The sequence below is a fragment of the Roseobacter sp. MH60115 genome (assembly GCF_015644665.1).
In the GTDB taxonomy this organism is placed as follows: Bacteria; Pseudomonadota; Alphaproteobacteria; order Rhodobacterales; family Rhodobacteraceae; genus Roseobacter.
In genome coordinates, this window is record NZ_JADOBQ010000006.1 from 1 (window position 1) to 228016 (window position 228016).

Sequence of the window (228016 nt, forward strand, 5' to 3'; positions counted from 1 at the left end):
TGGAGGGGCTTGCGCTGGCGGGGGACAACATGATCAGCGACCTGCACGGCACCGGCGCCTACCGCGCGCATCTGGTCGCCGTCATGACCAAACGCGCAGTGCAAAACGCCACGTAAAAGGCCCGCAAAACAAAAAGCCCTGCCAAAAAAAACGGCAGGGCTGAATATCATTGCCAACCGGCTACCTGAGGATGCGCAATTCCTTAAATTCTTCCATGTCGGCGAACTGGCAGAACGCGGGCGCTCTGAGGGGAATGACAGGCGCCGCCTGCGAAAGATCCTCCAGAATTGTGTTCAATTCCTGTGTCCAGACGGGCACCAGATCATCCGGAATCCAACCGGTAGGGTAGGCAAAGGTCATGTGAAACCGATAGGCGTCATGGTCTTTGTGCCGGTACCCGAAGGGCTCGGTCAAGGCATCGCGCCAGTCCTGCAGGATGCGATCATCTTCTGCTGTCGCGCCGGTCAGCATGAGGCCGGTTGGCACCACATCCTTGACCTGCACCGAAAAGGCAGGGGGCGGTGAGAACCGCTCCAGACGTGTCATCAACGTCTCTGTCACCTCCGTCACAGGGGCATCGCGGTCCATGCCTGCGGGCCAGGCATCGGCTGTTCGTCGCGTTTCAATCACCCCTTCAAAGACGGTCATATGCAGGCTTTCGGCGGGCGTGTAGAGGAAGTTTTCAGCGCCAGGCAAGGCCTGCATCCGCATGCGTGCGTCCAGCACGGCCTGGTGCGCCGGTACGGCCCGGTCCAGATGGCACACCACGGTGTTTCCGGCCTCGGGCAGAAACGCGGTTGCGCTGTAGCGTTGTCCAAGCCGCGCGGGGGGATTTGCGTTCTGCCCTGCGGCAAAGGTGGCAATGTCAGTTTCAAGGGGCATCCGGGCGCTCCGCTGGTTGGGGCACGGGTGTCGTGCCTGTCGCCCACTTCTTGACGGCCTTCGGGAGATTCGGAAAGCCTTTCTGCGGTGTGTTGTCCGCCCGGCAGTCCCGAGCTTGGCTAGAAGGATCGCACGCTGGGTACCGACACCGAAAGGCATATCAAAAACAAAAACGCCCCGTCGCTAAAGACAGGGCGTTCCGGTTAACAGTCCCAAGGGATTACTTGGGCAAGGGCCCGATCAGCATGACCATCTGGCGGCCTTCCATCTTGGGGAAGTTCTCCACCCGGCCTGCGTCCTTGGTATCCTCGGCAACCCGCTCCAGCAATTCGCGGCCCAGATTCTGGTGCGCCATCTCGCGCCCGCGAAACCGCAAGGTGATCTTCACCTTGTCGCCGTTTTCCAGGAACTTGAAGACGTTACGCATTTTCACATCGTAGTCATTGGTGTCGGTGTTCGGGCGGAACTTGACCTCTTTGATCTCGATGATCTTCTGTTTCTTGCGCGCCTCGGCCTCGCGTTTCTGCGTCTCGTACTTGAACTTGCCGAAGTCCATGATCTTGCAGACCGGTGGGTTCGCATTGGGCGAAATTTCGACGAGGTCCAGACCGGCTTCATCCGCCATATCCATGGCGCGGTCCGGAGATACGACACCGACATTTTCGCCATCGGCACCGATCAGGCGGATCTCTGGGCTTCGGATCTTGTCGTTGACGCGCGGGCCGGTGTCTCTTTGCGGCGGTGCGTTGTGGGGTCTGCGAGCGATGATGGTCGTCCTTGAATTGTTGATAAATCTGAAACCGCAAGTTACCTGCGGTGCGGGTCTTCTTCAAGCCGCAAAATAGGCCGGAATGGGCCGATTGGAACGGTTTTCCCCCTTGATGGTTTTATCCCTGATGCGCAACTGACATTACAACGCTCAACAAGGCCCGATGATGGGCCCGGGGCGCTAGAGAGGGAAGAACAACATGAAAAATCTCGTCTGGATACTACTGGCCGCCGTGATCATCGGCGGTGGATATCTGCTTTACTCCGGTCAAAACCCCGCCGAGGTCGTCCAGGATACGGCGGAGACCGTTGAAGAGGTCGCACCGCTCGAAACGGCAGAAGAAGCCCTTGGCGATGCCGCTGACGCGGTGAGCGAGGCGGCAAGCTCGGTCGCAGAGGCCGCGGGAGATGCGGTGGACGCGACAACGGAAGCCGCGAGCGATGCCGCAGAGGGTGTGGCAAATCTGGTGGAAGACGCGACAACCGCGACGTCTGACGCTGCCGGCGATGCGGTCGACGCGACCGAACAAGCGGCAGAGAGTGTTGCGGATGCTGCGACAGAAACCGCTGCAGCGACCGCCGATGCAGTAGAGGACGGCGCCAGCGCCGCAGCGCAGGCAACGACCGAAGCCGCAAATGACGCAGTTGATGCCACACAAGAGGCAGCAGAGAATGCCGCGGATGCTGCCAGCGATGCGGTTGACGGTGCGACCGAAACTGCGACGGCCACGGCTGATGCTGTTGAGGATAGCGCTGCCGATGCGGCACAAGCCACGACGGAGACAACGACATCAGCGGTAAATGACGCAGCAGAGGCCGCACAGGAGGGTACGGAAACCGCCGCTGTCACCGCGGATGAGGCGACCGATACCGTTGCTGCCGTGGATGACGCGAAGGCCGAGGAAGCGCTGACAGTCGAAGGGTTCGACTTCGCCAAAGTGACGGAGATGATCGAAAACTCCGATCTGGGCACCTCACAAAAGCTGCTGCTGACCAATACGGTGCGGCAGGCGCAGGACAATCCTGAGCTGTTGCAAGCCGCGCTGACCCAGTTGCGCACCGCTCTGGGCGTTCAGTAACCGCTCTTCACAATAAAAAACGCCCGGGTTTGAGTGCCCGGGCGTTTTCGTTTGGATTTGCGTGTCGGTCAGCCGACGAAGGCTTTTTCCACCACGTAATGTTTGGGATCGGAGTTGGCGCCTTCGTCGAGGCCGAACCCTTCCAGGATCTCCTTCAGGTCGGTGTTCAGCCCCATGGAACCACAGACCATGGCGCGGTCCGTCTCGGCTGAAATGCCGTCGATGCCTAGATCTGCAAAAACAGTCCCGTCTTTCAGCAGCGTGGTGATGCGGCCCATCTTGGGGCTCTCTTCCCGCGTGGTGGTCGGGTAATAGGTCAGCTTGGCCAAGTTTTCCTCGCCCAGCAGTTCCAGCATCATCTCGTCCGTGCGCAGGTTGTCGATCAGCTGGCGGCCATATTCCAATTCGGCCACATCGCGGCAGGTGTGCGTGACGATGACCTGATCGTAATCCTCATAGGTTTGCGGGTCGCGCAGCAGCGAGGCAAAGGGCGCAAAGCCTGTGCCGGTGGCAAAGAACCACAGCCGCTTGCCCGGCAGCAGCGCATCATGCACCAGCGTGCCGACGGGCTTGGGGCGCAGGATGATCTCATCCCCCGGCTGAATGTGCTGCAGTTTCGAGGTCAGCGGGCCGTCCTGCACCTTGATCGAGTAGAACTCCAGTTCCTCATCCCAGGAGGGCGAGGCGATAGAATAGGCGCGCAGCAGCGGTTTCTGCTTGCCGGTCTCGGGGTGCGGGTCGCCCATCAGGCCGATCATCACGAATTCGCCAGAGCGGAACCGCAAAGAGGCGGGCCGCGTCACGCGGAAGGAGAACAGACGGTCCGTCCAATGCTGAACAGAGGTCACGGTCTGCGCGTCGGGCAGCGTGGGGATCTTGACGGCGGATGCTTCGGTCACGGGTGTTTGCTCGGTCATAATATGTCAACGCAGGCTTACACCTGCGCGTCCCTTTTAGAAAGAAGAATGGAGAGGGGAAAGGCGTCAATCAGCCGCGTTACGCCACCGGTGCTCCGGTGCCACGCAGCCGCGCCTGATAGTTGTTGTCCTGCCAGTTGGCGCGGAACTGCCACTGTTCCTGCGGTTGCCGTGCGGCCAGCTCGTCAGAGATTTCCACCTCGTCAAAGCCCGACCGGCGCGCCATGGCGTATTGGTCGGCCAGCACATGCCCCTTGGCGCGCAGACGCCCCGTGAACCCGCGCAGGCGCAATTGCCGCGCGATGGTAAAGCCACGCCCATCGGCGGACGACGGGAAATCCACGCGGATCATCTGCAACCCACCGCAGAGCGGGATGGCGGCCGGATCGGCATCCGATGGTACGTCCAGCGCGCTGGCGTCATTGGCCGCGTCCAGGGTGATGAAAGGTTCCTGCCAGTCATCGCTGGAAAAACCGGTGTCTGTAACAAGCGTGCTCATGAAGGGGCTCCTGTGCGGATCATTTTGTCGTCGATCCCAAGCGGATCGCTTTGCCGTCAACGAAGTGGATGCCACATTCGTCCTTGTCCGAATTGCGCCAGCGGCCCGCGCGGGGGTCTTCGCCAGCAGTGACGGGGGAGGTGCAAGGTGCACATCCGATAGAGGGGTAGCCGCGCGCCACCAGCGGGTGGCGGGGCAGGCGATTTTCAGCGATGTAATCGGCCACATCACCCGGTTGCCAATAGGCCAGCGGGTTGACCTTGATGCGGCCCGTGCCTGCTTCCACCTCAAAGAAGTCCAGATCGGCACGCTGGCCTGACTGGAACCGCTTGCGCCCGGTGATCCAGCCGCCGTGCTGTGCAAGGGCGGCATTCAGGGGCCGCGTCTTGCGCAGGGCGCAACAGGCATCGGTGTCACGCTGGTGCAGGGTGTCATCGGGGTCCTCGCGCCGCACATCTTCGCTGCGGAGGATCCGCAGGTTACGCAGACCCAGCCGCTCCGCCACCTCCTGCTGGTAGACCAGCGTCTCGGTGAAAAGCATCTCGGTGTCGATGAACAGCACCGGGATATCCCGATCCACCATGGCGGTCAGGTGCAGCAAGGCCACGGATTCTGCGCCAAAGCTGGACACCAGCGCCAGACCAGGCACCGCGTCAACAGCCACGCGCAGTACATCCGTCGCACTATGGTGGCGCAGCCGGTCATTCAGCTGGTCCACCTTAGTGCGCAGGATCAGATCGTCCTGGGGAGCAGGGTGATCAAGCGGCATTGGCCTGTGCCTCGGGGTAAAGGGCGGCCTTGAACGGGGCCAACCCAAGGCGGCGATAGGTCTGCAGGAAGGTCTCTGCAGGCTCTTCGCGCAGCTCAAGGTAGGCCATGACCAGACGTTCGATGGCCGGGATGATCTCCTCGGCAGAGAACCCTGGGCCGGCCCGCTCGCCAATGCTGGCGTCTTCGGTGCCATCCCCGCCCAGTGTGATCTGGTAGTTCTCCACACCAGCCCGGTCGAGGCCGAGAATGCCGATGTGGCCTACGTGGTGGTGCCCACAGGCGTTGATGCAGCCTGAGATCTTGATCTTCAACGGGCCCACGTCGTGTTCCAACTTCAGCTCGTCAAAGCGTGTCGCGATTTCCTGCGCAATCGGGATCGACCGGGCCGTGGCCAGCGCGCAGTAATCCATGCCGGGGCAGGCGATGATGTCGGAAATCAGACCGACATTGGCCGTGCCCAGACCGGCAGCACGCAGCGCGGAATAGACCGACGGCAGGTCGTTCTTGTGCACGTGCGGCAGGATCACGTTCTGCTCGTGGCTGATGCGCAGCTCATCATGACCGTAGCGTTTGGCCAAATCGGCCATCAGGCGCATCTGCGCCGATGTGGCATCGCCCGGGGTCGCGCCATGGGCCTTGAGGCTGATCGTGACAATCGCATAGCCCGGTTCGCGGTGCTCGGCGAGGTTGGTATCGGCCCAGCTGCGGAACGCGGGATAGTGGTCGCGCGCCTCGTGATATTCCCGCACCTTTTCCTGACGGAAGGTGGGCAGGGCGAAATCGGCCTCGATCGCGGCCAGCATCTGCTGATCCACACCGGTGAACTGCGGCCGGATCAGCGCATAGCGTTCCTCGACCCGCGCGCTGAAATCCTCCAGCCCGTTCTCATGCAGGGTGATCTTGATCCGCGCCTTGTACTTGTTGTCGCGCCGACCCAGCAGGTTGTAGACGCTCACGATGGCTTCCAGATATGGCAGCAGGTCTTCGCGCGGCAGGAAGTCTTTCAGCACCTTGCCGATCATCGGTGTCCGGCCCAGACCACCACCCACGATCACTTCAAACCCGGCAACACCGTCGCGTTCGATCATGCGCAGCCCGATGTCATGGGCCTTGGTCACCGCGCGGTCATTGGGGGAGCCGGTCACGGCCACCTTGAACTTACGCGGCAGGAACTGGAATTCCGGATGGTCGGTGGACCACTGACGGATCAGTTCAGCGACGGGGCGCGGATCGGCGATCTCATCTGCCGCGGCACCCGCGAAATGGTCTGCGGTCACGTTGCGGATGGTATTGCCCGAGGTCTGGATCGCGTGCATCTGCACCTCACCCAACGCATCGAGCATATCCGGCACGTCGCGCAGTTGGGGCCAGTTGTACTGGATGTTCTGCCGCGTGGTGAAATGGCCATAGCCCTTGTCCCACTTGTCCGCGATATCGGCCAGCACATGCATTTGGCGGGAATTCAACGTGCCGTAGGGAATGGCCACGCGCAGCATATAGGCGTGCAGCTGCAGGTAGAGCCCGTTCATCAGGCGCAGCGGCTTGAATTCATCCTCGGTCAGCGATCCGTCGATGCGGCGCTCGACCTGGGCGCGGAACTGCGCATTGCGTTCCTTGATGAAGGCGGTGTCGAAGTCGGTATAATTATACATGGCTGGCTGCCTCTTGCTTGCCGTGGGCATAGTTGGACGGACCCTTGGCCCGGAAATCTTCGCGGAAATGTGTGGGCTTGGGTGTCTCGCCGCTGGCATCCACATCGGCCAGATAAGCGCCCACAACGGTGTCGATCTGCTGGGCGGCATCGATCAGACGCAGATCGGCGTCGGCCTCATCGGTCAGCACCTCAGCCTCGGCCAGATCACGGCTCCAACCGGTCGCTGTCTGATAGATGACATCGCCTTCGAGCAGAGCGTTTGCGGTCACAACTTTGGGGGTAAATGCGCGGGGCATCAGAGCGCCTCCTGTGCTTGGATGGGAGTGGAATAGGGGTTGTCGGTCTGTGCCTGCACCGCGTCGCGCGGGGCCAAACCATAGAAGGTCAACGCCGGGCCGGACATCTCGGCAGCCGCCAGCGCGGTGGGCAGCGCGTCCAGCGTGGTGTCCAGAATGCGCTGCTCGGGGCGGGAGGCATTTTCGATCACGGTCACGGGCGTGTGTCGATCCGCGCCGTGCATGATCAGGCGGCCCTGAATGAAGCGCGCAGATTTCTTGCCCATGTAGATCGCGGCGACTTCGCCGGGGCGTGCAAGCGTGGCCCAGTCATGATCGGCAAAGCCTTTCATGTCGTGCCCGGTGAGGAAGCGCACCGAAGAGTTGCGCCCGCGCTTTGTGAGGCTCTGACCGATTTCCGCCACGGCGGCGGAGGCAGAGGTGATGCCCGGCACGACGCTCCAGGCGATCTGATGGGCGTCCAGCGCATCGATCTCTTCGTCGAGGCGGCCAAAGACGGTGGCATCACCGGATTTCAACCGCACGACCTGCGCGCCCTTTTGCGCGTGCTCAACGATCAGATCGTTGATGGTTTCCTGCGGGGTCGAGGGGCCAAAGGCCTCCTTGCCCACGTCGATCATCACCGCTTCACGGCGGGCGAGTTCGAGAATAGGCGCGCTGATCAGCCGGTCGTAGATCACCACGTCGGCCTCATCCAAAAGGCGGCGCGCTTTCATCGTCAGCAGGTCCGGGTCCCCCGGGCCGCCGCCCACGAAATGCACATGGCCGGGGCGGGCCTTGCGCGCGAGATGGTCGGTCAGCAGCGCGTCAAGTGCACCCTGAACAGCCGTCTCGCCGCCGGTGATCGCGGCAGGGCCCGCGTTGAAGTAATAGTCGCGCCAGAAGTCCCGCCGCGCACGGCCAAAAGGCAAGACCTCGGCGGCTTTGCGGAAAGTCTTGCCGATGCGGGCAAGCGGGCCGAGAGCGACGGGCAGACGTTCTTCGAGGTCTGCCTTGATGGCGCGGGCCAGCACCGGGGCGGCCCCCTCGGTGCCAATGGCGATGGTCACAGGGTCACGATCCACGATGGCCGGGGTGATGAACTGGCTGTCTTCGAGGTTGTCCACCACATTCACCAGGGCGCCATCCGCGCGGGCGATGGCAGCGGTGCGGGCATCCTCGGCGTCATCCTCATCAGCGGCGTAGAAAAGTGCCGCGCAAAGGGTGTCGCCGGGGGCCATGGCGCGGCGCACAAGGCGCAGTTTTCCGTTTTCCGCCCATGCGACGATCTCAGGGGCCGGATCAGCGCTGAAAACCGTGATGTGACCCGCCGTCTTCATCAGCAGGCGCAGCTTGGCCAGTGCGGCCTCGCCACCGCCCGACAGGACGATGCGGCGGCCTTCGACGCGCAGGAAGATCGGAAAATGGTCCATGAGGCTCGGCCTTTCGAAATTTCTTGGGTCCAATATAGGAAATTTTCCCGGGTATTAGCTAGGTTCTGCTGTTGATAAGGACACTTGTTCTGATTTACCTAGGAAAGAGAACAAGTGACCATGTGAGAGGGAAAAGGCAGGATGACCGTTCGCATAGACGACACAGACAGGAAAATCCTTGGCGAGCTGCAACGCGATGCCAGCCAGTCATTGGATGAAATCGCAGCCCAGGTGGGCTCTTCCAAGACGCCGGTGTGGAACCGGATTCGGAAAATGCGGGATGCCGGTGTGATCGGTCAGCAGACGGTTGTGCTGGATGCGGATGCGTTGGGGTTCGAGGCATGTTTCTTTGTCCTGATCCGCACATCGGAGCATGAAGCGGAGTGGCAGGCGGCGTTTCTGCAGGCCCTGCGCGACCGGCCCGAGGTGCAGGAGGCACACCGGCTGGCCGGAGATATCGACTATATTCTTAAAGTGCGGGTGAAGAATGCGCGCGCCTATGATGCCTTTTACCAGGCGCTGATTTCGGAGGTGCGGGTGCATAATGTGACGGCGCTCTTGTCGATGGAAGAGATCAAATCGACCACTATGCTACCGCTCTAGGCGTGATCCAAAGGCGCGGCTGGCGCCGCATTCTTATGATAGGCGCTTGCTGCGGGTGTGAGCCTGTCGCGGCTCAGGCCGTCACCTGCAGATGGGTGAGGCCGTGGAAGTGATAGGTGTTTGAATAGGTGGGCTTTTCCACCAGTTTCAAATGCGGCGTATGGGCGAAAAGACGTTGCAGGCCCATCTGCAGTTCCAGTCGTGCCAGTGGCGCGCCAACGCAGAAATGCAGGCCACCGCCAAAGGCTGCGTGTGGTGCGGCGTCACGGAAGGGGTCGAAGAGATCGGAGGCGTTGAAGCGGGCGGGGTCGCGCCCGGCAGCCCCCAGCATCAGCGCCACTTGCTTGCCCTTTTCGAGGCGATACCCGCCGACCTCGATGTCCTCATAGGCATAGCGCGTGAACATGTGCAGCGGCGGGTCAAAGCGCAGCGCTTCCTCGACTGTGGCGGCGATGGCATCCGGCGCCAGTGCGCGGGCCGGGGTTTCGTGTTCCAACAGGGCTTTGACCGCATTGCCCAGGGTGTGGACCGTGGCTTCGTGCCCGGCATTCAGCAGCAGGATGCAGGTCCCGATCATTTCCGGGTGGGAGAGTTTTTCGCCATCCTCCTCCGCCGCGATCAGATGGGTGATCAGATCGTCACGCGGGTCTGCCCGGCGCTTTTCGATGTAACTGGCCAGGAACGCGGAGAATTCGGACGCCGCCTGATCTGCGGCCACCTCGGTCTGGTGGGTGCGGTTGGCCTGATACATGGCCACCATCGTATTGGACCACTGCAGAAGCTGATCTGACATCTCCTCTGGTACGCCCAGCAGGCGGGCGATGACGCGGACAGGCAGGGCGGTGCAAAAGGCCGGGATGAGGTCGAACGGCGCGTCCGGAAAGCGGTTCAGCAGATCGGTGCAAATCTCGTCGATATCGGGGGCCAGAGCCTTCACCCGCCGCGAGGTGAAGGCGCGCAGCACAAGCCCGCGCAGCCGCGTGTGCGTCGGCGGTTCCAGATCAAGCATCGAATGGCGTTCAACCGCGTCAAAGCGGTGCAGGTGGTCCGGCACCGGCGTGCGCTGGTCCTCGGGCACGGCCCGCCCCAACCGGCGATCCCGCAGCAGCGCATGCACGGTTGCCGCGTCAAAGACGGCCATCATGCCGTAGTCTTCCCAGTACTGCACGGGATCTTCGGCCAGAACACGGGCATAGAGCGCGTAGGGGTCCTGCACGAAATCAGGCTCAAGCGGGGATTGAATCAGCACCTTCATGACGCCCTTTAATGCCCGCGCCACTGGTCAAGGCAAGGGGCTGTTTGTAAGCTTGACCCATGTCCAGGGCTTTTGTGCACCGTGCGGTGTTTATCTGTGTGTTTTTGAGCGCGGTGGCGGCGGCCTCTGCGGGCGTGTGGCGCTATGCCTATCTGCAGGCGCTGGACCAGCTGGCGCGACAAGGCGAAAGCGATCTGGCGCTGGCCAGCGACCGGCTCCAGGGGCAATTGCAGCGGTTCCGTGAGTTGGCGGTGTTCCTGGCGGATCATCCGCTGAGTGACGCGCTTGCGGGCGGTCGGGGGGTGGAAGACGCCCGTGCCTTGTTTCTGGATGTGGCGGACAAGACCGATGCGCTGGACGTGATGTTTGTCGATGGCGTGGGCCGGGTACAGGCGGCGGCACGCGGCCCCGCCGGGAGTGACCTGGGCGCCACAGGCTATGTTCAGCGGGCGCTGCAGGGCGCGCTGGGGTGGGGGCATGGGGTGGCCAAACCCTTGGACGAGCGCGCATTTTACTACGCAGCCCCATCATTTGGAACGGATGGCAAGGTGCAGGGCGCAATTGTCGTGGCCGCAGGCATGGACGGGATCGAAGACGCCTGGCGCGGTGGGCTGCGCGCGGTGTTCTTTACCGATGTCTACGGTCAGGTCTTTGTCACCAACCGCTCCGAGCTGGTGCTCTGGCAGCGCGCGGCGGGTGGGCCGGGGCTGGCACCGCCCGATGGCACCGCCCCGCCGTTTGACAGCTACGAGACCGGCGGGCATGAAATCTGGCGGTTGGGCTGGGGGCCTTATCTGCCGCAGAATGCGCTGCATCTGGTGAAACATCTGCCGGTGATCGGCCTGACGGGTGAGGTGCTGATCGACGTGGCACCCGCGCGGCAATTGGCCAAGCTGCAGGCGACCGTGGTGGCCGCACTTTGTCTGGCGTTCGGGGCGCTTCTGTTTCTGGCAACGGAGAGGCGCCGGACGCTGGCGCGGGCCAATGCGCAGCTGGAGGACCGGGTGGCGCGGCGCACCTCGGCGCTCTCAGAGATCAACACGGCCCTGCGGCTGGAGGTGTCCGAGCGCAAGGAGGCGGAGACAGCACTGGCCCGCGCCCAGGCCGATTTGGTGCAGGCCAGCAAACTCAGCGCGCTTGGCAAGATGAGCGCGGGCATCAGCCACGAACTCAATCAGCCGCTGATGGCGATCCGCTCCTTTGCCGAAAACGCCGGGCTGTTTCTGGAGCGCGGCAAACCGGAGCGTGCGCAGGAAAACCTGGGGCGGATTTCCGACATGGCCCGCCGCATGGGGCGCATCATCAAGAACCTGCGTGCCTTTTCCACCCAACAGACCGAACCGATGACGCGGGTGGACCTGATTGCCGTGCTGGATGCGGCGGTGGAGATGGTGAGCGGCAGGGCAGCGGCCATGGGGGTTACAGTCGACTACGCGCCGGGCTCAGCACCGATCTGGGTCAAGGGCGGGGAGGTGCGCCTTGGGCAGGTTTTCGTGAACCTGATGACCAATGCGCTGGATGCGGTGACCGAGAGTGAGGAGCGCAGGTTGGGGGTTTCAATCATCAAGGGTGCACCCTTGCGCATAGAGATACGCGACAGCGGCCCGGGCGTTGAGGCCCCCGAAAAGGTCTTTGATCCCTTTTATTCGACCAAGGAAGTCGGCGCATCGGAGGGCATGGGGCTGGGCCTGTCGATCTCTTACGGGATCATGCAGAGTTTCGGCGGAGAGATCAGAGTGCACAATACAAAGCAAGGTGCCGTCTTCAGCGTCGAGGTGCAGCCCTGGACAGAGCAGGTGGCCGCATGAGCCGGCGCGTGCTGCTGGTCGATGATGATGCCGCCGTGCGGGACGCGCTGGCGCAGACGCTGGAACTGGCCGATCTGGACCCGGTCACGGCGAGCTCCTTTGTTGCTGCAAAGGACCTGATCACCCCTGAATTCGATGGCGTCATCCTGTCGGATCTGCGCATGCCGGGGCGCGACGGCTTTCACCTGCTGGCCTACGCACGGGCACAGGATGCGGATTTGCCGGTGATCCTGCTGACCGGCGAAGGCGATATTCCCACGGCGATGAAGGCGGTTGGGCAGGGGGCCTTCGACTTTCTGGAAAAACCCTGCGCGCCCACTGATCTGTTGGCGGTGCTGGAGCGTGCGTTAAAGACGCGGGGCCTTGTTCTGGACAACCGCCGCCTGCGCGCCCTGATTGCCACAGGGGACCCGGCGGCGCGCATGCTGTTCGGCACGTCGCATCTGGCCGAGGGGCTGCGCAAACGGGTGCGGCGCGTAGCTGTTACCGAGACAGAGGTGCTGGTGACCGGCGCGCCCGGCACCGGGATTTCCAAGGTGGCGGAGGTGATCCACCTCTGTTCCGCGCGATCCAAGGCACCTTTCGTGAAACGGGCCGCTGCGGGGCTGGACGCGAACCTGCTGACCGAGGCGCTGGAGAAGGCGCGCACCGGCAGCCTTTTCATTGACGAGATCACCCAGCTGCCCGCGCAGGCGCAGTTGACACTGCTTGAAGCGCTGGAGGCTGGCCCACAGACGCGGGTCATCGCCGGATCAAACCGCGATCTGGCCGCCAGCGTCGCGGCAGGGCAGTTGAATTCCGAACTCTATTACCGGCTGGAGGTCACGCCGGTGCGCATCCCGTCCCTCTCCGAGCGGCCCGAGGACATTCCGGTGCTGTTCCAGCACTATGTGGCGCAGGCCAGTGAGCAGGCCGGGCTGAACGCGCCAGAGATTACGCCACAGGTGGTGGCAAACCTCATGGCCCAGGACTGGCCCGGCAACGCCCGTGCGCTGATGTCGGAAGCGATGCGGTTTGCGCTGGGGTTAAGCGAAGAGGCCCGCAGCGATGCCTCTCTCGGGCTGGCGGAGCAGATGGCACAGGTGGAACAAAGCCTGCTCGAACAGGCCCTCCGTCGGGCCGAAGGGCGCGCGGTTCTGGCGGCGGAAGCGCTGAAACTGCCCCGCAAGACCTTCTATGACAAGCTTACGCGCTATGGGATTCGGACGGAGGATTACCGCGTCCCTTAGTGTGCGGAATTTCGCACAAACTGTATCCATCTTGTGCGGCTTGCCGCACTTGGACCTTTGGTGGCTTCTTGAAATCGACATGAGATACCAACAGCAAAGCCCTGAAATAAAGTAATAAATCCGCAGATTTTTTGGCCTCCCGCATAGTGCTTGCTCTTAGGCGCCCGAACCGGTTTGATATTCATCAGCGCATCGCTCTGCGGTGCCCGATCCAAGGAAGAAAAATCAAAACGTTTCTGGGAGGAAACCACATGAGAATAGTAACCGCTGCCCTGACGGCGCTGACCCTGTCAGTGAGCGCCTCTGCTGTCGCTGCTGCCTGTGATGACGGCGAGATCGTCATCAAGTTCAGCCACGTGACCAACACCGACCGTCACCCCAAAGGCATTGCCGCATCCCTGCTGCAGGAACGGGTGAATGAGGAGATGAACGGCAAGGCCTGTATGGAGGTTTTCCCGAACTCCACGCTCTACAACGATGACCAGGTGCTGGAGGCGCTGCTGCAGGGCGATGTGCAGATGGCCGCGCCGTCCCTGTCGAAATTCGAGCAGTTCACCAAGGTGTTCCGCATCTTCGATCTGCCCTTCATGTTCAAGAACATCGATGCGGTGGATGCCTTCCAGACCTCCGATACCGGTGTGGCGATGAAGGAATCCATGACGCGTCGCGGTCTGCTGGGCCTTGCCTTCTGGCACAACGGCATGAAGCAGATGTCGGCGAATGTGCCGCTCAACAGCCCCGCCGACGCCAATGGCCTGAAGTTCCGGGTGCAGAATTCCGACGTGCTCAAGGCACAGATGGCGGCTCTTGGCGGCTCGCCGCAGCCGATGGCTTTCTCGGAGGTTTACGGCGCGCTGCAGACCGGCGTTGTCGACGGGCAGGAGAACACATGGTCGAACATCTACGGCCAGAAGTTCTTTGAGGTGCAGGACGGTATCACCGAAACCAACCACGGCATCATCGACTATATGGTTGTGACCTCCACCGACTGGTGGGATAGCCTGGATGCGGATGTGCGCGACCAGCTGGCGACCATCGTGACTGAGGTGACCGAAGTCCGTAACGCTGAATCCACCGCCGTGAACGCTCAGGCCAAGGCGGCGATCATCGAGGCCGGCGGCGTGGTACGCGAGCTGGATGCGGCCGCCCGTGAGGAATGGGTCGCCACGATGAAGCCCGTCTGGGACCAGTTCAAGGATGATGTCGGTCAGGAAAACATCGACGCGGCGCAGTCAATCAACGCCGGTTTCTGAACGTGACATGACAGACCGCCCGGCCCCCGATGGTGGGGGCCGGGCGGCTTTTTAAAGGGGGGAGGGACGCATGGCGCATTCCTATGAGGCACAGACAACGCTGGGCCGGATCGTGAATGAAATCGAGGAGACCGCGATTGCGCTGATCCTCGGGCTGATGACCATCCTGACCTTCATAAACGTGGTGCTGCGGTATGGGTTCAATACAGGCATCATCTGGGGGCTGGAGGCGGTGACCTTCCTCTTTGCCTGGTTGGTGCTTTTCGGGGTGAGCTATGCGGTCAAGGTCACCGCGCATCTGGGCGTTGATGCGCTGATCAACCTCTTTTCGCCCTCTGTCAGGCGCACGCTGTCCCTGATCGCCGCCGCGGTCTGCATCAGCTACGCCTTCCTCGTGTTCAAAGGCGCGTGGGACTACTGGGCACCGTTTGCCGGGTTCGATGCCACCTCCGGGCGCTGGTTTCCAACCGGCTTTGAAAACAGCCGGGATCAGGCGTGGTACGAGGTTGTCGACATGCCGATGCCGGAATGGTTGCGCTGGATCGAGCCGATTTTCAACCAAGGTGAGGAATACGAGAAAATCCCGCGCTTCATCCCCTATGCAATGCTGCCCTTTGGCATGGCGCTGCTGCTCTTTCGCTTTGTTCAGGCCACGGTGCGCCTGATGCGGGGCACCCAGACCAGCCTGATCGTCAGCCACGAAGCCGAAGACGCCATCGAAGACGTCAAGCACCTGAACGCGGAGCGCTAAACCATGGAAGTTGCAATTCTTTTCACCATGGTGGTGGGTCTGATGCTGATCGGTGTGCCGATCGCCGTGAGCCTTGGCATGTCCTCCATCGTCTTTCTGCTGGCGCTCAGCGATACCTCGCTGGCCTCCATCGCACAGACCTTGTTTCAGGCGATGGCGGGGCACTACACCCTGCTGGCCATTCCGTTCTTCATCCTCGCCTCGTCCTTCATGTCGACGGGCGGTGTGGCGCGACGGATCATCCGCTTTTCCATCGCCCTTGTGGGGCATTTTCCGGGCGGGCTGGCAATTGCCGGGGTCTTTGCCTGTATGCTCTTTGCGGCGCTCTCCGGGTCATCGCCCGCCACCGTTGTGGCCATCGGCTCCATCGTGATCGCGGGCATGCGACAGGTCGGCTATACCAAGGATTTCGCCGCCGGTGTGATCGCCAATGCGGGGACGCTCGGCATTCTGATCCCGCCTTCGATTGTCATGGTTGTCTACGCCTCCGCTACGGATGTTTCCGTCGGGCGGATGTTTCTGGCCGGTGTGATCCCGGGCCTGATGGCGGGCACCATGCTGATGGTGACCATCTACATCATCGCCAAGCTGCGCGACCTGCCGAAAGGCGAATGGCGCGGCTGGGGCGAGGTCATCGACAGCGGGTTGGAAGCGGGCTGGGGACTGTTCCTGATCGTGATCATCCTGGGTGGTATCTATGGCGGTATCTTCACGCCGACCGAAGCGGCAGCGGTGGCGGCGGTCTATGCCTTCTTTATCGCCAGTTTCGTGTACCGGGACATGGGACCGTTACATGTCGACGGCGAGGACACGCGCAACCTGACGCTATTGCAGAAACCGCTGGCGCTGGTCACCGCATTCATCCATCGCGATACCAAGAATACGCTTTTTGAAGCGGGCAAGCTGACCGTGACGTTGATGTTCATCATCGCCAATGCGCTGATCCTGAAACACGTGCTGACGGATGAACAGATCCCGCAGCAGATCGCCAGTGCTATGCTGGACGCGGGCTTTGGGCCGGTGGTGTTCCTGGTGATCGTGAATGTGATCCTGCTGATCGGCGGGCAGTTCATGGAACCGTCGGGGCTGCTGGTGATCGTGGCGCCGCTGGTCTTTCCGATTGCCATTGAACTGGGCATCGACCCCATTCACCTCGGGATCATCATGGTGGTGAACATGGAGATCGGGATGATCACGCCGCCGGTGGGTCTAAACCTCTTTGTCACCTCCGGCGTGGCCAACATGCCGATGTGGGCCGTGGTCAAGGCGGCGCTGCCCTTCACGGCGGTGCTCTTTGTGTTCCTGATCATGGTGACCTATATCCCGATCATCAGCACATGGCTGCCGACGCTGGTGATGGGACCGGAAATCATCATTCAATAGGCGGGTGGGGGCGCTGCCCCCGCGCTGCGCGCTCCCCCGGGATATTTGATGCCAGAAGAAGGGCTCAGCTTGCCGCTAGTGCTTCGATGATGGGGGAGAAGTCCTCCTCCGTGAGGCTCGCGCCGCCCACAAGCGCACCATCCACATCGCCGAGGGCAAAAATGTTCGCGGCGTTGTTCGGCTTTACCGATCCGCCGTAGAGCAGGCGCATGCTGTCGGCATCCTCGCCGAACCGCGCCCGCAGCTCGGTGCGCATCAGCGCGTGCACGTCGGCGATTTGCTCCATGCTGGGAATTTTACCGGTGCCGATGGCCCAGATGGGTTCATAAGCCACCACAAGTGTCTTGCCCGCGCTGCCCTCCGGCACCGAGCCCTTGAGCTGCGTCTTGATCACATCGAGCGCCTCGCCAGCCTCCCGCTGCTCCAGGCTTTCGCCGATGCAGACAATCGCGGTGAGCCCGGCGGCTTGGGCGGCCTGCGCCTTGGCCGCCACCTGGGCATCCGTCTCGCCATAGGCCGCCCGCCGCTCCGAGTGACCCACGATGACATAAGTCGCGCCGACCTCGGCAATCATCGCGGCGGAGTGTTCGCCGGTATAGGCGCCCTTTTCCTCGGCGTGGCAGTTCTGGGCGCCGATTTGGACAGGGCTGCCAGCGGTATTGTTCAGCGCGGGCGCAAGCAGCGGGGCGGGCGGGCAGATCAGCACGTCGCAGGGACATTCGGGATGCTTCAGCTTGAGCTTGCCGATCATGTCGAGACCCGGGATCGAGCCGTTCATTTTCCAATTGCCTGCTGCCAGTTTACGCCGCATGTGTCTCTCCTGAAAGTTGTCACAGCCTTGGTAGCAGGGCGACCGGTCGGCGGCAATTGGCCCTGCGCCACTTGCGCGCCGCATGTGTCTGTGGCAGGGCCGCGGGGCAGGCAGATGGAGGTCTTCTCATGATCCCGAGACTAGATGCGGCGTTGATGGCGGCAGGCGATCCTGAAACGATGGCGCAGCTGCGGGAGGCGGCCACCGGCACCGGGTTTTTCACCGTGTACAACACCGCGATCAGTGCAGAGCGGATGCAGGTCGTCCTGGCCGGCTATCGTGCTTTCTTTCGCCTGCCAGAGGCGGAAAAATCCCGGATCGACATGGCCCGAACCGGGGCCAATCGGGGTTGGGGGGCGGCGGGCTCCGAGCAGGTCGATCCCGATGCAAACCCCGACTACAAACAGTTTTTCGACAGCGGTTTCCCTTTACCCGCGGGCGATCCGCGCAGTGACCTGGCCGTCTATGCCCCGAACAGATGGCCCGACACACCGGCTGATTTCCAGGATGAGATCGAAAGCTATTATCGCGAGGCCTGTGCGGTGGCGATGGACATCCTGCGCGCAATCGCGCGTGCCATCGGCGCGGCGGAGACGTATTTCGACGGGGCGTTTGACACGCCCATGGCCCTGCTGCGCGGCAACTTCTATCCCGAGCGTCCCGCCTGGGCCACGGCGCGGGATTTTGGCATCGCAACCCATACGGATTATGGCTGCCTGACCCTGCTGGCCACCGATGGCTCACCGGGACTTGAGGTGCGCAAGCGGGGCGGCGGTTGGATTCCGGTCTCGGCACCACCGGGGGAGTTTGTCATTAACTTTGGTGAAATGATGGAGATGTGGACCGCCGGACGTGTCCGCGCGACACCGCACCGGGTGATTGGCAGCGATCATGAACGCATCTCTGTACCGCTGTTCTTCAACCCGTCCTACGATACCAATGTGGCCCCGATGGGATCAGGTGAGGTGATCAAGGCAGGTGAACATCTGACAAAACGGTTTTCAGAGACCTACGTGCATCTGCAGGATCAGGAACGCTCAGCCGAACTTAATTGACTCCCCGCAGCCACAGGCTTCGGTCACATTCGGGTTGCGGAACTTGAAGCCGCTTTCGAGCAGCGAGGTCTCATAATCGATCTCGGTTCCGAAGAGGAACATCTGCGCCATGGGGGCAATCATCACGCGCGCACCATCCTGCTCGACAATCTCGTCGTTGGGGTCGGTCGCCTCGACGTATTCCATGGTGTATTCCATGCCCGCACAGCCGCCTTTCTTGACACCAATACGCAACCCCGCATGACCCGCGGAGGTCATGAGTTTCGCCACCTGTGCGGCGGCCTTCGGTGTAAGCGTGACGGCCTGCTTGCCGGGAATGCCAAACATCGCTGTGCTCCTTTGGACCTAATCTAGGCAGTCGGGCCGCGCGGGACAAGCGGTCTCGCGGGATTTCCGGCAACTGTGACACCAGACGGCACATCCCGCGTGACCACGGCACCGGCGCCGATCACGGCGTCATCGCCGATGGTCACGCCGGGCAGGATCAGGGCCCCGCCGCCGATCCAGACATTGCGTCCGATCTCAATGGGTTGTCCGAACTCCAGCCCGGCATCGCGGGTGGCCGCATCGCGTGGGTGATCGGCGGTCAGGATTTGCACCATGGGTCCCACCTGCGTCATGTCCCCGATCCGGATCGGGCAGACGTCGAGCAGCACACAACCGTAGTTGAAGAAGACATCCGACCCCAGATGAATGTTGTATCCATAGTCGACGTGAAACGGCGTGCGGATGGCGCAACTTGAGCCGCGCGATCCAAGCCACTGATCCAGAACGACTTTGCGCTCATCTCCATCTGAGACAATCGTGTTGTTGTAGCGTCGCTGCAAGGCCTGGCTGGTGGCGCGTTCCCGCACCAGTTCGGCATCGCCAGCCCGATAGAGCTCGCCCGCGATCATCTTCTCTTTTTCGGTTGTCATGCAGTTCGCTTACATGAACCCGAGTTCAAGCCGCGCTTCGTCGGACATCATGTCCATGCCCCAGGGTGGCTCCCAGACCAGATCCACATCGACGTGCTTCACGCCCGGCAGGGGTTCTACCGCATCCGCCACCCAACCCGGCATTTCACCCGCGACCGGGCAACCGGGCGCGGTCAGCGACATCTTGATCGCGACTTCATTTTCCGCATTGATATCAATGGTATAGATCAAGCCCAATTCATAGATATTCACCGGGATTTCCGGATCATAAACGGTACGGCACGCTTCAACGATTTGCTCGTAAAGGGGATGATCCGTAGAGGAAGGGGCAATCAATGGCGCGCCTTCAAGCGGTTCGGGTACATTGTTCATCGAGGGCCTCTCTCACGATCCTTAGCTTTTATATAAGGATTAGCACCGGAGGGGTAAAGGGGCGCCGCGTGCGATTGCAGGGAGGGCGCGGCACGGGATCCTCATTCTGTCCGTGATGCGAGAGGTCGGGGAGTCGTGTTTATCTGCAGAACTGTGCGGCCAAGAACCGTTCATGGCGTTTGTATATTCCTGAGGCCACTTGCATAACTCAGCACCTTTAGTCTCTCATTTTGAGGAATCGGCATTCAGGAGACCGGGTTGCTTCGAAACAACGGTCCCCGACCAGGTCAGACTTACACAGCAGGAAATGGTTGGAGCGTGGTTCATGGGGTGAGCGCACCAGCCAGTAAATCTCGGCGTAGTTCCCAGCCAGACACGATATCGGTTCGTGTCGGCGTTAGATTAAAGACAATCCGGTGTGCCAAAAAACGGGGAGGAGCCGACCAGTCGACTACTTGGCGATCAACACATCGCAGGGCGGATTTCGGATCAGCCCCGCCGTGAACCCGCCGAGGATGTATCTGCCTGCACTTGAACGTGTGTGGGCGCCAATTGCCAGCAGATCGTAGCTGCCGTTCTTCACGATGTCCTCCAGCGCATCGGCCGCCGTGGCTTCGACAAAGACCGGATCAGGCAGGCCTTCGGGTAGGGGGTTCATGGCTTTCCAGGTCTCGTATTCCTGCTCGGCTTCCTTGCGGAAGGATACTTCATGGGCATTGAAAATCGTGACATCTGCGTGCGGGGCAATCATTGGAATTCTGCGCAAGGCTGTGGCGCAGGCCTCAGACAGGGCAACGCCGCTCAGAACACGCGTGTAGGCCTGATCCGTCTCTGTCGCGACAAGCAGCACCGGTATGTCGCTGGACCTGATCAGGTGCTCCATGGTGGTTTCCCGGATATGATCCAGAAACTTACGACGGCGGTGCAGACCGACAACCAGCAAATCGGCCTTGGTGTCCTCGGTCACGGCGCCGATGACCTCCATGGCGTCGCCGACGTCGACCTTGATGGTAACGGCAATCTCGCGATCTTTCGCATCCGCTGTCACCTGCTCGGCCAGCAGGGTCTTTGCCCCGACCTGGACCTGGGTCGAGAGGTTTTCGGGGATGGCGTCATCCACCACATGCAGCACGGTCAGGTCGGCTTTTGTCTGTGCCGCCAGATTAACCGCGCGCCGTAGGGCTTGTCGTGAGCGGTCCGACAGGTCGCTTGCCACAACAATGTTTTTCATGATCCCAATCTCCCCCGTGTCCTGCTTTCCATCTAGGGACCTTCTGGCGCCGCACAAGATGCGGTTACGCTCTATCGGTTCGGTTTGGTCACGGATGGGCGTGAGGCTGAAGCCTGCGGCGATTTATAGATTGCCATGGAGGCAGTTTTCTCTGGGAAATCGGTTGTCGTGCGCCCTAAATGCGCGCGACCCGAGACTGGATGATCCGTTAGTGGTTCTGATGCAACGAAGTGGATCAGCTTCGGACGCGTTTGCGCACTGGCTGTGGTCTCACGCGGGCCTCGATCTCGTCGTAGAGCTTGCCGACGATGTCCTTGCCGGTCGCCGTTTCGATGCCCTCAAAGCCGGGGGAGGAGTTGACCTCCAGCACCTTGGGGCCGCTCTCGGAGCGCAGGAGGTCCACGCCCGCCTTGCCCAGACCAAAGGCGCGCGCGGCACGCACCGCCGTGTCGCGCTCCTCCCTGGTGATCCGCACCACCTTCGCCGATCCGCCGCGGTGCAGGTTGGAACGGAAATCACCCTCGGCACCAGTGCGTTTCATCGCCGCTACGACCTTGCCTGCGATCACGAGGCAGCGGATGTCTTCTCCAGCGGCCTCCTTGACGAAATCCTGCACGAGGAAGTTGGCTTTTAGCCCGCGGAAAGCGTCGATGACCGATTCCGCGGCTTTCTTGGTCTCTGCCAGCACGACGCCCTTGCCTTGGGTCGATTCCAGCAGTTTCACGATCAGCGGAGCGGTGCCCACGAGGCCCATCAGGTTCGAGGTGTCCTTGGGCGAGGCGGCGAAGGCGGTGGTGGGCATGCCGATCTTCTTACTGGCCAGGATCTGATGGGCGTGCAGCTTGTCGCGGCTCGCGGTGATGCCGGCCGAGCCATTCACGCAATAGGTGCCGATGGTTTCGAACTGGCGAATGATCGCGGTGCCATAGGAGGTGACGGAGGCGCCGATGCGCGGGATCACGGCGTCATAGCGGGGCAGGCGTTTGCCGTCGTAATGCACTTCAGGCGCCATCGCGTTGATCGCCATGTAGCAGCGGGTGGTATTGATCACCTCGACAGTGTGACCGCGTGCCTCACCAACCTCAACGAGACGGCGGGTGGAGTAATTGTCCTCGCGGCTCAGCACAGCGATGCGCAGGGCGCGTTTGGGCGCGCGGCGTTTCAGCGCGGAGCTGTGGTAGTCATCATAGCTCAGCTCCGGCTGCAGGTGCTTTTCCGTAGGCGAGATCGAAATGTGATCGCTGAGCGCCTGGCGCCCCAGCAGCATGCGCGAGGACATCGACGCGCGGTTGGTCAGGGTGATCTCGATGGGCCAGGTCTGATCCCCTACCGCGAGCGTGGAGGAGATCACGAAGCGCTGTTCAGCCTCGCCGTTCGACGAGGTGACCTCGCGCCGATCGACCAGCGGCGCGGAGCAGGTGATGGCCATATCGGCACGCCCGGCGATGGGGTGCACATTGAACCGTACCTTGGGCTGTTTGGCGGGTCCGAAAACCTCAATGTCATGGGCGTGCAGCGCGGAGGTGCGTGCTCCAGTGTCGACCTTGGCCTTGACTGCGGGCAAACCAAGGTCCGGCAGTGACACCCATTCCTCCCACCCGAACGTCAGCTTTTCCACGATGCCCCCCTCATTTATAGGTGTCAGCGGGAGTATCAGGTGAGCCGTCTGACCTCAACCAAATGGCTGCGGCAAGAGCTTTATGCCTCCGGCGGGGATACTTATGGCCAAGAGAAAACACGCTGGCATCTTCTGGCCTGAAATATCCCGGGGTTTGGGGCAGCGCCCCAAAAAATCATCAGGTGTCATTGATGTCGTGATGCACAATTTTGGCGCCGGAGGACTGTTTGCGGAAGGCCATGCGCAGTCCGATCCAGGCCAGCAAGGACAGGCCTGCGAAAATCGCGAGTAGGGCAGGAGCCCCGAGCCCGGGGAGGGTAAAGATCACTGCAACCATCACCAAAGCGCCGATGGCAAAGCCTAGGAAGATGAACCCAGGCACCAGGACCTCTATCACAGCCAGAGCGAGCGCGGCGGCGGTCCAGACCCACCAGAGATTGAGCAATTCACTCATGTGCCGCGGCCCTTGAGCATCTTGAAGGCATCGCCGAAGGCCTCGATGGCTTGCGTCGGCACGACGATGGTCTGCTTGCCGTCGCCTGCGCCCAGGGCATTGAGCGACTCCACCTGTTTCAGCGCGATCTGATATTGCGCCGCTTCAAGTCCGTTTTCGTTGATCGCCTGGGCCACGACTTGTGTGGCATAGGCTTCCGCATCTGCAAGGATACGGCGGGCCTTGGCGGTCTGCTCGGAGGCATATAGCTCCGCATCTGCGGCCAGTTCCACCGCGCGTTTGGCACCTTCGGCCTTGGTGACCTCGGCACGGCGGGCGCGTTCGGCGTTGAGCTGTTGCAGCATTGCGTCGCGCGTCGCCTGATCGAGATTGACGTCGAGGATTTCCGCCCGCGTGACCTCAATGCCCCAGTCGTCCACGGCGTCTTCGACGAGGGCCTTGATGGTGGTGATCAGATGCGCGCGGTTGGCCTGCACGTCGTCGAGGTCCATCTTACCGATCTCCGCCCGCACGATCCCGGCGACGGTGGTGGCGATGGCCGCGTCAACGTCGCGAATGCGGTAGACGGTGCGTTCGGGCTCGGTGATGCGATAAAAAACCGAGGTTTCCACCTGCACCAGCACGTTATCCTTGGTGATCGCGTCCTGGCTGGCATTGGGCAGTTGCCGTTCGAGGATGGAGATTTCATGCGCCACGCGGTCGATGAAGGGCACGATCAGGTTGATCCCCGGCCCGAGCACCGAGCGCAACCGCCCAAACCGTTCAATCACGTATTTTTCGGACTGCGGCACGATCTTGACCGCCTTGACGACGAGGACAATGAAAAGGGCGGCCAGCAACAGGAAGACCAGCGAGCTTTCGATCAGCGACACAATCAGGGTTTCGATATCCAAGGCGGGCACTTTCTTCGTTACGTCATGTGGCTTTATAGGTGACGCTTTGCCATGCAGATTGCAAGTTTGCGCGCTTGGGAGTATCGCGCGGGTCGGGTTAACAAAGGATGGAACAATGCAGGCGTTCAGCTTTGCGAAAACGGGCAAGGACGGCAAGGCGCGGGTCGGGGTGATCTCGACCCCCCGGGGCGACATCCGCACGCCTGCCTTCATGCCGGTGGGCACCGCGGCGACCGTCAAGGCGATGATGCCGGGATCCGTGCGTGAGACCGGGGCGGATATTCTGCTGGGCAACACCTATCATCTGATGCTGCGCCCCACGGCGGAGCGGATCGACCGGCTGGGCGGGCTGCACAGGTTCATGAACTGGGAGCGGCCGATCCTTACGGATTCCGGCGGCTTTCAGGTGATGAGCCTCGCGGCCCTGCGCAAGCTGACGGAACAGGGCGTGACCTTCAAAAGCCATATCGACGGGTCCAAACATGAGATCACGCCGGAACGGTCGATGGAAATCCAGCGGCTGCTGGGCTCGGACATCGTGATGTGTTTCGACGAATGCCCGGCCCTTCCAGCTGACAGGGCCACGATTGCCTCTTCGATGCGCTTGTCCATGCGGTGGGCAGCCCGGTCGCGCGATGCCTTTGGATATCGCCCGGGGCACGCGCTTTTTGGTATCCAGCAGGGCGGGCTGGAGGAAGACTTCCGCGCGGAAAGTGCAGCCGCCCTGCAGGACATCGGATTTGACGGCTATGCCGTCGGCGGGCTGGCTGTGGGTGAGGGGCAGGAGGCCATGTTCGGCTGTCTGGACTTCGCCGCCGATCAACTGCCCGAAGACAAGCCGCGGTACCTGATGGGGGTGGGCAAGCCCGATGATATCGTGGGGGCCGTCAAGCGTGGGATCGACATGATGGATTGTGTGTTGCCCAGCAGGTCCGGGCGAACCGGGCAGGTCTTTACCCGTCGCGGTGTAGTCAACATCAAGAATGCGCGTCACGCCGACGATCCGCGTCCCCTGGACGAAGCCTGCAGATGCCCGGCCTGCGCCAACTATTCCCGCGCCTATCTGCACCATGTTTTTCGCAGTCAGGAGATCATCTCCTCCATGCTACTGACATGGCATAATCTGACGTATTATCAGGATCTTATGCAGGAAATGCGTGACGCCATAGCCGAGACGCGTTTCGCACAGTGGGAGGCCGCCTTTCACGCTGGCCGGGCCGAGGGCGACATCGAGCCGCTTTAGAGCGGCATTTTCCGTGTGTTTTAACAGTCTGGGGCGCGCGGCTTAACGCAAGCTTAACCGGTGGCTGGCTAGATGAGAACCGTAGCGTAGCGGAGTTCTCCAGATGTCGTCGAAGCCCAAGAATGCCAATTCTGAAAATCAAGCGACGCTGGAACGCACCCTGCATCTCATTCTGTCCAAGATCGCGCCTGTGCGCGTGGCCGCTCTGCAAGTGCTGATCCATCATATGGAGGCCGAAGCCGAGGGTGAGCAGAATGTGACCGCAGAGGAATTCACCGACGCGGTGAAGAAAATCCAGGAAGGGCTTGCCGCGGCCCATGGTCTGGAAACCGATTACCTGGCCCCGCATGACGTGACACTGCCGGAGGATCTTTCCAAGCAGCTGTCCGCGATGACGGAAGCGCTGGATGAGTTGGACAGGATCATCAGCCGGTGCAGCGTGTCGGAGGGCGAGGTGCGCGGGTTTCGACCCGTGGGCAACATGTATGACCTATGCTGCACGCGCGTTGCAAAGGGTGTCAGTGCCTTCAGTGCTGATCTGGGCAATTTCTTTCTGGAGCTTAACGACAAGGGCCGCGCGGATGTCACGGATCATACCAGTTCCATCGCCATGGAAATCGGCAAGATCGGGCGCGTGATCAACATGGTGGCCACCAATGCCTCGATTGAGGCCGCGCGGGTCGGGGACCTTGGCAAGGGGTTTACCGTGATTGCGGATGAAGTGAAGACGCTCTCTGCCCGTGTCTCGTCTCTGTCTGTTTCGCTGACGGACCGTGAAAAGCTGAATTAGGGGCTTTTGGGCCTGCAGCTGGCGTGATTTGAAGGCTTGTGATTCCCGGCTTCTCTGGCCATGCTGGAGAGAGCTTAATAAGCGGTAAGGTTGATTTCGGGCGGGGTGCGCCCCACCTTAGTCATCCGAACCCGGAGATGGTCGAGTGTTGCTGCATATGCGGGACCAGAACCATCTTGCCAAGAACAAGGAAAGAGCATGCAAGAGCCTCTCAACGCCTCCTATCCGGTACTGCCGCTGCGCGATATCGTGGTTTTCCCCCATATGATTGTTCCGCTTTTTGTCGGGCGCGACAAGTCGGTGCGCGCGCTGGAGGAGGTGATGGCGGACGACAAGCAGATTTTGCTGTCCAGCCAGATCGACCCCGGTGTCGACGATCCTGAAAGCGACGGTATCTATAAGGCCGGCGTGCTGGCCAACGTGCTGCAACTACTGAAACTGCCCGATGGTACCGTGAAGGTGCTAGTCGAAGGGCAGGCGCGGGTGCGCATCGTGGAATACCTTGAAAACGATAGCTTTTTTGAGGCGCGCGCGGAGTATTTGACCGAGATGCCCGGCGATCTCGCCACGACCGAGGCGTTGTTGCGTACCGTGTCGGACGAGTTCGAACGCTATGCCAAGGTCAAGAAAAACGTGCCCGAGGAGGCGCTGTCTGCCGTGGGCGAGTCCACCGAACCTGCGCGTTTGGCAGACCTCGTGGCCGGTCATCTGGGCATCGAGGTGCATCAGAAGCAGGACCTGCTGGAGACGTTGAGCGTGAGCGAGCGGCTTGAGAAGGTTTATGGCCTCATGCAGGGCGAAATGTCGGTGCTGCAGGTCGAAAAGAAGATCAAGACCCGCGTGAAGTCGCAGATGGAGCGCACGCAGCGCGAATATTACCTGAACGAACAGATGAAGGCGATCCAGCAGGAGCTGGGCGATGGCGAGGACGGCAAGAACGAGGTTGCCGAGCTGGAAGCCAAGATCGCCGAGACCAAGCTGAGCAAGGAAGCGCGCGAAAAGGCGGATGCAGAGATCAAGAAGCTCAAGAACATGAGCCCGATGTCCGCCGAAGCGACCGTGGTGCGCAACTACCTCGACTGGATGCTGTCAATCCCGTGGGGCGTGAAGTCCCGCGTGAAGAAGGACCTGAGCCGCGCTCAGAAGGTGCTGGATGACGACCACTATGGCCTTGAGAAGGTCAAGGAGCGCATTGTCGAATATCTGGCGGTGCAGCAACGCTCATCCAAGCTGAAAGGCCCGATCATGTGCCTTGTTGGCCCGCCGGGTGTCGGCAAAACCAGCCTCGGCAAATCGGTCGCGAAGGCCACGGGGCGTGAGTTCATTCGCATCTCGCTTGGCGGTGTGCGCGACGAGTCTGAGATCCGCGGGCACCGTCGGACCTATATCGGCTCCATGCCCGGTAAGATCATCCAGGCGTTGAAAAAGGCGAAAACGACCAACCCGCTGATCCTGCTCGACGAGATCGACAAGATGGGCCAGGATTTCCGGGGCGACCCGGCGAGCGCCATGCTGGAAGTGCTTGATCCGGAACAGAATTCCACCTTTGTGGATCACTATCTGGAGGTGGAATATGACCTCTCGAACGTGATGTTCCTGACCACGTCGAACAGCTACAACATGCCCGGGCCGCTGCTCGACCGGATGGAGATCATTCCGCTGGCGGGCTACACCGAAGACGAAAAACGCGAGATCGCGAAACAGCATCTGGTGCCCAAGCAGATCAAGAACCACGGCCTGAAAGCCAAGGAATTCGATTTGCAGGAATCGGCGATTACCGAGATGATCCGCACCTACACCCGTGAAGCGGGCGTTCGGAACTTGGAGCGTGAGATCGCAAAGGTCGCGCGCAAGTCGCTGACCAAGATCGTCAAGAAGGAAGCCGAGGCGGTGACCGTCACGGATGAAAATATTGACGATTTCCTGGGCGTGAAGAAGTACCGCTACGGTCTGGCCGAGAAGGAAGACCAGATCGGTGTGGTGACCGGGTTGGCCTATACTTCCGTGGGCGGTGAGCTTCTGAGCATCGAGGCCTTGCGCCTGCCTGGCAAGGGCCGGATGAAGACCACCGGCAAGCTGGGCGATGTGATGAAGGAATCCATTGATGCCGCATCGTCTTACGTGCGGTCGATCAGCCCGCGCATCGGTGTCAAACCACCGCAGTTCGACAAGATCGACATTCACGTGCACGTCCCCGATGGGGCGACACCCAAGGATGGGCCAAGTGCCGGTCTGGCCATGGTGACGTCGATTGTTTCGGTGCTGACGCAGATCCCCGTGCGCAAGGACATCGCGATGACGGGCGAGGTCTCTTTGCGCGGAAACGCAATGCCGATTGGTGGCCTGAAAGAGAAGCTGCTGGCCGCGCTGCGCGGCGGCATCACCACCGTTCTGATCCCGGAGGAGAACGCCAAGGATCTGCCGGAGATACCCGACAATGTCAAAGCGGGGCTGGATATTATCCCGGTATCGCATGTGTCAGAAGTGCTGAAACAGGCATTGGTGGAGCAGCCCGATCCTATCGAGTGGGATCAGGCGGCCGAAGATGCGGCGGCCGCTGCCGCCCTGGCGGGATCATCGGATGCCAGCGACGCAGCCACCGCACACTGATCCGCATCACAATGCATGATACCGAATCGCGGCTCTTCGGGGCCGCGGTTTTTTTGAAGGCGCGCCATTGCCTCGACGTCACATACGGTCCTGCGCAAACCCGAGATGAACTGGATTTTTCACCGGCACCGTCTTAGGCTGCCGTCACGACCACGATGGCGCCACGAGGCTATCGCAGTGGAGCAGGCTGCATATGCAGTCGGAGAGGCGATATGAGCACATCAAAAACCACCCCCAGCAAGGTGATGCGTACAAATAAAACTGCGGTAAAAGCCAAAGTGACATCGGTGCCCCCCGGCAAGACAGCCCCGCCAGAAACAGCAGCACCTGAAACACCCGCCACGTCCACGGGCCTTGCGAATGCCCTGCGCAAAAAGGAACTGGTGGATCGGGTGGTTGCGCGAACCGGTGCGAAAAAGCGGGATGCCAAACCGATCGTCGAAGCATTACTCAGTGAGCTCGGTGAGGCGCTTGCGGACGGGCGCAGTCTGGTTTTGCCGCCGCTGGGGCGCGTTCGTATCAATCGCGAAAAGAAGCTGACCAACGGTCGGGTCATTGTTGCAAAGATCCGCCAGAACAATCCGCCTTTGAAAGCAGCTCTCAAACCATCGAACGACGGGTCCGGCGACTGAATTTTTCGGCCGACCTATTGCATGCAGGATTGCATTTCGGTAATCCGGTCGTCGCGGGTGATTAGCTCAGTGGTAGAGCGCTTCGTTCACATCGAAGATGTCAGGAGTTCAAATCTCTTATCACCCACCATTTTCCTTTCCCGGCTGTTGCGTGTGTCGTCCGTGGTGACGTGAGGCGATAACGACCCGGATGCCAGATTGCCCCGAGGAGCCAAGCCCCGTGATCCCGCCGCTCTACATCCTGCGTCACGGTCAGACCGAATGGAACGCAGAACACCGCATCCAGGGCAGCCTCGATTCACCTCTTTCAGAGATGGGGCGCGCGCAGGCAGCGGCGCAGGGCCGTATTTTGCAGACCCGCGATTTGGGGGGATATCGGGCGTTGTGCAGCCCGCAGGGCCGCTGTTTCCAGACCGCCGCCATCGCCCTTGACGGCTTGTTTGATAGGATCGACACGGATGCGCGGCTGGCCGAGATCGGTGTTGGTGCGTGGGAGGGGCTGCGCCGGGACGACCTGGTGATTGACCGCGTCATGGACGAAAGCGAGGAGAGTGCGCTGGATCTTTATGAGCGGGCACCGGGCGGAGAAGGATTTGCAGCCCTTCACGCCCGCTGTCGTGACTTTCTGAGCGGGCTGACGGAGCCCGCTGTTTTGGTGACCCATGGGATCACATCGCGCATGTTGCGCCTTATCATCCTCGATATGGACGTCACCGAAATCGGTATGCTGCCGGGTGGGCAGGGCGTGATATACCATCTGGAAAACGGTCAAATGCAGCAACTGACAATAGGGGCTTGAAGCGGGTGGCGACTTTGGCTAAACCGCGCAAATCGGGTCGTTAGCTCAGTTGGTAGAGCGCTTCGTTTACACCGAAGATGTCGGGAGTTCGAGCCTCTCACGACCCACCATCTTGCTCAACGCACTCTCATAGGTAGTGAAGATGATGAATTCCGGCGCAATGGTGCCGATACGTAGCTGTGCAGGCGCTGCCACAAACTGTGCCTTGCCAAGTGTGCCGCTCTGTGATTCACCCGATGATAGAGGGCCAGAATGGCGACAAGAGAACGAAAAGGGGCGCGCAAATGTGCGTGAGAAAGGCAAATGGCATGCGGATGCGCGCCATGGCAGAGCAACCGGTGAACGAGGCCGCTGACAGGCTGATGTGTTTGTTGAGCGAACTGCCCGTGTCCGAACGGTCCGGCTGTGCCCTTGGCCTCGCCTCCCGGCTCATTGAGTTTGCGGCTTTTGAGATGGCGGGCACCTATTCCGCAGATGACGTGGCTGATCTGATCAACTGCGCCGCTCGGGTGGATCATGCATCTTCCGACGTGCAGACCACGCTACCGTCTGAGCGTATACAGGCCCCCAGGCGGCTGCAGTAAGCACAACTGCGACATTTAGATACTAATCGGTTTAAAAAGCAGCGTTCCAAACTACCTTGGGTTGACAGCGGGCTGTTCCATAAGGGACAGTGCTGTACAGAAAGCGTTACAAGAAAAATGACAGGGGTGCGCCTGGGAGTGGTGCGTGACATCCCGGACTGATGGATCGGCCGTTATTTTGGTCTTTCGGGTCATTTGAGAGAGGTGAACGTCCGATGCGGCATTGTGGCAGTCCCGCATTGGAAAATAGTTGAAAGCGGACACGACATGACCGTGCCCACGGATGACATTCCTTCGGAGGTTGTGGACCTGTCAGCGGCTCTCGCCGCACTCGATAGCTTGCCGAACGCCGAGCGGGTCCGTGTCTCGATGCAGATCGCCGCGCAATTCCTCGAATATGCCGCCTATGAGATGGCACTGGAGCAGAGTGCCGGGGATGTGTCGGAGATCATCCATATGGCCGCCCGGCTCGATCAGGCTGCGCGCCGGATCGATGAGAGCACTGTGCCCACGCGGCCGGGCCACGATTTGCGCAAGATTTGATCTCCGGGCAATTGCCTCCCCCGGGCATGGGGCTATTCTCTGAAGTGGTGATTGCTGAGGAGGGCGCGCGATGAGTTGGAACCCGGCGTTGGATCCCGATTGTCCAATCGGAGACGCGGTGGATGCGATCGAAACGGTGATCGTGCCGCGTGCACGGGACCTGGGCGGCTTCGAAGTCCGGCGCGCCTTGCCGGCCCCCAAGCGGCAGATGGTCGGCCCCTTCATCTTCTTCGATCAGATGGGCCCGGCAGAATTCGTGACCGGCAAGGGCATCGACGTGCGCCCGCACCCGCATATCGGGCTGGCGACAGTCACCTATCTCTACAAGGGCAAGATCCATCATCGTGACAGTCTGGGCACGGACCAGTGGATCGAACCGGGGGCGGTGAACTGGATGGTGGCCGGCCACGGGATCACCCATTCGGAACGCACCGATGGCGAGATCCGCAAGCGTCCGCATGATCTCTTCGGCATTCAGACATGGGTGGCGCTGCCGGAAGAGGCGGAAGACAGCGCGGCGGCCTTTGAACACGCTCCCAAGGCCAGCCTGCCGGTGCTGGAGGGGGAGGGGAAGACCGTCCGCCTGATCCTCGGCACAGCCTACGGCGAGGAAGCACCGGTCAAAGTTTATTCAGAGACCTTTTACGCGGATGCGCTGCTCGCGCCGGGCGCGCGTATTCCCTTGCCGGATGACCATGAGGACCGCGGTGTCTATGTCATTTCAGGCGAGATCACCGTGGCCGGAGACCGCTTTGAGGCGGGCCGAATGATGGTGTTCCGACCGGGTGACAAGATTTCCTTGCAGGCCGGAGAGGCGGGCGCGCGGCTGATGCTGTTGGGCGGGGCCACCTTGAACGGCCCGCGCCACATCTGGTGGAACTTCGTGGCATCATCAAAGGACCGGATCGACGCGGCCAAGGAGGCCTGGCGTGCCGGTGACTGGGCCCATGGCCGGTTCCAATTGCCGCCCGAGGATGATGACGAATTCATCCCGCTGCCGGACCGCTAGGGCCCGGCTGCGATGATCTGGCCGCGGCTGCAGCAGGTGGCTCTGGCGCCGGTTTTGGGTGTGCAGGCGCTGCAGGTGGTCCGGCGGACGCCGCGCCTGCCCGAGGCGCAAGGCCCCCGCAACGGCATCACCGGGCAGGGACCGGAGCTCCGCCTGCTGATCCTCGGCGATTCTTCGGCGGCAGGTGTGGGTGTTGCGACCCAGTCGGACGCCCTGAGTGGCCATTTGGTGCGCGCCCTCGGCGCGGAGTACCGGGTGTCCTGGACGCTGATTGCGCAAACGGGATGGACAACCGGCAGGCTCCGCGAGGTTGTGCGACACACAGCGCCCGAGCCCTTTGACATCGCGGTGACCGCTCTGGGCGTGAACGACACAACCCGTCTGATCGGCCCCCACCGCTGGCTTGAACATACGGGCGAACTCCACGATCTGATCCGCGCCAGATTTTCGGTGCGGCGGATCTATGCCACGACGGTCCCACCGCTGGAGCATTTTCGCGCGTTGCCGCGCCCTCTGAACGCCGTGCTTGGTGGACATGCGGCGCGGCTGCGCAGCGCGCTCGAGGATATGGCAGCAGCTGCGGAGGGGCTCCGTCTCATTGCGCCTGATTGGGGGCTCGACCCGGCATTGATGGCGGCAGATGGCTTCCACCCCGGGCCGGAAATCTACCGAGGCTGGGGGGCGTTCGCAGGGCAGCTCATTCTCGATGACCTGCGCGCAGAGCCGCTCTGAGCATATGCTGGTCGGACGGCAGAAGCGGGCGGCGATTTTTGGCAAAAAATTCGCATCCTCGGCACGCTACCCGCTTGACGCGCCTGATGCGCCCGCCTAAGACGTCCCAACGCGCGGGCAACGTCCCGTGTGTGCAGTGGGCGGTTGTAGCTCAGTTGGTTAGAGTACCGGCCTGTCACGCCGGGGGTCGCGGGTTCGAGCCCCGTCAACCGCGCCACCGCTGCTTGAAAAGGGACCTTCGGGTCCCTTTTTTCGTTCAATAACCCGCTATCGCCAGTCTGCGATCCCCTCGCATCCTTCTGCGAAAGGCGGCGCGCGACTGTGGAACGTCAGACGACTTTGACCTTCACGTCAAAAACTGACCCAAAATCAGAAAACCGACATAGCCGACCGTCGCGCAGATCGCGGCGAAGGTCTAGGAAGAGCCCAACCTGATCACTCGTCGGACCGCGGCGAACGGCGGGTCTTTGGAATTGGGTATTTTGGCGGGTCTTTAACACCGGAGCTTGGTGACGCGGTCAATAACCCGGCGTATTTCAGGCAAATGCCTGTCATCGTCATGTGCAACGAGCCAGGCATCATGCGATAACTCACTGATGACCTCAGAGCGCCGTTCGAGGTTCACGTCCTTCTCACCAATGAACGTTGGCAAGACGATCTGGCCTGCCCCTTCCTGAGCGAGATCAAGGCCAAGGCGTGGATGGCTGACTTCGAGACAGACATCCTGACCGGCGCGTGATTTTGCCCAACGGGACGACGGCGTGTCAACGCTATGAATGATCCAGGTTTCGGGGGCATCGCGGGCCGAATAGATCGCAAATTCATTGCGCGCCAGTTTACGCCCTGCAAGCCCATGCTCCGTTGGTCGGCTGTTGCGGATGGCAATTGACGCTTCCCGCCGTGTGATGCTGAGAACAGCTTCGGAAGACACAAAGCGCAGTCTGACATCTGCGGGATCGCCGGTGATGTCCCGCCATTGTCGCGCGAGCGCCAGCGACGTCCATGTCCCTGCAGACACTTTGATCAGGGGCAGACCGCCTTCTTTGGGCGCCGTCGTCGCCCTCGTGATGTTTATGGCCACGCCTTCCATCTCACGCATCAATTCAATGCCCGCGTCCGTCAGGCCGTACCCATGGCTGCGGCGGATGAACAGTTCACGGCCCATGGCTCGCTCAAGCGCATGCATTCGCCTGCCGAGGGTTGGTGCACTGGAGGCACATTCTTTGGCCGCAGCGGCAAGGCCACCCGCCCGCGCAACGGCCAAGAAGGCCGCGAGGTCATCCCAACGGACATCGCCACCGGTGTTCAGATATTCGTTCATAAGTGAAATGATGAATTCAAATCGGCTTGTTTTTCAACTGAATTGTACCGGTTAATCTCGGGCCACATGACAAAATCCATTCCCTTCGCGTTCCTGTCTTTGCTGTTTGTCGGAACAGTCTGCAATTCCATGGCCGTCTCTTTCATGGGGTTCTACATCGTTGAAGGCCTGCAACAGGCACCGTGGAGCATCAGTGTTTACACGGGTTTCTTTGCTCTGATTGTCATCCTGTCCAATCGCATCTTCGCGAGGCAAATGGACAAGGGTGGCAACCCGTTCCCGATGATGGGCTTGGCGGCCTTTGGCTATGCGGTGGCCGCTTTGGCGTTGTCCCTTTCGCCCGGGTTCGGGACGGTTGCGACTGTTGGCGTGGTCGGCTTTGGTCTTGGCTCCAGCGTCATGTCGACCATGTTCTCCCTCGGCGGTGTCCTCGCTGAGCGCAGTGGCATCCAACACAGCACCTTCAACGCATACATGCGTGCGACCACATCAACATCATGGATGATCGGACCGGCACTCAGCTTTGTGGTCGCAGATCAATTTGGCGCTGCAGCCGTTTTTCGGGCTGCCTTTGCAATTGGTCTGGTCTGGCTTGCTCTGTGGTGGTGGACAGCGCCAAGAGATGCGGCGCGGCGACCGGCGTTCGCGCACCAACAAGATGTGGGGAAAGCTGTCCGAAATCCCGAGCTTTTGGCAGCCGTCCTATTCGTGTTTTGCCTTGCGCTGGCGCACTCGCTCACGTTCTCAGCCCTTCCGATCTTTTTCGTCCAAGAAGTTGGCCTGGCCGGTTATGCCCCCGGTGTGGCCTTCAGCATCAAGACGTTTGTCGAGCTTTTTGCGATCTTGAGCACACCCTATCTTATCGCGCGTTTTGGACTGCGCACTGCGTTGATGGGCACCGCACAACTTGCCATTGTCGCAATTCTGGTGCTCGCAACGGTTGGGTCTTTCCCGCACATGGTGTTGGGTGCCGCACTTGAAGGGATTTACTTTGGCCTGTTCTCGACGCTCGCCATCAGCTTTGTGCAATCGCTGTCAGCGGACCGACCAGCCCAGGCGACAGCCATGTACTGGAACACGATGATGATCACCCTAGTGGTTGCTGGCCCCTCTGCGGGACTGATCGCGCAGGCAACAGACTTCCAAACCGTCATATTCACAGGATCGGCGTGCGCCGTTGCATCCGCCGTCATTCTTGGATGGGGCACGTATCAACGTGACAAATGCCAAAGCAGAGACAATATATGACAATCAGGGGCTCAAGGCCTCAGATGAATGATCCATCCCATGAGATTCAGGTTTGAGGACACAAAATGCCGTTCAATAAACTACATGTTCCGCAGAACCTATCAGTCGAAAAATGTCGGCAGATCAATGATCTGCTGCATGACAGCCTGGTTGAAAACTGCGCGGTGAACCCCGAAGACTACTTCTGTATCGTGTCACGATATGCAGCCGAAGACATGATCCTGCATCCCACCTTCATGGGCGAACGAGATGTCGCTGCCACAATCATCATCGATATCACCTTGTTAGCAGGGCGCTCGGATAATCAAAAGGAAGCGCTCTACTTCGATGTCAGAGAACGGCTAAAAAACATCGGATTCCCGCCAGAGAACTCCATCATCTACTTGACAGAAAATGGCCCGATCGACCGGTCATTCAGCCAGCAAGGCTCTGTGAAGAGAGTGCTCGGCCTCGCACCAGCTGACCTGGAAAAAAGTCCGAATTTGCACCTGCAGCGAAAGTCCGGTTCGACGGGCCGCAACGCGGCAATCGACTTGATCAATCAACGGCAGGTCTGGGCCGACAAGGGCATCGAATTTGCTGGACGCTCGCACTGCTACCTGAACCCTTCCCCGGGGAAAGATTAGGAAAAGCGACAAGACGCAGGTCAGCGTCATAGTCTGGAGTATTTCCTGCAGCGATGCGCTGCGCTGGGTTTTGATTTGCGATCTGCTCTCCCAAATTCGCCAATTCCGTAAGCGCGGGCACCAGAACGTTATTCTGGCCAGGCTGGGTCGTTAGGATAGAACTGTGAACGATGTTGGAGCGCTAGATCCTCATAGGTCCAGTTGTTCGGACCAGCGGGGGATGACCGGACTGCATCGCGCAGCCGTGGCAGGGCCTTCTCGATTTCGGGCAAAAGGACAAGTGCCCGCCGCCAGCGGTTTTCGTCAAAGTCAAAGTCTTCTACCAACTTGCGCCCCGCTTCCGCGCCATAGTCGATCAACTGCTGAATGACTTCTGGCGGCATGGCGATGTTCGTTCCACCCTGATGGGGTTCCAGCCGAACTATAACAACGCGTTCATACATGCCCGGTACCTGCGATTGCAGCGTATCTCGCCAGTCCTTCGCGGAGTTGAAGATCGAAAACAGAAAGCCGATTGGCCTATCGAAACGTTGCACTGGCAGCGCAAGCCGATCCCGGATGCCCTGATCGAAATGCACCCGATCCGTAGCTTCGCTATGGCGCGTCTTATCGAATCCGCCAAGAGAGATGGCGAATGTCGGGCGGCGCGGAAGCCAGGCATCGAAGAAATGTACGGGCAGATTCGAAGAAAACCCCCCGTCCGAAAACAGGCATCGCACCCATACTCGCTGTCCTGACGACAAAGCGGTACGGCCTGCAAAAGGATTGGAAAGCTCAAAGACATGCGCGCCATCAGCACCACTGGGAACGCATCCTTTACTGGCACAGGATAAAGCGTTTTCCCAATTGGCCCATCCTGCTGCGCGCCTTGACCCAAGCGCACCATGTAGTCAACCACCCGTCGAGGCAGGATCTTGTAGAACTCATCGGGGTTGAAGAAGTACTGGCCGGGCATCTTCAGGGGCAGCGCATATGGCCGTTGCGAGGTTAGGTCCGAAGTTCAATACCCGGTGCCTCGCCGTTCCGGCCACTGCGCAGGTCGCCCAGAGTCAGCGGGTCGCCTTCGCTCAGACCTGCGATCGAATCGATCTGGTCTGTTAGCCAGTCGCTGATGGCCGGAACGTTAGGATCGCCTCGACCGAACTCGGTAGTGCCCGGAACCATACCGTAGTCATTCGCCTTCAATTGGGCCGATATTGTCTTGATAAGCGAAATGACGAATTGCACTACCCCCCAGATCAGACCGGCCCCTACACCCAGCGCACTGATGCCAAAACCAGCACCAGAGATACCCGCTAAAACACTGCTGCCTGCGATCAAGCCTCCATTGCGCAGCGGCTTGCCCCGATAGGGCTTGAGTTTTGACCAGACCGTCCGCGCCAGCTTGAACCAAGATGCATCCTTGTCTTTTTGCCGGGCCTTTTTGATAAGCGATGAAAACATCAAACAAAAGTGCGAGGTCGTTTGACAGCTGAAGGTAGCGCGTGAGATCCTCGCCCAGATCTTGGGACAAGGCGGCGACCGCGTCATAACCTCCAATATCCGTTCTATCTGCTGAGGTTTGTCGCCGATACTCTGCCGTCGCCGCAATTGCGCCCGCAGAGGCCCCCCCGACCGAGCGCAGCCGGTACGCTTGTCCAATCTTTTAGATTGCCTGTGGGTAGACAACACCAGAGGTGGTCCCACCTTTCATGACCAAATCACATTTCTGCAAAGCCATGTCTCCCAAATGCCAAAAAATAGTAGCTGTAGCCTGATCGACGACAAGCGCTCAGTCAACAAATGAACGAAAGGTGTTGTGATAGGCGCGGGTTGCGACGCCCATTCGCGCAAGCGCAGCGAAAGATCTTTTTGTCCGGCACGACAGACAGACGAGCTGGTGCGTTGTATTGCAGGTCTGGGTCAAAAATGCTTGACGTTTGGGTCAGTATTACGTGACGCGGCCCATTGATCGGACTCAGAAAAATCAGCACATCGGGTCAATGATGGGCGACGTTCCACAGCGACTGGTGAAATGGCGCAGGCCTCTCGGGTTCCGTCCATCGTGTTGATAGACTGATGCAGGCCGGGCAGGGCCATTGTCTACGGTCTCACGGCGTCCAAAATGGCCACCGCCGCGTCAGTGAACGCCGACTTTATCCTGAAATGCGTCACACGCGCAGATAGTCCGTCCGCTCCTAAGGTCACGCCTCTACGGCGTTCCGGCAGGCTGGCACAGCAAGTTTTTGACAGTGGAGCGCTCTCTTCAGCGTGTGACAGCTCCCTCTGAACTGTCCTATTGACGGTCTGGTGGACTTGGCCTATTCCGCACGGCATCGCGCGGTTGTAGCTCAGTTGGTTAGAGTACCGGCCTGTCACGCCGGGGGTCGCGGGTTCGAGCCCCGTCAACCGCGCCATTTTCTCAGATATCCGTCAGAAACCTCATCAGGGCCTCCGCCGTTTCCCGCGGTGACTGATCCACAAAGAAATGCCCACCGGGAATGGCTTTGGCCTGCATGTTGCTCAGCCGGTCTTGCCAGGTGGCGGGGACATCATAGGCTTTCGCCATCGCACCTTCTCCGCCGAAAAGCACGAGGGCAGGGCAGGTCACCTGCCGTTGCAGATCCTGCGTATCCAGATCGAAATCATGCGCAAGCGCGGCCCGGTAGTCGGCACACATGCCCCGGATCGCCTCAGGGTCCCGCCATGCGGTACGATAGGCCGCCAGTGCCTCCGGCTCGAAATCCGACAGTTTCGCAGCCCCCCAGCCCAGCAGGCAGCTCTCGAAGTAGCTGTCCGGGTCATGCCCGATCATCGTTTCCGGAAAGGGATAGGGCTGGGCGAGGAAAAACCAGTGATAGTAGGCTTTTGCGACCTGCCGGGTGAGTTGGTCGAGCAGCAGATGCGTGGGCACAATGTCCATCACCGTCAGGCTGCGGACGCGGTCCGGCGCATCCAGCGCCAGGCGGTGGGCGACGCGCCCGCCGCGGTCATGTCCGACGAGGTGAAAGCTGTCAAAGCCCAGGTGGCGCATCAGCGCGATCTGATCCTGCGCCATATGCCGAAAGCTGTAGTTTTCCGTGCCCTGTGGCTTGCTGCTGTTGCCATAGCCGCGCAGGTCCGGGCGGATCACCGTGAACCGCGCGGCCAGCACGTCCGCCACCGGGCGCCACATCACATGGGCCTGGGGAAAGCCGTGCAGCAGCAAAACCGGCGGCCCACTGCCTTGGATCGCATAGCAGATATCCTGCCCGTTCACCTGCGCAAAAAGGGGGCGATGGGCATCTGTCATCGCACCGCCCCTCTCCAGGATGCGGTAGGGTGGGCTTTAGGCCACCTGGCGCGCTTGATCATTGCGCAAGCGCGGCCAGGATGCGCGCCCAGCTGCGAATGCCCTTGTGAAAGCTCTCCACGTCATATTTTTCGTTCGGCGAATGCAGCGCGTCATCATCCTTGCCAAAGCCAATCAGCATCGGCGTGGTCCCGAGGATTTTCTGGAAATGCCCGGCAATCGGGATCGACCCGCCACAGCCGACATAGGCCGCAGGCACCTGCCATTCCTCGGTGAGCGCCTTACGCGCCGCCTCAAAGCTCGGGTCATCTGTTTCCGTCATCGAGGCCTTGCCGGCCCCGTGGTCGTTGAAGCTGACTTCACAATCCTCGGGCAGCATATCGCGCACCATGGCGCGGAAGCTTTCGCGGATCACCAGCGGGTCCTGATCCCCGACCAACCGGAAACTGATCTTGGCATGGGCTTTCGAGGGCAGGACGGTCTTGAACCCGTCCCCGGTGTAGCCGCCCCAGATGCCGTTCACCTCGCAGGTCGGCCGCGACCAGATCATTTCCAGCGGCGTGCGATCCTGTTCGCCCGCGGGCCTGGACAGGCCAACATCTCCCAGAAACGCTGCGTGATCAAAGGCCAGCCCCTGCCACTGCGCCTCAATCTCGTCAGGCAGCTCCGGCACACCATCATAGAACCCCGGCACGGTGATCCGTCCTTCATCGTCGTGCAGGGCGGCGATGATCCGGGACAGCACCCGCACCGGGTTGATCGCCACGCCCCCATACATGCCCGAATGCAGATCGATGTCTGGGCCGGTGATGGTGATCTCCTCCCCCAGCAGACCGCGCAGCATCGTCACGATGGCGGGGGTCTTGCTCTCGAAAAGGCCAGTGTCGCAGATCAGCGCGATGTCGGATTTCAGCTCTGCCGCGTTGTCCTGCATGAAGGGCACGAGGGAGGGGGAGCCGCTCTCTTCCTCACCCTCCAGAAAGAAGGTCAGTTTGCAGGGCAGGCTGCCATGCTCTGCCTTCCAGGCGCGGCAGGCTTCGACAAAAGTCATCAACTGCCCCTTGTCATCTGAGGTCCCGCGCCCGCGAATGACCTTGCCCTTGGGGGTGTCCTCAATCTGCGGATCAAAGGGGTCATTGTCCCAAAGCTCAATGGGGTCAACCGGTTGCACATCATAATGTCCGTAAAACAACAGATGCGGGCCGGGACCGTCCAGATGGCCCACAACCATCGGATGGCCGGGGGTTGCGCGCTTTTCGGTCTTGATCCCGAGGCTGTTCAGATCGGCAACCAACCAGTCCGCGGCCTTGTCGCACTCGGCCTTGTAGGCGGGATCGGTGGAAACGGAGGGGATCCGCAGCAACGTCTTAAGGCGCTCCATCGCAGCGGGCAGATCGGAATCGATACGGGATAAGACGGGGTCGAGTGACATCAGAGGGCTCCTTTGCTTCGCTGCAAACCGTATCAGCGCGCCGGGCGGTGTCTAGCGGTCATCGGGCAGAATCCGTAACCACCCCGAACGCAGACGTGACGAAGTCTTCACTTGATGCATGTCAAGGCTGCGACATGGTGTGCACCTTAAGATGATTGAACCTTAAGCACGGGAACTATATTGCTTTACTTAGAAGGATTCCAAAGGCACCGACGGCCCGGGATCGAACCAAGGAGACACCGGGTGAGCTACAACGACAAGCTGGATCAGGCCATTGCGCGTCTGCACGAAGAAGGCCGCTACAGGACCTTCATCGATATCGAGCGGCACAACGGCCATTTCCCCCATGCCACGCGCACCCGGCCCGATGGCACGACCCAGCCTGTCACGGTCTGGTGCGGGAACGACTACCTCGGCATGGGGCAGCACCCGGTCGTGCTCGACGCGATGCATGAAGCGCTCGATGCCACGGGCGCGGGCTCTGGTGGCACGCGCAATATCTCCGGCACCACGGTCTATCACAAGCGGCTGGAAGCGGAACTGGCGGATCTGCATGGCAAGGAATCGGCCTTGCTCTTTACCTCCGCCTACATCGCAAATGACGCAACGCTGTCGACATTGCCGAAACTGTTTCCAGGCCTGATCATCTATTCCGACGCTTTGAACCACGCCTCGATGATTGAGGGCGTGCGCCGCAACGGCGGGGCAAAACGGATCTTCCGCCACAATGATGTCGCACATTTGCGCGAATTGCTCGAAGCGGACGACCCGGCAGCGCCAAAGATCATCGCTTTTGAATCAATTTATTCAATGGATGGCGATTTCGGTCCGATCGAAGAAATTTGCGATCTTGCCGATGAGTTTGGAGCGCTGACCTATATCGACGAGGTGCATGCAGTGGGCATGTACGGCGCGCGCGGTGCTGGTGTGGCGGAACGCGACCGGCTGATGCACCGCCTCGACATCATCAACGGCACGCTCGCCAAGGCCTTCGGCGTGATGGGTGGCTACATTGCTGCATCGGAGAAAATGTGTGATGCAATAAGGTCTTACGCGCCGGGGTTCATCTTCACGACCTCGCTGCCACCAACCATCGCCGCGGGGGCTGCTGCCTCCGTTGCCTTCCTGAAACGTGCGCCTGAATTGCGGGAACAGCACCAGACCCAGGCCCGTATTCTCAAGCTGCGCCTGAAGGGGCTGGGACTGCCGATCATCGACTACGGCAGCCATATCGTTCCTGTGATTGTGGGCAATCCCGTGCATACAAAACTGCTCAGCGACATGCTGCTGGACGATCACGGCATCTATGTTCAACCGATTAATTTTCCGACCGTCCCTCGGGGCACGGAACGCCTCCGCTTCACGCCATCGCCCGTACATGGACCGGATGAAATGGACGCTCTGGTTCACGCAATGGACGGACTTTGGTCACATTGTGCGCTAAATCGTGCCGAAGATGTAGGTTAACATCCACCTGGATGAAATTGCAGTTGTCTTGTGTTAACCTAACATAAACAAGAGGTCAGGTACGAATCGTGGGGACGATTCTAAGTCTGACGGAGGCGTTAGGCAGGCACGGGAAGACGGGGCAGGACGTGGTATGATTGGGCGTAAGCACTCACAGGGTGTGGAGGAGAAAGTCGAACGCAAGGCGTTCGATGATTTCGACTTGCGCCTCGGCGACGTGATGCGCGGCGAACGCGCCACCATGGGCAAATCCCTTCTCGACGTACAGCGCGAACTGCGGATCAAGGCCGCCTATATCGCGGCCATCGAAAATTGCGATCCCGACGCGTTTGACACCCCAGGCTTTATTGCGGGCTACGTACGCTCTTATGCGCGCTATCTCGGCATGAACCCGGATGAGGCATTTGAGACTTTCTGCGAGGAAAGCGGTTTTGCCGTCGCGCACGGCATGTCGTCAAAGGCCTCCGTCGTAAAGAAATCCGGCAGCGACGCGAGCAACCGGCAGATGGATGGCGATATGTTCAACCGTCCCGGTACGCCGTTTGTACCGACACGTGACGGGTTCTTCTCCGGTATTGAACCCAGCGCCATCGGCTCCTCTCTGGTGCTGCTGGCGTTGATCAGCGCGATTGGCTTCGGCGGCTATTCCGTGCTGCAGGAAGTGCAGCGGGTGCAAGTGGCGCCGGTGGAGCAGACGCCGATTGTTCTGTCCGATCTCGATCCTTTGGATGGTGTTCTGGCGGCAGCGCCGGATACCACGGCAGAGGCGCCGACGCCCGGCGTGATCGACCAACCCCGCGCCGAAGCACTTGACCGTCTCTATCGGCCACAGGCGCTCGATGTGCCGGTTCTGGTGGCGCGGGACGCCCCGATCTCCACCATCGATCCACGCTCGATTGGCAATTTTGCCAGTGTCGAAAACGATGTGGTCCCGGAAACGGAGAGTTTTGCAGGCGCCATCGATGCAGTCGTTTCCGCTGCTCTCTCCGAACCAATGCCTGTGCCGCAAGTGGTTGAAGCCCCGGGGCCTGCGTTGCGCATGGTCGCCGTCCGTCCGTCCTGGGTACGTGTGAGCGCGGCAGATGGTACCGTCATTTTCGAGACGATCATGGAGCCGGGTGATACCTGGGACGCGCCCGTATCCGAACTGCCTCCGACCCTGCGGACCGGTGAGAGCGGTGCGATCTACTTTGCCCTCAGTGGCGAGTATTATGGCCCCGTCGGTGAGACCGGGACAGTCACATCCAAACTGCCGCTGGAGGTCGACACGTTGAAAGCGCGCTACACCGTAGCCGATCTTGCTGCCGACGAAGCGCTGGCCACAACGGTTGTCGAATTGCAGACGCCTGTGGCGCCAGTGACGGAATAGCGCACAAAGCTTTCGAAAACCTGCCATTGCGGGCCTCGCTCCGACTGTCTATTTTACCGGCCAAGAGCTTTTGGCAAAGGACAGGCTGATGTCGTTGAACCATGTGCGCCCGTGGCGCAACATCTACCGTCGCACATCACGTCAGATCATGGTGGGCAATGTCCCTGTGGGGGGCGATGCGCCCATCACTGTCCAGACCATGACAAATACGCTCACAACCGATGTGAAGGCGACAATTGCACAGGTGCAGGCCGCCGCAGATGCGGGCGCGGACATCGTGCGCATTTCGGTCCCGGACCAGACATCTTCAAAAGCACTGCGGGAGATTGTGCCGGAAGTTTCCGTACCGATCGTGGCCGACATCCATTTTCACTACAAACGTGGTATCGAAGCTGCAGAGGCTGGTGCGGCCTGCTTGCGGATCAACCCGGGCAATATAGGCGATGAAAAACGTGTCAAAGAGGTGATCAAAGCGGCGCGGGACCACAATTGCTCTATCCGGATCGGCGTGAACGCGGGCAGTTTGGAGAAGCATCTGCTCGACAAATACGGTGAACCCTGCCCGGATGCGATGGTGGAATCCGGCCTTGATCACATCAAGATCCTGCAGGACAACGACTTTCACGAATTCAAGATTTCCTGTAAAGCCTCCGACGTTTTCATGGCAGCCGCCGCGTATCAGCAATTGGCTGAGGCCACGGATGCGCCCATCCACTTGGGGATCACCGAAGCCGGCGGTTTGACCTCGGGCACGATCAAATCGGCTATTGGTCTGGGGAACCTGCTCTGGATGGGGATCGGCGACACGATCCGCGTCAGCCTCTCTGCTGATCCGGTGGAAGAGGTCAAGGTGGGCTACGAAATCCTGAAATCACTAGGGCTGCGCCATCGCGGCGTGAACATCATCAGTTGCCCCAGCTGCGCGCGCCAAGGGTTTGATGTCATCAAGACCGTGGAGAAACTGGAAAAACGGCTGGAACACATCAAGACGCCGATGAGCCTGAGCATCATCGGCTGTGTCGTCAACGGTCCGGGCGAGGCCTTGATGACCGACGTCGGATTCACCGGCGGCGGTGCGGGCTCCGGCATGGTGTATCTGGCGGGCAAGCAAAGCCACAAGCTCAACAACGACGAGATGATCGACCACATCGTCGAGCAGGTGGAGGCGAAGGCTGCCGCCCTCGACGCGGAGGCGGCAATTCCGAGCGCTGCTGAGTGAATTCAATACCTTAAGGCGCGCGGTTCTCCGCGGCTCACAGATCGCGTTTTTCTTCCACGATGGCGCGCATCTGATCGTAGGGCAGAAAGCCCCGCAACATCTCGTCATGCATCACAAAAGTCGGCGTGCCCGTGATGCGCAATTCTTGCGCAAGGGCACGGGTCCGGGCGATCTCATCCGTAACGGAATCGTCATCCATACGCGCCTCGATCGCGTCGGCATCAAGCCCATACGTCTCTGACAAGCGACGCAATGCGGGCAGCGTAATGTCGCCATTGAACACCATCAACGCGTCATGCAAGGACCTGTACGCCTCATCGCCGTCCAGCTGTTTCGCGGCAATCACAAAGCGTGACGCCAGCAGGGACTGCTCCCCCAGGATCGGGAATTCCTTCACAATGAAACGGATGTTTCCGTCCGTTTCCAGAAGCTTTTCAACCTCACCATAGGCGCGTTTGCAAAAACCACAGCGGTAGTCCATGAACTCCACCAGCGTGATGTCGCCCTCCGGGTTGCCGCCGACATAGGAAAAACCGTCGTTGAAAATCGCATCGGCATGGTCCGACACCAGCGTCAGGTCCGCCTTCGCCTGTGCCTCGGCCTGGCGGTTCTCCAGCGCCTGCACCGCCTCCATGATCACTTCGGGATTTTCCATCAGATAGGCGCGCACCTCGGCGCGAAAGAGCGCGCGCTCCTCCGCGCCCATTGTCTTCAGGTCAAGCGCTGCGGCGGAAAGCGCCCAGGCGGCCAATAGGGCGGGGAGGATCAGGCGGTTGAGCATTGGGTTATCTCCGTTTTTCGGCGCGTTCGGATGCAATCAACACATCCTGAGCGCGTTGCCAAGGGCCGGTGCCGGTAGAGAGCAGACCTACAGCGCGTTTGGCGTGAATACCAGCGTCTTCCATTCTGCCGGACAGGGCATAGCGTTCTGCGGTGACAAGGGACGCCATGCCGGTCTGCCCGGATTTCGCGTAGGCCACGGACAGGTCGCGCAGCATGGAGCCATCGCGAAAATCGATGGTGCGTGCCTTTTCCAGATACTGGCGGGCACGTTTGACGTCGCCAGCGGCGAGCAAAGCACCGCCATAGCCGGACAGGATCAGCGCGTCATTGGGCGCAAGCTGTGCCGCGCGCCCATAGGCTGCCACGGCCGCCTGGAAATTCCGCGTCTCCAGCAGGATCTGCCCCCGCTGGTCGTGCAGAAAGGGATCGCTTGGGCGTTGTGCGATGGCCTTGTCGATTGCGGCCAGCGCCTGTTTGGTGCGAGACTGCCGGTGTTCCGCGATGGCTTCGCGCAGCAGGCGGACATCGGCATAAGGGCTGTCATTCAGCCTGCGCAATGTCCATTTCGGCGAGCGTGTATACGCGCTGAGCTTTCCCTTCACCCGCTCGAACCAATAGGCCGCCTCCGGGTTTTCCGACCCCTGGCGCCCGTAGGCGGCAACAAAGCCCTCGACCGCGCGAAAACGATCCCGCGAGAGGGGGTGGCTGCGCAGGTAAGGGTCCTGGCGGGTTTCAGCGAGCACTTCCTGACCGCGAAACAGATCCAGCACGTCTGCCATGCCCTGCGGATCGACCCCGCTGGATTTCATGAAACGGATGCCGGATTGATCGGCGGAGGCCTCTTCGGCGCGGGTGTGTTTGAAAAAACGCGCTTGCGCCGATGTCTGTGTCCCCAGCGCAATCCCGCCCGCCGCACTGCCGGCACCCGCTGCAGCAGCCACCGCTGCCAACGCAAGCCCAAAGCCGGCGGCAGTACGCGCACTGGCCATATTGGTCATGCGCCGGGTGATGTGCCCGTTGACGATATGCGCGGCCTCATGGGCCAGCACCGCCTGCAGCATTGGGGCCGACTGCATCTGGTTGATCAGCCCGTAGTGAACGAAAATCACATCATTGCTGACCACAAAGGCGTTGAGCGAATTGTCGTTCACCACCAACACCTTGACCCGCGAAGAGCTGAGGCCCGCCGCGCCCAGAATAGGGGCCGCCAGCTGCTTGAGCCCGTATTCCAGATCGGCATCCCGCAGGAGGCCCTGGGCCTGCAAGGGCGCCACCAGAAGCCAGATCAGCAGTGCCGGGATTGACGTCAGTCGGAAGACAAGGTGAAAGACCATGAGGAAAAGACTGGAGTGATTTCATGCGGAGTTCAAGGCGGTCCTTGGTCGATCCCTTCATTGTGATGGATGTGATGGAGGCCGCGCGCCGTCTGGAGGATGCCGGTCGTCACATCATTCACATGGAGGTCGGCCAACCCGGCACCGGTGCGCCCACGGCTGCGGCAGAGGCACTGAGCCACGCGATGGCGGCGGGCCCGCTGGGCTATACCGTGGCCCTGGGGCTGCCCGCGTTGCGCGCGCGCGTTGCCCGTATGTATGGCGATTGGTACGACGTCGATCTCGATCCGAACCGGGTGGTGATCACGCCCGGCTCCTCTGGCGGGTTCCTGCTGGGTTTCACGGCGCTTTTCGACACGGGCGACCGGGTGGGGATCGGCGCACCGGGCTATCCCAGCTACCGGCAGATCCTGCGGGCGCTGGATTTGACGCCGGTCGACCTGCCCACGGCGCTGGAAAACCGCTATCAGCCTGTGCCGCAGGATGTCGCAGGCATGGATCTGGCCGGGCTGATGGTGGCGTCACCGGCGAACCCTACCGGGACGATGCTCGACACGCCCGCCTTGCGCGCCCTGATTGAGGCGGCGCAGGCGCAGGAGGCGTCGTTCATTTCAGATGAAATTTACCACGGCATCGAATACGACGCCAAGGCCGTCACCGCTCTGCAGATCACGGACGATGTCTATGTGATCAATTCGTTTTCCAAGTATTTTTCGATGACCGGCTGGCGCGTGGGCTGGATGGTGGTGCCCGAAGATCATGTGCGCATCGTCGAGCGCATTGCCCAAAACATGTTCATCTGCGCCCCGCATGCCAGCCAGATCGCAGCCCTTGCCGCAATGGATGCGGAGGACGAATTGCAGACGAACATGGCCGTCTACCGGGCAAACCGCGATTTGATGCTGTCGGGGTTGCCGGAGGCCGGGTTCACCAGGATCGCCCCGCCGGATGGCGCGTTTTACGTCTATGCCGACGTGTCTGACCTGACGCAGGACAGCCGTGCCTTTGCCGCCGAAATTCTGGAGCAGGCGGGGGTGTCGGTCACGCCGGGTCTCGATTTCGATCCCGAACGGGGGCATACGACGTTGCGGTTTTCCTACGCCCGCAGCACAGCCGACATCGTCGAGGGTCTGGGCAGGCTCAAGGATTTCATGCAGCGCCGCTGATCGGGGATTCCCCCTGTGCCGCAGCTTTGCTAGGATGGGCAAAACAACAACCGGCAGAGCAGTAGATGATCCGGCAGATATCCCTTTGGGCGGTCCTTGTGACGCTGTGCATCGGTCCGGGCGCGGCGCAAGAGCTCAGCGCCATCGCGCGCGTCGATCCGGACAAGAGTCGGATCGAGACGGGTTGGTTTGGCCGGTCCGAAGTCACATTGCACCTCAGCCAGGGGGTGCCGTTTCGGGTGTTTACATTGGACGGGCCGCCCCGGCTGGTGATCGATTTTCGCGAAGTGGATTGGTCCGGCGTGCGCGCCACCGATCTGCTGGCCGAGGGCAGTGCTCTCACGGATGTACGGTTCGGCAACTTTCAACCCGGATGGTCGCGGCTTGTCGCGGGCATGACCGAGCCGATGGTGCCCGATGAGATCGGCATGACTGTCAACGAAGGCTCCGGTCAGGCGGTACTGCGGGTCGATCTGACACCGGCGTCCGACAGTGAATTTGCAGCCCGGGCAGGGGCGCCGAAAAACGCCCTGTGGCCGGAACCGGCTGCGCAACCCGTGGTGGCACCTCTGATCGATGACCGCTTTGTGGTGGCACTCGATCCCGGACATGGTGGGGTCGATCCCGGCGCGGAACGCGAAAACATCAATGAAAAAGAGCTGATGCTGCAGATTGCGCAGGAGCTGCGCGAGGCCTTGTTGCGCGCAGCTGACATCGATGTGGTCCTGACGCGGGAAGAGGATGTTTTTGTCTCGCTGGAAGGGCGCGTGGCGATCGCGCATCGCGCCGGGGCGGATGTGTTTTTGTCGCTGCACGCGGATGCGCTGAGCCAGGGCGGCGCGCAGGGGGCAACGGTCTATGTGCTATCGGACGAGGCCAGCGACACCGCAACCGCGCATTTGGCCGCCCGTCACAACCGCGCTGATATCATCGCGGGCACCGATCTGACGGGGTCCGACGATCAGGTGGCCAGCGTGCTGCTGGATCTTGCCCGGCAGGAAACCGAACCCCGCTCCGAGGCGCTGGCGCAGGCGCTTGTGGACGGCATGACAGAGGCCGGGGGGCCGATGAACCGCCGCCCGCTGCGCAGAGCCGGGTTTTCGGTACTGAAATCCGCCGATATCCCCTCGGTTCTGGTCGAGGTTGGTTTTCTCTCCAGCAAGCGTGATCTGGACAACCTGCGCGACCCGGTTTGGCGCGCGGGGATCGTGGGTGGTATGGTGCAATCGATCCTGACGTGGCGTGACGCGGATGCGGCGAAACGCCCTCTGGTCCGGCAATAGGGCGCAAAGGCGGAAAACCGGCGTAATCCGGCTGCTCTGCCACCGGATCGTGTTTTGACCTGCCTTGCCGCAATGCCTATATGTAAACCCAGTCCAGCGTAGAAAGGCGTCTTGCCAGTGTTCCGTTTCATCCTGTCCTTTTTCGGGGGCATCTTCACCACGATCACCATGGCCATCGGCATGGTTGCGCTGACCGTTGGCGCGATCTTCTGGATGTATGGGCGGGACTTGCCCAGCCACGAGTCGCTGGCCCAGTATTCGCCGCCCACCATCAGCCGGATTTACTCCGGTCAGGGCCAGATCATTGACGAATTTGCCAAGGAGCGCAGACTGTTCGCCCCGGCGGAGACGATCCCGGATCTCGTGAAACAGGCGTTCATCTCGGCGGAAGACAAGAATTTCTACACCCACGACGGCTATGATTTGCGTGGCATCGGGGCTGCGGCCGTGGATGCGATCCGGTCGCGCGGACAGGATGTGCGCGGCGCCTCCACCATCACGCAGCAGGTCATGAAGAACTTCCTGCTCTCCGGCGACCGCCGGGCAGAGCGCAAGATCAAGGAAATCATCCTCGCCGCCCGGCTTGAGGAAACGCTGAGCAAGGAGCAGATCCTCGAGCTCTACATGAATGAGATTTTCCTCGGCCAGAACTCTTATGGCGTCGCGGCGGCGAGCCAGACCTATTTCAACAAACCGCTGAGCGACCTGGCCCCGCATGAGGCGGCCTTCCTAGCGTCCTTGCCAAAAGCGCCCAGTGACTATCATCCCGTGCGCCAGAAAGAACGTCTGCTGGCGCGGCGCAACTTCGTGCTGAAGGAGATGATGGAGAACGGCTATATCTCTCAGGAGGTGCTGCTGTCAGAGCTGAACGAACCCTTGCGGTCGGTGCAGAACGGCGATTTCGAAAGCTTCAAGGCGGAACTGCCGCCCCGTGATTACTTTACCGATGAGATCCGGCGTCAGCTGACCGAGGACTTTGGCGAGGGTGAGTTTTTCACTGGCGGTCTGACCGTACGCGCAACGATTGATCAGGAGTTGCAGCCGCTCGCCGCCACGTCCCTGCGCCGTGCCCTTGAGGACTACGACCGCAAGCAAGGCGTCTGGCGCGAGGCCAAGATCAAGATCGACCCCGCCCAACTGGAGGACGAGGAAAGCTGGCGCGCGGCGCTGTCGGAAACCAAGATGGCGCGCGACATCGATCTGGACGGCCCCTGGTACCCGGCTGTTGTCCTCTCCGTCGGGAGCAATGACGCGCGGATCGGGATCGAAGGTGTCGAAGAGGATGAAGACGGGCATTTCATCACCGCCAAGGACGTGACCTGGGCGCGCAAGCGCACGGAAGACGGCCAGTTGAACAGTAAGGCGAAGGTCGCAGGCGATCTGCTGGAAGTTGGTGACGTGGTGCATGTGCGCGCCATGACCTCGGACGAGGACGGTACATTCGTGCGCTGGACCTTGCGGCAGGTCCCGCAGGTGCAGGGTGGTTTCGTGGCGATGGACGTGAACACCGGCCGTGTGATCTCCATGCAGGGTGGGTTCTCCTACCAGTCCAGCGTGTTCAACCGCGCCACCCAGGCCAAGCGGCAGCCGGGCTCCAGCTTCAAACCATTTGTCTATGCCGCAGCGCTCGACAGCGGCTATTCCCCGGCCACCATCGTCGTGGATGCGCCCATTGAGATCAACACACCGCAGGGTCTCTGGCGGCCCCGCAATTCCTCGCGCGAATTCTATGGCCCGACGCCCCTGCGCACGGGCATCGAGAGGTCCCGTAACCTGATGACCATCCGGCTGGCGCAAGAGATCGGCATGAATGTGGTGGCCGATTACGCCGAACGGTTTGGCGTCTACGACAACATGGGCACGTTCCTCGCAAACTCGCTGGGCTCCGAGGAAACCACGCTTTATCAGATGGTTGCAGCCTATGCGATGTTCGCCAATGGCGGCGAGCGGGTTCGGCCAACACTCGTGGACCGGGTGCAGGACCGCTATGGCAAGACGATTTACCGCCACGATGAGCGGCTCTGTTACGACTGCGCGCAGCCCAGTCTCGAGCCTGGTCTGCCGCCCAAGGTCATCTCCAACCGCGAACAGGTGATGAACGCGATTACCGCCTACCAGCTGACCTCGATGATGCGCGGCGTTGTCGACCGGGGCACAGCGGCGGCCCACGTGAACCTGCCGGTGCCGACGGCGGGAAAGACGGGCACGACCAACGACGCCAAGGATGTCTGGTTTGTCGGGTTCACCAGCAATATCGTGGCGGGCTGCTACATCGGATATGACCAGCCCCGCAGTCTGGGGCGCAGCGCCTATGGCGGCACCATGTGCGGACCGGTGTTCCAGGAGTTCATGGAAGAGGCGACCAAGAAATACGGCGGCGGACCGTTCGAAGTGCCGCCCGGTGGCCGGTTCATCAAGATCGACCGCTTCACCGGCGCGCGTCTGGATGACAGCGCAACGGGGGCTTCGGTGGTGGCAGAATATTTCCGCGAGGGGGAGCAACCGATCTTTGGCATCACTTACGATGGCGGCTTTGCGATGGGGCAGAACCTGCCGCTCTTCAAGGAAGTGGGCTCGCGCCAGACCCGGGAGGTGACCACGTCCACGGGCGAAACGGCGACGGTTGGCCCCAAGGCGGATTTCGGAACGTTGAGCTCGGGCGGTCTTTATTAGCGATGGGGTCGCGTGGCTCCCTTGCCGCTGGCAGGGCGCTGGTTTATCACCGCTTTCAGACTTAACGCCAAAGGTTTTGACCATGCGTGCTGACGCACAAAACACCGTCGAAAAGATCGAAAAATCGCTTGAACTGCTGGCGCAGCGGCTGGACGTCGAAACCGCGCCGTTCCGGCTTGAGGAATTCAATGCGCGTGTCGAGGATCCGAACCTCTGGGACGATCCGGATGCGGCGCAAAAGCTGATGCGGGACCGGCAGATGCTTGTCGATGCGCTCGGCACCTATGAGAGCATCAAGCAGGACCTGACGGATAACGTCGAGCTGATTGAGCTGGGCGAGATGGAAGAGGACGAAGAGGTCGTCAGCGAGGCCGAGGCCGCGCTGAAATCGCTCGAAGAAAAGGCCGCACAGAAAGAGCTTGAGGCGCTGCTGGACGGCGAAGCGGACGGGAATGACACCTTCCTGGAGGTGAACGCGGGGGCAGGGGGCACCGAAAGCTGTGACTGGGCGTCCATGCTGGCGCGCATGTATGTCCGCTGGGCGGAAAAGAAGGGCTATAAGGTCGAACTGCAGGCGGAGAGCGCCGGGGAAGAGGCGGGGATCAAATCCGCCACCTACAAGATCAGCGGTGTGAACGCCTATGGCTGGCTGAAATCCGAAAGCGGTGTGCACCGTCTGGTGCGGATTTCGCCGTTTGATTCCGCCGCCAAACGGCACACGTCCTTTACCTCCGTCTGGGTCTACCCGGTCGTCGATGACAACATCGATATCGAGGTGAACCCGGCAGATATCCGCATCGACACCTACCGCTCCTCGGGCGCGGGCGGCCAGCACGTGAACACCACCGATTCCGCCGTGCGGATCACCCACCACCCGACCGGCATCGTTGTGACAAGCTCCGAGAAATCGCAGCACCAGAACCGCGATATCGCGATGAAGGCGCTGAAATCGCGGCTTTATCAGATGGAGTTGGACCGGCGCAACGCCGCGATCAACGAGGCCCATGAGAACAAGGGCGATGCGGGCTGGGGCAACCAGATCCGCTCCTACGTGCTGCAGCCCTACCAGATGGTCAAGGACCTGCGGACAAACTTTGAAACCTCCGACACCAAGGGCGTGCTTGATGGCGATCTTGATGGTCTGATGGCGGCCACCCTGGCGCTGGACGTTTCCGGCAAGACACGCGCCGAGGCGCAGGGCGGCTAAAGCCGAATACGCTGCTATTTGGCGTCAGTTGGAGTGATCTCGCGCTGGCCACCGTATATCGTCGTCGTGTTATACTTCTGGCGACACGGGAGGAATCGTCATGGCAGCATCAGCAACCGCCGAAATGGGGATGGGCGCACCAAGCCTGCGCCAGCCCCGTTTTGAAGATCTCAAGGAGGCGCTCCGCCGTGGCGCGCAGGATTTTCGCCGTCATCCGTTCTACGGGCTGACCTTCGCCAGTTTCTATATTCTCGCAGGCTGGGCGATGATTGGCGTCACCGCCATCACCGGCCATAGTTTCTGGCTCGTGCTGGCGGCGATCGGGTTTCCTCTGCTGGGGCCATTTGCCGCCGTCGGGCTTTATGAAGTGTCTCGGCGCCTGGAACGCGGCACACCCGTGCCACCCGGCGCTGTGTTCGGCGTGATCTGGCAACAGCGCCTGCGCCAATTGCCGTCGCTGTGCACGATGATGGTGGTGATCTTTATGTTCTGGTTTTTCCTTGGCCACATGATCTTTGCGCTCTTCCTCGGTCTGACCACGATGACAAATATATCAACATCTTACGAGGTGTTTCTCACCTTGAACGGATTGAGCATGCTGGCCTTTGGTACGCTGATCGGCGGACTCTTTGCGCTGCTGATCTACAGCATCACGGTCATCGGTCTGCCGCTGTTGCTGGACCGTGAAATCGATTTCATTACCGCGATGATCACCAGCATTGGCGTGGTCCGGCAGGCCCCGGGGGTGATGCTGGTCTGGGCCGCCATGATTGCCGGGCTCAGTTTCGCAGCCATGCTGCCCGGGTTCCTGGGCCTATGGATCATCCTGCCGTGGCTGGGGCATGCCTCCTGGCATCTTTACCGGCTGCTGTCAGAGACCGCCTGAAGGGGAGCCTCCCGCCCCATATCAACCAGCCGATGTCGCAACGCCCCGACCTGCAGGGCACCAAGTTCCAGCGCATAGACATAGGCGTGGGTCAGGTAGAAGGCGGCGGCGTCCTCATCCATCGCCTGATCCGCGGCTTCGGTGTAGAGCCTCACAAGGGCCGCGCGGTCGTCATCGGCATGGGCCGCCAAAAGACGCGCCTCGAGTTCGTTCATTGCGCCGCCTGCGCCACCATCCGCTGCTGCTGTACCCGCCCGGCAACCCAGGCATGGAAAAGATGCGTCGGGCCATCCATCGCTGGCGAAAACCGACCACCATCGAAGGAGACCGCATGGCGCCCGCGCTGCATGCCCTCGACGACAAAGACGTCTTCGACAAAGATGTCTTTCCACTGCTTGGTATTGCGCGCGCGCAGCGCGTCATCTGTCGCGGGCGTGGCATAAAACAGGTGCACATGCTCGCGGGTTTTTTCCGGCCCCTGTGGTTCCAAAATGATCGCATAGGTATGATCCCGGTGCACGCCAAGCAGGACATTGGGAAAGGCGGTGATGTATTCCGCTGCCGTGTCCCATTTGTCGCTCAACCCTTTGAAGTCCGGGAACACCTCGCCTTTGTCGCCCTTGAGCTGACGATAAACCCATGTGCCCTGACCGGAAAAAAGCTCTTCTTCTTCAATATGATAGTGGTCTTCCAGCCGGGAGTAGCTGTTCAGGCCCGGGTGGACCCAGGGCAGGTGGTAGCTTTCGCAGTAGTTTTCCACCGCCAGTTTCCAGTTGCAGTTGACCTCGAGTGTAAAGGTGCTGTCTGCACCACCGTGGTACAGAGGCTGGTCGAACGCTGCCCAGCGTTGCAGCAAGGTGGCATTGGCGGTCTCGAAGTCGGGCGCCGAGCCGGAGATATTGATCCAGACCACGCCCATCCAGATGTGGCTGCGCACTTCGACCAGCCCCAGCAGGCTACGGTCGATCCCGGCGTGTTTGTTCTGACCCGGCCCGCCGACATGCGGCGTGCTGATCAGGTCGCCGTTCGTGGAGTAACACCAGCTGTGATAGGGGCAGCGGATGGCCCCTTCGATCCTGCGCGGTTCCGTCACGAGGACCATGCCGCGATGGCGGCAGATGTTTTGAAAGACGCGGACATTGTTCTGGCGATCCCGCACCAACAAAAGAGGCATGCCAAGAAAGCTGAGCGGAACGGCATCACCGATTTCCGGCACATCCGCAGCCACGGCAAGACCCGACCAGCTGTCATAGAGCAAGGCGTGTTTTTCTTCCTCGAACACGGTGGCATCGGTGTAATGCGCGTTTGGCAGACCGTTTGCCTCGGCAATCGGGCGACGCACGTTCGACAGGTCGGTGGGCAGGCGATCCATGGCAACTCTCCTTGCGGTTCGTGGCCAAAATCATACGCCAACAACCGCTCCATGCCGTGCTCAAAGCGACCCGAGTTTCCCACGGGCGACATGGGGGTTGCGTGCCGTGACAGCTATCTAAACGGGTCTTCCGGTTGCAGCAGTCTCTGGTGGAAGGGGATCAGATCTTCAAGTTGGCAGAAGCCGGCACCGCGCGCGCAGGAGAGTATCCGTTCAGTGTTTTTCCCAAGGTATTCATAGACCAAGCGGGTCATCCTCATGCTGGAGGAACTCTCTCGCACGGTGCGCGCAACGTATCCGACCCAGAAGTTGTTCTGAAAGGAGGTCACGCGGCTCAGGTAGTTGAACGACGCGGTCATCGCATTGCGCCGGGCAACTGTGGCGGCGAACCCGTCTTCGATCTGCATCACGAACCCCCGGTATTCGCGCGCCCGGGCATCTGCTGGGATACCCTGCATGGCCATAGCGATCTTGGGTTCATAGCCGCGGATGAAGGTGTTGTTGGCCTCGCGCTTGATCAGCACCAGCCCCCTAACATATTGATCTCCCTGCACGAAACTGCGCCGGGCGAATTGGTAAAACCCGCTGGGAAGGCTTTCCTCAGACACCGGCTGAATGCTCGGCCCCATGAAGTCGCGCAGATATTCGCTGGAGATCAACCCGGCAGCCGGATTGATTTTATCGACGGGTTCGAGAAGGACCCGCGCATCGACCGAGAAGAACGCACAAATCCGCGCCAGAACGTCCGGTCGCGGAAAGCTCTCCCCACTCAGATACCGGTTGAACTGCGTCCGGTTGATCCCAAGGTCGCGCGCCAGAGCGGAGATCGACGGGTAGTCAGAGGCAAGCGTGCGCAGGTTGGACCCAAACATGCTGCGCAGCTGCGCTGGTGTTCTGGCGGTCAAAGACATCTTCGTCCCTCAGCCTCGTCGCTGCTACGCAACCTAGTCCTCGAGACCGGCCGCGCCATTCATTTACAGGTTGAAATGCCGTTTTGACGCTAATTCGCGTCAGCCGCAGATCGTAATTGTGTCAACCTTAGAGCAGGGCGACACAAATTCCAAGCGTACGGTGCTGATTTTATCATGTGCGGTACCGTTAACTTCTTGGTACCAATATAGTGCAGGCAGAAGGATTGGATTGGGATATGATTGGCGTTGTTCTCTGGAGCGACGCATCGGACCGCAAAGCGGTGATTTGGTGCGAAGATCAAGGTGATTTGGCATTTTTGAATTCAGCGGACGACGTATTTCAGTCAGATGCATTTTTCGATGCCGGGGATGTGGTTCAATTCGACATGGAAGTGCAGGCGTCGATGCGCAGGGCGCATAATCCGCGTCTGGTTCTGGAGCAGGCTGGTGCTGGTTTGCCCGATGCCTTGCGTCAAAGCGCGTCACGTGACGCGCACCCGCGGGCATCGGCCAAAATTATCGCCTTCGAGCCGCGTGAAGCGGATGTCCACGTGCACTATCCTCAGGCCTCCGAAGCCTAATCTGATTATTCGCCGCGTGACAGGGCAGCAACACCCGTGCGCGCCACGTCCGTCAGTCCAAGCGGGCGCATCAGATCTGCAAATGCATCGATCTTGTCCGGCGCGCCTGTAATCTCGAAAATGAAACTCTCAAGCGTGCTGTCCACGACGCTGGCGCGAAAGATATCCGCGAGCCGCAAGGCTTCGACCCGCTTGTCGCCGGTGCCCGTGACCTTGAACATCGCGAGTTCGCGTTCGACGCTGGCGCCTTCGACCGTCAGGTCATGCACATCATGCACCGAAACGATCCGCCCCAACTGCGCCTTGATCTGTTCGATCACCTGCGGGGTGCCGGAGGTTACGATGGTGATGCGGCTGAGATGCCCGGTGTGATCCACTTCCGCGACGGTCAGGCTGTCGATGTTGTACCCTCGGCCCGAGAAGAGCCCGATCACCCGCGCCAGAACGCCGGGTTCGTTCTCGACCAGCACCGCCAACGTATGCCGCTCGATCACGTCCGAGAAGGTGGGCCGCAGATTGTAAGCGGAGTGGCTGGTGGCGCCTTTTTTGATTTTTAGAGCTGACATTTTGTCAATCTTTCTTCGTTGCTTGCTCCGCCAATGGCAGAGATAATTTCTGAATCTTAAACGCGAAGTCTTTTCGTTCCGCGCATGGCTCAACAGCTTTGTCGCCAAGAAGCCTAGCATACATTTCAACTAATGGATCGAGACGGTTATCACGAAAGCCACGGTTCAACGGTGCCTTTTCCGCCCCATGGGCTTCCGGATGATGGTTCCGAAACAACCATCGCCCCTCATCAACCAATGCCGATAACTCGGAAGCCAGTTGCCAGCGATCATCACCAAACTCACTTGATCCGGCGAGAAGATGGTCGGCTTTTGAAAGAACGTGAGAACCTCGCAATGCCCACGCTGTCAAACGCTCCGTCGCTTGAACTTGAAGATTGTGTTCGTATCTGTTCTCTTCAAGTTCCAAGTCTTGTTGTTTTCTTCGCTCAGCTTGCCCCTTTTCGCGAGCAATACGAGCTTCATCTCTGGTCTTTTCTTCCTTAAGCCGACCAGCCTCGCGAGATCTTGCTCTTTGATCAAGCCAAATCGCAGCAATGGCTACCACTACAGAAGTAAAACCAATAGTGAACTCCGAGCTCAAACCAAAACGCTCCCTTTGCTGTCGATCACGCCCTGCGTTTGCGCCTCTCCGAGCAGCATTTCGTTATGCGCCTTACCGGAGGGGATCATCGGGAAGCAGTTTTCGTGCTTTTCGACCAGACAGTCAAAGATCACCGGGCCGTCATGGGTGATCATCTCCATGATCGCATCGTCGAGGTCAGCAGGATCCGAGCAGAGGATACCCTTGGCGCCGAAAGCCTCGGCCAGCTTCACGAAGTCGGGCAGGGCCTCTGACCAGCTTTGGGAATAGCGCTCGCCGTGCAGCAACTCCTGCCATTGGCGCACCATGCCGAGGCGCTCGTTGTTGAGGATGAACTGCTTCACCGGCAGGCGGTACTGCACAGCCGTGCCCATCTCCTGCATGTTCATCAGCCAGGATGCTTCGCCCGCCACGTTGATCACCAGCGCGTCTGGATGCGCCATCTGCACACCGATGGAGGCGGGAAATCCGTAGCCCATGGTGCCCAGACCGCCGGAGGTCATCCAGCGGTTCGGGTCTTCAAAGCCCAAGTATTGCGCGGCCCACATCTGGTGCTGGCCCACTTCGGTGCAGATGTAGCGGTCGTGCTTCCTGGTCAGCTCTTCCAGCCGCACGAGCGCATGCTGCGGTTTGATGGTCTTGCCGGTCTGCTTGAACTTCAGGCAATCGATGGCTTTCCATTCCTCGATCTGCGCCCACCATTTACTCAGGGCTTCAGCATTGGTCTTGCGCCCGCGGGACTTCCAGACCTTGAGGATGTCTTCGAGCACATGGCCCACGTCACCCACAATCGGGATATCGGTCTTGATCACCTTGTTGATCGAAGAGGGGTCGATATCGATATGCGCCTTGGTCGACTTCGGGCTGAATGCGTCGATGCGCCCGGTGATCCTGTCATCGAAACGCGCGCCGATGTTGATCAGCAGATCGCAGTCGTGCATCGCCATATTGGCCTGATAAAGACCGTGCATGCCCAGCATGCCCAGCCAGTTTTCCCCCGAGGCCGGATAGCACCCAAGACCCATCAGCGTCGAGGTGATCGGAAAGCCCGTGGCCTTGACCAGTTCGCGTAACAACTGGCTCGCCGCAGGGCCGGAATTGATCACGCCACCGCCGGTATAGAAGACCGGCTTTTTCGCCTTTTCCATCGCGGCCACCAGTTCGGTGATCTCCTCCATGTCGCCTTTGACCTTGGGCTGGTAATGCGACACCGACGGCTTCGGCGCGTTATAGGTGCCCGTGGCAAACTGTACGTCCTTGGGAATGTCCACCAAAACCGGACCGGGGCGGCCCTGCGTGGCGACATGAAACGCCTCATGCAGCACGCCCGAGAGCGCGTCGGTTTCCTTCACCAGCCAGTTGTGTTTGGTGCAGGGACGGGTGATGCCCACAGTGTCCGCTTCCTGAAAAGCGTCAGAGCCGATCATGAAGGTCGGCACCTGGCCGGTGAGCACGATGATCGGGATCGAATCCATCAGCGCATCGGTCAGGCCGGTCACCGCGTTTGTGGCTCCAGGCCCTGAGGTCACGATCACCACGCCGGGTTTGCCGGTCGAGCGCGCATAGCCTTCGGCCGCATGTACCGCGCCCTGTTCATGGCGCACCAGGATGTGACGAATGGCGTTTTGCTGATGAATTTCATCGTAAATCGGTAGGACGGCGCCTCCGGGATAGCCAAAGACGGTATCCACACCCTGATCGATCAAGGCTTGGACAATCATTTTTGCACCGGACATTTGCCGTGTCATAGTTTTCACTCCGTGGTGGCCACCTTCGGGCCGCTTGCTACCGTTGCGCATAAAAAAGCCCCCGTTTTTGGCGGGGGCGCATGGGTCAGAAAATGGTCTACCGTTACCGGCCCATGCGCGTGTGTCCTACAATGACGACTAGAGAAGTCATGATGGAAGCTCCTGAATGCTGGCGAGACATTAGGAGGGCGGGTCGGGGGCGTCAAGGACCATATCGGCAAAAAATATGTCCCGGAGAGCGGAAAATGCGTCACTTCCTTTCGTCAGAGGGCAATCTGGCGACATTTTGCAAAAAAGAGCAGGAAATCACACCCGGAAATGGGGTGTCAGGAGGTCTCGATACTCTCGATGTCCTCGCGCGCCGACAGGGTGAGCTGCTGCACCTCTTCGGCCAGCACCTTGAACTCCTGCGCAATGATGGCGAGCCCCTTGCCTGCTTCGCCGGCGCGGGAGGCCTCGACAGAGGCGTTGATCGACATGGAGCGTACGTATTTGCCGATGCGTTCCAGCCGGCTCAACCCTTCGCCGAGCCGTGCTGCCGATTGCATCGCCCGATCCAGCTGTGTCGCGCGGCCGTCTTCGATCCGGGCCCAGAATTCTTCGGTGAGCGCGCTGACCGCTTCAAAGAACACGCCCTGTCCAAAAGCGATGTATTTGTCGAGGGTCTCTGGGGCGGCGCCCTCCTCGGACAAGGCACCTTCGCACAGGTTGTCAGTCATGGTCGCCATACGCGCGATCACCTGAAGCTGCGCATCCTGCGTGGCGGCAATCCCCGCCAACCAAAGGCTCAGAGTTTCCGGCAGGGTTGAGAACGTCGTCTGCCCGCGCAGCACCGCAAGCGTGTGGTGCAGGGTTTTCACCTGCGCCTGCAGGTTTTCACGCAGCTTGGCCGTTTGGTCATCCGTCCGGTCACAGGACATCTGGCTGACCCCGAGGGCCAACCGCATGACGAGCGCGCGCAGCGTGGCCACCCGGTCGATGGCCTCGCGATAGGGGAGCGTGCCGATGGTTGCGGCATCAGGCAGGGCGATCTGGTTCTGCATGTTCATGAGACCGGTGTACGTGCGCCGTGCTTAACAAACCCTGAACAAGGACTGCTGCACGGCGATTTTTGAGGTGTCGCGCGGACCGTCAGAACCGCGCGCCGGTGCCTTGCAACACGCCATGCTCCAGCGCGTAGCGTGTCAGCCCCGCAGTGCTGGAAATCCCCAGCTTGCGCTTGATGTTCTTACGATGCGTCTCCACCGTGCGCACGGAGATATCCAGCGCGATGGCAACCTCCTTGTTGGACTTGCCCTGCGCCAGCTGCAGCAGGATCGTCTGTTCCCGCCCGGTGAGGGCTTCGCGCGCGTTGTCCCCCTTGGGCTCCAGCGATCCGCGCGCCCCGGTGCAGAGGTAGCGTTCCCCCGACATCACCACATCGATGGCCTGTTTGATCTCATCCGTGGGCACGTCCTTGAGCACATATCCCATGGCCCCGTGGTTGAGCGCCGAGGAGATGTACTCCGGGCTGTCGTGCATCGACAGGACCAGAATACGCGTACCCGGACGTTGTTCTAGGATGATCTCGGTGGCGGTCAGCCCCCCCATGTCCGGCATGTTCAGATCCATCAGGATCACATCCGGGTCGAGCGTGCTCAACTGGTCAATGGCGCTGCGCGCGGAGTTGCAGGTGCCAACCACCTCGATGTCGTCATAGCTTTCCAGAATGGACTGGATGCCATCGGCAACCATCGGGTGATCGTCGACAATCAGGGTTTTGATGCTGGGCGTATCACTCATGCGGGCACTTCGGGTCTGGTCGGGGTTTCGGGTTCGGGCGGCAAAAGATGCGACAGCGGCACGGAAACCTCGATGATCGTCCCGTTGCTGCCGCGGGGTCTGGCGATGCGCAATGTGCCTTCGAGCTGTTCGACACGTTCCTGCATGTTCCGCAGCCCTAGCCCGCCGGTGGGGTTGGCGCTGTCATCGGGCAGGCCGCGCCCGTTGTCTTCGATGCGCAGGGTCGCCCCCTTCTTGTGCCCGCGCAGATCGATGCGCACGTGGCTCGCGAGAGCATGGCGTTCGATATTGGTCAGCGCTTCTTGGGCGATGCGGTACATGGCGATCTTGGCTTCCCCGTCCAGCCGGTTGCGAAAGACGACGGTCTGGAAATCGACCCGCACGCCGGTCCGTTCGCTGAAATCCTCTGCCAGAGCCTTGATCGCTGGCCCAAGGCCCAGATCATCCAGCACGCCGGGGCGCAGATCGCGGCTGATGCGGCGCACCTCGGAAATGGCCTCGCCCAGGGTCTCGATCCCCTTGCTGAGGGGTTCATTGGCGGTGCGGTCTCCGCGATCGAGTTTGCGCCGCGCGGTATCGAGCGCATAGCGCACCCCGACCAGCAACTGGCTGATCCCGTCGTGCAATTCGCGCGCGACACGGCCGCGTTCCTCCTCCTGCGCGTCCAGCACCCGTTGCGTGAGCTTTTTCAGCTTGGCATCCGCCAGACGGCGCTCGCGGATGTTGAGCCCCATGCCGGTCAGGAACACCGCGAGCAGGGCGGCGAGGGTGATCATGCCGATATAGAAAAACGTCTGCTGCACCCGCGCCTCTACATCCGCACGGGCCGAGGCCACGGTCGCCAGCACGTCATCGATGAAAACACCGGTCCCCACGGCCCACCGCCAGCTGGGAAAGCTGGTGACATAGGTGATCATGCGCGTCTCTTCCCCGGTGGAGGGTTTGGGCCAGAGATAGCTGTGATATCCGGCACCGGCGCGGGCGATGCGGATGATCTCGTCCACGATGGGCGTGCCTTCGCTGTCCTCAAGCCCGGACCAGTTGCGGTTGATCATGCCGGTCTGGCGCGGGCTGACGAGGTTGGTGCCGTCATAATCATAGACAAAGAAAAAACCATCCGTGCCGTAGATCATCGCCGAGAGGATCTGCGCCACCTGATCACGGGCATCCTGATCGTCGGGGGCGGCGTTGCCATATATGAAGTAGAATCCGTTGCGGGCCTGCGTGACGTAATTGGCCAGTTCGGCCTTCTTGGCCTCCAGCAGCTGCGTCTCCAGCGCCTTGATTTCCCGCTCCGCCAGCGCGCGGGACTGGAAGGCCACCAGCACGGCAATCGCCGCCACCGCCGCAATCAGCGGCACCGTCGCCACCAACGACAGTTTTTGCGCATAGCTTGGCCGAAAAAGAGCGGTAAATCGTTTCATGACCGTCTGGTTACGTGGAATCGCGGACGAATCAAAGTCTGATCCCGACCGTTGAGGACGTCGATCCCGCCAATCTGCGGGCTGGGCCTGGCAAAACTGGCCTAAAAATATGACCAAAACGGATTAAATGCCGGATTTCTACGCAGTAGTAGGTATTTCATTTGGAACCCGCCTCGCTAGTGTGGCCACACTCGAAACGACCTGAGCGTGCTCTTGCGCTACGGGCGTCATATTTTGGGAGGAGTATTCACATGGATCGTCGTTCATTTTTGAAGACATCTGCACTCGGCGGGTCCGCCGCCGCAGCCACAACGCTGGCCGCACCCGCGATTGCCCAGGGCAACCGCGTCCTGACAATGGTGACATCCTGGCCCCGCGGATTTGCGGTTCTGGATGACGCGGCCACCTATTTTGAGGAAATGGTCGGCGCGATGTCCGATGGCACGCTGACCATCGACAAGAAAGCCCCCGGCGAGCTGGTCGGCGCCTTCGAGGTGTTTGACGCGGTCTCCTCCGGTCAGGCAGACCTCTATCACTCCGCGGACTACTACTTCATCGGCCAGCATCCGGGCTATGCCTATTTCACCGCCGTGCCCTTTGGCGGTACCGCGCAGGAAGTGACCAACTGGTACCACCACGGCGGCGGCCACGAGCTGCACAACGAGCTGGGTGAGATCTTCAACCTGAAGTCCTTCATTGCAGGCAACTCCGGCTCGCAGTCCGGTGGCTGGTTCCGCAATGAAATCAACTCCGCCGGTGACTTCAACGGCCTCAAGTTCCGCATGCCGGGTCTGGGCGGCAAGGTGCTGGGCGAGCTGGGCGCGTCGGTCCAAAACATCCCCGGTGGCGAGCTCTACCAGGCGCTGTCCTCCGGTGCTCTGGACGGTCTGGAGTGGGTCGGTCCTTTCGCGGACGAACGCGCGGGCTTCCAGGAAGTGGCGAAAGTCTACTACACCGCCGGTTTCCACGAGCCGGGCTCCGCTCTGGCCTGCGGCATGAACCTCGACGTCTACAATGACCTCAGCCCGGCGCATCAGGCGATCATCGCAAATGCCGCCATGGCGACCACGCACATCCAGCTGGCCGAAACACTGGCCAACAACGGTGCCGCGCTGGCGCGTCTGCAGGCACAGGGCGTGAAAACGCTGCAATTCCCGGATGATGTTTGGGATGCCTTCGGTGCCGCTTCCAAGAAGGTCATGGACGAGAACATGGGTGACGAGCTCTTTGCGAAAATCCGCGGCTCCTTCGAGGAATCGCTGGCGCAAAGCTCTGACTGGCTGCTGAAGTCGGACGGCTTCTACGTGGCGCAGCGGAACCGCGTTCTGGCCAACGGCTGATCCGCGCTCAAAGAACACCGGGGGCCGCTTGTGGTATAGTGGCCCCTGACGCAATGCGTCTTGCGACACGACAGGACCGGACAAGACCTTGAGGCGCTGAGACGGGCGCGACGAGGGAGGGGGACATATGGAAAACGATGCAAGCGAAGCAGGCGGCTCACTCTCTGTCATCTTTGACGGGGTGCTCTGGTTCTTCACCAACATCGGCATGGCCGTTTACAATTTTTTCTACGCGATCACGCATCCCGCGCTCTGGCTCGACTGGTCCAGCAAGGAAGCAATCATGCGCTTCGTCTATTATGGCGGATCGGTTGAGTTCTTCTTTGTGGTCTTCACTGCCTTCCTGGTCTTTTTCGCCGTGGGCTTGTGGAAGAACAGCTTCATGTGGGGCTGTGTCCGCGTGCTCGAAGGCTTTGCGAACACCGTGGGCCGGTTCTTCGCCTGGGCGGGGCTGCTCATGGTGATCCAGCAGATCATCATCGTCTTCATGCAGCGGATTTTCACCCGGCCTGACATCTCCATCGGCTTCGGCATCCCGCTGCAGTTCGATATCAGCTGGTTTGCCGAAGAGCTCAAGCTTTACAACGCTTTGGTCGTCTGCCTCTGCATGGCCTACACCTTTGTGCAGGGCGGTCACGTACGCGTCGATCTGGTCTATTCAGCCGTGAAATTCCGCACCAAGAAGGTGATCGACATGTTCGGTTCGATCTTCTTCATGATGCCCGTGGCCGTGCTGATCTGGATGTACGGCTGGTTCTTCCTCTGGCGTCACCTGATCGTGCCGAACCCCTCCGCCTCCGACACGCTGGACCGGTTGCTTACCAAATCCCGCGCCCTGCGCTGGAACGTGGAGACGATCGGCTTCAGCCCCAATGGCTTCAACGGCTACTTCCTCTTCAAAGTGCTGCTTTGCGCCTTTACCGCGATGCTCTTCCTGCAGGCGGTGGCGATGTTCTTCCGGTCGTATCTGGAGTGGAAGGAAGGCCCGGAGAGTGAGGGCAAATACCTCGACCGCGATTCCCTGGGCGACGGTGAAGAAGCCTATGAGGGCACACATTAATCTAAAGAGACGCCGCGATCCACGCAGCGCAGCAAGGGACTATAGGACATGTTTTTCGGTCTAGACGGCGTCGAAGTTGGCCTGATCATCGTTTTCATCTGCCTCTTTGGTGGCATCCTCTCGGGCTTTCCGGTCGCTTTTGCGATTGCCGGGGCCGGGGTGATCTCCTTTGGCATCATCGCCGCGCTCGACAGTGCGGGGCTGCTCATCCATCAGGCGATTGATACCGGCAGCACGGTCTACCGCGATCTGGTGAACTCCGGCGTCAAGGCCGATACCATATCCATCTTCCGATACCCCGATTTGCCTCGGATCGAACAGGCGGTGTTCCCCAAGGGCTGGGAAGACGCGATGAACCGCAACGTGTCCTTCGTTGTAAACCGCATGAACGAGCGGGTTCTGGCGGGGCAGTCCATCGAGACCCTGCTGGCGGTGCTGATGTTCGTTCTGATGGGCATCACGCTGGAGCGCTCCAAGATCGCCAATGACCTGCTGACCACCATGGCGCGCGTCTTTGGCCCGCTGCCCGGCGGTCTGGCCGTGTCGATTGTGGTTGTGGGCGCCTTCCTCGCGGCCTCCACCGGGATCGTCGGCGCGACCGTTGTGACCATGGGTCTGCTGGCGCTGCCCACCATGCTGCGCAACGGTTATTCGCCCGAATTGTCGACAGGTGTGATCGCGGCCTCGGGGACGCTGGGGCAAATCATCCCACCCTCCATCGTGATCGTTTTGCTGGGCACGCTGGCGGGCGATCTCTACTCCCGTGCGCAGGAAGATCGCGCCAAGCTTGAGGGCTGCACCGACGCCCTGACCTATCTGGGCGAGCCTGCGGTGCTCTCTGTGGGCACGCTCTTTCAGGCAGCACTGCTTCCGGGCATCCTGCTCGCCTTGCTCTACGCCCTCTATGCCTTTGGCTACGCGCTGCTGAACCCCGACAAGGCGCCCGCCGTCGAGATGGGCAGCACCAACGCCGAGCCGGTGACCCGCAGCGAGGCCTTCACCTGGTTCCTGGGCGCGCCACTGGCGATCATCGTGGGGGCGATCCTGCTGGGCAATCTGAACGTGATCGGCGACCAGTCCACCAATATCTCGCGTTTCTCCGACATCGGCACCGGGGCGTCGCTACGCACCAATGTGAGCCCGGAGTGTCAGGCCTCCATGATCGAGTTGCACGGGCAGCTGGCCTGGGACACGGCGGTGGCCGAACAGGCCGCAATCAATGACGCAGGCGGTGTGCAGGCCTCGCGTGCGCTGTCAGAAGAAGAGCTTGTCGAGGCGCGCGCGGCCAAGATCGCCGCCGCCGCGCCCATCGGAACCGGCATTGCCATCATCCTGGTCGTGGCCTCGCTGTTCCTGACCACGGCGCGCGGTGTGTCACCCTCCGCGTCACCACAACCGCTGATCATCGGCGGTGTGGGTGTCATTCTCATGCTTCTGGTCGACATCGCATTGATCGGGCCTGCGACCAGCGCCGGTCTGACGGTTGTGCTGATGGCCTTGCCCTTCGCTGCCCTTATGTATGGGGTCGTGCATGCCACCAAGATCTGCGCCCAAAATGAACTCATTCGGGTCGTGTTCCCGCCGCTGGTGCTGATCGTGGCAGTGCTGGGGTCGATCCTCGGCGGCATCACCAACCCGACACCGGCAGCCGCTCTTGGAGCGGGCGGGGCGATCATGCTGGCCGCCTACCGCAAGCTCAAGGATCAGGACCGTACTCCCAAGGTGATCATCTGGTCGACGCTGGCGATCGTCGTCTGCATTCTCGTGGGCATCAATTTCGATCTGCGGATCAACGCCGGCACTGTCAGCTTCGAGAGCTGGTTTGCCTTCTTCGTGGCCTATGCCGCCTATCTCTATGCGCTCTTTGGCCTCTTGTTCTCCTGCTACGTGCTTTACACCTCGGGCGTGTTGAGCCCCGTGGTGCGGGAGACAGCCAAGGTGACCAGCATGGTCTTCACCATTCTGATCGGCTCGCAACTGCTGAACATGGTGGTGATCTCTTTCGGGGGCGAACACTACATCCAGCAATTCCTCAAGAGTTTCGACAACGAGTTCAAGGTCTTCCTGATCGTCATGATCGTGCTCTTCGTGCTGGGCTTCGTGCTTGATTTCCTTGAGATCATCTACATCGTGATCCCCATCGTCGGGCCGGTGATCTATGGCGGCAGTTTCGATCCCAAGTGGGTCACCATCATGATTGCGGTGAACCTGCAGACGTCGTTCCTGACGCCGCCCTTCGGCTTTGCGCTCTTCTATCTCAGGGGGGTGGCGCCGAAGGAGGTGACCACGGGTCATATCTATCGCGGGATCATTCCCTTCGTGCTCATTCAGGTGGTCGGGCTGGCGCTGCTTTGGACCTTCCCCGGCATCGTGACCATCGTTCCGGATCTGATCCCGAACTGACGGCACTCATAACCCATCGAGAAGAAGAGGGGGCGCTGGCCCCCTCTTTTCGTTTCACCCGATGCGGAGCGCTGCGATGCTCTCAGGCGTGTCGTCTGCCTGCTGTGCAAGGGAAAGATGGCACCGGCAGCCCCGGATCAAAGTAGCCGCGCAGCCTGCGGTGTCGCGGCGGTTGACAAAGAAAGGTGGTGTCCAGCCGCGCAGGAGACACCGGCGCGACCGGCGATGCGATACGCGGATCAGGTCGCGCGCAGCTTCCTGCGGCGCATCAGGCCTAGGCCACCAACCGCCAGTCCGAGCAACCAGACAGAGGCGGGCAGGGGCACCGGGGCGGGGGTGGCCGCCAAAACCTCGTACCGCAGCCCCGCGGCGGTGCCGTCCGCAAATCCCTTCCAATAGGTGTGATCATCCCGGAAGGTGCCATCATCGTTCGCCGACCAGAGGCCCTCGCCGCCGATCTTCTGCAGGTTCAGGTAGTCCCCCTTTTCCGCGTCGCCCTTCAGTTCCTTGTCCATCCAGGCGGTCAGGAAGTGCTGGCCCACATTGTTCATGAACACCGTGTCCCAAACCGGATCGGTATAGTGCTCTGACACGTTGAACCTGATCCGGTCGTTATAGTAGAAACTCTCCTCCGGCGCGGGGATCGGGGCCACGGTGTTGTGCCCGCCGCCATCGAAGGTCAGCAAGGCGCGGTCCACGCTTGTCGCCCCTTCCCAGATCGCCCGGACCCCGTTTTCATAGCCGGACGTGGCATCATCGGACCCGGCGATGAAGAGCATTGGAATGTCGAGGCCCGCCAACCCTTCGGCATCCCAGAAGCCTGTGTTCATGCCCCAGGGGCCAATGGCCACGGCGGTCTTGATGCGCTCATCCGGCAGCGCCTCATGGGTATCACTGCCCGCCTGATGGATACCCAGCGTGCCCTCCGGCCCGCCCCAGGGATAGCCGACAGAGGTTTCAGTGACACCGCCACCGGCCGTCACAATGGCGCCGTAGCCGCCCATCGAATAGCCGATCAGCCCGGCGTTATCGGCATCGATCTTCCCCGCGAACCCGGAGCTGGCATCCTTGTTGAGCTGCGCCATCTGATCGAGCACAAAGAGCTGGTCCAGCGGGCGGTTCACCAGGGTGGACCCAAAGGCCGACTGATCCCGATAGGTGGAATCAGTATGGTCGATGGACGCGACGACATAGCCCTTGGAGGCGAGGTTTTCCGCCAGATGTGACATCAAAAACCGATTGCCGGGATAGCCGTGGCTCAGCATGATCAGGGGAAAGGGATCGGTGCTCTCGGCGGGGGCTGCATCCCGTACAGCGCGGCCCTGCAGGGTGACTTCCGTGGTGCCGTCCCGAAGATAGGCCTGCATGGATGTGTCACCCGTGGCCCCTGCGACCGACGGATACCACATCTCCACGGTCAGGGGGCGGTCATACCGGGGCGGATTGCCGGGTGTACCCCCACCACCGGCCACGGCCACGGCCACGATGTCGATCTGATCCTCGTTCACCAGTTCGATCTGACGCACACCAACCGAAAGGTCACCATAGGCGGCCAATTCCGGTGCGTCGGGCGATTGCCCGTCAATCCTGTTTTGCGCGGCAACGGGCGGTGCGACGGTTGCCGCGATCAAGGTGGTCGTCAGAACGATATATCTCATTTGGTGTCCTCTCCTGTCATTTTCCAACTTTAACGCGTATTCATCCACGAAACACAGCCCGGAGCCAAACCAGAAGTTTGCGACGGTTGCATGACGTAGCGGCAGGACCCGGGACAGATCGCGCGCCCGGTTTCAGGGCGTCCCGGCGAGATGGCAGTCTTCGCGCCAGCAGGTGATGTCCTGTCAACAGGTTACCTTTGCAAAATAAACCGCTGCGGTCTCGCACAATTCCCAGTCAAAACCGAAGGTCAGAACACTCAACGTAGCCGCAGGCGACACGCAGAATAACTGTGGAGGTCGGCGCGTGCGGGACGCCCCTACCGCGTGGGGCGCGTGTCCGGCAGATGGATGTTGGCGACCTGTTCGGCAATCGGATCATTGGACAGGGGGTGGGTGTCGGCCGTGAAGTTGTCCGGGTCCCTCATCTTTTCCCAGCTGCCGCCGATATAGACTTCCAGCCCGGAAAACTTGGACTTGTATCCCATCTTCTGACTGCCCGGCACCCAGTAGCCCAGATAGACATAGGGCAGCCCCGCTTCCTCGGCGATCTTGATATGATCGAGGATCATATAGGTGCCCAGCGAGCGTTTCGGATGGCCGGGCTCGTAAAAGGAATAGACCATGCTCAGCCCGTCGGAGAGCACATCCGTCAGGCTGACACCAATGAGGCCGCCCCCTTCCTTGTCGGTATACTCAACCACACGGCTGCGGATTGGCGTTTCCTCGATCATCGCCGCAAACTCGAAGACATCCATATCGGCCATGCCACCCTCGGCGTGGCGGCTGTCCAGATAGGTCCGGAAGAGCTCGTATTGCTCCTCGGAGGCCCAGGGCGAGGTGGCCTGCCGGTCCAGGTCGGCGTTGCGGTTGATGGTCCGGCGCTGGCTGCGCGAGGCGGTGAAGGCGGAGACATCGATGCGTGCGCTCAGACAGGCGGAGCATTCGGCACAGGAGGGGCGGTAGAGCACGTTCTGCGAGCGGCGGAAGCCCTGCTGAGACAGGCTGTCGTTCAGCTTGCTGGCATTTTCACCCTGTAGCGCGGTGAACAGCTTACGCTCCATGCGCCCGTCCAGATAGGGGCACGGTTGCGGTGCAGTTACATAGAACTGCGGAGCGATGGGCAGTGTGTGGCGCATGGGATTCCAGAGGTTGTCCGAGCCAGAATAGCAAGACGCGCGCCAGCCGCCAAGCCGAAGTTTACACCCCTAACGGTGGGCAGCGCGGCGGTTTATCATGACCGTACCCAGCACGTGATCGGTTAGCCCCTGACCCCGTTCCGTCGTGGCCATCATGACCATGGAAATCAGCTGCAAAGGCGCCACGCCCCAGCTGACGGTGTACCCCAGCGTATGGGCAAAGGCGCCCCCCATATCAAGCTGTGTGCCCTGCGATGTGCGCAACTCGATCGCGAAGAGCCGCATGCCCCAGGTGGCGGAGCCATTGGCGATCGTGATCATGCGGTAGATGAAGCCCACCACCAGGAACAGCAGCGGGAAAAAGAACAGCCCTGTGAAGGCCGTGAAGGGTAGGATCACAAGGCAGGCCAGAAAGGTCAGAACCGCATCGACGCCCCAGGCCATGAAGCGTTTAAGGGGGACGTCCTTGTAGAAATCCGGTTGGGTTTGCGGGTCGGGCGTGGCCATCGGGGGAAAACCTTGTCAGGAAGAGGGAAGTGCCGGGATTTGCCCCGGCACATCATCGGTTAGGCGTTTGCCGTGCCTTCGTCATTCTTGTCGGCGCGGTCGTTCATGAACTGGTCGAATTCTGCCTTGTCTTTTGCATCGCGCAGACGCTCAAGGAAAGCCTCGAATTGCTGTTGTTCATCTTCCAGACGGCGCAGCGTATCGGCTTTGTACGCATCGAAGGCTGAATTGCCGCTGGGCCGCATGGCGCGCATGCCATGGCGCATCGAAGTGGATTTACGGCTGCAGGATGTGAACATGCGTTTGCTCCAGATCATGTAAAAGAGAAGGGCGAGACCCACGGGCCAAAGGAAGACAAATCCAAGGACCATGGCGGCAATCCATGCGCCCTTACCTTTGGAATCGAGCCAGTTTTCGGCGCGGGCGAACCAACCGGGCTGGCTGGGCAGGGGTGTCATTTGTGTCGCGGTGGTCATCAAAGTGCCTTTCTGTTCGGGTTATCGGACCCCCTTGTCGTCGGGGATGTGAATGTCTTTCACATTACATAGATTGGCATGTGGGATCGCGCTTACAAGCCTCTATGTGAATGTTTTTTACATTTTTCGACTTAAGATATCAGATTCAAATAGTTACGTGCCATGAAATTGCCGTAAATAACCGGGAAGGAACTACCCACGCGCCTTTTCAGGCGTAAAAACACCCACGCAATGGACCATTGACCTCCCCGCCATCTGTGGCAAAAGCTGGCACATGAGCCTTGCCCGCCTTATGACCCGTTGCCCTCGCGCTTTTGACCCGGACCGGGGGCACGAGGCGCTTGACGCCGTCGCGGATATTCCACCTGATCTGCAGGACCTCATCACAGGGACCGCCGGATCAAGCCCCTATCTGGCCAGCCTGATCGGGAAGGAAGCGGCGTGGTTGCCGGGGGCGCTTGCCGCCCCGGACGATACGCTGCACACCGAAATCACCGCCGCGCGGGACGCGGGCGCGGATGGGTTGGCGGATGCCTTGCGGCAGGGTAAGCGACGGGTTGCGCTGCTGACGGCTTTGGCGGATTTGAGCGGCGCTTGGCCTTTGTCCCGGGTGACGGGTGCGCTGACGGATTTCGCCGATGCCGCCTGCCAATCGGCGTTGCGTGCGGGCCTTGCGGTGCAGATCAAACGTGGCAAGCTACCAGGCAAGACCGAGGGCGACTTGCAGGACGCCGCAGGCATGTGCGTTCTGGCCATGGGCAAGATGGGGGCAGGGGAGCTCAACTATTCCTCCGACATCGACCTGATCTGCCTCTTTGACGAGACACGGTTCGATCCTGCAGATTTTCACGATGCCCGCGCCAGTTTCGTACGGGCCACCCGCGCCATGACTGCCACGCTGAGCGAGATGACCGCGCAGGGCTATGTGTTCCGCACCGATCTGCGCCTGCGTCCTGATCCTGCCGTGACGCCCGTTTGCATGGCGATGGAGGCGGCTGAGCGCTACTATGAAAGCCTTGGCCGCACGTGGGAGCGCGCAGCTTATATCAAGGCGCGTGTCGCCGCAGGCGATCAGGTGGCGGGCGGGCGGTTCCTGCAGGAGCTGTCGCCCTTCGTTTGGCGCAGACATCTCGATTTTGCCGCCATTCAGGACGCCCATGACATGCGTCTGGCGATCCGTGAACACAAGGGGCTGGGTGGTCCGATCACTCTGCCGGGGCATAATATGAAACTGGGCCGTGGCGGCATTCGAGAGATTGAATTCTTTACCCAAACCCGTCAGCTGATTGCGGGCGGGCGGGACCCCGAACTCCGCCTGCGCGGCACGGTCGAAAGCCTTTCTGCCCTTGCGGAAAAGGATTGGGTGCCCGCCGATATGGCGCAAACACTTGCGGATCACTACATCGCGCACCGCACCGTGGAGCACCGGCTGCAGATGGTGCAGGACGCACAGACCCACAGCCTGCCGCAGAATGCGGACGGCTTTGAGCGCCTGGCCTGCCTGATGGACCGCGACAGCACGGAGCTGCAGGCGGAACTGGCGGAACGGCTGGAAGCCGTACACGAGATGACCGAAGGGTTTTTTGCCCCGCCGAAACCCGACACCGCAGCGCCGGGCATTCTGGACGATGACATGCTGTCGCGCTGGCTCGGCTATCCGGCCCTGCGCAGCGAGCGCAGCCGCGCGATCTTTCAGCGCCTGCGCCCGGATCTGCTGACGCGACTGGCGCAATCCTCGCGGCCCGAGGAGGCCCTGCGGGCCTTTGACGGCTTCCTTGCTGGGTTGCCCGCCGGGGTACAACTCTTTTCCCTGCTCGAGGCGAACCCGCAGCTCACCGATCTTCTGATCGATATCACCGGCACCTCGCCCGAACTGGCACAATACCTGTCGCAGAATGCAGGTGTCTTCGATGCGGTCATCGGGGGGGATTTCTTTACCGACTGGCCGGGGCAGGCGGGCCTGGAACCCCTGCTGCTCCAGCGCCTGAACGCCGAGGCGGATTACGAGGCGCAACTGGATGCCACCCGGCGCTGGCGCAAGGAATGGCATTTTCGCATCGGTGTGCATCTACTGCGCGGGTTGATCGATGCGGATGTGGCGGGCCGACAATATGCCGATCTGGCGCGGGCGGTGCTGGCGGTTCTCTGGCCGCTGGTGATCGCGCAGTTTGCCAAACGGCACGGGCCACCGCCCGGTCGCGGGGCCGTGGTGCTCGGCATGGGGTCACTGGGCGCCGGGCGGCTCAACGCCGGGTCCGACCTGGATCTGATCGTGATCTATGACCCGCTGGGCAGCGATATGTCCGATGGGCAGAAACCGCTGTCGACCAGACCCTATTACGCGCGGCTGACGCAGGCATTGATCACCGCGCTGACAGCACCGATGGCGCAGGGGCGGCTCTTCGAAGTGGACATGCGGCTGCGGCCCTCCGGCAATCAGGGGCCGGTGGCCACCAGCTGGGCCTCCTTCCAGAGCTATCAGCAGGAACAGGCCTGGGTCTGGGAGCATCTGGCGCTGACCCGCGCCCGGGTGGTGGCGGGGCCGGATGATCTGGCCGAAGATGTGGAGCGGTTTCGTCAGCAATTGCTGCAGGCCCCGCGCGACACCCCCGAGACGCTGGCGGAGGTGGCCGAGATGCGCGACCGTATCCGCGCGGCCAAAAGCCCGGCCAGCCTGTGGGACGCCAAGATCGGCCCGGGCCGGGTGCAGGAAATCGAATTGATTGCACAGACCGGTGCCTTGCTGCAGGGCGATGTGAGCGGCCAGACCGAGGCGGGCCTGCAGGCCGCTGTCGCTTCGGGGGTGTTGGATGACGCATCAGGGCGGGACCTCTCCACACTCTACGCCTTTTATTCCCGTGTGTATCAGGTCACGCGCCTGCTGTCGGACCAGCCGCTTGACGCGGAAACCCTGGGCCCGGCGGGGCAGGCGTTTTTATTGCGCGCCTTGGAGGAGGATACGATGACTGACCTGCAGGACCGGCTTGTCGAAAGCTACGCCCGTTCCGCCGCTCTCCTTGATGCCGCGCTCCGCGCGCCCGATGCGGCGGCGACACCATGAAGGGCGACGAGAACGATCCCAAAGGGCTGATCTTTGAGGCCTATCGCATCGAAGGCATTACCGATGCCGAGTGCCGGACCATTTTCCTCGACTGGGCGCTCAGCCTGCCGTCGGAGCGCGAAACGGCACAGGCGCTTCAATTGCTGGTCGCGCAATACGGGGCGCTGCATGCCGACCATCCGATGACCGGTGTCATGACCGAAGGTCTGTCCGGCATGGCCACCCCGAAACGGCGCGGCGGCTGGCGTTCGAGACCGCGTAACTGACCGTTTTTATCGAATTCGGAACAGTTTTAGCTAAAATTCGTCACAATTCGGCCTCAGTCGGGGGGTATCTCCAACCTCGAAGTTATACAGGCGTGCAGAATGTCGCCCTTAGTGGAGACACGATATGAAACCGATGAAAATGATTGCAGCCCTGGGCTTTGCCGCCCTGATAGCCGGCTGCGCGACAACAGACACCGCCAGCCGGAACGCCCCGTTTGACACACCAAAGGCAGGTGCGGCGCCAGCAGCGCAAGCCCTTGACGGTCAAAGTATTTTTGAGGCGACGGCACCATCCTGGAACGTGCAGCGTGTAAACGTAACCGTGCCGGAGACTCTGGTGGTGTCGGAGGCCAACAGCTACTACCCGTCCGGCGACATCGTCTGGCGCGGTGACCCCGCCGGGGATCGTCATGCGCAGGTCAAAGCCATTTTCGAGACCGCCATGGCGCGGGGCACCAGCGACATGAACGCGGGCCAACCGGTCATTCTCGATGTGCAGGTGCTTCGCTTTCACGCCCTGACCGAAAAGACCCGCTACACCATTGGCGGCATCCATTCGATCAGCTTTGGTGTGACCCTGCGCGATGCCAACAGCGGTGCGCTGTTGGGAGAAAGCCGTGTGGTCAAGGCCGACCTGAGAGGGTTCGGCGGCCAGCAGGCCATTGACGCTGAACGTGCGGGGCTGACGCAGAAAGTCCGGATCACCGACCACCTCGCCAAGGTCATTGAGGCAGAGCTTGCCACCGCCGGTGGCTACACCAACCAGCGGCTGGGTCTGGTTCAGGCGATCAACAACACATTCTGATCTTTCACCCGACCGTGGAAGCGATTAGAGGAGGGCGCTATGACAGCGCCCTTTTCTGCATCCGATGCACCCGTTACCGATCTGCCCATTGTCCGGCTGCGGCCCAAGGCCAATGCCCGCGCGATCCGCCATGGTTTCCCTTGGGTCTATGCCAATGAGTTGGTGACCGACCGCCGCACCAAAGCCTTGGCGTCCGGCACGCTGGCCCAGTTGCAGGATGATGCGCGCAATCCCATGGGCATCGTCGGCGTCAATCCTGCCTCCAAGATCATCGCGCGGGTGCTGGACCAGGACCCGGGGGCGCAGATTGACCAGAGCTGGTTCGAGGCGCGGCTGGCGCGTGCGCTGGCCCTGCGGACCCGCCTTTTTGAGGCACCGTTCTACCGGCTGGTGCATGCAGAGGCGGACGGCCTGCCAGGGGTGATCATCGACCGGTTTGGCGACACCTGTGTCGTGCAGCCCAATGCCGCCTGGGCGGAGGCGCTTTTAGCACCCCTGGTCGCGGCCCTGCAATCGGTGACCGGCGTGCAGACCGTGCTGAAAAACGCTTCTGGCCGGACGCGGGGGCTGGAAGGGCTGGATGATGCAGGCGCCGTTCTCGCAGGTACCGCGCCGGATGCGCCGGTATCGGTGCCGATGAATGGAGCGACCTATATGGCCGATCTGACCGGCGGGCAGAAGACAGGGTTGTTCTACGATCAACGGCCCAACCACGCCTTTGCCGCGTCATTGGCCCGTGGCGCGCGGGTGTTGGATGTCTTCAGCCATGTCGGCGGGTTTTCCCTTGCTGCATTGGCAGGCGGGGCGGAGCGGGCCTTGGCCGTGGACGGCGCGCAACCCGCGCTGGAGCTGGCGCAGGCGGGTGCAGGGGCGATGGGGGTCGAAAGCCGGTTTGCCACGCGGCGCGGCGATGCTTTCGAGGTATTGACCGCCCTGCGCGAGGAGGGTGCGGAATTCGATGTGGTGATCTGTGATCCGCCGGCCTTTGCACCGGCGCGCCCGGCGCTGGAGGCAGGGTTGCGCGCCTATGAGCGTGTGGCGCGGCTGGCCGCCCCGCTGGTGGCCGAAAACGGTATTCTGGGCCTCTGTTCCTGTTCCCACGCCGCTGATCTGACGGCTTTTCGCGGGGCCAGCGTGCGTGGCATTGGCCGGGCGGGGCGTCGGGCTGCGCTGATCCACACCGGGTTCGCGGGGCCGGATCATCCGCAATTGCCGCAACTTGCGGAAAGCGGGTATCTCAAATCCGTCTTCTTTCGGCTGTAGCCCATGAAAATCACCATCGATGCCTGCGTTCTCTACCCGACGGTGATGCGGGAGATGGTGCTGGGCGTTGCTGCCACCGGCGCTTTCGAGCCGGTCTGGTCGTCCCGCATTCTGGAAGAATGGGCCCGTGCTGCGATTAAGCTCGGCCCGTTGGGAGAGACGCAGGCGCGCAGCGAAATTGCGCTGTTGCGGTCACTGTGGCCGGACGCGGAGGTGCCTGCCGCGCCCTCTGTCGAGAAGCGCTTGTGGTTGCCGGACGAGAATGACATCCACGTCCTGGCCACGGCGGTGTCCACATCAAGTGACGCGATCATGACGTTGAACGCGAAGGATTTTCCCAAAGGTGTACTGGCAGAAGAAGGCCTGCTGCGGCTGGCGCCCGATGAGTTCCTGTTCGGGCAATGGCAGCAGAGACCTGATGCCCTTCAGGCAGTGGCTGGCAAGGTTCTGGGTGAAGCGCGACGTCTCTCCGGTCAGCCGTGGGAGATGCGCGCGCTGCTGAAAAAGGCCAGGCTGCCGCGTCTCGCAAAAGCCCTCACACAGACGGGCTGACTGCCTATTCCGTCAGGGTCCATTTCGCCTCAAGCGCTTTCAGGGCGGCCACCCGATCTTGGGTCTTGGGATGACTCATCAGCCAGGCGGGCACGGCGCCGCCGTTCTGTTGTGTAAGCTTGTCCAGTTTTTCAAACAGGCTGATCTGCGGGGCCACGCCGATGCCTGCCTTGGTCAGCAGCGCCGCTGCGTAGGCATCTGCCTCGTATTCATCTGAACGGGACAGCCGCGCGGCCAGAAGGGTGGTCAGCATGCCCGCCAGCCAGACCCCGATCCCCGGGATGAACCGCCCCAAGACCATGGCGAGGGCCGTACGCAGGGCGTTCTGGCCGGAAAAGTCGATCATCCGCCGCCGCGAATGGCCCAGGGCGACATGGCCCATTTCATGGGCGATCACGCTGGCGATTTCCGTGTCGCTGACCTCGCCTGTGCGGAATTTATTGTAAAAGCCGCGGGTGATGAAAATGCGCCCGTCTGGGGCTGCCAGCCCGTTGACCGGGTCGATTTCGTAGATGTGCACACGAATGCGCGGCAGGTCCAGCGCGGCGGCCATCCGGTCCATCAGGGCCTTGAGTTTGGCGTCCGCCAGTTCGGTGGAGCGTGCGTCCAACTGCTTGGCCGTGCGCCACGCGGAAAAATGGTACATCGCAAGGCCATAGAGAATGGCGAGCAGGATGGGCGTGAATTTGATCATGAGGGGAATATGGGGCCGGGGAGCGCAGGCGGCAAGTTCGGGAGCCTCCGGCGGGGATATTTCTGGCCAAAAGAAGCGGGGGGGGACGATCAGCGGCCCAGCAGTTTCATGCCGCGTTCGATGCCGGAGAGGGTCATGGGGACCATGGCGTCTGGCCCCAGCAATTCCTGGATCATGGCGATGGACTGGGTATAGCGCCAGTACTTCTCTGGCACCGGATTGATCCAGAGGGTCGCGGGCCATTGGTCGCGAAAGCGGGTCAGCCAGGTGGCACCGCTCTCTTCGTTCCAATGCTCGGATGCGCCACCGGGGTAGGCGATTTCATAGGGTGACATCGAAGCATCGCCCACGAAGATGCATTTATAGTCCGGTCCGAAAGTGCGCAGCACCTCATGGGTGGGGATCTGAGCGTCCCAGCGGCGGCGGTTGTCGCGCCAGAGGCCTTCGTAGACGCAATTGTGGAAGTAGTAGTATTCCATGTGTTTGAACTCGGCGCGGGCGGCGGAAAAGAGTTCCTCTACCACCTTCACATGCGGATCCATCGAGCCGCCCACGTCGAGAAACAGCAGCACCTTGACCGCGTTGCGCCGCTCGGGTCGGGTTTTCACGTCGAGATAGCCGTGTTCGGCGGTGGCGCGGATGGTGCCGCCCAGATCAAGTTCCTCATGCGCGCCATCGCGGGCCCAGCGGCGCAGCCGTTTCAGCGCGACCTTGATGTTGCGGGTGCCCAGTTCGACCGTGTCGTCTAGGTTTTTGAATTCGCGTTTGTCCCAGACCTTGGTGGCGCGCTGGTGGCGGGAGCGGTCCTGGCCGATGCGCACGCCTTCGGGATTGTAGCCATAGGCGCCAAAGGGCGAGGTGCCGGCGGTGCCGATCCATTTGTTGCCGCCCTGGTGCCGCCCTTGCTGTTCTTCAAGACGTTTTTTCAGCGTTTCCATGAGCTTGTCAAAACCGCCCAGGGCGTCAATCTCGGCCTTTTCTTCCGCTGTCAGGTGCTTTTCAGCCATTTTCTCAAGCCAGTCGGCGGGGATGTCCACCGCCTCCATCACCTCCTGAACCGATATGTTTTCCAACCCGGAGAAGGCCGCTGCAAAGGCGCGGTCAAACTTGTCGATGTTGCGCTCGTCCTTCACCAACGTGACGCGGGCCAGGTAGTAAAACGCCTCGACATCATAGGTTGCGAGCCCAGCCTGCATGGCTTCGAGAAAGGACAGGAATTCCCGCAACGACACGGGAACGGCATTCTTGCGCAGGGCATCGAAGAAGGGCAGGAACATAACGTAAGATTACACCAGTAACCGGTCGATCACCACCGTCAGGATCATGCCGACGATCATGAAAGCCAGTGCATAACCGGCGGCGTATTGTGCGATATCCTTGTTGTTGCCCTTGCGGCGCGCGGCGGTGGTGCCGCCAATGATGGCGCCCAGAATGGCAGCGGCAATTACGATCATCTGTCCCTCGTTCTACTCTTCTCCGGTCGGCCCCAGCGCAGAGGAAGGGGTCAGACCGGTGTATTTGCGGGATTGAGCGTCGAGATTTCGCGTTGCTTTGCCCGCACGGCCCAATCCGGGCCAAACCCGTAGCGTGCCCACCCCAGACTGTCCAGCCGGACGCGGCGCGCCTCTTCGACGCGCCCTTCAAGCGTGAGCGCTTCGGCGCGGAGCAATTGCAGCGTCGCCAGCAGCGCCGCATTCTGCGAGATGCGCGCCGCCTCGATATGGGGATCGATCAGGCGCAGGGCACGGGGACCATCGCCCTTGACGATTTCATAGGCGGCCAGTTGTGCGGCGACATAGGCACGGTGCAGCCGGGTGCTGGGGGATCTGGCGTAGAAGCGGTCTGCGGTCGTGTAGTGTCGCTGTGCCGCATTCGGGTCTGTCCCTTGCAGGACGCGGCCCATCGCGTAATGCGCAAAGGCGCGCCGGTTGTCCTGCCATCCCAGCCGTGTTGCCGTGGAAACAGCCTCGGCAGCCGCCGCGCGCCGTGCCGAAGCGCTGGCCCCCGGACCCAGGGCCGTCTGGATCGCGGTGTTCCACTCCTGCGGTGTTGCCGACGGGCGCGGGCGCGGGCCGGTTTGCCCGGCGGGGTTGAGCCGCGCAAAGAGTGCGGGCAGGCGCCGCGCCACCTCCGCGCGCGTCATGCCGGAGCGCAATTGCGGGTCATAGGTGGCCCGCAGGATCAGCATGTCGAAGTTCGTCAGCACCGTATGCACATTGTCGTCGTTGAAGACAGAATTCGGCAGGCGGTAGAGGTCATTGAGCGGCCCCAGCGCCTGGGCCAGTTCCTCGTGCAAGCAATCGCGCGCTTCCTGCGGGCTGGCGTCCTTGGGCACGAAAATCGCCAGCCGGGTGCGGGTTTCGAGCAGGGCCCAATTGGTGCGCGGGCTGCGCCGCGCCTTGCGGAATTCGCTCAGCGATCCGACATTTGGGGCCACGAAACAGGCTGCTTGCGGCAGGACACGCCGGATTTCGGCGCGTGAGACGGCCTGGATGGTGATATTGGCCTCGGCCTCGGCCACACTCGTGATCTCTATCCCGGCTTCGTCGCGCAGACGACCCAGCAGCGCGCCGAGATCGGCGGCCAGCGTGGGCGGGGGCGCACCAGTCAGGCGCAGGGTAATGGGCCCTTCGAACCGGGTCAGGACAGGCAGTTCCCGGCCGCTTTCCATCTGGAAAGACAGATCGAGAAAGTCACGCACCAGATCGGCATTGGCGACCGCCGGACGGTTGATCTGGGCCCGACCAAAGGTCTTCATCGGGGGCAGGGTGCTGTCTGCGATCACCGCGCGGGAGGCGATGCCGCCCTGGGTGACCGGCGTACAGGCGTTCAGCACCATGATCAGCGGCAGGATCAGGCGGCGCCTCATGTGCGCGCGTATTTGATGAAGGGTGTCTTCACACCGATACGATCGTAGAGCTGGCGGGCGGTCGTGTTGAAATCCTGCGTCAGCCAATAGACGCTGGGCGCCCCGGCGGCATCCGCGGCGGCATAGACCGCTTCCATCAGCGCGCGTCCGATGCCCTGGCCGCGCACCTCCGGATCCGCATAGAGGTCCTGCAGGTAGCAGACGTTTTCCTCGGACCAGCCATGGCGGTGAAACAAGTAATGGGTCAGCCCCACAAGCCGACCGTCCAGCTCGGCCACCAGACCGTTGAAATCCTGTGGATCATCGCCCAGCAGCCGGTCGAAATAGAGATCAAAGATCGATTGCGGGCGCGTGGTCTCGTAGAACGCCAGATATGCCGTCCAAAGGGTCGCCCATTGGGGTTTGTCATCCGTGCGCAGGGGACGCACGGAGACACGCGAGGTGTCTGTCATATCTTCAGCCTGCCTATAGCCTCTGCCCGCGATCTTGGCGCCGCGGATCATTGTGAGGCCACTGTGCAGCTAAGGCAGGGTGCTGTCAAATGCGATCAGACGCCGCGGTCACCGCCCGCTGCGCGCCAGAAAGGCGAGCCGCTCGAAAAGATGCACGTCCTGTTCATTTTTAAGCAGCGCACCATGCAGTTTCGGCAGGGCATTGGCACCGGAGTTTTTGAGGTCTTCGGCGCTGAGATCTTCGGCCAGAAGCAGCTTCAGCCAGTCCAGCACTTCGGAGGTCGAGGGTTTTTTCTTGAGACCCGCCTGCTCGCGAATCTCGTAGAACTGCGTCAGCGCCGTGGTCAGCAGCGCCTCCTTTATGCCGGGGAAGTGCACCTCGACAATCGCGCGCAGGGTCTCCATCTCCGGAAAGCGGATATAGTGAAAGAAACAGCGCCGCAGGAAGGCGTCGGGCAGTTCCTTTTCATTGTTCGAGGTGATGATCACGATGGGCCGGTGCCGCGCGCGGATGGTCTCGCCGGTCTCGTAGACAAAGAACTCCATCTTATCGAGTTCCTGCAGCAGATCGTTGGGAAATTCGATATCCGCCTTGTCGATCTCGTCGATCAGCAGGACGACTTTCTGATCGGCCTCGAAGGCCTCCCAGAGCTTGCCCTTGCGGATGTAGTTCCTGACATCATGCACACGTTCCTCGCCCAGCTGGCTGTCGCGCAGGCGGCTGACCGCGTCATATTCATAAAGGCCCTGCTGCGCCCGGGTGGTGGATTTGATGTTCCATTCAATCATCGGCAGATCCAGCGCGGCGCTGACCTGCCGTGCCAGTTCGGTCTTGCCGGTACCCGGTTCGCCCTTCACCAGAAGCGGCCGTTCCAAGGTCACGGCGGCGTTTACGGCGATTGTCAGATCGTCGGTGGCGATGTAGTCGGCGGTGCCTTGGAATTTCATGTATCGTCAACCCTTTGTGGCGCGCAGTGTCGGAATGCTTTTAGCCAGAATTCTTCCGGATTGTGTAGTGACAATCGATAGGACGTGGGGTAGATCGTGGCGCATGGGGGCACTTGGCCTGAGGACAAGTCGCGTATGAATGACGTTAGCCGTGTTGAGGGGAAACAAATGAAACAGGAACTGTTTCTGCCGGATGATTATCGTCCGGCCGAAGATGAGCCGTTCATGAACGAACGACAGGTTGAGTATTTCCGCCGTAAGCTGTTGAACTGGCGCGCTGAACTTCTGGCAGGATCCAAGGATACCATCGAAGGGCTGCAGGATGGCACCCGCAATATTCCCGACGTGGCCGACCGTGCCTCCGAGGAAACCGACCGCGCGCTGGAACTGCGCACCCGGGATCGTCAGCGCAAGCTGGTCAGCAAGATCGACGGGGCCCTGCGCCGGATCGATGAGGGTGAATTTGGCTATTGTTCCGTGACGGGCGAGCCGATTTCGCTGAAACGTCTCGACGCGCGCCCGATTGCCACGATGAGCCTTGAGGCGCAGGAGCGTCATGAGCGCCGCGAGAAAGTACACCGCGACGATTGATCCCAGGCGGTCAGATCGGATTGAGCGTAAAAGCGTCGGAGCCAAGGCTTCGGCGTTTTTGTTTGAAGGGTCTTCGATGATCAGGAATGTCGTTGTGGTGGGCGCCGGGGTTGGCGGGTTGGCCGTGGCCACGGCCCTGGCACGCCAAGGGGTGGCCGTCACACTCTACGAAAAAGCGCCGCGGATCGTCGAAGTGGGGGCCGGTTTGCAGATCAGCCCCAACGGTCTGGCGGTGCTGCGCGCGCTGGGGATCGAGGAGGCACTGGAGCGCGCCGGGGCGGTCCGTGCCACGTCGGTCGTTCTGGAGGACTACAAGGCGGGGGCGGAGGTCGCGCGGCTGGATCTGACGCGGTTGCAGGACCAGAAGTACCTGTTTGTGCATCGCCACGATCTGATCACCCTGCTGGCGAAGGCTGCAACGCAGGCAGGCGTGACGCTGGAACTGGGGCAGGAGGTGACGGGAATCGCGCCTGGCACTCTGCCGGAGATGCAGTTGGGCACGGGCCAGACGGTGCGGGCGGAAGCGGTGATCTGCGCGGATGGCATTCATTCCGTTGGCCGGGATGTTGTCTCGCCCGGGTCCACAGCATCCTTTACCGGTCAGGTGGCATGGCGGGCAACTGTGCCCGCACGAGATCCGGCGCCGGAGGCGCGGGTGACCATGGGACCGGGCCGTCACCTCGTGCGCTATCCGCTAAAGGCCGGGGCGCTGATGAACATTGTCGCTGTGCAGGAACGTGACGCCTGGGCGGAGGAGGGGTGGAACCACGCCGATGATCCTGCAAACCTGCAGGCCGCGTTTGCGGATTTTGGCGGCTCTGCAGGGGATCTTTTGCGGCGTGTCGAGGCAGTGTCCCTGTGGGGGTTGTTCCGGCACCCGGTGGCTGAGACCTGGAGGGCGGGGAATGTGGCTTTGCTGGGGGATGCGGCGCATCCGACTCTACCGTTTCTGGCGCAGGGGGCCAATCTGGCGCTGGAAGATGCCTGGGTGCTTGCGACCTGCCTGATGGACGGGCGCGCTGATCAGTATCAGGAGATGCGCAAACCGCGGGCCACGCGGGTGATCGACGCCGCCAGTGGCAATGCCCGGAAGTACCATTTGAAAAACGGGCCGGTGCGACAACTGGCGCATCTGGGGCTCTCGCTAGGCAGCCGTCTGGCGCCGGGGCTGATGATGCGGCAGTTTAACTGGCTCTACGGGTACGATGTGACAAAGACGTAATCCGAAGGCGCGCGGCGTCGCCGCGCACGCCATGCTTTCGGTTTTGGGCAAGCCCAAAACGGCGCTGTGCGGCGCTCTTACGCCGGACGCGACCGCTGCAGCATGCCGAAGAGATCGCGCGGATCGTCCGGGTCGGCCAGCAGGTCAAGCGGGTGGAACAGCTGCGTTTCTTCGATCTGGTCGCGCACGTAGCGCAGGGCGCTGAAATCCTCGATGGCAAACCCCACGGAATCAAAGAGCGTGATCTGTTCGGGATTGCGGCGGCCCTCTGCCTGACCTGTCAGCACTTGCCAGATTTCGGTGACAGGGTGGGTTTCCGGCAGTTGCTGTATTTCGCCTTCGATCCGGGTCTGTTCGGGATATTCCACGAAGATATCCGAGCGGTGCAGGATCGCGGGCGCCAGTTCCGTCTTGCCCGGGCAGTCGCCGCCGATGGCGTTGATGTGCACGCCCGCGCCGATCATGTTGTCGGTCAGAATGGTGGCATATTGCTTGTCGGCGGTGCAGGTGGTGATGATCTGCGCGCCAAGAATGGCATCCTCCGCCGTGGCGCAGGGGGTGACCGTCAAACCCAGTCCGGCAAGATTGGCCGCGCATTTCTCGGTTGCAGCCGCGTCCGTATCATAAAGCCGCACTTCCTCGATCCCGCAGATCGCTTTCATCGCCAGGGTCTGGAATTCCGACTGGGCGCCATTGCCGATCATCGCCATGACGGTGCTGCCCTTGGGGGCCAGCGTGCGGGCAACAAGGGCCGAGGTGGCCGCCGTGCGCAGCGCCGTCAGCAGGGTCATTTCGCTGAGCAGGACAGGATAGCCGTTGCCCACATCCGCCAGCAGGCCAAAAGCGGTGACGGTCTGCAGCCCTTCGGCCGTGTTCTTGGGGTGGCCGTTGACGTATTTGAACCCGTAGACCTCGCCATCGGAGGTGGGCATCAGTTCGATCACCCCTTCAGCGGAATGGCTGGCCACGCGGGGTGTCTTGTCAAAAAGCTGCCAGCGCTTGAAATCGGCCTCGATGTAATCGGCCAGGCCGCGCAGCATATCCTCAACCCCGATATGGTGGATGAGCTGCATCATGTGATCGACGGAGACGAAGGGGACGAGGGCTTTGTCGGAGGGGGTAAGCGTGGTCATGGCGGGGCCTTTCTATGTGCGGCGCGACAGGTGAAGACCGGCAATCATGCAGCGGACGGAACCGCCTGCGGTCTCAAGAGTGGGGATGCTCAGCGGCAGGAGGCGCGCATGGGCTTCGATCCGGGTGATTTGCTCTGGGGTCAGCGCATCGAGGGCGCGGGCGGAAAGGGCCAGCAGGGTGCCGTCACGCCCGCAAAGCTCGATCGCATTGCCGGCGAATGCGCCGATCTGATGCGGTGTGAGCGCGATGACATCCCGCCCGGTTTCGGCAAGCCGGTCGGCGACCATGGCGCGGCGGGCGGGATCGGTGATCATCTCCAGCCCGACAAGGGCCATATGGGTGCCAATCGCCATCAGGACATTGGTGTGATAGACGGGGCGTCCCTGCGCGTCTGCGGCATCAAAAGCGATGGGTTCAAAGTTGAAATGCGTGCAGAACCGCTCAAGGATCACCGGATCGGCGCGATGGGATTTGGCCACGTAGGCCACCCGCGCGATGTGGTCGAGAACCATGGCCCCGGTGCCCTCCAGCGCCAGCCCGTCGTGCTCAAGCCCCGAATAATCAATCACGTCCTGCACGCGGTAGTTGGCCTTCAGGCTGTCGATCACGTCCCATCGGCGCTCGCGGCGCCGGTTGGCGGCATACATCGGATAGACCGCGATATGCCCGCCCGCGTGGGTGGAAAACCAGTTGTTGGGAAACACGGAATCCGGTGTGTCCGTGCCGGTGTCGTCGAAATCATGCACGGTCACGCCTGCGGCGCGCAGGCTGTCCACCACATGGTCGAATTCGGCGCGGGCACGGGGGGCCACCTCGCCCCGATCCGGCGTCTGAAAAGCATTGTCACCTTGCGTTTCGGGATTCGAGCGGAAGTGATGCGGGCGGATCATCACCACGGCAGAAGGGGCTTGGACCTGCATGCTCAGAAGGCCCGTGTGGGTCGGTCAAAGACCCGGCGACCCAAGGCGGAGGCGGCCAGATCGACCATCACCTGCGCCGTGCGGCCGCGCTCATCGAGGAAGGGGTTCAGTTCAACCAGATCGAGTGAGGTCATCAGCCCACTATCATGCAGCATCTCCATGACCAGGTGACCTTCGCGGATCGTGGCGCCTCCGGGCACTGTGGTGCCAACTGCAGGAGCGACGCTGGGGTCGAGAAAATCCACATCGAGCGAGACATGCAGCATGCCGTTTGCCGCCGCCACACGCTGCAGAAAGCTGGCCAGCGGCTTGGCGATGCCGGATTCGTCGATGTCGCGCATGTCGACCCGGTGGATCGCGGTGTCCTGCAAGGCCGCGCGTTCGGCGTCATCCACGGAGCGCAGACCGATGATGGCGATGTTTTCCTGCGGCAGGGGCGTGCCCAGCGGTGGGAAGCCGTCGAAATCGGGCCGCCCGGTCACGTAGCCCAGAGGTGTGCCATGCAGATTGCCGCTGTCCGTGGTCGCCAGGGTGTGAAAATCGCTATGGGCATCAAGCCAGAGCACGAAGAGAGGCCGCTTGACCGTCTCGGCGTGGCGCATCGCGCCCAGCACAGTGCCAAGCGCCAGTGAGTGATCGCCACCGAGGAAAATGGGGAGACCGTCCCGCAATCCGACCTCCGCCGCCTCGGCGAGGGCGGTGGTCCAGCCGATGGTCTCCTCCAGCGCGTGCAGGCGGTCGTGGGGTTTCGCGCTGAAGGCGGTTGGGGTGACGTTGCCGCGATCCTCGACGCGGTGGCCCAACCCCTCCAGCGCCTCCGCCAGACCGGCGGTGCGGTAGGCATCCGGCCCCATCAGGCAACCACGACGGCGCTTGCCACTGTCGACAGGTGCGCCGTAGAGAATACAGGTCTGATGGGTCATGGGAGGCTCCGGTCTATCGATTTTCGCCACGATACTGATCGATGCGGACGGTAGACAAGCGTACAATTTGAGCGTATCGAAATTCAATTGATCAGAATGGATATCAGAAATGGACGAAACGGATAGACGTCTTGTCAGCGCGCTGCGCCATGACGCACGCGCCTCATTGTCTGACCTTGCCGGTATGCTGGGGCTGACGCGCGCAACGGTGCGCAGCCGTTTGGCGAAATTGCAGGATCGCGGGGACATCCTCGGATTTTCGGTGGTGATGAAAGAGGACCATCTCACTGATCCGGTGCGCGGGTTGATGATGATCGCCATCGAGGGACGGGGCACGGACCGCATTCTGCGTCATCTCTCCGGCATGCCAGAAGTGCGGCGGGTACATTCCACCAATGGCCGCTGGGATGTGATCGTTGAAATTGGCACAGCGACGTTGGAACGTTTCGATCAGATCCTGTTTCAGGTGCGGCGGCTCGAAGGGGTGACGGCGAGTGAGACGAGCCTCCTGCTCAGCACCCGCAAGGCAAGCTAGGCGCGGCGCAGCGCCGTCAGCCAGAGCGCAACCAGCCCCAGCGACAGAAGGGCATTCCATCCCGCCATGCTGATGCCCAGCAGTTCCCAGGCGATGTCGTCGCAGCGGACCAGCGGTGCGGTCATGATCTGGTCCAGCAAGGCATCCGCACTGAGCCCGCCGACGGGGCCGGATGTGCAGGTGGTCGGACCCTCCCACCAGCCTTGCTCCACGCCCACGTGAAACGCGCCCACCCCGGCTGTGGCCAAGGCGGCCAAGGCGCCCAATGCGATCAGAACCCCGCTTTGAACCCGCAGTGCGATCAGGCCGATGACGATGGCGATGACATGTGGATAGCGCTGCCAGATGCAGAGCTTGCAGGGGGGCAGGCCACCGAGATGCTGAAACGCAAACGCCGCAATCAGCAGAGTGGCGGAGCCTGCAGCCGCAAGAGCAATGGCATAGGATCGGGTCATAGAAACTTCAGCGCAAAGAAACCGCCCACCAGAAGGATGATGAACAGAGTGAACATCAGGCCGAGGCGCTTTTCAATGAATTCCCGGATCGGCGCGCCGAACTTCCACAGCAGGAAGGCGACAAGGAAAAACCGCAAACCGCGGGCCAGGATGGAGGTCGCAACAAAGGTGGCCAGCGGCATTGACGTCCAACCGGACATGATGGTGATGACCTTGTAGGGGAAGGGGGTCACGCCTGCCGTCAGCACGGCCCAGAAGCCCAGATCGTTGAAGCGGGTGTTGAAGGCCTCCATCGCTTCGGCTTTGCCCAGCGTCTCCAGGATCGGGCGGCCGATGGCGTCAAAGGCAAAGTCGCCGATGGCGTAACCCAGCATGCCCCCCAGCACCGAGGCCACCAGCGCCACGCCGGCAATCAGCCAGGCGCGCGAGGGCCGCGCGATAATCATCGGGATCATCAGCACGTCAGGCGGGATCGGAAAGACCGAGCTTTCGATAAAACTGACAAAGGCCAGGACCCAGAGGGCCTGCGGGTGGTCGACCTTGCTCAATGTCCAGTCGTAGAGTTTGCGCAACATGGTCGCCAATTTCCTTTTGTACGGGGTTTGCAAGAGCATGCACAGGATGCGGGGTCAAGCGGCGGGTCGGCCATTGGATGCAAAATCCTCTTGCCCGCGGCACAGCCACGCGGTAAGCCGCTGTCGTTGCCCAAGTGGCGGAATGGTAGACGCAGGGGATTCAAAATCCCCCGCCTTCGGGCGTGCCGGTTCGAGTCCGGCCTTGGGTACCACATCGGCAACCTTTCCCGCAGGGCGAGATACCGCCCGATGTCCCGTGCCAGCGGTCCCGGGCGAAGTGATTCGAACGTCCGCGAAACTGTTCGTGATCGTGCAAAAATTCCGTCTATCCCGCCCTATTGTTGAGAATGCCCCAGGGCACCTACGACATATGCGTTGCGAAAACGTTCCCGCAGAGCGGGACATATTGCTGCGGAAATGGAAACAACGAACTCCCTTACGGCGTCATGCCAAAGGGTTTTTGCGCCTCTAACTGGTTAGACTCATTCGATTTGATCAAATCTGCCCGGCACCAACCGCCGAAACAATTCCGCAGTGATGTCGATGTTTCCTCTTTGAATGGAACGTCCAAAAGGCCGCACATGCCTGGTTTTGAGACGTCTGGTCGCAAATTCCCCTTTGTGCACACACAGCCGTCCGGTAAAAATGTCCCTACTTTCGGGAGCACTGCTCAGGCTGATGCTCCGGGCGCGAAAGAGCTTCTATCCGGTCGGGTCGCCCGATCTGATCAAATTTCCTTCGCGCCATAGAAAGTCGTGTGTTTGTGTGCCCGGCCGCCTGGCCGCGGAGTGAGTACGAGGACGATGGATGTCCGCAGGGTCCCCAGCCCTGCGGGCAGGTACAAGGGAAACGGATGTCTGACAGCGCAACAGATCCGAATGCGGCATTCATTGGTGACGTCCAGGAGTCCCCTGAGGGGAAGGACTGTACCACGACTAACAGCCGTGCTGCGCTAAAGCCGGTTCGCGAGGATATTGCGGTCGGCTCGACCCCGATCTGTTTCACGCCCGGCACCCTGATTGCGACACCGCAAGGCGAACGTCTGATCGAAGAGCTGCGCCCGGGCGATCCGGTGATCACACGGGACAATGGCATTCAGACCGTCAACTGGAAAGGCGCCCGCGGGGTAACCGGTGGGGAGTTGCAGCGCCACGCCGACCTCCAGCCGATCCAGATCAGCAAGGGCGCATTGGGCGGCGGGCTACCGGAGCGGGACATATTGCTCAGCCCCAATCACCGTGTGTTGCTGTGCAATGACAGGGCTGTCCGGCTCTTCGGCGAACGCGAGGTGCTGGTGGCGGCGAAACACCTGACGGGCATGCCCGGCATCCGAACGGCCACAGTGCCATGGACCACCTACATCCACATCCTGTTCACGCAGCACGAAGTGGTGTTGTCAAATGGCACCTGGACTGAAAGCTTCCAGCCGGCCGATGTCAGCCTCGCGGGCATCGGCAGGGCGCAACGCCGGGAACTCGAGCACCTCTTTCCCGACCTGAAAACACCGGTCGGCGTGGCCTCCTATCAGGCCGCGCGTCGCTCTTTGAAACGTGACGAAGTGCAGTTGCTGATGCGCTGAAGGATTTGCGCGCCCTCCAAAAACTTATTGTCCGTCGGCTTGCTCCGCCCGCCATGCCGCCCAGTCCTCGGGCGTATCAAGATCGCGGCGCGCGCGGTTGCCGGGCAGGGGCACAAGGGCAACGTGGCCGTCTGCATCTGCGACCACTTCTCGCCCGCCGCCATCGCCCTTGAGCGCCGCAAAGGCCGGAAAGAGAGCGGATGCGAAAACGATCGGATGTCCCGGTTTTCCGTCCTTTGTGGCGCCGCGCCAGATCAGTGTTTCGGACCTCAAGTCAACGGCCTGAAAGACTGAGCTGAGGTCCTGAGCGGTCAGTTCCGGCAGATCCGCTAACAGCAGCATGGCCGCAGGTGGATTGTCGGTCAGAGCAGCGAAGGCGGTGCGCAGGCTGGCGTTCATCCCCTCATCCGCCTCCGTGACCGGCACGCGATTCACAGCCAGGGCATCCAGACACTGGTACCTCGGATGCGGAGGTGGTGGCAGCGCAACCAGTACCGGCCCGCATGTGGCAGCACAGGCTGCTTCCGCTTGCCGGCGCAACAGTGGTACGCCATCGATCTCTTCCAAGAGCTTGTCGGCCCCGCGCATCCGCCTGGATTGCCCGGCGGCAAGCAGGATCACGGGGAGGTCGCATTTTTCCAGCCGGGTCATACTAAAGTCTTACAACACGGCCTGCGAAAACGAAAGCGCTGCTCACCCGCGCATGCGGGTGCCGTCTGGGTCAAAAAGCGGTTCGGTGACGACTTTGGCGCGGCGCATCTGTCCCAGGATCTCGATCTCCACATCCGGGTTTTCGGCGACGCGGTCGCTGGGCAGGAACCCCAAAGCAATGGATTTGCCCGCGTGGTGCGAATAGCCGCCCGATGTGCAGAACCCGACGACTTTTCCCTCAAGCCAGATCGGTTCATATCCCTGCACGTCAGCATCCTCCGCATCTACCTCGAAGGCGACGAGCCTGCCGGCAGGGCCCTTGTCGCGGTCCGCTTCGGCCGCTGCACGCCCGATGAAATCATCGTTCTTTTTGAAGGAGATGAAGCGATCCAATCCGGTTTCCGCCGCCGTGTAGTCCGGGGAGAATTCCGCCATCCAGCTGCCAAAGAATTTATCAAGCCGCAGGGACATCATCGCCCGCATCCCGAAGGGGGTGATGCCGTGCGGTTGACCCGCTGCCCAGAGCGTGGACCAGAGCGCGCGCTGGCTCATCGGATCGCAGTAGATTTCGTAGCCCAGATCGCCGGTGTAGCTGACCCGCTGCACGATGCAGTCGGCCATGCCGACCGTCATGCGCCGCACGTCCAGAAAACGCATGTCGCTGATGTCGCTGCGCGTGCAGGCCGCCAGAACCTTACGGGCAAAAGGCCCGGCGATCTGAAAGCCCGTCCGCTGGTCGCTGATGTTGCAGAGGGTGACGCCCTCTTCCTGATGGTGCAGGAACCAGCGCCAATGGAACGCCTGCGCGCCATAGGAGGCAGTCAGCTGGAAATGATCCTCCGCCAGACAGGAGATGGTGAAATCACCGATCAGGCGGCCCTTCGGCGACAGCATGGGTGTCAGGCTCAGCCGTCCGGGCGCTGGCACGCGCCCTGCCATGATGCGGTTCAGCCAGGCGCGGGCGCGGGGGCCGCTGATGCGGTATTTGCCGAAGTTCTGCACCTCGTTGATGCCCACGGCGTTCCGCACGGCTTTGACCTCGCGCGCGGTGGCCGCGAAGGCGTCCGAGCGGCGGAAGGACGGCGTCTCATAGGTCGGCTCGTCGCCCTGCGCGAAGTAGTTAGCGACCTCCAGCCCATATTGCTGCCCCCAGACCGCGCCCATGTCGGTGAAAATATCGTACATCGGCGTCGTGCGGTTGGGCCGGGCGGCGGGCAGCTCTTCGTTCGGGTATGCGACAGAGAACCTTTTCTGATAGTTTTCAATGACCTTCGGCAGGGTGTAGCCGGGGGTGATCCAGTCGCCGAACCGGGCGACGTCCATCGCCATGGTGTCGCGCTCGGTCTCGCCTTGGGTCATCCATTGCGCCAGCATCAGCCCGACGCCGCCGCCCTGGCTGAAGCCCGCCATGACACCACAGGCGGACCAGTAGTTGCGCACGCCGGGCACGGGGCCGACCAGTGGATTGCCATCGGGGGCGAAGGTGAAGGGGCCATGAATGACGTTCTTCACGCCTGCACGCTCCAGATCAGGGAAGCGTTTATACGCAAAATCAATGCTTTGCTCGATCTTGTCAAAGTCATTGGGCAGCAGGTCCTGACCGAAGTCCCACGAGGTGCCCTCAACCGCCCAGGGGCGGCAGGGCTGCTCGTAGAACCCGATGCAGAGCCCCCGGCCTTCCTGCCGCAGATAGCTCTCCCCGGCGGGGTCCATCACATGCGGATGCTCCTTGCCGTCGGCCATCATCTCGGCAATCAGCGGCACCTCTTCGGTGACGAGATACTGGTGCTCCATCGGGTGCAGAGGGAAATAGATGCCCGCCATGGCGCCGACCTCACGGGCCCATAGACCGCCCGCGTTCACAACGTGTTCGGCGTGAATCGTGCCCTTGTCGGTCACCACGTCCCAGGTGCCGTCCGGGCGCTGGTTGGTCTCGCGCACCATGCAGTGGGTCTTGATCGTGGCCCCGCCCATCCGCGCGGCCTTGGCGTAGGCGTGGGTGGTGCCGGAGGGGTCAAGGTGGCCGTCCAGCGGGTCATAAAGCGCGCCGAGGATGCCATCGGTGTTGGTCACGGGCGCGATTTTCCGGATATCTTCGGGACCGACGATTTCGGTCTCCAGCCCCATGAACCGGTGCTTGGCGCGTTCGGCCAGTAACATGTCAAAGCGGTCCTGATTGTCGGCCAGCGTCACGCCGCCCACGTGATGCAGCCCGCAGGAGAGACCGGTGATTTCCTCCAACTCCTTGTAAAGCCTGATGGTATAGCCCTGAAGGGCGGCCATATTGGTGTCGCCGTTGAGCGTGTGAAACCCGCCCGCCGCATGCCATGTCGAGCCGCTCGTCAACTCCGAGCGTTCCAGCAACATCACGTCCGACCACCCAAGCTTCGTCAGGTGATAGAGCACCGAAGCGCCGACAACGCCGCCTCCGATCACGGCAACACGGGTGGTGGTTTGCATAGCGGCCTCCAACTGTCTGTTGAGCGCAGCTAAGACGGGGGCGACGGATAGGGCTGGTTCAAAAACGACAGAATGTGACGCTTGAGCCGGACGGGGGCGACGCGTTTCCGGGTGACCTGCGTGCAGTCACCCGGTGCGCCGCGCCGCCCTTCCCATCACGAACGGTCGCCAAGGGGCCTGTGGCTGCACCAGGCCGGGACCTCTCGGGTCCGGGCGGGTAGGAGGGAAAGCGCCCCGAAACCTGCCGACGGCAAGGCGCCGGGGCGCAGGCATTCAGGCCGCTTCGTCCAGCGCATGGGGCATGCGGAAACCCACCGCTATGCGGTTCCAGATGTTGATCGTGCCGATGGCGACCGTCAGTTTGGTGATCTCGGCTTCGGAAAACACCGCTTGCATGGCGTCGTAAGCCGCATCCGGTGCGCCCGTCTGGGCGATGTTGGTCAGAGCGTCGGTCCACCCCAGAAGCGCACGTTCGCGGGCGTCGAAAATACTCGCTTCATGCCAGACACTGACCAGCGCGATCCACTGTTCGGACAGCCCGTCCTTGCGCGCTTCCTTGGTATGCATGTCCACGCAATAGGCGCAGCCGTTGATGATCGAGGCGCGCAGTTTCAGCAGATGAATGAGCTGGTGGTCCAGGCCCGACTGGCTGGCGATGTAGTTTTCCAGCCCATAGACCGCTTTCACGGCATCGGGGGCGGCGGTCATGGAATCGAGGCGGAGGGTCATGGTATTGTCCTTTCAGGTGGTGGGGTTGGGATCAGGTTTCGGGCGGCGCATGTGCTGGTCGAAAAACGCACATCCGCGCGCAGCTATGGTGCCATCGTCTGCAGCGGCCAGGTCGGCCAGCAGGTCAGCAAGCGTCACGGCGCGCAGCTCCGTCCGGTAAGCCCGTTCCGCCCGCAGCATCGCCGCATTGATCTGGCAGGGCGCTTTGAACTGTGACGCGGGCAGGGGGTTGGGGCCGTTCTGCCGGATTTCCTTGCAGCGAAAGGCGGGCTCGGGCCCTTCGACGGCGAGCACCACGTCGAGCAAGGTGATCTGGTCCGGCGCGCGGGCGAGCCTATAGCCGCCGCGCGGCCCGGGTTCGGTGTGCAGCAGGCCTGCCTTTGACAGCGCCTGCAGGTGTTTCAGCAGGTAACTGGTGGAGACGTCGTGGAACTCCGCCATCGCCTTGGCCGAAAGCAGCCCGCCCTCGGGCAGGGCGGCCATCAGCGTGGCGCAATGCAGGGCCTGTTCAATGCCATCGCTGAGTTTCATGGGGTGTCTCGATATATCATGGATAAAATATATCCATGATTCTATCGCAGCCGTCAATTCCCAACGTGCCGGGCACTTTCGTAGACAGACAGTTTGTGCCCGTGTCACGTAATACCGGCCGACCAACGAGAAAAAAACGTTATGACGCCCCGCAGACAACCGCTGCGTGCCTGTATCTTTCTGGACAAAGTCGCCCGTGGCGGGCCGCCAGCGCGTTCAGTCGCGCGGTGCGCCTGCGACATCGAAGCATTTGCAGATGCGGTCGTCATATTGCCGGTAGGTCCGAAACCCCATGGCCTCATAGTAGCCAAGCGCTTCGGCACTCTTGGCGCCGATGGTCGCCTCGATCTTTTGCAGGCCAGCCTTTTGTGCAGCCTCGCGGGTGGCTGTAAAGAGCGCGTGTCCCACGCCCGTGCGGGCGGCGTTCGGCCGGACGTGCGTGCCGATGATGCCCCAGCCCGGGTCAGTACCCCATTCATTGCCTGCAGCGGCGACCGTCAACACTTGAAAACCCAGCACGTGGCCTGCGTCATCCTCCGCGACAGTGCACGAAACCTTAGCGGCGTTTTCGATGTAATTGCTGCGCACAAAGGCTTCGTCATCGGGGCGGGTGCGTTTGCCAAGCGCCGTGAGTTCGACCAGAAAGGCGCTGATCTCCGGGACGTCGGCAAGGGTTCCATCTCTCAGTTTCATATGTGCTCCGGTCTGATCTGCCGCATCTGGTCCCGAACATTTATTCCGTCCACCTTTGGATGGCAACGGAGCGGGCGACCTTGTCCGCACGCGACGAAATATGTCGCGGCTGCGCAATCCGGCGGCGGAGCGCTGGGGCAGGGTGGGCAGCACTGCAGCCCGCATAAAGGATCCACCCCATGCGCACCCATGCCCAGGCCGTCGTTATCGGAGGTGGCGTCATCGGCTGCTCGATCCTCTACCATCTGACCAAGCTGGGGTGGACGGATGTGGTTTTACTGGAACGGGATGAACTGACCAGCGGGTCGACGTGGCATGCGGCGGCGAACATTCACGGGCTGCACGACAGCACCAACATCAGCCGCATTCAGCACTATACCATGAATTTATACCGGTCGCTGGAAGCGGAGACAGGGCAGAGCTGTGGCGTGTTCCAGCCGGGATCGCTCTATCTGGCGCAGACGGAAGCCCGGGAGCATCAGCTGCGTCTGCAGGCGGCGAAGGCGAAGCTTTACGGCATGAACTTCCACGAGGTCAGCCGGGCGGAGGCGGAGCGGCTGCATCCGCTGGTCAATTACGACGGCATCCGATGCATCATGTGGGAACCGGATGGCGGCAATGTGGACCCCTCGGGTGTGACCAACGCCTATGCGGCGGGGGCGCGGCAGAACGGCGCGGAGATCATCCGGTTCTGTCCGGTGACGGGTACGGAGCAGCAGCCCGACGGCACGTGGATCGTGCGCACGGCGAAGGGCGATATTCGGGCGGAATGGGTGGTGAATGCTGCCGGGCTCTGGGGGCGCGAAGTCGCGGCTTTGGCGGGGGTGACGCTGCCTTTGCAGCCGACAGAGCATCAGTATTTCGTGACCGAAACGATTGCCGAGATCGACGCGTTGGACCGGCGCCTGCCGTCCGTCGCCGACCGGGATGGCGAGTATTATCTGCGCCAGGAGGGAAAAGGGCTGCTGGTGGGCGCCTATGAGAAGGACCTTCGGTTCTGGGCAGAGGCGGGCACGCCGCAGGGCTTTGGGCATGAGCTTTTCGCGGACGATCTGGAGCGGATCGAGGACAACATGATGCGGGCCATCGAGCGGGTGCCCGTGGTGGGCGAGGCCGGGATCAAGCGGGTGATCAACGGCCCGATGATCTGGTCGCCGGATTCGAACGTGCTCTTCGGTCCGGTGCCGGAGCTCAGCAACTATTTTTGCTGCAACGGGATCATCCCCGGGTTCTCGCAGTCGGGCGGCATGGGGCTGCTGGCCGCTGATTGGATCGTCACCGGAGAGACACGCTATGACATGTTCACCTGGGATGTGGCACGGTTTGGACACTGGGCGGATGCGGCGTTCACCAAGGCGCGGGTGGGCGATCAATACGCCAACCGGTTCAAGATCCACTTCCCGCATGAGGAGCGCGCGGCAGGCCGACCCATACGGACCCGTCCGGCATATGAGGCGCAAAAAGCACTGGGTGCGGTCTTTGGGTTGAACTACGGCTGGGAACATCCGCTATGGTATGGCGCTGAGCCGGGTGTGCGGGACACGGATGGGTTCACGCGCCAGAACTGGTGGGAGCCTGTCGGTGCGGAATGCCGCATGCTGCGGGAACACGCCGGGATCATCGATATCTCAAACTTCGCGAAGTACCTCTGCAGGGGGCCGGACGCGGAAGACTGGCTGAACGTGGTCTTCGCCAACCGGATGCCGCGGGCCGTTGGGCGGTCGTGTCTGACGCCGCTCATCGGCAAGCGCGGTGGCATCGCGGGGGATTTCACTGTGACGCGGGTGGGTGATGATGAGTTCTGGGTCATTGGTTCCGGCATGGCGGAGCGCTATCACCAGCGGTTTTTCAAAGAGGTGCCTCTGCCTGCGGGCACGACCTTCCAGAGCCGGACGGTGGCCATGTGCGGCTTCAACGTCGCCGGGCCGAAATCGCGCGAGATGTTGCAACGGCTGACGAATACCTCGCTGGCAACGGCGGATTTCCCGTTCATGGCCAGCCGCTGGATCGAGTTGAGCGGCATTCGGGTGCTGGCCCTACGGGTCAGTTTCACCGGTGATCTGGGCTGGGAGCTGCATTGCGAAACAGCCGATCAGGCCCGACTTTGGGAGGTGCTGCTGCAGGCGGGCCAGCAGGTCGGCGCGGGGCCTGTCGGGTCGCGTGCCCTGATGTCGCTGCGGGTGGAGAAGGGCTATGGCAGCTGGTCCCGCGAGTATTCGCCTGAATACTGGCCTCAGGAAGTGGGGCTCGACCGGCTTTGCAAGATGGACAAGGATTTCCTGAATAAGGAGGCCGTCGCGGCAACACTGGCCAAAGAGCCGCGTGAGACGCTTGTGCTGCTGGCACTGGACGCTGCGGAGACGGATGCCTCGCACGCCGATGCGACGGGTGGTGAGCCGATTTTCAAGGATGGGCAGGGCATCGGGCGCGTGACCTCGGGTACCTATGGCTACACGGTCGGCATGAGCCTCGCCTTGGGGTATGTAAAGGACGCCGGACCGGGCGATCAGGTCGAGGTCATGTTGCTGGGCCGCCCGCACCGGGCTGTGATCCTGCAGGAGCCGCCGTTTGATCCGCAAGGTGTGAGGCTGCGTGCTTAGAGATCTTTGGGCCATGTCGCGCGTTAGGGCGCTGTGCTTCCATTGACGGCCTCGGCTGCGCGGTAGAGCACAAAACGGCTGAAGTTCTGATCATGCCAGTTGATATGAGACAGGCTGTATCGCTGGATCAGTGCATTCTGGGCGGCTTCGGTTATCGGGCCGGAAACGCCGTCGATCTCACCGTCATAAAGACCCAGCGCTTTCAAACAGGCTTGCCGCGCCTGTATTGCTTCCACATCATCTTCGGGGTTGGACAGGATACGCAACGCCTCTTCGATAACACCGCCGTCTTCCAGTTTGACCACACCACCGAAGGTGCAAATGTAGAGCGTGTCACTGACGTCTTCGAGCTGATCCGACGGTTGCAGCACCACTTCTGTCGGCGGTACGGTGGACGTCGATATTGTGCCGGACGCAAAAGAAGTGGCCAAGGACAACAAGACGCTCAGCAAGCTGCCAAAGAGAATCCCCTTGGTTGTCTCCTCGTTGGGCAAAATTCTGAACAGGACTTCCGTATAATGTGACCCCTCGACGCTCAGCAGAAATTGAGCCTCGATGCGGAGTGTCCCGCAAGCTGTTTCGATCTCGAAGTGGTCCGCAACCGAGGCCAGACCATCTTCACGCAGCATGTGAAACAGCCTGTTCCGCACGGTCTCGTTGTCGCCAAGGTCGCGCAACGCGCAACGCTCGATGTAGGTCTGGGGGGCGCTAAATGGGGCGGTGTGACCCAGTGCCCGGTCCAGTTTCGATATCACATGCAACACACCGATCAACGGCAGCATTTCAGACAAGGCGCGATGTGCTGTGAAACGGTCAGAGGCTTCCGATCCGGATAGCACAACACATTCCCTGCGCAGAGCAACCGCAACGGCGGTACTGTCGGCGATCGTGTCGTCCGTTGCAAATGCCATGTTACGACCTCATATCCCTGCGTGCCACGTCATGCCGGGCACCCTAGCAAACCCGTCTTGCGCATCACAAGGATTTTGCCGTTTGGCGGGCAGGCCCAAGCGCCCGGTGCCGTAACAGGATGGATCAGGAGAGCGGCCGGATCTTCAATTCGGTGATCCGGTTGCCGTCCCGCGCAACCACTTCGAACCGGAAGCCGTGGAAGGAGAAGACCTGACCGCTGGTCGGGATCATCTGCGCTTCGTGGATCACCAGACCGGCCACGGTATTGGCCTCTTCATCCGGCAGGTTCCAGTCGGTGGCGCGGTTCAGGTCGCGGATCGTCATGGCACCATCGACCACGAACTGCCCGTCATCCCCGCTGGTAACGGTCTGCTCGGCATCGGGGTCGAATTCATCCGTGATCTCGCCCACGATCTCCTCAAGGATATCCTCCAGCGTGATCAACCCCTGCAAGGAACCGTATTCATCCACCACCAGCGCAAAATGCGTATGGCGGCGCAAGAACTGCCGCATCTGCTCGTCCAGTGTCGAGGTTTCGGGCACGAAATAGGGTTTCATCGCCACATCGGTGATCTTGAAGTGCCGCAGCTTGGCGGCGTCGCCCTCCGGTCCGCCAATGATCTTGTACATGGCGCGCAGCAGGTCCTTGGCGTGGATCACGCCGATGATGTTTTCCGGATCGTCCTGATAGACGGGCAGGCGGGTGTGGTTGGAGGTCAGGCATTGCTCCAGAATCGCCTGCGGATCATCTGCGACGTTGATCATCTCGATGCCGGAACGGTGCAGCATGATCTCTTCGACAGCGCGGTCATTGAGATCAAGCGCGCCGAGGATACGGTCACGATCTTCCTTTTCCACCACCCCTTCGGAATGGCCCAGATGCAGCGCACCGGCGATTTCCTCGCGCACAGCGAGGATATTGCTGTCGGGGTCGATGGTCACCCCGAAGACGCGCAGTACACCGCGCACCAGCAGCCGCACCACGGCAACGATGGGTGAGAACACTTTGACCACAATCGATATCGGCCCGGACACCATAGAGGCGGCGGTTTCGGAATTGGTGATCGCATAGGTCTTGGGCAGCACTTCGGCAAAGATCAGCACCAGCAGGGTCATCACCAGTGTCGCCAGCGCCACGCCGCTTTCTCCGAAGGCACGGGTAAAGATCACCGTGGCCAGCGAGGCGGCGAGGATGTTCACCAGGTTGTTGCCCAGCAGCACCGAGCCGATCAGACGCTCATTGTCTTCGGTGATGCGCAACGCGCGCTGCGCCCCCTTGGAGCCCTTGTCGGCCTGCGCGCGCAGCTTGCCGCGGGAGGCGGCGGTCAGCGCCGTTTCGGAGCCCGAGAAGAAGCCAGAGAGCACGAGAAGAAAGAGGATGACGCCAGAGGTGAGCCAGAATGCGCCATCAAGCGTTGCAGTCGCCGTTTCCATTTGGAATGTTACCCTAAGATGAGATTGCAATGGTTATGGGCATGAGACGAAGCGCATTCAAGTCAAGAGCGTCAGATGCTGCGTGATCTGGGGGTGATCAACGGGCCGGTGTTGCTCTTTGGCGGGCCTTATTCCAATGCGCAGGCCACGCGGGCCCTCTTTGCAGAAGCCAAAGCGCGCAGGATTTCCGGCGGAGACATGATCTGCACCGGGGATGTGGTGGCCTATGGCGCCGCCCCGCAGATCACAGTGGAACTGATCCGGCGCAGTGGCGCGGCGGTGGTGGCGGGCAATTGCGAAAGACAGCTGGGCGCGGGGGCGTCTGACTGCGGCTGCGGGTTTGCAGCGGGCAGCACCTGTGACCAGCTGAGCCGCAACTGGTACGCCCACGCCCTGGCCCATGTGGATGCCGCAGCGCGGGCCTGGATGCGCGCCTGCCCGGATGTCATCAGTTTTCGCCATCAGGGCGCGCGATATGCGGTTCTGCATGGTGGCCTGACGGACGTCGCGCGGTTTGTCTGGCCCAGCAGCGACGCGGCGGTCTTTGAAGAAGAATGGCAGGCGGTGGAGGCGGCGATTGGCTCGGTCGATCACATCATTGCCGGGCATTGCGGGCTGGCCTTCATCCGTGACACGGCACGCGGACGGTGGATCAACCCCGGTGTGATCGGCCTGCCGCCCAACGACGGGCGCCAGCAAACCCGGTTTGGTCTGCTTGATGGGGGCGAGATTCGCATCCATCGGCTGAGTTATGATGCCGAAGCGGCGGCCACAGAGATGCGCCGCGCCGGGTTGACGCAGGGCTACGAGACAGCGCTGTTGAGCGGCTACTGGCCGTCGGAAGAGATTTTGCCCGAGGGGCTGCGCGGGCCGTCCTTGGCCAGCGGGTGATGGGTCAGCACCAGCTCTGACAGCCGCGCCTCGAGCACATGGGTGTAGATTTCTGTTGTGGCCACATCCGCATGGCCCAGCAGCGTCTGGATCGAGCGCAGGTCGGCGCCATTGGCCAGAAGATGGGTGGCAAAGGCATGGCGCAGTGTGTGCGGCGTCACCTTGCCGGGCGAGACACCGGCCGTCACGGCGAATTCCTTGATCAGCAGGTAAAACCGGTGGCGTGTCAGATGTCCCGCCGCACTGTGCGAGACAAAGAGATACTTGGACGGCGGCTTGCCCTCGGCACGGCGCGTGTCTTCCATACCGTCGCGCAGCTGCAGCCAGTCGGCCAGCGCCTCGCGGGCAGGGGGCGAGAGCGGCACCATGCGTTCCTTGCCGCCCTTGCCGCGGATGAGCAACATGCGGGGATCGCCGCGCGCAGCACTCACCGGCAGGCTGACCAGTTCGGACACCCGCATGCCGGTCGCATAGAGCAGTTCCATCAGGCAGGTATTGCGCGAACGGTCGCGCCTGGACCGTCCTGAAGCTCGGGCGGCTTCCAGCAGGCGGTCGACTTCGGCCTCGGACAGGGTTTGGGGCAAGCGCTTGTCCCGCCCCGGACCCGCGATCTGGATCGCCGGATTATCGCTGCGCCAGCCCTCTTCGAAGGCAAAGCGGTAAAGTTGTTTGATCGCCGACAATCGCCGCGCCCGGGTGGCGCGCGACAGCCCCTGCGCGTCACATGCGACCAGATAGGTTTCCACGTCCGCCTTGCTGACCTTGTCGAACCCGGTGTCGCGGTGGGCAAGCCAACCCTCAAAATCCTGCAGATCGCGCCCATAGGCCAGCAGCGTGTTACGCGCGGCGCCCAGTTCAGCGGCCTGCGCTTCGAGAAAGGCGGAGATCCAATGCGTGCGGGTCATCAGCCGAACCTTTCCAATAGCAGTATTTGCAGGCTGGCGCGACGCATCGTGTCATCGAAACCTAACGCGCGCAGCGTGCCAAGGGCCTGGGTGATGGCCTGCGGATTGCCCGCAGCACCCTCCTCCAACAGCACCAATGTCCGCAGGATCACATCGCCAAGGGCGCCGCGTTGTGCATCCGCCAGAAGATCGCTGCGTGCGGCTCCGAGGGCGAAAGCATCAATCACCGCCTGGCTGGTTGCGTCACTGGACGACAGCCCCGCGGGATCACCGGCGGCGACAGCGCGCAACAGATCATCCTGGACCTTGAGCGCTGCTTCTCTGTACCCATTGGAGAGCAGCATCAGCGTGTCGGCCAGCGCCGCGGCGCGACCGGACAGGGCAAGGCCGCTGAGCCGATCCGCAAAGATCGTTGCAAAGGCGGTTTCCAAGCCCGCCTCCTGCATCGCGGTCCAGGCGGCGGGCAGGGTTTTGGCCACGGCCTCGGCCGAGCGTGTCCCGAGTGCGGTGTCGAACTGCTGGATCGCCTCGACCCGGTCCCAGACCCCGCCGGAGGCCGCCGGCAGCCGTTCCGTATAGAGCCCCAGCAGCCGATTGTCCGGCAAAGCGCCGGTTTCAGCCAGACGTTCAGCCGCTTCCAGCTGCGCCTTCCACCCCGCCACATCCCGCAGGTCGGCCACTGCATAGGCGCGTGGCAACAACCGCGTGGGCAGGGGTTCCCCAATGGTTTCATGCAGGCGGAACAGCAGCGGGGTGATCGCCCGCGGCGGGCGCAGCGGCGGCAACCCCTCAAACACTTCCGGGTGCAGGAAACGGTCCAGCACCGCGATTTCCGCAGGCGACATCGTTTTCAAGACACGCGCCGTGTCGAACAAAAGCGCCGCCGTGGCCCAATCCCCCTGACGGGCCGCACAAAAGACCTGATGGGCCAGCCCGGGGGAAAGATGCAGCTGTGCGGTCAGGATATTGCACGCCAGCCATTCCTGACCCGTGAGCAGGGCCAGGTTCATGTAGGCGGCGAAATGGGCGTTGTCTCGGGTCACATCCGCCTGTTCGATCAGGGCGAGGGCTGGATCAAGTGCGCCGTAGCGCTGCAGCGCATGGACACGGGCGAGAGTAAAGATGTCCTCTTCTTCCGCGTCCTGACCAGGCCCCCTTGCCTCGGTCAGCAGCGCGGTAAAGAGCAGTGCCTGCGCTGCGGGCAGACGGAAATCGGGCAGGCTGGTGAGCCGCGCGCTCAGGGTGACGGGATCGCTCTGACGCCACAGATCCTGTGGCAGGCCGGTGACTGCCGTGGGCACCAACCCGATGATACGCGCAGCTTCGTCATCCAGCGGCGTGACCTGCACCACGGGTGCGACACCCGATGAGGTGACCGGCGGCTCGCCCGCGGGCATCGCCACCGAGGTCATCGCCGGTTGATCCGGGTTCTGTTGCACCCAGTCGATCACCGAGAGCGGCGCCTCCTGTGCCACGACACCGGGTGCGAGGACGCCGCAGAGCATGACCGTTCGCAGATATGATGTGACCTTAGTTGGCATCCAGCGTCACGGGCACACGCACCTCATCCTGCGGTGCAGAGAAATCGGCGCCGAAAAACGGGCCGACATAGGCATAGCCGATGAGCCCAATGCCCCCGACGACAATAAGAAAGACCAGAAGTTTGAAGATGCGCGACATGGGGTTGACTGCCTTGTTTGCCTGCCTGTTTTTAGAAACTTATATATGGCCTTTTGAGCAATATCACGTCATTCAGAGAATTATGAGCGATTTTCAGCAATCCGTGGCCGAAGATGCCAAAGCCAAGCCTTTCATGCTGAAAAAGACCGTTGTGATGGTCGGAATGATGGGCGCGGGCAAGACCGCCGTGGGGCGGGCGCTGGCGCAGCATCTGGATGTGCCCTTTCTTGATTCGGATCAGGAAATCGAGACGGCGGCCAACATGACCGTGCCCGAAATCTTTGCCCGCGATGGCGAGCCGTTCTTCCGCGCCCGCGAGACCGAAGTGATCTCGCGGCTGCTGCAGGGCAAGCCTTGCGTCCTGTCCACGGGCGGCGGCGCCTTCCTGGCGCCCGCAAATCGCGACAACATCTCGCGGCGCGGGGTGGCGGTCTGGCTGGATGCGGATCTGGATCTGCTCTGGACCCGGGTGCGGCACCGCGACACCCGACCGCTCCTGCGTACGGCAGACCCCAAGGCCACACTGACCAGCCTCTATGCCGAGCGGGTGCCGGAATACAGCAAGGCTGATTTGCGGGTGTCCTGCGCGCCGCCGGTCTCGGTGGAAAACATGGCGAAACGGGTGACGGAGGTCTTGCTGACCCGACCGGATGTGCTGGAGAAAGCGAATGCGTGAAACCGTGACCGTGGACTTGCCGGGCCGTGCCTATGACGTGCGGATCGGGCCGGGTCTGATTGCCCAGGCCGGGGCCGAGATCGCGCCCCTTCTGTCGCGGCCTAAGGTCGCCATCCTCACCGATGAGACGGTTGCAGCCCTGCATCTGGACGCGCTGACCGCCGGATTGGCTGCCGAAGGGATCACGTCGACGTCATTGGCATTGCCCGCAGGAGAGGCCACCAAGTCCTGGGGGCCCTTGGAGCAAAGCGTCAGCTGGCTGCTGGATCAGCAGATCGAGCGCGGCGATGTGGTTGTGGCCTTTGGCGGCGGTGTGATCGGGGATCTGGCGGGCTTTGCCGCCGCAATACTGCGCCGGGGCGTGCGGTTCGTGCAAATCCCGACATCGCTGCTGGCGCAGGTCGACAGTTCGGTGGGCGGCAAGACAGGCATCAACGCCGCACAGGGCAAGAACCTCATCGGCGCCTTCCACCAGCCCTCTCTGGTGCTGGCGGATACCGACGTGCTGGGCACGCTGACGCCGCGCGATTTCCTCGCGGGCTATGGCGAGGTGGTGAAATACGGGCTGCTGGGCGATGCGGCCTTCTTCGCGTGGCTCGAAGCGCAAGGCCCGGCCTTGGCCGCGGGCGACATGGCGGCGCGGGTCGAGGCGGTACGCTGGTCGGTGCAGATGAAGGCCGACATCGTGACGCGCGACGAGACCGAGCAGGGGGACCGCGCGCTGCTCAACCTCGGCCATACCTTTGGTCATGCGCTGGAGGCGGCAACGGGCTATTCCGACCGGTTGCTGCATGGCGAGGGCGTGGCCATCGGCTGCGCACTGGCTTTTGAGCTTTCCGCCCGCATGGGACTCTGCAGCCAGGAAGACCCCAGCCGCGTGCGTGCGCATCTCAAGGACATGGGCATGAAGACAGATCTGGCGGATATCCCCGGTGATCTGCCCGATGCCGATGCGCTTGTGCAGCTCATGGCGCAGGACAAGAAAGTGGTGAGGGGCACGCTGCGTTTCATCCTCACGCGTGGTATCGGCAAGGCCTTCATCACCTCGGATGTGCCGGGGGAGATGGTGCGCACAGTTTTGCAGGACGGGTTGCGCGTGCACGCCTAGGGACGGCGGAGCACCATGCCGAACTTGTCCTCGCAATCAAAGCCAAGCGCTTCGTAGAAGCCGCGCGCGCCGCGCTTCTGCCCGGTCATCAGCATGATCTTATAGGCATTCTGATGCCAGGCGCGGTCAATTGCGGCCTGCATCACCTGCCGCCCGATCCCACGATTACGCTGGCTTTCCGTCGTGGCAACGTTCTCGATCAGCGCGTAGGGTCGCCCATCCCAGGTGACGTTGGGCAGGATGTGCAGCGTGGCCATGCCAAGCACCACATCCTCCGCCACCGCACCGTAGATGGTGGTGCCGGGGTGCGCCATCACGGCCAATACGTCATGCATCCGGGCCGTTTTCGGCCCGAACGTGAGGTCATTGTAGAGAAGGATGAGTGCCTCTGCGTCCTGCTGCGTCAACGGCCGGACGACATGGACCTCAGAAGGGGATTTCATCATCCAGATCACGTGACGGGGCCGGGCTGCTGGACCCGCCGCCACCGCCGTAGCTCTCGCCGCCGCGGTCGTCATAGCCCATCGAGCCACCGCCGCCGCCAAAGTTGCCGCCGCCGCTGCCACCGTCGCGGCCATCGAGCATGGTCAGCGTGCCGCCATAGCCCTGCAGAACCACCTCGGTGGAATAGCGATCCTGGCCCGACTGGTCCTGCCATTTGCGGGTCTGCAACTGGCCTTCGATATAGACCTTGGAGCCCTTGCGCAGATACTGCTCGGCGATGCGCACCAGGCCTTCCTGGAAAATCGCAACGGAATGCCATTCGGTGCGTTCCTTGCGCTCGCCGGTATTGCGGTCCTTCCAGGTCTCGGAGGTCGCAATGCGCAGGTTGCACACCTTGCCGCCGTTCTGAAAGCTGCGCACTTCCGGGTCACGCCCCAGATTGCCGATGAGAATTACCTTGTTCACTGAGCCGGCCATTGCGCCCCCCTGTCTGAGTGTTCTGATATCGCGACCCGTGTTTTGCGAATCTCGATCTGCATAATTTGACTAAACCTATACCGGCAGCAGGAAGGTTTCCACGGCCTAAACCTTGAGTTGAAGTTGAATCGGCCCTGCGCAAAAGGCTGGATCGGCGCGCGCTTTCAGTATATTTCGCTTTTGATGGGTGTGAGGTTTAGATCATTTCTGCGGGCAACCGGCTGTGGCCTTCTGGCAGCAACATTTGTTGCAGCAAGCGTCCCCGTGGCGGCGCAGACCATTTCCACCAAGAACCGCAGCAAGCTTTTCGCCTCGCAAAAGAAGATCCTCGATTCCCGTGCGGCCAGCCAATACAATAATTCGGTGCGTCTGAAACCGCCAACTGTGGTCACCCCGTCCAAGTGGGCGACGCCGCAGTACAATGGCAGGTATCGCGGCCAGTATCTGGAGATGGCGCGGGAGGCGGCCAGACGCCACGGGATACCGGAGGATCTGTTCCTCCGGCTGGTGCAGCAGGAATCCAACTGGAACCCCAAGGCGAAATCACACAAGGGCGCGCTGGGTCTGGCGCAGCTGATGCCAGCCACCGCGCGCAGCCTGCGGGTCGATCCGCTTGATCCTCGGCAAAACCTCGATGGCGGTGCGCGCTACCTCAAGGACCAATACCGCACGTTCGGCACCTGGCAGCTGGCGCTGGCCGCATACAATGCCGGGCCGGGCGCGGTGAAGAAGTACGGTGGCGTGCCCCCGTTCCGCGAGACCCGGAACTACGTGAAGGTCATCGGCGGCCAGTAGCGCAAAGCGTCATCGGACGAGGTTTTCCTTAAGGCCTGAACGCTCGGTCAGAGCGCGGCGGCGCAGGCGGTTTCCACAAAGGCACCCCGTCATGGCCACAGTGCCGCCCGATTTCCGCGCAAGATCATTCCCAGCAATGATGGAGATCGACGATGGCCACCGCCAATTTCCAGGCCCGTATCGAACGTATCAACCGCGCCCATGAGGGGCTCGCGCCGGCACGCGCAAAGACACCCATTCGCGCCCTGAGGTCACAGCCCGTGCCGATGTCGGCCCGTCGGGCAGGGCGCAGACGCCTTTCGATCTTTGACCACATGCAATCGATGGCCCTTGGGTCCGTGCTGGGCTGTATCGTTGCCGTCTTGCTGACGGGATTGGCGTCCGAGAACTCCCCCTGGGGTCCGGGCACCGATCTGAATGAAATGCTGTTCCTGCCCGCCTTGGCGGGTCTGGCGTTGGCGCCGATCCTGATGCTCATATCGCTATTCCTCGCCAGCAAGCGCCCCGGATTTGCGCTCTTCTCGCTCAGCTATCTTTCCGGTCTCGTGATCACGATGCTGATCTGAGCCCGGCGCTGACAAACTCATTTCTCCGACTGGCATGGTTTCGCCAGTCCTTTTCTTTTGCGGTTTTCCCCTTGTAATTGCAGAGAAAAATCGGTCTTCCTTCAATGCTTCAGGCGCTGACACGCGGCCAGATCACGACAGCCTGAGGATTTTTTTGGAACATTCTCGACGGAAAGATTGTTGTCGCTGTATCACCGCCGCGCAGTTGGCGTGGCGGTTTGTAAATGGAACTGAAAGGAGCATTTCTGATGTTCAACTTTGTTAAAAAAACATCCGCCGCCGCAACCGTGAGCTTGACCGCACTGATCGCCTCCGGCGCGATCGCAACCGCAGGTGTCAGCGACATTGACGTGCAGGCGCAGATCGAAGCGCCACAGGGCAGCAACGCCCTGGAACTCTATCCGACGATCGAAGCCGATCTGGAGCGCGCGCTGATTGACCGCATCACCGCATTGAGCAACGATCCGGCGGACCCGACCCTGACCGTGAAGATCAAACGCGTGAGCCTCGATGGCGACACGATCCTGCCCGACTCGGCTGAATTCAACGAGCTGGAAGGATACATCAGCTACCAGGGTGGCAGCCGCGAAGTGGTCGACACGATCCGCCTTTCCGCCCATACGGACGAGAGCGCCGTGCCTGAGGGCTACGTCTCCATCGCGCCCAGTGATGCGGATTTCTACGATGCGCTGCTGACGGCCTTTGCTGACAGCATCATTGAGAAGTTGCCTGCAGAAGATATCAAACCCGAAAGCTAACCCATTGTTTCGGCGGCGTTTGCCGCCGAACACATCAAAAATCCAACGATGTCACCGCCCCGTGGCATAGAGTGGTAACGGCGCAGGCCTCTTCCCCGTGAGTCTGCGCCGTTTTTTTATTCCGCAGCGACCCCCACCTCGATCACCGGCTCCATTTCGGACAGTTTTTCATCGCTGAGATGGCATTTGATCTGGTGGTTGCCCGGCAACGTACGCACAGGCGGTACCTCTTTCTCGCACAGGCCGCCCGCAACCTGCGATTTCCAGCGACACCGCGTCTGGAACGGGCAGCCAGGCGGCGGGTTCATCGCCGAGGGAATGTCGCCCTCCAGCACAATATGCTTCTTTTTTACTGAGGTGTCGGCAATCGGCACCGCCGAGAGCAGCGCCTCGGTGTAAGGATGATAGGGCGGCGAGAAGACCTGATCCGTCGTGCCCAGCTCCACCACGTGGCCCAGGTACATCACCATGACCCGGTCGCTGAGATAGCGCACGATGCTGAGGTCATGAGAGATAAACAGCAGCGTCGTCTTATGCTCGCGCTGGATCTCCATGAGCAGGTCGGTCACCGCCGCCTGCACGGAGACATCGAGCGCCGAGACAGGCTCATCCGCCACCACGATCCGCGCGTCGCCGGCAAAGGCCCGGGCGATCCCGACGCGCTGTTTCTGCCCGCCAGAGAGCTGTCGCGGCATACGGTCGGCGAATTCGCGGGGCAGTTTCACCAGATCGAGCAGTTTCAGCATCCGCTGCTTGCGCTCGCGGTCATTCTCACCGATACCGAAAATCTCCAGCGCCCGGATGATCTGACGTCCGACGGTCATCGAGGGGTTCAGCGTGTCGAAGGGGTTCTGGAAGACCATCTGGATCTCCGAGACCGTCTTGGTGTCGCGTTCCTCTATGGGAATGTCCTGAATGGGTTTGTTGCCGAGCAGGATTTGCCCTTCCGTCGCGGTCTCCAACCCCATGAGCACCTTGGCGAAGGTGGATTTGCCGCAGCCGGATTCACCCACGATGGCGAGTGTTTCACTCTCACGCGCCTCGAAACTGAGGGTTTCATTGGCCTTGACGACTTTCTTATTGCCACCACCAAAGATCGCATTGGCTGCCACCTCGTAGTATTTCTTGAGGTTGTCCATCTTCAGAACCACGTCACCAACGTCGCCCTTGGTCTTCACATCCGCCAATTGCAGCGGTGCGGCCCAATCGATCTCCTGAAACTTCAGGCAGCGGGTCTCGTGCCGCGCGTCGGCATCCACCTGCTGCATCGGGATGAAACCCTGATCGCAGCGACCCTCTTCAAAATAGTCGCAGCGCGGCCCGAAGTTGCAGCCCTTGGGCCGTTCATGGGGCAGGGGGAAGTTACCGGGAATCGCCACCAGCGGGCGGGCGTTCTTGTCGGCCCCCGGCAGAGGGATGGAGCGAAAAAGCGCCTGCGTATAAGGATGCTGCATCTTGTCAAAGACATCCTCGATGGAGCCGCGCTCGACCGCCTCACCGGAATACATCACGCAGATGCGATCGCAGGTCTCCAGCACCAGCCCGAGGTTGTGCGAGATAAAGAGCATCGAGGTGCCGTATTTCTTGCCCAGATCCTTGACCAATTCCACGACCGCCGCCTCAACCGTCACATCCAGCGCCGTTGTGGGCTCATCGAGGATCAGCAGCGAGGGCTCCGACATCAGCGCCATGGCGATCACGATCCGCTGCTGTTGCCCACCGGACAGCTGGTGCGGGTAAGACCCCAGAATACGCTTGGGGTCCGGCAACTTCACATCCGTCACCACCTGAAGGGCCCGCGCATAGGCGTCTTTTTCATTCATCCCCTGATGGATCATCGGCACTTCCATCAGCTGCTTGCCGATCTTCATCGCCGGGTTCAGGGAGGCCATGGGCTCCTGATAGATCATCGCGATCTCGGAGCCGCGAATGTCGCGCAGCTCCTCGGCACTCATCTCCGCCAGATCGCGGCCCTTGAACTTGATGGAGCCGCCAACCACCCGACCGTTCTTGCCCAGATCCTGCATGACCCCCAGCGCCACGGTCGACTTGCCACAGCCGCTCTCGCCGACAAGACCCACCGCCTCGCCGGGCCGGACCTTGACAGAAAAATCCATGACCGCCGGAATTTCGCGCAGCCGCGTGAAAAACGAAATCGACAGCTTGTCGATTTCAAGGATGGGACCATCGTAGTCGGTCTTTGTCATCTGTATGCTCCTTTCAGGAGGGCCGATCAGTCGCGTCTCGCTTCTTCTGGCCAGAAGTATCCTCGGGGGTCCGGGGGCAGACAGCCCCCGGCCGGGTTCATCAATCGCGCAGACTTTCCTCGCGCAGACCATCCGCCAGCAGGTTCAGACCCAACACCAGCGTCAGGAGGGCCAGCGCGGGTGCAATGGCCGCGTGCGGATAAAGCGCCAACAGGCGACGGCCCGCGTTGATCGTGCTGCCCCAATCGGGGCTTTCGGATTCCAGCCCGAGACCAAAGAAGCCCAGGGTGCCCAGAAGGATGGTGGTATAGCCGATCCGCAGACAGAAATCGACGATCAGCGGACCGCGCGCATTGGGCAGGATTTCCCACAGCATGATGTACCACGGGCCTTCGCCGCGGGTCTGGGCGGCGGCCACGTAGTCGCGTGTCTTGATGTCCATCGCAAGGCCCCGGACGATCCGGAAGACCGTGGGCGAATTCACGAAGACCACGGAGACAAAGACCACCAGAATGCCCGGATCGATGTCGAAGAGGTCCAGAAAACCGGGCAGGCCAGGGATGGTATAGGTGGGCGTGGCCACCACCGACCCGTTCGTGGAGACCAGCGAGAGATACAGCCATCCGAGCCCGCCCAGCACACCAATGAGCAGGGGCGTCCGTACCGCAGGCTGCGTATAGTAGCGCGAGTTCAGCAGGATACAGACAAAGATTAGAGGAAAGACGAAGAGAAAGAGCGCCATGTAGTTGGGGATACCCGTCAGCACGATCTCCGGTGTCACCAGCAGGTAGAAGAGCAGGATCACCGGGAAGGCGAGGATGAGATTGGCGAGAAACGACAGCAGCGTGTCGAGCCGCCCGCCATAATACCCTGCGGGCAGGCCCAGCGTGATGCCCACCATGAAGGCAAAGAGCGTGGCAACAGGCGCGATCTGCACCACCACCCAGGCACCCTTGATTAGGCGGGAAAAGACGTCGCGCGCCAGATTGTCACCGCCCAGCAGGAAATAGGCGTATTCGCCTTCCTCCGCGCCGCGCATCGGCGTGCCCGGCACCTTGTTCTTCATGCCCGAAACCTGGCTCAACGGGTCGTGCGTGACCAGCATATCGAGTGGGCCGCCGTAGACGCCAATGAACACCCAGAACATCACGAGGCCAAAACCGATCATGCCGATGGTGCTGTCAAAGAGCTTGCCGTACAGCCCCAGCCGTCGCTTGTAGGTCATCGATACGGTGAAGAGGATAATCAGCGAAATCCAGACCGGACCCAGCTGGATGAACATGCGGGCAAGGATGCCGCCCCAGGAAAGTTCTTCCATGACCAGCCCTCCCTTACGCGATCCGGATGCGTGGGTTGAGGTAGACATAGCCGATATCCGATATCAGCTGGGTCACCAGCACCACGATCACCGAGACAACCGAGACCGCCAGCAGCAGCTCGATGTCATTGTTGGAGGCCGCCTGCACGAGCAGCCAGCCAAAGCCCTTGTAGTTGAAGAGCGTCTCGACGATGACCACGCCGTTCAGCAACCAGGGGAACTGCAGCATGATCACCGTGAAGGGCGCGATCAGCGCATTGCGCAGCGCATGTTTCAGCACGATGTCGGAGAATTTCACGCCCTTCAGACGCGCCGTGCGGATGTACTGCGCGGTCATCACCTCGGTCATCGAGGCCCGCGTCATCCGCGCGATATAGCCCATGCCATACAGCGCGATGGTCACCACCGGCAGGGTGAAATTCTCGAAGGTGACACTGTCCATCGCGCTCGTGGCCGAGCCCTTGAACCATTTCAGGCCAAAGGCAGAGGAGGCAAAGACCGCAATAAAAATAACCCCCGAAACATATTCGGGGGTGGCGGTAGAGGCGATGGAGAAGGTCGACAGCGAGCGATCCATTTTCGAGCCTTCGCGCATGCCCGCAAGCACCCCGATGATCAGCGCCATGGGCACCATCACCAGCATCACGAAGAACATCAGCTTGCCGGTCAACCCCAGCCGGGTCAGCACGATCGACCCCACATCGTCCTTGAACACCGTCGAAAAGCCCCAATCGCCCTGGAGCACCCCACAAAAGCTGCGCCGATCCTCCTCCGGCGTGTCGCTGCCAAAGCATTTACCGGTCACGACCCCACCGTCTTCCAGGGTCCAGCCCGGCAGAACGCCAAGCCATTGACCGAACTTGACCGGCATCGGTTGCAGGTAGCCGTTCTTGCCCAGGTAGCTTTCCACCGCTTCGTCGGACATGCGGAAATTGCCCTGGGTCTTGGCCAGTTTCTCAAGGTTCGGATAAAGGTTCGTCAGCCAGAAGACGACGAAGGTCAGGCAGAGCGCGGTCAGCACCATGACGCCCAGCCGTCTGAGTATGAATAGTCCCATCAATGCCCCTGTTGTCAGGCCGAGGCGCGGTGATCACGCCGGATTTCAAGCGCTGTTTTGCGCTCTTTGTAATTTTTGTGGAACCATCAGGCATGAGTCTGGGGGCCGCGTCAATGTAGGCGAGCGCCGCAAAATTGTAATTTTGCGACATCTTTCTGGTCGCAAACTGATGCTGCAGTTGCGACATGGAGGCGGTGGAATTGGCGTCAGGCGGCTTTGAGCGCGGTGAGCGAGGCCTTGCGCAGGGCCGACGGCGTGGCCTGCGTGTGCTGCTGCATGAAACGTGTGAAATAGGCGGCACTGCCGAACCCGAGGTGACGCGCGATGTCCTGTGCCGGGACATCCGTGGCCGTCAGCAGGCAGCGGGCCTCATGCAACTTGCGCTCTGTCAGCAGATCCGCAGCGGTCTTTCCGGTCGCGGCCTTGCAGGCGCGGGTCAGATGCGTCGGCGTCACGCCAAGCGCTGCGGCATGGTCCGACATCGTCATGGGAGCCGCATAATTCGCGTTGATATGGGCACAATACGCCGCACAGAGGCGCGCGGCTGCGTTGCGCTTTTTAGGGACATGCTCCTCCAGCCCCAACTGCCGCTGAACCCAGACTGAGATCAGGGCGCCGAAGGCATCCATCGATTGCGAGCAAAGTGGCCTGCCACTGGCCTGTTCGCGATTCGCCGCCTCAATCAGCACCGTCAGCTCATTCATGGCAATGGAATCGCGAATACGCAGCAGCCGCGGGATCTGCGGCATCAGCAGGTCGGTCTCGGGTGGGATCACCACGGCCTGGCCCATGGCCTGCCGCCCCAGCTCCAGCGAGAAGAGATTGCATGACGGGATGACCAGCGCATTATGCGTGCCAACACCGCGCCGCTGGCCGTGCATCAGCACGCGCCCCTGACCACGCGTGACCCAGATCAGCAGATGCTCCGGTTGGTCATGGACCAGCGACAAGCGCCAGTCCTGCCCCTGGTTCAGCTGCGATAACGTCAGTATCTTCAATCGGTTCGATGACATATCGCCCCCCTTCGCGATGCATCGTATTTTAATTAAATTACCGTAATCTTAATGCGCATGGAGGTCACCTCTGACCAGGGGGCGCGGGCAATAAGCAGCCTATTGCGGTGAAAACGCCTGCCAATTGCGCATCTTGGACCGAAACCACGTGCGTTGCCGTTTGGCGAACTGCCGGGTGGCGATCACGGCTTGATCGCGCGCGGCGTCGAGACTGATCCGACCTTGCAGATGGGCGATCAGTTCCGGCGCGCCAATGGCCCTGTGGGCGGGCAGGGTGGGGTCATAGTCTGGCAAAACGGCCCGCGCCTCCTCCAAGGCCCCCGCCGCGATCATCTGGTCGAAGCGGCGCGCGATGCGCGCGCTCAGCCAGTCTTTCGGCGCATCAAACACAATGCAATGCGCCTGTGTTTCCGGCACCTCCGGTGCGCCGGTATCGTCTTGCCAGCTCGACAGGCTCCGCCCGGTCGCGGTCAGCACTTCCCATGCGCGCTGCACCCGCATGCGATTGGCGGTATCGATCCGCGCCTTTGTCGGCGCATCCAGCGCCGCCAGCAAATCGGGCAGGGAGAGTGCGTCCCCCCTGGCGCGTATGGCCGCAGGCGTGGCCGGGATATCGGCAAGCCCGCGCGTCAGGGCAGAGAAATAGAGCCCGGTGCCGCCGACGATGATGGGGCGGCCTTCGCCCTGCAAAAGGGGGGTGACCTCGCGCAGCCAGTGGCCGGCGGAATAGGCGGTTTGCGCAGACACATGTCCGTAAAGACGGTGTGGTGCCAGCGCTTCTTCATCCGCAGAGGGGCGGGCGGTGACAATCCGCCAGCAGGCGTAGACCTGGCTGGCGTCGGCATTGACGATCACGCCCCCTTGCCGTGCGGCAATCTCCAGCGCCAGCGCCGATTTTCCAGAGGCTGTCGGCCCGGCGATCAGCACGGGCATGTCCCGCGACAGGCCGTGGATCAGGGATTGGATGCCGGTCATATGGCCTGCCGTCACTTTCTGCGTCATCCCGCACCGGGATGCATTGAAGTTCGCCCGCTTTTCCGACATTTTGCCGCGCAGTTAAACCCCAAGCCTCCGGAGCCCTTACCCATGCCCGACACCGACCCTCAGGCCACCTTCAAACGCGTCATGCTGAAAATCTCGGGCGAGGCGCTGATGGGCGACCAGGGGTTTGGTCTCAACCCGCCTACGGTTGAGCGTATCGCCCGGGAAGTACAGTCGGTCCACGATCTGGGCGTCGAGATTTGCATGGTGATCGGCGGCGGCAATATCTTCCGCGGGCTGCAGGGCTCGGCCCAGGGGATGGAGCGCACCACGGCGGATTACATGGGGATGCTGGCCACGGTGATGAACGCGCTGGCGATGCAATCCGCGCTGGAAGGACTGGGCATCCACACGCGGGTCATTTCGGCGATCACCATGAACGAGGTGGCGGAGCCTTATATTCGCCGTCGCGCGGTGCGCCACCTTGAGAAGAAACGGGTCTGCATCTTTGCCGCTGGCACCGGCAATCCCTACTTCACGACCGATACCGCCGCCACGCTGCGCGCCAACGAGATGTCCTGCGAGGCGATTTTCAAAGGGACCAAGGTGGACGGTGTCTATGACAAGGACCCGGCCAAACACGACGATGCCAAACGCTATGAGACGGTGAGCTACGATGATGTGCTGGCCAAGCGGCTCGGTGTGATGGATGCCTCCGCCATCGCGCTGGCGCGGGACAACAACCTGCCGATCATCGTCTTCTCGCTGGATGAACCGGGCGGGTTCCGGGGCATTCTGGCGGGCGAGGGCACCTATACGCGGGTGCAGGGCTAGAGATCGCTGCGGCCCGCAGGGACGGCGTTGCATGACAACTCCTTCTGGCCTTTCGATCGTTTCCTGATCTATACACAGACACAATCGCAGCGCGCGGCATGGCGCGCCAAGAAACTTGCGGCAGGATAAATATATGTCAGACGATTTTATGCTGGACACCGACGACCTTGAACGGCGGATGGATGGGGCCATGGCCAATCTGAGGGTGGAGTTTGCCTCCTTGCGCACCGGACGCGCCTCGGCGTCGATGCTGGAGCCGGTGATGGTCGATGCCTACGGGTCAATGACGCCGATCAACCAAGTGGGCACCGTGAACGTGCCGGAACCGCGCATGGTCACCATCAATGTCTGGGACAAGGGGCTGGTGAACAAGGTCGAAAAAGCCATCCGCGAGAGCGGTTTGGGCATCAACCCGCAGCTCAACGGCACGATCATCATGCTGCCGATCCCGGAATTGAACGAAGAACGGCGCCGCGAGCTGACCAAGGTCGCGGGGCAATATGCCGAAAACGCGCGGGTCTCGGTACGCAACGTGCGCCGCGATGGCATGGATCAGATCAAGAAGGCCAAGGGCGAAGGCATGTCCGAGGACGACCAGAAGCTCTGGGAAGGTGAAGTGCAGGAAATCACCGACCGCTATATCAAATCCGTCGATGACATGCTGGAGACCAAGCAAGGCGAGATCATGCAGGTCTGATCCGGTTGGCGCAGTATCGCCAAACTTGTGCGTATAGTGGCGATACAACGACAGCTAGAAATGAGCTATAGGCACATCACTCTGCGTTGCATTAATGTGGTGGAAAGTGTCATCTGACAAAGAGACCCCCTGTTCCGACACGGGACAGAGGTGTTCCGAGCAGGAGAATGAAATGGCGGGCGTGCCCCAACCCCAAGTCGACCTTATCCCGGGATGTCCGCGGCATGTCGCGATCATCATGGATGGCAACGGTCGCTGGGCGACACAGCGGGGACGGCCACGTCTCTATGGGCACCATGCGGGCGCACGGCGGGTCCGCGAGATCGTCGAGTGCTGCCCGCAGTTCGGCGTCGACTACCTGACGATCTTTGCCTTCTCGACCGAGAACTGGAAACGGACGCAGGTCGAAGTGGCCGGGCTGATGAGCCTGTTCCGCCGGTATATCATCAAGGAAACGCGCGCCCTGGTGGAATCCGGTGTGCGAGTGCGTTTCATCGGGGATCGTCTGCGGCTGGACAAGAAGCTGATCCAGATGATGAACGACCTTGAAGTGGCCACGCAACAGAATACGCGGGTGCATCTGACCATCGCGATCAACTACGGCGGGCGGGATGAAGTGGCGCGTGCCACCAAGCGTCTGGCCAAGGATGTGGCCGATGGCAAGCTCAGCCCGGATGCGGTGGATGAGGAAACCCTGCCGCGGTATCTCGACACGCACGTCCTGCCGGACCCGGATCTGGTGATCCGCACCAGCGGCGAGGCACGGATTTCCAACTTCCTGCTGTGGCAGTCCGCCTATTCCGAATATGAATTCATCGACACGCTCTGGCCCGACTTCACACGGGATGAGTTCCAGCACCTCTGCGCCGCCTTCGGCGGACGCGACCGTCGCTATGGCGGCGTGCGAGGGTAGCAGCGCATGAGCGAGGTGGGGGAGAAATGGTCTGATCTGGCAACCCGAATGGGCTCGGGGGCGGCAATGGTCGTCCTGGGCCTGCTTGGGGTCTGGGCTGGTGGACATATCTTTCACGTCATGGTGGCCCTGATCTGCGGCGTGATGATCTGGGAACTGGCAGTGATGATCCACGCGCCGCGCACGGCTGCGCTGCAACTGGGCGCGCTGACCGGGGCCGCGCTTTTGCTGGCCATCTACCTGCCGACCGGTTTTGCCCTGCCGATCCTGCTGGCCTCGGCGCTGGTGGGCTTTGGGCAACTGACACAGTTCCGCACGATCTATATGGTCTTCACGGTCATGGTGCTGCTGGCCGGGTTCGGCATGATGGCGGTGCGCGACGATCTCGGCTTCAACTGGATGCTCTGGATGGTGCTGGTCGTGGTGGCCACGGATGTGGTGGGCTATTTCGCCGGGCGTCTGATCGGCGGGCCCAAGTTCTGGCCGCGCGTCAGCCCCAAGAAAACATGGGCAGGCACCGGGTTCGGTTGGGTTGGGGCGGCCATTGTCGGCACGCTCTTCATGGCCAACACCGGCGCGGGGCCGCAGCTGATCGGCGTCTCCATCGCCGTTTCCATGGCCAGCCAGATGGGCGATATCGCCGAAAGCGCGATCAAGCGGCGTGTCGGGGTCAAGGACAGTTCCAACCTCATTCCCGGCCACGGCGGTCTGCTCGACCGGTTCGATGGCATGCTGGGGGCGGCGGTGTTCCTGCTGATCATTGGCGGGCCGCTGATCGGGTCGCCGATGATGCTGAGGTAGCGGATGCGGCGGGTCAGCATCCTCGGGGCAACGGGCTCCATCGGACAGAACACCATTGATCTGATCGCCCGCGCCCCCAATGCCTATGACGTGGTGGCGCTGACCGGTGCCGGGAATATCGAGCAACTGGCCAAAGATGCGCGGCGTTTGAAGGCAGATGTGGCGGTGACCGCCCATGATCACTTGCTGGAAGACCTGCGCACAGCCCTGGAGGGCAGCGGGGTCGAGGCCGCAGCCGGAACACCGGCGATTGCAGAGGCTGCCGCGCGTCCGGCCGATTGGGTCATGTCGGCCATCGTCGGGGCCGCAGGGCTCGCCCCCGGTCTGGCCGCCTTGCAGCAAGGCAGCACCCTGGCGCTGGCCAACAAGGAATCGCTGGTCTGCGCCGGGCAGTTAATGCTGTCCACGGCCAAGACCCATAGCGCCCGGCTGCTGCCGGTGGACAGTGAGCATTCAGCGGTGTTTCAGGCGCTTGTGGGCGAGGATATGGCGGCGGTGGAGCGGATCATCATTACCGCCAGCGGCGGCGCGTTCCGCGACTGGCCGATTGAAGACCTTGCCAATGCAACGCTGGATCAGGCCTCCAGCCATCCGAATTGGGACATGGGCCAACGGATCACGATCGATTCCGCCTCCATGTTCAACAAGGCGATGGAACTGATTGAAACGCGGGAATTTTTCGGCGTCGAACCGAAACAGATCGAGGTGCTGGTACATCCGGAATCGATGATCCACGCGATGGTCGGCTTTCGCGATGGCGCATTGATGGCGCATGTGGGCCCGCCCGACATGCGCCACGCCATCGGCTATGCGCTGCACTGGCCCACGCGGTGCGATCTGCCGGTGGCGCGTCTGGATCTCGCGGAGATCGGGCAGCTGAGCTTTCGCGCCCCCTGCGAGACCCGATGGCCCGCGCTGCGGCTGGCGCGTGAGGTGATGCAAGCGGGCGGGCTTGCGGGCGCCGTGTTCAACGCGGCCAAGGAAACCGCGCTCGATGGTTTCATCGCCGGGCAGATCGGCTTTAACGATATGGCAGCGATTGTCGAAGACGTTCTGACGCAGATGTCAGCACCGCGCGGTCATATTGATGCCACCATGTCCCTTGATAACGTCGCCAAAGTGGACCATCTGGCACGACAAGAGGCCACGCGGGCCATTCACAAGAGAGCAGGTTAAGGTTTGGATATTTTTGCGCTGATCCCCCAGTTTGGTGGGCTGATCTGGACCATCGTCGCCTTTGTGGTGGCGCTCTCGGTGATCGTGGCGATCCATGAATACGGCCACTATATCGTCGGGCGCTGGTCCGGCATCCACGCGGATGTGTTTTCGCTCGGCTTCGGCCCGGTGCTCTACGCGCGCACGGACAAACGCGGCACCCAGTGGCAGATCGCGGCCCTTCCCTTTGGCGGATATGTGAAATTTGCGGGCGACGCGAATGCAGCCTCCGGCAAGGATGAAGAGGCCATGGCCGAGGCGGAGACCGATCCGGAGCGTTTGCGCAGCACCATGCACGGCGCGCCACTCTGGGCGCGCACGGCCACCGTTGCCGCTGGCCCGATCTTCAACTTCGCGCTCTCTATCCTTGTCTTTGCAGCGGTCGTCGTGACCAGCGGCGTGTCGCGGGACCCGTTGACGGTTGGCGAATTGCGCCCCCTGCCGGTCGAGGCGCGGGGGCTCCAGTCAGGCGACGAAGTCATCGGCATCAACGGGGTGCGCATCCCGAGCACGGAAGACACAAGTGCCTATGCCGCATTCATCGATGCCCTGCCGCAGGCGCCGGTGCTGGACTACACCGTGCGCCGCGATGGTTCCGAAACCGTGGTGCCCGGCGCCTATCTGTTGCCACCGCTGGTCTCGGCGGTCAGCCCGCAAAGCGCGGCGATGGGCGCAGGGCTGCAGGCTGACGACGTGATCACGGCCATCGACGGCACCCCCATCTTTGCTTTTGATCAATTGAAACAGGCGGTTGAGGGCGGCAATGGCGCGCCCCTCGCGCTGCGTGTCTGGCGTGCGGGCGAGGAGATCGAGGTGACCCTGACGCCCAAACGCGTTGATGAACCCCAGGCGGATGGCGGGTTTGCCACGCAGTGGCGGATCGGCATCGCGGGCGGTCTGGCCTTTGAACCGGCAACCGAAACCCCCGGTGTGGGTGAAGCGCTCTGGAGCGGTGTCCGCCAGACCGGGCGGATCATCGAAGGATCGCTCAGCGGTCTGGGGCACATGATCACGGGGGCCATCAGCACCTGTAATCTCAGCGGCCCCATCGGCATTGCACAGACCTCCGGCGCCATGGCGAGCCAAGGCGCGCAATCCTTCATCTGGTTCATCGCGGTGCTGAGCACGGCGGTGGGGCTTCTGAACCTCTTCCCGGTTCCGGCCCTGGATGGCGGCCATCTGGTGTTCTACGCCTATGAGGCCGTGGCTGGCAAACCGCCCAGCGACCGCGCCCTGCGGGTCTTGATGAGCCTTGGTCTGGCTATGGTGCTGACGTTGATGGTCTTTGCACTGGCGAATGATATTTTCTGCCCTTAACCGGCGGCTTACCCGGGAAATGCCATAGTCGCGCCACAATTGGCCAAACTCGCGCCCAATTCCGCAGGTATTCAGGCAGTCACCCAAACGGAGACATGCAATGCAAACGATTCAAAACAGCTATCGCGGCCTGAGCCTGCTGATGGATCTCAATTGGGATCGCGTTCTCTATATCGGCACAATCTCGCTGGCCCTGGGCGCAAGTGCCTGGTTGAGCACGCTTTTGGGCTGATTTCCCGCGAATAGCGGCGCTCTGGCCACAGCGAAACATGTTCACACGGCGCGTATGTAGTTGCGCGTTGTTTTTTACCCACATGGTTTTGACAAAACCTGCCATTCTCGGTACTCAGATAAAAATAATTTACTGAGGATCGGGGCAGGTCATGAATTGGGGCAAACTGGGCGCAGGCCCACGTTTTTTCGGGCAATGTAAAACTCTCGCGTCTACAGTGCTGACGGTCAGTTTTTGTGCGGCGTTAACAATAGCTTGGGTGGCGCCTGCCACACCGGTGCGCGCCCAGCAGGTAACCCTCAATTCGATTTCCATCGACGGGAACGTCAGAATTGGTGACGCGGCCATTCTGACACGCGCAGGAATCGCCCGCGGTCAGACCGTAAGCGCGGCTCAGCTGAACGAAGCCTATCAGCGGCTGATCGACTCCGGGCTGTTCGAGACCGTGACCTTCGACCCGCGCGGCAACGGTCTGCAGATCACTGTGGTTGAGCTGCCCACCATCAACCGCATCAGTTTCGAAGGCAACAACCGCCTGGATGACGAAGCGCTGGCGGCAGCCATCAATTCGAACGAACGCCGCGTGTTCAACCCCGCGCAGGTGGAACGGGATGCCGATCTGATCGCAACCGCCTATGCGAACGAGGGCCGCCTTGCGGCGCGGGTGTCGCCGACCATCATTCGCCGTTCCGACAACCGGGTCGATCTGGTGTTCGAGATTTTCGAAGGCGACAACATCGAAATCGAACGCCTGAGCTTCATCGGCAACCGCGAATATTCCGACCGCCGCTTGCGCCGTGTGCTTGAAACCAAGCAGGCCGGGTTCTTCCGCGCGGTCGTCCGCTCCGATCTGCTGGTCGAGGACCGTATCGAGTTCGACAGACAGCTGTTGCGGGATTTCTACCTGTCGCGCGGGTACATCGATTTCCGCGTGAATTCCGTGAATGCGGAACTGACCGAAGAACGCGATGGCTATTTCCTCGTCTTCAATGTGCAGGAAGGTCAGCGGTTCCGGTTTGGCGAAATCAACGTCACCAGCAACGTGCCCGGCGCTGATTCAGAGGTTTACCGCGATATCGTCAAGATCAAGCCCGGAGTGGTCTATTCGCCGACCTTGCTGGAAAACGACATTGCCCGTATGGAGCGGCAGGCGTTGCGGGACGGCGTTGACTTCCTGCGGGTCGAGCCGCGCGTAACGCGGGATGATCGCAATCTGGAACTGGACATCGAATATGTCCTGACTCGCGGCCCGCGCGTCTTTGTGGAACGCATTGATGTCGAAGGAAACACCACAACCCTCGATCAGGTGGTGCGCCGCCAGTTCAACAGCGTCGAGGGCGATCCTTTCAATCCGCGCGAAATTCGTGAGGCGGCGGAGCGTATTCGGGCGCTTGGCTACTTCGAGACGGCGGAAGTGAATGCGCGTGAAGGTTCCACGCCAGACCAGGTGGTTGTGGACGTGGACGTGGTGGAGGCACCAACCGGTTCCTTCAGCTTCGGTGCGTCTTTCTCCAACAACGACGGTCTTGGCTTTGCGATCCGCTTTGCGGAACAGAACTTCCTTGGACGGGGGCAGCGGCTCAGCCTGAGCGTTGCAACTGCCGAGGAATCGCGCCGCTATGGCATCACCTTCGAAGAACCGGCCTTTCTGGGGCGGGACCTGACCTTTGGCCTGCGCTTTGACATCGCCGAGACGGACAGTTCCTTTACCACCTATGACACCGACCGGTTCATCTTCCAGCCATCTCTGACATTCCCGGTGGGTGAGAATTCAACTCTGCAATTGCGCTACACGGCGGAACAATCCGAGATGACGGCGCGCGAAACGCCGGTAAACGGCGTGGTCATCGGCAACGAGATCGCGGTTGGTGAGCAGTCCAGCAGTGCGATTGGCTACCAGCTCACCTATGACACGCGCATCGGGGGCCTCGATCCGAACTCCGGCTACCTGCTGCAATTCTCGCAGGATTTCGCGGGGCTGGGGGGCGATGCGCAGTACATCAAGACCGTGGCCCGGGCGATTGGCGAGACCAAGGTGTTGAACGAAGAGGTGACGCTGCGCGCCTCGCTGGAAGGCGGCGCCCTGTCGTGGAGCGGTGGCACCAACCGCGCGGTGGACCGGTTCCTCAACAACACCAATATCATCCGTGGGTTTGAACCCGGCGGTATCGGTCCGCGTGATCTGTCGGTCAGCGGTGAAGATCCTCTGGGCGGTAACCTCTATGTGGCCGCGCGCTTTGAGGCCGAATTCCCCCTTGGCCTGCCGGAAGAATACGGCATCACCGGCGGTGTCTTCTATGATGTTGGTAACTTCTGGGATCTCAGCGACGTGAATACAGCGGGCGGCACCATCGTCGGCGAGGGGGGATCCTTCCGCCACGTGATCGGTTTTGCCATCCTGTGGAACACGCCTGTCGGTCCGCTGCGGTTCAACTTCACTGATGCGATCCGCAAGGAAGAGTTCGACCGCGACCAGACCTTCGAATTGACGCTCAGCACGTCGTTCTAGATCGGTGACGCGGCTGGCGGGCATTCTGGCAGTTTTCACAACTGTCTGGCTGGCCGCTGCTCTTGCGGGACCTGCGCAGGCGCAGCGGATCGGGCCGGTGCAGAGCCCGATCCTGACCATAGATGCGGATCGTCTCTTTACGGAAAGCGATTTTGGCCAGCGCATGGTCGCTGAATTCGAGGCCCGTGGCGCCGAGCTTGCCGCAGAGAACCGGCGCATCGAAGAGGCCCTTGAAGAAGAGGAACGCGACCTCACCGCGCAACGGGCCGCGATGGAACCGGCCGCCTTTCGGGAACTTGCCGATGCCTTCGACGAGAAGGTACAGACGACCCGGCGCACGCAGGACGCCAAGACCCGCGAGCTCAACCTTGCTTTTGAAGAGCGGCGGGGCGTCTTTCTGACCGCTGCGGCGCCTGTGCTGGAGCGCCTGATGCGGGAGGCGGGGGCCGCGGTGATCCTGGACAAGCGATCTGTCTTTCTCAGCTCCAACGCCGTTGATGTGACCCGCGCCGCGATCGAGCGCCTGAACGCCGTTCTGGGGAATGGCGAGGGCGTGCCCGAGTAATCGCACCGCTGACAGCGCGCCGCTTCGGGGCGTTCTGCCGACGGGGTGGGGGTGACGCTGCGGCAGGAAACAATTCGGTGCCGTGCCGCCGCGCTTGCTCCGGTGCGGCTGAATTGCTAGGCAAGGGGTCAAGCCCTTGAGGACAAAAGGACACCTAACATGACAAGCGCCGAAGCCGGTCCCGTGAACAGCGCCGATATTCAGCTCATCCAACGCATTATCCCGCATCGCTATCCCTTTCTTCTGGTCGACAAGGTGGTCGATATCGACGGCACTGCGTCGGCCAAGGGCATCAAGAATGTCACCATGAACGAGCCGCATTTTCAGGGGCATTTCCCCGGTCTGCCGATCATGCCCGGCGTGACGATCATCGAGGCGATGGCCCAGACGGCGGCGGTGATGGTCGGCGTGACGCTTGGCATGGCCGACAAGAACATGAAGGTCTATTTCATGGCCATCGACAAGGCCAAGTTCCGCCGCAAGGTGGGCCCCGGCGATGTTCTGGAGATGCAACTGCAGACCCTGCGCGGCAAGCCCGGCGGCAAGGTCTGGCGCTTTGGCGGTGTGGCGTCGGTGGATGGCGAGATGGCCGCGGAATGCGAATTCACCGCGATGATGGATCTGGGGTAGCCGCAGATGAGCAATATTCACCCCAGCGCGGTGATCGAAGACGGCGCGCAGATCGATCCGGGGGCGTGGGTCGGGCCGTTCTGTTGCGTGGGCGCGCAGGTGCGCCTGGCTGCGGGTGTGGAACTGAAGAGCCATGTGGTTGTCACCGGGCGCACGGACGTCGGGGAAGAGACGGTGATTTTCCCGTTTTCGGTGATTGGCGAGATCCCGCAGGACCTGAAATTCAAAGGCGAAGCCAGCCAGCTGATCATCGGCAAACGCAACCGCATCCGCGAGCATGTGACCATGAATTCCGGCACCGAGGGCGGCGGCGGGGTGACCCGCATCGGCGATGACGGGCTGTTCATGGCGGGCTGCCATATTGCCCATGACGCGATCATCGGCAATCGCTGTATCATCGTGAATTCCGTGGCCATCGCCGGGCATTGCATCCTCGAGGATGACGTGATCGTGGGCGGTCTCTCTGGCGTGCATCAGTTCGTGCGCATCGGGCGTGGCGCGATCATCGGGGCCGTGACCATGGTGACCAATGATGTGATCCCCTACGGGTTGGTGCAGGCCCCCCGCGGCGAGCTGGACGGGCTGAACCTTGTGGGCCTGAAACGGCGCGGGGTGGCACGCAGCGATATCACCGCACTCCGGGCCGCGTTCCAGATGCTGGCGCAGGGCGAGGGCACGTTCCATGACCGGGCACGCCGTCTGGCGGATGAAACAACCAGCGATTACGTGCGCGAGATCGTTGAGTTCATCCTCGCCGACAGTGACCGCCATTTCCTGACGCCGCGCTGATGCTGGCGCTTGTGTCAGGACGCGGGAACCTGCCCGCACGTATTGCCGAGGCTTTGCCGGAACGACCATTGATGTGCGTTCTGCAAGGGTTCGAACCCGAGGGTGTGGCACCCGATATCCTCTTTCGCCTTGAGCATCTGGGCACGCTGCTGGCGGACCTGGAGGCGCGCGGCGTGCGTGAGGTGTGCTTTTGCGGCGGGATCGAACGGCCCCCCATTGACCCCGGCGCGCTTGATGCGGCGACCCTGCCGCTGGTGCCGGTAATCATGAAGGCCATCGCGGCGGGGGACGACGGTGCCTTGCGCGGCGTGATCGGCATTTTCGAGGAGCGCGGGTTCAAGGTGCGCGCCGCCCATGAATTGTCACCGGATCTTCTGGTGCCCGAAGGCGTGCTGAGCGTGGCGCAGCCGGATGACCAGATGACATCCGACATGGCGCGGGGCAGCGAGGTGCTCGCCGCGCTGGCACCGCTGGACGTGGGGCAGGGATGTGTCGTGGGCAAGGGGCAGGTCTGGGGCATCGAAACCCTGGGCGGCACCGATCATATGCTGAAAACCCTGCCGGGCGGGGCGGCCCAGGCGCGGGCGATCCTGATCAAGGGGCCCAAAGAGGGACAGGACCGGCGTTTTGATTTGCCCACCATTGGCCCGGAGACCATCGGCGTGTTGGCGGAGGCTGGCCTCGCCGGCGTGGTTGTCGAAGCGGGCGGTGTGCTGATGCTGGAGCGCGAGGCCACCGTGGCCGCTGCAGATGCGGCGGGGCTGGTGCTTTGGGCCCGCGCGCCGGGCTGATGCGCATCTTTATCATCGCGGGGGAACCCTCGGGCGACAAGCTGGGAGGGGCGTTGATGGCGGGCTTGAAAGCCCTGCGCCCGGACGTGCAGTTCGATGGCATTGGCGGCGCGGATATGCAGGCCCAGGGGCTGGTCAGCCGCTTCCCGATGGAAGAGCTGAGCGTCATGGGGATTGCGGAAATCCTGCCCAAGTATCGCGCTCTGATGGCCCGGATCAACGAGACGGCAGCGGCCGTGATGGAGACGGCGCCGGACGTTCTGATCACCATCGACAGCCCGGATTTTTCCCTGCGGGTGGCACGGCGGGTCAAGGCCGCGAGCACCGTGCGCACCGTGCATTACGTGGCTCCAACGGTCTGGGCCTGGCGGGCGGGGCGGGCGCAGAAGATGGCGCAGTGCATTGATCATGTCCTGGCCCTGTTCCCCTTTGAGCCGCCCCTGATGAGCGTGGATGGCATGGTCTGCGATTTTGTGGGCCACCCGGTCGTGGCGGAGCCGCAGGCAACCTCTGAGGACGCACAGGCCTTTCGCACGGACCAAAGGGTAGGGGACGCGCCGTTGCTGTTGGTTCTGCCCGGGTCGCGGCGCGGCGAGGTCTCGCGGCTGGCATCGGTCTTTGGTCAGTCCATCGCGCCCCTGCGCGCGCGGCACCCGGATCTGAAAGTCGTTGTGCCAGCGGCAGCCCCGGTGGCGGATCTGGTGCGTGAGGAGGTTGCCGATTGGCCCGGGGCACCCATCGTACTGGACCCGCGCGGGATGAGCCTTGAAGCCGCCGGGGCGTTGAAGCGCGCGGCCTTCCGCGCGGCGGATGTGGCGCTTGCGGCCTCGGGCACGGTGTCGCTGGAACTGGCAGCGGCGCGCACGCCCATGGTGATTGCCTACAAGATGAACTGGCTGACCTTTCGGATGATCCGGGCCATGGCGCTGATCGATACGGTCACGCTGGTCAACCTGGTCTCTGACACCCGTGTGGTGCCGGAGTATCTGGGGCCTGCCTGTCAACCGGAAGCGATCGGCGCCGCACTGGTTCAGCAGATGGATGACCCGGCGGCGCAGCAGGCAGCCATGGAGGTGACCATGCAGCGGTTGGGTGAAGGCGGCGAAGACCCCGGCCTGCGCGCCGCCCGCGCCGTTCTCGCGCGCATGGGGGCGGTTTTACCAAAAGGACAGGCTGACGCCTGACATCATGCATTTGACCCTGACGGGTCAAACAGTCTGGCGCTTGATGGGCTGGCAGACCCTGTCGCGATGTCAGCCTTTGTGGATCCAGCCACCGCCATAGATACGGCTGCTCTCGGGGTCGTAAAAGACGCAGGCCTGTCCGGGAGAGACGCCTTCTTCGGGCGTCACCAGTTCAACGGTTGCTTGTGTTGCGCTGACAGGGTGGATGATCGCCTCGGTCGGTGGACGGGTGGAGCGTACCTTGACGGCGACGTGCCACTCCGCACGGCTCTCGAAGGGGGCATCGCCCAGCCAGTTGATCTCGCGGACCGGGACTGTTCGGGTCGCAAGCATGTCTTTCGGTCCAACCACCACGGTTTTTGTATCCGCGTCCAGTTTGACCACATAGAGCGGTTCTGCGAGCCCGCCGATCCCCAGACCGCGCCGTTGGCCGATGGTATAGTTGATGACGCCGTCGTGCCGACCCAGCGCGCGCCCGTCCGCATGCACGATGTCACCGGGATCCGCCGCTTCTGGCCGCAGCTTGCGGATGACCGAGGCGTAATCACCATTCGGTACGAAACAGATGTCCTGGCTGTCCGGTTTATCTGCCACGCTCAGCCCATATTTTGCCGCCAATGCACGGGTGTCGCCTTTTGAGGCCAGATGACCCAGCGGGAAGCGCAGAAATTCCAGTTGCTCCGGTGTGGTGGAGAACAGGAAATAGCTCTGATCGCGGGCGCTGTCTGCTGCAGCATGCAACTCCGCCCCTTGCGCGCCTGTCTTACGCTGAATGTAGTGGCCGGTGGCCATGCAATCGGCCTCCAGATCCTTGGCCGTTTCCAGCAGATCCTTGAACTTCACCCGCTCGTTACAGCGGATGCAGGGCACCGGTGTAGCCCCGCCGAGATAGCTGTCCGCGAACTCGTCAATCACGGCATCTTTAAAAATGTTCTCATAATCCAGCACGTAATGCGGAAAACCCATGGTCTCTGCCACCCGCCGCGCGTCATGAATATCGAGTCCGGCACAGCAGGCGCCTTTCTTGGCCAGCGCCGCACCATGGTCGTAAAGCTGCAGGGTCACGCCCACCACATCATAGCCCTCTTCGGCCAGCATAGCTGCAACAACAGAGCTGTCGACGCCACCCGACATCGCCACAACCACCCGCGTGTCAGCGGGGGCCTTGGCAAAGCCAAGCGAATTCAAAGGGGGCTTTTGATCAAGCGGCATTGGGGTTCTCCGGGACTTCTGAGGAAATATAGGAAAATCCTAATTACTCTCAAGAGCGCGCTTCATCGGTCTTTAAGGCCCTCGCGTCAAGATCAGTTCACCAGAGTAAGAATGGGTATGAGTGATGTATCTAAAGAAAGTGGATGGGCCGCGATCGGTGACATTGGCAGACGGCAGTGTCATGACACAGGCCGACCTTCCGCCTGCACGCACGAAACGCTGGGTGGCATCGCGCAAGGCTGCGGTGGTGCGTGGCGTGGCCTATGGGCTGATCACGCAAAGCGATGCGCTCAAGCGCTATCAGATCAGCGAAGATGAGTTTCACGAGTGGGTCAAAGCGGTGTCAGAGCATGGCGAAGACGCCTTGAAAGCCACAGCTCTACAAAAATATAGACAACCCTAAGTTGTTCGCGTAACTTTCTTGCAGACGGTAACGTGTAGTTAACCTTTTTTGTTCACGGTTAATTCCGACGAAAACGTTCACTCGATGCGGAGAAACTCATGCGCGTACTGCTAGTGGAAGACGATCCCACAACCTCGAAGAGCATCGAACTGATGCTGACACACGCCAATCTGAACGTCTATGCGACGGATCTGGGGGAGGAAGGGATCGATCTTGCAAAACTGTACGATTATGATCTGATTCTCCTTGACCTCGATCTGCCGGACATGAACGGGCATGAGGTGCTGCGTCAGCTGCGCCTGTCCCGTATCGAGACGCCTATCCTGATCCTGTCCGGCGCGGATGATACCGAAAACAAGATCAAAGGCTTTGGTTTCGGGGCGGATGACTATCTGACTAAGCCATTCCACCGGGAAGAACTGGTGGCCCGCATTCATGCGATTATCCGACGCTCGAAAGGGCATTCCCAATCCGTGATCGACACTGGCCTGATTTCGGTGAACCTGGATGCTAAGACCGTCAGTGCGGACAACAAACCGGTGCATTTGACCGGCAAAGAATACCAGATGCTGGAGCTTTTGTCGCTGCGCAAAGGGACAACCCTGACGAAGGAAATGTTCCTGAACCATCTTTACGGCGGGATGGACGAACCCGAACTGAAGATCATCGACGTATTCATCTGCAAACTGCGCAAGAAACTCAGCACGGCGACAGGTGGCGAAAACTACATCGAAACCGTCTGGGGGCGTGGCTACGTGCTGCGGGACCCGGAGCCCAACCAGGTTGACGACCCACAACGGCTCGCGGTCGGCGCCTGAACACGCTTTACCTGGTCCGGCCAAGTCGGCTTGCGCCGGACCAGACGCAAAAAATCTTCCACGCGAAATGAACTGGACCTGACCCGGACCTCCGCATATCTAATCGGATATGCGACAAGGAAAGGGTCAGGTCTTGGCGTCTCCGGCAGAAATCGAAACATTGGACGAAGACGCCGCAAAGCAGGAGCTGGCGCGACTGTCAGAGCTGCTGGCACGGGCGAACACGGCCTACCATGGTGCGGATGCCCCGGACCTCTCGGATGCCGAATACGATGCGCTCAAACAGCGCAACGCGGCCATTGAAACACGTTTTCCCCATCTCAAGCGCACCGACAGCCCATCGGATCAGGTCGGGACAGCACCTTCAGAGGGTTTTTCAAAGGTAGAGCACGCCGTTGCGATGCTGTCGCTTGCCAATGGTTTTGACGCCGAGGACATTGCCGACTTCGACGGGCGTGTTCGCAGATATCTGGGTATCCCGGAAGAGACACAGCTGGACTATACAGCTGAGCCAAAAATCGACGGTTTGTCTTTGTCTCTGCGGTTCGAGAACGGAAAACTGGTACAGGCCGCCACCAGGGGCGACGGCTCCGTCGGTGAAAATGTCACGGCCAATGCGCGCACGATCAATGACATCCCGACGCAGATTGCGGATGCACCGGAACTGCTGGAAGTCCGGGGGGAGGTGTATATGTCCCACCCCGACTTTGAAGCACTGAACGCGCGTCAGGCCGAGACAGGCGGCAAGGTTTTCGCCAATCCGCGCAATGCCGCTGCCGGGTCGCTACGGCAGCTCGATGCCAGTATCACCCGCGCGCGGCCCCTGCGCTTCTTTGCCTATGCCTGGGGCGCCCTGTCCGAACCCCTGGCCACAACTCAAATGGGGGCCATTGAGCGCCTGGCCGAGATGGGCTTTGCAACAAACCCATTGACCCGAACATGCGCCGGACCGTCGGAACTTGTAGCGCACTACGACGTGATCGAGGCGCAGCGCGCGACACTTGGATATGACATCGATGGGGTTGTGTACAAAGTCAACGACCTGACGCTGCAGGAACGACTGGGCTTCCGGTCCACGACACCCCGCTGGGCGATTGCGCATAAGTTCCCGGCTGAACTGGCCTGGACCCGGCTGGAGGCCATCGACATTCAGGTGGGACGCACCGGTGCGCTCTCGCCCGTCGCGCGCCTGCACCCGGTGACTGTCGGCGGGGTCGTCGTTTCCAATGCGACGCTGCACAACGAAGACTACATCGCAGGGCGTGACAACAAGGGAGGCGAGATTCGCGGGGGCAAGGATATCCGGGTCGGTGACTGGGTCCAGGTCTACCGCGCAGGGGATGTGATCCCGAAGGTCGCCGATGTCGATCTGAGCAAGCGGCCCGATGACGCGCAGCCTTACGCGTTTCCCACCCGTTGCCCGGAATGCAACAGCGATGCTCTGCGGGAACCCGGGGATGCGGTACGGCGGTGTTCAGGCGGATTGATCTGCCCGGCTCAGGCGGTGGAAAAGCTCAAGCACTTTGTTTCCAGAGCGGCCTTTGACATCGAAGGGCTGGGCGCAAAGCAGGTCGAGCAATTCTATAGCGACAAGTGGATCAAGGAACCCGCAGATATCTTCACTCTGAAAGAGCACTTCGGCACCGGTGTGAAGCAGCTGAAGAACCGCGAAGGGTGGGGAGAAAAGTCGGCGGCTAACCTCTTCGACGCCATTGACGAGAAACGCAAGATCTCCCTATCCCGCTTGATTTTTTCCCTTGGAATCAGGCATGTGGGGGAGGCGGCCTCGAACCTCATCGCGCTGCACTATGGAACATGGGATGCGTTCGATGCCGCGATGCACGCCGCGCAGGATCAGGAGGGCGCGGCCTGGCAGGACCTGATCGACATCGATGGTGTCGGCGCGGTCATGGCCGGGTCACTTGTGCATACGCTGGCGCAACCGGCGGAGCGGGCATCGATTGATCGCCTGATCGCGCAGTTGGATGTGCAGCCGGTCGCCCGACCTGACACGCAAGGCAGCCCGGTTGCCGGAAAAATCGTGGTCTTTACCGGCACCCTGGAAAAGATGACACGCGCGGAGGCCAAGGCCCGGGCCGAGCGGTTGGGCGCGAAGGTATCGGGCTCCGTCTCCGCCAAGACCGACATTCTGGTTGCCGGGCCGGGGGCGGGGTCCAAGGCCAAAAAGGCCGCCGATCTGGGCATTGAAACGCTGGACGAAGATGGCTGGCTGACCTTGATTTCGGACGCATGAGCAGACGGCCCGAATGTCTCTACCCCCTGTTTGCGGAGGTGCAAACGCTGAAGGGCGTCGGGCCCAAAACCGCTGCTCATATGGCGGCCCTTGGGGTCGACGCGCCGCGCGATCTCCTGTTCACCCTGCCGCATTCGGGCATTGATCGGCATCTGCGGTCGAGCATTCAGGACGCCGTGCTGCCTGCCACCCTGACAGTTGCGGTAGAGATCGGGACGCACACACCGGCGCGAACAAAAGGCGGGGCCTACCGGATTCATGTGCAGGATGCGGAGACCTCCTTTCAACTGGTGTTCTTTCATGCGCGTGGCGACTACTGGCAAAAAACGCTGCCGGAGGGCAGCAGGCGCGTGGTCTCCGGGCGGGTCGAGTTGTTTGATGGCATCGCCCAGATGGTACACCCCGATCACATCGTTGCAGAGACCGATGCTGCGCAACTCCCTGATTTCGAACCGGTTTATCCACTGACCGCCGGTGTGACGCAAAAACTGATGTTCAAGGCGACACGGGCTGCGGCAAGCCTTGTACCCGACATGCCGGAATGGATTGATCCGACCCAGAAGGCGCGTGTTGGCTGGTCGGACTTTGACAAGGCAGTATGGGCGGCGCACAGCCCGGCGCGGCTGGACGATTTGGCAGCGACGGCGCCCGCGCGGGAGAGGCTGGCCTATGACGAGTTGCTGGCGCATCAGCTGACCCTAGCGCTCGCGCGCTCGATCGAACGCCGCAAGCCCGGGCGCGCCAGTCACGGTGACGGTCATTTACAAGCCAGGGTAATGTCTTCGCTGCCTTATCAGGCGACGGGCGCACAGGAGCGGGCGATTGTCGAGATCAACGCTGACATGGGTGCCGAGACGCGGATGAACCGATTGCTGCAGGGTGATGTTGGGGCGGGAAAGACACTGGTTGCCTTCATGGCGTTGCTGCGCGCGGTCGAGGCGGGCGGGCAGGCGGTCCTGATGGCCCCCACTGAGATCCTGGCCCGGCAGCATCTTGAATCGTTACAACCCCTTGCCGAGGAGGCCGGGGTTGTGCTGGAAGTTCTGACGGGTCGCGACAAGGGCACGGATCGGCGGCGCAAGCTCGACGCGCTGGCCCGCAGTGACATCCAGATACTGGTCGGAACCCACGCGGTGTTCCAAGCGGATGTTCATTTTGCCGACCTGCGCCTCGCGGTCGTGGACGAACAGCACCGCTTTGGTGTCCGGCAGCGTTTGGAGCTTGGACGCAAGGGGCAGGCGGTCGACGTGTTGGTGATGACGGCCACGCCGATCCCGCGGTCGCTGTCGTTGGCCCAATATGGCGACATGGATGTCTCTGTACTTGATGAAAAGCCCCCCGGGCGCAAACCCATCAAAACCGCGTTGATCAGCACGGGCCGGATGGAGGAAGTGGTCGACCGTCTGCGCGCGGTGATCGAGGGCGGGCGCCAATGCTATTGGGTCTGTCCTCTGGTGGAAGAAAGCGAAGTTGTTGATCTCACGGCTGCTGAAGGCCGGTTCAAACAGCTGCGCGCCGCCTTGGGCGAAGGGGTCGTCGGTTTGGTGCACGGGCAAATGCCGGCTGCGGAGAAAGACGCGGCCATGGCCCGATTTGTTGCCGGTGACACCAAAGTGCTGGTGGCGACGACCGTGATCGAGGTCGGCGTGAACGTGCCCAATGCGACGATCATGGTCATCGAACGGGCGGAGACGTTTGGCCTGGCGCAATTGCATCAGATGCGGGGCCGCGTGGGGCGCGGGGAGGCGGCCTCCACCTGTCTCCTGCTCTATCAATCGCCGCTGTCTGAAAACGGTCGCAAGCGGCTGGAGGTGCTGCGCGAGACCGAAGACGGTTTCGTCATTGCCGAGACCGACTTGCAGATGCGGGGCGCAGGGGACCTGATCGGGACGGCACAATCGGGGCTGCCGCGCTTTCGCGTGGCTGATCTGGAACGGCAGGCCGGGTTGATGGCCATCGCGCAGACGGATGCACGGCGTCTGCTCTCTGATGATCCCAAGCTGGAGAGCGGCCGGGGGAAGGCCGCGCGCCTGCTGCTTTGGCTGATGCGGCAGGAAGAAGCGATCCGTTTGATTTCAGTTGGTTAGGCGCACCGTCGCATTTTGTTCGCGAATGTTCTCATTAAGTTCTTTACAGTTGATTAAAATTATGAGAACAAAGAGGAAACAGAACGGAGGGTTGTCATGTCCATACTGCTACAGATCAAAGACATCGCATCGCGGTCTCACGCGACGTTGCTTCAGGATGCAGCAGGGGCAACGGCACTCATCGTGATGCTTGTGGTGGGGTTACACCTGCCGTCTCTTACCTGATTTCTGCCTGCGATCTCGCGCCTTGTATGTGCCAGCACTTTTCCCAATCCGGTGCTTGAGACGAACACTGCCTGTTCCACGTCTCATCAGGGCTTCCCCCTGCCGCATGTACAGGACTCCCCCGCGAGAGACGCTTAACCTGACGCCGCCGTCCTGCTCGGGACGTGCGGCGTTTTTTTTCGCAGGGACGTCAGAAAGTGTAGGCCAGCCGCAACCCACCCCAGTGCCTGCCCTGCACAAAAATAGGCGCGGACAGGTCCTTCATCATCTTGAACTCACCGCCGCCCATGTCCCGGCGATAAACCTGCAGCAGGAACGGCTCGGTGTTGCGCCCCGCCTTCAGCCCGACCCGATCGTCGAAAATGCGGCGATTGCGGCAATGGGCCATGTTCCACACCGGATCGTCGCTGGGCGGATGGGAGAATTTGCGGTTGTGTGTCGGCAGATACCCGTTTGTGTCGACGGCTGCACAGAAAACAACCTTGCTGTCCATCTCCAGAACCGGTTCCTGCAAGGGCGGCAGGATACGGTCCATCACTTCGGTACACTCATTGATGACCTGCTCCGGATCGGATCCCGGGATCGGGCGATAGTTGCGGTCAAACAGACGCGACATCGTGGTGGTCCCGCTCTCCACGGCGTCCTCCAGGCGGTCACCCAACTCGCGCGCAAGGCTCTGCGCCCGTTGAATGAAAGGCGTGTCCACGGAATTGCCGCCCAACAGGGCAGTCGATTGAACAATCGTCTCCGAGGTGTCGATCAGGCGCAACACCCGTTCATGGGTCTTCTCGATACCGGAAGAGGTTGACTGCACGGCGGTGTCGATCTCCTTCAGGGCAGGCTCGAAATCAGACATGGCGGAATGCATGCGCTCTGCCTGCTCGGCGATCCGCTGCGCCTGTTGGTTGGCCGACGTGATCGAGGTCTCCATCCGGCTGAGCGCCGTGTCCGTGCCACCAGCATTTTCCAGCACGTCAGCGGCCTGTGTCGCAATCCCGCTCGCTTCCTTGCCAAGCTCCAAAATCCAGTCCGCCAGGGATTCGATGTTGTTGGAAATCTCGACCGCTGCATCGCGGGTTTTCTGGGACAACTCGTTGATGGCATCGGCCACCACGGCAAAGCCCCGCCCCGCGTCACCGGCGCGGGCCGCTTCGATCTTGGCGTTGATCGCCAGCGTGTTCACCTGCGTCGCAATGCCGGCAATCTGCTGATTGTTGGTTTTCACCGCTGAGAGCGTGTCGCCGACCGCTTCGGTTTTCTGGGACAGATCCTGTACCCATCCGGCAACACTGCGGGTCTTTTCCCCCGTTGTCCGGACCAGTTCGGCGGAAGATTTCACATCGCGGGCGGTCTCATCGGTGTTCTGCGCCATGGTCTGCACCGCGTCGCGCACATCGGAATTGGCTTTGCCCATTTCGCTGGCACGCTCATCCAGCACGCTCAACCCGCGGCGCTGCGCCCTTGCGTGTTCCTCCACCAGATCGAGAAACCCGGCAATGTCGACGATTTCATATCCAAGCGCTGCCGCGGCCTGCGTCAACCGATCCGCATGTCTGTTGTCGTCAAACTGAGGTTGGATGTTCATGCTGCCCCGCAGATTTGCCTGCGGAACTTACTGTCACGAATTTACTTAAAAATTGCTAATACAGGTCCTGATCTCAGGCGCAGTCGGCCTGAAGCGCCTGTGTCATTGCCTCGCAGGCCGCCTCAATGCTCAGCAGAATAGAGGCATGACGGTTCTTGTAGTCCCGCGCGGGCTCCAACACCTCGAACCCGTCAAAGGGGGCGACAGGCACCGGGCCTGCGTCTTTCAGCATGGACCGCAGTTCGTCACGCGCCGCTTCAAGCTCCGGCAGGGTCCGGCCAATGATCGCACCGCCCGTGACGGCAGCCGCCGCTTGCCCCAGCGCACAGGCCTTCACATCCTGCGCATAGGCGCTGACCTGTCCGTTCTCGACATTCAGATCGACCGTGACGGCAGAACCGCAGAGGGGCGAGCGTTTCTTGACCCGCGCCATCGGCGCATCAAGCTGTCCCAGATGCGGGATATCTGCCGCAAGGGCCAGAATACGGCCGGAATAGAGTTTGATCAGATCGTTTTCGCCAGACATGGGACCCAGACGGCCTTCCGTTGTTTTCGACTTTCATACATAAGTCCTGACGCAGCAGATGCAAAAAGGTTTTTCGCATGTCTCACGATCCCGTTCCCTTCGACCCCGACAGCCTGCGCTATAACGAAGCTGGTCTGATCCCCGCAATTGCGCAGGATGCCGACAATGGCGAGGTGCTGATGATGGCCTGGATGAACCGCGAGAGCGTGATGCAGACGCTTGCGACAGGCAAGGTCACCTATTGGAGCCGGTCGCGGCAGGCTTTCTGGATCAAGGGCGAGACCAGCGGACATCACCAGACGCTGGTGGACATGCGCGTGGACTGCGACCGCGATTGTCTATTAATGCAGGTCCAGCAGGTGGGCGCGGCCTGCCACACAGGTCGGCGCAGCTGTTTTTATACGGGCGTGTCCGAAGCTGGTGAGGTGGAACTGTCAAAGCCCCTGTGAGCCTGCCGTCGAGGGCAGGCCCAGCATGCTACGAATGTCAGCGGGCTGCAGATCCTGATCGCGGTAGGTGGCCAGCGCACGGGCATCATCGCGCTTGGCCAGCCTCTTGCCAGCCTCATCCCGGATCAGCCGGTGGTGATGGTAAAGCGGTGTCGGCAGGTCCAGGAGATCCTGCAGGACCACGTGGATCGCCGTCGCCTCAAAGAGATCAGCGCCGCGCGTGACATGGGTGATGCCCTGCGCCGCGTCGTCCATCACGACCGACAGATGGTAAGAAGTGCCCATATCACGTCGGGACAAAACCACGTCTCCGACGTGCTGTATCAATTGATCGGGCGTCACGGTGATCAGGCCGGTTTCACCCCCGGGCCCCGCACCGGTTTCGGTATAGGCAAAGAGGCGCTGCGCCACGGCGCGGCGCATATCAAGCCGCAGCGCGCTGTCCCGGGGACGGTCTGTGCCGGGGGCGCGGGGGGTATCCCGGCAGGTGCCGGGGTAGATTAAGCCATCGGGGCCCATGGGCAGGGTCGCACCTTCCTGCGGGGCGGACATCGCCTCCAGAATATCCCGGCGGTTGCAGCTGCAGGGGTAGAGCAGGCCCGCTTGCCACAACCGGTCCAGGGCGCTTTCATAGGCGGCCATGTTCTCCGACTGTCGCAACACGGGCCTCGGCCAGTCGAGGCCGAGCCACTGCAGATCCTCATAGATCTGCGCCTCCCATGCGGGCCGGGCGCGTGATGTATCGATATCCTCGATCCGCAGCAGGAATTCACCCTCTGCCGCATGGGCCATGTCGTAGGCAACAAGCGCCGAGAAGGCATGACCAAGATGCAGAGGCCCCGTCGGGGATGGGGCAAACCGGGTGCGGATTGTCAATTTTTCTCAAGCACGTAGACGTTGGAGTTCAAGTTGATACCGGGTAAATGCGGGCCGCTTTCGCGAAACAGCAAACGGGCGGCACCGCAGTCGATCCACTCGCAGAGACGGGCTTCGTTTGTGCGGTCCTGCAGAGCGTGATCATTCAGCGACAGGACCAGAAAACCCCCCGGTGCCAGGGCTTTCATCAGGTCGTCAAACACCGAAATGGGGGCCGCCCCAGCGCCGATCACACCGATGGCGGCAATCGCGGCATAATCGCCCGGCGTGACGGGGAGCGGCGCATCCGCCTCGATCACCGTGAGGGTGCGGTAGAGCCTTTTGGCGCGGGCCTTGGCCAACATCTCTTCGGACAGATCCACTCCGTCGATGGTGGCAAACCCGGCAAGCTTCAGCGCCAGCCCCGAAAGCCCGGTACCACAGCCGAAATCCAGCACCGGCAGGGTCTGATCCTTCATGAATCGCGCCAGAGCATCGGCGCATCTGCCGGGCGTCGCATAGCCCTGACTGCTCACTTCGGCGTCGTAGCTGGCCGACCAGTCATCGTAGAGAGTGCGTGTTTCATCCGCGTCGCGGGCGTCGTAGACCTTGTCCAGAAATTTTTGTGTCATGGCCCAAGGGTAACCGGCTTGGCTAGGCGGCGTCCAGTGCGCCGGTGCCAAGCCACTTATGCCAAGCCGCCTTGGCCCGGTCCGTATAGGCCTTGTAGCGGTCCTTGCGGCCACGTCTGCCGCCCTTGAGGCCCTCAACCGGGGGGAAGAGGCCAAAGTTCACATTCATCGGCTGGAAGGTCTTGGCCTCGGCCCCGCCGCTGATATGTGTGATCAGCGCGCCGGTCGCCGTGCTGGGGGGTGGCGTCTCCATCGGGCCGCCCAAAATGGCACTGGCCGCCAGACGCCCCGCCAACAAGCCCATGGCAGCGGATTCCACATAACCTTCGACCCCGGTGATCTGCCCGGCAAAGCGAATGTTCGGACGCGAGCGCAGCCGCATCTGCCCGTCGAGCAACGTTGGGGAATTCAGGAAGGTATTGCGGTGGATACCGCCCAGCCGGGCAAAGCTCGCATTCTCCAGGCCCGGAATACGTTTGAAAACATCCGTTTGTGCGCCGTATTTCATCTTGGTCTGAAAGCCAACGATATTATAAAGCGTGCCGAGCTTATTGTCGCGGCGCAGCTGCACCACCGCATAGGGTTTCACGTCCGGCTGATGCGGGTTGGTCAGGCCAACGGGCTTCATCGGGCCAAAGCGCAGGGTCTCGCGCCCGCGCTCCGCCATCACCTCGATGGGCAGGCACCCGTCGAAATACCCGGCTGTTTCGCCTTCGTGGAACTCGGTCTTGTCGGCGGCCATCAGCGCATCGATGAACCCTTCGTACTGGTCGCGGTCCATCGGGCAATTGAGATAGGCGGTGCGCTCTTCCTCCGTCTCGCCCTTGTCATAGCGCGACTGCATCCAGGCGCGCGACATGTCGATGCTGTCGAAATAGACAATCGGGGCGATGGCATCGAAGAAGGCCAGCGCCTCGGCCCCGGTTTCTGCTGCGATGGCCTGTCCCAGCGCGCTGGAGGTCAGCGGGCCGGTGGCGATGATCCATTGGCCGTCGCTGGGCAGCTCGGTGATCTCGCCATATTCGACACGCACATTCGAGTGCGCGACCAGCGCATCGGTGACAGATTGCGCAAAGGGATCCCGGTCCACGGCCAGCGCGCCACCTGCGGGCAGGCGGTGTTTGTCGGCCATCTGCATGATCAACCCGCCCGCAGCGCGCATTTCCCAATGCAAGAGCCCAACGGCGTTTTGTTCATTGTCGTCGGAGCGAAAGGAGTTGGAGCAGACCATCTCGCCCAGAAGGCCGGTCTGATGCGCGAATGTGCCGACCTTGGGGCGCATTTCATGCAAGACGACCTGCACACCCATATGCGCCGCCTGCCAGGCTGCTTCCGATCCGGCCATGCCGCCACCGACGATATGCAATTCTTCTGTCATGTCCGCCATGTAAGGCAGGCCCCGATCCGGCGCAACCGCAACGGCGGGGGATACCTGTCTGAACATCAATCCGGGAAGGGGGTTTCGGGGGCGCCGCGACGGGAATGGTGCACCAGCGAGAGACTGGTGTGGAGGAACCTTCCGCCCACGGCGACCCGAAAACATCAAGACGTTTCCGCCTTGCCCTTTAATTGCCACCTTGCCGCCCGAATTATAAGGGCCGCCGGTCGAAACTCTGCTGCGCCGAATTGGAAACAATGGCGCGACGTGGCGTCAAATGTTCGCACGCGCCAGGCTGGCTTGCCCTGCGGATTGAATTCGCTCAACCTGCCCTCGGGGCAAGGGGAGCATGTGCATGGACATCAAAATGGACGCGGCCGCGTTGAATAGCTTTCTCGATCAGGTGTTTGAGCAGGTGGCCGATGACTTCACCGTCGAGGAGGTGGCGCCCGAGGCGCTGACCGTGCGCCTGACTGTCAGCGACAAGCATCTGCGTCCGGGCGGCACTGTTTCGGGCCCGACGATGTTCGCACTGGCAGACGTCGGGGCCTATCTCATCACGCTGGCGCGGATCGGCCCACAGGCGCTGGCGGTGACGACCAATTGCACGATCGACTTCATGCGCAAACCGGCGGCGGGGGTCGACCTGATCGGCAAAGTGCGGTTGCTGAAGCTTGGCAGGCAGTTGTCGGTCAGCGATGTGTTGATCTATTCCGAAGGCGTCGACGCGCCCGTTGCCCGGGCGAGCCTCACCTACGCCATTCCACCGGCAAAAGCGCCCGCGTAACAGGGTCTTGTTCAACCGGTGCCAATCTGGTCATCTCTGGCCTGAAAACGGGGGAACCATGTCGGACTGGATCACGCTGGACTGTACGGGCACGCCGCATTGTCGGCATGAAAACGGGTTTGCGGCCCTGGACGGCAAATTCTACCTTTTTGGCGGGCGGCGCATTCAGCCGGTCGACATCTTTGATCCCAAGACCAACACCTGGACATCCGCGTCCCCGCCACCGATGGAAATCCACCACTTTCAACCGGTCATCGTCGGGCGCGAAATCTGGCTGCTGGGCACGATGACGGGGGAGTTCCCGCGCGAAACGCCGCTGGAGACGGTCTATATCTATCAGCCCGATAGCGACACCTGGAAAGAGGGGCCGCGCATCCCGCACGCGCGGCGGCGCGGGGCGGCGGGCTGTGCGCTGCACGCGGACGGCTGGATTTATGTGGTCGGCGGGATCATCGACGGGCATCACTCCGGCACCCAGGCCTGGTTCGACCGGATCAACCCGGAGACGGGCGAGTGGCAGGTGCTGCCCGATGCGCCGAACAAGCGCGACCACGCGCCCTGCGCCATCGTGGGGGATAAATTGTACTTCTTTGGTGGGCGGGAGACCGGGCGCCACAACGGGCAGGACTATGATGCGCTGTTCTTTGCCACGATCGGCGATGTGGATGTCTATGATTTCACGACCGGCACATGGTCCGTCCATGATGAACCCTTGCCCATTGAAACCGCGGCCGGCGGCACCGGGGTGATCGACGGCAAAATCCACTATGTGGGGGGCGAGGCCGGGCGCATGGAGGCCTTTGTGGAGATGCAGATATTCGATGCGGCCAAAGGCACATGGCGCATGGGTCCGAGCCTCAACCGCGCGCGGCACGGGACAAACTGCTGTGTGCATGATCGCAAGCTCTGGATCGCGGCGGGCAGCGGCGCACGCGGCGGTGAGCCGGAGCTGACCAGCATTGAATGCATCGAGGTCCCCGAGGCACCATAAAAAAAGGCCGGGATAAAACCCGGCCTTAAGGAAGAGGTCTGGTCGCGTACCGGGGAGGTTACGCGCGCCAGAACACCTTGGCTGCCTCATCACGAGCCTGCCTTGGTGTCAGTCCCACATCGTCCAGCTGCCAGACCGTCAACTGTTTCAGCGCGCGTCTGGTACGATAGCGTGTGGCCCATTTCGTCACGCAGACAGCAAACTCAATCGCGATGATGGCCAGTGTTGGCATCTCCTTGACCTCATTGAGAAAGGCCAGGGTCCGGGGCGATGGTGTCTGTGCGTGTGCCATGGGAAATCTCCTAAATTGTATTGACACAATATAGCGGTATAGCTATGCAATATTGATACGATAACTGATACAAACGCGCTAGGAAAACATTGTAATGGGTACAATTTGGCAACCAATGCTGATCGACGGGCAGGGCCCAAAGTATCAATCGGTTGTAAACAGTATCCGACAGGGGATAGGGGTCGGCGATCTGAAACCCGGTGACAAGCTGCCGCCGGTGCGCGATCTGGCCTGGAAGCTGAGCATCACCCCCGGCACCGTGGCCCGCGCCTACACGATCCTGACGGACGAGGGCACTCTGACCGCAGAGGTTGGGCGTGGCACCTTCGTCGCGCCGCCGCGCACCATGCAAGTCTCGGATGCGCCCATCGAAATCGACGTCATATCGCATACTGCAGAGGCAGATGGCGACCAGCACAATGTCAGCCTGTTCTCGCCGCATCTGCCCTGCGTCGGGCAGGACAAGGTGATCCGGCAGCTGATGGCGCAGGTGGCGCAGGATCCGCCCTCGGGGGTCATGCATTATCCCAGCCGCACCAGTGCCCGCGCGGCGCGCGAAGCGGTGGTGCACTGGCTCAAGGGCACACCGCTGGGGCCGCTGCGCGAAAAGGATGTCGTCCTGTCCCACGGCGGGCAAAACGGGATCATGCTGATTTTTCAATCCATCCTGGAAGGGCGCCGCCCGACCGTGCTGATCGAGGAACTCGCCTATCCCGGATTTCGACGGGCCGCAGAACTGCTGCGCGCCGATGTGGTACCGGTGGCCATGGATGAGGACGGCGTGATCCCCGAGGCGCTGGAAGCTGCTGCCCGCGCCCATGATGCGCAGGTATTCTGCACCTCACCAGAGGTACATAATCCCACGGGCGGGTTCACCCCCGTGGCGCGGCGCGAAGAGATTGCGAAAATCGCCCGGAAACATGACTTTCAGATTGTGGAAGACGATTGCTACCGCATGGGCGTGAACCGGGCCCCCTCCTACCGGATGCTGGCGCCGGGACGGGGGTGGTATGTGTCCTCCATCGCCAAGACCATCACGCCGTCCTTGCGGTTCGGTTTCGCGATCGCCCCCGAAGGCAAATCCTCGGTCCTGCGCCGCACGGCGGAGCACAGTTTTTTCGGGCTGGCCACGCCGCTGACGGATCTCTGCGCTGGCTTGCTGACCCACCCGCAGATCGACGCGCTGACCGAGCAGACGCGCAAGGCGTTCAATACCTATGTGCAAAGTGCCGTGAATGTGCTTGGTGCTTATGATCTGGTCTGGCGGCCAGATGTCCCGTTCCTCTGGCTGCGGCTGCCGATGGGGTGGCGGGCAGGGGCCTTCTGTCAGGCCGCAGAAGCAGAGGGCATCCAGATACGGACGGCCGAGGAATTCGTCTGCCGCGACGCCCGCGCCCCGCATGCGGTGCGTATGGCGGTCAATGCGGGTGTGTCCCTGAAAAGCTTTGAGGCCGCGATGATGCGCCTGCGCGACCTGCTCGACAGCCCGCCGGAGCAGCTCAGCGTTTGAGTTATAGCGCGGTGACACTTCCAGAAAGCCCGGCAAAGAAGTAACTTCTGATCTAGGAAGCGCTCCAACACCGAAGGCCATTGATGATACGAATTGCAATGCCATGGATTATTGATGCAACAGCGAAGTTTGACCAGCTTCAGAGCGTCAATGACAGCATGGACAAGACTGACCTATACATTCATTTGGCTATGGCGAAGACTGCGTTGGATCAACTGTATGTAGACAGTATTTACAGATCATACTTGCGGGTTTCGTCGCAAAAAGCTCATGAGCTAGCACAGCGCCTACAGTCGTTAACTGACGATTTGAACGAGAACTGGGAAACAGAAATTGAGGCCTGGCGCATTGCGGCAATTCGTTCTGAAGCGCAGACATTTCAGCAAATACTCACGTCCGAACTAGGAACCCTCCCAAGCTTTCTTGTTCTACCAAAAGGCGGTTTCGATGTAGGGTTTTTGACTGAGCAGGGTGAGTCAATGTTCCCAGCAGACACTGCGGAAAAAGTTCCGGGTACTTTAGCCGATATGAAGCAAGCCGCTAAGGCGCTTGCTTACGAACTTCCAACTGCGAGCGGATTTCATATCTTCCGAGTTCTAGAAGCCGTTTTGCGCGCATATTGGGATCAAGTAGCCGATGGCAAAGCTCACCCGCAATCCAAGACGATAGGAATGTACGCAGAGGGCCTACGGAAAGGTCAGCATGGGGACGCAAAAGTTTGGGAGGCATTGAAACAGGTTAAGGATCTTCATCGAAACCCGCTGGCTCACCCAGAAGTCATCTTGAGCACTGAAGAAGCAATTGGGATTGTAGGAATTGCATATAGCGTCATTGGCGAAATGCTCCGCTCCATGCCAGATGCACCCGCAACCACGGCCAGTCCTCCAGCGTCCTAAGCATCGCGCCCGCATTTAAACGAACTGCTTGGGAAAGGTCTACATCCCGTGATCTGGATTTGACGTTAGGTGTAGCCGTACGCGTCGCATATCGCAGAGCCTTCTGATACGATGCAATGGTTGCGACTGAACAAGTCATGAAGTCATTGGGGTAAGATAATACCTTATTTTTAAACCATTGATATATATAGATATTACATGATCTCTGCCGCTTGACCCGCAATTTGGCTGCTGTATAACCCCCCAATCGAATTCGGGCTGATGCGATAGCACAGTCTTTCACCTCAAACGGGGAACCATCCATGAAAACCTTTTCTGCAACACCCGCAGATATCGACAAGAAATGGATCCTGATCGACGCCGAGGGCGTTGTTCTGGGCCGTCTTGCCTCGATCGTCGCCACGCGTCTGCGTGGCAAGCACAAGCCGTCCTTCACACCGCATATGGATATGGGCGACAACGTGATCATCATCAACGCCGACAAGGTCCAGCTGACCGGCAAGAAGCGTGAAGAGCATCACTATTGGCACACCGGACATCCGGGCGGGATCAAGTCCCGCACCAAGGCGCAGATCCTCGAAGGTGCGCATCCCGAGCGTGTTGTGACCCTCGCGGTCAAGCGCATGCTGCCCGGCAACCGTCTGTCGCGCCAGCAAATGACCAACCTGCGCGTCTATGCAGGTGGCGAACACCCCCATGAGGCGCAAAGCCCCGAAGTTCTGGACGTGAAATCCATGAACAGCAAAAACACCCGGAGTGCATGAGCATGGCTGAAGAAATCAACACACTCGAAGAACTCGGCCAGGCGGCTGGTCTTGAAGCGGCTCCCGAAGTTGTCGAAACACCCCGTGAGCCCGTCCGTGACGATCTCGGCCGCTCCTATGCCACCGGCAAGCGGAAAGACGCGGTTGCCCGCGTCTGGATCAAGCCCGGCTCCGGCAAGGTGACCGTGAACGGCAAGCCGCAGAATGACTACTTCGCGCGCCCCGTGCTGCAGATGATCCTGGCACAGCCGTTCTCCGTCTCCGGCACCGAAGGCCAGTTCGATGTGGTGGCCACCGTCAAGGGCGGTGGCCTCTCCGGTCAGGCCGGCGCGGTCAAGCACGGCATCTCCAAGGCGCTGCAGCTCTACGATCCCTCCCTGCGCGGCGCGCTGAAAGCGGCAGGCTTCCTGACCCGCGATAGCCGTGTGGTCGAGCGGAAGAAATACGGTAAGGCCAAGGCCCGGAAGAGCTTCCAGTTCTCCAAGCGTTAAGCTTTTCCAACAGATCCCAAAAGGCCGTCCATCCGGGCGGCCTTTTGCATTCCGGCGACCGGTTTTGGAGCTTGCACGCTGGGGAACGCGATTTTTGGTACCAAATCATCCAATTTTCGGCTAGTTCTCGGTAAATCAGTTTGGCGGGGTCGCACTTACGGCACAATTCCCCGCTACTTTTATGTGGTGATTCAATACGGTTGGACCTGGTATGGTGATACGGACCTTCATAGCCTTCGACAGCGAAGCCCTTGTCGTACAGTCGAGCTCCAACGGGAGCATTGTCGGCAATCCGATCATCAACAACTCCTCCACGCCCAACGGCACGATCTTCGAATACACCGGTGGCAATGCGGCGGAGGTGTCGCTGAACGACACCGGCGGCGGTAGCGGACGGTTCAACGACGATCAGCCCGGCAACCACGTCATCACCAATGGCAACGGGCTGGTCGCCAATGGCACGCAGGTTGAATCGGAATCGATCATCCGCATCCGCGCGCTGGACGACAACGGGAACCAGACGGGCCCGACGATCAACGTTTATGTCTTCTCGCAAAACGGCAACTTCAGCGATGTCTGGGGGTTCGCCACCAGTGAATTGCTTCAGGATGGCACGTCCTACGTCAAGACCGGCGGCAATAATGCCGGGACCTCGCGCTACAACAACTTCGTCACCTGTTTCGCCGATGGCGCGCGCATCGCATCACCGGACGGAGAGATACCGGTCGAGGATATCACGGTTGGCCAGCAGATCTGGACCCTGGACAAGGGCCCAATGCCGGTGCGATGGGTGGCCAGCACAACGGTAACCGGGCAGGGCGCTTTTGCGCCTGTGGTGTTCGAGGCAGGAGCCATTGGCAACGACGCGCCGCTGACCGTCTCTCAGCAGCACCGCATCTGGATAAAGAACGCGATGGCCGAACTGCTCTTCGGCAAGTCCGAAGTGCTGGTCGCGGCCAAGCACATGGTTGGCGTGCCGGGGGTTTGCCTGCGCCCGCAGGAGACGGTGACCTACACGCATTTCATGTTCGACAGCCACCAGATCGTGCGTGCCAACGGGGCCCTGACCGAAAGCTTCTTTTACGGAGAAAACGCGCTCGGCACGTTGGAGGCGGCACAGCGCGCGGAGCTGGAGGCGCTGTTCCCCATATTGGGCAGCGGCTTTGACAGTTTCGGCGTGACCGCAACCATGACGCTGAACGGACGCGAGGCGGCAGCGCTGCGCCCCTATCTTGCGGCCTGACTAGTCGTCCGGGTTGATCAGACCAAGCCCGCGCAAGTAAATACCGATCCCCGTTTCCAACAGATCATCCGCCGGGAAGGGCGAGGCCCGTCCCGGTGAGTTGCGCGCAAAAAGCTCAACCACCCCGTGGCTCAGCGCCCAGATATGCGCCGAAAACATCGACGCCGGGGGGCGTTTGTCTTCGGGGATGTGCTGGCTGAGGTCCGTTGCCGCCTTTTCCAACACACTGTTGGCACGGGTCGCGACGGCGGCCAGCTCCGGCGTGCGGTTCACCGATATCCCGCTTTCAAACATCGCGATATAGTGGCCGGGATACTTGCGCGCGAAGGCCAGATAGGCGCGCCCGGTCGCGGAAAACGCCGCCAGCGCAGAGGGTTGGCCTTTCTCATAGGCGTATTCCATCAGGTCGGCGAAAATCTCATAGCCCTGCAGTGCGGCTTCGGCAATCAGATCCTCCCGCCCCTCGAAATGCCGGTAGACGGCGGCGGGGGTCACGCCCGCCTGTTTCGCGGCTTCCGACAGGGTAAAGCCCATCGGGCCACGCGCCTCGATCAGCTGCAGTGCCGCGTCAATCAGGGCCTGACGCAGGTTGCCGTGGTGATAGCCGCGTTTAGGCATCCCAGATGTCCGGCCCACCGCAAATCGATGTGTCGATCTTGCCAATCGCACGGGCATCCTTGCGCGCATAGTCCAGCCCGTGCAGCACCGTGCGGATGGCGTTGAGCCGCGCGCGGCGCTTGTCATCCGATCTCACAATGGTCCAGGGGGTCGCCTCTCTATGGGTCCGCGTCAGGGTTTCTCCAATCGCGTCCGTGTAGGCGTCCCAGCGTTTGAGGCCCTCGACGTCAATCCAGCTGAGTTTCCACTGTTTCAGCGGGTCACATTCCCGCACCAGGAGGCGCCGCAGTTGCTCTGCCCGTCCCACATTCAGCCAGAATTTGAAAAGATGCACGCCATCTTCGACCAGCGTGTCCTCGAAGGGCGTCACTTGCGTGAAAAAGTTTTCCCGTTCTTTGTCGGTGCAGAAGTCAAAGACCTTCTCGACAACGCCGCGATTGTACCAGCTGCGATCATAGAACGCCATTTCACCAACCGTTGGCAGATGGGCCACATAGCGCTGGAAATACCATTGCCCCGCCTCGGTATCGGTCGGTTTCTGCAAGGCGACAATGCGGGCACCACGTGGATTAAGATTGGCACGGAAGCGGCTGATTGTACCGCCTTTTCCGGCACCATCACGTCCTTCATAGACGATCACGACACGCGCACCGCTTTCCTTGACCCAGGCCTGCATCTTGACCAGTTCGATCTGCAGCGCTGCCAGTTCCTTCTCGTAGGGCTTGCGCGCCATACGCTCGCTGTGCGGGTAGGTGTCGGACAGGATATCGCCCTTTTCACTCCGCTTGATGGCGGCGCGGATTTCCTTGGGGGCTTCTGAGGCAAAGTAGGTGCTGATCGCGCCGTCAAATGGCAGGTTCATGGGCCCTCCGGGGCAGGTGCTCTGCTTTCAATATGGGATGTTAACAGGCTTAACGCAAACCTGCGCGGGTTGCCGCGCGGTCAATGGCCGCTTCTACGGCATCAGGGTCCGCATGATGTGGCATATGGCCCACACCTTCCATCCGGGTCAGCGTCGCATTGGGCAGCAATTGCGCCAGAGGTTCGGAATGAACGCGCAGCGGCACGATGGTATCTTCGGTGCCATGCAGGATTTCCACGGGCAGGGTCAGATCCGGATACTGCGTCGCCATCTCGACCACATGCGGGCGCAGGCTGTTCACCTGCTGCGCATTTGCCCGCAGGGTGGGGCGCCGCAGGGTCATTTCAGGCCCGAAGTGATCCAGATACCCCTCGGGCGTCGCCTGCGGCTTGAAGATGGAGGCGACGGTCTCTTCAATGCGCGACGCTGGCGCAAAGGCGGCAATCAGCGGGATCACCACGGCGCTGCCGATCCGCGAAGAATTGATCTGGTAGAGCGGACCAAGGCGGCCGGGCCAGGGGTTGGAGGCAGCCCCGAGCAGGACCAACGCCGCCGTATCCTCCGGCCGTTCCAGCGCCCAGGCCAGTGCCACCGCACCGCCGTAGGAATGGCCCAGAACAATCGGACGCGTCACCCCGACCTGATCCAGCGCCTTTTGCAGCACGCGTGCCTGCACCGCCGGCGGTTCGGCCCAGGTGTTCAACACGCCGGTATAGCTCTCCCCTGCACGACTGCTCCAGCCCAGCCCCGGGCGGTCCACCATGATGACGCGGTAGCGGTCGGTCAGACGCCCCATCAAGTCGAAGGTGAAATCGCGTATTGATCCATTTGCGCCATGGATCAGCACCAGATCGGGGCCGGTACCTTCGACGCGCAAATGAATGCGTGTGCCATCGACCTCGATGAACTGACCCGAGGGCGGATAGTCGGTCTCAGCCTGCCTTTCACGCGCCGCGGCGCGCCAATGCACAACCGCAACGGTCAGCAGGATCAGCAAGAGGACAAAGAGCAACACCTTACGTCCCAATGCGTGCCATCTCGAAGGGGGCAGATTGATATATCTCGTTGATCCAATTGCCGTATAGGAGATGCGCATGGCTGCGCCACCGGTTCAGCGGCATCTGGGTGGGATCGTCCTCCGGGTAGTAATTCGCGGGCAGGGTGATGGCGCTGCCTTCGGCGACATCCCGGTCGTATTCCTGTTTCAGCGTATCCCGGTCGTATTCGAAATGGTTGAAGATATAGAGCGCGCGATGCGCCGGATCCTCGACCAGACAGGGGCCGACCTCGTCACTGCCCAGCAGTGTTCTCAGCCCGGGGGCGGCATCGATCTCTGCCTGCCGCATCTCGGTCCAGCGAGACACGGGGATGACGCAATCGTCCGAAAAACCACGCAGGTACTGCGACGCAGGCGCAAGGTTGCGGTGCCGGAAACAGCCAAACGCCTTGCCGTCCAGCATGTGTTTCTGCACGCCGTGGAAATGGTTGATCATCGCCATTCCGCCCCAGCAGACCCCAAAGGTGGAATGCACATTGGTCTGGGTCCAATCCATCACTTCGAGCAGCTCGTCCCAATAGGTAACCTCTTCGAACGCCAGGTGCTCGATGGGGGCGCCGGTGATGATCAAGCCGTCGAATTTCTGATCCTTAACCTCCTGGAACGGGCGGTAAAAGCTCTCCATATGTGCAGCGGCGGTGTTCTTGGTCTGATGCTCCGACATGCGGATCAGGCTCAGTTCGATCTGCAGCGGGGTCGCGCCGATCAGCCGGGCAAACTGGTTCTCTGTCTGGATTTTCTTGGGCATCAGGTTCAGCAACGCAATGCGCAGCGGCCGGATATCCTGACGCGCCGCCTGATCCTCATCGACCACCATCACACCCTCGTGCTTCAGCACGTCATAAGCGGGCAGGTCTGCGGGTATCTTGATCGGCATGGTCTTTTTCCGGCGCTATGTCAGAGCAGTCAGATAGCCCCTTGCCGGGGCTGTCTCAAGGGGGACGGTCTCACAGGTCAGTGACGCAGTCTTACAGGCAGGCGGCAATCAGATCCTCGAAGTCTTCCGGGGTCTTCAGGGCAGCCACCTGATCGGCGGTCACCGTCACCCCCCAGCGCGCCATGGCCGCATAGCGCGGTTGCCGATGCGCCAGCGCCCGGGCATAGGTAAAACGCACGAAGGTATCGGGATCAACATCCGCCTCGACGCAATTGTTTTCGCTGAGATATTCCTGCCAGACACGCATCAGGAATTCCGGCTGATAGGCCATGGGTTTGGGCGCGCGGTCAAACCGGCGTATCAGCTCCTGCGTGTGCGCCTCATCGCCCTTGATCCAGATCAGCAGGCAGTGTTTGGCCAGATCCGCCAGCATCGCGTCATCGTCATCCGCCGCATCGACCCATTCACAGATCGACCCGCCGGTGTCGCAGATGAAATGCGGATAGCCATAAAGCGCCTCGGCCCGCTCCGCGAAATGCGCGGTGTCGTAGAGGGCCGAGATTTCGGCCTGCCGGAACTGATCCTGCCGCCGTGTGTATTCGGCCATCGGCAGGCCGCCTTTGGCCGGATCACCGGGCTTGCCCAGATAGGTGGCGACCGGCGCCAGGTTGTCGAAGGTGATGTTGGAGCCGATGTAGATGCTGTCGCTCATCAAGAGCTCGCGCAGAAAGGGAACCTTCATCGCCTCGGCCTTGGCGTTGTCGGTGATAAACTCGCCCATGTAGCGGGTGCCGATGCGGTAGTCGATGGAGTAGTGGAACCAGTCCCCGCTGGCGCGCAGCAGGTTCGACATATGGGTCTTGCCGAGACCGGACATGCCGTAGACCAGCACGGATTTGCGCGGGGCGGCCCGCCAGTCGGCGGCAGAAGAATAAAGCATGGGGCGCGTCCTGACGGCGTGAGTGGCCCTCAGTCCTAGCCGCGACCATGGGAGGGGTCAATCAGTCTGCGACGGGCTGCGGGGATTTTCGACGCCTGCGCAGCAGCCGCCCGTCCAGCACCGCAAGCCCCAGCGCCAGCAGGGCAAAGCCGCCGTAGACATTGGGGCTCAGCGCTTCATCCAATACCAGCGCGCCCAGCAGGATGGCGAAGGGGGTGATCAACAGGGTGACCAGCATCAGGTTGCCGCTGCCCGCCCGCGCCAACACGTAATAATAGAGCAGGTAGGCCCCGGCAGTGGCGATCACCGCGTAGTAACCAATGGCGATCAGCGTCACAGGCGCCAGATCGAATTTGATCGGGCCTTCGACAAGCAGCGCCAGGGGCAGGGTGACCAGCGTCGATCCGGTCAGCATCCCTGCGGCGGCAACCTGCGGGGACAGACCCGACAGGGTTTTGCGGCCCCATACACTGGCCAGCGCATAGGAGATCGTCCCGCCCAGCACGGCCAACTGCGCAAGCGACTGCAGATCGAAATTCCGCAGGTTTTCCAGACCGATGACCGTCGCGACACCGATGAACCCGAGCGTGACACCGATGGCCTTTCTCAAGCTCAACCGCTCATCGGCAAAGAAGATCGCCGCCGTGATGACGCCAAAGACCGCCGTAGCGGCATTGAGGATGGAGGTCAGCCCGGTTTCGATGTGCAGCTGTCCCCAGGCCATTAGGCCAAAGGGGATCACGTTGTTGAGCAACCCCATGATCAGGAACGCCATCCAAACGACCGGATCACGCGGGATCGGCAGCCGCATGACCGCAACGACCAGCCACAGCACAAGCATCGCCCAGAAGGTGCGGTGCGCCACAGAGGTCAGCGGGCCGATCTCGTTCAACGCGATTCGAATCGACAGAAAGGAGGCGCCCCAGATCATCGCGAGCAGGATCAGCGCGCCCCAGGCTCTGGCGGAAAGTGTCATTTGCTGTGTCATGCTGGAAACCTAGGCAGGGCTGCATCAAAGAGCCACCCGGATCATGCGTGAAAGCCCCGCAGATTTTGGTCCACGGGGCTTTCGGGTTTGTTCAGTCGTCTAGTAACTCAGAAGGTGTAGCCTATCTTGACGCCGATGGCGACAGCATCGTTGTTTTCAAACCGCGCAGCCGGTGCAGCCGCTCCGGCGACTGTAATTGTATCGCCGATGCGAACATAGCGGATGCCTGTGGTGATTTTCATGTTTCCTTGGCTGTAGATCGCGGCGAGACCAATGCTGCGCTGACCATCAGAGGGACCTAGGTTGGTGAAAAGGTTGTTCTGCGTTTCCTCGTATCCCAGTGTTGCGGCAACAGACCACGTGTCGTTCAGTTTGCGCCCGAGGCCAAGCGTATACGTGAATACATCTTCTCTGTAGCTGAGCAACGACCCGGTGGTCACTTGTTGGTAAAGCGAAGGTGTCAGTGCGAAGTCGGACCAATCCACCCAACGAATGCCACCAAACAGCAGCGTATTTGGCGCGATACCGGTTTGAAAAGCCAGATTGACGGACTGTGGGGTTTCGAACTCCGTAACAGATGTTCGTGTTAACGGAAGAGGGCTGGTGAGCGTTTCAGATGTGTCGTTTTCATGTGAAATCTCTGAATTGTACGTCAAGGAGACACGCAGGGCGATTTCCGGTTTTTCATAGGCAACACCTACGACGTAGCCGACTCCATAATCGCGTTGGGCATCTACTGAATAGTCGAGGTTCAGACCAAGAGCCGGTGCGTTGAATTGAATCGTCGCGTTGGCCTCCGCCGATTGCAGCCGCAAACCACCGAACACGCTGACGCCATTGTTTAAGTTGTACTGCAAAAGGCCGGTCAGCGCGACCGAATCGTATTCTGCTGAGGAGCCAGCGGCAAAGTAACCGGTACCAGTGGGGTAGTCGACCGAAGCGTCGAACGGCTGATCAAGGATAATGGCATAGGACAGCCTATCGTTGATATCCGCCTTATACGCCGCACCATATTGCTGGTACGAGGGTGAAATGTCGCCCGACCCGATCCCGTTCGAGAGGACCGATCCCGTGCCACTCAAATTCGGCGATATCGTCGCAAAGCTGAACTCCACATACCGCCCGTCCTCGAAGAGCACGTCAACGGATTGTCCCGTCCGGTCCAGAGCACCTGCATGCGCGCCGCCTGCTGCAAGACACAATGCCGTTACACTTTTAAGGTAGTTTCTCATGAATCTCCTCCCCAGAAGATGCGCCTATAATTCTGCGTAATGTTTTCAAGTAGGCAGGGGCAATAAATCACGATCCCCGGTCCGGTCAATTCGTGACGCTAGGGAAGCCTCGACTGTTACCCCACGTAAAATCAAGTCTTTTGACGGGTTTCGACCCAAATGTTCAAATAGTTGCCTGCAAAGATGATCGCAGCCCCCAGAAAGACCCAGACATCGACGGTCTCATTGTAGAGCAGCATGCCGATGATCGCGATGGCGGGCAGGCGGATGAAATCGATCGGCACCACCACCGTTGCGGGGGCAATTGCCAGCGCGTTTGTCATGCAATAGTGCGCCAGCAGACCGGCAAACCCAATCATGATCACAAAGGGGAGACTGGCCGCATCCGGCAGGGCGATGTCGCCATCGTACCCGGCGGCGATCAGGCCCATCACCAGCTGCATCGTGGTCAGGTAGAAGAGAATGCAGGTGATCGTCTGGCTGCGCGTCAGCCGTTTGGTGAACATGATGGTCAGCGCAAAGAAGATGGCGGAGGCGGCCGCCGTGACCACGCCCGCGTTGATGCCCGCCATATCGGGGCGCGCCACGATCAGGATGCCGATGAACCCCATGATGGCCGCGATCCCCCGCACCGCTGTCAGCCGCTCGCCCAGGATAAGCGGGGACAGGACGATGACCCAAAGCGGCGAGGTAAATTCCAGGGCAAAGACCTGCGCCAGCGGGATCACCGTCACCGCATAAAACCATAGGTTCTGCCCGGTGAAATGCGCCATATTGCGCACCAGATGCGCGCCCAGACTGTCGCGGTTAATCTGCCGCCATGTGCCTGTGACCCAGGCGACAGCCACCACCACGACCACCCCGATCAGGCTGCGGTACATCATGATCTCAAAGGTATCGAGCTGGGCCGCGGCTTCGCGCCCCGCAACGGCCATGGTGGAGAAGGAGGCGATGGCGCCACTCATCCACAGTGCAGCCTTGAGAATGGGGGACATGGGCGTACCTTGCTGTGGGTATGGGCGGCCTAGTGCGCGCGTCCGGGCCGTCGCCACCGGGACTGCGTTTTGAGCGTCAGCGGGTCATTCCCATTCGATGGTGCCCGGAGGCTTGGATGTGATGTCGTAAGTGACGCGGTTGATCCCCGGCACCTCGTTGATGATCCGCGTGGCCGTCTCGCCCAGAAACTCATGGCTGAAGGGATAGTAATCCGCGGTCATCCCATCGACGGAGGTGACGGCGCGCAGCGCGCAGGCGTAGTCATAGGTGCGGTAATCGCCCATGACGCCCACGGTGCGGACAGGCAGAATCGCCACGAAGGCCTGCCAGATGTCATCGTAAAGCCCGTGCTTGCGGATCTGGTCGATATAGACCGCATCGGCCTCGCGCAGGATGTCGAGTTTTTCGCGGGTGATTTCGCCCGGGCAGCGGATGGCGAGACCCGGGCCCGGGAAGGGGTGCCGCCCGATGAAGCTCGGCGGCAGGCCCAATTCACGCCCCAGCGCGCGCACCTCGTCTTTGAAAAGCTCGCGCAGAGGCTCCACCAGCTGCATGTTCATGCGCTCGGGCAGGCCGCCAACGTTGTGGTGCGATTTGATCGTCACCGAAGGCCCGCCCGAAAAGGACACCGATTCGATCACATCCGGATACAGCGTGCCCTGCGCCAGGAAATCGGCGCCGCCCATCTCGCGTGCGTGCCTCTCGAAGACATCGATGAAGAGACCGCCGATGATCTTGCGCTTGGTTTCAGGGTCGCTGACCCCCTCAAGCTTGCCCAGAAACAGATCGGATTCGTCGGCGTGGATCAGCGGCAGGTTATAATGTTCGCGGAACATGCCCACGACCTGCTCGCTCTCGCCTTTGCGCATCAGCCCGTGGTCGACATAGACGCAGGTCAACTGCTCGCCGATGGCCTCATGGATCAGCACGGCGGCAACCGAACTGTCGACGCCGCCGGAGAGGGCGCAGATGACCTTGCCGTCCCCAACCTGATCGCGAATGCGCTGGATCGCCTCCTCGCGGTAGGCGCCCATGGTCCAGTCGCCCTTGAACCCGGCCAGCCGCACGAAGTTCTCGTAAAGCTTGGCGCCGTTGGGTGTGTGGTGCACTTCCGGATGGAACTGCACCGCATAGAAATTTCGGTCGATGTCGGCGGTGATCGCAAAAGGCGCATTGGGGGAGGTGCCATAGACATCGAACCCCGGCGCGATTTCACTAACGTGATCGCCGTGGCTCATCCAGACCTGCTCGCGGTCTGCGGCGAACCACCCCTCCAGCAGCGCCAGCCTGCGCGCTTCCGGCGTCACATAGGCCCGTCCGAACTCTGCCGTGCCGTGGCCACGTTCCACCTTGCCGCCCAGACAGTGCATCATCACCTGCTGGCCGTAGCAGATCCCCAGAATCGGCACGCCGAGATCAAAGACGCTCTTGGGCGGCATCGGCGCGCCTTCGGCAAAGACAGACGACGGCCCCCCGGAGAAAATCACCGCTTTCGGCGCGAAATCACGCAGAAACGCGTCCGTGACCATATTGAAGGGGTGGATTTCGCAATAGACGTTCAGCTCTCGCAGGCGGCGCGCGATCAATTGCGTTACCTGGCTGCCGAAATCGATGATGAGGAGGCGGTCGTGTTCGGATGTGCTCATGGGTGCTGATTAGGCGCGCGCGGTCGCAGTGGCAAGAGGCCGAATGCCCAACACCTGTGCATAGTCTTATTATAAAGGGCGAAAGGCGCGGACATGTCGCTTTTTTCCCTGCAAGGCCGCTATACGGATGAGGACGCCAGGTGGAATACTGTAGCACCGGCGCAAGTGAGACATCGGGAGTATCTACATGGCACAGGCAGCGGAGCGCAGACGGGGACGTGGCGGCGGTGGAGCAGCACGACGTGCCGAGCGCAGCGCGGTGTCCTTTGAAACGGCACGCTACATCGAGCGCAATATCCCCAACTTCGAGGTGCTGACCGAAGAGGCGCTGGAGATCATCGAGACCAATGCCGAAAAGGTTCTGGCAGAGATTGGCGTGAATTTCGTCGAGAACCCTGCGGCTTTGGCGCGCTGGCGTGATGCCGGGGCCGATGTGGATGGCGAACGGGTGCGCATTCCGCTGGGTCTGGCGCGCAAACTCTGCGAAACCGCGCCCCCCAGCTATACACAACACGCCCGCAATCCTGCGCGGAACGTGGTTGTCGGCGGCAAAAACCTCGTACTGGCTCCGGTCTACGGCCCGCCCTTTGTGCGCGATGCGGTGGGCGGGCGGCGCTATGCCACGATGGAGGATTTCCGCAAATTCGTGAAGCTGGGCTATATGTCCAAGTGGCTGCATCACTCCGGCGGCACGGTCTGTGAGCCGACGGATGTGCCGGTGAACAAGCGGCACCTGGACATGCTGCACGCGCATATGACGCTCAGCGATAAACCCTTCATGGGGTCGGTGACGGAGCCCAGCCGCGCGCAGGACAGCGTGGAGATGTGCGAGATACTCTTCGGCAAGGAGTTCGTGCAGGACAACACCGTGATGACCTCGCTGATCAACATCAACTCGCCCATGACCTTCGATGACGTGATGATGGGCGCGCTGGAGATCTATGCGAAGAACAATCAGGCCTGCATCATTTCACCCTTCATCGTGGGCGGTGCGATGGCGCCGGTGTCGGTGGCGGGTACGCTGACGCAGGTGCTGGCCGAATGCCTCGCGGGCATCGCTTACAGCCAGTTGATTCGTCCCGGTGCGCCGGTGATCATGGGCGCCTTTGTGACTTCCATCGACATGAACTCAGGGGCGCCCACCTTCGGCACGCCGGAGGCCGCGCATATCACCTATGGGGCAGGGCAGCTTGCCCGTCGTCTGGGGCTGCCCTACCGCTCTGCCGGGTCCTTTTGCGGGTCCAAACTGCCGGATGCGCAGGCTGCCTACGAGACCTCGAACAGCCTGAACATGGGGCTGCTGGCAGGGGTGAATTTCATGCTGCATTCCTGCGGCTGGCTGGAGGGCGGGTTGGTGTCTTCCTTCGAGAAGTTCGTCATGGACGCCGACCAGTTGGGCACCCTGCATCACCTGGCCCAAGGCGTCACGGTCGACGAGAACGCCCAGGCCATGGACGCCATCCGCGAGGTCGGACCGGGCGGGCATTACCTGGGCTGCGATCACACCCAGCGCAACTTCAAGTCAGCCTTCTGGAAGTCTGATCTGCTGGACTACAAACCCTTCGAAACCTGGGAGGATGAGGGCGCCCGCGACACGCAGACCCTTGCCAGCCTGCGTGTTGAAAAGATGCTGGCCGATTATCAGCAGCCAGCGCTTGATCCATCGATCAACGAGGCGCTTTCGGACTACATCGCGCGCAAAAAGGCAGCCGAGCCCGACAGCTTCATGTAGTCTATGCCACTTGCGAGGCGCGCAGCACGCGGGCCTCGCCCAGCATGGCGATCAGCACGTCGACGTGACGGATCAGGCTGTAACTGGTATCCCCGCCAGTCCGCTGCGCGTTCAGGTCGGATTCGATCTCGATCAACCGAAACAAGGCTGCCCCGTGACGCGGCAGAACGCCGTAGCCCAACAGCCGCGGCAAATGCACCGTGCGTCGGTAGTCCTCCGCACCGATCCGCGCAGCGCGCATCAAAAGTGGTGGCCGACGAATGGCGTGCAGCATTGAAAGCAGGTCTTGCATTGGAAGTTCCTTTGTACCGTCTATCCCCAGGGGATTTCTCCCCGACGGCTGCGATAATACACAGGGCGGCCGCCTGTTGCGCAGGCACGCGGAGCCACGCTCGGAGGGCTTAGGAACTTGTTAACACTCTGAGAAGCGTGGGAATTTAGGCGCAGGCAGAAAGATTTCACCGGCGCGAGAGGCCCGGGATCCGCCCGGCACGCCGCCTGTTGCGGCAGCGCGTTTTACGCCGTGCGGAGGTTTAAATACTGTTTATAATTTAGAGACAATAATTCTCAAATCAGAAACTGTTAACGAACGGGTAACCAATTCCTCTTTAGGTTGTGTTTTGAATTGTGGCACAACTAAGGCATGCTATGACGCCGGATCGGACCTTATGAAAGAGCTGGAGATGACCCCCTCACGCGGCTGCGACAGACCCGAGGCAACACTGCCCGATTGGGTCCCCGCAGCGGCACAGGTGTATCTGGCTCATACCGAAGCCGGTTTGCCAATCCGGGCCCTTGCCCGGGCGGCAGGCTGCCACGCCTCTACAATCCTGCGCCAGATTCGGCGCGTGGAAACGAGGCGGGACGATCCATTGGTCGATGCGGCGCTCAAATCCTTGGGTGCCGCGCATTTTGTTCCCCGTTCCAACGCTGCCAGAGTGAACGAAAAGGACCTTCCGCGCATGAGCTTCCAAGACAGAATATCTGCTCCGACGTCGACATCAGATGACCCGCCCAGCGAGGATGTGCTGAAGGCGGAAGGCGCGCGTGTCCTGCGCCGCCTGTGTGAAACCGGCGCGGTGCTTGCCGTCGCCGCCGAGATGGAAAAGGCCGTGATCGTCCGGGACGGGGCAGGCGGGCAGGCAACGCGGACCGGGGTTGTGCCCCGCCAGATTGCCGAAGCCATGGCGCTGAAGGAGTGGATTTCGGCCCAGACGACGGGCAAAATCACCCGCTATTCGATCACCCCGGCGGGGCGCGCGGCGCTCGAAGACATGCTGGACGCGGAAGGCGGGACCACGGCAGGCGGATTTGCCGAAGCACCCGCCGATTTTGCTGGCCAGCACCGCAGCTGGGGCGAAAAAGTTCTGCCCGATGTCGATACCGGACGGCCGCGCCGCATGCGCTACAACCTGGCGGAAAGCCCGCTGACGGCCCTGGCCCGGCGGCGGGACAAGAACGGTGAGCCCTTCCTCAACGACGATCTGGTCACCGTCGGCGAACGCCTGCGCGAGGATTTCGAGCTGGCGCAGATGGGCCCGCGCGTGGCCCAGAACTGGGACCGCTTTCTGACAGCGGGTGGACGGGGCAGTTTCGTGCCGGACAGCGGTGTCGGCGACGGCCCCTCCAATGCCCGCAAACGGGTGGCCGATGCGCTCTCCGATCTTGGGCCGGGCCTCTCGGATGTGGTGTTGCGCTGCTGCTGCTACCTCGAAGGGCTTGAGACGGCGGAAAAGAAACTGGGCTGGTCCGCGCGGTCGGGAAAGATCGTGCTGCGGATCGCACTGATGCGGCTGAAGCGACACTACGACGAGACCATCGGCCCCGGCGGGCCGCTCATCGGATAGAATAACAAGGCAGGCAATCGAGACCTGAGACGGGGGGCGTTGAAAAACGCGCCCCGTTTTCGAATGGCGCCTGGCGCACATCTGCCATGCAGCCCGCGGCGTTGCCTCGTGGTTGAACCTGACCCCCGACATCGTCTACACCTTGACCGACTGTGGATGTCTCATACATCCAGATGTGAAGGAGCGCATGTCATGGCCCCACGCGATCTGAAAATCCCCGAACAGCGCCACCCTGAAAAGGCGCGGCGCCCGGACAATCCGCAGCCCAAGAAACCGGATTGGATTCGCGTCAAGGCACCGGGCGGGCAGGGCTATGCCGAAACCGCGCGGATCATGCGGGACAACAATCTTGTCACCGTCTGCGAAGAGGCAGGATGCCCCAACGTCGGCGAATGCTGGAGCCAGGGCCACGCCACCATGATGATTATGGGCGAGGTGTGTACCCGCGCCTGCACTTTCTGCAACATCGCCACCGGCAAACCGCCCGAAGCGCTGGACGCCTTTGAACCCGGCCGCGTGGCCCATGCCGTTGAGAAACTGGGGTTGAATCACGTGGTGATCACCTCCGTGGACCGCGACGATGTGGAGGACGGTGGCGCCGATCACTTTGCCCAGACGATTCGCGCCATACGTCACCGTAGCCCCGACACCACGATTGAAATCCTGACGCCCGATTTCATCAAATGTGGCCCGGAAGCGCTGGAGGTTGTGGTCGAGGCGCGCCCCGATGTGTTCAATCACAATCTCGAAACCGTGCCCGGTCTCTACCCGGAGGTCCGGCCCGGTGCCCGCTATTTCCATTCCCTGCGCCTGTTGCAGCGGGTGAAAGAGCTTGATCCGTCGATGTTCACCAAATCCGGCATCATGGTGGGTCTGGGCGAAGACAAGCAGGCCGTCATGCAGGTGATGGAAGACATGCGTGCCGCCGACATCGATTTCCTGACCATCGGGCAGTATCTGCAGCCGACGCCGAAACACCACCGGGTGGATCGATTCGTGCACCCGGATGAGTTCGCGACCTATGAAAAGGCGGCCTACGGCAAAGGCTTTCTGATGGTCTCCGCCACGCCCCTGACACGGTCATCCTACCACGCGGGAGACGATTTCGCCCAGCTGCGCGCAGCCCGGAATCGCAAGCTCGGCATCGCCTGATCGACGTGACGTTGCGTAAATGGGGGAAATTCACTGTCTCATTCCCGTGACAATTATCGCCTTGGTTGTGTACTCGGTACCTGACAATTCCTAACTCTCCAAGGCAGATAAGATGACCGATATTCATTGGGCAATTCTGGCCCTGCGTGACATTAATTGCGCACTCGACCGAAAACGCTATGACGTTGCAAGCCACCATATTGATGATGCAATTTTTGCCATCATGGCACGGGACGCGCAGGACACTCTTTCCGTTGTGCGGAAAACCAGCCAGGGCCGGGCGAAAGTCTGACCTCCGGCGTCCTAGTCCTGCGTGAACCGCACCTTGCCGATGAACGGCAGATTTCGGTTCCGCTGGGCAAAATCGATCCCATAGCCCACGACAAATTCATCTGGTATTTCAAAGCCGGTCCAATCGGCTTTGAAATCCACTTCCCGTCGGCTGGGTTTATCAAGCAGGGCAATGGATTTCAGGCGCGCGGGCAGGCGGCTGTCGAGCAGGTGTGTCACGTGGTTCAGCGTGTGGCCCGTGTCGACGATATCCTCGACCACCAGCACATCGCGGCCTTCTATGGCACCGCGTAAGTCCTTGAGAATGCGGACTTCCCGCGTGCTTTCCATGCCGTCGCCATAGCTTGAGGCTTCGAGGAAATCGACCTCGATCGGCAAATCCAGCTCGCGCACCAGATCGGCGATAAAGACAAAGCTGCCGCGCAGCAGACCGACAACCACCAGCTTGTCGGTGTCCTTGAACTCGCCCTGAATCTCGCGGCACAGATCCTCGATCCGCGCGGCAATCGCCTTGGCCGAGATCATTTCGTCTATGACATAAGGACGCGTGGGCATGGGTTAGACCTTGATCTTGGCAAGCGGACAAAGCACATGGATGGCTAACCTTCACAACCTGACAAATCAATGCCCACGCACGCCGAAACCCGAACACTCCCCTACAGCGCCCAGCAAATGTATGATCTCGTGGCCGATGTGGGCAGTTATCCGGAGTTTCTGCCCTGGTGTTCCGCGGCACGGGTAAAGTCGGTGACCCCGCAAGGCAACGCGCAGGTGATGGAGGCCGACCTGGTGATCAGCTTCAAGGTTTTCCGCGAGCGGTTTACCAGCCGCGTGGTGTTGATGCCCGACGACAAGAAGATCGACACCGAATACCTCGACGGGCCGTTTCGCTACATGAAATCCAACTGGGCGTTTCGTGATGTGCCAGAGGGCTGCGAGGTCAGCTTCTTTGTCGATTTTGCCTTTCGCAACATGATTTTGCAGCGCCTGATCGGGGTGGTCTTCAATGAGGCGATGCAGCGGATCGTGCGCGCCTTTGAAACCCGCGCTCAGGCGCTCTACGGTACGCAGCAGGTTTGATCTGCTCAGCGAAGGACCGGCGATGATGGGGATCACCGACAGACTGATCGCCTTCACCGCGGCAGATCCCGACCGCGACGCGCTGGAGATGATGCGGCTGTCGCTCTTTGACTGGGCGACATGCGGCATTGCCGGCGCGCAAGAGGCCGAGTTCGCGGGGTTCCGTGCCGCGGTGACCCAGGCTGGCGGTGCGACAGAGGCAACGATCTTTGGCGGCGGCGCTGCACCTGCCTCCACGGCGGCCCTCGTCAATGGCACGCTGAGCCATGCGCTGGACTTTGACGACACTCATTTTGCGCATATCGGTCACCCGTCAGTTGCCGTTGTCCCCGCCGCGCTGGCGGTTGCGGAACGGTCGGGGGCGTCTTTCGACGATATGCTGGCGGCAGCGCTGATCGGGGTCGAGGCCTCGATCCACGTGGGGCTGTGGCTGGGTCGGGATCACTACCAGGTGGGGTTTCACCAGACCGCGACGGCGGGTGCTTTCGGGGCAACGCTGGCTGCGGCCCGTTTGCTGAACCTGTCCCCGGATGAGGTCCGCCACGCGCTTGGGCTTTGCGCGTCCTTGGCTTCTGGCCTGAAGGCGCAATTCGGTACAGGCGGCAAACCGATGAATGCGGGTCTCGCCGCACGCAGCGGGGTCGAAGCGGCCCTTTGGGCGCAGGCGGGGTTGACCGGTGCTGCGGACGGTCTGGCCGGACCGCTGGGGTTTGCAGAGACACATCACGCCACCGGATCGACGGCGCATCTGGCACATCTGGGCGCCGTGCCGTGGCAGATCATGACGATCAGCCACAAGTTCCACGCCTGTTGCCACGGGCTCCACGCGATGCTGGAAGCGCTAAGCGCGGTGCAGTTCGATGTCGGACAGATTGAGCGCGTTTCGGTATTCACACACCCCAGATGGATGAGCGTCTGCAACAAGCCCGATCCCGACACCGGGCTTGCGGCCAAATTCAGCTATCGCCACACGGCAGCGATGGCGTTGTCAGGCATCGATACAGGCCGCACCGGGAATTTCTCCGACGCAATGGCGCAGGATTCGGCGCTGGTTGCCTTGCGGCAAAGGGTGGCTGTTTCGGAGGAGGAAACGCTGTCGGAAATGCAGTGCCGTGTCGAGCTTGCGCTTAGGTCAGGGGAGGTCATCAACCGCTCTCACGATCTGGCCTCACCGATGCCCTTTGACACTCGGCGCGAAAAACTCACCGCCAAAACACGGGGATTTCTTGGGGAAAAACAAACTGATGACCTGTGGCAGTCCGTGGTATCCGGCGATCTTCCGGGCTTCACATCGCTTCTAAAGCGCCTAGAGCCCGTCACGCAGCAAGCGTAGCGCGTGATCGCGCGCCGCGACGCGGACATTGTCCCGCCCGCGCGCGCCAAACTCCACTGTTTCCGTCTGCACTGTCTCGCCGCGCGCCACCCCGAAACAGACCCGGCCTTCGGGTTTGTGCTCCGACGCGCCGGGACCGGCAATACCGGTGATCGACACGGCAATCTGCGCCTGCGATGCGGCCAGCGCACCGCGCGCCATCTCTGCCGCCACCTCTTCGGAGACGGCCCCATGGGCGGCGAGGGTGGCAAGCTTCACGCCCAGCATCTCTGTCTTGGCCGCGTTTGAATAGGTGACAAACCCCCGCTCCACCACGAAAGAAGAGCCGGGGATATCGGTCAGCGCCGCCATCACCATACCGCCGGTACAGCTTTCCGCAGCTGTGATCATCATCTGCGCCGCCGCCGCCTTTTCAAGGACGTCCCGCGCGAGGCTCATGCCAGAACGCCGTGGTAAAGCCCGGCGAGGATCAGCACCCCGATGGCGGCGAAAATGCCTGCGATCACGTCATCCAGCATGACGCCCAAGGCATCACCGCGCCGGTCTGCCCAGCCAACCGGCCCCGGTTTCAGGATGTCGAAGAGGCGGAACAGAAGGAAAGCGGCGATCCAGCCGGGCCACATCACCAGGATGTTTATCCCCATTGACCAAGCGGCGTAGGACAGCGGCAGCAGCGCAATCCATTGACCGACAACCTCATCCACCACGATCTCTGAAGGATCGTGATCGGCGCTGCCCTTTGTCATGATGGCCGTCGCCCACCACCCCTTGGCGAACCCGGCAAAAATACCCAGCAGCAAAAGGGGAAAACCCCCCAGAACATGCAGCAGCCAGCCCCAGGGCAGGGCGACCAGCGACCCCCATGTGCCCGGCGCAGGGCGGATGTAGCCCACCCCCATCATGGTCGCGATCAAGGTCGCCGCACGGTTCATGGTTTCACCAGCGCAGCGGTGGCGAGGCAGGCGATGCCCTCGCCGCGCCCGGTAAAGCCGAGCCGTTCCGAGGTGGTCGCCTTGACCGAGATACGATCCACCTCCAGCGCCGTGATCCGCGCCAGATTTTGCCGCATGGCGGCGGCATGGGGGCCGATCTTGGGTGCCTCGCAAATCAGCGTGCAATCGACATTGGAAAGGCCAAACCCCATCTCGGCGGCAAGGGACACGGCATGGGCCAGAAAGATGTCGCTCGCGGCCCCCTTCCATTGGGGGTCACTGGGCGGGAAGTGCTGGCCGATGTCGCCCTGCGCCAGTGCCCCGTAAATCGCATCCGTGATCGTATGCAGCGCCACATCCGCATCGGAATGTCCCACAAGCCCCTGATCGTGCGGGATTTTCACACCGCAGAGGATCACGTGATCACCCGGACCAAAGGCATGCACGTCAAATCCGTTACCCAGTCTGATGTCCATCTCTTGCCCTCAGGATACGTTCCGCGCGGATGAAATCCTCCGCCACGGTGATTTTCAGATTGTCTTCGCTGCCCTGGGTAATGGCAACCGCCAAACCGGCGCGACGCGCCAGCTCGACATCATCCGCAGCACCCTCGGGGCAGGCCCGATGCGCGGCGATGATCTCGGCCAGATGGAACCCTTGCGGGGTCTGCGCGCGAAACAGGCCATCGCGCGACACCGTGCCAGCCACCCTGCCGTCCTCGCCCCGCCACAGGGCATCGACCACGGGCACTGCGGGCGCCGCAGCCTTTCCGTTGCGCAGCGCAGCAATGACCCCGTCGATCACGGCGCGCGACACGCAAGGCCGCGCGGCATCGTGGATCAGAACCTGATCACAATGGCCTTCCAGCACCGCCAGCCCCGCAAGCACGGAAGCGCTGCGCGATGCACCGCCCTGCACAACCTCGGCGGCAGGGTCGTTTGGAAAATCCCCCGTGGTAAGATCGTCCGGGCTGACCACCAGCACGAGATGGTCAATCTGTGGATGATCGGCAAAGGCGCGCATGGCAAAGTAGGCGCTGGAATGGCCCGCCAGCGGTCGCCACTGCTTGGGCTGACCGGCCCCTGCGCGCAGACCGCGTCCGGCGGCCACAATCACAGCGGCGATTTTCATGTAAATGTGGGCTCTGACATGTTCCCGTATCTAGGCCTTTGCGGTGGCGGAGGCAATTGGCCCTGCAATTTGCCTAAAAATTGTGCATATTGGCTCGGTGACCGATGCCTGAGCCCCTTGGAATATTGAGGAAATACCGCTCAATTGATAGACGCATTGGCAGTGCCCAAGGATTAAGCATTTGAACTCAACCGCTCTGCCGTTCGATTTGACACCCCCTGTGCTTCTGGCTCCCATGGCCGGAATCACCGATCTGCCGTTCCGCACACTGGTGGCGTCATTTGGTGCCGGACTGGTGGTGTCCGAGATGGTCGCCAGCCATGATATGCTGAACGCGCGCCCCGGAAGCCGGGAGAAAGCCGAACTGGGTCTGGGTCATGTGGGCACGGCGGTGCAACTGGCCGGGCGCGAAGCTGCCCCCATGGCCGAGGCCGCGCGCATGGTCGAAGGGCAGGGCGCGCAGGTCATCGACATCAACATGGGCTGCCCCGCCAAGAAGGTCACGCAGGGCTACTCCGGTTCTGCACTGATGCTCACCCCGGATCATGCGCTCACGTTGATCGAGGCAGTGGTGAATGCGGTGGACATCCCGGTGACGCTCAAGACCCGGCTGGGCTGGGACGACAAGATGCTGAACGCCCCGCAGATCGCCAAACGCGCAGCGGATGCGGGCATCGCGATGATTACCATTCACGGGCGTACGCGGTGCCAGTTCTACAAGGGCCGCGCAGATTGGGCCGCCATCCGGCAGGTCAAGGATGCGGTGCAGATCCCGGTGATTGCGAATGGCGATGTTATAGATGCCGCATCGGCACGCGATGCCTTGGCGCTGTCCGGCGCGGATGGCGTCATGGTGGGCCGCGGCGCGCGCGGCAAACCCTGGCTGCTGGCCCAGATCGCGCATGAACTCTTCGGCACAGCCGCCCCGGTGATCCCGCGCGAGGAGGCGTTTTCGCAGATGGTGCGGGCGCATTACGAGGCGATGATCCGGTTCTACGGTCCCGAACTGGGGCTGCGCGTCGCCCGCAAACACCTGGGATGGTACATGGACACCTGCGACACGCCCGACAGCCTGCGCCGCGCTATTTTGACGGCGGACACGGTGCCCGATACCATGCGTCTGCTCTCTGACGTCAGCTATTCAGATCACCCGGTGGCCGCATGAATTCGGATGGTGCCATCTGGGCCAGCCTGCCTGTGCCGACGTTGATCATCGGTCCGGACGACCAGATCGTCGACATCAATTCCGCCGCCGAAGGGTTTCTGAACGTCTCCGCCAAATCCGTGCGGGATGTGCCGGTCTGGGACCAGATCGCGGTCAACGACCCGCTGGAGGCGGCCTTTGAGCGGGCCCGCGCCAGTGGGACACCGCTCTTTGTGAACGATGTGGACGTGGGCAGTGGCGAACGTGCGCCGATGCAGTCCGATCTGCAGGTCGCGCCGCTTGTCGGGCACGCCGGTCACATGATCCTGATGATCTCGCCGCGCGAGCTGGCGGGGCGGATGACGCAGAACCATTCCGTGAAATCCGCAGCCAAATCCGCCATTGGCATGGCGGAGATGCTGGCGCATGAAATCAAGAATCCGCTGGCGGGCATCACTGGTGCCGCGCAGCTACTCAGCATGAATCTCGGCGCGGAAGACCTTGAATTGACGGATTTAATCGTCGAGGAAAGCCGCCGTATCGTCAAGCTGCTGGGGCAGGTGGAGCAGTTTGGCAACCTCTCGGTGCCCGACTTTCAGCCGGTGAACGTACATGATGTGCTGGACCGGGCGCGGCGCTCTGCGCTGCTGGGCTTCGGCGCGCATATGAAGATTGTGGAGGACTACGACCCCTCCCTGCCGCTGGCCCATGGCGACCCGGATCAGCTGCTGCAGGTGGTCTTAAACCTGCTTAAAAACGCCTCGGAAGCGGCGGGCGAGAGCAAGGGCACCATCCGGCTGCACAGCTACTACGAGCACTCGTTTCGCCTGCGCCGCGCCGATGGCACCGGCCAGTCCCTGCCTCTGCAGATCGAGATCATCGACGATGGCCCGGGCCTGCCGGAGGCGATCAAGGGCGATGTCTTTGATCCCTTCGTCTCGGGCCGAGAGAATGGCACCGGTCTGGGCCTGGCCCTCGTCAGCAAGATCATTTCCGACCACGGGGGGTGGATTTCCGTGACCTCCATTCCCGGTCGTACGGTTTTTCGCATTTCCCTGCCCCGCGCGCCCAAGGCCGCTCAGCACAGCCAGTAAAAGGAGTTCCGACAGATGGATGGTACAATTTTGGTCGCCGACGACGACAGGACGATCCGCACCGTGTTGACGCAGGCGCTGACCCGCGCGGGCTGCAAGGTGCACGCGACCTCCAGCCTGACGACGCTGATGCGCTGGGTGTCGGAGGGCAAAGGTGATGTGGTGATTTCGGATGTGATGATGCCGGATGGCAACGGGCTAGAGATGCTGCCCAAGATTTCGCAGGATCGCCCCGGTCTGCCGGTCATCGTGATCTCGGCGCAGAACACGATCATGACGGCGATCAAGGCGGCGGAGGCAGAGGCCTATGACTATCTGCCCAAACCTTTTGATCTGCCGGATCTGATGAAACGCACCGCCCGTGCGTTGGAGACGCGCCCGCAGAACCGACGCCTGTCGGATGAGGCGGAGGCGCGGCCCGATGATCTGCCGCTGGTGGGGCGTACGGCGGTGATGCAGGCGCTTTACCGGGTTGTCGCGCGGGTCATGAACACCGATCTGCCAGTGCTGATCTGGGGAGAGTCCGGCACGGGCAAATCGCTGATCGCACGGGCCATCCATGATTTCTCCGATCGGCGCAATCTGCCGTTCATCACCGCGTCTTCCGAAGACTTGCAGGATCTGGAGGGGCCTGCGCGGCTGCTGGCGCGGGTCAAGGGCGGGTCCTTGCTGGTTGAAGAGATCGCCGATCTGCCCGCCGATCTGCAGGCGCGGCTGGTGCATATGATGGACACGCCCGGCGAGTACGCGCCGCGGTTTCTGGCCACCAGCCAGTCGGATCTGAACGCCGCCATGGAGGCGGGCCAGATGCGCAAGGACCTCTATTACCGGCTGAGCGGCGCCACGCTGACCGTTCCGGCCCTGCGCGAGCGGGTGGATGATATCCCGATCCTCGCGGATCATTTTCTGGCCAAGGCCGAAGCCGCCGGGGCCGCCCCGCGTGAGCTCTCACGCGAGGCCGGGGACATTTTCCGCAATTACTCCTGGCCGGGGAACGTACGCCAGCTGGAAAATGCGATCCGGCGCCTGGGCCTCACCAGCCGGGCGGCGGAAATCAGCGCCAGCGAGGTGGAGCAGGTCTTGGGGGCCCAGCCCGATCTGGAACCGATGCGTGCCTCGGGCAATACTGAGAAGCTAGGCGCCTCGGTGGAGCGACATCTGCGGCGATATTTCGACCTGCACGGGAACATGCTGCCGCCAGCAGGCCTCTACACACGCATTCTGCGCGAGGTGGAGGCTCCTTTGATCGAAATTTCCCTCGAAGCGACCGGCGGGAATCAGGCAAAATGCGCCGATTTGCTCGGGATCAACCGAAATACCCTGCGAAAAAAGATCACCGACCTCGATATAGAGGTGACACGCCGCCGAAAATTGATGTAAAACTGCCACACAAAGCGTGGCCATTGGGGGACACCCCTGATCAGGACCACAAGATAAGGCGGTAAGGCGCGTCAAGCGCCACATCATGAGTGAGGGCATCGGGTGAATCCCCGTGTAGAAAGGTCACTATGGCTGCGGCTGGGGCGTTTGCGCCGCATTCGCAAGGTGCGCAATTTCGCGACCCTCGGCCTCGTGGTACTAGGGCCGGTTCTGGCGCTCTCAACCTATCTGGTGCTCGGTCCCTTAGGTCAGGCGAGCAACACGCTGGGGCTGCGCCTCATTCTTCTGGCCGATCTCGTTTATGTCCTTGTGGTGGCGGCGCTGGTGCTGGCCCAGGTCGGTCGCCTGATCGCGGCGCGGCGGGCCAAATCCGCAGGCTCCCGGCTGCACCTGCGGCTGACCGGGGTTTTTGCCTCGCTGGCTCTTATTCCCACGGTCACCGTCGCGATTTTTGCAGGGTTGACCGTGAATGTCGGGCTGGAGGGGTGGTTTTCCGACCGCGTCCGCGAGGTGGTGGGCAGCTCCCTTGCGGCAGCACAGGCCTATGAGGCGGAACAGCGGAGCGATCTGGCTGAAGATGCGCTGGCCCTTGCAGAAAGCCTCGACGAGGCGCGCCGCTCCGGTATCAACATCTCCGACAGCGAAATGCTTGGCGAAGGTCAGCGGCAGATTCAGCGCGGGCTGCGCGAGGCCTATCTCATTGATGGCACACGGGAAATCCGGGCGCGGGGGGATCGCTCCTACCTCTTTGACTATGAACCGCCAAGCCTTGCGGAACTGCAGGCCGCTGACGAGCAGGATGTCGTCGTCATCGAGGATTGGGACAACAACGAATTCCGCGCGCTTGTCCGTCTGTCGGCCTTCGTGGACCGTTTCCTCTACATCAGCCGGGACGTGGATGGCGAAATCCTCTCGCTGCTGGATGAAACCAAGGAAACCGTGCTCTTCTATCAGCAATTGGAGGATGAACGCGGGCGTCTGCTCTTTGATTTCGGGCTGCTCTATCTCGCTTTTGCCCTGATCCTGATCCTGGCGGCGATCTGGCTGGGGCTCTGGTTTGCCGAACGTCTGAGCGGCCCGGTCGGACGTCTGACGGGTGCGGCGCAACACGTCGGGGCCGGCGATCTGGATGTTCAGGTGCGTGAGGAGGAAGGTGACGACGAGATCGCCATGTTAGGTCGTTATTTCAACCAGATGACGCGACAACTTAAAGCACAACGTGAAACGCTGGTGGAGAACACGGAACAAATCGAACGCCGCCGCCGCCTGTTCGATTCCGTGTTGAGCTCCGTCACCTCCGGCGTGGTGGGCCTTGATCCGCGCGGGAGAGTGACTTTTGTGAACCGCGCGGCGGAACGCCTGCTGGACTGGCAGGGCGGGCAGGAGTCGCTGGCGCTCAAGGTTGCTGTGCCCGAGTTTGGCCCGCTGTTCGAGACCATCGTTCAATCGCGCAACGAGGTTGCCCAGGGCGAGGTCAAGGTGTCGCGGCAAGGGCGACTGGAGAACCTTCTGGTCCGCATGGCGACGCGGCGCGCGCAGGATGGCACGCTGGAAGGCTACGTGGTGTCCTTTGACGATGTGACCGATCTGGTGAGCGCACAGCGCATGGCCGCCTGGGGCGACGTCGCGCGCCGCATCGCGCATGAGATCAAGAACCCGTTGACCCCGATCCAGCTCTCCGCCGAACGGATCAAACGCAAGTTTTCCCCCAAAGTGGGCGAGGAAAGCGAAACGCTGGATCAGATGACCGATGTGATTGTCCGCCAGACCACGGATTTGCGGCGGATCGTGGATGAGTTCTCCAAATTCGCCCGCATGCCGGAACCAGAGCGCAAACCGGTGAACCTCAAGGATCTGCTGCGTGATGCGGTGCTGCTGCAACAGACCGGACAGCCGGGCGTGAAGATTGCGCTGACCTTGCCAGACACGCCGATCACGGCGGACCTTGACGCCACAATGATCAGCCAGGCCCTGACGAATTTGATCAAAAACGCCGGGGAAGCTATTGAATCCCTTCAAAATAAGGGCGCGCCGGAAGGTCATTCCCCGCGGATCGAAGTTTCACTGACGTCGGATGAGAACCGGGCCCAGATCACCATTGCAGACAATGGGATCGGGTTGCCCGAAGACCGGGCCCGGCTGTTTGAACCCTATGTTACCACGCGCAGCGAAGGCACCGGCCTGGGCCTGCCCATCGTGAAGAAGATCATGGAGGAGCACGGCGGCAGCCTGTCCCTCGAAGATGCGCCTCTTTTTGACGGCCACACCCATGCCGGCGCCATGGCGGTGATCACCTTGCCGTGCTCCCCCATAGACGCCGAAACACATCCTGAGCAGGAGGAAACTGACCGATGAGCGATATTCTTATTGTGGATGACGAGCGCGATATCCGGGAACTGATCTCGGATATTCTCAAGGACGAAGGCTTCGCCACCCGGCTGGCGGGGAACTCCGACGATGCGATGGCCGCGATCAACGCCGAGGCGCCTGCGCTCATCGTCCTCGACATCTGGCTCAAGGACAGTCGGATGGACGGCATCGACATCCTCAAGGCGGTCAAGCGCGACAACCCGGATGTGCCGGTGGTGATCATTTCCGGCCACGGTAATATCGAGATCGCGGTCGCCGCGATCAAACAGGGGGCCTATGATTTCATCGAAAAGCCCTTCAACATCGAACAGCTGCTGGTGGTGATCCGCCGCGCCATGGAAACCTCGCGCCTGCGCCGCGAGAACCAGAGCCTGCGCCGCCGGGACGTGACCAAATCGGATATGATCGGCACCTCGGCGGCCTTCCGGGCGCTGGTGGGGCAATTGGATAAGGTCACCAAATCGAACGGGCGTGTCATGCTGACGGGTCCTGCAGGGTGCGGCAAGGAGGTCGCTGCGCGCTATATCCACGCCAATTCCAACCGGGCTTCGGCGCCCTTTGTCACGGTCAATTGCGCCGGGGTCGCGCCGGAGCGGATGGAAGAGGTGCTTTTTGGACGCGAAACGCCGGAGCGTGGGGTGGAGCCCGGCCTGCTGGAGGAAGCCCACGGCGGGGTGATCTATTTCGACGAAGTGGCCGATATGCCGGTGGGGACGCAATCCAAGATCCTGCGCGTGCTGGTGGATCAGCAATTCCAGCGCGTCGGCGGCAATGACAAGGTGCGGGTGGATTTGCGGGTGATTTCCTCCACCAACCGCAACCTGGAGCAGGCGATCCAGGCCGGGACCTTCCGCGAGGAATTGTATCACCGGCTGAATGTGGTACCGATCCCGGTGCCGTCGCTGGAAGAACGGCGCGAGGATATTCCGGCGCTGGCGGCGCATTTCATTGCCGAGATGAACGCGTCCCAGGGCTTGCCGCTGCGCGAGATCAGCGAGGATGCACAGGCACTGATGCAGACGATGATCTGGCCTGGCAATGTGCGCCAGTTGAAAAACCTGGTGGAGCGGGTGCTGATCCTCGGCGATGGCAGTGGCGCGATCGAGGCGCGCGAGCTGCCCGGTGTCGATGAAGGCAGCGGTGACGAGAACCGCGTGGTGCTTTCCGGGGCCCTGGCGACACTGGCGCTGCGCGAGGCGCGTGAAGCCTTCGAGCGTGAATACCTGCTGACGCAGATCAACCGATTTGGCGGCAACATCTCCCGCACCGCGAATTTTGTGGGTATGGAACGCTCCGCCCTGCACCGCAAGCTGAAATCACTGGGCGTGGTCACCTCGGCCAAATCCGGGGCGCGCGTGGCGCATGTGGACGAAGAAACGGAAACGGCGGCGGAGTAGGTTACCCGGCGATCTCGGCCAGCACATCGACGCCCTGCATCTTCAGAAAGTGAAGCATGTCGATGAAAATCCAGTTTTCCGCAAGCCGGTCGCCGTCGCGCCGGTAAACATCGACCACACGCATATCGGCGCGGGTGTCGTTCTCCGGCACCCCCATGAAGCCGCCGGTGTTGGTCAGCGTCAGATTGGGCCAGCCAAAGAACCCGCCATAGGTCCCCTCGGCCATGCGACAGAGATGCCCGTTGAAGGCCCGCCCCGATATGCCCCGGCGAAACGGTCCCTGATGCTGCTCGATATAGCGGTCGATGGTATAGGTCGCCCCGATGCCCGCAGGTCCCCACCAGATCATGTCGTCATGCCAGTTCTGCGCCAGTTCCTGTTCGGGCGGCAGCGGATCGGGGCTTGCATTGGCGTGATTGATGGACCCGATCATCTGATTGATGCGCGACAAGCTGCGCGCCGTTTCCGCGGCGTTCTGCGGGCTGAGCAATAAACCGTCGTGGTTCATCGGCCCCGGTTGTATCAGATGCACCCCGGTTTGCGGCGCGCGCAGCGGGTTCAGTCCCGCCTGCAGCATCAGATGCAGCAAATCGACAAACAGTGCACTCTGCGTGATCCGGCCGTTTTCAACCCTGTTGAATTCCGCGTAGCGCAGAAACCCCATCTTGCGCGTGGCCGGGATATTGAGGAAGGGCGCATCGAAAAGGCCCATCAGATGCCCCATGGAGCAGGTCCATTGCCCCTGGAATCCATCCATCTCGTTCAACCCTGCGAAAAAGATGTCTTCGCGGCGCTGCACGGAGGTAAACGCCTGCAGAAACGGTGCCCAAAACGCCTCGGCAATTGCCTCAGGCCCGGTCTGTTCGTGAAACGGATGCATCCCGTACCAATGGCAGTCCGGGGCCATGTGCTGCGCCAGGATCGTGGCCACATCCTGCGGCGTCGCCTGAGACAGCGCCGCGTAGTGGTCGCGGACGACGGATTTGGTGGCTTGGAGATCGAGGTTCGGGAGATTCGGCATGTTCATGGGCCAAGCTGTAGAAAGGCCGCGTCCTGACTTCCAGCCCAAATGCGACGTGATCAGCCCGCCTGGGTCACAATCTGCCAGGAGCCGTCATCATTGCGGATCGCGCAGCTCTGTGCAGACAGGCGCGGCAGCACTTGCGTCGCCCCCGGTGGCGCGGCACGGGACACCCCGTTCGGACAATTCGGAATGGTTGCAGGGACGTATCCCTGGTTGGCCATGCATTGCTGTTCCGCCCGGGCGCGGAGATTGCGATTGACGTCGACCGTATATATTTCGCCGGGCACATAGTAGCCGCCGCGCCGGTAGCAGGAGCCATCTGCCCGGCAATACCGACGGCCCGGGATATAGCGCGGCGGATCGCGGCGGATCTGATTGGCAACCGGTGCATCCGCCAGTGCCGATATCTCACAGGCCAGCAGGTCGGACTGCATGCGGCTGACCGGCACGCCCTCGCGGTGGTAGATCGACAGAGGGGCACAGGCGGTCCAGACCAGCAGGCCAACACCAAGCACAACAAGGCAGCGCAAAGAAATCATGCGCCCAGTTTGCCCTGCCGCGCGGGAAAGGACAATTGAATTGACCGCCCAGAGGGCATCTGCCATTCAGAAGACCGCGAAATGGCTCGAAGGACGTAAGAGCGCATGAAAGTGATTATCTGTGGCGCGGGGCAGGTAGGCTGGCAAATTGCACGCCACCTGTCGGGCGAACGCAACGATGTCACCGTGGTCGATAACAACCCTGATCTGGTGCGCCGGGCAACCGATACGCTGGACGTGCAGGGGATTGCGGGCTTCGCAAGCTATCCGGATGTGCTGGAGCGGGCAGGGGCCCGCGATGCGGAGATGGTGATTGCCGCGACCTATTCGGATGAGGTCAACATGGTCACCTGCCAGGTGGCCCATTCGGTCTTCGGCATCAACCGCAAGATTGCCCGGCTGCGCAGCAAGTCCTATCTGGACGCGATCTATTCCGACCTCTACCGCCGCGACCACATGCCCATCGACGTGGTGATCAGCCCCGAGAAGGAGGTTGCGGCCGCCGCGCTACAGCGTCTCTCAGCGCCCGCGGCCTTTGACACCGAAGTGTTCATGAACGGGCAGGCGCATCTGATGGGCATCACCATCGAGGAAGAATGCCCGGTGGTGAACACGCCCCTGCGGCAGCTGACCGATCTTTTCTCCACCCTGCGCGCCACGGTGGTCGGGGTGCGCCGCGAGGGATCGCTCTTTGCGCCGGAGGCCAAGGATCAGCTCTTTGTCGGGGATGATTGCTATGTCTTCACCCATGTGGATGACATTCCCCGCACGCTGGAAATCTTTGGCAAGAAGGTCACCAAACAGGAGCGCGTGGTTCTGGTCGGCGGTGGCAATGTCGGGCTGGCCGTGGCGCAGACGCTGGAGGCGCGGGCCAAACGCGTACGCGCCAAGGTGATCGAGAAAAACCGCATCTGCGCGGAGAAGGCTGCCGAAGCGCTGGAACGCACCATTGTGCTCAACGGAGACGGTCTCGATGCGGGGCTCTTGGCAGAGGCCGGAATTTCCCGCGCCGATGCGATGCTGGCGATCACAGATGACGACAAGACCAACATGCTGGCCTGCGTGCGCGCCAAGGCCGAGGGCTGCCCCTATACCATCGCGCTGATCAACGATCCGACGCTGGTGCCGCTGATGACCCCGCTCGGGATCGACGCCTATATCAATCCGCGCGCCACGACCGTCAGTTCGATCCTGCGCCACATCCGTCATGGCCGGGTCCGCGCGGTCTATTCCATCGGCGATGCCGAGGCCGAAGTGATCGAGGCGGAGGTGATGTCGACCTCGCCGCTGGCGGGCCGGCGCATCTCCGAGATCGATTTCCCCGAGGGCGTGCTGGTCGGCGCGGTGCGCAAGGGCAAAGAGGTGATCCGCCCGCTGGGTTCGACCCGCATCGATGAAGGCGATGTGGTGGCGATCTTTGCGCTGGCGGGCGACGTGCCAGAGGTGGAGCGGCTGATGCAGGTCTCCATCGACTTCTTCTGACCCGTGGGACGCATTCGGTCCATTCAGAAACGCCGCAGCGCCTTTGATCAGCTGATGGATCTGCCGCTGTTCCTGCTGATCTTTGGTGCCGCCTCGATTGCGATGCTGGTCCCGGCGCTGCACGGTGGCGTGGTGCGCAATCTCGATACCGCACGGATGTTTTTCTACAGCGGCATCCTCGGCATCACCGCCTTCCTGCTGATCGCCATTGCCCATGCCGGGCGCAGGCCGCGCCACGGGGCCCTTGGCACGCTGTTGTCATTGTTTGCCACTTTCGTGTTTCTGCCGGCCTTCCTGGCCATTCCCTTCTACGAAGGCCTGGGCACCACCACATTCATGAACGCCTACATGGAGATGGTGAGTGCCGTCACCACAACCGGCGCGACGCTCTTTCAGAACCCCGGACGGCTGGACGGCACATTGCACCTCTGGCGCGCGCAGGTGGGTTGGATGGGCGGCGCCGTGATGTGGATCGCCGCCTCTGCAATCCTTGCCCCGCTCAATCTGGGCGGCTTCGAGGTCACGGCACAGGCCGAGCCAGGGCAACGCGAAGCCGCCACCAGCCTGAATGGTCGGGTCAATCCGCGCGAAAGGCTGGTGCGGGTGACCGCAACGCTGCTGCCGATTTACATCGGGCTGACGCTGCTGTTGTGGGTTTTGCTGATGATCAGCGGCGATGCCTCGCTCGTCGCGCTCTGCCATGCGATGTCGGTCATGGCCACGTCGGGGATCTCCCCGGTGGGCGGCGTGGAATTCAGCGGCTCGGGCGTCACAGGCGAAGCACTGGCGCTGCTCTTCATGTTCTTTGCCCTGTCGCGGCTGACCTTTTCTTCGGACACCATCACTGCGACGCAGGGTGGGCTGCGCACCGATCCTGAATTCCGTCTCGGGCTCGTCCTGATCCTCGGTGTGCCGCTGGTTCTGTTCTTCCGCCACTGGCTGGGCGCCTTTGATGTCGCCGCCGAAGACGATCTGTCGCAGGCCGCGCTGGCGCTCTGGGGGTCGATTTTCACCGTGATGTCCTTCCTGACGACCACCGGATTTGCCAGCGAACACTGGGCGCAGACGCAGGCCTGGTCCGGTCTCGACACACCAGGGCTGATCCTCATGGGGCTGGCCTTGATCGGCGGCGGGGTGGCCACAACGGCGGGCGGCGTGAAGCTGCTGCGTGTCTTCGCGCTCTACCTGAACGGGCTGCGCGAAATGGAGCGGCTGGTGCACCCCTCCTCGGTCAGCGGTGCGGGCAGCGATACCCGGCGCCTGCAGCGCAACGGGGCCTTTATCGCATGGATTTTCTTCATGCTTTTTGCCCTGACGCTGGCCGTGCTGACGATCCTGCTGGCGCTGCTCGGCGTGTCCTTTGAAAATGCGCTGGTCCTCAGCATCGCCGGTCTGTCCACCACCGGCCCGCTGACCGCACTGGCGGCCGACGCACCCATCGTCCTGACGGAACTCAGCACCGCGGCCAAGGCGGTTTTCTGCGCAGCCATGGTGCTTGGCCGTCTTGAAACCCTTGCAATTGTCGCCCTTTTGACCCCTGATTTATGGCGGGCCTGAACGGTCCCATTTTTTAGGTCCGTAACGGACTGTTTTTTGGGGTGGAATCTCCTTGACTGGCGTTCCATAATTGCGCCAGAGGGGCGGGCTCGATCTGCGGGCTCCGGCAAGAAAAAAGGCGAGTGCTAAAATGGCGTCGGACAGACAGAACCTTCAGGATGCGTTCCTGAATCATGTGCGCAAGACAAAAGTTCCTGTGACAATTTTCCTGATCAACGGGGTGAAACTGCAAGGTGTCATCACGTGGTTCGACAATTTCTGTGTGTTGCTGCGTCGCGATGGTCAATCCCAGCTTGTCTACAAGCACGCGATCTCCACCATCATGCCGAGCCAGCCGATCAGCCTGTATGAGGGCGAAGACGCTTCTTGAGCAAAGCGCCATTTCAAGTCGAGAATGACGAGGCCGCGCGGGTCACCCGCGCCTGGGTTTTGCATCCCGACATCAAATCAGATCCGAACCGTCGCCTCGCCGATCATGGATTGGCCGAGGCGATTTCGCTGGCCCGCGCCCTGCCGGAACTCGAGGTGGTCGGCGGCGAGGTCGTGCCGCTCAAGACCGTGCGGGCCGGCATGCTCTTTGGCTCCGGCAAGATCGAAGACATCAAGGAAACCCTGCACGATCAGGAGATCGAACTGGTGCTGGTGGACGGCCCGGTCAGCCCCGTGCAGCAGCGCAACCTAGAAAAGGCCTGGGGCGTCAAGCTCCTCGATCGCACCGGGCTGATCCTGGAGATTTTCAGCGACCGCGCCGCAACCCGCGAGGGTGTCTTGCAGGTGGAGATGGCCGCGCTGAGCTATCAGCGCACGCGGCTGGTCCGGGCCTGGACCCACCTTGAACGTCAGCGGGGCGGGTTGGGTTTTGTCGGCGGTCCCGGTGAGACGCAGATCGAGGCAGACAGGCGCGCCATCGATGAGCAGCTCGTGCGCCTGCGGCGTCAGCTCGACAAGGTGGTGAAAACCCGCGCCCTGCACCGCGCGGCCCGCGCCAAGGTGCCTTATCCGATTGTGGCGCTGGTGGGCTATACCAACGCTGGCAAATCCACTCTCTTCAATCGCCTCACCGGGGCGGAGGTGATGGCCAAGGACATGCTCTTTGCCACGCTCGACCCGACCATGCGCCGGGTGCAATTGCCTGACGGGCCGGAGGTCATCCTCTCGGACACGGTGGGGTTCATCTCCGATCTGCCGACCGAACTCGTGGCGTCCTTCCGCGCCACGCTCGAAGAGGTGCTGGCCGCGGACGTGATCTGCCACGTGCGCGATATCTCGCACCCGGAAACGGAAGAGCAGGCGCGGGACGTACAGGACATTCTGACTTCCCTCGGCGTGGAGGAGGAGCGTCCCTGCTTCGAGGTCTGGAACAAGCTGGACCTGCTCGATGAAGAGGCCGCAGACGCGATGCGCGCCCGCGCAGACCGGGACGACGCGGTCTTTGCCATCTCCGCGCTCACGGGCGCGGGTGTCGCCCCGTTGCTGGATGCCATCACGACGCAGATACAGGGCGCCAAACGTCAGACCGACCTGCATCTCAGCTACGCCGACGGCAAAAAACGCGCCTGGCTCTTTGACCACGAGCTGGTCGAGGCGGAACAGCAGACCGAGGATGGCTTTGACATCACCGTGCGCTGGACCGTGCAACAAGAGGCCCAGTTCGAGCGTCTCTGACACGCGCAAACAGCAGGTAGGGTGGGCCTATGGGCCACCTTCCGACGCGAACCGCCACGCGCCCGGGCTCAGCGCGTTCAGCTTCCATATCCCGACCTGCACCCGGATCAACCGCAGGCAGGGTAACCCCACATGCGCCGTCATGCGCCGCACCTGCCGGTTGCGCCCCTCGCGAATGGTCATGCGCAGCCAGGCATCGGGCACGGTCTTGCGAAACCTCACCGGCGGGTCCCGGGGCCAAAGCGGGTCGGGGGTTTCAATCTGATCGACCTCCGCCGGTTTGGTCACGCCGTCCTTCAACGTGACCCCGCGCCGCAACGCCTCCAGCGCCGCGGCATCGGGGGTACCTTCGACTTGGACCAGATAGATCTTGGCCATCTTGAATTTGGGATTGGCAATCCGCGCCTGCAGCTTGCCGTTATCGGTCAAGACCATCAGGCCTTCGCTGTCCTTGTCGAGCCGCCCCGCCGGGTAAAAGCCGGGTTCGTCGATGTAGGCAGAGAGCGTCGGGCGCGGCGAGCCTTCCGTCCCCTTGTCGGTGAACTGCGACAGCACGCCGAAGGGCTTGTGAAACAGGATAACGCGCCCCATGGCCTCAGGGGCGCGGCTGCAGGACAGTGACACCGACGGCCGCCGCCCGCGCCAGATCTTCATCCAGAGACATCGGAATATACTCGCCGCGCCGCCACAGCTGGGCCAGATCATCGTAATGCCGCGACAGAAAATGACCCGACTGCCCCGTCGAGGTCACAAAGACCGAACTGTCCGGATCGGCGAAATCATAGACCCCGCGATACCCCGCGCCATGCACATTGTGGAAAGGATCGGGCCCGGAGCCACTGGTGAGGCCCCGCTGCAGGGTATTGTCGCCCCCATTGGTGGATTGCCGGATGTTCACGAAGAACCGCAGGATCGGCACCTCTCCCAGCACCGGGTGATCATGGGTCGCCTGATGCGCATCGCCCCAGCGCAGCGTCTCCAGCGCCGGTCCCCAAGTCTCCTCGATCCAGATCAGCGCGTCATCCAGTGCCAGCCGCGCCATGTCTGCACAGGTCTCGACCGGTGCCGACTGGATCACGTCACACCAGACAGAGGCGCCGTCGATGTCGCGAAAGGCCCGCTCGATGAACAGAGGCTCCACATGGGTCAGTTCACTGGCCAGCGGCCCCAGCTCGTCCTGCACCATGCGCGCCTGCAGGCTGCGCAGCCACGCCATGTAGATCAGCGGCTCGGGCATATGTTCGTTCATCTCGCCCGACCAGCTGGCCAGCAAGGTCAGGGCGCGTTGTCGCTTGCGCAGGGGCGTGCCTTCCGGCGCTGCTTCCCCGGTGAACCACAGTTCCGCCCCAATGAGCGGCAGCAGCGACCGCGCGGTAAAGCTGACCGTGTCCAGCTGTGCCTCGATGAAACTGTCGCGGGTATGCACCTCGCGCGCCTGCATCAGCCGTTGCCAGCGCTGCACCCGCTGCGTGTCGCCCCAGTCAAAGGAGACGTGGTTCGGAAACGGCCGGTCCACGATCTTGTTGTTCGAATTGCCCAGGATCCCGCCATTGGGCGCGACAAAGGAGGGGTTCGACGCATAGGGCAGGCGGCCCTGCCAGCGGTTCGCCTCGATCCAGCCCGGGCTGGGCAGGCGCCCCTGGCTTTGATGCTGCACATCCCGCCTTGGCATCGCGCCAATCATCTTCATCGCGATGTTCTCGCGGTCCACCAGCATCAGGTTCTGCGCAGGCGCGATAAACCCTTCGATCGCATCTATGCCGTCCTGCACCGATTGCGCCTCCATCAGACGCAGGGCGGCGGCCATCGAGGTATCCTTCGGGCTCAGCACCGTCCAGGCGAGCGAGGCGACGTGACCCGGCGGGGTGATGCTCGCCAGATTGTAATGCGTGCCGGGCAGCACCGGGCCGTTATCGGTCCAGCGCAGCGTAATGGTGATCGGGGTCTCATCCTTGATGTTTATGATGGACCCGCGGGTCTCGAACCGCTTGTAGCCATCGGGCGTGCGGTACTCTTCGGGGTTTTCCGGGTTCAACGCCTCGATATAGACATCCTGATCGTCCATCACGGCAGAGGTCAGCCCCCAGCCAAGCGCCTCGCTGCGCCCGCTCAGCACCAGAGGCATGCCGGGGATCGTGGCCCCGATGATACCGCCTGATTGCAATTGCAGCCGCGCCAGATACCAGATCGCCGGGGCGGTAAAGCCCAGATGCGGATCATTGGCCAGCAGGGTCCCACCCGAGGCCGAGCGCGTGGGGGCAGCGGCCCAGGCATTGGACGCCCCCGCAAAGACGCTGCGGTTGAAAGGCGACAGCGGATGCGCGGGCATTTCGGTCGTTTCGGCAAACCGGGACACGCCGGGCACCAGCTGCGCATATTCCGGCAGGGCGGCGATACCGCTGCCGGGCGCATCCGGCAGGATGTCGGCGAGCCGGTCCGCATCAGAGAGCGCAAGCGACATGCGCGCGCGCAGCACTTCCTTGTCCAGATGCCCCGACAGCTGCAGCCCCATCAGCTTGATGATCGCCAGCGAATCCGCCGGACGCCACGCAGACACCGGCGCGTTGAAGATGAACATTTCCGGCGCGCCCCGGCCCAGAGCGCTTGAATTGATCTCGTCCAGCCGCGCATTCACCCCGGTGGCATAGGCGCGCAACAGCAGCATCGTGCGGTCATCCTGCGCATCAACAGAGGCAACGGCGCGCGCATAAATGTCCAGCCGCCGCACCAGTTTGTCGATGTTCACGGTTGCCGTGCCAAACACCTCGGACAGGCGCCCCTGCGCGGTGCGGCGCAGCATCGTCATCTGCCACAGACGGTCCTGCGCATGGGCGTAGCCGAGGGCATAGAACACGTCCGGATCGGCCTCGCCAAAGATATGCGGCACATTGGCGTTGTCGCGCACGATCTCGACCGGCGCCGTCAGATAGGGCAGCTCCAGCACCTTGTCGTAATCCGGCAGCGACCGCGAGGCGAGGTAGTACACCATGCAGACACCCAGCACCACGAGCACCACCGATGCCGCTGCCAATCGCATCAACCAAGTAAAGAGCAGACCCATCTGTGCATCACCTATCGAATATGCGTCGTTTTGTTGACCCTATTGCCCTGACTGTTAGGTAGGAGAAGAACGTAAAGCAACATTGAATACGGGAAGGGTAATCATATGGCCAAGCTGGCATTTTTGGGACTGGGCGTCATGGGGGGGCCGATGGCCGGGCATTTGCAGAAGGCTGGCCACGACGTGACCGTGTACAACCGCACGGCAACCAAGGCGGACGACTGGGTTTCCACCTATGGTGGTGCCATGGCAAAAACTCCGCGCGAGGCCGTCAGGGACGCGGATTTCGTGATGTCCTGTGTTGGGAACGACGATGATCTGCGCTCGGTTTGCCTTGGGGACGACGGGGCATTTGCCGGGATGACCTCCGGGACGGTCTTTGTGGACCACACAACCGTGTCCGCCGCCGTGACCCGTGAGCTTTATGCCGCGGCCAATGAAAAACAGGTGAGCTTTGTCGATGCGCCGATCTCGGGTGGGCAGGCGGGGGCCGAGAATGCGGCGCTGTCGATCATGTGTGGCGGCGACGAGGGCGCCTATGACCGGGCGCTGCCGGTGATGGAGGTTTATTCCAAGATCTGCCGCCGCCTTGGAGACAGTGGCGCGGGCCAGATGACCAAGATGTGCAACCAGATTGCCATCGCGGGGCTGGTGCAGGGGCTGAGCGAGGCGCTGCATTTTGCCGACAAGGCCGGCCTGGATGGCCGTGCCGTGGTCGAGGTGATCAGCCAGGGCGCAGCCGGCAGCTGGCAGATGGACAACCGCTACGAGACCATGCTCGACGATCATTTCGATCACGGGTTTGCCACCGACTGGATGCGCAAGGATCTGGGCATCTGCCTCTCCACCGCGAATGAGACGGGGGCCAGCCTGCCGGTCACGGCGCTGGTCGATCAATTCTACAAGGACGTGCAGAAAATGGGCGGCGGTCGCTGGGATACCTCCAGCCTCTTCAAGCGTCTACAGGCACTCTGACCCGCGCAATGAAGGCCCCGCCATCTGGCGGGGCTTTTGGCATCAGGGAATGATGCGGTTATACTTGGAGCCTTGCAGCGTGGCCCCCAGCAGCAACCCGGCGCGGCCGAACACAACCGCCTGGACAGGGGCCAGCGCCGTTGTGGTGTCCGCCTTCACGCCGTCACCCTGGTCCGAGAACACGTATTCCACGTCACCGCCCACGGTCCAGCCCGGAGACCGGCGGAAGCTTGTCAGCGCCTCTTCGGTCAGGAAAAACAACACATGTGCATATTGCTGCGCCCCGATCTGCAGCCCGCCGGTGACCTGCGTGGTGGAATAGTAATCCACGGTCACATCATTGACCCTCAGCGCGCCACGCCCATAGGCCCCGCCAAAACCAAAGCCCGCTTTGGTCACCAGTGGCATCACCAGAATACCGTTTGCCTTGTCGGCGAGGTTTCGGGTGGCCGGATAGCTTCTGTACATCTCGGCCAGGGTCGCATCGACCCGCGCGTCGATCGTGTCGCCACCGCGTGATCCGACGCCATTGCCGCAGGCCGCCGTGACCGACACGGCAGCAAGCGCGCCAAGGGTGAACCCCCTGCGAGAGAAATTTGGAATATTCATGTCATCCGCCTGTACTATGTTGCTCGATTGCCGGTTTGCCCGACTTATGCGCGAACATACGCTGATTGCGGCACGGTGTCACTCAAAACGTCCCCGTTTGCGCAGCTTATCGCTGCCCGTTCAGCACCCGTGCCGCGGCTGGGGCGAAGTAGGTCAGGATCCCGTCACAGCCCGCACGTTTAAAGGCCATCAGGCTTTCCATCATGACTTTCTCGCCGTCGATCCAGCCATGTTCGGCGGCGGCCTGGATCATGCTGAATTCGCCTGACACCTGATAGGCATAGGTCGGCGCGCCAAAGGTCTCCTTCACGCGGCGGCAGATGTCGAGATAGGGCAGGCCAGGTTTCACCATGACCATATCCGCCCCCTCGCGCAGGTCCCGTTCGATGAGCCGCAGCGCCTCGTCCGAATTGCCGGGGTCCATCTGGTAGGTCTTCTTGTCCCCGGTGAGCGCGCCTGAGGCGCCAACGGCGTCACGGAACGGCCCATAGAAAGCCGAGGCGTATTTGGCCGAATAGCTCAGGATCATCACGTTCTGATGCCCCGCGGCCTCCAGCGCCTGCCGCATCGCGCCCACCCGCCCGTCCATCATATCCGACGGCCCGATGATATCCGCGCCCGCCTCCGCCTGCGCCAGCGTCATCTTGACCAGCGCTTCGACCGTGCGGTCATTCACGATCTCGCCGTCTTCCACGAAACCGTCATGCCCGTTGATGTTATAGGTATCGAGCGCCACATCCGTCATCACCGCGATGTCCGGCACCGCCTTCTTGATCGCACGGATGGCGCGGTTGGCATGGTTGTCCGGGTCCCAGGCCCCGGCGCAATCCTCCGTCCGCTCCTCGATCCCGGTATAGGGAAAGATGCAGATCGCCGGAATGCCCAGATCCGCTGCCTCCCGCGCCGCCTGCACAACCTTGTCGACGGAGCGGCGGAACACCCCCGGCATGGAGGGGATCGGCTCTTCAATGCCGGTGCCCGCGCGGACAAAAACCGGCCAGATGAAGTCATCCACGCTCAGGCTGTTTTCACGGGTCAGCGCGCGCACCGCCGGGCTTTGCCGGATGCGGCGCAGACGGGTTGCGGGAAAGGAGCTTTGAATGGGGCGCATGGGAAATGTCCAGTTTGGGTGACACTTCATGACTGCCATGTATTTTTCGGCAAGCCAAGGGTAGGAATTGCCGCGCCCTATCGCTAAGAGGGTCAAAACACGTAACAAAAGCGTACCCCTTTGAGCTTTTACCAGAACGTTTTTGAACTGATAGACATGCGGTCTTTTTCGAACCTGTGGTTCTGGATCGCACTGGCGGTTCTGTGGTCCACGGCCAGCCATTGGGTGCTGGGCGTGCCCTATGACATGGTGCTGCGCGCGCGCCGCTACGGCGGGCAGGCGGAACAGGACCTTGAGGATATGGTGCGGATCAACACCAACCGCCTGCTTTTCATCGGCAATGTTTCGGGGCTGTGGCTGCTGGGGCTGGGGTGTTTCCTGCTGACCGCGCTTGGCGTTCTGGGGTTTTTCTACGCGCTGGAGATCGCCCAGGCGCTCTTCCTCCTGGGGCTGCCGATGTCCATCGTGGGGCTGCTGTCGCTCTCCACCGCCCGTCTGATCCAACAGGAGCTGTCAACCGGCGAGGCGCTGCGGCGCCGTCTGACGCGGCATCGGCTCTACGTGCAGATCATCGGGATGATCTCGATTTTCGTCACCGCACTCTGGGGCATGTATCAAAACCTCTCCATCAGCCCATTGAGCGGTTGACACCACGCGGTCAAAGACCAATTGAGACAGGCCATGGCTGATCCAAAGCATATCACCGTCTCCGGCGTGCCCGAAGGGTATGACGCGCGCTTCCTGCTGGCCGAGCTGGAGCGGCAGGAGACGCCCATCCTGCACGTCGCGCGTGATGACAAGCGGCTGGCGGCGATGCGGGCAGCCCTGCGGTTTTTTGCGCCCGACATGCCGGTGGTGACCTTTCCCGGCTGGGATTGCCTGCCCTATGACCGGGTCTCGCCCAACGCCGATATCTCCGCACAGCGCATGGCGACGCTGGCGGGGCTGGTGCATGGCATGCCGCAGCAGTTCATCCTGCTGACCACGCTGAACGCCGCGACCCAACGTGTGCCCGCGCGTGCGACCCTCAGGGATGCGGCCTTTACCGCCCGTGTGGGCGACCGCGTGGACGAAGCCGCCCTGCGCCGGTTTCTCGTGCGCATGGGGTTCGTGCAGAGCCCCACGGTCACCGAACCGGGCGACTATGCAATTCGCGGCGGCATCATCGACATTTACCCGCCGGGTGATCTGGGACCGGTGCGGCTGGATTTCTTTGGCGATGTGCTCGACGGCGCGCGCCGTTTCGATGCGGCCACGCAGCGGACCACGGAAAAGCTTGATCTGGTGGAGCTGGCCCCGGTGTCGGAGGTCATTCTGGACGAGGCGGCAATCACCCGGTTCCGGCAGAACTACCGCATCGAATTCGGGGCTGCGGGCACCGATGATCCGCTTTACGAGGCCATCAGCGCGGGGCGCAAACACCAAGGGGCCGAGCATTGGCTGCCGTTTTTCCATGACAGGCTGGAGACGCTTTTCGATTATCTGCCCGATGCCGTCATCACCCTGGATGATCAGGTCACGCCCAGTCGGCTGGCCCGCTGGGAAAGCATCGCCGATCAATATGAGACCCGGCGGCTTGCCATGGCGAACCGTTCCAAGATGGACAGCGTTTACAAACCGAGCCCGCCGGAGGCGCTTTATCTGGACGACGCCGCCTGGGAACGGGCAACAGCTGCCCGGCGCATGCTGCAACTGGCCGCGCTGCCACAACCGACGGGGCTGGGTGTCACGGATGCCGGTGCCCGTATCGGGCGCAGTTTCGCGCCAGAGCGCCAACAGGAGTCCCTGAGCCTCTTTGGCGCTCTGGCAGCACATATAAAGACCAAGATGGCCGAGGGGCCGGTCGTGATCGCCAGCTATTCCGAGGGTGCCCGTGAACGGCTGACCGGTCTGATCGAGGACGAAGGTGTGGCCGAGGCGATCCCGGTGCCCGATGCCACGCGCATCGGCAAACGCGGGCTGCACTTGGCGGTCTGGGCGCTGGAGCATGGGTTCGAGGCGCCGGGCCTTACGGTGATTTCCGAGCAGGACGTGCTGGGCGACCGGCTGATCCGGCGCCCGGCCAAGAAACGCCGCGCGGAAAATTTCCTGACCGAGACGCAATCGCTCAGCCCCGGCGATCTGATCGTGCATGTCGACCACGGGATTGGTCGCTACAAGGGGCTGGAGGTGGTCACGGCCGCAGGGGCGGCGCATGAGTGTATCTTGCTGGAATATGCCGAAGGATCAAAGCTGTACCTGCCCGTCGAGAACATCGAATTGCTGTCGAAATACGGCCATGAAGAGGGGCTGCTCGACCGGTTGGGCGGCGGTGCGTGGCAGGCCAAGAAGGCGCGCCTCAAGGAGCGCATCCGCGAAGTTGCCGATAAGCTCATCCGCATTGCCGCCGAACGGGCGCTGCGCAAGGCGCCGGTGCTGGAGCCGCCGCCGGGCATGTGGGATGCCTTCTCCGCCCGCTTTCCCTATCAGGAAACCGATGATCAGCTGCGCGCCATCGGCGAGGTGATCGATGATTTGACCAGCGGCAACCCGATGGACCGTCTGGTGTGTGGTGATGTGGGCTTTGGCAAGACCGAAGTGGCCATGCGCGCGGCATTTGTCGCGGCGATGTCCGGCGTGCAGGTGGCGGTGATTGCCCCCACAACGCTGCTGGCACGGCAGCATTACAAGAGCTTTGCCGAACGGTTCCGGGGGTTCCCGATCAACGTGCGTCAGCTCAGCCGTTTTGTCTCCACCAAGGAGGCGAACGCGACCCGGGACGGCATGTCGCGCGGCACCGTCGATATCGTCATCGGCACCCACGCGCTGCTGGCCAAGGGCATTCGGTTCCAGAACCTCGGCCTGCTGGTCATTGATGAGGAACAGCATTTCGGCGTGACCCACAAGGAACGGCTGAAACAACTGCGCAGTGATATCCACGTGCTGACCCTGACGGCGACCCCGATCCCGCGCACCCTGCAGCTGAGCCTGACCGGCGTGCGGGACCTCAGCATCATCGGCACCCCGCCCGTGGACCGTCTGGCGATCCGCACCTATGTCAGCGAGTTCGACACGGTCACCCTGCGCGAGGCGCTGCTGCGCGAACACTATCGCGGCGGGCAATCCTTCTACGTGGTGCCGCGCATTTCCGACCTGCCGGAGATCGAGGAATTCCTCAAGGATCAGCTGCCCGAACTGACCTATGTGGTGGCGCATGGCCAGATGGCGGCGGGTGAGTTGGATGACCGCATGAACGCCTTTTACGACGGGAAATTCGATGTGCTGCTTGCCACGACCATTGTGGAATCCGGTCTCGATATCCCCACCGCCAACACGATGATCGTGCACCGGGCGGATATGTTTGGTCTGGCGCAGCTCTACCAGATCCGGGGCCGGGTGGGCCGGTCCAAGACCCGCGCCTATGCCTATCTCACAACCAAACCCCGCACCAAGCTGACGGATACAGCGGAAAAGCGGCTGCGGGTCCTTTCCAGCCTCGACACGCTGGGGGCCGGGTTTACGCTGGCCAGCCAGGATCTGGACATTCGCGGCGCGGGCAACCTGCTGGGCGAGGAGCAATCCGGTCAGATGCGCGATGTGGGGTTTGAACTGTATCAGTCGATGCTGGAGGAGGCGATTGCCAAGATCCGCGCGGGCGAGATGGAAGGGCTTTCGGAGGCCGACGATCAATGGGCCCCGCAGATTAACCTTGGCGTGCCGGTTCTGATCCCCGAAGACTATGTGCCTGACCTCGACGTGCGCCTGGGGCTCTACCGGCGTCTCAGCAGCCTGACGACCAAGGTTGAGTTGGAAGGGTTCGCCGCTGAACTCATTGATCGCTTCGGGAAATTGCCTAAAGAGGTCAATACGTTGATGCTCGTCGTGCGGATCAAGGCGATGTGCAAGAGGGCCGGTATTGCCAAGTTGGATGGGGGGCCCAAGGGCGCCACGATCCAGTTCCACAACGATAAATTTGCCTCCCCCAAGGGGCTGGTCGAATTCATTCAGGACCAGCGCGGGCTGGCCAAGGTGAAGGACAATAAGATCGTCGTACGGCGCGACTGGAAAGCGGATGCGGATAAGATCAAGGGGGCCTTTGCCATTGCCCGTGATCTGGCTGAAAAGGTCGTGGCCGAGAAGAAAGCCAGACGCGCCAAGGCGAGCTGATCACTCCGCCGGCAGCCGCGCCTCGACACGCCCCATGTAGCGCATCACCAGAAACGCGCAGCAGGCCATCACGAAAATCGCGCCGACAAGCGGCCGTATCGTGCCGTCAAAGAGCAACCCGATGGGCGAGGCGATGGCGGCGGCCAGCACGGTAGAGACCGAGCCGATCACGCTGGCGGCCATACCCGCGATATGCCCCATCGGTTCCATGGCGATGGCATTGAGATTGCCGATGGTCAGACCCGCCTGAAAGAACAGATAGGCCTGCCAGAACGCGAAAATGGCAAAGGTCGTGGTCCCGTGGGTTTCGTTTTGAATCAGAACGGTGAGGGACAGCACAATCTGTACCGCCAGCGCCACGGTGATCAGCCGCCGCATGCCCAAGCGCATCACCAGCATCGCATTGAGAAAACTCGCGCCCGCAGAGACCAGCGCAATGCCCCCGAACCAGAAGTGGAAGGTATCCTGCTTGTCGTAGATCTGTTCATAGACCGGCTGGATCAGCATCAGCACCGTGAACAACATCGACATGCACAGCGTCTGCACCACGATCGACAGGCGCACGATAGGGTGGGCGAACATCTCGCGCACCGCGGCAAGCATCAGGCGCGGCCTGAAGGGCCGTCTGTCTGCGCGCGCCAGCGTTTCGGGCAGGCGCAGGCCCAGCCAGAGCACCGAGATGGCGGAAAAGACGATGAAGGCCGCAAAAATCCCGCGCCACCCTTCAGTGGCAATGATGAAATAGCCCAAGGTTGGCGCAAACCCGGGCACCAGCGTGAAAATGATCATCACGATGGAGACGATTTTGGCCATCTCCCGACCTGCATAAAGATCCCGGATGATGGCGATGGAGACGACACGCGGGCCTGCCGCGCCCAGTCCCTGGATGATCCGGGCGGCCAGCACAATCTCGAAGGTGGAACTGGCCCAGGCCACGGCGGAAGCCGCCATGTAGAGCCCCGCACCGCAGACCATCACCGTGCGCCGTCCAAAGGCGTCCGACAGCGGGCCGGTGAAAAACGTGCCAATCCCCATGCCCAGCACAAATGAGGTCATGATCAGCGGCGCGCGTGTGGGTTCTTCGGGCGTCAGTTCCCGCGCAATATCCGGCAGCGCGGGCAGCATCGCATCAATGGAAAAGGCGATGGTGGCAAACATCATTGCCATCAATGCGATGAATTCAACCCGCCCCATGGCCGGTTGCGATCCTAATGTCGACACGCTTTTCACTCCCCAGTCGCAGCCCCGACGGGGATCAGCTGCGCCTGGGATCGGTGTAACCCACAGTTGTAGGGCAGACAACGTCACATTTTTACACAGTCGCGTCTGCGCCCGTGCAAATCAGGCAGCGGCGGTCAGCTCACCGATGACCTTTGTCCAGAGCTCGGGCGGCTGCGCGCCCGGTACTGCGTGTTTTCCCGCAACGATGAAGGTCGGCACGGAATTCACGCCCATGGAGCGGCTGTGGGCATCCCGCGCGCGGATGTCTTCCTCATCCGCATCCGACAGTAGCAGTTTGCGCACCACGGCGGCATCCATGTCGATGCCATCCGCAATATCGGCCAGCACATCGTGATCGCCAATGTCCCGCGCCTCGACGAAATAGGCGGTGAAGAGGGCGGAAACGGCGGCAGTCTGACGGCCCTCAATGCCCGCCCAGTGGATCAGCCGATGCGCATCGAGCGTGTTGGGCGTGCGTTTCATGCCTTCGAAGTCGATCTTGAGGCCCGCCGCCTCGGCATGCTCGACCACTGGCGCATAGGCGCGCACTGCCCCGTCCTTGCCACCGAACTTGCCTTCGAGATAGGCACGTCTGTCCATGCCCGCGCGGGGCATGTCGGGGTTGAGCTGGAACGGGTGCCATTCGATCTTGAACGGGTGGTCTGGATGGTCGGCCAGCGCCTTGTCGAGATGGGTTTTACCGATATAGCACCAGGGGCAGATCGGATCGGACATGATGTCGAGCTTGATGGGGTCAGTCATTGCGGGCCTCAAATCCGGCACGCAGGGCCCGCCGGAGAATTTTGCCATTGGCGCCCATGGGCAGCTCTGGCACGTGAATGAAAAGGCGCGGTTGCTTGTAGCGCGCCAGCGTCGCCTTCACATATGTCTCAAAGGTGGTTTCGTCCAGTGCGGCGGGTGCCGTGTAAAAGGCCGCGATCACACGCGCATCCGCCTTGACCTCCACATCGGTGACCGCCACGCCGGTGATCCCGGGCAGGGTGGCCAGCGCCGTTTCCACCTCGATGGGTGACACGCGGTAGCCGCCCGCGTTCATCATATCGTCGTTGCGGCCCAGATAGGTGATCTGACCATCTTGAGACATCACCGCCTGATCCCCGGTCAGGAACCACTCCCCCTGAAGGCGCGCGGCGGTTTCGGCCTCGGCGCCGAGATATCCCAGCATCAGGCCGGGATCGTCGCGGTGCACGGCAATTGTCCCCTCATCCCCTACAGGCACGGGACCGTCCGGACCCAGAAGCGCCACACGACGTCCCGGCTGTGGTCGCCCAAGCGCACCGGCAGCGGCAGGGCTGTCAGGTGCACCGGAGATGAAGGTGGAGCATTCCGACATGCCATAGGCTTCGAACACCTCGGTGCCGCTGGCCGCGCGCCAGCTGTCCGCCACGCGGGTCGCAAGCTTTTCCCCAGCACTGAGACCGTGGCGCAGGGCGGGGCAGCGCATTGCATCTCCCGATTTCAGCATCTGTCGGTAGACCCCCGGTGCAGCGGCAAAAATCGTGACCTCGTGGTCTGCCAGAAGCCCTGGCAACGCAGATGCGGCAGTGCCTGCCGCCGGAATGAGCGCCGTCGCGCCGACCGTCCAGGGATCCATCAACCCGGTGCCCAACGTGTAGGTCCAGTTGAAGGCCCCGGCGTGCAGGACACGGTCCTCTGCCGTCAGCCCGTACCAGCCATCGAACATCATCCGCCGCGCCCAGATCGCGCGGTGGGCATGGGCGACGGCACGCGGCACACCCGAGGTGCCGGAGGTGTAGACGATATAGCCCAGCCGGTTGGGATCGCCCAGATCGTAGTCTGCAGGCGGCAAATCACGGAAGCCCCGCAGCCTTTGAAGGTCTATTTTCTTGGGGTGATCCGCGCAGGCAACATCCGGGTCCTGCAACACTGCCTTTGGCTTGATGTCGGCGATGATTTGCGCCGTTTCCGGCCGGGTCAGCGCGGCGGAGGTCGGCACCGGCACCAACCCTGCGGCCAATGCGCCCAGATAGGCCAGCGGGAAATCGACGGTATTGCCGAGCCGCATCAGCACGCGGTCGCCCGGGACCAGCCCCAGCCCCAGCAGACCGGTCGCCGTGCCGCGCACCGCACGTTCCAGCGCGTGGTACTGCCACAGTTCGACGCCCGTCTCGCCCAGGATCAGCAGCGCATCCTTGTCGGGCACCCGCTCTGCGGCAGACAATACATAGGCCGCCATGTTGAAGGGTGCAGGGCAGGGCGCGGGCGGCCCCTCATCGAAAACGGATAACATGAGCGGGTGCTAGCCCGGTGCCGGGCACGTTGCAAGCCTGCGCGCGAGGTCCTATAGATTTTGGATGACCAATGCTGACCCCAAGACACTTATCAAGATTGCCCGCGAAAGCGGCGGCTCCGATCACGGCACGCCCGTCGATCTGGGCCAGCGCGTCCGCGAGCTGCGCAAGGCCCGCGACTGGACGCTGGAACAGGCGGCCAGCCAGGCGGGGCTTGCCCGCTCGACGCTGAGCAAGATCGAAAACGGCCAGATGTCACCGACCTACGACGCGCTGAAAAAACTGGCCATCGGGCTGGAAATCTCGGTGCCGCAGCTTTTTACGCCACCGCGTGCCGGGCAGGTCAATGGCCGGATGGCGGTGACCAAGAGCGGGCAGGGTGCAGCCCAGGCCACGGTCACATATGAGCATGAATTGCTGGCCGATACGCTGACCAAGAAGCAGATGCTGCCCTATCGCGCCCGCGTGCGCGCCCGGAAGATGGAAGAATTCGAAGGCTGGGTGCGCCATGACGGCGAGGAATTCCTCTATGTGCTGACCGGGGTGATCCGGCTCTATACCGAGTTCTACGAGCCGGTAGAGATGCGGCGCGGCGACAGCGCCTACTACGACGCGACCATGGGCCACAACGTGGTGTCAGTCAGCGAAGAGGATGCCAACATCCTCTGGGTCACCTCACTGACCTAGGCTCAGGACGGCTCGTACCACCAGACCTGCGGCATGTACTCCGGCCCGTCGCCGTAAATCGGCAGGGTTTCGGGGAATTTCATCTCCTTGATATGCGCGATCTGACCCTTGGTGAACTGCCAGAACGGGATCACATAGCGCCCCGCGGTCAGCGCCCGGTCCAGCGCGCGCACCGCGGCGGTGAATTCCTCTTCGCTGCGCGCCGACAGCATCACGTCGATCATCCCGTCCACCGCCGGAGAGGCCACACCCATGAGGTTGCGCGAGCCCGGTTGCGTCGCGGCCTTCGAGCCCCAGTAAAACCGCTGCTCATTGCCCGGGGACAGGGACACGGCCCGCCGGAAGGTCGTCATCTCGAAATCAAAGGCGCTCTCCCGCTCGGTGAATTGCGCGCTGTCGGTGGTTTCAATCCTGACGTCCAGCCCAAGCCGTTTCAGCGCCGTCAGATAAAGATCAGCAATCGCCATATGTTCGGTATTGTTCTGCTCCACAAGAATGGTGAACTGCAGCGGTGCGCCCCGCGCATTACGCATCACGCCATCCTGCGGTGTCCATCCTGCCTCCTCCAGCAGTTTCATCGCAGTGCGGATCCCCCGGCGGTTGCGGGCGGAGCCATCGCTGACGGGCAAGGCGTAGCCCTCCAGCGTGCCGGGCAGCAGCGCATCACGATGGGGCGCCAGCAAGGCCGTCACGGCGGCATCCGCAGGCCCCGGCGCCATCGCCAGATCGGAGTTGGAGAAATAGGAGGTGATGCGCGGCTGCACGCCGCCTGTGAGCGTGTCATTGATGTATTCGAAATTGAACGCCTGGATCATCGCCTCGCGCACCCGCCAGTCGTCAAAGGGCGGTTTGCGCGTGTTCATGACAAAGCCGGTCATGCCGGAGGGCTTCTGATGCGGGATTTCGGATTTGACCATTTTGCCCTGCCGGACAGCGGGGAAATTATACTGCGTCTGCCATTTCTCCGCATTGAACTCCCGCAGGGCGGAGATTTCACCTGCCTTGAGCGCTTCAAAGAGAACGGAGGTGTCTCCGTAGAAATCGATGCGGATGTCGTCGAAATTGAAGGTGCCGCGTCGAAATGGCAGGTCGGCCCCCCAGTATTCCGGATTGCGGGTCAGCTGGACAAAGCGTCCGGCCTCGTAATCCGTGACGCTATACGGGCCGGAACCAAGCGGCACCTCGCTGAGCGGGGCGTTGGCAAAGTCGCGTCCCTCCCACTGCGCGCGACTGAGGATCGGGCGCAGCCCGGCAAGCAGGGCAAGTTCCCGGTTGTCGGTGTTGAAATCGATCCGGAAGGAGCGCGGCCCGGTCTGGGTGATGCTGTCGATCTGACCCGCCAGCCCGAGGTAGCGGGGGTGGCCTTCGCTGCCAAGGATCTCGTAGCTGAAGATCACATCGTCGACGGTCACCGGCGTGCCATCGGAAAATTCTGCCTCTTCGCGCAGGGTGAAAGCCACCCACGAGCGGTCCTCCGGCACCTCGATTGATTCGGCCAGAAGACCGTAAAGCGTGAAGGGTTCGTCCCAGGATCTGCCCATCAGGCTCTCATGGGTGAAAAATCTGAGCTGCCAGGGCACGGTACCTTTGCGCACAAACGGGTTGAGACTGTCAAAACCGCCAGAGTTGCCCAGCGTGATACTGCCCCCTTTCGGCGCATCTGCGCGCACGTAGGGCAGGGACACAAAATCAGGTGGCAATGCAGGGGCCCCATACATAGATATCCCGTGAGAGGGTTGCGCTGTGAGCGATCCGGCCCAGAGAATCGCTGCAAAAGCCGCCAGAAACCGAGAAACCGGGCGGAAAAAAACAATACTCATTTTGGAGACAATCCCCTGCTGCCCTTGTTTTGTTGGACCTGAGCCTACCGAGGTATTTCCGTCTTATCAAACTTTTAGCTTGGCCTACGGCGTCAGATTGCTTATAAACAAGTCACTGCTCGATAGGTTTCTTGCCTGTATGAAACCTGCCTCAATAACTTAACGCCTGCCTTGTGCAGGCGTTTTTTTTGGCCCCCTCCTGTTCCGGAAATGATCTGCACTGGGTTGTGCGCTTCCGCGCCGCTCACAACTGCAGGTGTGAAAGACGTTTCCTTTGCACGCGCAGCAAGGCATGATGTGTGCAACGCAGCATTTTTTCGCAGGGAAGGGTCCCCAACTATGGCATTCGAGATTTCACTGCCTGGCAAAACCGCCGTCATCACCGGGTCGAACTCCGGCATTGGTCTGGGCATCGCGTGGGAGCTGGCCAAGGCGGGCGCGGACATCGTGCTCAATTCCTTTACCGACACTGAGGAGGATCATGCGCTGGCCAAGGAGATGGCGGAGGCCACGGGTGTCACTGCGCGCTACATTCAGGCGGACATGTCCAAGGGCGATGACTGCCGCCGCCTGGTCGAGGATGCGGGCACATGCGATATCCTTGTGAACAACGCCGGTATCCAGCACGTCGCGGCGATCCCGGACTTTCCGGTGGAGAAATGGGATGCGATCATCGCCATCAACATGTCCTCGGCCTTTCACACCACGGCCATTGCCCTGCCAATGATGCGCAAGGCCGGGTGGGGGCGGGTGATCAACATCGCCTCGGCGCATGGGCTGACGGCCTCGCCCTACAAATCAGCCTATATCGCGGCGAAACACGGGGTTGTCGGCTTGACCAAGACCACCGCGCTGGAGACCGCCAAGGAACCGATCACCGCCAATGCCATCTGCCCCGGCTACGTGCTGACGCCGATCGTGGAGAAACAGATCCCCGATACGATGAAGGAATATGACATGAGCCGCGAGGAAGTGATCGAAAATGTCATGCTGACGCGGCAGCCGTCCAAGGAGTTTGCCACCGTCGAGCAGATGGGGGGCACGGCGACCTTCCTGTGCTCGGATGCCGCCGCGCAGATCACCGGCACGACGATCAGCGTCGATGGCGGCTGGACGGCGCTTTAAGAGATTTCTTGCCTCCGGCGGGGATATTTTCAGCCAGAAGAAACAAGGAAGGACGCGGGCGATGGCGGTAAAGCGGATCAATCTGGCGTTGCAGGGCGGGGGCGCACATGGCGCCTTTACCTGGGGGGTTCTCGACCGGCTTTTGTGTGAGGAGGATATCGAGATCTCCGCGATTTCCGGCACCTCGGCGGGGGCGCTCAATGGCGCGGCGCTCAAGGCGGGGATGATCGAGGGCGGGCGTCAGGGGGCGCGCGATCGGCTGGATTGGCTGTGGAAAGAGGTCGGCGCGCGACCGGATTTGCATTTGCCAGCCTGGATGGTGCCGTTCTCACTGGGCGATTTCAGCCATGCGCTAGAGTATTCCTGGCCGGTGATGGCCGCCGATGCCTGGTCGCGGGCGGTCTCGCCCTATGCCTACGGTCCGCTCTACCGCAATCCGCTGCGCGGCATTGTCGAGAAATTCGATCTGGACGCGGTCCATGAGGAAGGCGGCAAAGGTCCGTGTCTCTTTATCTGTGCCACCCGCGTGCGCAATGGCAAGGTGCGGGTCTTCAAGGACAGTGAGATCAGCACCGATGCCATTCTTGCCTCTGCCTGTCTGCCGACGGTGTTTCAGGCGGTGGAGGTTGAAGATGCCGAGACCGGTCTGACCGAAGCCTTCTGGGACGGCGGATATACCGGTAATCCGGCGCTTTTCCCACTGTTCAACCCGTCGCTGCCGGACGATATCCTGATCATCAACATCAACCCGCTGGAACGCACCGAGCTGCCGCGCTCGGCCCAGGCGATCCAGAACCGCATCAACGAGATCAGCTTCAACTCGTCGCTGCTGCGCGAGTTGCGGGCCATCGAATTCGTGCAACGGCTGCTGGAACGCGGCGAGTTATCGACCGAGCAGAAAAGCCGTGTGCTGATCCATATGGTGGCGGATGACGCGCTGATGAATGAGCTGTCCGTGGCGACCAAGCTGGTGCCGACCCCCTTCACGCTGTCACGGCTCAAGACCGCCGGGCAACAGGCGGCGGAGACCTTCATCACCCATCATAAAAACGATCTGAACAAGCGCAGTTCGGTCGATCTGGTGGATATGTTTCAGTAGGTCAGGCGCTGATTTCAGGCACCGGATTTGTCGGATCCTTGCCGTTGGGGTAGACCAGCCCGGCGGAGATCACCAGTTTCGCGGCATCCTCCACGGTCATGTCCAACTCGATGACGTCTGTCTCCGGAAAGAACAGCAAAAAGCCCGATGTCGGGTTGGGCGTGGTGGGTACGAAGATGCTGAGCATCGGCGCGCCATCATTGCCGCGCATGGCCACTTCGCCCTTGGTGGTGGTCGAGATGAAGCCGATCGCCCAGATGCCCCTGCGCGGGTATTCGATCAGGCAGGCCTTTTCAAAGGACCGTTCCGATTGTGCAAAGACAGTTTCGGAAATCTGCTTGATGCCGGAATAGATCGTGCGGACAACCGGCGTGCGTTCCACCAGGCTTTCGCCGTAGCGGATGAGGGAGCGCCCGATGAGGCCCTTGGCCATCCAGCCAACGACGATGGTGAAGATCAGGAAAATCACGACGCCGATGCCGCGGATGTTGATCTGGATTTCGGGGTCGAGCCCCAGCCAGTCCTGCAGCAATCGGTCAGGCTGGTAGTTGCCGGGCACCAGCGGCAGGACAAAGCCGTCGATCCACCCCACAACCGACCAGATCAGCCAGATCGTCAGGCCCACCGGAGCGATCACGACAAGCCCTGTCAGAAACGATGCGCGCAGTCGGCTCAGGAGGCTGCCGCGCGCGGGGGGCTCTGGATCAAACGGAGTATTCATAACGCTTCTCTAACTGACGTCCCTCGTAGGTAGGGGCAATACCCGGGCTGCACAATGAAATTGCAACAGCCGCGCATCAACTTCCCGTATCCCGCGAAAGCGTGGCCAATTCCGATGCAATCTCGGCAGCCAACCGGGCGTTGTTGCGCACCAGCGCGATGTTCGCGGTCAGAGATCGACCTTCCGTAAGCTCGAAAATCCGCTGCAGCAGGTAAGGGGTCACCGCCTTGCCGCGGATGCCATGGGCATCCGCATCCGCCTGCGCCTGTGCGATGATCGGCGCAAGGGTGGCCGCCGCGATCTCATCATCTGCCGGGATCGGGTTCGCCACCAGCTGGCCACCCGGCAGACCGAGCAGGCCGCGCATGTGCTGGGCGCGCGCAATCTCGGCGGCACTGTCCATGCGCAGGGGGGCCTTGAGGGGTGACGAGGCGCTCCAGAAGGCCGGGAAGCTGTCCTGTCCCACGACGATCACCGGCACACCCTGGGTCTCCAGCACTTCCAGCGTCTTGTCCACGTCCAGAATGGCCTTGGCCCCGGCGGCCACCACCGTTACCGGGGTCTGGGCCAGTTCCATCAGGTCGGCGGAGATGTCGAAATTATCCTCCGCACCCCGGTGCACGCCGCCGATGCCCCCGGTGCCAAAGACCTTGATCCCCGCAAGATGCGCGGCGATCATCGTCGCCGCCACGGTGGTTGCACCGGTGCCGCCGCTGGCCATGCAGGCGGCCAGATCGGCGCGCGACAGTTTGGCGACCCCCTTGGCCTGCGCGAGTGTTTCCAGCTGGCTGACATCGAGGCCGATGTGCAGCGTGCCCTCGATCACCGCGATGGTGGCCGGGGTTGCACCGGCGGCGCGGATATCGTCCTCCACCTGCCGCGCGACCTCGAGGTTTTGCGGATAGGGCATGCCGTGCGTGATGATCGTGCTCTCCAGCGCGACCACGGGCTTGCCAGTGGCAAGGGCGGCGGAAACCTCGGCGGAATGGAGCAGGGGCAGGGGGGTCATAGGGCAGTTTCTCCAGAAACATAGGTGGCGGCGGCATGCAGGGCACGGCGCAGGGCGTCTTCGGCTGTCGCGCCGTCGGCATCGGCCGCGATATGGGCAGCCATGAAGGTATCACCGGCACCGGTGACGCGGGTCACCAGCACCTGCGGGGGTGTCTGGGTCAGCAACCCGTCCGGCCGCCCTTCGGTCGCATCGGACCCGCCGTCGGTGACCAGCACGCGCGCCGCACCCCGTGTCAGCAAGCCTTCTGCGGCGTTGCGGGAATCGCTGAACTTGCGCTGGCAGAGCAGGCCGGCCTCTTCGAGGTTCACATAGAGCGTGCCGCGCCCGCCCTGCACGAAAGGCGCCAGCCGTTCCGCCTTGCCGGGTGAGGCCGGGGCCACGCGCAAATCCGCCTTGGCCAGCACCGGGCTGCGGGCGATATCGCTCAGCAGATCCAGTTTCAGATTGCCGTCGAGGGCCACAAGACCTTCAAAGGGCGCCTCGGATGTGGCCAGCCGCCCGTCGGTCAGCGCGGCAAGTATCTTGGAGCCTGCCGCCTCCAGCGAATGCGCATCAGCAATGGCGGCGATCAGCCCGTTGGCGCCCTCAACCGCCATGTAGATGTCGGTGGGCAGATCGTCGGAGCGATAGATGGTCTCGGTAATCATGCCCCGCGCCGCACAGGCCGCCATCAGCTCATCGCCCTCCGCATCGCGGCCAATGGCGGTCAACAGCGCCGGGGTCAGGCCAAAGCGCACAAGCGTCATGGCGATGTTCATCGCCACGCCCCCCGGCAGCCGCGTGATGCGCCCGGGCACGTCCGACCCCTGCCGCATGGCGCTTGCCGACCTTCCGATCACGTCCCAAAGGACGGAGCCAATGCACAGGATATCGGGTGTTGCAGTCATAGAGGTCTTCTGACCGGGAATGTGGCGAGGTTCAAGGGTGCCTCACTCCGGCACGGCAAAAGTCAACGCCGCCCAGAGCGTTTCCCAAACGGGCGCCGTCTCCGAGGTGCCCGCCTCTGGGCTGGGGCGGAGCACGACCGCGTCCAGCAGGTAGCTGTGCCCGGAAGTCACCGAGACGCTTGCCTCACCGGCGGCATCGGTCCGGGTCAGGCTCACGGTCACCGCGCCATCCGGGGCACGGTCGAAGATTTCCACCTGCGCATCTGCACGCGGCACGTCCTGATAGAGCACCTGCACGCGCATCTGCCCGTCGAACTCGCGCGCATAGGGGTTTGTCAGGGCCACGAATTCGGTGTCCATCCCGAACGCCCGGTCTTGTCCTGTCCCGCTGCCCACGGCGATCAGCGCCTTGGCGTGGCGTGTATAGCTTTCGCGGAACCCCTCTTGCGGCCATCCGGCGGCCAGATGATCACTGGCGGCGGTGGTGAAATCCTTGTGATCGGCGAATTTCAGAAACTTTTCCCATATCTTGTAGGTCAGCCGTGAGGGCGCGGTTTCGTGCAGGACCACCAGCAGCCCGTCCTGATCGGGCGCCGTGCCCTGCAGCGCGGGCGTATCGCCCATCCGGCCATCCACCGCCGTGATCTTTTCGCCCATTGCCATCTCGAAGCGGGTGAAGCGATTTTCGAACCACGCCAGTGATGTGCCTTTGAAGTTCTCGCCATTGCGCAGGCTCGCCACCACCGGTGCACCCGGGTCGATCAGATATTTTTTTGGCTCAATCCAAAACTCATGGCCAACGGCAGACGTAGAGGTTAGCAGTAACGCAACGAAAAAAAATCGTGAGACACCCATGAGATCATCCATTCAACTTACCCTGCTCAAGCTGTTTCTTTTGGCGCTTTTGTCAACCGTGAGCCTGTGGTCCGCCCCCTCACGCGGCACGGCACATGAGCTTGTCCCGACAATTGCCGATCTGTCGGTTGAGGAGGGAGAGCGGGTGGTTCTGGATCTGCGCATCAACCTGGAGGCATTTCTCTCCGGCGTTGATCTCGACGCGGTGGAAAACACCAATGACGACGACGCGGGCGATGTCTACACGAACCTGCGGGCCCTGACGCCGGAAGCGCTGGCGGAACAGGTGCCCCAGCTGATCGCGCTCTGGAACGCCGCCCCCCTGGCGGAGGCTGGCGCGGCGCTGGAGTTCAGACAGAGCGCTCTGGATGTGCCGGACGGGATCGATATCGAACTGCCCCGCATCTCCCTGCTGACGCTGACCGCACCATTGCCGGACGGGGCGGCGGAGGTGATGGTGAACTGGCCTATGGGTTCCGGGGCGCTGGTCCTGCGCCAGCAGGGCGTCGAGGAACCCTATACCGGGTACCTCACGGGCGGCGAGAGCAGCCCGCCGATTGCCATCGCGGGGGGCGGGGCCGAAACGTCGATGCAGGCCTTTCTGAACTACATCCCGGTGGGTTTCGATCACATTCTGCCCAAAGGCCTCGATCACATCCTCTTTGTCCTGGGGCTTTTCTTCCTCAGCACCCGGTTGAGCCCCCTGATCTGGCAGGTCAGCGCCTTCACGCTGGCGCATACCGTGACACTCGCGCTCGGCGCGCTCGGCTGGGTAAACATCCCCGGCGAGATCGTGGAGCCGCTGATTGCCGCCTCCATCGTCTATGTGGCCATCGAAAATGTCTTTACCTCTGGCCTGAACCCCTGGCGTCCGGCGGTGATCTTTGCCTTCGGGCTGTTGCACGGCCTTGGGTTCGCCTCGGTGCTGGGGGACTTCGGCCTGCCGCCCGGACAGTTCCTGCCTGCCTTGATCGGCTTCAACATCGGCGTGGAAATCGGGCAGCTGACGGTGATCGCCATCGCCTTCTTGCTGGTCGGTTGGTTCGCCAAGAAGACGTGGTACCGGGCGCGGATTGCGGTGCCTGCCTCCTGCGTGATCGCGGCGGTTGGCGCCTATTGGTTCGTGGAGCGCGTCTTCCTCTAACGCGCTAGGCCATGGCGGAGGCAAGCGCGCCAAGCGCCTTGACCGGGTCGTCGCTGGCCCAGATTTCTTCGCCGAGGCCAAAGAAATCGGTATAGGGCGCAAGCTGTGCGATCATCGCCGCATCCAGCGCGCCCTCGGCCACGATGGGCACTTCGATCACCTCTGACCACCACTGAAAGAGGTCCATATCGGCAAAGCTGCCGTCCCCCAGGGCAGAGGCCTGCACCGGGCCGAAGCTGACGTAATCCGCACCGGCCTCGCCTGCGCTCATCCCGTCGTGGCGCGAGGTCCCGCAGAAGGTACCGACAATGGCATCCTCGCCCAGGGCCTTGCGCGTCTCGCGCACGGAACGGGCCGCGTCCGTCAGATGCACGCCATCCAGCCCCAACCGGTCCGACAACAGCGTGTGATCGGTCAGCACCAGCGCGATGTCGCGGGCATGGGTCACCTCGCGCAGCGCGTCCGCCGTGCGGGCAAGACGGTCTTCATCGCGGGTGGCCAGGTCGAGCCGCACGCAGGCCACGGGATGGGCATCCAGAACCGAGGCAAGAAGGTCGGGAAATCTGCTCAGCTCAACCTCTGGCGGGGTTATCAGGTAGAGCTGCGGTTGCTCGGGCGTGTCCATGGGCCGTCCTTTGGAAGTCTTTTTCCGAGCAGTAGCGCAAGTGACGGTGAATGAAAACTTTTATGCCATCATAGGGGCCATTTCGACGCCGTAAAAAGCGCCCACGCTTGCGGCAGGGCGCATCGCCCCGTATGAGGCCGGTATGAGCCTGCCTGTCGAACACCCCAGCATCCCCGCCTTTGTCCTCGTGCGCCCGCAGATGGGCGAAAACATCGGGGCTGCCGCACGGGCGATGTGGAATTTCGGGCTGGACCGCATGCGCATCGTGGCCCCGCGCGACGGCTGGCCCAACCAGAGCGCCGTGGCTATGGCCAGCGGCGCGGGGCGGCTGCTGGACGAGGCCTTGCTGACCGACGATCTGCCCGGGGCCATCGGCGACAGCACTTTTGTTTTTGCCACCACCGCGCGGTCGCGGGATCTGACCAAACCGATCTACAGCCCCGAAGCCGCCATGCGCCTCGCCGCCGAGAAAATCGCGCAAGGACAACGGGTTTCGGTACTCTTTGGGCCGGAGCGTGCCGGGCTGGAGAACGACGACATTGCCCGCGCCAATGCGATCATCTCTGTGCCGGTGAACCCGGCCTTTGCCTCGCTTAACCTCGCACAATGTGTGCTGCTGGTGGGCTATGAATGGATGCGTGCCGTGGGGGACGTGACTGCCCAAACCACCGAGATGGCGGGCACTGACTGGGCCGAGGCAATCGAGATCGAGCATCTGGCAAACCACTATCAGGACCGCATGGAAGAGGCCGGTTTCTTCTTCCCGGAACACAAGGCCCACTCCATGCGCACCAACCTGCGCAACATGTGGAGCCGCATGCCGCTGACCCGTGCGGATGTGCAGATGATGCACGGCATGCTGCGCCAGCTGGTCCGCTGGAAGATGCGCGGTGATTAGACGCGCTGGACGCGCCTGCACACAGGAATTAGGTATGCAGCGCAAGAGTAAAACAAGGACGTGCAGATGAGCAGCAAACGCAAGCTCTTCGAAGAGGTGCAGAGTTCCGAGGACGCCCGGCCGGTGGCGCAACCGGGGCTGATCGATCAGGGGCAAGGGGGCGCCCGCGGGGCCATCCGCATCTGGCTGATGATCCTCTTTGCCCTCGTCTTTCTGATGATCGCGGTGGGCGGGCTGACCCGCCTGACCGACAGCGGGCTCAGCATCACCGAATGGCGTCCGATCACCGGGGCGCTGCCCCCGATGAGCGCCGCCGACTGGCAATCCGAATTCGAGAAGTATCAGGCTATTGACGAGTTCCGCATCCAGAACCAATGGATGGAACTTGACGATTTCAAGGTCATCTACTGGTGGGAATGGGGGCATCGCCAGCTTGGTCGGGTGATCGGTCTGGTCTGGGCGCTTGGCTTTGGCTGGTTCGCTATTCGTCGCCAGATCCCCGCCGGCTGGACCCCGAAACTGCTGCTGCTGGGGGCGCTTGGCGGCGCGCAGGGGGCGATTGGCTGGTGGATGGTCGCCTCGGGCGTGACGCAGGGCGAAAGCACGACGGACGTGGCCAGCTACCGCCTGGCGACGCATCTGGGGCTGGCCTTTGTGATCCTGGGGTTCATCACCTGGTATGTGCTGCATCTGGGCCGATCCGCACGCGATCTGATGCAGGCGCGCCGCGCCAAGGAAGGCAAGCAATGGGGCATGGCCACCGGCCTGTTGCATTTCACCTTCCTGCAGATCCTGATCGGCGCGCTGGTGGCGGGCATCGACGCCGGGCGCAGCTATACCGACTGGCCCCTGATGGGCGGGCAGGTCTTTCCCGCCACGGCCTTCACCTTGGAGCCGATGTGGCGGAATTTCTTTGAAAGCCCCGGGCTGGTGCAATTCATCCACCGCATCACCGGTTACCTGCTGGCCGCCTTTGCCGTTGTGGTCTGGCTGCGCGGGCGGAAATCATCACATGCGACGACGCGCTTTGCTTTCAACGCGGTGATCGCCGCAGTTGCCGTCCAGATCGCCATCGGCATTGCCACGGTGCTCTATGGTGCGCCCGTGCATATCGCCCTTGTTCACCAATTGGTTGCCGTGGTCCTCTGGGTGCTGATCCTGCGGGCGCGTTTCCTGAGTGGCTATCCCATCGCAACGTCCCTGAGAGGAAATGCCAAATGACCGCCTATGACGCCCTGATGACCTACACGCGTGAAACGCAGGCGCTGGCGCAGATTGCCGGGCGGCTGGATTGGGATCAGGAAACCATGATGCCGCGCGGGGCAGCCCCGCAGCGCGGCGAGGAATGTGCCGCCATTGCTGGCGTGTTGCATGCGCGCCGGGTGGACCCGCAGGTGGCCGAGTGGCTGGCGGCGCTGGAGGGTGCAGAGCTGGACGTGCAGGCCTCGGCCCAGCTGCGCCACATCCGGCGCAGCTATGATCGGGCCAGCAAAGTGCCTGCCGCGCTGGCCGCCAAAATCGCGCGGCTGACCTCGGAGGCGCAGGGCATCTGGGCCGAGGCGCGAGAGGCGGATGATTTTGCCGCCTTTGCGCCAACCCTGCAGGAGGTGATTGCCCTGCGGCGGGAAGAGGGGCAGGCGCTGGCCGATGGCGGCGATGTCTATGATGCCTTGCTGGCCGACTATGAGCCCGGCACCACAGGCGCCGAGCTGGAGGCGATGTTCGGCGCCCTGCGCCCGGAACTGACGGCGCTGCGCGCGGCGGTGCTGGACGCAAAGGCCCCGGCCAAACTCTCGGGCAATTTCGACGAAGCCGCCCAGATGAAGCTGACCCGCAAGCTGGCCAAGACCTTTGGCTATGACATGACCCACGGCCGGGTTGACAAGGCCGTGCATCCTTTCAGCTCCGGCTCCGGCCTTGATGTGCGGATCACCACGCGCACCAGTGCGACCGACCCGTTCAATTGCTTTTATTCGACCATCCACGAGGTGGGCCACGCGGCCTATGAGCAGAACATCCATCGCGACTACCTGCTAACCCCGCTGGGCCAGGGCGTGTCCATGGGCGTGCACGAAAGCCAGAGCCGCATCTATGAAAATCAGATCGGGCGCAGTCGCGCCTTTACCGGCTGGCTCTATGGCGAGATGCGCGACGCCTTTGGCGACTTCGGCATTGCCGATGAGGACGCGTTTTATGGCACGGTGAACCGCGTCTCCGACGGGTACATCCGGACAGAGGCGGATGAGCTGCAGTACAATCTACACGTCCTGATGCGGTTCGATCTGGAACGTGCGCTGATGTCCGGCAATCTGCAGGTGGATGATCTGGAAGCGGCCTGGAATGACCGGTTCGAGGCGGATTTCGGGTTTGCGGTCGACAAGGCGTCCAACGGTGTCTTGCAGGACGTGCATTGGTCTGTCGGGCTTTTTGGTTATTTCCCGACCTATTCGCTGGGCAATGTTTACGCCGGATGCCTGCATGAGGCGATGCGCGCGGCCTTGCCGGATCTGGACAGCCAGCTTGCACAAGGGGATACCTCGGGTGCCACAGGCTGGCTGCGTGAGAATGTGCAAACCCATGGCGGGCTCTATGAGCCGCGCGACGTGATTGCCAAGGCGCGGGGTGCAGCGCCATCCGAGGCACCGCTGCTGGCCTATCTGAAAGAAAAATTCACCGGGATCTACGGGTTGTAGCCCCTAGAGCAGCGCCATCCGTTCGGCGCGTTCCATATCCGGATATGGGCGGTAGAGCGCAAACTCCGCCGTGGCGATCAGGTCATTCACGGCCCGGTGCATCTGCCCCACATCATCGTCATGCGTGCCCGTCAGCCGAAAGGCATCGTCCAGTTGCGACAACCCATCCACCTCAATCTCCAGCAGGAAATCGCGGTAGCAATCGGCGGCCAGGTTCAGTTTGCGCCGCATCAGGCGCCAGTCCCCGATGGCGCCAGATGATTTCAGATGACCCATCCAGTCATCCAACGCCTTGGCAAAAAGCAATGCTTTCGCATCGTCCTTGAGCGTGATCATGCAGCAATAAACGTTCATCAGGGCACCTCGCGCGCTTGAGCCTGCTCATTTTGCAGGCAAATGCTTGAGGTGACGTTAAGATGTCTCGCCTTCTTCCGCTGCATCGCCCTGATCGGCAATCCAAGCGACGCTGACCACTTCCTCGCCCTTGCCGGTGTCAAAGACCTTCACACCGCCTGCGGATCGGGACCGGAAGGAAATACCATCGACCGGCACGCGGATCGACTGGCCCTTGGAGGTGGCGAGCATGATCTGATCGTCCATTTCCACCGGGAAGGAGGCGACAAGCGCGCCGCCCCGCATGGCCTTGTCCATCGCCTGCACGCCCATGCCGCCGCGTCCCCGTACCGGGTAATCATGGCTGGAGCTGAGCTTGCCCGACCCGCTGGAGGTCAGTGTCAGGATCAGGTTTTCCGCCGCCGACATCTCGGCATAGCGTTCGGGGCTGATGGTGGCGTTGGCATCCGTCTCTTCCTCATCGGAGGTCGATCCATCCGCGTCATCGACAAGGCCCGCCATCGCGCGGCGCATTTTCAGATAGGCCGCACGCTCGTCCGAGGTCGCATCGAAATGGCGGATGATCGACATGGACACGACCTTGTCCTGACCGGTCAGCTTGACGCCCCGCACGCCCACGGAACTGCGCGAATTGAAGACCCGGACATCCGTCGAGGGGAAGCGGATCGCCCGACCCGAGGCCGTCACCAGCATCACGTCTTCATCCGGCGAGGCGATGCGCGCGTTGATCAGCGTGGTATTGGCGTGCTCTTCCTCGAACTTCATGGCGATCTTGCCGTTGGACTTCACATTGGTGAAATCGCTGAGCGCATTGCGTCGCACAGTGCCCGCTGAGGTGGCAAAGACGATTTGCAGTTCGGACCAGTCCTTCTCATCCCGGTCAATCGGCAGAATTGCGGCAATGGACACACCCGTCGGGATCGGCAGGATGTTCACAATTGCCTTGCCTTTGGACGTGCGCCCGCCTTGCGGCAAGCGCCAGGTCTTGAGCTTGTAGGCCATGCCGTCAGTGGTGAAGAACAACAGCTGCGTATGCGTGTTGGCGACGAAGAGGGTGGTGACCACATCCTCTTCTTTTGTTGCCATGCCCGCGAGGCCCTTGCCGCCGCGCCGTTGGCTGCGGAAATCCGCCAGCGGCGTGCGTTTAATATAGCCGCCCGAGGTGACCGTCACGACCATGTCTTCGCGGGCGATCAGGTCCTCGTCGTCCATGTCACCGGACCAATCCACGATCTCGGTGCGGCGCGGCACGGCGAAAAGCTCGCGCACCTCGCGCAGCTCATCGGCGATGATGCCCATGATCCGGTCGCGGGAGCCCAGAATTTCGAGGTATTCCTTGATCTTACCGGCCAGTTCTTCGAGCTCGTCCGTCACCTCTTTCACGCCGATCTGGGTCAGGCGCTGCAACCGCAGCTCAAGGATGGCACGGGCCTGCGTTTCAGATAGGTTGTAGGTGCCATCGTCATTGGCCGTGTGGGTCGGATCGTCAATGAGCGCGATGTAGGGCAGGATATCCTGCGCCGGCCAGCGGCGGGTCATAAGCTTGGCACGCGCCTCGGCGGCATCGGCAGAGGCCCGGATGGTGGCCACGACCTCGTCGATGTTGGTCACAGCCACGGCCAGACCGCAGAGGATATGGCTGCGTTCACGTGCCTTGCGCAGCAGATACGCCGTGCGGCGCGCCACAACATCCTCGCGGAAGTCGATGAAATAGGTGAGGAATTTGCGCAGCGTCAGCTGTTCCGGCCGCCCGCCGTTCAGGGCCAGCATGTTGCAGCCAAAATACGTCTGCATCGGCGTGAAACGGTAGAGCTGGTTCAGGACCACCTCCGCCGTGGCATCGCGTTTCAGCTCGACCACAACCCGCACGCCGTTACGGTCGGACTCGTCTTGCACATGAGCAATGCCCTCGATCTTCTTCTCGCGCACCTGTTCCGCGATCTTCTCGATCATCGTGGATTTGTTCACCTGATAGGGGATCTCGTCCACGACGATGGCCCACCGATCCTTGCGCAGCTCTTCGATACGGGTCTTGGCGCGGATGATCACCGAGCCGCGCCCTTCAAGATAGGCTTTGCGCGCGCCCGTCCGGCCCAGCATGATGCCGCCAGTCGGAAAATCAGGGCCGGGGATGTAATCGATCAACTGTTCGGAGGTCAGGTCCGGCTCTTCGATCAGCGCCAATGTGGCATCCACAACCTCGCCCAGATTATGCGGTGGGATGTTTGTGGCCATACCGACGGCAATGCCGCCTGCGCCATTGACCAGCATGTTCGGGAAGCGGGCGGGGAGGACCGTCGGCTCCTGCTGCTTGCCATCGTAGTTGTCCTGATAGTCGACGGTATCCTTGTCGATATCCGCCAGCAGATAGGCAGCGGGCTTGTCCATGCGCACCTCGGTATAGCGCATCGCGGCGGGATTATCGCCATCCATGGAGCCGAAGTTGCCTTGCCCGTCCAGCAGCGGCAGCGACATGGAGAAGTCCTGCGCCATCCGCACCAATGCGTCGTAGATCGCACTATCGCCGTGCGGGTGATACTGACCCATCACATCACCGACCGGGCGGGCGGATTTGCGATAGGCCTTGTCGTGCGTGTTGCCGGTTTCATGCATGGCAAAGAGAATGCGGCGGTGCACCGGCTTCAACCCGTCGCGCAGATCGGGGATTGCGCGGCTGACGATGACCGACATCGCGTAATCGAGGTACGAGGTGCGCATCTCATGCTCGATGCTGACAGAGGGCCCGTCGTACGCAGGGCGTTCCGGCATCATTTCATCATCGTTTTCAGGGGGTTGTGGTGTATCGCTCACGTAGGCTGCCCGTTATTGCCGCAGGGTCTATATATTGTGGATTAACCTTATCAGAGGGGACATATAAGGTGCAATCCCTCACTGCACCTGCAACTGGCAGCCGGTGGCGCAAAGTGATAACACGCTGTTTTCATTGAAAAGTAATTCGTCCATGTCATGCTGATCTTATGAAGCAGTCAAGAGGACAAAAATGCCCCTATCCGAAACCGAACTGATGCTGAAAGGCTACGGCCTGACCACGGCGGAGTTTATCTATCACATGCCGGACTACACGCATGTGCTGAATACCTTCGTCTGGCAGGAATATGACCTTGCGCCGGACCACCCGCGGCTCTTTGAATTTGTCGAATTCTGGCAGGCTGAAATCGAAGGGCCGCTGCATTCGGTCCGGTTCACCCATCGCAAGATGATCAGCCCGGGCGAGTGGCGCAATGTGACGGGTGAATTCACCCTGCATTAGGTCCTGTCAGGCCGAACAGCTGGCCCCGCCCAGCACGCAGAACTTCGCACAATGCGGATGGTTCAGCGCCACGTCGCGCTCTGCCTCTGCAAGCGTCTGGCCCAGCTCGAACTCGGGCGTATAGGGCAACAGGGTGCAGGCCAGAACCGTCGGATGCGCGGCGCCCTTGCGCTTGACCACCATCCGCGACGACGCGCACATCAGCGCATCGGGGGATTTATTCAGAATACCCCAGCACCCGGTGGTAATCTCAGGCACCTCGACCGTCTCATCCATTTCAGGAAAAAGAACGGTCATTCCAGGATCTTGCGCGTCGATGTCAAAGTCATGTCTGGCGTAGAAATCTGCATATCCCGCGCGGCTTTCCGCGTCGCTATGCGCCATGATCGACCGGCCCGCCACGGCCATCCGGATGCCGGTGTCGCGCAGCCATTCCATCCCTTTGAGCGTCTTGGCAAAAGCACCCAACCCGCGCTCGGTGTCATGTAACTCGGCATCATAGTGATCCAGCGAGACGCGCAGGGTCATCTTGCCCGGATAGGCATCATTCAGCTCCTTGAGACCTTCCTGCATCTTGCGCCGCATCATCGGGCGCATCGCGTTTGTCAGGATCAGAACGTCATACCCGCGCGCCAGGGCACCGCGCGCCAGGTCGATCATCTCCGGGTTCATGAAGGGTTCACCGCCGGTAAAGGCGATCTCGGTCACCGGCCAGTTCCGATCCTCGATCTGGTCGAGATAGGCGGCGACCTCTGCGGCGGAAATATAGACCAGCCGATCATTGGACGGGCTGCTCTCGATATAGCAGTTGACGCATTCGATATTGCACAGCGTACCGGTGTTGAACCACAGCGTCTTCGGGGCCGTCAGGCTGACAGTGGCCCGTTTCTCTCCCTTTGCAGTCCATGTCGGATCGATGAATTTACCTGCATTGGCGGTTGCCAGATCTTTCATAGGGGAGGGTGCCTTTGGTCATCATTTGTCGTGAATGTGTGCTAGGGAATAGTTAAAGGCAAGAAAACAGGTTTTCATTTGCGTGCACGCTCTTGTGATCGGGGTTCATTCGGGGCATGTTTGCGCTAACATCAACCGCGGCCCGAGGGCCCCGTACTTCAGGATGATTTCTCATGGTTTCGCGCGTCATTCCGGTCGATCCTTTCGACCTCGTGATTTTTGGCGGCACCGGCGATCTGGCCCGGCGCAAAATTCTGCCGGGGCTGTTTCGGCGTTACTGTGCCGGGCAGATGCCCCCCGAGGCCCGCATCATCGGGGCCGCACGCGCCGAAATGGACGATGACGGATACCGTGAGATGGTGGGCGAGGCGATCGGTGAATTCGGCGGCACCAGTGACATCGACGCGGGTAAGCTGACCTCCTTTCTGGAAAACCTCTCCTATGTCGCCATCGACGCAAAGGGCGAGAACGGCTGGCGGGAATTGGCGGACCAGATGCGCCGCAAGGTGGTGCGGGCGTTCTATTTCTCGGTGGGGCCAAGCCTCTTCGGCGATCTGGCCGAGCGGCTGAACAACCACGGGCTCACGGATGAGCACAGCCGGATCGTTGTGGAGAAACCCTTTGGCCGGGATCTTGAGACCGCGCGACAGTTGAACCGCGATCTGGCGGCGTTTTTCGACGAGGGCCAGATTTACCGCATCGATCACTATCTGGGCAAGGAAACCGTGCAGAACCTGATGGCCGTGCGCTTTGGCAACATGCTGTTCGAGCCGCTCTGGAACAGCCAGTTTGTCGATCACATCCAGATCACCGTGGCGGAAACCGTCGGCGTGGGCGGGCGCGGTGAATATTATGACAAGTCCGGCGCGATGCGCGACATGGTGCAGAACCACCTGATGCAGCTTTTGTGTCTGATCGCGATGGAGCCGCCGGCGCGGTTTGATCCCGATGCGGTGCGTGACGAAAAGCTCAAGGTGATCCGGGCGCTGGAGGACGTGGAGCCGCATCATATAGTACGCGGGCAGTATGACGCAGACCCGGACGATCCCGAGGATCTGCCCGATTATCGCACCGCGGTTGAAAACCCGAAATCCAAGACTGAAAGCTTCATCGCCATGAAGACCCATATCGCCAACTGGCGGTGGGCAGGCACGCCGTTTTACCTGCGGACAGGCAAGCGGCTGGTCGCGCGATCTTCGGAAATCTCGATTGTCTTCAAGGACACGCCGCATTCCATTTTCGGCGAGGAGGCGGGGCGGCACCGCAACGTATTGTCGATCCGGCTGCAGCCCAATGAGGGCATCAAGCTGGGCGTGACCATCAAGGAACCGGGCCCCGGCGGAATGCGGCTCATGGATGTCCCGCTCGATATGACCTTTGCCGATGCACTTGGGCCGGAGGGGGCGGAAAATGTCGATGCCTATGAACGGCTTATCATGGATGTGATCCGCGGCAACCAGACCCTTTTCATGCGCGGCGACGAGGTGGAAGCGGCCTGGGCCTGGACCGATCCGATCATCGAAGGCTGGACAAAACGGGGGGATGTGCCCAAGCCTTACGACAGCCACAGCGCAGGCCCTGATGCCTCCGCTCAGCTGATGCGTCGGGACGATCGGGAATGGCGAGAGGTAACCCCATGAACTTCAACGAGAATGCAGACCGCGATATGGCGATCATGAACGTGGCCCATGCGGTGACCAGTGATTTGCGCAAATGCCTGTTGAACCACGAGTTTGCGAGCTTTGCGGTGCCCGGGGGCACAACGCCGGGGCCAATCTTTGACGCGATGAGTTCGGTGGATCTCGACTGGGACCGGGTGCATGTGATGCTGACCGATGAACGTTGGGTGCCCGAAGATCACCCCCGGTCGAATGCCGGTCTGGTAAAAGCACGGCTGATGACCGGCAATGCGGCAGCGGCGACATTTCTGTCGTTCTACCGCGAAGGGATGACAGCGCAGGAAGCCGCCCCGGGCGTGTCAGAAGACTTTGCCGCAGAGATGCCGATCTCGGTGCTGCTCTTGGGCATGGGAGCGGATATGCACACCGCATCGCTTTTCCCCGGCGCAACGGGGGTGGAGGAGGCCATGGCGCGCAATGCGCCGCTTGTTTGTGCCGTCGCACCGGCGGATCAGCCGGAAGAGCGCATCACTTTCAGCGCGCAGGCGCTGGACGGGGCGATGAACAAACATCTGGTGATCTTTGGCGATGACAAGCGCGCCGCGTTTGAAAAGGCGCAACGACTGTCGCCGCTTGAGGCTCCTATTTCGGCTGTCATCACGGAAGGAACGGTGCATTGGGCCGCATGACTGCACAGTGGGACGCATTGCGGGCCCGCCTTGAGGAAACCGAGGGGCGGTCGATCTTGTCCCTTTTTGAGACGCCTGATCGTGCGGCGCAGTTCAGCGCACAGACGGGCGATATGCTCTTTGACTATTCCAAGACGAACATCGACGACGCGACCCGCGCGGCCCTGATTGGTCTTGTGGAGGCGGCGGGCGTTGCGGAGAAACGCGAGGCGATGTTCTCAGGTGCGCCCATCAATGACACCGAAGGGCGCGCGGTGCTGCATACCGCTCTGCGCAACCTCGATGGTGGGCCGGTTCTGGTGGACGGTTTCGATGTCATGCCTGACGTGCTGGCAACGCTCGACCGGATGCGGATCTATGCCAATCACGTGCGGGACAGCGAGATCACCGATGTGGTGAATATCGGCATCGGCGGCTCCGATCTGGGACCTGCGATGGCGGTTGAGGCGCTCTCGCCCTACCACGACGGACCACGCTGCCACTTTGTCTCCAATGTGGACGGCGCGCATATCGCCGATACGCTGCGCGGGCTGGATGCCAGGACGACGCTGGTGATCGTGGCCTCCAAGACCTTCACGACAATCGAGACGATGACAAATGCCCGCACGGCGAAAGCCTGGATGCAGGATCAGGGGGGGAATCCATCAGCGCAATTCGCGGCGCTGAGCACCTCCGAAGAGAAGACCCGCGACTTTGGCATCCCGGCGGAACGTGTCTTTGGGTTCGAGGATTGGGTCGGCGGGCGCTATTCGGTCTGGGGGCCCATCGGATTGTCACTGATGATTGCCATCGGGCCCAAGGGGTTCGACGCTTTCCTGCGGGGCGGTCAGGACATGGACAGGCACTTCCGCGCCGCCGCATGGGCGGAGAACCTGCCGGTCATGCTGGCGCTGGTGGGCCTTTGGCATGCACAGGTCTGCGGCCACGCCAGCCGTGCGGTTTTGCCCTACGATCAGCGGTTGGCGAAGCTGCCCGACTACTTGCAGCAACTTGAAATGGAATCGAACGGCAAGGGTGTGCAGATGGATGGCAAGCCCGTCGCGGTCCCCAGTGGCCCTGTGGTCTGGGGCGCGGCAGGAACAAACGGGCAGCACGCATTCTACCAGCTGATCCACCAGGGCACGCGCGTGGTGCCCTGTGAATTCATGATTGCGGCAGAAGGGCATGAGGCTGATCTGGTCCATCACCACCAGTTGCTGATCGCGAATTGCCTGGCGCAGTCCGAAGCTTTGATGCGGGGCCGAAGTCTGAATGAGGCGCGTGAAAAGATGCGGGCGGCGGGTTTTACGGGGGAAGAGCTGGAGCGGCAGGCGCATCACCGCGTCTTCACGGGGAACCGTCCCTCGACCACACTGGTCTACCCGCAGCTCGACCCCTTCACGCTGGGCCAGATCGTGGCGCTTTATGAGCATCGCGTCTTTGTCGAGGGAGTGGTGCTGGGCATCAACTCCTATGATCAATGGGGGGTGGAGCTGGGCAAGGAATTGGCGACGTCCCTGCAGCCCGTCGTCGAGGGATCCGCTGATCCGCAGGGCAAGGATGGATCAACCGCCCAGCTGGTCACCTTTATCCGACGCCATCAATCCTGAGCAAAGGTGGCCTGAAGCCCACCTTACCTGCTGGCTGAAACGCTTTCGATTGGCAGGTAGGGTGGGCTTCAGGCCACCCTCAGCGATGCGGGTGCGCGCCGTCGACATCGATCATTTTCTGCCGCACGTCTCCGGGGATCGGGTAACGTCCCGCGCCGTCGGCCTGCAACAGCACAAGCACACAGTCAAATGTCGCGCGCAGCGTCCCGCCGGACCACAGCGTCTGCGCCAGCGAAAACGATGTTGTGCGAAACGCAGTACAGCCGCAGGTCACAACATAGTCTTCATCCATGCGCATTTCCTGGCGGTAATGGATCTGCCCGGACCGGATTACAATCCGCGGATCCTCGCCTGAGCCCATGTAGCGGGACAGGCCCCAATCCTGCGTGTACCGGATGCGCAGCCTTTCAAACCAATGCATGTAGACAGCATTGTTCACGTGGTTGAGCACATCCAGTTCCGAAAATCGCACCCGGTCCGCCATTGCCAGGGGCGCGGGCGGGTCGATGCCAAGATCCAATTGGCTCTGGCTGGAGAGCGGCGTGTGATAGCGAAGGGTCATGCCGCCCCTTACGCGCTGGGATGCCGTTTGCCAAGTCTTGCCAGACCGCCGACCGGAAGGCAGGGTAGGGGACGGACCTGCGACAGCGTTCCGTATCCAACGGTTTGAAACGTGACGGGAGATCACAATGCTCGGCCAGATGATGACAGCCCCCTTGCTGATTTCCGCGCTCATCGACCACGCGGCGCGCTATCACGGAGACACGGAAATCACCTCTGTGAACACTGGCGGCGGGCATGAGACCACCAGCTGGGGCACCGTTGCGCGCAATGCGAAACAATTGGCCAGCGCATTGCAGGGGCTCGGGCTCGGCCCGCAAACGCGCTGCGCCACGATTGCCTGGAACAACCGGCGGCATCTGGAGATATACTTCGGTGTGTCCGGCGGCGGCTTTGTCTGTCACACCATCAACCCGCGCCTTTTTCCGGATCAGCTTGTCTACATCATCAACCATGCCGAGGATGAGGTGCTGTTCATCGACAGTACCTTTGTCCCGCTGGTGGCCTCCATCCGCGATCAGCTGACCACGCTGAAACACATCGTGCTGCTGGAAGACACCGTGGGTGCAGCGGCCGAAACACTGCCAGACCTCATCGCCTATGACGATCTGCTGGCGCAGGGGGATGCGGAGTATCAATACCCGCAGTTCGATGAGCTGACCGCGTCGAGCCTCTGCTACACCTCCGGCACCACCGGGAACCCCAAGGGTGTGCTTTTCTCGCACCGGTCCACCGTGCTGCACAGCCTTGCCTGCAACCTGAAGGACAGCCTCGGGTTTTCAGCGATGGATGTGGTGTTGCCGGTTGTGCCGATGTTCCATGTCAACGCCTGGGGCACGCCCTACGCCTGTGCTATGGTCGGCGCACGGATGGTGCTGCCCGGTCCGGGGCTCGATGGCCCGTCGCTGGTGGCGCTGATCGACACGCATAAGGTCTCCATCGCCCTTGGGGTGCCCACCATCTGGCTCGGCCTGCTGGGCGAGGCAGAAAAGGCGGGCAGCGCCCTGAGCAGTCTGCAACGCACGGTCGTCGGCGGCTCTGCCTGTCCGCCCTCGATGATTGCGGCGTTTCGCGACACCTTCGGGGTGGAGACCATCCACGCCTGGGGCATGACGGAAATGTCACCCATCGGCTCTGTCAATCAGCCGCTGGCCAAACATCTGGATCTTGAGACCGAGGCGCTGCACCGGCTGCGTGAAAATCAGGGGCGACCGCCCTGGGGCGTCGAACTGGCGATTGTCGATGAGGCCGGACACCCTCTGCCGCATGACGGCAAGACGCAGGGCGAATTGCTGGTGCGCGGGCATTTCATTCTCGATGCCTATTTTCGCGCGACGTCAAGCGACACCCTGCAGGACGGCTGGTTCAACACCGGCGACATCGCCACGCTGGACCCGGAGGGCTATCTGACCATCCGCGACCGCTCCAAGGACATCATCAAGTCAGGCGGGGAATGGATCAGTTCGGTGGAGCTGGAAAACATTGCGATTGCCCATCCACACCTCAGCGATGCCGCGGTGATCGGCGCGCCGCATCCCAAGTGGGACGAACGCCCGGTGCTGGTCGCCGTCACGGCGGAGGGCGCGACACCGGATGCGGAGGACCTTCTCGCCTTTTTCGAGGGCAAGATCGCCAAGTGGCAGATCCCTGACAAGGTCGTCTTCACCGACGCGCTGCCGCGCAATGCCACGGGAAAGGTGCTGAAACGTGACTTGAGGGACACTTTTGCAAAGATCTTGATGACATAAGCCTCTTTTAACCCAAAGACCGCACAAAGTGTCCTAGAAGGGTTTCTACCTGAGATTACACTTTCGTCCCCGGAGACACGTTATGAAGTTGCCTGCCCTGATCCTTGCTGCGGCGCTGCCGACCACTGCGCTTGCAGGCCCTGACCGTGTGTCGATCCTGCTGGGGTCCGAGCACATCAATGCCACCGAAGATTTCCGCGAATTCAATCCCGGTGTGTTCCTGACGTGGGAACGGGAGGTGTTCGACTACACCATCGGCGTTTTCCAGAACAGCTATTCCAATGTCTCGCCGCTGGTCTCGATCGGCTATGATGTCGAGGTTGCGACGGAATTCGAGATTGGCGTCTTTGGGGGGCTCGCTGTCTACCCCGGCGAAGGCGACCGGTTCGATCATTCCATCGGCGATGTGATCCCGCTGATCGGGCTTCAGGCGCGCTACCGGAACTTTTTCACGCAACTGCTGCCCGCAGATGGCCAATCGACGGACGGCGTGCTGACCTTCGGCATCACGTTCGAGCTCGACTAGGGTCTGACGGTTTCGGGATTTCGGAGTGGAGCGGGTAACGAGAATCGAACTCGTAACTTAAGCTTGGGAAGCTCGCGTGATACCTTTTCACCATACCCGCGCTCTGCCGCTGACCTATTGTTTTCGCCTCATCCGGTCAAGGGCCGTCAGCGATCTGCGCGGCGCGCTTTGAAGAAATTGATCTCTGCCGGGACACGCACCCCCTGATCCGTCTGAAAGGCCTCGAACACTTTCTCAACGCGAACCGCAATGGCGTCGGCATCAGCCGCTGACCCCTGGAAATACTCAACGGTGCGCGCGGCCGGGCCGACGCTTGTCGCCATGCGTGCCACTTCCGGCAAGAGGCCCGGCGGGGCAAGGTGGAGGGCGGCCACGTCAGCGGAAACATCCGTGAACCCGGCCTCTGTCAGGATGTCGGTCACCCGCGCAACATCGCGAAACGCGAAAGGACCGGGCGCATCGGGATCGACCGAGGGTGGCGCGCCCAGTGCCTCCTTTGCGGCATGCGCGGCAATGGTGAACCACGGGTTCTGCTGAATTTGACCCCAGGCGGCGAAGGTCACCTCGGCACCGGGCTTCAACCCCGTCAGGATGTTTCTGAAAGCCGCGACGGGTTCGGCAAAGAACATCACGCCAAATCTGGAGATCAGGTGATCAAAGCTTCGGACGTCGAAGCGGTACGCCGCCGCATCCGCAACCTCGAAGGCGACGTTGCTGGCCCCCTCCGCCCGCGCCGAGGCATGCGTCAGCATCGTGGGCGAGATGTCGGCGCCAAAGACAAAGCCGTCCGCGCCAACCCGGTCGGCGGCCTGCAGGGTGCTCGCCCCGGTACCACAGCCGATGTCCAGCACCCGGTCCCCCGGACGCAGAGGCGCGCGCTCAAACAGACCGTCCAGCACCGGCTGCATGAAGGCATCCAGCATCTCCTGCTGCTCAACCCATTTCTGCCCCGCGCTCGTGGTCCAGAACGCCGCCTGATCGCTATTGTCCTGGCTCATCCGCGTCTCCTTCTGCGCCGTCCGCCACCGCTCGCATCATCCGATCCGCCGCCGGTGTTGAACGTCCCGGTGGGCAGGGTGACGATGGAATTCAGAATGGGGAAGGGCTCCACCGCATTGGGGATCGCCGAGGCATTCACGAAATGCTCCTGAAAGCGCGGCTCGATGGCGGTTTCGACCTTGTGGATCGCACGCACCGTCGCCTCGATCTCTGCCCGCGCCCCGGTGTTCAGCAGCGCAATCCGCGCCCCGGTGCCAGCCGCATTGCCCGCCGATGTGACCTTGTCCAGCGGCGCATCCGGGATCATGCCCAGCACCATCGCGTGTTTGGTCGATATATGCGCGCCAAAGGCCCCGGCCAGCACCACCCGGTCCACCTTGTCGACGCCGAATTTGTCCATCAGCAGACGTGCGCCGGAGTAAAGCGCGGCCTTGGCCATCTGAATCTCGCGGATATCGCGGTTGGTGATGGTGATCAGCGGCCCGCCGGACGCCGTGCCGTCATGCACCAGATAGGAATATGTCCGCCCGTCCTGGAACACCCGGTCCGATCCCGTCTGCTCCGGCGAGCCGATGAGACCGGGTGCGTCGACAATCCCGTGGATGCGCATTTCGGCGACCATCTCGATTATGCCGGAGCCGCAAATGCCGGTAATGCCCGTCACGCCGATCATGTCCTCGAAACCGTCTTCATCCGACCATAGATCCGACCCGATGACCTTGAAGCGCGGGACCTTGGTGACCGGGTCAATCTCCACCCGTTCAATGGCACCGGGGGCGGCGCGTTGGCCGGAGCTGATCTGTGCACCCTCGAAGGCAGGTCCCGTAGGTGAGGAGCAGGCCAGCACCTTGTCCCTGTTCCCCAGCAGGATTTCCGCATTGGTGCCCACATCTACGACCAGCACCAGATCGTCGGATTTGTCCGGGGCCTCCGAAAGGGCCACCGCTGCGGCATCCGCGCCCACATGCCCGGCAATGCAGGGCAGCAGGTAGAGGCGCGCGGAGGGGTGGATGTTCAGCTCCAGATCATCGGCCCGCAGGCGCAGCGCGTTATTGGTGGCCAGCGCAAAGGGGGCCTGGCCCAGCTCGAAGGGGTCGATGCCCAACAGCAGGTGATGCATCACCGGATTGCAGACAAAAACCGCATCCACGATCAGTTCCTTGTCGATGGCCGCCTCTGTGGCGATCTGGGTGAAGAGCCCGCACATGCCTTCACGCACCGCGCGGGTCATTTCCTCGGCCCCCTTGGCGTTCATCATCGAATAGCTGACCCGGCTCATCAGGTCTTCACCAAAACGGATTTGCGGGTTCATCACACCGGAAGAGGCCAATACCTCACCGGTTTGCAGATCACAAAGGTGTGCCGCGATGGTGGTGGAGCCCAGATCAACCGCCAGCCCGTAAACGGTGCCATCGTAGTACCCCGGCCAGATGTTCATGATGCGCGGGCGGTTTTCCTGATCGCCCAGATGCACGGCGACGGTCACCTTCCAGTCGCCCTTGCGCAGAACCGGTTGCATGGACTGCAGGATGTGCAGGTCGGCGGTGACATCCGCCAGATCCCACTGGCTTTCCAGCGCGTCACGCAAGCGCTCCAGATCGCCCGAGGGATCATGCATGTCCGGTTCGGCAACTTCCACGTAGAAGAGCTTGGTCGAGGGGTCGAGCACGATCTCGCGCGCCTCGGCGCGTTTGCGCACCACCTGCTTGTGCACTTGGCTTTCGGGCGGCACGTCGATGACCACATCGCCCTGCACCGTCGCCTGACAGCCCAGCCTGCGGCCCTTGATCAGCCCGCGTTTCTCGTCATAGCGCTGCTCGACACTGTTCCACTCCGAGAGCGCGTCTTCCTTCACGGTGACGCCGTGTTTCGAGAACTCCCCGTAGCTGGGGGTGATCTGGCATTTCGAGCAGATGCCCCGCCCGCCGCAGACGGAATCGAGGTCGACGCCAAGCTGGCGCGCCGCCGTCAGGATCGGGGTGCCGGTCGGGAAATGGCCGCGTTTACCGGAGGGCGTGAAGACGACAAGGGGGTCGTTGCTCATAAGTCTTGGTCACCTGTTGATTGTCTGACGTCAGGATAGGGGCGGCAGAGGCGTGCGAGCGCCGGTCCGCGTCACATAATGCGCCTGCCGCGGCATTGCGCGTCTGAAATTGTCATATTCATTATGAAATCCAGTTGATGCGTGTGCTACCCCGCCAGTTCGGGGGTGGAGGCGCGGGCGTGGAAGATGAATCCCAGAAGGTTCAGCAGGACCTGCGCGGCCAGAATGGAGGTGCTGCCGGTGGGGTCATAGTCAGGCGCCACTTCGACCAGATCGATCCCGACAATCCGGTGCTGCAGCGCCACCTGCTGCAGCAGTTCCAGCACCTCGTAGTAGAGAAACCCGCCGTGGCTGGGCGTACCGGTACCCGGCGCGATGGACGGGCAGAAGGCATCGATATCGAGGGTGATGTAGACGTCGGCACCCGTTGGCAGGGTGCTTACAACCCCTTGCGTACCCATCTGACGGGCTTGCCGGACCGAGATGATCTGCGACCCCATGGCCCGCGCCTGCCTATAGCCTTCGCGTGCGGTGGAGCTGACATTGCGGATACCCACTTGTGTCAACCCGCTGACATAGGTCTGCTCTGCCGCGCGGCGCATCGGGTTGCCGTGGCCGTGCCGCACCCCGTGGCGTTCATCCACGAAATCCAGATGCGCATCGATCTGCAGAATGTGAAAGGCACCGCCCTTGTAGTCCGCGCCATCAAAGGCACGGATGCAGGGGATATTCACCGAATGATCGCCGCCGATCACGACGGGCAGGGCGCCCGCCCGCAGGATCGCCCGGACGCCCGCTTCGATGTTTGCGTGGCTCTGATCGGTGTCGGTGTGCACGATGTCGGCGTCGCCAATATCCACGATACGCACATCCGCGGGCAGATAGGTTGCATCATCCTCGTGGTCGTAGGCACCGGCATGGCCGAAGCTGAAAAGCGTGGAGGCTTCGCGCACCCCGCGCGGCCCGAACCGCGCGCCGGATCGCCATTGTGTACCGGCATCAAAGGGTGCGCCCAGAACCGCAACCTCGGCATCAATCGCCTGCCAGTCGGCCACATAGGGCCGTTTGCCAAACGTCGAGATGCCGACGAAGGGCAGGTCCAGCCTGCCGCCCTCATACCCGTGTCCCGCCATGGCATTTGTTTCCTTTAGTGACGCCTGCGCCAGTTTCGCCCCAGATGAAGGCGCAGGCAATGGCCGATACGCCAGATTTGGTGGTTTTCCCTCTTTCCATTTTCCCCGCTCCGTGAAATAGGAAACTGCCAAATGAGACACTCCGCGCGCGAGGTATGCTAATGGAGATTCGTGAGGCCCTGACCTTTGATGATGTGCTGCTGGTGCCGGGAGCATCCTCGGTTCTGCCCTCGACCGCAGACACGCGCACCCGCGTGACACGCGCCATTTCGATGAACATCCCGCTGCTCAGTTCCGCGATGGATACGGTGACCGAAGGGCGCATGGCCATCGCCATGGCACAGGCAGGCGGCATCGGCGTGGTGCACCGCAACCTCGACATCGAGGAACAGGCCCGCGAGGTGCGCCGCGTGAAGCGGTTCGAGAGCGGGATCGTCTACAACCCGATCACGCTGCGCGCCAATCAGACCCTGGCCGATGCCAAGGCGCTGCAGGACCGCTACCGCGTCACCGGTTTTCCGGTGGTGGATGAAAAGGGCCGCGTGGTTGGCATCGTGACCAACCGCGACATGCGTTTTGCCAGCGATGACAAGACGCCGGTGTCGGTGATGATGAGCTCTGAAAACCTCGCCATTCTGCACGAACCTGCGGACCGCGAGGAAGCCATCAGCCTGATGAAGGCGCGGCGCATCGAAAAGCTGCTGATCACCGACGGGAATGGCAAGCTCACCGGTCTGCTGACCCTGAAAGACACTGAGCAGGCGGTGCTGAACCCCACGGCCTGCAAAGACGGGCTCGGTCGTCTCCGGGTGGCGGCGGCGACCACGGTCGGGGATGCGGGCTTTGAACGCTCCGAGGCCTTGGTGGACGCGGGCGCGGATATGATCGTGATCGACACGGCACATGGGCACTCCGAAGGCGTGGCGGCAGCCGTGCGCCGGGCCAAGGCGCTCAGCAACGAGGTGCAGATCGTGGCGGGCAACGTGGCCACGGGCGCGGCCACACGCGCGCTGATCGATGCCGGTGCCGATGCGGTCAAGGTGGGCATTGGTCCCGGCTCCATCTGCACCACGCGGATGGTTGCGGGTGTGGGCGTGCCGCAGCTCACCGCGATCATGGATTGCGCCGCAGCGGCCGGTGACACACCGGTCATCGCTGATGGCGGCATTAAATTCTCAGGCGATTTTGCCAAGGCCATCGCGGCAGGCGCCTCCTGCGCCATGGTGGGCAGTATGATCGCCGGGACGGATGAAAGCCCGGGCGAGGTGATCCTCTATCAAGGCCGCAGCTTCAAAAGCTACCGCGGCATGGGATCCTTGGGCGCCATGGCCAGCGGCTCGGCGGATCGGTATTTCCAGAAAGACGCGGCTTCCGACAAACTCGTGCCCGAAGGCATCGAGGGGCAGGTGGCCTATAAGGGCAGCGCAGGCGCGGTGCTGCACCAATTGGTGGGCGGTCTGCGCGCGGCGATGGGCTACACCGGCTGCGCGACCGTCGATGAGATGCGCAGCAACTGCTCTTTCGTCAAGATCACCGGGGCAGGGCTCAAGGAAAGCCACGTGCATGACGTTCAGATCACCCGCGAAAGCCCGAACTATCGGGTCGGATGATCGCTGTGGGGGCAGTCGCAGAACATGATCCGACGGTGCGGAGGCGCCTGTGACCCCCGGCGCGCGCGTAGCGGCGGCCATCGAGGTTCTGGACAGTATCCAGACCGGAACCCCGGCAGAGCAGGCGCTGACCCGATGGGCCCGTCAAAGCCGCTTTGCCGGGTCAAAGGATCGCGCGGCGGTGCGGGATCATGTGTTCGATGTGCTGCGCCGCCGACGCTCTGCTGCTGTTTACGGCGGCGGCCAGACCGGGCGCGCCCTGATGATCGGCGCTTTACGGCAGGAGGAGACAGATCTCACCCCTCTCTTCTCGGGTGAGGGACATGCGCCCGCGCCGCTGACAGATCACGAGATAGCGCAAACCACAGCGCCGACCGAGACCGGCGATCGCTGGAACCTGCCGGACTGGATCCTGCCGGAATTCCAGCGCAGCCTCGGCGAGGAGGCGGATGCGACCGCATTTGAATTGCAGAACCGGGCACAGATCACCCTGCGCGTCAACCTGCAGAAGATGACGCGCGACGCGGCGCTTGCGGCCCTGCAGGGCGAAGGCGTGACAACCCATCCCAACCCGCTGTCGGAAACGGCCCTGACGGTCACCGACGGGGCGCGGCGGCTGCGCAACTCTCAGACCTACCAGGACGGCGGTGTCGAATTGCAGGATGCCGCATCACAGGCGGTGATCGACCTATTGCCACCCGCGTCGCGCTGTCTGGATTATTGCGCCGGCGGCGGTGGTAAAGCGCTGGCGATGGCCGCGAAAGGGCTGGATGTCAGCGCCCATGACATCGCCCCCCGCCGCATGCAGGACCTACCTGCGCGGGCCAGCCGGGCGGGGGTCGAGATTGCGCAGTACAACACGGCAAAGTTGGCCGGGCAGGCCGGTTTCGACCTGGTGCTGTGCGACGCACCCTGTTCCGGCAGCGGGGCCTGGCGACGCTCCCCTGAAGGCAAATGGACGCTGACCCTGGACAGGCTAGACGCCTTGAACGGCACACAGGACGACATTCTGGATAAGGCCGTGCCCCTCGTGGCAACAGGCGGGACCCTCGTCTATGCGACATGCTCCGTCTTGCGCTGCGAAAACGAAGACAGAATCGCGGCTTTTCTGGAGCGTCACAAGGGTTGGCAGTGCGGATTGCAAAGGCGCTTCAACGTTATGCAACACGGCGATGGTTTTTTCACAGCACACTTGACGCGCGTTAAACTCTAGGCATACTCAACCTCTGCGAGCATTGCCTGTCGTGGTTAAGCCAAGATTAAGACATCAGGCGTGTAAATGCAGATGCGATTCGAATTTCTTGGAGCCTGACTTTGCCGCGCAGCGCCTTGACCCCTTCAAAAATCACGGAGTTTGCAGTGACCGCACAAAGGCGTCTGGGAACGCTTGTGCTGCTGGCCGTCCTGCTGGGTGTCCTGGCGCTGGCCTCTCCGGACCAGATGATCCGACGCGCGCTTTTCGCCGCCTGCCTGTCGCTGCTGGGGTTGAGTTGCCTCCTGATGTCGATTGCGCAACGCTACAAAATACGCCGCGCATCGATGATCGGAACGCTCTCTGACTTCATCAACAATGACTCCGCACCGAGTTTTCTGGCCGACAAGAACGGCGAAATCCTGTCCTCCAACCTCACCGCGCGCAAGCGGTTCGAGAGCGACATGGATGACATGCTGAGCGGCACGCTGAAAAACACGCTGGCCAATCCCAGCGGCATCGTTTTTCGCCTGCAGTCGCGCGCCGATCACGAAGGCTCCGCCCGCGAGGATTTGGTCACACGGCGCGGGCATCTTCGATTGGCGGTGCATCAGGCCGGGGCGGAGACCTATCTGTGGCGCCTGGAAGACGTGCCGACGGCGGCACAGGCGGCGGATGGTCCCACCCTGCCGATGATCCTGGTCGGGCGCACCAATGCGGTGCTCTACATGAATGAACAGGCCCGGAAAATCGCGGGCGGGCGTGTGAAGACACTGGACCGTCTGTTCAAGCACCTGCCGGTTATTCCGGGGACGGTCTGCGATGTTTCCGGGGCAGAAGGACCGACCCGGGCGCTGGTCAGTGAGGTCGATGCCGGAGCCGGGCGGCGCGCACTATACCTCCTGCCACCCGGTGCCGAAACCATGGCAAAGAACGGCTGGAATGTTTTTCAGGACCTGCCGGTTCCGCTGCTGAAAATCAGTCAGGAAGGCGATGTGCAGGCCTACAACCGGCTTGCGGCCAGTCTGATTGGTGTGGCCCTGAAGGACAAGGTTCACCTCTCTGAACTGATGGAGGGGCTGGGGCGCTCGATCACCGATTGGCTGGGCGAAACGCTGGCGGGCCGGGCGCCGCAGCAATCGGAATTCCTGCGCCTGAAGCGGACGGACAAGGAAGTCTTTGTTCAGGTGACCCTGAACCGGGTGACGGAAGAGGGCGTGCCGGCGCTGATCGCTGTGCTGAATGACGCGACCGAGCTCAAGTCTCTGGAGGCGCAATTCGTCCAGAGCCAGAAGATGCAGGCCATTGGTCAGCTCGCGGGCGGCGTGGCGCATGATTTCAACAACCTGCTGACCGCGATTTCAGGCCATTGCGACCTGCTGCTGTTGCGTCATGACCAGGGTGACCCGGACTTCAGCGATCTTGTGCAGATCAACCAGAACGCCAACCGCGCCGCGGCGCTGGTCGGCCAGTTGCTGGCGTTCTCGCGCAAACAGACATTGCGCCCCGAGACGCTGGACATGCGCGACACGCTCTCTGATCTGACGCATCTGCTGAACCGGCTGGTGGGTGAAAAGATCACCCTGACGCTCAGCCATGATCCGGTGCTGGAGCCGATCCGCGCGGACAAACGCCAGCTGGAACAGGTTCTGATGAACCTCGTGGTGAACGCGCGCGATGCGATGCCGCAAGGGGGCCAGATCCGCATCGTGACCGAATGCACCGATCTGGCCGAGCCGCTGGAACGGGACCGGGTTCGTGTCCCGCCCGGGCGGTACGTGACGGTGCAGGTCTCTGATGACGGGGTCGGTATCCCGTCCGACAAGCTCCAGAAGGTGTTTGAACCCTTCTTCACCACCAAGCGGACGGGCGAGGGCACGGGGCTCGGCCTGTCAACCGCCTACGGTATCATCAAACAGACCGGCGGTTATATCTTTGTCGACAGCACAGTGGGCACAGGCACCTGCTTCACCCTCTATTTCCCGGTGCTGGAGGCCTCCGAAGTCGAAACGCCGGTGGCGCGGGAAGAGAAGCCGAAACCGGCGGCCAAACACGGCGATGGTGTGATCCTGCTGGTGGAGGACGAAGCGCCGGTACGAGCCTTCGCAAGCCGTGCCCTGCGCCTGCGCGGATACACGGTACTGGAGGCGGATTCCGCCGAGGCCGCGCTGAAAACGCTGGAAGATGCATCACTCAATGTCGATGTCTTCGTCACCGATGTCGTTATGCCTGGCATGGACGGTCCAAGCTGGGTGCGCGAAGCCTTGAAAGACCGGCCGGGGGTGCGCGTTGTCTTCGTCTCCGGCTATGCCGAAGACAGTTTTGGCGAGACACAGATCAAGATCCCGAATTCCGTTTTCCTGCCGAAACCGTTCTCCCTGAACGATCTGACCGACACGGTACACCAGCAGCTGCACTGACAGCAAACTGCCGGATGGTTTGCCGACCGCAAAACGGGCGTCCACTCTGATCGGTACGGATCATCCCGCGCGCCTCTCAAGACCTCGATACATCTACTTCATGCGCCGGTAAGCCTTTCATAAAAAACACGTTCCCGCGCGCAGCCATAGCCGCTGCGAAGAAGTTGGGCTGCTTAAACCTCTCCTTAACCAGATTCGACAAAAGATAGTTTATCGAAATTTTGATTGAAATGTTCTCTTTTTGATCTCATAAGGAACGTAATGAGAACATTCCGATCAGGCGCGCCGGCAATCATTGCCGAGTTTCGCGAAGTATGACACTAAGAGGAAACGCAATGGCAACGGCAGATTTATTGAGCATGGATAGTAAGAAATCGGCAGACAAGCAGAAGGCGCTGGATTCCGCACTGGCACAGATCGAACGCCAGTTCGGCAAGGGCTCGATCATGAAACTGGGCCAGGAAGGGGCTGTGCAGGACATCAAGTCAAGCTCCACCGGTTCCCTGGGGCTGGACATCGCGCTTGGCATTGGCGGTCTGCCGATGGGCCGTATCGTCGAAATCTACGGGCCGGAAAGCTCAGGCAAAACCACGCTCACCCTGCATTGCGTTGCAGAGCAGCAAAAGGCGGGGGGCGTCTGCGCCTTCGTGGATGCGGAGCACGCGCTGGACCCGACCTATGCCAAGAAA

General features: G+C 61.7%; 216 protein-coding genes, 6 tRNA genes and 1 pseudogene (1 of these 223 cut by a window edge). 113 read left to right on the plus strand and 110 right to left on the minus strand.

What is annotated here, in order from left to right:
- A pseudogene (locus ISX84_RS18155) lies at positions 1–116 on the plus strand (FAD binding domain-containing protein); the annotation flags it as partial.
- A gap of 64 nt (positions 117–180) precedes the next feature.
- Here the strand turns inward: ISX84_RS18155 and ISX84_RS18160 are convergent.
- Both ISX84_RS18160 and infC read right to left on the minus strand, forming a co-directional pair.
- Entirely contained in the window at positions 181–882 is a 702-nt protein-coding gene (locus ISX84_RS18160; protein WP_195821824.1) for a DUF1868 domain-containing protein, read from the minus strand.
- Positions 883–1102: 220 nt separating this feature from the next.
- On the minus strand, positions 1103–1672 hold the full coding sequence (gene infC, locus ISX84_RS18165; protein WP_195822067.1) for a translation initiation factor IF-3: 570 nt from the start codon (positions 1670–1672) through the stop codon (positions 1103–1105).
- A gap of 178 nt (positions 1673–1850) precedes the next feature.
- Here infC and ISX84_RS18170 point away from each other — a divergent pair, with 178 nt between their 5' ends.
- Complete coding sequence (locus tag ISX84_RS18170) at positions 1851–2729, plus strand: translation initiation factor 3 (RefSeq protein WP_195821825.1); 879 nt, start codon at positions 1851–1853, stop codon at positions 2727–2729.
- 68 nt (positions 2730–2797) lie between these two features.
- Here ISX84_RS18170 and ISX84_RS18175 read toward each other — a convergent pair whose 3' ends face one another.
- From ISX84_RS18175 to cysG, 6 genes are all read right to left on the minus strand, one after another.
- Positions 2798–3646, minus strand: coding sequence for a ferredoxin--NADP reductase (locus tag ISX84_RS18175; protein WP_195821826.1), 849 nt, complete (start codon positions 3644–3646; stop codon positions 2798–2800).
- A 79-nt stretch (positions 3647–3725) separates the two neighbouring features.
- Complete coding sequence (locus ISX84_RS18180; protein WP_195821827.1) at positions 3726–4145, minus strand: DUF934 domain-containing protein; 420 nt, start codon at positions 4143–4145, stop codon at positions 3726–3728.
- Positions 4146–4164: 19 nt separating this feature from the next.
- A complete protein-coding gene (locus tag ISX84_RS18185; RefSeq protein ID WP_195821828.1) occupies positions 4165–4914 on the minus strand; it encodes a phosphoadenylyl-sulfate reductase in 750 nt (249 codons plus the stop codon).
- On the minus strand, positions 4904–6568 hold the full coding sequence (locus ISX84_RS18190) for a nitrite/sulfite reductase (protein WP_195821829.1): 1665 nt from the start codon (positions 6566–6568) through the stop codon (positions 4904–4906). The genes ISX84_RS18185 and ISX84_RS18190 overlap by 11 nt, the downstream gene beginning before the upstream one ends.
- Complete coding sequence (locus ISX84_RS18195; protein WP_195821830.1) at positions 6561–6866, minus strand: DUF2849 domain-containing protein; 306 nt, start codon at positions 6864–6866, stop codon at positions 6561–6563. Before ISX84_RS18195 ends, ISX84_RS18190 begins: the two co-directional genes overlap by 8 nt.
- Positions 6866–8278 carry a siroheme synthase CysG gene (gene cysG, locus ISX84_RS18200; RefSeq protein WP_195821831.1) on the minus strand — a complete coding sequence of 471 codons (1413 nt, stop codon included), beginning with the start codon at positions 8276–8278 and terminating at the stop codon, positions 6866–6868. Before cysG ends, ISX84_RS18195 begins: the two co-directional genes overlap by 1 nt.
- A gap of 141 nt (positions 8279–8419) precedes the next feature.
- Between cysG and ISX84_RS18205 the strand changes: the two genes are divergently transcribed.
- Positions 8420–8881, plus strand: coding sequence for an Lrp/AsnC family transcriptional regulator (locus ISX84_RS18205; RefSeq protein WP_195821832.1), 462 nt, complete (start codon positions 8420–8422; stop codon positions 8879–8881).
- Positions 8882–8954: 73 nt separating this feature from the next.
- On the opposite strand, the gene ISX84_RS18210 is transcribed toward ISX84_RS18205, so the two are convergent.
- Positions 8955–10136: a cytochrome P450 gene (locus tag ISX84_RS18210; RefSeq protein ID WP_195821833.1), complete on the minus strand. Its 1182-nt coding sequence runs from the start codon at positions 10134–10136 to the stop codon at positions 8955–8957.
- Between the two features lie 59 nt (positions 10137–10195).
- On the opposite strand from ISX84_RS18210, the gene ISX84_RS18215 reads away from it, so the two are divergent.
- The 5 genes from ISX84_RS18215 to ISX84_RS18235 all read left to right on the plus strand — a co-directional run bounded on the left by ISX84_RS18215 (position 10196) and on the right by ISX84_RS18235 (position 16560).
- Positions 10196–11944 (plus strand): sensor histidine kinase, encoded by a 1749-nt coding sequence (locus ISX84_RS18215; RefSeq protein WP_195821834.1) that lies wholly within the window; start codon positions 10196–10198, stop codon positions 11942–11944.
- Positions 11941–13173 (plus strand): sigma-54-dependent transcriptional regulator, encoded by a 1233-nt coding sequence (locus tag ISX84_RS18220; protein WP_195821835.1) that lies wholly within the window; start codon positions 11941–11943, stop codon positions 13171–13173. Before ISX84_RS18215 ends, ISX84_RS18220 begins: the two co-directional genes overlap by 4 nt.
- Positions 13174–13424: 251 nt before the next feature.
- Positions 13425–14426: a DctP family TRAP transporter solute-binding subunit gene (locus ISX84_RS18225; RefSeq protein WP_195821836.1), complete on the plus strand. Its 1002-nt coding sequence runs from the start codon at positions 13425–13427 to the stop codon at positions 14424–14426.
- 70 nt (positions 14427–14496) lie between these two features.
- Positions 14497–15177, plus strand: a complete 681-nt coding sequence (locus ISX84_RS18230; protein WP_195821837.1) for a TRAP transporter small permease — start codon at positions 14497–14499, stop codon at positions 15175–15177.
- Between the two features lie 3 nt (positions 15178–15180).
- Positions 15181–16560, plus strand: a complete 1380-nt coding sequence (locus tag ISX84_RS18235) for a TRAP transporter large permease (RefSeq protein ID WP_195821838.1) — start codon at positions 15181–15183, stop codon at positions 16558–16560.
- A 64-nt stretch (positions 16561–16624) separates the two neighbouring features.
- Here ISX84_RS18235 and tpiA read toward each other — a convergent pair whose 3' ends face one another.
- Entirely contained in the window at positions 16625–17371 is a 747-nt protein-coding gene (gene tpiA / locus ISX84_RS18240; protein WP_195821839.1) for a triose-phosphate isomerase, read from the minus strand.
- Positions 17372–17499: 128 nt separating this feature from the next.
- Here tpiA and ISX84_RS18245 point away from each other — a divergent pair, with 128 nt between their 5' ends.
- Positions 17500–18426, plus strand: a complete 927-nt coding sequence (locus ISX84_RS18245; RefSeq protein WP_195821840.1) for an isopenicillin N synthase family dioxygenase — start codon at positions 17500–17502, stop codon at positions 18424–18426.
- Here the strand turns inward: ISX84_RS18245 and ISX84_RS18250 are convergent.
- The 7 genes from ISX84_RS18250 to ISX84_RS18280 form a co-directional block, all read right to left on the minus strand.
- Entirely contained in the window at positions 18409–18753 is a 345-nt protein-coding gene (locus ISX84_RS18250) for a HesB/IscA family protein (protein WP_195821841.1), read from the minus strand. The genes ISX84_RS18245 and ISX84_RS18250 overlap by 18 nt on opposite strands.
- A gap of 23 nt (positions 18754–18776) precedes the next feature.
- Positions 18777–19343 carry a sugar O-acetyltransferase gene (locus ISX84_RS18255; protein WP_195821842.1) on the minus strand — a complete coding sequence of 189 codons (567 nt, stop codon included), beginning with the start codon at positions 19341–19343 and terminating at the stop codon, positions 18777–18779.
- 9 nt (positions 19344–19352) lie between these two features.
- Entirely contained in the window at positions 19353–19715 is a 363-nt protein-coding gene (locus ISX84_RS18260; protein WP_195821843.1) for an SUF system Fe-S cluster assembly protein, read from the minus strand.
- Between the two features lie 451 nt (positions 19716–20166).
- Positions 20167–20946 carry a universal stress protein gene (locus ISX84_RS18265; RefSeq protein WP_195821844.1) on the minus strand — a complete coding sequence of 260 codons (780 nt, stop codon included), beginning with the start codon at positions 20944–20946 and terminating at the stop codon, positions 20167–20169.
- A gap of 235 nt (positions 20947–21181) precedes the next feature.
- A complete protein-coding gene (gene rimK / locus ISX84_RS18270; RefSeq protein WP_195821845.1) occupies positions 21182–22564 on the minus strand; it encodes a 30S ribosomal protein S6--L-glutamate ligase in 1383 nt (460 codons plus the stop codon).
- A gap of 178 nt (positions 22565–22742) precedes the next feature.
- Complete coding sequence (locus ISX84_RS18275) at positions 22743–23018, minus strand: NfeD family protein (RefSeq protein ID WP_195821846.1); 276 nt, start codon at positions 23016–23018, stop codon at positions 22743–22745.
- Positions 23015–23911 carry an SPFH domain-containing protein gene (locus ISX84_RS18280; protein WP_195821847.1) on the minus strand — a complete coding sequence of 299 codons (897 nt, stop codon included), beginning with the start codon at positions 23909–23911 and terminating at the stop codon, positions 23015–23017. Before ISX84_RS18280 ends, ISX84_RS18275 begins: the two co-directional genes overlap by 4 nt.
- Before the next feature lie 115 nt (positions 23912–24026).
- Here ISX84_RS18280 and tgt point away from each other — a divergent pair, with 115 nt between their 5' ends.
- The 12 genes from tgt to ISX84_RS18340 all read left to right on the plus strand — a co-directional run bounded on the left by tgt (position 24027) and on the right by ISX84_RS18340 (position 33070).
- Positions 24027–25154, plus strand: coding sequence for a tRNA guanosine(34) transglycosylase Tgt (gene tgt / locus ISX84_RS18285; RefSeq protein WP_195821848.1), 1128 nt, complete (start codon positions 24027–24029; stop codon positions 25152–25154).
- Positions 25155–25257: 103 nt separating this feature from the next.
- The gene (locus ISX84_RS23500) at positions 25258–25944 is read left to right on the plus strand and encodes a methyl-accepting chemotaxis protein (RefSeq protein WP_195821849.1); all 687 of its coding nucleotides are present in this window, start codon (positions 25258–25260) and stop codon (positions 25942–25944) included.
- A gap of 198 nt (positions 25945–26142) precedes the next feature.
- Positions 26143–28554 (plus strand): endopeptidase La, encoded by a 2412-nt coding sequence (gene lon, locus ISX84_RS18295; RefSeq protein WP_195821850.1) that lies wholly within the window; start codon positions 26143–26145, stop codon positions 28552–28554.
- Positions 28555–28766: 212 nt separating this feature from the next.
- A complete protein-coding gene (locus ISX84_RS18300; RefSeq protein WP_229884421.1) occupies positions 28767–29186 on the plus strand; it encodes an HU family DNA-binding protein in 420 nt (139 codons plus the stop codon).
- 55 nt (positions 29187–29241) lie between these two features.
- Positions 29242–29316: transfer RNA gene (locus ISX84_RS18305), tRNA-Val, on the plus strand.
- Positions 29317–29406: 90 nt separating this feature from the next.
- The gene (locus tag ISX84_RS18310; RefSeq protein WP_326838770.1) at positions 29407–29985 is read left to right on the plus strand and encodes a histidine phosphatase family protein; all 579 of its coding nucleotides are present in this window, start codon (positions 29407–29409) and stop codon (positions 29983–29985) included.
- Positions 29986–30019: 34 nt separating this feature from the next.
- Positions 30020–30095 (plus strand) — tRNA-Val (locus tag ISX84_RS18315).
- 174 nt (positions 30096–30269) lie between these two features.
- Complete coding sequence (locus tag ISX84_RS18320; RefSeq protein ID WP_195821852.1) at positions 30270–30569, plus strand: hypothetical protein; 300 nt, start codon at positions 30270–30272, stop codon at positions 30567–30569.
- Between the two features lie 267 nt (positions 30570–30836).
- Entirely contained in the window at positions 30837–31112 is a 276-nt protein-coding gene (locus tag ISX84_RS18325; RefSeq protein ID WP_195821853.1) for a hypothetical protein, read from the plus strand.
- A gap of 70 nt (positions 31113–31182) precedes the next feature.
- Positions 31183–32121: a pirin family protein gene (locus ISX84_RS18330; RefSeq protein ID WP_195821854.1), complete on the plus strand. Its 939-nt coding sequence runs from the start codon at positions 31183–31185 to the stop codon at positions 32119–32121.
- A 12-nt stretch (positions 32122–32133) separates the two neighbouring features.
- Entirely contained in the window at positions 32134–32853 is a 720-nt protein-coding gene (locus tag ISX84_RS18335) for an SGNH/GDSL hydrolase family protein (RefSeq protein WP_195821855.1), read from the plus strand.
- A 140-nt stretch (positions 32854–32993) separates the two neighbouring features.
- Positions 32994–33070: transfer RNA gene (locus ISX84_RS18340), tRNA-Asp, on the plus strand.
- A gap of 276 nt (positions 33071–33346) precedes the next feature.
- Here ISX84_RS18340 and ISX84_RS18345 read toward each other — a convergent pair.
- The gene (locus ISX84_RS18345) at positions 33347–34174 is read right to left on the minus strand and encodes a LysR family transcriptional regulator (RefSeq protein WP_195821856.1); all 828 of its coding nucleotides are present in this window, start codon (positions 34172–34174) and stop codon (positions 33347–33349) included.
- Between the two features lie 66 nt (positions 34175–34240).
- Here ISX84_RS18345 and ISX84_RS18350 point away from each other — a divergent pair, with 66 nt between their 5' ends.
- Complete coding sequence (locus ISX84_RS18350; protein WP_195821857.1) at positions 34241–35422, plus strand: MFS transporter; 1182 nt, start codon at positions 34241–34243, stop codon at positions 35420–35422.
- A 65-nt stretch (positions 35423–35487) separates the two neighbouring features.
- A complete protein-coding gene (locus ISX84_RS18355; RefSeq protein ID WP_195821858.1) occupies positions 35488–36048 on the plus strand; it encodes a tautomerase family protein in 561 nt (186 codons plus the stop codon).
- Between the two features lie 128 nt (positions 36049–36176).
- Here the strand turns inward: ISX84_RS18355 and ISX84_RS18360 are convergent, their stop codons facing one another.
- Positions 36177–36791 carry a hypothetical protein gene (locus tag ISX84_RS18360; RefSeq protein WP_195821859.1) on the minus strand — a complete coding sequence of 205 codons (615 nt, stop codon included), beginning with the start codon at positions 36789–36791 and terminating at the stop codon, positions 36177–36179.
- 244 nt (positions 36792–37035) lie between these two features.
- Positions 37036–37491 carry a hypothetical protein gene (locus ISX84_RS18365; protein ID WP_195821860.1) on the minus strand — a complete coding sequence of 152 codons (456 nt, stop codon included), beginning with the start codon at positions 37489–37491 and terminating at the stop codon, positions 37036–37038.
- An 876-nt stretch (positions 37492–38367) separates the two neighbouring features.
- Between ISX84_RS18365 and ISX84_RS18370 the strand changes: the two genes are divergently transcribed.
- Positions 38368–38444: transfer RNA gene (locus ISX84_RS18370), tRNA-Asp, on the plus strand.
- Positions 38445–38449: 5 nt separating this feature from the next.
- Here the strand turns inward: ISX84_RS18370 and ISX84_RS18375 are convergent.
- Entirely contained in the window at positions 38450–39319 is an 870-nt protein-coding gene (locus tag ISX84_RS18375) for an alpha/beta fold hydrolase (protein ID WP_195821861.1), read from the minus strand.
- A gap of 58 nt (positions 39320–39377) precedes the next feature.
- Complete coding sequence (locus ISX84_RS18380; protein WP_195821862.1) at positions 39378–40751, minus strand: M20/M25/M40 family metallo-hydrolase; 1374 nt, start codon at positions 40749–40751, stop codon at positions 39378–39380.
- Between the two features lie 243 nt (positions 40752–40994).
- On the opposite strand from ISX84_RS18380, the gene hemA reads away from it, so the two are divergent.
- The 3 genes from hemA to ispG all read left to right on the plus strand — a co-directional run bounded on the left by hemA (position 40995) and on the right by ispG (position 44806).
- On the plus strand, positions 40995–42218 hold the full coding sequence (hemA, locus tag ISX84_RS18385; RefSeq protein ID WP_195821863.1) for a 5-aminolevulinate synthase: 1224 nt from the start codon (positions 40995–40997) through the stop codon (positions 42216–42218).
- Between the two features lie 133 nt (positions 42219–42351).
- A complete protein-coding gene (locus ISX84_RS18390) occupies positions 42352–43587 on the plus strand; it encodes a helix-turn-helix domain-containing protein (protein ID WP_195821864.1) in 1236 nt (411 codons plus the stop codon).
- A gap of 88 nt (positions 43588–43675) precedes the next feature.
- A complete protein-coding gene (ispG, locus tag ISX84_RS18395; protein WP_195821865.1) occupies positions 43676–44806 on the plus strand; it encodes a flavodoxin-dependent (E)-4-hydroxy-3-methylbut-2-enyl-diphosphate synthase in 1131 nt (376 codons plus the stop codon).
- Between the two features lie 34 nt (positions 44807–44840).
- Here ispG and ISX84_RS18400 read toward each other — a convergent pair whose 3' ends face one another.
- Both ISX84_RS18400 and ISX84_RS18405 read right to left on the minus strand, forming a co-directional pair.
- Positions 44841–45587, minus strand: a complete 747-nt coding sequence (locus tag ISX84_RS18400) for a DsbA family protein (protein WP_195821866.1) — start codon at positions 45585–45587, stop codon at positions 44841–44843.
- 4 nt (positions 45588–45591) lie between these two features.
- The gene (locus ISX84_RS18405) at positions 45592–46923 is read right to left on the minus strand and encodes a M48 family metalloprotease (protein ID WP_195821867.1); all 1332 of its coding nucleotides are present in this window, start codon (positions 46921–46923) and stop codon (positions 45592–45594) included.
- 23 nt (positions 46924–46946) lie between these two features.
- Between ISX84_RS18405 and ISX84_RS18410 the strand changes: the two genes are divergently transcribed.
- From ISX84_RS18410 to ISX84_RS18430, 5 genes are all read left to right on the plus strand, one after another.
- Complete coding sequence (locus tag ISX84_RS18410) at positions 46947–48089, plus strand: pyridoxal phosphate-dependent aminotransferase (protein ID WP_195821868.1); 1143 nt, start codon at positions 46947–46949, stop codon at positions 48087–48089.
- 65 nt (positions 48090–48154) lie between these two features.
- Complete coding sequence (locus ISX84_RS18415; RefSeq protein WP_195821869.1) at positions 48155–49372, plus strand: N-acetylmuramoyl-L-alanine amidase; 1218 nt, start codon at positions 48155–48157, stop codon at positions 49370–49372.
- 117 nt (positions 49373–49489) lie between these two features.
- On the plus strand, positions 49490–52045 hold the full coding sequence (locus ISX84_RS18420; RefSeq protein ID WP_195821870.1) for a penicillin-binding protein 1A: 2556 nt from the start codon (positions 49490–49492) through the stop codon (positions 52043–52045).
- 82 nt (positions 52046–52127) lie between these two features.
- Positions 52128–53252: a peptide chain release factor 2 gene (prfB, locus tag ISX84_RS18425; protein WP_195821871.1), complete on the plus strand. Its 1125-nt coding sequence runs from the start codon at positions 52128–52130 to the stop codon at positions 53250–53252.
- 100 nt (positions 53253–53352) lie between these two features.
- Positions 53353–54138: a DUF2189 domain-containing protein gene (locus tag ISX84_RS18430; protein WP_442800629.1), complete on the plus strand. Its 786-nt coding sequence runs from the start codon at positions 53353–53355 to the stop codon at positions 54136–54138.
- On the opposite strand, the gene ISX84_RS18435 is transcribed toward ISX84_RS18430, so the two are convergent.
- The 3 genes from ISX84_RS18435 to ISX84_RS18445 all read right to left on the minus strand — a co-directional run bounded on the left by ISX84_RS18435 (position 54111) and on the right by ISX84_RS18445 (position 56421).
- The gene (locus tag ISX84_RS18435) at positions 54111–54353 is read right to left on the minus strand and encodes a hypothetical protein (protein ID WP_195821872.1); all 243 of its coding nucleotides are present in this window, start codon (positions 54351–54353) and stop codon (positions 54111–54113) included. The genes ISX84_RS18430 and ISX84_RS18435 overlap by 28 nt on opposite strands.
- The gene (locus tag ISX84_RS18440) at positions 54350–55510 is read right to left on the minus strand and encodes an aromatic ring-hydroxylating oxygenase subunit alpha (RefSeq protein WP_195821873.1); all 1161 of its coding nucleotides are present in this window, start codon (positions 55508–55510) and stop codon (positions 54350–54352) included. Before ISX84_RS18440 ends, ISX84_RS18435 begins: the two co-directional genes overlap by 4 nt.
- 113 nt (positions 55511–55623) lie before the next feature.
- Positions 55624–56421, minus strand: coding sequence for a helix-turn-helix domain-containing protein (locus ISX84_RS18445; RefSeq protein WP_195821874.1), 798 nt, complete (start codon positions 56419–56421; stop codon positions 55624–55626).
- A 236-nt stretch (positions 56422–56657) separates the two neighbouring features.
- Between ISX84_RS18445 and ISX84_RS18450 the strand changes: the two genes are divergently transcribed.
- The gene (locus ISX84_RS18450) at positions 56658–57002 is read left to right on the plus strand and encodes a hypothetical protein (RefSeq protein ID WP_195821875.1); all 345 of its coding nucleotides are present in this window, start codon (positions 56658–56660) and stop codon (positions 57000–57002) included.
- A 5-nt stretch (positions 57003–57007) separates the two neighbouring features.
- On the opposite strand, the gene ilvN is transcribed toward ISX84_RS18450, so the two are convergent.
- The 6 genes from ilvN to ISX84_RS18480 all read right to left on the minus strand — a co-directional run bounded on the left by ilvN (position 57008) and on the right by ISX84_RS18480 (position 63105).
- A complete protein-coding gene (ilvN, locus tag ISX84_RS18455; RefSeq protein WP_195821876.1) occupies positions 57008–57568 on the minus strand; it encodes an acetolactate synthase small subunit in 561 nt (186 codons plus the stop codon).
- 4 nt (positions 57569–57572) lie between these two features.
- Positions 57573–58151: a hypothetical protein gene (locus ISX84_RS18460; RefSeq protein WP_195821877.1), complete on the minus strand. Its 579-nt coding sequence runs from the start codon at positions 58149–58151 to the stop codon at positions 57573–57575.
- Positions 58148–59899, minus strand: a complete 1752-nt coding sequence (locus tag ISX84_RS18465; RefSeq protein ID WP_195821878.1) for an acetolactate synthase 3 large subunit — start codon at positions 59897–59899, stop codon at positions 58148–58150. Before ISX84_RS18465 ends, ISX84_RS18460 begins: the two co-directional genes overlap by 4 nt.
- Positions 59900–60225: 326 nt before the next feature.
- On the minus strand, positions 60226–60942 hold the full coding sequence (locus ISX84_RS18470) for a methyl-accepting chemotaxis protein (RefSeq protein WP_195821879.1): 717 nt from the start codon (positions 60940–60942) through the stop codon (positions 60226–60228).
- Between the two features lie 88 nt (positions 60943–61030).
- On the minus strand, positions 61031–61681 hold the full coding sequence (locus ISX84_RS18475; RefSeq protein WP_195821880.1) for a response regulator transcription factor: 651 nt from the start codon (positions 61679–61681) through the stop codon (positions 61031–61033).
- Positions 61678–63105, minus strand: coding sequence for a cache domain-containing protein (locus ISX84_RS18480; protein WP_195821881.1), 1428 nt, complete (start codon positions 63103–63105; stop codon positions 61678–61680). The genes ISX84_RS18475 and ISX84_RS18480 overlap by 4 nt, the downstream gene beginning before the upstream one ends.
- Positions 63106–63356: 251 nt before the next feature.
- Here ISX84_RS18480 and ISX84_RS18485 point away from each other — a divergent pair, with 251 nt between their 5' ends.
- From ISX84_RS18485 to ISX84_RS18495, 3 genes are all read left to right on the plus strand, one after another.
- A complete protein-coding gene (locus tag ISX84_RS18485) occupies positions 63357–64445 on the plus strand; it encodes a TRAP transporter substrate-binding protein (protein ID WP_195821882.1) in 1089 nt (362 codons plus the stop codon).
- Positions 64446–64572: 127 nt separating this feature from the next.
- On the plus strand, positions 64573–65505 hold the full coding sequence (locus ISX84_RS18490; RefSeq protein WP_195821883.1) for a TRAP transporter small permease subunit: 933 nt from the start codon (positions 64573–64575) through the stop codon (positions 65503–65505).
- Positions 65506–65553: 48 nt separating this feature from the next.
- Positions 65554–67908: a TRAP transporter large permease subunit gene (locus ISX84_RS18495; protein ID WP_195821884.1), complete on the plus strand. Its 2355-nt coding sequence runs from the start codon at positions 65554–65556 to the stop codon at positions 67906–67908.
- A gap of 239 nt (positions 67909–68147) precedes the next feature.
- Here ISX84_RS18495 and ISX84_RS18500 read toward each other — a convergent pair whose 3' ends face one another.
- The 4 genes from ISX84_RS18500 to ISX84_RS18515 form a co-directional block, all read right to left on the minus strand.
- On the minus strand, positions 68148–69566 hold the full coding sequence (locus ISX84_RS18500; RefSeq protein WP_195821885.1) for an alpha/beta hydrolase family protein: 1419 nt from the start codon (positions 69564–69566) through the stop codon (positions 68148–68150).
- A gap of 317 nt (positions 69567–69883) precedes the next feature.
- Positions 69884–70702 carry an arginyltransferase gene (locus ISX84_RS18505; protein WP_195821886.1) on the minus strand — a complete coding sequence of 273 codons (819 nt, stop codon included), beginning with the start codon at positions 70700–70702 and terminating at the stop codon, positions 69884–69886.
- A gap of 69 nt (positions 70703–70771) precedes the next feature.
- Positions 70772–71209, minus strand: coding sequence for an RDD family protein (locus ISX84_RS18510; RefSeq protein WP_195821887.1), 438 nt, complete (start codon positions 71207–71209; stop codon positions 70772–70774).
- Between the two features lie 59 nt (positions 71210–71268).
- Positions 71269–71685, minus strand: coding sequence for a DUF2852 domain-containing protein (locus ISX84_RS18515; RefSeq protein WP_195821888.1), 417 nt, complete (start codon positions 71683–71685; stop codon positions 71269–71271).
- Positions 71686–71959: 274 nt separating this feature from the next.
- Here ISX84_RS18515 and ISX84_RS18520 point away from each other — a divergent pair, with 274 nt between their 5' ends.
- The 5 genes from ISX84_RS18520 (at position 71960) to ISX84_RS18540 (ending at position 77632) form a co-directional block, all read left to right on the plus strand.
- Positions 71960–74746, plus strand: a complete 2787-nt coding sequence (locus ISX84_RS18520) for a glutamine-synthetase adenylyltransferase (protein WP_195821889.1) — start codon at positions 71960–71962, stop codon at positions 74744–74746.
- Positions 74743–75012 carry a hypothetical protein gene (locus tag ISX84_RS18525; protein WP_195821890.1) on the plus strand — a complete coding sequence of 90 codons (270 nt, stop codon included), beginning with the start codon at positions 74743–74745 and terminating at the stop codon, positions 75010–75012. The genes ISX84_RS18520 and ISX84_RS18525 overlap by 4 nt, the downstream gene beginning before the upstream one ends.
- Positions 75013–75136: 124 nt before the next feature.
- On the plus strand, positions 75137–75817 hold the full coding sequence (locus ISX84_RS18530; protein WP_229884423.1) for a DUF6778 family protein: 681 nt from the start codon (positions 75137–75139) through the stop codon (positions 75815–75817).
- Between the two features lie 39 nt (positions 75818–75856).
- Positions 75857–77080 carry an RSP_2647 family RNA methyltransferase gene (locus ISX84_RS18535; RefSeq protein WP_195821891.1) on the plus strand — a complete coding sequence of 408 codons (1224 nt, stop codon included), beginning with the start codon at positions 75857–75859 and terminating at the stop codon, positions 77078–77080.
- Positions 77081–77083: 3 nt separating this feature from the next.
- Positions 77084–77632 carry an RSP_2648 family PIN domain-containing protein gene (locus ISX84_RS18540; protein WP_195821892.1) on the plus strand — a complete coding sequence of 183 codons (549 nt, stop codon included), beginning with the start codon at positions 77084–77086 and terminating at the stop codon, positions 77630–77632.
- Between the two features lie 4 nt (positions 77633–77636).
- Here ISX84_RS18540 and ISX84_RS18545 read toward each other — a convergent pair whose 3' ends face one another.
- The 6 genes from ISX84_RS18545 to ISX84_RS18570 form a co-directional block, all read right to left on the minus strand.
- On the minus strand, positions 77637–78326 hold the full coding sequence (locus tag ISX84_RS18545; protein ID WP_195821893.1) for a M48 family metallopeptidase: 690 nt from the start codon (positions 78324–78326) through the stop codon (positions 77637–77639).
- A gap of 89 nt (positions 78327–78415) precedes the next feature.
- On the minus strand, positions 78416–79603 hold the full coding sequence (locus ISX84_RS18550; protein ID WP_195821894.1) for a vWA domain-containing protein: 1188 nt from the start codon (positions 79601–79603) through the stop codon (positions 78416–78418).
- Positions 79604–79612: 9 nt separating this feature from the next.
- A complete protein-coding gene (locus tag ISX84_RS18555; RefSeq protein WP_195821895.1) occupies positions 79613–79780 on the minus strand; it encodes an apolipoprotein acyltransferase in 168 nt (55 codons plus the stop codon).
- 50 nt (positions 79781–79830) lie between these two features.
- Positions 79831–81195, minus strand: coding sequence for a DUF2927 domain-containing protein (locus ISX84_RS18560; protein ID WP_195821896.1), 1365 nt, complete (start codon positions 81193–81195; stop codon positions 79831–79833).
- The gene (locus ISX84_RS18565) at positions 81192–81647 is read right to left on the minus strand and encodes a GNAT family N-acetyltransferase (RefSeq protein WP_195821897.1); all 456 of its coding nucleotides are present in this window, start codon (positions 81645–81647) and stop codon (positions 81192–81194) included. The genes ISX84_RS18560 and ISX84_RS18565 overlap by 4 nt, the downstream gene beginning before the upstream one ends.
- Positions 81648–81755: 108 nt before the next feature.
- The gene (locus tag ISX84_RS18570) at positions 81756–82595 is read right to left on the minus strand and encodes an AAA family ATPase (protein ID WP_195821898.1); all 840 of its coding nucleotides are present in this window, start codon (positions 82593–82595) and stop codon (positions 81756–81758) included.
- A gap of 168 nt (positions 82596–82763) precedes the next feature.
- Between ISX84_RS18570 and dksA the strand changes: the two genes are divergently transcribed.
- Entirely contained in the window at positions 82764–83186 is a 423-nt protein-coding gene (gene dksA, locus ISX84_RS18575) for an RNA polymerase-binding protein DksA (RefSeq protein ID WP_195821899.1), read from the plus strand.
- 76 nt (positions 83187–83262) lie between these two features.
- A complete protein-coding gene (locus tag ISX84_RS18580; protein ID WP_195822071.1) occupies positions 83263–84408 on the plus strand; it encodes an FAD-dependent monooxygenase in 1146 nt (381 codons plus the stop codon).
- A gap of 77 nt (positions 84409–84485) precedes the next feature.
- Here ISX84_RS18580 and ISX84_RS18585 read toward each other — a convergent pair whose 3' ends face one another.
- From ISX84_RS18585 to rocF, 3 genes are read right to left on the minus strand one after another with little or no spacing between them, the layout of a single operon-like run.
- On the minus strand, positions 84486–85541 hold the full coding sequence (locus ISX84_RS18585) for an ornithine cyclodeaminase (RefSeq protein WP_195821900.1): 1056 nt from the start codon (positions 85539–85541) through the stop codon (positions 84486–84488).
- Positions 85542–85553: 12 nt separating this feature from the next.
- Entirely contained in the window at positions 85554–86462 is a 909-nt protein-coding gene (gene ctlX / locus ISX84_RS18590; RefSeq protein ID WP_195821901.1) for a citrulline utilization hydrolase CtlX, read from the minus strand.
- A gap of 2 nt (positions 86463–86464) precedes the next feature.
- Positions 86465–87385 (minus strand): arginase, encoded by a 921-nt coding sequence (gene rocF / locus ISX84_RS18595; protein WP_195821902.1) that lies wholly within the window; start codon positions 87383–87385, stop codon positions 86465–86467.
- A gap of 109 nt (positions 87386–87494) precedes the next feature.
- On the opposite strand from rocF, the gene ISX84_RS18600 reads away from it, so the two are divergent.
- Positions 87495–87920 (plus strand): Lrp/AsnC family transcriptional regulator, encoded by a 426-nt coding sequence (locus ISX84_RS18600; RefSeq protein WP_195821903.1) that lies wholly within the window; start codon positions 87495–87497, stop codon positions 87918–87920.
- Here ISX84_RS18600 and ISX84_RS18605 read toward each other — a convergent pair.
- Together ISX84_RS18605 and ISX84_RS18610 are read right to left on the minus strand one after the other, a co-directional pair.
- Positions 87917–88375, minus strand: coding sequence for a disulfide bond formation protein B (locus ISX84_RS18605; protein ID WP_195821904.1), 459 nt, complete (start codon positions 88373–88375; stop codon positions 87917–87919). The genes ISX84_RS18600 and ISX84_RS18605 overlap by 4 nt on opposite strands.
- Entirely contained in the window at positions 88372–88950 is a 579-nt protein-coding gene (locus ISX84_RS18610) for a YqaA family protein (RefSeq protein ID WP_195821905.1), read from the minus strand. The genes ISX84_RS18605 and ISX84_RS18610 overlap by 4 nt, the downstream gene beginning before the upstream one ends.
- A 128-nt stretch (positions 88951–89078) precedes the next feature.
- Here ISX84_RS18610 and ISX84_RS18615 point away from each other — a divergent pair.
- Positions 89079–89162 (plus strand) — tRNA-Leu (locus ISX84_RS18615).
- A gap of 641 nt (positions 89163–89803) precedes the next feature.
- Complete coding sequence (locus ISX84_RS18620) at positions 89804–90529, plus strand: Hint domain-containing protein (protein WP_195821906.1); 726 nt, start codon at positions 89804–89806, stop codon at positions 90527–90529.
- A gap of 24 nt (positions 90530–90553) precedes the next feature.
- Here ISX84_RS18620 and ISX84_RS18625 read toward each other — a convergent pair whose 3' ends face one another.
- From ISX84_RS18625 to ISX84_RS18645, 5 genes are all read right to left on the minus strand, one after another.
- Entirely contained in the window at positions 90554–91180 is a 627-nt protein-coding gene (locus ISX84_RS18625; protein WP_195821907.1) for a nucleotidyltransferase family protein, read from the minus strand.
- A gap of 42 nt (positions 91181–91222) precedes the next feature.
- Complete coding sequence (locus ISX84_RS18630; RefSeq protein ID WP_195821908.1) at positions 91223–93640, minus strand: GcvT family protein; 2418 nt, start codon at positions 93638–93640, stop codon at positions 91223–91225.
- A gap of 273 nt (positions 93641–93913) precedes the next feature.
- Positions 93914–94369 carry a carboxymuconolactone decarboxylase family protein gene (locus ISX84_RS18635; RefSeq protein ID WP_195821909.1) on the minus strand — a complete coding sequence of 152 codons (456 nt, stop codon included), beginning with the start codon at positions 94367–94369 and terminating at the stop codon, positions 93914–93916.
- A gap of 12 nt (positions 94370–94381) precedes the next feature.
- On the minus strand, positions 94382–94900 hold the full coding sequence (locus ISX84_RS18640) for an Rrf2 family transcriptional regulator (RefSeq protein ID WP_195821910.1): 519 nt from the start codon (positions 94898–94900) through the stop codon (positions 94382–94384).
- 216 nt (positions 94901–95116) lie between these two features.
- Positions 95117–95593, minus strand: a complete 477-nt coding sequence (locus ISX84_RS18645) for a GNAT family N-acetyltransferase (protein ID WP_195821911.1) — start codon at positions 95591–95593, stop codon at positions 95117–95119.
- A gap of 179 nt (positions 95594–95772) precedes the next feature.
- Here ISX84_RS18645 and ISX84_RS18650 point away from each other — a divergent pair, with 179 nt between their 5' ends.
- Entirely contained in the window at positions 95773–98193 is a 2421-nt protein-coding gene (locus ISX84_RS18650) for a GcvT family protein (RefSeq protein WP_195821912.1), read from the plus strand.
- Positions 98194–98216: 23 nt separating this feature from the next.
- Here the strand turns inward: ISX84_RS18650 and ISX84_RS18655 are convergent, their stop codons facing one another.
- Together ISX84_RS18655 and ISX84_RS18660 are read right to left on the minus strand one after the other, a co-directional pair.
- Complete coding sequence (locus ISX84_RS18655; RefSeq protein ID WP_195821913.1) at positions 98217–99104, minus strand: peptidoglycan-binding domain-containing protein; 888 nt, start codon at positions 99102–99104, stop codon at positions 98217–98219.
- Positions 99105–99228: 124 nt separating this feature from the next.
- Entirely contained in the window at positions 99229–100539 is a 1311-nt protein-coding gene (locus ISX84_RS18660; protein WP_195821914.1) for an HlyC/CorC family transporter, read from the minus strand.
- A 75-nt stretch (positions 100540–100614) separates the two neighbouring features.
- Between ISX84_RS18660 and ISX84_RS18665 the strand changes: the two genes are divergently transcribed.
- Positions 100615–101430, plus strand: coding sequence for a metallophosphoesterase family protein (locus ISX84_RS18665; protein WP_195821915.1), 816 nt, complete (start codon positions 100615–100617; stop codon positions 101428–101430).
- Here the strand turns inward: ISX84_RS18665 and ISX84_RS18670 are convergent.
- The 3 genes from ISX84_RS18670 to ISX84_RS18680 are packed head-to-tail and all read right to left on the minus strand — an operon-like array spanning position 101367 to position 104015.
- Positions 101367–102335, minus strand: coding sequence for a site-specific tyrosine recombinase XerD (locus ISX84_RS18670; protein ID WP_195821916.1), 969 nt, complete (start codon positions 102333–102335; stop codon positions 101367–101369). The genes ISX84_RS18665 and ISX84_RS18670 overlap by 64 nt on opposite strands.
- Complete coding sequence (locus ISX84_RS18675) at positions 102335–103876, minus strand: hypothetical protein (RefSeq protein ID WP_195821917.1); 1542 nt, start codon at positions 103874–103876, stop codon at positions 102335–102337. Before ISX84_RS18675 ends, ISX84_RS18670 begins: the two co-directional genes overlap by 1 nt.
- Positions 103866–104015 (minus strand): hypothetical protein, encoded by a 150-nt coding sequence (locus ISX84_RS18680; RefSeq protein ID WP_195821918.1) that lies wholly within the window; start codon positions 104013–104015, stop codon positions 103866–103868. The genes ISX84_RS18675 and ISX84_RS18680 overlap by 11 nt, the downstream gene beginning before the upstream one ends.
- 82 nt (positions 104016–104097) lie before the next feature.
- Between ISX84_RS18680 and ISX84_RS18685 the strand changes: the two genes are divergently transcribed.
- Positions 104098–104691 carry a shikimate kinase gene (locus ISX84_RS18685; protein ID WP_195821919.1) on the plus strand — a complete coding sequence of 198 codons (594 nt, stop codon included), beginning with the start codon at positions 104098–104100 and terminating at the stop codon, positions 104689–104691.
- Positions 104684–105799: a 3-dehydroquinate synthase gene (aroB, locus tag ISX84_RS18690; RefSeq protein ID WP_195821920.1), complete on the plus strand. Its 1116-nt coding sequence runs from the start codon at positions 104684–104686 to the stop codon at positions 105797–105799. The genes ISX84_RS18685 and aroB overlap by 8 nt, the downstream gene beginning before the upstream one ends.
- Here aroB and ISX84_RS18695 read toward each other — a convergent pair.
- Both ISX84_RS18695 and ssb read right to left on the minus strand, forming a co-directional pair.
- On the minus strand, positions 105796–106242 hold the full coding sequence (locus tag ISX84_RS18695) for a GNAT family N-acetyltransferase (RefSeq protein WP_195821921.1): 447 nt from the start codon (positions 106240–106242) through the stop codon (positions 105796–105798). The genes aroB and ISX84_RS18695 overlap by 4 nt on opposite strands.
- The gene (ssb, locus tag ISX84_RS18700; RefSeq protein ID WP_195821922.1) at positions 106226–106720 is read right to left on the minus strand and encodes a single-stranded DNA-binding protein; all 495 of its coding nucleotides are present in this window, start codon (positions 106718–106720) and stop codon (positions 106226–106228) included. The genes ISX84_RS18695 and ssb overlap by 17 nt, the downstream gene beginning before the upstream one ends.
- Positions 106721–106984: 264 nt before the next feature.
- Here ssb and ISX84_RS18705 point away from each other — a divergent pair, with 264 nt between their 5' ends.
- The 3 genes from ISX84_RS18705 (at position 106985) to ISX84_RS18715 (ending at position 108839) form a co-directional block, all read left to right on the plus strand.
- Positions 106985–107515, plus strand: coding sequence for a lytic transglycosylase domain-containing protein (locus tag ISX84_RS18705; RefSeq protein WP_326838771.1), 531 nt, complete (start codon positions 106985–106987; stop codon positions 107513–107515).
- A gap of 152 nt (positions 107516–107667) precedes the next feature.
- Positions 107668–108081, plus strand: a complete 414-nt coding sequence (locus tag ISX84_RS18710) for a hypothetical protein (RefSeq protein ID WP_195821923.1) — start codon at positions 107668–107670, stop codon at positions 108079–108081.
- Between the two features lie 248 nt (positions 108082–108329).
- The gene (locus tag ISX84_RS18715; RefSeq protein WP_195821924.1) at positions 108330–108839 is read left to right on the plus strand and encodes a hypothetical protein; all 510 of its coding nucleotides are present in this window, start codon (positions 108330–108332) and stop codon (positions 108837–108839) included.
- A 116-nt stretch (positions 108840–108955) separates the two neighbouring features.
- Here ISX84_RS18715 and ISX84_RS18720 read toward each other — a convergent pair whose 3' ends face one another.
- The 5 genes from ISX84_RS18720 to miaA all read right to left on the minus strand — a co-directional run bounded on the left by ISX84_RS18720 (position 108956) and on the right by miaA (position 115409).
- Entirely contained in the window at positions 108956–111046 is a 2091-nt protein-coding gene (locus tag ISX84_RS18720) for a dipeptide ABC transporter ATP-binding protein (RefSeq protein ID WP_195821925.1), read from the minus strand.
- Between the two features lie 100 nt (positions 111047–111146).
- Positions 111147–112364 (minus strand): ABC transporter permease, encoded by a 1218-nt coding sequence (locus ISX84_RS18725; RefSeq protein WP_195821926.1) that lies wholly within the window; start codon positions 112362–112364, stop codon positions 111147–111149.
- A gap of 13 nt (positions 112365–112377) precedes the next feature.
- Positions 112378–113421 carry an ABC transporter permease gene (locus ISX84_RS18730; RefSeq protein ID WP_195821927.1) on the minus strand — a complete coding sequence of 348 codons (1044 nt, stop codon included), beginning with the start codon at positions 113419–113421 and terminating at the stop codon, positions 112378–112380.
- 206 nt (positions 113422–113627) lie between these two features.
- Entirely contained in the window at positions 113628–114434 is an 807-nt protein-coding gene (locus ISX84_RS18735; RefSeq protein WP_195821928.1) for a helix-turn-helix transcriptional regulator, read from the minus strand.
- A gap of 99 nt (positions 114435–114533) precedes the next feature.
- Complete coding sequence (miaA, locus tag ISX84_RS18740; RefSeq protein ID WP_195822073.1) at positions 114534–115409, minus strand: tRNA (adenosine(37)-N6)-dimethylallyltransferase MiaA; 876 nt, start codon at positions 115407–115409, stop codon at positions 114534–114536.
- Positions 115410–115520: 111 nt separating this feature from the next.
- On the opposite strand from miaA, the gene pyrH reads away from it, so the two are divergent.
- From pyrH to lpxB, 13 genes are all read left to right on the plus strand, one after another.
- Positions 115521–116249: a UMP kinase gene (gene pyrH / locus ISX84_RS18745; RefSeq protein ID WP_195821929.1), complete on the plus strand. Its 729-nt coding sequence runs from the start codon at positions 115521–115523 to the stop codon at positions 116247–116249.
- A 133-nt stretch (positions 116250–116382) separates the two neighbouring features.
- Positions 116383–116946 (plus strand): ribosome recycling factor, encoded by a 564-nt coding sequence (frr, locus tag ISX84_RS18750; protein ID WP_195821930.1) that lies wholly within the window; start codon positions 116383–116385, stop codon positions 116944–116946.
- A 172-nt stretch (positions 116947–117118) separates the two neighbouring features.
- Complete coding sequence (gene uppS, locus ISX84_RS18755; protein ID WP_195821931.1) at positions 117119–117859, plus strand: polyprenyl diphosphate synthase; 741 nt, start codon at positions 117119–117121, stop codon at positions 117857–117859.
- A 6-nt stretch (positions 117860–117865) separates the two neighbouring features.
- Entirely contained in the window at positions 117866–118660 is a 795-nt protein-coding gene (locus tag ISX84_RS18760; RefSeq protein WP_195821932.1) for a phosphatidate cytidylyltransferase, read from the plus strand.
- Between the two features lie 3 nt (positions 118661–118663).
- Positions 118664–119836, plus strand: a complete 1173-nt coding sequence (gene dxr, locus ISX84_RS18765) for a 1-deoxy-D-xylulose-5-phosphate reductoisomerase (protein ID WP_195821933.1) — start codon at positions 118664–118666, stop codon at positions 119834–119836.
- A gap of 3 nt (positions 119837–119839) precedes the next feature.
- The gene (gene rseP / locus ISX84_RS18770) at positions 119840–121192 is read left to right on the plus strand and encodes an RIP metalloprotease RseP (protein WP_195821934.1); all 1353 of its coding nucleotides are present in this window, start codon (positions 119840–119842) and stop codon (positions 121190–121192) included.
- A 100-nt stretch (positions 121193–121292) separates the two neighbouring features.
- Positions 121293–121424, plus strand: coding sequence for a hypothetical protein (locus tag ISX84_RS23420; RefSeq protein WP_268247505.1), 132 nt, complete (start codon positions 121293–121295; stop codon positions 121422–121424).
- Positions 121425–121575: 151 nt separating this feature from the next.
- Positions 121576–123933: an outer membrane protein assembly factor BamA gene (bamA, locus tag ISX84_RS18775; protein ID WP_195821935.1), complete on the plus strand. Its 2358-nt coding sequence runs from the start codon at positions 121576–121578 to the stop codon at positions 123931–123933.
- Between the two features lie 4 nt (positions 123934–123937).
- The gene (locus tag ISX84_RS18780; RefSeq protein WP_299864426.1) at positions 123938–124498 is read left to right on the plus strand and encodes an OmpH family outer membrane protein; all 561 of its coding nucleotides are present in this window, start codon (positions 123938–123940) and stop codon (positions 124496–124498) included.
- Between the two features lie 159 nt (positions 124499–124657).
- On the plus strand, positions 124658–125128 hold the full coding sequence (gene fabZ / locus ISX84_RS18785) for a 3-hydroxyacyl-ACP dehydratase FabZ (protein WP_195821936.1): 471 nt from the start codon (positions 124658–124660) through the stop codon (positions 125126–125128).
- A gap of 6 nt (positions 125129–125134) precedes the next feature.
- Positions 125135–125917 (plus strand): acyl-ACP--UDP-N-acetylglucosamine O-acyltransferase, encoded by a 783-nt coding sequence (lpxA, locus tag ISX84_RS18790; protein ID WP_195821937.1) that lies wholly within the window; start codon positions 125135–125137, stop codon positions 125915–125917.
- Positions 125917–126708, plus strand: a complete 792-nt coding sequence (locus ISX84_RS18795) for an LpxI family protein (protein ID WP_195821938.1) — start codon at positions 125917–125919, stop codon at positions 126706–126708. Before lpxA ends, ISX84_RS18795 begins: the two co-directional genes overlap by 1 nt.
- Positions 126708–127892 (plus strand): lipid-A-disaccharide synthase, encoded by a 1185-nt coding sequence (gene lpxB / locus ISX84_RS18800; protein ID WP_195822075.1) that lies wholly within the window; start codon positions 126708–126710, stop codon positions 127890–127892. The genes ISX84_RS18795 and lpxB overlap by 1 nt, the downstream gene beginning before the upstream one ends.
- 69 nt (positions 127893–127961) lie before the next feature.
- Here lpxB and mnmA read toward each other — a convergent pair whose 3' ends face one another.
- Complete coding sequence (gene mnmA, locus ISX84_RS18805) at positions 127962–129104, minus strand: tRNA 2-thiouridine(34) synthase MnmA (protein WP_195821939.1); 1143 nt, start codon at positions 129102–129104, stop codon at positions 127962–127964.
- 124 nt (positions 129105–129228) lie between these two features.
- Here mnmA and sciP point away from each other — a divergent pair, with 124 nt between their 5' ends.
- From sciP to recG, 4 genes are all read left to right on the plus strand, one after another.
- Entirely contained in the window at positions 129229–129507 is a 279-nt protein-coding gene (gene sciP, locus ISX84_RS18810) for a CtrA inhibitor SciP (protein WP_195821940.1), read from the plus strand.
- Between the two features lie 98 nt (positions 129508–129605).
- Positions 129606–130325, plus strand: a complete 720-nt coding sequence (ctrA, locus tag ISX84_RS18815; protein WP_195821941.1) for a response regulator transcription factor CtrA — start codon at positions 129606–129608, stop codon at positions 130323–130325.
- A 109-nt stretch (positions 130326–130434) separates the two neighbouring features.
- Positions 130435–132579, plus strand: coding sequence for an NAD-dependent DNA ligase LigA (gene ligA / locus ISX84_RS18820; RefSeq protein WP_195821942.1), 2145 nt, complete (start codon positions 130435–130437; stop codon positions 132577–132579).
- Positions 132576–134666: an ATP-dependent DNA helicase RecG gene (gene recG / locus ISX84_RS18825; RefSeq protein ID WP_195821943.1), complete on the plus strand. Its 2091-nt coding sequence runs from the start codon at positions 132576–132578 to the stop codon at positions 134664–134666. Before ligA ends, recG begins: the two co-directional genes overlap by 4 nt.
- A 415-nt stretch (positions 134667–135081) precedes the next feature.
- Here the strand turns inward: recG and ISX84_RS18830 are convergent, their stop codons facing one another.
- A complete protein-coding gene (locus ISX84_RS18830; RefSeq protein WP_195821944.1) occupies positions 135082–136476 on the minus strand; it encodes a methyl-accepting chemotaxis protein in 1395 nt (464 codons plus the stop codon).
- Positions 136477–136549: 73 nt separating this feature from the next.
- Positions 136550–137002, minus strand: a complete 453-nt coding sequence (locus ISX84_RS18835; RefSeq protein ID WP_195821945.1) for an iron-sulfur cluster assembly scaffold protein — start codon at positions 137000–137002, stop codon at positions 136550–136552.
- A gap of 77 nt (positions 137003–137079) precedes the next feature.
- Here ISX84_RS18835 and hisI point away from each other — a divergent pair, with 77 nt between their 5' ends.
- Entirely contained in the window at positions 137080–137451 is a 372-nt protein-coding gene (gene hisI / locus ISX84_RS18840) for a phosphoribosyl-AMP cyclohydrolase (protein ID WP_195821946.1), read from the plus strand.
- Here hisI and gluQRS read toward each other — a convergent pair.
- Genes gluQRS through trmFO form a run of 3 tightly spaced genes read right to left on the minus strand, consistent with a single transcriptional unit; the run spans position 137437 to position 140316 of the window.
- The gene (gluQRS, locus tag ISX84_RS18845) at positions 137437–138321 is read right to left on the minus strand and encodes a tRNA glutamyl-Q(34) synthetase GluQRS (RefSeq protein ID WP_195822076.1); all 885 of its coding nucleotides are present in this window, start codon (positions 138319–138321) and stop codon (positions 137437–137439) included. The two genes, hisI and gluQRS, sit on opposite strands and share 15 nt — an antisense overlap.
- A gap of 2 nt (positions 138322–138323) precedes the next feature.
- Positions 138324–138938 carry a class I SAM-dependent DNA methyltransferase gene (locus tag ISX84_RS18850; protein WP_195821947.1) on the minus strand — a complete coding sequence of 205 codons (615 nt, stop codon included), beginning with the start codon at positions 138936–138938 and terminating at the stop codon, positions 138324–138326.
- A gap of 22 nt (positions 138939–138960) precedes the next feature.
- A complete protein-coding gene (trmFO, locus tag ISX84_RS18855) occupies positions 138961–140316 on the minus strand; it encodes a methylenetetrahydrofolate--tRNA-(uracil(54)-C(5))-methyltransferase (FADH(2)-oxidizing) TrmFO (RefSeq protein WP_195822077.1) in 1356 nt (451 codons plus the stop codon).
- A gap of 355 nt (positions 140317–140671) precedes the next feature.
- On the opposite strand from trmFO, the gene ISX84_RS18860 reads away from it, so the two are divergent.
- Both ISX84_RS18860 and ISX84_RS18865 read left to right on the plus strand, forming a co-directional pair.
- Positions 140672–141103: a PaaI family thioesterase gene (locus ISX84_RS18860; protein ID WP_195821948.1), complete on the plus strand. Its 432-nt coding sequence runs from the start codon at positions 140672–140674 to the stop codon at positions 141101–141103.
- Positions 141104–141161: 58 nt separating this feature from the next.
- The gene (locus tag ISX84_RS18865) at positions 141162–142094 is read left to right on the plus strand and encodes a Kelch repeat-containing protein (RefSeq protein ID WP_195821949.1); all 933 of its coding nucleotides are present in this window, start codon (positions 141162–141164) and stop codon (positions 142092–142094) included.
- A gap of 58 nt (positions 142095–142152) precedes the next feature.
- Here the strand turns inward: ISX84_RS18865 and ISX84_RS18870 are convergent, their stop codons facing one another.
- Positions 142153–142386 (minus strand): DUF1127 domain-containing protein, encoded by a 234-nt coding sequence (locus ISX84_RS18870; RefSeq protein ID WP_229884425.1) that lies wholly within the window; start codon positions 142384–142386, stop codon positions 142153–142155.
- A gap of 94 nt (positions 142387–142480) precedes the next feature.
- Between ISX84_RS18870 and ISX84_RS18875 the strand changes: the two genes are divergently transcribed.
- The 5 genes from ISX84_RS18875 to ISX84_RS18895 all read left to right on the plus strand — a co-directional run bounded on the left by ISX84_RS18875 (position 142481) and on the right by ISX84_RS18895 (position 147290).
- Entirely contained in the window at positions 142481–143896 is a 1416-nt protein-coding gene (locus ISX84_RS18875) for an aminotransferase-like domain-containing protein (RefSeq protein WP_195821950.1), read from the plus strand.
- A gap of 83 nt (positions 143897–143979) precedes the next feature.
- A complete protein-coding gene (locus tag ISX84_RS18880; protein ID WP_195821951.1) occupies positions 143980–144792 on the plus strand; it encodes a hypothetical protein in 813 nt (270 codons plus the stop codon).
- Between the two features lie 302 nt (positions 144793–145094).
- Positions 145095–145556 carry a 50S ribosomal protein L13 gene (gene rplM / locus ISX84_RS18885; protein WP_195821952.1) on the plus strand — a complete coding sequence of 154 codons (462 nt, stop codon included), beginning with the start codon at positions 145095–145097 and terminating at the stop codon, positions 145554–145556.
- A gap of 2 nt (positions 145557–145558) precedes the next feature.
- On the plus strand, positions 145559–146047 hold the full coding sequence (rpsI, locus tag ISX84_RS18890; RefSeq protein WP_159976599.1) for a 30S ribosomal protein S9: 489 nt from the start codon (positions 145559–145561) through the stop codon (positions 146045–146047).
- Between the two features lie 211 nt (positions 146048–146258).
- On the plus strand, positions 146259–147290 hold the full coding sequence (locus ISX84_RS18895) for a Hint domain-containing protein (protein ID WP_195821953.1): 1032 nt from the start codon (positions 146259–146261) through the stop codon (positions 147288–147290).
- On the opposite strand, the gene ISX84_RS18900 is transcribed toward ISX84_RS18895, so the two are convergent.
- The 9 genes from ISX84_RS18900 to guaA all read right to left on the minus strand — a co-directional run bounded on the left by ISX84_RS18900 (position 147291) and on the right by guaA (position 156506).
- On the minus strand, positions 147291–147908 hold the full coding sequence (locus ISX84_RS18900; RefSeq protein WP_195821954.1) for a TetR/AcrR family transcriptional regulator: 618 nt from the start codon (positions 147906–147908) through the stop codon (positions 147291–147293).
- Positions 147901–148770: a polyphosphate kinase 2 gene (ppk2, locus tag ISX84_RS18905; protein WP_195821955.1), complete on the minus strand. Its 870-nt coding sequence runs from the start codon at positions 148768–148770 to the stop codon at positions 147901–147903. Before ppk2 ends, ISX84_RS18900 begins: the two co-directional genes overlap by 8 nt.
- A 49-nt stretch (positions 148771–148819) precedes the next feature.
- Positions 148820–149785 carry an alpha/beta fold hydrolase gene (locus ISX84_RS18910; protein WP_326838772.1) on the minus strand — a complete coding sequence of 322 codons (966 nt, stop codon included), beginning with the start codon at positions 149783–149785 and terminating at the stop codon, positions 148820–148822.
- Between the two features lies 1 nt (position 149786).
- Positions 149787–150704, minus strand: a complete 918-nt coding sequence (gene metA, locus ISX84_RS18915; RefSeq protein WP_195821957.1) for a homoserine O-acetyltransferase MetA — start codon at positions 150702–150704, stop codon at positions 149787–149789.
- A gap of 91 nt (positions 150705–150795) precedes the next feature.
- Complete coding sequence (locus tag ISX84_RS18920) at positions 150796–151644, minus strand: ATPase (RefSeq protein ID WP_195821958.1); 849 nt, start codon at positions 151642–151644, stop codon at positions 150796–150798.
- Positions 151645–151705: 61 nt separating this feature from the next.
- Positions 151706–152632 carry a DMT family transporter gene (locus tag ISX84_RS18925; RefSeq protein ID WP_195821959.1) on the minus strand — a complete coding sequence of 309 codons (927 nt, stop codon included), beginning with the start codon at positions 152630–152632 and terminating at the stop codon, positions 151706–151708.
- A gap of 107 nt (positions 152633–152739) precedes the next feature.
- A complete protein-coding gene (locus ISX84_RS18930; protein ID WP_195821960.1) occupies positions 152740–153864 on the minus strand; it encodes an OmpP1/FadL family transporter in 1125 nt (374 codons plus the stop codon).
- Positions 153865–153995: 131 nt separating this feature from the next.
- The gene (locus ISX84_RS18935; RefSeq protein WP_195821961.1) at positions 153996–154859 is read right to left on the minus strand and encodes a DMT family transporter; all 864 of its coding nucleotides are present in this window, start codon (positions 154857–154859) and stop codon (positions 153996–153998) included.
- An 84-nt stretch (positions 154860–154943) separates the two neighbouring features.
- Positions 154944–156506 (minus strand): glutamine-hydrolyzing GMP synthase, encoded by a 1563-nt coding sequence (gene guaA / locus ISX84_RS18940; protein ID WP_195821962.1) that lies wholly within the window; start codon positions 156504–156506, stop codon positions 154944–154946.
- A gap of 187 nt (positions 156507–156693) precedes the next feature.
- Here guaA and ISX84_RS18945 point away from each other — a divergent pair, with 187 nt between their 5' ends.
- Positions 156694–158238, plus strand: a complete 1545-nt coding sequence (locus ISX84_RS18945; RefSeq protein WP_195821963.1) for a trimethylamine methyltransferase family protein — start codon at positions 156694–156696, stop codon at positions 158236–158238.
- Position 158239: 1 nt separating this feature from the next.
- Here the strand turns inward: ISX84_RS18945 and ISX84_RS18950 are convergent, their stop codons facing one another.
- Positions 158240–158530 carry a DUF6477 family protein gene (locus ISX84_RS18950; RefSeq protein ID WP_195821964.1) on the minus strand — a complete coding sequence of 97 codons (291 nt, stop codon included), beginning with the start codon at positions 158528–158530 and terminating at the stop codon, positions 158240–158242.
- A 391-nt stretch (positions 158531–158921) separates the two neighbouring features.
- On the opposite strand from ISX84_RS18950, the gene ISX84_RS18955 reads away from it, so the two are divergent.
- The 3 genes from ISX84_RS18955 to ISX84_RS18965 all read left to right on the plus strand — a co-directional run bounded on the left by ISX84_RS18955 (position 158922) and on the right by ISX84_RS18965 (position 161529).
- Positions 158922–160085, plus strand: a complete 1164-nt coding sequence (locus ISX84_RS18955) for a DUF6456 domain-containing protein (protein WP_229884426.1) — start codon at positions 158922–158924, stop codon at positions 160083–160085.
- A 192-nt stretch (positions 160086–160277) separates the two neighbouring features.
- A complete protein-coding gene (gene lipA, locus ISX84_RS18960; RefSeq protein WP_195821966.1) occupies positions 160278–161237 on the plus strand; it encodes a lipoyl synthase in 960 nt (319 codons plus the stop codon).
- Between the two features lie 112 nt (positions 161238–161349).
- Positions 161350–161529 carry a hypothetical protein gene (locus ISX84_RS18965; protein ID WP_195821967.1) on the plus strand — a complete coding sequence of 60 codons (180 nt, stop codon included), beginning with the start codon at positions 161350–161352 and terminating at the stop codon, positions 161527–161529.
- 11 nt (positions 161530–161540) lie between these two features.
- Here ISX84_RS18965 and hpt read toward each other — a convergent pair whose 3' ends face one another.
- Positions 161541–162083: a hypoxanthine phosphoribosyltransferase gene (hpt, locus tag ISX84_RS18970; protein WP_195821968.1), complete on the minus strand. Its 543-nt coding sequence runs from the start codon at positions 162081–162083 to the stop codon at positions 161541–161543.
- A 69-nt stretch (positions 162084–162152) separates the two neighbouring features.
- On the opposite strand from hpt, the gene ISX84_RS18975 reads away from it, so the two are divergent.
- Positions 162153–162608: a type II toxin-antitoxin system RatA family toxin gene (locus tag ISX84_RS18975; protein ID WP_195821969.1), complete on the plus strand. Its 456-nt coding sequence runs from the start codon at positions 162153–162155 to the stop codon at positions 162606–162608.
- 22 nt (positions 162609–162630) lie between these two features.
- Complete coding sequence (locus ISX84_RS18980) at positions 162631–163941, plus strand: MmgE/PrpD family protein (RefSeq protein WP_195821970.1); 1311 nt, start codon at positions 162631–162633, stop codon at positions 163939–163941.
- Here the strand turns inward: ISX84_RS18980 and ISX84_RS18985 are convergent.
- From ISX84_RS18985 to ispD, 4 genes are read right to left on the minus strand one after another with little or no spacing between them, the layout of a single operon-like run.
- A complete protein-coding gene (locus ISX84_RS18985) occupies positions 163915–164379 on the minus strand; it encodes a CinA family protein (RefSeq protein ID WP_195821971.1) in 465 nt (154 codons plus the stop codon). The two genes, ISX84_RS18980 and ISX84_RS18985, sit on opposite strands and share 27 nt — an antisense overlap.
- Positions 164376–164873, minus strand: coding sequence for a phosphatidylglycerophosphatase A family protein (locus ISX84_RS18990; RefSeq protein WP_195821972.1), 498 nt, complete (start codon positions 164871–164873; stop codon positions 164376–164378). The genes ISX84_RS18985 and ISX84_RS18990 overlap by 4 nt, the downstream gene beginning before the upstream one ends.
- Positions 164870–165349, minus strand: a complete 480-nt coding sequence (ispF, locus tag ISX84_RS18995; RefSeq protein WP_195821973.1) for a 2-C-methyl-D-erythritol 2,4-cyclodiphosphate synthase — start codon at positions 165347–165349, stop codon at positions 164870–164872. Before ispF ends, ISX84_RS18990 begins: the two co-directional genes overlap by 4 nt.
- Positions 165330–166004, minus strand: a complete 675-nt coding sequence (ispD, locus tag ISX84_RS19000) for a 2-C-methyl-D-erythritol 4-phosphate cytidylyltransferase (protein WP_195821974.1) — start codon at positions 166002–166004, stop codon at positions 165330–165332. The genes ispF and ispD overlap by 20 nt, the downstream gene beginning before the upstream one ends.
- Positions 166005–166185: 181 nt before the next feature.
- Between ispD and dusB the strand changes: the two genes are divergently transcribed.
- The 5 genes from dusB to ntrX all read left to right on the plus strand — a co-directional run bounded on the left by dusB (position 166186) and on the right by ntrX (position 173389).
- A complete protein-coding gene (gene dusB, locus ISX84_RS19005; protein WP_195821975.1) occupies positions 166186–167169 on the plus strand; it encodes a tRNA dihydrouridine synthase DusB in 984 nt (327 codons plus the stop codon).
- Positions 167166–168242 carry a two-component system sensor histidine kinase NtrB gene (locus ISX84_RS19010; RefSeq protein ID WP_195821976.1) on the plus strand — a complete coding sequence of 359 codons (1077 nt, stop codon included), beginning with the start codon at positions 167166–167168 and terminating at the stop codon, positions 168240–168242. The genes dusB and ISX84_RS19010 overlap by 4 nt, the downstream gene beginning before the upstream one ends.
- Positions 168243–168257: 15 nt before the next feature.
- Entirely contained in the window at positions 168258–169622 is a 1365-nt protein-coding gene (locus tag ISX84_RS19015) for a response regulator (protein WP_195821977.1), read from the plus strand.
- Positions 169623–169724: 102 nt separating this feature from the next.
- Positions 169725–171977, plus strand: a complete 2253-nt coding sequence (locus ISX84_RS19020; protein WP_326838773.1) for a sensor histidine kinase NtrY-like — start codon at positions 169725–169727, stop codon at positions 171975–171977.
- Positions 171974–173389, plus strand: coding sequence for a nitrogen assimilation response regulator NtrX (gene ntrX, locus ISX84_RS19025; RefSeq protein ID WP_195821978.1), 1416 nt, complete (start codon positions 171974–171976; stop codon positions 173387–173389). Before ISX84_RS19020 ends, ntrX begins: the two co-directional genes overlap by 4 nt.
- Before the next feature lies 1 nt (position 173390).
- Here ntrX and ISX84_RS19030 read toward each other — a convergent pair whose 3' ends face one another.
- Together ISX84_RS19030 and ISX84_RS19035 are read right to left on the minus strand one after the other, a co-directional pair.
- Entirely contained in the window at positions 173391–174410 is a 1020-nt protein-coding gene (locus ISX84_RS19030) for an ester cyclase (protein ID WP_195821979.1), read from the minus strand.
- 59 nt (positions 174411–174469) lie between these two features.
- Positions 174470–174952: a hypothetical protein gene (locus tag ISX84_RS19035; RefSeq protein WP_229884427.1), complete on the minus strand. Its 483-nt coding sequence runs from the start codon at positions 174950–174952 to the stop codon at positions 174470–174472.
- 105 nt (positions 174953–175057) lie between these two features.
- Here ISX84_RS19035 and trkA point away from each other — a divergent pair, with 105 nt between their 5' ends.
- From trkA to hflX, 4 genes are all read left to right on the plus strand, one after another.
- Positions 175058–176434 carry a Trk system potassium transporter TrkA gene (gene trkA / locus ISX84_RS19040; RefSeq protein WP_195821980.1) on the plus strand — a complete coding sequence of 459 codons (1377 nt, stop codon included), beginning with the start codon at positions 175058–175060 and terminating at the stop codon, positions 176432–176434.
- 54 nt (positions 176435–176488) lie between these two features.
- Positions 176489–177991 carry a TrkH family potassium uptake protein gene (locus tag ISX84_RS19045; protein WP_195821981.1) on the plus strand — a complete coding sequence of 501 codons (1503 nt, stop codon included), beginning with the start codon at positions 176489–176491 and terminating at the stop codon, positions 177989–177991.
- Between the two features lie 130 nt (positions 177992–178121).
- A complete protein-coding gene (hfq, locus tag ISX84_RS19050; RefSeq protein ID WP_007119530.1) occupies positions 178122–178361 on the plus strand; it encodes an RNA chaperone Hfq in 240 nt (79 codons plus the stop codon).
- Positions 178358–179656 carry a GTPase HflX gene (hflX, locus tag ISX84_RS19055; protein WP_195821982.1) on the plus strand — a complete coding sequence of 433 codons (1299 nt, stop codon included), beginning with the start codon at positions 178358–178360 and terminating at the stop codon, positions 179654–179656. Before hfq ends, hflX begins: the two co-directional genes overlap by 4 nt.
- Before the next feature lie 27 nt (positions 179657–179683).
- Here the strand turns inward: hflX and ISX84_RS19060 are convergent, their stop codons facing one another.
- On the minus strand, positions 179684–180247 hold the full coding sequence (locus tag ISX84_RS19060) for a pseudouridine synthase (RefSeq protein WP_195822081.1): 564 nt from the start codon (positions 180245–180247) through the stop codon (positions 179684–179686).
- 4 nt (positions 180248–180251) lie between these two features.
- Positions 180252–182717 carry a penicillin acylase family protein gene (locus ISX84_RS19065; protein WP_195821983.1) on the minus strand — a complete coding sequence of 822 codons (2466 nt, stop codon included), beginning with the start codon at positions 182715–182717 and terminating at the stop codon, positions 180252–180254.
- A gap of 105 nt (positions 182718–182822) precedes the next feature.
- Between ISX84_RS19065 and ISX84_RS19070 the strand changes: the two genes are divergently transcribed.
- Complete coding sequence (locus ISX84_RS19070) at positions 182823–183692, plus strand: NAD(P)-dependent oxidoreductase (protein ID WP_195821984.1); 870 nt, start codon at positions 182823–182825, stop codon at positions 183690–183692.
- A gap of 42 nt (positions 183693–183734) precedes the next feature.
- On the opposite strand, the gene ISX84_RS19075 is transcribed toward ISX84_RS19070, so the two are convergent.
- Both ISX84_RS19075 and hemB read right to left on the minus strand, forming a co-directional pair.
- Positions 183735–184301 carry a YSC84-related protein gene (locus tag ISX84_RS19075; RefSeq protein WP_195821985.1) on the minus strand — a complete coding sequence of 189 codons (567 nt, stop codon included), beginning with the start codon at positions 184299–184301 and terminating at the stop codon, positions 183735–183737.
- A 106-nt stretch (positions 184302–184407) separates the two neighbouring features.
- Positions 184408–185412, minus strand: a complete 1005-nt coding sequence (hemB, locus tag ISX84_RS19080) for a porphobilinogen synthase (RefSeq protein ID WP_195821986.1) — start codon at positions 185410–185412, stop codon at positions 184408–184410.
- Positions 185413–185568: 156 nt separating this feature from the next.
- On the opposite strand from hemB, the gene ISX84_RS19085 reads away from it, so the two are divergent.
- Positions 185569–186060, plus strand: coding sequence for a component of SufBCD complex (locus tag ISX84_RS19085; protein ID WP_412071609.1), 492 nt, complete (start codon positions 185569–185571; stop codon positions 186058–186060).
- A 33-nt stretch (positions 186061–186093) separates the two neighbouring features.
- Positions 186094–189558 (plus strand): transcription-repair coupling factor, encoded by a 3465-nt coding sequence (mfd, locus tag ISX84_RS19090; protein ID WP_195821988.1) that lies wholly within the window; start codon positions 186094–186096, stop codon positions 189556–189558.
- Here the strand turns inward: mfd and ISX84_RS19095 are convergent, their stop codons facing one another.
- The 3 genes from ISX84_RS19095 to ISX84_RS19105 form a co-directional block, all read right to left on the minus strand.
- The gene (locus tag ISX84_RS19095; RefSeq protein ID WP_195822082.1) at positions 189559–190752 is read right to left on the minus strand and encodes a multidrug effflux MFS transporter; all 1194 of its coding nucleotides are present in this window, start codon (positions 190750–190752) and stop codon (positions 189559–189561) included.
- A gap of 147 nt (positions 190753–190899) precedes the next feature.
- Positions 190900–191541 (minus strand): DsbA family oxidoreductase, encoded by a 642-nt coding sequence (locus ISX84_RS19100; RefSeq protein ID WP_195821989.1) that lies wholly within the window; start codon positions 191539–191541, stop codon positions 190900–190902.
- Positions 191534–193051, minus strand: a complete 1518-nt coding sequence (locus ISX84_RS19105) for a class I adenylate-forming enzyme family protein (protein WP_195821990.1) — start codon at positions 193049–193051, stop codon at positions 191534–191536. Before ISX84_RS19105 ends, ISX84_RS19100 begins: the two co-directional genes overlap by 8 nt.
- Positions 193052–193115: 64 nt before the next feature.
- On the opposite strand from ISX84_RS19105, the gene ISX84_RS19110 reads away from it, so the two are divergent.
- Positions 193116–193739 carry a helix-turn-helix domain-containing protein gene (locus ISX84_RS19110; protein ID WP_195821991.1) on the plus strand — a complete coding sequence of 208 codons (624 nt, stop codon included), beginning with the start codon at positions 193116–193118 and terminating at the stop codon, positions 193737–193739.
- A gap of 2 nt (positions 193740–193741) precedes the next feature.
- On the opposite strand, the gene ISX84_RS19115 is transcribed toward ISX84_RS19110, so the two are convergent.
- Positions 193742–195559 carry an extracellular solute-binding protein gene (locus tag ISX84_RS19115; RefSeq protein WP_442800630.1) on the minus strand — a complete coding sequence of 606 codons (1818 nt, stop codon included), beginning with the start codon at positions 195557–195559 and terminating at the stop codon, positions 193742–193744.
- Positions 195560–195898: 339 nt separating this feature from the next.
- On the opposite strand from ISX84_RS19115, the gene ISX84_RS19120 reads away from it, so the two are divergent.
- Positions 195899–196684: a 3-hydroxybutyrate dehydrogenase gene (locus tag ISX84_RS19120; protein WP_229884428.1), complete on the plus strand. Its 786-nt coding sequence runs from the start codon at positions 195899–195901 to the stop codon at positions 196682–196684.
- Between the two features lie 61 nt (positions 196685–196745).
- On the plus strand, positions 196746–197783 hold the full coding sequence (locus ISX84_RS19125) for a patatin-like phospholipase family protein (protein ID WP_195821992.1): 1038 nt from the start codon (positions 196746–196748) through the stop codon (positions 197781–197783).
- A 1-nt stretch (position 197784) separates the two neighbouring features.
- On the opposite strand, the gene ISX84_RS19130 is transcribed toward ISX84_RS19125, so the two are convergent.
- From ISX84_RS19130 to ISX84_RS19145, 4 genes are all read right to left on the minus strand, one after another.
- The gene (locus ISX84_RS19130; RefSeq protein WP_195821993.1) at positions 197785–198504 is read right to left on the minus strand and encodes a DUF502 domain-containing protein; all 720 of its coding nucleotides are present in this window, start codon (positions 198502–198504) and stop codon (positions 197785–197787) included.
- Between the two features lie 76 nt (positions 198505–198580).
- A complete protein-coding gene (locus ISX84_RS19135) occupies positions 198581–199513 on the minus strand; it encodes a pseudouridine-5'-phosphate glycosidase (RefSeq protein ID WP_195821994.1) in 933 nt (310 codons plus the stop codon).
- Complete coding sequence (locus ISX84_RS19140) at positions 199510–200403, minus strand: PfkB family carbohydrate kinase (RefSeq protein ID WP_195821995.1); 894 nt, start codon at positions 200401–200403, stop codon at positions 199510–199512. The genes ISX84_RS19135 and ISX84_RS19140 overlap by 4 nt, the downstream gene beginning before the upstream one ends.
- A 42-nt stretch (positions 200404–200445) precedes the next feature.
- Entirely contained in the window at positions 200446–201270 is an 825-nt protein-coding gene (locus ISX84_RS19145) for a DUF4198 domain-containing protein (RefSeq protein ID WP_229884429.1), read from the minus strand.
- Between ISX84_RS19145 and ISX84_RS19150 the strand changes: the two genes are divergently transcribed.
- On the plus strand, positions 201257–202402 hold the full coding sequence (locus ISX84_RS19150) for a HupE/UreJ family protein (RefSeq protein ID WP_195821996.1): 1146 nt from the start codon (positions 201257–201259) through the stop codon (positions 202400–202402). The genes ISX84_RS19145 and ISX84_RS19150 overlap by 14 nt on opposite strands.
- Positions 202403–202406: 4 nt before the next feature.
- Here ISX84_RS19150 and ISX84_RS19155 read toward each other — a convergent pair whose 3' ends face one another.
- Positions 202407–203027 carry a thiamine phosphate synthase gene (locus ISX84_RS19155; protein WP_195821997.1) on the minus strand — a complete coding sequence of 207 codons (621 nt, stop codon included), beginning with the start codon at positions 203025–203027 and terminating at the stop codon, positions 202407–202409.
- A gap of 142 nt (positions 203028–203169) precedes the next feature.
- Here ISX84_RS19155 and ISX84_RS19160 point away from each other — a divergent pair, with 142 nt between their 5' ends.
- The 3 genes from ISX84_RS19160 to ISX84_RS19170 all read left to right on the plus strand — a co-directional run bounded on the left by ISX84_RS19160 (position 203170) and on the right by ISX84_RS19170 (position 206618).
- Positions 203170–203925 (plus strand): RNA methyltransferase, encoded by a 756-nt coding sequence (locus ISX84_RS19160; protein ID WP_195821998.1) that lies wholly within the window; start codon positions 203170–203172, stop codon positions 203923–203925.
- Positions 203926–203991: 66 nt separating this feature from the next.
- Entirely contained in the window at positions 203992–205146 is a 1155-nt protein-coding gene (gene ctaA, locus ISX84_RS19165; protein WP_195821999.1) for a heme A synthase, read from the plus strand.
- Positions 205143–206618 carry a carboxypeptidase M32 gene (locus ISX84_RS19170; RefSeq protein WP_195822000.1) on the plus strand — a complete coding sequence of 492 codons (1476 nt, stop codon included), beginning with the start codon at positions 205143–205145 and terminating at the stop codon, positions 206616–206618. Before ctaA ends, ISX84_RS19170 begins: the two co-directional genes overlap by 4 nt.
- Positions 206619–206621: 3 nt before the next feature.
- Here the strand turns inward: ISX84_RS19170 and ISX84_RS19175 are convergent, their stop codons facing one another.
- Together ISX84_RS19175 and gyrA are read right to left on the minus strand one after the other, a co-directional pair.
- Positions 206622–206972: a DUF6614 family protein gene (locus tag ISX84_RS19175; protein WP_195822001.1), complete on the minus strand. Its 351-nt coding sequence runs from the start codon at positions 206970–206972 to the stop codon at positions 206622–206624.
- A gap of 57 nt (positions 206973–207029) precedes the next feature.
- On the minus strand, positions 207030–209744 hold the full coding sequence (gyrA, locus tag ISX84_RS19180) for a DNA gyrase subunit A (protein ID WP_229884440.1): 2715 nt from the start codon (positions 209742–209744) through the stop codon (positions 207030–207032).
- Between the two features lie 229 nt (positions 209745–209973).
- Here gyrA and ISX84_RS19185 point away from each other — a divergent pair, with 229 nt between their 5' ends.
- Positions 209974–210243, plus strand: a complete 270-nt coding sequence (locus tag ISX84_RS19185) for an usg protein (protein WP_195822003.1) — start codon at positions 209974–209976, stop codon at positions 210241–210243.
- A gap of 6 nt (positions 210244–210249) precedes the next feature.
- Here ISX84_RS19185 and ISX84_RS19190 read toward each other — a convergent pair whose 3' ends face one another.
- Positions 210250–211197 (minus strand): radical SAM protein, encoded by a 948-nt coding sequence (locus ISX84_RS19190; RefSeq protein WP_195822004.1) that lies wholly within the window; start codon positions 211195–211197, stop codon positions 210250–210252.
- Between the two features lie 173 nt (positions 211198–211370).
- On the opposite strand from ISX84_RS19190, the gene zwf reads away from it, so the two are divergent.
- The 3 genes from zwf to pgi are packed head-to-tail and all read left to right on the plus strand — an operon-like array spanning position 211371 to position 215094.
- The gene (zwf, locus tag ISX84_RS19195) at positions 211371–212837 is read left to right on the plus strand and encodes a glucose-6-phosphate dehydrogenase (RefSeq protein WP_195822005.1); all 1467 of its coding nucleotides are present in this window, start codon (positions 211371–211373) and stop codon (positions 212835–212837) included.
- A complete protein-coding gene (gene pgl, locus ISX84_RS19200) occupies positions 212834–213505 on the plus strand; it encodes a 6-phosphogluconolactonase (RefSeq protein WP_195822006.1) in 672 nt (223 codons plus the stop codon). Before zwf ends, pgl begins: the two co-directional genes overlap by 4 nt.
- Positions 213502–215094, plus strand: coding sequence for a glucose-6-phosphate isomerase (gene pgi, locus ISX84_RS19205; RefSeq protein WP_195822007.1), 1593 nt, complete (start codon positions 213502–213504; stop codon positions 215092–215094). Before pgl ends, pgi begins: the two co-directional genes overlap by 4 nt.
- A gap of 79 nt (positions 215095–215173) precedes the next feature.
- On the opposite strand, the gene ISX84_RS19210 is transcribed toward pgi, so the two are convergent.
- Complete coding sequence (locus tag ISX84_RS19210) at positions 215174–215656, minus strand: acyl-CoA thioesterase (protein WP_195822008.1); 483 nt, start codon at positions 215654–215656, stop codon at positions 215174–215176.
- Between the two features lie 127 nt (positions 215657–215783).
- Here ISX84_RS19210 and ISX84_RS19215 point away from each other — a divergent pair, with 127 nt between their 5' ends.
- Positions 215784–217403 (plus strand): long-chain fatty acid--CoA ligase, encoded by a 1620-nt coding sequence (locus ISX84_RS19215; protein ID WP_195822009.1) that lies wholly within the window; start codon positions 215784–215786, stop codon positions 217401–217403.
- Between the two features lie 82 nt (positions 217404–217485).
- Positions 217486–217929 carry a hypothetical protein gene (locus ISX84_RS19220; RefSeq protein WP_195822010.1) on the plus strand — a complete coding sequence of 148 codons (444 nt, stop codon included), beginning with the start codon at positions 217486–217488 and terminating at the stop codon, positions 217927–217929.
- A 26-nt stretch (positions 217930–217955) separates the two neighbouring features.
- Here the strand turns inward: ISX84_RS19220 and ISX84_RS19225 are convergent.
- From ISX84_RS19225 to speB, 4 genes are all read right to left on the minus strand, one after another.
- Positions 217956–218029 (minus strand) — tRNA-Gly (locus ISX84_RS19225).
- 46 nt (positions 218030–218075) lie between these two features.
- Positions 218076–218927 carry a class I SAM-dependent methyltransferase gene (locus ISX84_RS19230; protein ID WP_195822011.1) on the minus strand — a complete coding sequence of 284 codons (852 nt, stop codon included), beginning with the start codon at positions 218925–218927 and terminating at the stop codon, positions 218076–218078.
- The gene (locus tag ISX84_RS19235) at positions 218924–220972 is read right to left on the minus strand and encodes an ASKHA domain-containing protein (protein WP_195822012.1); all 2049 of its coding nucleotides are present in this window, start codon (positions 220970–220972) and stop codon (positions 218924–218926) included. Before ISX84_RS19235 ends, ISX84_RS19230 begins: the two co-directional genes overlap by 4 nt.
- A gap of 146 nt (positions 220973–221118) precedes the next feature.
- Positions 221119–222105 (minus strand): agmatinase, encoded by a 987-nt coding sequence (speB, locus tag ISX84_RS19240; protein WP_195822013.1) that lies wholly within the window; start codon positions 222103–222105, stop codon positions 221119–221121.
- Between the two features lie 161 nt (positions 222106–222266).
- Here speB and guaB point away from each other — a divergent pair, with 161 nt between their 5' ends.
- The 4 genes from guaB to recA form a co-directional block, all read left to right on the plus strand.
- The gene (guaB, locus tag ISX84_RS19245) at positions 222267–223715 is read left to right on the plus strand and encodes an IMP dehydrogenase (RefSeq protein ID WP_195822014.1); all 1449 of its coding nucleotides are present in this window, start codon (positions 222267–222269) and stop codon (positions 223713–223715) included.
- Positions 223716–223764: 49 nt separating this feature from the next.
- Positions 223765–224928, plus strand: a complete 1164-nt coding sequence (locus ISX84_RS19250) for an RsmB/NOP family class I SAM-dependent RNA methyltransferase (RefSeq protein ID WP_195822015.1) — start codon at positions 223765–223767, stop codon at positions 224926–224928.
- A gap of 227 nt (positions 224929–225155) precedes the next feature.
- Complete coding sequence (locus ISX84_RS19255; protein ID WP_195822086.1) at positions 225156–227327, plus strand: ATP-binding protein; 2172 nt, start codon at positions 225156–225158, stop codon at positions 227325–227327.
- A 335-nt stretch (positions 227328–227662) separates the two neighbouring features.
- Positions 227663–228016, plus strand: the start of a protein-coding gene (recA, locus tag ISX84_RS19260) for a recombinase RecA (RefSeq protein WP_195822016.1). It continues 726 nt past the right edge of the window; 354 of the gene's 1080 nt are visible here — the first part of the coding sequence; its start codon is at positions 227663–227665; its stop codon lies off the right edge, out of view.

Bases quoted from the DNA above. Each gene is read 5' to 3' on its own strand.
- ISX84_RS19135 (WP_195821994.1), bottom strand. From the start codon at position 199,513: ATGACCCCCCTGCCCCTGCTCCATTCCGCCGAGGTTTCCGCCGCCCTT.
- ISX84_RS18160 (WP_195821824.1), bottom strand. From the start codon at position 882: ATGCCCCTTGAAACTGACATTGCCACCTTTGCCGCAGGGCAGAACGCA.
- ctlX (WP_195821901.1), bottom strand. From the start codon at position 86,462: ATGCAGGTCCAAGCCCCTTCTGCCGTGGTGATGATCCGCCCGCATCAC.
- ppk2 (WP_195821955.1), bottom strand. From the start codon at position 148,770: ATGAACCTGCCATTTGACGGCGCGATCAGCACCTACTTTGCCTCAGAA.
- ISX84_RS18410 (WP_195821868.1), top strand. From the start codon at position 46,947: ATGCGGAGTTCAAGGCGGTCCTTGGTCGATCCCTTCATTGTGATGGAT.
- tpiA (WP_195821839.1), bottom strand. From the start codon at position 17,371: ATGCGGCGTAAACTGGCAGCAGGCAATTGGAAAATGAACGGCTCGATC.
- ISX84_RS19095 (WP_195822082.1), bottom strand. From the start codon at position 190,752: ATGGGGCGGGTTGAATTCATCGCATTGATGGCAATGATGTTTGCCACC.
- ISX84_RS18685 (WP_195821919.1), top strand. From the start codon at position 104,098: ATGAGCGATTTTCAGCAATCCGTGGCCGAAGATGCCAAAGCCAAGCCT.
- ISX84_RS19125 (WP_195821992.1), top strand. From the start codon at position 196,746: ATGGCGGTAAAGCGGATCAATCTGGCGTTGCAGGGCGGGGGCGCACAT.
- ispD (WP_195821974.1), bottom strand. From the start codon at position 166,004: ATGAAAATCGCCGCTGTGATTGTGGCCGCCGGACGCGGTCTGCGCGCA.
- tgt (WP_195821848.1), top strand. From the start codon at position 24,027: ATGCAGGCGTTCAGCTTTGCGAAAACGGGCAAGGACGGCAAGGCGCGG.
- ISX84_RS19015 (WP_195821977.1), top strand. From the start codon at position 168,258: ATGGATGGTACAATTTTGGTCGCCGACGACGACAGGACGATCCGCACC.
- ISX84_RS18875 (WP_195821950.1), top strand. From the start codon at position 142,481: ATGGGTACAATTTGGCAACCAATGCTGATCGACGGGCAGGGCCCAAAG.
- pgi (WP_195822007.1), top strand. From the start codon at position 213,502: ATGACTGCACAGTGGGACGCATTGCGGGCCCGCCTTGAGGAAACCGAG.
- lipA (WP_195821966.1), top strand. From the start codon at position 160,278: ATGGCCCCACGCGATCTGAAAATCCCCGAACAGCGCCACCCTGAAAAG.
- ISX84_RS18735 (WP_195821928.1), bottom strand. From the start codon at position 114,434: ATGTCATCGAACCGATTGAAGATACTGACGTTATCGCAGCTGAACCAG.
- hemB (WP_195821986.1), bottom strand. From the start codon at position 185,412: ATGCGCCCCATTCAAAGCTCCTTTCCCGCAACCCGTCTGCGCCGCATC.
- ISX84_RS18570 (WP_195821898.1), bottom strand. From the start codon at position 82,595: ATGAAATTCCAAGGCACCGCCGACTACATCGCCACCGACGATCTGACA.
- ISX84_RS18470 (WP_195821879.1), bottom strand. From the start codon at position 60,942: ATGCAGAACCAGATCGCCCTGCCTGATGCCGCAACCATCGGCACGCTC.
- ISX84_RS18320 (WP_195821852.1), top strand. From the start codon at position 30,270: ATGTGCGTGAGAAAGGCAAATGGCATGCGGATGCGCGCCATGGCAGAG.
- ISX84_RS23500 (WP_195821849.1), top strand. From the start codon at position 25,258: ATGTCGTCGAAGCCCAAGAATGCCAATTCTGAAAATCAAGCGACGCTG.
- ISX84_RS18235 (WP_195821838.1), top strand. From the start codon at position 15,181: ATGGAAGTTGCAATTCTTTTCACCATGGTGGTGGGTCTGATGCTGATC.
- ISX84_RS18585 (WP_195821900.1), bottom strand. From the start codon at position 85,541: ATGACCACGCTTACCCCCTCCGACAAAGCCCTCGTCCCCTTCGTCTCC.
- ISX84_RS19110 (WP_195821991.1), top strand. From the start codon at position 193,116: ATGACCAATGCTGACCCCAAGACACTTATCAAGATTGCCCGCGAAAGC.
- uppS (WP_195821931.1), top strand. From the start codon at position 117,119: ATGGCGGGCGTGCCCCAACCCCAAGTCGACCTTATCCCGGGATGTCCG.
- ISX84_RS18380 (WP_195821862.1), bottom strand. From the start codon at position 40,751: ATGTCACTCGACCCCGTCTTATCCCGTATCGATTCCGATCTGCCCGCT.
- ISX84_RS18195 (WP_195821830.1), bottom strand. From the start codon at position 6,866: ATGCCCCGCGCATTTACCCCCAAAGTTGTGACCGCAAACGCTCTGCTC.
- ISX84_RS18550 (WP_195821894.1), bottom strand. From the start codon at position 79,603: ATGTTCCTGCCCTTCTTCGATGCCCTGCGCAAGAATGCCGTTCCCGTG.
- ISX84_RS18695 (WP_195821921.1), bottom strand. From the start codon at position 106,242: ATGAAATCCCCTTCTGAGGTCCATGTCGTCCGGCCGTTGACGCAGCAG.
- ISX84_RS18375 (WP_195821861.1), bottom strand. From the start codon at position 39,319: ATGACAGATGCCCATCGCCCCCTTTTTGCGCAGGTGAACGGGCAGGAT.
- ISX84_RS18975 (WP_195821969.1), top strand. From the start codon at position 162,153: ATGCCCACGCACGCCGAAACCCGAACACTCCCCTACAGCGCCCAGCAA.
- sciP (WP_195821940.1), top strand. From the start codon at position 129,229: ATGTATCTAAAGAAAGTGGATGGGCCGCGATCGGTGACATTGGCAGAC.
- ISX84_RS19065 (WP_195821983.1), bottom strand. From the start codon at position 182,717: ATGGGTCTGCTCTTTACTTGGTTGATGCGATTGGCAGCGGCATCGGTG.
- ISX84_RS18440 (WP_195821873.1), bottom strand. From the start codon at position 55,510: ATGGATCGCCTGCCCACCGACCTGTCGAACGTGCGTCGCCCGATTGCC.
- ISX84_RS18835 (WP_195821945.1), bottom strand. From the start codon at position 137,002: ATGTCTGGCGAAAACGATCTGATCAAACTCTATTCCGGCCGTATTCTG.
- ISX84_RS23420 (WP_268247505.1), top strand. From the start codon at position 121,293: ATGCAAACGATTCAAAACAGCTATCGCGGCCTGAGCCTGCTGATGGAT.
- ISX84_RS19170 (WP_195822000.1), top strand. From the start codon at position 205,143: ATGACCGCCTATGACGCCCTGATGACCTACACGCGTGAAACGCAGGCG.
- ctrA (WP_195821941.1), top strand. From the start codon at position 129,606: ATGCGCGTACTGCTAGTGGAAGACGATCCCACAACCTCGAAGAGCATC.
- ISX84_RS18185 (WP_195821828.1), bottom strand. From the start codon at position 4,914: ATGCCGCTTGATCACCCTGCTCCCCAGGACGATCTGATCCTGCGCACT.
- ISX84_RS18175 (WP_195821826.1), bottom strand. From the start codon at position 3,646: ATGACCGAGCAAACACCCGTGACCGAAGCATCCGCCGTCAAGATCCCC.
- ISX84_RS18865 (WP_195821949.1), top strand. From the start codon at position 141,162: ATGTCGGACTGGATCACGCTGGACTGTACGGGCACGCCGCATTGTCGG.
- ISX84_RS19255 (WP_195822086.1), top strand. From the start codon at position 225,156: ATGATCCGACGCGCGCTTTTCGCCGCCTGCCTGTCGCTGCTGGGGTTG.
- ISX84_RS18500 (WP_195821885.1), bottom strand. From the start codon at position 69,566: ATGAGATATATCGTTCTGACGACCACCTTGATCGCGGCAACCGTCGCA.
- rpsI (WP_159976599.1), top strand. From the start codon at position 145,559: ATGGCTGAAGAAATCAACACACTCGAAGAACTCGGCCAGGCGGCTGGT.
- rocF (WP_195821902.1), bottom strand. From the start codon at position 87,385: ATGACCCATCAGACCTGTATTCTCTACGGCGCACCTGTCGACAGTGGC.
- ISX84_RS18505 (WP_195821886.1), bottom strand. From the start codon at position 70,702: ATGCGCCACACACTGCCCATCGCTCCGCAGTTCTATGTAACTGCACCG.
- ISX84_RS18220 (WP_195821835.1), top strand. From the start codon at position 11,941: ATGAGCCGGCGCGTGCTGCTGGTCGATGATGATGCCGCCGTGCGGGAC.
- ISX84_RS18715 (WP_195821924.1), top strand. From the start codon at position 108,330: ATGTTCAACTTTGTTAAAAAAACATCCGCCGCCGCAACCGTGAGCTTG.
- recG (WP_195821943.1), top strand. From the start codon at position 132,576: ATGAGCAGACGGCCCGAATGTCTCTACCCCCTGTTTGCGGAGGTGCAA.
- ISX84_RS18205 (WP_195821832.1), top strand. From the start codon at position 8,420: ATGACCGTTCGCATAGACGACACAGACAGGAAAATCCTTGGCGAGCTG.
- ISX84_RS19115 (WP_442800630.1), bottom strand. From the start codon at position 195,559: ATGAGTATTGTTTTTTTCCGCCCGGTTTCTCGGTTTCTGGCGGCTTTT.
- ISX84_RS18990 (WP_195821972.1), bottom strand. From the start codon at position 164,873: ATGAACCGTGCGGCGACCTTGATCGCGACCATGATGGGGGTGGGCTAC.
- ISX84_RS18215 (WP_195821834.1), top strand. From the start codon at position 10,196: ATGTCCAGGGCTTTTGTGCACCGTGCGGTGTTTATCTGTGTGTTTTTG.
- ISX84_RS18435 (WP_195821872.1), bottom strand. From the start codon at position 54,353: ATGAACGAACTCGAGGCGCGTCTTTTGGCGGCCCATGCCGATGACGAC.
- ISX84_RS18980 (WP_195821970.1), top strand. From the start codon at position 162,631: ATGATGGGGATCACCGACAGACTGATCGCCTTCACCGCGGCAGATCCC.
- ISX84_RS18405 (WP_195821867.1), bottom strand. From the start codon at position 46,923: ATGGTCTTTCACCTTGTCTTCCGACTGACGTCAATCCCGGCACTGCTG.
- ISX84_RS18620 (WP_195821906.1), top strand. From the start codon at position 89,804: ATGTCTGACAGCGCAACAGATCCGAATGCGGCATTCATTGGTGACGTC.
- gyrA (WP_229884440.1), bottom strand. From the start codon at position 209,744: ATGATGCCGGAACGCCCTGCGTACGACGGGCCCTCTGTCAGCATCGAG.
- ISX84_RS18860 (WP_195821948.1), top strand. From the start codon at position 140,672: ATGGACATCAAAATGGACGCGGCCGCGTTGAATAGCTTTCTCGATCAG.
- ISX84_RS18450 (WP_195821875.1), top strand. From the start codon at position 56,658: ATGATTGGCGTTGTTCTCTGGAGCGACGCATCGGACCGCAAAGCGGTG.
- ispF (WP_195821973.1), bottom strand. From the start codon at position 165,349: ATGGACATCAGACTGGGTAACGGATTTGACGTGCATGCCTTTGGTCCG.
- ISX84_RS19120 (WP_229884428.1), top strand. From the start codon at position 195,899: ATGGCATTCGAGATTTCACTGCCTGGCAAAACCGCCGTCATCACCGGG.
- ISX84_RS19130 (WP_195821993.1), bottom strand. From the start codon at position 198,504: ATGAATACTCCGTTTGATCCAGAGCCCCCCGCGCGCGGCAGCCTCCTG.
- ISX84_RS18330 (WP_195821854.1), top strand. From the start codon at position 31,183: ATGAGTTGGAACCCGGCGTTGGATCCCGATTGTCCAATCGGAGACGCG.
- ISX84_RS19075 (WP_195821985.1), bottom strand. From the start codon at position 184,301: ATGAATATTCCAAATTTCTCTCGCAGGGGGTTCACCCTTGGCGCGCTT.
- ISX84_RS18190 (WP_195821829.1), bottom strand. From the start codon at position 6,568: ATGTATAATTATACCGACTTCGACACCGCCTTCATCAAGGAACGCAAT.
- ctaA (WP_195821999.1), top strand. From the start codon at position 203,992: ATGAGCAGCAAACGCAAGCTCTTCGAAGAGGTGCAGAGTTCCGAGGAC.
- prfB (WP_195821871.1), top strand. From the start codon at position 52,128: ATGCGTGCTGACGCACAAAACACCGTCGAAAAGATCGAAAAATCGCTT.
- ISX84_RS18260 (WP_195821843.1), bottom strand. From the start codon at position 19,715: ATGAACAATGTACCCGAACCGCTTGAAGGCGCGCCATTGATTGCCCCT.
- trkA (WP_195821980.1), top strand. From the start codon at position 175,058: ATGAAAGTGATTATCTGTGGCGCGGGGCAGGTAGGCTGGCAAATTGCA.
- ISX84_RS18870 (WP_229884425.1), bottom strand. From the start codon at position 142,386: ATGGCACACGCACAGACACCATCGCCCCGGACCCTGGCCTTTCTCAAT.
- ISX84_RS19060 (WP_195822081.1), bottom strand. From the start codon at position 180,247: ATGGGGCGCGTTATCCTGTTTCACAAGCCCTTCGGCGTGCTGTCGCAG.
- ISX84_RS19145 (WP_229884429.1), bottom strand. From the start codon at position 201,270: ATGGATGATCTCATGGGTGTCTCACGATTTTTTTTCGTTGCGTTACTG.
- ISX84_RS18255 (WP_195821842.1), bottom strand. From the start codon at position 19,343: ATGACAACCGAAAAAGAGAAGATGATCGCGGGCGAGCTCTATCGGGCT.
- ISX84_RS18965 (WP_195821967.1), top strand. From the start codon at position 161,350: ATGACCGATATTCATTGGGCAATTCTGGCCCTGCGTGACATTAATTGC.
- ISX84_RS18555 (WP_195821895.1), bottom strand. From the start codon at position 79,780: ATGATCGTAATTGCCGCTGCCATTCTGGGCGCCATCATTGGCGGCACC.
- ISX84_RS18655 (WP_195821913.1), bottom strand. From the start codon at position 99,104: ATGGCATTTGCAACGGACGACACGATCGCCGACAGTACCGCCGTTGCG.
- lpxA (WP_195821937.1), top strand. From the start codon at position 125,135: ATGAGCAATATTCACCCCAGCGCGGTGATCGAAGACGGCGCGCAGATC.
- ssb (WP_195821922.1), bottom strand. From the start codon at position 106,720: ATGGCCGGCTCAGTGAACAAGGTAATTCTCATCGGCAATCTGGGGCGT.
- ISX84_RS18985 (WP_195821971.1), bottom strand. From the start codon at position 164,379: ATGAGCCTCGCGCGGGACGTCCTTGAAAAGGCGGCGGCGGCGCAGATG.
- ISX84_RS19175 (WP_195822001.1), bottom strand. From the start codon at position 206,972: ATGAACGTTTATTGCTGCATGATCACGCTCAAGGACGATGCGAAAGCA.
- ISX84_RS18400 (WP_195821866.1), bottom strand. From the start codon at position 45,587: ATGCTCAACCGCCTGATCCTCCCCGCCCTATTGGCCGCCTGGGCGCTT.
- speB (WP_195822013.1), bottom strand. From the start codon at position 222,105: ATGGCGGGACACGGGTATGAGGGCGGCAGGCTGGACCTGCCCTTCGTC.
- lpxB (WP_195822075.1), top strand. From the start codon at position 126,708: ATGCGCATCTTTATCATCGCGGGGGAACCCTCGGGCGACAAGCTGGGA.
- ISX84_RS18925 (WP_195821959.1), bottom strand. From the start codon at position 152,632: ATGACACAGCAAATGACACTTTCCGCCAGAGCCTGGGGCGCGCTGATC.
- ISX84_RS19190 (WP_195822004.1), bottom strand. From the start codon at position 211,197: ATGAAAGATCTGGCAACCGCCAATGCAGGTAAATTCATCGATCCGACA.
- ISX84_RS18325 (WP_195821853.1), top strand. From the start codon at position 30,837: ATGACCGTGCCCACGGATGACATTCCTTCGGAGGTTGTGGACCTGTCA.
- ISX84_RS18490 (WP_195821883.1), top strand. From the start codon at position 64,573: ATGGAAAACGATGCAAGCGAAGCAGGCGGCTCACTCTCTGTCATCTTT.
- ISX84_RS19105 (WP_195821990.1), bottom strand. From the start codon at position 193,051: ATGTTATCCGTTTTCGATGAGGGGCCGCCCGCGCCCTGCCCTGCACCC.
- ISX84_RS18670 (WP_195821916.1), bottom strand. From the start codon at position 102,335: ATGACCCGCACGCATTGGATCTCCGCCTTTCTCGAAGCGCAGGCCGCT.
- ISX84_RS19100 (WP_195821989.1), bottom strand. From the start codon at position 191,541: ATGACTGACCCCATCAAGCTCGACATCATGTCCGATCCGATCTGCCCC.
- pgl (WP_195822006.1), top strand. From the start codon at position 212,834: ATGAACTTCAACGAGAATGCAGACCGCGATATGGCGATCATGAACGTG.
- ISX84_RS19150 (WP_195821996.1), top strand. From the start codon at position 201,257: ATGAGATCATCCATTCAACTTACCCTGCTCAAGCTGTTTCTTTTGGCG.
- ISX84_RS18245 (WP_195821840.1), top strand. From the start codon at position 17,500: ATGATCCCGAGACTAGATGCGGCGTTGATGGCGGCAGGCGATCCTGAA.
- ilvN (WP_195821876.1), bottom strand. From the start codon at position 57,568: ATGTCAGCTCTAAAAATCAAAAAAGGCGCCACCAGCCACTCCGCTTAC.
- ISX84_RS18795 (WP_195821938.1), top strand. From the start codon at position 125,917: ATGCTGGCGCTTGTGTCAGGACGCGGGAACCTGCCCGCACGTATTGCC.
- ISX84_RS18390 (WP_195821864.1), top strand. From the start codon at position 42,352: ATGATTGGGCGTAAGCACTCACAGGGTGTGGAGGAGAAAGTCGAACGC.
- ISX84_RS18475 (WP_195821880.1), bottom strand. From the start codon at position 61,681: ATGAGTGATACGCCCAGCATCAAAACCCTGATTGTCGACGATCACCCG.
- aroB (WP_195821920.1), top strand. From the start codon at position 104,684: ATGCGTGAAACCGTGACCGTGGACTTGCCGGGCCGTGCCTATGACGTG.
- ISX84_RS19010 (WP_195821976.1), top strand. From the start codon at position 167,166: ATGAATTCGGATGGTGCCATCTGGGCCAGCCTGCCTGTGCCGACGTTG.
- ISX84_RS18430 (WP_442800629.1), top strand. From the start codon at position 53,353: ATGGCAGCATCAGCAACCGCCGAAATGGGGATGGGCGCACCAAGCCTG.
- ISX84_RS18445 (WP_195821874.1), bottom strand. From the start codon at position 56,421: ATGTCTTTGACCGCCAGAACACCAGCGCAGCTGCGCAGCATGTTTGGG.
- ISX84_RS19235 (WP_195822012.1), bottom strand. From the start codon at position 220,972: ATGAGCAACGACCCCCTTGTCGTCTTCACGCCCTCCGGTAAACGCGGC.
- ISX84_RS18345 (WP_195821856.1), bottom strand. From the start codon at position 34,174: ATGAACGAATATCTGAACACCGGTGGCGATGTCCGTTGGGATGACCTC.
- fabZ (WP_195821936.1), top strand. From the start codon at position 124,658: ATGACAAGCGCCGAAGCCGGTCCCGTGAACAGCGCCGATATTCAGCTC.
- ISX84_RS18355 (WP_195821858.1), top strand. From the start codon at position 35,488: ATGCCGTTCAATAAACTACATGTTCCGCAGAACCTATCAGTCGAAAAA.
- ISX84_RS19160 (WP_195821998.1), top strand. From the start codon at position 203,170: ATGAGCCTGCCTGTCGAACACCCCAGCATCCCCGCCTTTGTCCTCGTG.
- ISX84_RS18880 (WP_195821951.1), top strand. From the start codon at position 143,980: ATGATACGAATTGCAATGCCATGGATTATTGATGCAACAGCGAAGTTT.
- ISX84_RS19155 (WP_195821997.1), bottom strand. From the start codon at position 203,027: ATGGACACGCCCGAGCAACCGCAGCTCTACCTGATAACCCCGCCAGAG.
- ISX84_RS18180 (WP_195821827.1), bottom strand. From the start codon at position 4,145: ATGAGCACGCTTGTTACAGACACCGGTTTTTCCAGCGATGACTGGCAG.
- ISX84_RS18640 (WP_195821910.1), bottom strand. From the start codon at position 94,900: ATGAAACTCAGCGATGGCATTGAACAGGCCCTGCATTGCGCCACGCTG.
- bamA (WP_195821935.1), top strand. From the start codon at position 121,576: ATGAATTGGGGCAAACTGGGCGCAGGCCCACGTTTTTTCGGGCAATGT.
- ISX84_RS18645 (WP_195821911.1), bottom strand. From the start codon at position 95,593: ATGAAACTGAGAGATGGAACCCTTGCCGACGTCCCGGAGATCAGCGCC.
- ISX84_RS19045 (WP_195821981.1), top strand. From the start codon at position 176,489: ATGGATCTGCCGCTGTTCCTGCTGATCTTTGGTGCCGCCTCGATTGCG.
- ISX84_RS18675 (WP_195821917.1), bottom strand. From the start codon at position 103,876: ATGCCAACTAAGGTCACATCATATCTGCGAACGGTCATGCTCTGCGGC.
- ISX84_RS18350 (WP_195821857.1), top strand. From the start codon at position 34,241: ATGACAAAATCCATTCCCTTCGCGTTCCTGTCTTTGCTGTTTGTCGGA.
- ISX84_RS18605 (WP_195821904.1), bottom strand. From the start codon at position 88,375: ATGACCCGATCCTATGCCATTGCTCTTGCGGCTGCAGGCTCCGCCACT.
- ISX84_RS19220 (WP_195822010.1), top strand. From the start codon at position 217,486: ATGAAGTTGCCTGCCCTGATCCTTGCTGCGGCGCTGCCGACCACTGCG.
- ligA (WP_195821942.1), top strand. From the start codon at position 130,435: ATGCGACAAGGAAAGGGTCAGGTCTTGGCGTCTCCGGCAGAAATCGAA.
- ISX84_RS18600 (WP_195821903.1), top strand. From the start codon at position 87,495: ATGGACGAAACGGATAGACGTCTTGTCAGCGCGCTGCGCCATGACGCA.
- hfq (WP_007119530.1), top strand. From the start codon at position 178,122: ATGGCGTCGGACAGACAGAACCTTCAGGATGCGTTCCTGAATCATGTG.
- ISX84_RS18635 (WP_195821909.1), bottom strand. From the start codon at position 94,369: ATGACCCTCCGCCTCGATTCCATGACCGCCGCCCCCGATGCCGTGAAA.
- guaB (WP_195822014.1), top strand. From the start codon at position 222,267: ATGGAGATTCGTGAGGCCCTGACCTTTGATGATGTGCTGCTGGTGCCG.
- trmFO (WP_195822077.1), bottom strand. From the start codon at position 140,316: ATGACAGAAGAATTGCATATCGTCGGTGGCGGCATGGCCGGATCGGAA.
- ISX84_RS18945 (WP_195821963.1), top strand. From the start codon at position 156,694: ATGGCACAGGCAGCGGAGCGCAGACGGGGACGTGGCGGCGGTGGAGCA.
- ISX84_RS19085 (WP_412071609.1), top strand. From the start codon at position 185,569: ATGCGGTCTTTTTCGAACCTGTGGTTCTGGATCGCACTGGCGGTTCTG.
- ISX84_RS18545 (WP_195821893.1), bottom strand. From the start codon at position 78,326: ATGATCAAATTCACGCCCATCCTGCTCGCCATTCTCTATGGCCTTGCG.
- ISX84_RS18650 (WP_195821912.1), top strand. From the start codon at position 95,773: ATGCGCACCCATGCCCAGGCCGTCGTTATCGGAGGTGGCGTCATCGGC.
- ISX84_RS18760 (WP_195821932.1), top strand. From the start codon at position 117,866: ATGAGCGAGGTGGGGGAGAAATGGTCTGATCTGGCAACCCGAATGGGC.
- ISX84_RS18485 (WP_195821882.1), top strand. From the start codon at position 63,357: ATGGATCGTCGTTCATTTTTGAAGACATCTGCACTCGGCGGGTCCGCC.
- ISX84_RS18625 (WP_195821907.1), bottom strand. From the start codon at position 91,180: ATGACCCGGCTGGAAAAATGCGACCTCCCCGTGATCCTGCTTGCCGCC.
- ISX84_RS18955 (WP_229884426.1), top strand. From the start codon at position 158,922: ATGACCCCCTCACGCGGCTGCGACAGACCCGAGGCAACACTGCCCGAT.
- ISX84_RS19140 (WP_195821995.1), bottom strand. From the start codon at position 200,403: ATGACTGCAACACCCGATATCCTGTGCATTGGCTCCGTCCTTTGGGAC.
- rplM (WP_195821952.1), top strand. From the start codon at position 145,095: ATGAAAACCTTTTCTGCAACACCCGCAGATATCGACAAGAAATGGATC.
- ISX84_RS18720 (WP_195821925.1), bottom strand. From the start codon at position 111,046: ATGACAAAGACCGACTACGATGGTCCCATCCTTGAAATCGACAAGCTG.
- ISX84_RS18850 (WP_195821947.1), bottom strand. From the start codon at position 138,938: ATGACACAAAAATTTCTGGACAAGGTCTACGACGCCCGCGACGCGGAT.
- ISX84_RS18275 (WP_195821846.1), bottom strand. From the start codon at position 23,018: ATGAGTGAATTGCTCAATCTCTGGTGGGTCTGGACCGCCGCCGCGCTC.
- ISX84_RS19030 (WP_195821979.1), bottom strand. From the start codon at position 174,410: ATGCCGAATCTCCCGAACCTCGATCTCCAAGCCACCAAATCCGTCGTC.
- ISX84_RS18580 (WP_195822071.1), top strand. From the start codon at position 83,263: ATGATCAGGAATGTCGTTGTGGTGGGCGCCGGGGTTGGCGGGTTGGCC.
- ISX84_RS18225 (WP_195821836.1), top strand. From the start codon at position 13,425: ATGAGAATAGTAACCGCTGCCCTGACGGCGCTGACCCTGTCAGTGAGC.
- hisI (WP_195821946.1), top strand. From the start codon at position 137,080: ATGTCTCACGATCCCGTTCCCTTCGACCCCGACAGCCTGCGCTATAAC.
- ISX84_RS18950 (WP_195821964.1), bottom strand. From the start codon at position 158,530: ATGCAAGACCTGCTTTCAATGCTGCACGCCATTCGTCGGCCACCACTT.
- ISX84_RS19035 (WP_229884427.1), bottom strand. From the start codon at position 174,952: ATGATTTCTTTGCGCTGCCTTGTTGTGCTTGGTGTTGGCCTGCTGGTC.
- ISX84_RS19185 (WP_195822003.1), top strand. From the start codon at position 209,974: ATGCCCCTATCCGAAACCGAACTGATGCTGAAAGGCTACGGCCTGACC.
- zwf (WP_195822005.1), top strand. From the start codon at position 211,371: ATGGTTTCGCGCGTCATTCCGGTCGATCCTTTCGACCTCGTGATTTTT.
- mnmA (WP_195821939.1), bottom strand. From the start codon at position 129,104: ATGCCGCTTGATCAAAAGCCCCCTTTGAATTCGCTTGGCTTTGCCAAG.
- ISX84_RS19230 (WP_195822011.1), bottom strand. From the start codon at position 218,927: ATGAGCCAGGACAATAGCGATCAGGCGGCGTTCTGGACCACGAGCGCG.
- ISX84_RS19210 (WP_195822008.1), bottom strand. From the start codon at position 215,656: ATGACCCTTCGCTATCACACGCCGCTCTCCAGCCAGAGCCAATTGGAT.
- ispG (WP_195821865.1), top strand. From the start codon at position 43,676: ATGTCGTTGAACCATGTGCGCCCGTGGCGCAACATCTACCGTCGCACA.
- ISX84_RS18730 (WP_195821927.1), bottom strand. From the start codon at position 113,421: ATGGGACTATTCATACTCAGACGGCTGGGCGTCATGGTGCTGACCGCG.
- guaA (WP_195821962.1), bottom strand. From the start codon at position 156,506: ATGAGCACATCCGAACACGACCGCCTCCTCATCATCGATTTCGGCAGC.
- ISX84_RS18660 (WP_195821914.1), bottom strand. From the start codon at position 100,539: ATGGAAACGGCGACTGCAACGCTTGATGGCGCATTCTGGCTCACCTCT.
- ISX84_RS18725 (WP_195821926.1), bottom strand. From the start codon at position 112,364: ATGGAAGAACTTTCCTGGGGCGGCATCCTTGCCCGCATGTTCATCCAG.
- ISX84_RS18680 (WP_195821918.1), bottom strand. From the start codon at position 104,015: ATGTCGCGCATCTTCAAACTTCTGGTCTTTCTTATTGTCGTCGGGGGC.
- ISX84_RS18935 (WP_195821961.1), bottom strand. From the start codon at position 154,859: ATGTCCCCCATTCTCAAGGCTGCACTGTGGATGAGTGGCGCCATCGCC.
- cysG (WP_195821831.1), bottom strand. From the start codon at position 8,278: ATGGACCATTTTCCGATCTTCCTGCGCGTCGAAGGCCGCCGCATCGTC.
- ISX84_RS18495 (WP_195821884.1), top strand. From the start codon at position 65,554: ATGTTTTTCGGTCTAGACGGCGTCGAAGTTGGCCTGATCATCGTTTTC.
- frr (WP_195821930.1), top strand. From the start codon at position 116,383: ATGTCAGACGATTTTATGCTGGACACCGACGACCTTGAACGGCGGATG.
- ISX84_RS18610 (WP_195821905.1), bottom strand. From the start codon at position 88,950: ATGTTGCGCAAACTCTACGACTGGACATTGAGCAAGGTCGACCACCCG.
- miaA (WP_195822073.1), bottom strand. From the start codon at position 115,409: ATGACCGGCATCCAATCCCTGATCCACGGCCTGTCGCGGGACATGCCC.
- ISX84_RS18535 (WP_195821891.1), top strand. From the start codon at position 75,857: ATGACAGCGCCCTTTTCTGCATCCGATGCACCCGTTACCGATCTGCCC.
- ISX84_RS18540 (WP_195821892.1), top strand. From the start codon at position 77,084: ATGAAAATCACCATCGATGCCTGCGTTCTCTACCCGACGGTGATGCGG.
- ISX84_RS18250 (WP_195821841.1), bottom strand. From the start codon at position 18,753: ATGTTTGGCATTCCCGGCAAGCAGGCCGTCACGCTTACACCGAAGGCC.
- ISX84_RS18830 (WP_195821944.1), bottom strand. From the start codon at position 136,476: ATGAACATCCAACCTCAGTTTGACGACAACAGACATGCGGATCGGTTG.
- ISX84_RS18895 (WP_195821953.1), top strand. From the start codon at position 146,259: ATGGTGATACGGACCTTCATAGCCTTCGACAGCGAAGCCCTTGTCGTA.
- dxr (WP_195821933.1), top strand. From the start codon at position 118,664: ATGCGGCGGGTCAGCATCCTCGGGGCAACGGGCTCCATCGGACAGAAC.
- ISX84_RS18665 (WP_195821915.1), top strand. From the start codon at position 100,615: ATGCTGCGTGATCTGGGGGTGATCAACGGGCCGGTGTTGCTCTTTGGC.
- ISX84_RS18525 (WP_195821890.1), top strand. From the start codon at position 74,743: ATGAAGGGCGACGAGAACGATCCCAAAGGGCTGATCTTTGAGGCCTAT.
- ntrX (WP_195821978.1), top strand. From the start codon at position 171,974: ATGAGCGATATTCTTATTGTGGATGACGAGCGCGATATCCGGGAACTG.
- ISX84_RS18530 (WP_229884423.1), top strand. From the start codon at position 75,137: ATGAAACCGATGAAAATGATTGCAGCCCTGGGCTTTGCCGCCCTGATA.
- ISX84_RS19215 (WP_195822009.1), top strand. From the start codon at position 215,784: ATGCTCGGCCAGATGATGACAGCCCCCTTGCTGATTTCCGCGCTCATC.
- ISX84_RS18930 (WP_195821960.1), bottom strand. From the start codon at position 153,864: ATGAGAAACTACCTTAAAAGTGTAACGGCATTGTGTCTTGCAGCAGGC.
- ISX84_RS18520 (WP_195821889.1), top strand. From the start codon at position 71,960: ATGAGCCTTGCCCGCCTTATGACCCGTTGCCCTCGCGCTTTTGACCCG.
- ISX84_RS18465 (WP_195821878.1), bottom strand. From the start codon at position 59,899: ATGACACGGCAAATGTCCGGTGCAAAAATGATTGTCCAAGCCTTGATC.
- ISX84_RS19070 (WP_195821984.1), top strand. From the start codon at position 182,823: ATGGCCAAGCTGGCATTTTTGGGACTGGGCGTCATGGGGGGGCCGATG.
- metA (WP_195821957.1), bottom strand. From the start codon at position 150,704: ATGCCGATCAAGATACCCGCAGACCTGCCCGCTTATGACGTGCTGAAG.
- ISX84_RS18480 (WP_195821881.1), bottom strand. From the start codon at position 63,105: ATGAAACGATTTACCGCTCTTTTTCGGCCAAGCTATGCGCAAAAACTG.
- mfd (WP_195821988.1), top strand. From the start codon at position 186,094: ATGGCTGATCCAAAGCATATCACCGTCTCCGGCGTGCCCGAAGGGTAT.
- ISX84_RS18920 (WP_195821958.1), bottom strand. From the start codon at position 151,644: ATGCTTTATTCTTCTGCCGCCGACTGGCGGGCCGCCCCGCGCAAATCC.
- hpt (WP_195821968.1), bottom strand. From the start codon at position 162,083: ATGCCCACGCGTCCTTATGTCATAGACGAAATGATCTCGGCCAAGGCG.
- ISX84_RS18210 (WP_195821833.1), bottom strand. From the start codon at position 10,136: ATGAAGGTGCTGATTCAATCCCCGCTTGAGCCTGATTTCGTGCAGGAC.
- ISX84_RS18300 (WP_229884421.1), top strand. From the start codon at position 28,767: ATGAGCACATCAAAAACCACCCCCAGCAAGGTGATGCGTACAAATAAA.
- lon (WP_195821850.1), top strand. From the start codon at position 26,143: ATGCAAGAGCCTCTCAACGCCTCCTATCCGGTACTGCCGCTGCGCGAT.
- ISX84_RS18365 (WP_195821860.1), bottom strand. From the start codon at position 37,491: ATGTTTTCATCGCTTATCAAAAAGGCCCGGCAAAAAGACAAGGATGCA.
- ISX84_RS18900 (WP_195821954.1), bottom strand. From the start codon at position 147,908: ATGCCTAAACGCGGCTATCACCACGGCAACCTGCGTCAGGCCCTGATT.
- ISX84_RS18335 (WP_195821855.1), top strand. From the start codon at position 32,134: ATGATCTGGCCGCGGCTGCAGCAGGTGGCTCTGGCGCCGGTTTTGGGT.
- ISX84_RS18630 (WP_195821908.1), bottom strand. From the start codon at position 93,640: ATGCAAACCACCACCCGTGTTGCCGTGATCGGAGGCGGCGTTGTCGGC.
- ISX84_RS18710 (WP_195821923.1), top strand. From the start codon at position 107,668: ATGGCCACCGCCAATTTCCAGGCCCGTATCGAACGTATCAACCGCGCC.
- ISX84_RS18565 (WP_195821897.1), bottom strand. From the start codon at position 81,647: ATGACAGACACCTCGCGTGTCTCCGTGCGTCCCCTGCGCACGGATGAC.
- ISX84_RS18170 (WP_195821825.1), top strand. From the start codon at position 1,851: ATGAAAAATCTCGTCTGGATACTACTGGCCGCCGTGATCATCGGCGGT.
- dksA (WP_195821899.1), top strand. From the start codon at position 82,764: ATGAAACAGGAACTGTTTCTGCCGGATGATTATCGTCCGGCCGAAGAT.
- ISX84_RS18510 (WP_195821887.1), bottom strand. From the start codon at position 71,209: ATGGCCACGCCCGACCCGCAAACCCAACCGGATTTCTACAAGGACGTC.
- ISX84_RS18515 (WP_195821888.1), bottom strand. From the start codon at position 71,685: ATGACCACCGCGACACAAATGACACCCCTGCCCAGCCAGCCCGGTTGG.
- ISX84_RS18265 (WP_195821844.1), bottom strand. From the start codon at position 20,946: ATGAAAAACATTGTTGTGGCAAGCGACCTGTCGGACCGCTCACGACAA.
- ISX84_RS18415 (WP_195821869.1), top strand. From the start codon at position 48,155: ATGATCCGGCAGATATCCCTTTGGGCGGTCCTTGTGACGCTGTGCATC.
- ISX84_RS18230 (WP_195821837.1), top strand. From the start codon at position 14,497: ATGGCGCATTCCTATGAGGCACAGACAACGCTGGGCCGGATCGTGAAT.
- pyrH (WP_195821929.1), top strand. From the start codon at position 115,521: ATGCCCGACACCGACCCTCAGGCCACCTTCAAACGCGTCATGCTGAAA.
- ISX84_RS18560 (WP_195821896.1), bottom strand. From the start codon at position 81,195: ATGAGGCGCCGCCTGATCCTGCCGCTGATCATGGTGCTGAACGCCTGT.